Origin of the sequence: Pseudomonas sp. JDS28PS106, assembly GCF_036706555.1 — a bacterium.
Taxonomy (GTDB): domain Bacteria; phylum Pseudomonadota; class Gammaproteobacteria; order Pseudomonadales; family Pseudomonadaceae; genus Aquipseudomonas.
The window spans coordinates 1-230,686 of sequence record NZ_JBAJGT010000007.1 but is presented as its reverse complement, the minus strand read 5'-3'; the positions used below and the strand labels follow the sequence as shown (position 1 = coordinate 230,686).

191 protein-coding genes, 2 tRNA genes and 1 riboswitch (1 of these 194 cut by a window edge) are annotated in these 230,686 nt (G+C 62.1%); of the genes, 95 read left to right on the top strand and 98 right to left on the bottom strand.

Features of this window, described 5'->3' with window-relative positions:
* Nucleotides 1–1,985: the 3' portion of a dermonecrotic toxin domain-containing protein gene (locus TRP66_RS14290; protein ID WP_333403747.1), read on the top strand. Its footprint begins 652 nt before the window's first position; the window shows 1,985 of its 2,637 coding nt (coding positions 653–2,637); its start codon lies beyond the left edge, outside the window; its stop codon occupies nt 1,983–1,985.
* Between the two features lie 261 nt (nt 1,986–2,246).
* Here the strand turns inward: TRP66_RS14290 and putA are convergent, their stop codons facing one another.
* The gene (gene putA / locus TRP66_RS14285) at nt 2,247–6,194 is read right to left on the bottom strand and encodes a trifunctional transcriptional regulator/proline dehydrogenase/L-glutamate gamma-semialdehyde dehydrogenase (protein ID WP_333403745.1); all 3,948 of its coding nucleotides are present in this window, start codon (nt 6,192–6,194) and stop codon (nt 2,247–2,249) included.
* 435 nt (nt 6,195–6,629) lie between these two features.
* Between putA and putP the strand changes: the two genes are divergently transcribed.
* Nucleotides 6,630–8,117, top strand: coding sequence for a sodium/proline symporter PutP (putP, locus tag TRP66_RS14280; protein WP_333403744.1), 1,488 nt, complete (start codon nt 6,630–6,632; stop codon nt 8,115–8,117).
* A 109-nt stretch (nt 8,118–8,226) separates the two neighbouring features.
* Here putP and TRP66_RS14275 read toward each other — a convergent pair whose 3' ends face one another.
* Nucleotides 8,227–8,898: a polysaccharide lyase family 7 protein gene (locus tag TRP66_RS14275; protein ID WP_333403742.1), complete on the bottom strand. Its 672-nt coding sequence runs from the start codon at nt 8,896–8,898 to the stop codon at nt 8,227–8,229.
* Between the two features lie 315 nt (nt 8,899–9,213).
* Between TRP66_RS14275 and TRP66_RS14270 the strand changes: the two genes are divergently transcribed.
* Genes TRP66_RS14270 through TRP66_RS14260 form a run of 3 tightly spaced genes read left to right on the top strand, consistent with a single transcriptional unit; the run spans nt 9,214 to nt 12,216 of the window.
* On the top strand, nt 9,214–11,319 hold the full coding sequence (locus TRP66_RS14270) for an EAL domain-containing response regulator (RefSeq protein WP_333403740.1): 2,106 nt from the start codon (nt 9,214–9,216) through the stop codon (nt 11,317–11,319).
* A gap of 50 nt (nt 11,320–11,369) precedes the next feature.
* Nucleotides 11,370–11,903: a M48 family metallopeptidase gene (locus tag TRP66_RS14265; protein WP_333403738.1), complete on the top strand. Its 534-nt coding sequence runs from the start codon at nt 11,370–11,372 to the stop codon at nt 11,901–11,903.
* 16 nt (nt 11,904–11,919) lie between these two features.
* Nucleotides 11,920–12,216: a winged helix-turn-helix domain-containing protein gene (locus TRP66_RS14260; protein ID WP_333403736.1), complete on the top strand. Its 297-nt coding sequence runs from the start codon at nt 11,920–11,922 to the stop codon at nt 12,214–12,216.
* Between the two features lie 8 nt (nt 12,217–12,224).
* Here TRP66_RS14260 and TRP66_RS14255 read toward each other — a convergent pair whose 3' ends face one another.
* Nucleotides 12,225–12,683 (bottom strand): GNAT family N-acetyltransferase, encoded by a 459-nt coding sequence (locus TRP66_RS14255; protein ID WP_333403734.1) that lies wholly within the window; start codon nt 12,681–12,683, stop codon nt 12,225–12,227.
* Nucleotides 12,684–12,894: 211 nt separating this feature from the next.
* Between TRP66_RS14255 and TRP66_RS14250 the strand changes: the two genes are divergently transcribed.
* Nucleotides 12,895–13,650, top strand: a complete 756-nt coding sequence (locus TRP66_RS14250) for a substrate-binding periplasmic protein (RefSeq protein ID WP_333403732.1) — start codon at nt 12,895–12,897, stop codon at nt 13,648–13,650.
* On the opposite strand, the gene yccS is transcribed toward TRP66_RS14250, so the two are convergent.
* The 10 genes from yccS to aceE all read right to left on the bottom strand — a co-directional run bounded on the left by yccS (nt 13,613) and on the right by aceE (nt 31,478).
* On the bottom strand, nt 13,613–15,811 hold the full coding sequence (yccS, locus tag TRP66_RS14245) for a YccS family putative transporter (RefSeq protein ID WP_333403730.1): 2,199 nt from the start codon (nt 15,809–15,811) through the stop codon (nt 13,613–13,615). The genes TRP66_RS14250 and yccS overlap by 38 nt on opposite strands.
* A 125-nt stretch (nt 15,812–15,936) precedes the next feature.
* The gene (locus TRP66_RS14240) at nt 15,937–17,115 is read right to left on the bottom strand and encodes an NAD(P)/FAD-dependent oxidoreductase (protein ID WP_333403728.1); all 1,179 of its coding nucleotides are present in this window, start codon (nt 17,113–17,115) and stop codon (nt 15,937–15,939) included.
* Between the two features lie 154 nt (nt 17,116–17,269).
* Nucleotides 17,270–18,649 carry an ATP-dependent RNA helicase DbpA gene (gene dbpA, locus TRP66_RS14235; protein ID WP_333403726.1) on the bottom strand — a complete coding sequence of 460 codons (1,380 nt, stop codon included), beginning with the start codon at nt 18,647–18,649 and terminating at the stop codon, nt 17,270–17,272.
* A 206-nt stretch (nt 18,650–18,855) separates the two neighbouring features.
* The gene (gene mdtD / locus TRP66_RS14230) at nt 18,856–20,268 is read right to left on the bottom strand and encodes a multidrug transporter subunit MdtD (protein WP_333403724.1); all 1,413 of its coding nucleotides are present in this window, start codon (nt 20,266–20,268) and stop codon (nt 18,856–18,858) included.
* A 10-nt stretch (nt 20,269–20,278) separates the two neighbouring features.
* Nucleotides 20,279–21,604, bottom strand: coding sequence for a TldD/PmbA family protein (locus tag TRP66_RS14225; RefSeq protein ID WP_333403722.1), 1,326 nt, complete (start codon nt 21,602–21,604; stop codon nt 20,279–20,281).
* Nucleotides 21,604–23,046, bottom strand: coding sequence for a TldD/PmbA family protein (locus TRP66_RS14220; RefSeq protein ID WP_333403720.1), 1,443 nt, complete (start codon nt 23,044–23,046; stop codon nt 21,604–21,606). Before TRP66_RS14220 ends, TRP66_RS14225 begins: the two co-directional genes overlap by 1 nt.
* Before the next feature lie 101 nt (nt 23,047–23,147).
* A complete protein-coding gene (gene msrA, locus TRP66_RS14215) occupies nt 23,148–23,795 on the bottom strand; it encodes a peptide-methionine (S)-S-oxide reductase MsrA (RefSeq protein ID WP_333403718.1) in 648 nt (215 codons plus the stop codon).
* Between the two features lie 150 nt (nt 23,796–23,945).
* Nucleotides 23,946–26,630, bottom strand: a complete 2,685-nt coding sequence (locus tag TRP66_RS14210; protein WP_333403716.1) for a sensor domain-containing phosphodiesterase — start codon at nt 26,628–26,630, stop codon at nt 23,946–23,948.
* A 424-nt stretch (nt 26,631–27,054) separates the two neighbouring features.
* On the bottom strand, nt 27,055–28,692 hold the full coding sequence (gene aceF, locus TRP66_RS14205) for a dihydrolipoyllysine-residue acetyltransferase (protein ID WP_333403714.1): 1,638 nt from the start codon (nt 28,690–28,692) through the stop codon (nt 27,055–27,057).
* Between the two features lie 140 nt (nt 28,693–28,832).
* A complete protein-coding gene (gene aceE, locus TRP66_RS14200; RefSeq protein WP_333403712.1) occupies nt 28,833–31,478 on the bottom strand; it encodes a pyruvate dehydrogenase (acetyl-transferring), homodimeric type in 2,646 nt (881 codons plus the stop codon).
* A gap of 383 nt (nt 31,479–31,861) precedes the next feature.
* Here aceE and glnE point away from each other — a divergent pair, with 383 nt between their 5' ends.
* The 8 genes from glnE (at nt 31,862) to TRP66_RS14160 (ending at nt 41,904) form a co-directional block, all read left to right on the top strand.
* Complete coding sequence (gene glnE / locus TRP66_RS14195) at nt 31,862–34,804, top strand: bifunctional [glutamate--ammonia ligase]-adenylyl-L-tyrosine phosphorylase/[glutamate--ammonia-ligase] adenylyltransferase (protein WP_333403710.1); 2,943 nt, start codon at nt 31,862–31,864, stop codon at nt 34,802–34,804.
* Between the two features lie 128 nt (nt 34,805–34,932).
* Entirely contained in the window at nt 34,933–35,967 is a 1,035-nt protein-coding gene (gene waaF, locus TRP66_RS14190; RefSeq protein WP_333403708.1) for a lipopolysaccharide heptosyltransferase II, read from the top strand.
* Between the two features lie 2 nt (nt 35,968–35,969).
* A complete protein-coding gene (gene waaC / locus TRP66_RS14185) occupies nt 35,970–37,034 on the top strand; it encodes a lipopolysaccharide heptosyltransferase I (protein ID WP_333403706.1) in 1,065 nt (354 codons plus the stop codon).
* On the top strand, nt 37,034–38,158 hold the full coding sequence (locus TRP66_RS14180) for a glycosyltransferase family 4 protein (RefSeq protein WP_333403704.1): 1,125 nt from the start codon (nt 37,034–37,036) through the stop codon (nt 38,156–38,158). Before waaC ends, TRP66_RS14180 begins: the two co-directional genes overlap by 1 nt.
* Nucleotides 38,155–38,961: a lipopolysaccharide core heptose(I) kinase RfaP gene (rfaP, locus tag TRP66_RS14175; protein ID WP_333403702.1), complete on the top strand. Its 807-nt coding sequence runs from the start codon at nt 38,155–38,157 to the stop codon at nt 38,959–38,961. The genes TRP66_RS14180 and rfaP overlap by 4 nt, the downstream gene beginning before the upstream one ends.
* A complete protein-coding gene (locus TRP66_RS14170; protein WP_333403700.1) occupies nt 38,961–39,695 on the top strand; it encodes a lipopolysaccharide kinase InaA family protein in 735 nt (244 codons plus the stop codon). The genes rfaP and TRP66_RS14170 overlap by 1 nt, the downstream gene beginning before the upstream one ends.
* On the top strand, nt 39,692–40,465 hold the full coding sequence (locus TRP66_RS14165; protein ID WP_333403698.1) for a lipopolysaccharide kinase InaA family protein: 774 nt from the start codon (nt 39,692–39,694) through the stop codon (nt 40,463–40,465). The genes TRP66_RS14170 and TRP66_RS14165 overlap by 4 nt, the downstream gene beginning before the upstream one ends.
* Nucleotides 40,465–41,904, top strand: coding sequence for a lipopolysaccharide kinase InaA family protein (locus TRP66_RS14160; protein ID WP_333403696.1), 1,440 nt, complete (start codon nt 40,465–40,467; stop codon nt 41,902–41,904). Before TRP66_RS14165 ends, TRP66_RS14160 begins: the two co-directional genes overlap by 1 nt.
* Nucleotides 41,905–41,914: 10 nt before the next feature.
* Here the strand turns inward: TRP66_RS14160 and TRP66_RS14155 are convergent, their stop codons facing one another.
* Nucleotides 41,915–47,998, bottom strand: a complete 6,084-nt coding sequence (locus tag TRP66_RS14155) for a membrane-targeted effector domain-containing toxin (RefSeq protein WP_333403695.1) — start codon at nt 47,996–47,998, stop codon at nt 41,915–41,917.
* Between the two features lie 302 nt (nt 47,999–48,300).
* Between TRP66_RS14155 and TRP66_RS14150 the strand changes: the two genes are divergently transcribed.
* The 4 genes from TRP66_RS14150 to TRP66_RS14135 all read left to right on the top strand — a co-directional run bounded on the left by TRP66_RS14150 (nt 48,301) and on the right by TRP66_RS14135 (nt 53,525).
* On the top strand, nt 48,301–50,058 hold the full coding sequence (locus TRP66_RS14150) for a carbamoyltransferase family protein (RefSeq protein ID WP_333403693.1): 1,758 nt from the start codon (nt 48,301–48,303) through the stop codon (nt 50,056–50,058).
* A complete protein-coding gene (locus TRP66_RS14145; RefSeq protein ID WP_333403691.1) occupies nt 50,042–51,178 on the top strand; it encodes a glycosyltransferase in 1,137 nt (378 codons plus the stop codon). The genes TRP66_RS14150 and TRP66_RS14145 overlap by 17 nt, the downstream gene beginning before the upstream one ends.
* 108 nt (nt 51,179–51,286) lie before the next feature.
* The gene (locus TRP66_RS14140) at nt 51,287–52,243 is read left to right on the top strand and encodes a glycosyltransferase family protein (protein WP_333403689.1); all 957 of its coding nucleotides are present in this window, start codon (nt 51,287–51,289) and stop codon (nt 52,241–52,243) included.
* 115 nt (nt 52,244–52,358) lie between these two features.
* On the top strand, nt 52,359–53,525 hold the full coding sequence (locus TRP66_RS14135) for an O-antigen ligase family protein (protein ID WP_333403687.1): 1,167 nt from the start codon (nt 52,359–52,361) through the stop codon (nt 53,523–53,525).
* A 166-nt stretch (nt 53,526–53,691) separates the two neighbouring features.
* Here TRP66_RS14135 and TRP66_RS14130 read toward each other — a convergent pair whose 3' ends face one another.
* On the bottom strand, nt 53,692–54,330 hold the full coding sequence (locus TRP66_RS14130; protein ID WP_333403685.1) for a toluene tolerance protein: 639 nt from the start codon (nt 54,328–54,330) through the stop codon (nt 53,692–53,694).
* Nucleotides 54,331–54,448: 118 nt separating this feature from the next.
* Between TRP66_RS14130 and msbA the strand changes: the two genes are divergently transcribed.
* Both msbA and hldE read left to right on the top strand, forming a co-directional pair.
* Nucleotides 54,449–56,251, top strand: coding sequence for a lipid A export permease/ATP-binding protein MsbA (msbA, locus tag TRP66_RS14125; protein WP_333403683.1), 1,803 nt, complete (start codon nt 54,449–54,451; stop codon nt 56,249–56,251).
* 177 nt (nt 56,252–56,428) lie between these two features.
* A complete protein-coding gene (gene hldE / locus TRP66_RS14120; protein ID WP_333403681.1) occupies nt 56,429–57,850 on the top strand; it encodes a bifunctional D-glycero-beta-D-manno-heptose-7-phosphate kinase/D-glycero-beta-D-manno-heptose 1-phosphate adenylyltransferase HldE in 1,422 nt (473 codons plus the stop codon).
* Between the two features lie 9 nt (nt 57,851–57,859).
* Here the strand turns inward: hldE and TRP66_RS14115 are convergent, their stop codons facing one another.
* From TRP66_RS14115 to TRP66_RS14100, 4 genes are all read right to left on the bottom strand, one after another.
* Complete coding sequence (locus tag TRP66_RS14115) at nt 57,860–58,822, bottom strand: metal ABC transporter ATPase (protein ID WP_333403679.1); 963 nt, start codon at nt 58,820–58,822, stop codon at nt 57,860–57,862.
* Between the two features lie 36 nt (nt 58,823–58,858).
* Nucleotides 58,859–59,674: an aldo/keto reductase gene (locus TRP66_RS14110; RefSeq protein WP_333403677.1), complete on the bottom strand. Its 816-nt coding sequence runs from the start codon at nt 59,672–59,674 to the stop codon at nt 58,859–58,861.
* On the bottom strand, nt 59,671–60,846 hold the full coding sequence (locus TRP66_RS14105; RefSeq protein WP_333403676.1) for an NAD(P)/FAD-dependent oxidoreductase: 1,176 nt from the start codon (nt 60,844–60,846) through the stop codon (nt 59,671–59,673). Before TRP66_RS14105 ends, TRP66_RS14110 begins: the two co-directional genes overlap by 4 nt.
* A gap of 67 nt (nt 60,847–60,913) precedes the next feature.
* A complete protein-coding gene (locus TRP66_RS14100; RefSeq protein ID WP_333403674.1) occupies nt 60,914–61,246 on the bottom strand; it encodes an SMR family transporter in 333 nt (110 codons plus the stop codon).
* Between the two features lie 88 nt (nt 61,247–61,334).
* Here TRP66_RS14100 and TRP66_RS14095 point away from each other — a divergent pair, with 88 nt between their 5' ends.
* The gene (locus TRP66_RS14095) at nt 61,335–62,222 is read left to right on the top strand and encodes a LysR family transcriptional regulator (RefSeq protein WP_333403672.1); all 888 of its coding nucleotides are present in this window, start codon (nt 61,335–61,337) and stop codon (nt 62,220–62,222) included.
* A gap of 60 nt (nt 62,223–62,282) precedes the next feature.
* Nucleotides 62,283–63,554: a lipid IV(A) 3-deoxy-D-manno-octulosonic acid transferase gene (waaA, locus tag TRP66_RS14090; protein WP_333403670.1), complete on the top strand. Its 1,272-nt coding sequence runs from the start codon at nt 62,283–62,285 to the stop codon at nt 63,552–63,554.
* Between the two features lie 252 nt (nt 63,555–63,806).
* Here the strand turns inward: waaA and TRP66_RS14085 are convergent, their stop codons facing one another.
* Nucleotides 63,807–65,246, bottom strand: a complete 1,440-nt coding sequence (locus TRP66_RS14085) for a TolC family outer membrane protein (RefSeq protein WP_333403668.1) — start codon at nt 65,244–65,246, stop codon at nt 63,807–63,809.
* A 160-nt stretch (nt 65,247–65,406) separates the two neighbouring features.
* A riboswitch (TPP riboswitch) is annotated at nt 65,407–65,511 on the top strand.
* 165 nt (nt 65,512–65,676) lie between these two features.
* On the opposite strand from TRP66_RS14085, the gene thiC reads away from it, so the two are divergent.
* On the top strand, nt 65,677–67,566 hold the full coding sequence (gene thiC / locus TRP66_RS14080; protein WP_333403666.1) for a phosphomethylpyrimidine synthase ThiC: 1,890 nt from the start codon (nt 65,677–65,679) through the stop codon (nt 67,564–67,566).
* Nucleotides 67,567–67,623: 57 nt separating this feature from the next.
* Here thiC and TRP66_RS14075 read toward each other — a convergent pair whose 3' ends face one another.
* Complete coding sequence (locus TRP66_RS14075) at nt 67,624–68,370, bottom strand: RsiV family protein (protein WP_333403664.1); 747 nt, start codon at nt 68,368–68,370, stop codon at nt 67,624–67,626.
* 207 nt (nt 68,371–68,577) lie between these two features.
* Between TRP66_RS14075 and TRP66_RS14070 the strand changes: the two genes are divergently transcribed.
* The 9 genes from TRP66_RS14070 (at nt 68,578) to TRP66_RS14030 (ending at nt 78,158) form a co-directional block, all read left to right on the top strand.
* Nucleotides 68,578–69,195, top strand: coding sequence for an NUDIX domain-containing protein (locus TRP66_RS14070; RefSeq protein ID WP_333403662.1), 618 nt, complete (start codon nt 68,578–68,580; stop codon nt 69,193–69,195).
* Nucleotides 69,186–69,638: a DUF1249 domain-containing protein gene (locus tag TRP66_RS14065; RefSeq protein ID WP_333403660.1), complete on the top strand. Its 453-nt coding sequence runs from the start codon at nt 69,186–69,188 to the stop codon at nt 69,636–69,638. Before TRP66_RS14070 ends, TRP66_RS14065 begins: the two co-directional genes overlap by 10 nt.
* 413 nt (nt 69,639–70,051) lie before the next feature.
* The gene (gene cpdA / locus TRP66_RS14060) at nt 70,052–70,855 is read left to right on the top strand and encodes a 3',5'-cyclic-AMP phosphodiesterase (RefSeq protein WP_333403658.1); all 804 of its coding nucleotides are present in this window, start codon (nt 70,052–70,054) and stop codon (nt 70,853–70,855) included.
* A gap of 70 nt (nt 70,856–70,925) precedes the next feature.
* Nucleotides 70,926–71,543: a YqiA/YcfP family alpha/beta fold hydrolase gene (locus tag TRP66_RS14055; protein WP_333403657.1), complete on the top strand. Its 618-nt coding sequence runs from the start codon at nt 70,926–70,928 to the stop codon at nt 71,541–71,543.
* A gap of 75 nt (nt 71,544–71,618) precedes the next feature.
* On the top strand, nt 71,619–73,523 hold the full coding sequence (gene parE / locus TRP66_RS14050; protein WP_333403654.1) for a DNA topoisomerase IV subunit B: 1,905 nt from the start codon (nt 71,619–71,621) through the stop codon (nt 73,521–73,523).
* Nucleotides 73,520–74,491 (top strand): esterase-like activity of phytase family protein, encoded by a 972-nt coding sequence (locus TRP66_RS14045; protein ID WP_333403653.1) that lies wholly within the window; start codon nt 73,520–73,522, stop codon nt 74,489–74,491. The genes parE and TRP66_RS14045 overlap by 4 nt, the downstream gene beginning before the upstream one ends.
* Nucleotides 74,491–75,012 carry a retropepsin-like aspartic protease family protein gene (locus tag TRP66_RS14040; protein WP_333403651.1) on the top strand — a complete coding sequence of 174 codons (522 nt, stop codon included), beginning with the start codon at nt 74,491–74,493 and terminating at the stop codon, nt 75,010–75,012. Before TRP66_RS14045 ends, TRP66_RS14040 begins: the two co-directional genes overlap by 1 nt.
* Nucleotides 75,013–75,022: 10 nt before the next feature.
* Complete coding sequence (gene parC / locus TRP66_RS14035; protein WP_333403649.1) at nt 75,023–77,284, top strand: DNA topoisomerase IV subunit A; 2,262 nt, start codon at nt 75,023–75,025, stop codon at nt 77,282–77,284.
* Nucleotides 77,285–77,462: 178 nt separating this feature from the next.
* Complete coding sequence (locus TRP66_RS14030; RefSeq protein ID WP_333403647.1) at nt 77,463–78,158, top strand: PqiC family protein; 696 nt, start codon at nt 77,463–77,465, stop codon at nt 78,156–78,158.
* A 137-nt stretch (nt 78,159–78,295) separates the two neighbouring features.
* Here the strand turns inward: TRP66_RS14030 and TRP66_RS14025 are convergent, their stop codons facing one another.
* Complete coding sequence (locus tag TRP66_RS14025) at nt 78,296–79,828, bottom strand: histidine kinase (RefSeq protein ID WP_333403645.1); 1,533 nt, start codon at nt 79,826–79,828, stop codon at nt 78,296–78,298.
* Nucleotides 79,829–79,958: 130 nt separating this feature from the next.
* On the opposite strand from TRP66_RS14025, the gene serB reads away from it, so the two are divergent.
* The gene (gene serB / locus TRP66_RS14020; protein ID WP_333403643.1) at nt 79,959–81,173 is read left to right on the top strand and encodes a phosphoserine phosphatase SerB; all 1,215 of its coding nucleotides are present in this window, start codon (nt 79,959–79,961) and stop codon (nt 81,171–81,173) included.
* Nucleotides 81,174–81,223: 50 nt separating this feature from the next.
* Here serB and TRP66_RS14015 read toward each other — a convergent pair whose 3' ends face one another.
* The 4 genes from TRP66_RS14015 to TRP66_RS14000 all read right to left on the bottom strand — a co-directional run bounded on the left by TRP66_RS14015 (nt 81,224) and on the right by TRP66_RS14000 (nt 86,494).
* Entirely contained in the window at nt 81,224–83,002 is a 1,779-nt protein-coding gene (locus TRP66_RS14015) for a molecular chaperone (RefSeq protein ID WP_333403641.1), read from the bottom strand.
* 144 nt (nt 83,003–83,146) lie between these two features.
* Nucleotides 83,147–84,043, bottom strand: coding sequence for an archaetidylserine decarboxylase (asd, locus tag TRP66_RS14010; protein ID WP_333403639.1), 897 nt, complete (start codon nt 84,041–84,043; stop codon nt 83,147–83,149).
* 63 nt (nt 84,044–84,106) lie between these two features.
* Entirely contained in the window at nt 84,107–84,922 is an 816-nt protein-coding gene (locus TRP66_RS14005; RefSeq protein ID WP_333403637.1) for a rhodanese-like domain-containing protein, read from the bottom strand.
* A gap of 45 nt (nt 84,923–84,967) precedes the next feature.
* The gene (locus TRP66_RS14000; protein ID WP_333403635.1) at nt 84,968–86,494 is read right to left on the bottom strand and encodes an HDOD domain-containing protein; all 1,527 of its coding nucleotides are present in this window, start codon (nt 86,492–86,494) and stop codon (nt 84,968–84,970) included.
* Between the two features lie 207 nt (nt 86,495–86,701).
* Between TRP66_RS14000 and motA the strand changes: the two genes are divergently transcribed.
* Nucleotides 86,702–87,553 carry a flagellar motor stator protein MotA gene (motA, locus tag TRP66_RS13995; protein WP_333403633.1) on the top strand — a complete coding sequence of 284 codons (852 nt, stop codon included), beginning with the start codon at nt 86,702–86,704 and terminating at the stop codon, nt 87,551–87,553.
* A gap of 3 nt (nt 87,554–87,556) precedes the next feature.
* Nucleotides 87,557–88,579, top strand: coding sequence for a flagellar motor protein MotB (gene motB, locus TRP66_RS13990; RefSeq protein ID WP_333403631.1), 1,023 nt, complete (start codon nt 87,557–87,559; stop codon nt 88,577–88,579).
* 70 nt (nt 88,580–88,649) lie between these two features.
* Here motB and rsgA read toward each other — a convergent pair whose 3' ends face one another.
* Nucleotides 88,650–89,681: a small ribosomal subunit biogenesis GTPase RsgA gene (rsgA, locus tag TRP66_RS13985; protein WP_333403629.1), complete on the bottom strand. Its 1,032-nt coding sequence runs from the start codon at nt 89,679–89,681 to the stop codon at nt 88,650–88,652.
* A gap of 108 nt (nt 89,682–89,789) precedes the next feature.
* On the opposite strand from rsgA, the gene orn reads away from it, so the two are divergent.
* Entirely contained in the window at nt 89,790–90,323 is a 534-nt protein-coding gene (orn, locus tag TRP66_RS13980; RefSeq protein ID WP_333403627.1) for an oligoribonuclease, read from the top strand.
* Between the two features lie 77 nt (nt 90,324–90,400).
* Entirely contained in the window at nt 90,401–91,012 is a 612-nt protein-coding gene (locus TRP66_RS13975) for a trimeric intracellular cation channel family protein (protein ID WP_333403625.1), read from the top strand.
* A 66-nt stretch (nt 91,013–91,078) separates the two neighbouring features.
* Here TRP66_RS13975 and queG read toward each other — a convergent pair whose 3' ends face one another.
* Nucleotides 91,079–92,164, bottom strand: coding sequence for a tRNA epoxyqueuosine(34) reductase QueG (gene queG, locus TRP66_RS13970; protein WP_333403623.1), 1,086 nt, complete (start codon nt 92,162–92,164; stop codon nt 91,079–91,081).
* Between the two features lie 63 nt (nt 92,165–92,227).
* Between queG and TRP66_RS13965 the strand changes: the two genes are divergently transcribed.
* From TRP66_RS13965 to TRP66_RS13915, 11 genes are all read left to right on the top strand, one after another.
* On the top strand, nt 92,228–93,724 hold the full coding sequence (locus tag TRP66_RS13965) for an NAD(P)H-hydrate dehydratase (protein ID WP_333403621.1): 1,497 nt from the start codon (nt 92,228–92,230) through the stop codon (nt 93,722–93,724).
* On the top strand, nt 93,712–94,182 hold the full coding sequence (tsaE, locus tag TRP66_RS13960) for a tRNA (adenosine(37)-N6)-threonylcarbamoyltransferase complex ATPase subunit type 1 TsaE (protein ID WP_333403619.1): 471 nt from the start codon (nt 93,712–93,714) through the stop codon (nt 94,180–94,182). The genes TRP66_RS13965 and tsaE overlap by 13 nt, the downstream gene beginning before the upstream one ends.
* Before the next feature lie 2 nt (nt 94,183–94,184).
* A complete protein-coding gene (locus tag TRP66_RS13955; RefSeq protein ID WP_333403617.1) occupies nt 94,185–95,615 on the top strand; it encodes an N-acetylmuramoyl-L-alanine amidase in 1,431 nt (476 codons plus the stop codon).
* Between the two features lie 44 nt (nt 95,616–95,659).
* The gene (gene mutL / locus TRP66_RS13950; RefSeq protein WP_333403835.1) at nt 95,660–97,561 is read left to right on the top strand and encodes a DNA mismatch repair endonuclease MutL; all 1,902 of its coding nucleotides are present in this window, start codon (nt 95,660–95,662) and stop codon (nt 97,559–97,561) included.
* The gene (gene miaA / locus TRP66_RS13945) at nt 97,562–98,533 is read left to right on the top strand and encodes a tRNA (adenosine(37)-N6)-dimethylallyltransferase MiaA (RefSeq protein ID WP_333403615.1); all 972 of its coding nucleotides are present in this window, start codon (nt 97,562–97,564) and stop codon (nt 98,531–98,533) included.
* 89 nt (nt 98,534–98,622) lie between these two features.
* On the top strand, nt 98,623–98,883 hold the full coding sequence (hfq, locus tag TRP66_RS13940) for an RNA chaperone Hfq (protein ID WP_125829975.1): 261 nt from the start codon (nt 98,623–98,625) through the stop codon (nt 98,881–98,883).
* Nucleotides 98,884–98,895: 12 nt separating this feature from the next.
* Nucleotides 98,896–100,197: a ribosome rescue GTPase HflX gene (hflX, locus tag TRP66_RS13935; RefSeq protein ID WP_333403611.1), complete on the top strand. Its 1,302-nt coding sequence runs from the start codon at nt 98,896–98,898 to the stop codon at nt 100,195–100,197.
* 96 nt (nt 100,198–100,293) lie between these two features.
* Entirely contained in the window at nt 100,294–101,469 is a 1,176-nt protein-coding gene (hflK, locus tag TRP66_RS13930; RefSeq protein ID WP_333403609.1) for an FtsH protease activity modulator HflK, read from the top strand.
* Nucleotides 101,469–102,338, top strand: coding sequence for a protease modulator HflC (gene hflC / locus TRP66_RS13925; protein ID WP_333403607.1), 870 nt, complete (start codon nt 101,469–101,471; stop codon nt 102,336–102,338). The genes hflK and hflC overlap by 1 nt, the downstream gene beginning before the upstream one ends.
* Before the next feature lie 272 nt (nt 102,339–102,610).
* Nucleotides 102,611–103,798, top strand: coding sequence for an ATP phosphoribosyltransferase regulatory subunit (locus TRP66_RS13920; protein ID WP_333403605.1), 1,188 nt, complete (start codon nt 102,611–102,613; stop codon nt 103,796–103,798).
* A 54-nt stretch (nt 103,799–103,852) separates the two neighbouring features.
* Complete coding sequence (locus TRP66_RS13915) at nt 103,853–105,145, top strand: adenylosuccinate synthase (RefSeq protein WP_333403603.1); 1,293 nt, start codon at nt 103,853–103,855, stop codon at nt 105,143–105,145.
* 146 nt (nt 105,146–105,291) lie between these two features.
* Here TRP66_RS13915 and TRP66_RS13910 read toward each other — a convergent pair.
* Both TRP66_RS13910 and TRP66_RS13905 read right to left on the bottom strand, forming a co-directional pair.
* Nucleotides 105,292–105,378 (bottom strand) — tRNA-Leu (locus TRP66_RS13910).
* Nucleotides 105,379–105,559: 181 nt separating this feature from the next.
* A tRNA-Leu gene (locus TRP66_RS13905) sits at nt 105,560–105,646 on the bottom strand.
* A gap of 222 nt (nt 105,647–105,868) precedes the next feature.
* Between TRP66_RS13905 and rnr the strand changes: the two genes are divergently transcribed.
* The 9 genes from rnr to TRP66_RS13860 all read left to right on the top strand — a co-directional run bounded on the left by rnr (nt 105,869) and on the right by TRP66_RS13860 (nt 115,878).
* Entirely contained in the window at nt 105,869–108,445 is a 2,577-nt protein-coding gene (rnr, locus tag TRP66_RS13900; RefSeq protein ID WP_333403601.1) for a ribonuclease R, read from the top strand.
* Complete coding sequence (gene rlmB, locus TRP66_RS13895) at nt 108,442–109,191, top strand: 23S rRNA (guanosine(2251)-2'-O)-methyltransferase RlmB (RefSeq protein WP_333403599.1); 750 nt, start codon at nt 108,442–108,444, stop codon at nt 109,189–109,191. The genes rnr and rlmB overlap by 4 nt, the downstream gene beginning before the upstream one ends.
* 238 nt (nt 109,192–109,429) lie before the next feature.
* Nucleotides 109,430–109,855: a 30S ribosomal protein S6 gene (rpsF, locus tag TRP66_RS13890; RefSeq protein ID WP_333403597.1), complete on the top strand. Its 426-nt coding sequence runs from the start codon at nt 109,430–109,432 to the stop codon at nt 109,853–109,855.
* Nucleotides 109,856–109,883: 28 nt separating this feature from the next.
* Nucleotides 109,884–110,114 (top strand): 30S ribosomal protein S18, encoded by a 231-nt coding sequence (rpsR, locus tag TRP66_RS13885; protein WP_002551829.1) that lies wholly within the window; start codon nt 109,884–109,886, stop codon nt 110,112–110,114.
* A gap of 39 nt (nt 110,115–110,153) precedes the next feature.
* The gene (locus tag TRP66_RS13880; protein ID WP_333403183.1) at nt 110,154–111,050 is read left to right on the top strand and encodes a hypothetical protein; all 897 of its coding nucleotides are present in this window, start codon (nt 110,154–110,156) and stop codon (nt 111,048–111,050) included.
* Nucleotides 111,051–111,069: 19 nt separating this feature from the next.
* Nucleotides 111,070–111,516: a 50S ribosomal protein L9 gene (gene rplI / locus TRP66_RS13875; RefSeq protein WP_333403181.1), complete on the top strand. Its 447-nt coding sequence runs from the start codon at nt 111,070–111,072 to the stop codon at nt 111,514–111,516.
* 124 nt (nt 111,517–111,640) lie between these two features.
* Nucleotides 111,641–113,035, top strand: coding sequence for a replicative DNA helicase (gene dnaB, locus TRP66_RS13870; RefSeq protein WP_333403179.1), 1,395 nt, complete (start codon nt 111,641–111,643; stop codon nt 113,033–113,035).
* A 187-nt stretch (nt 113,036–113,222) separates the two neighbouring features.
* Nucleotides 113,223–115,532 carry a YgiQ family radical SAM protein gene (locus TRP66_RS13865; RefSeq protein ID WP_333403177.1) on the top strand — a complete coding sequence of 770 codons (2,310 nt, stop codon included), beginning with the start codon at nt 113,223–113,225 and terminating at the stop codon, nt 115,530–115,532.
* A 136-nt stretch (nt 115,533–115,668) separates the two neighbouring features.
* The gene (locus tag TRP66_RS13860; protein ID WP_333403175.1) at nt 115,669–115,878 is read left to right on the top strand and encodes a hypothetical protein; all 210 of its coding nucleotides are present in this window, start codon (nt 115,669–115,671) and stop codon (nt 115,876–115,878) included.
* Between the two features lie 11 nt (nt 115,879–115,889).
* Here TRP66_RS13860 and TRP66_RS13855 read toward each other — a convergent pair whose 3' ends face one another.
* Both TRP66_RS13855 and TRP66_RS13850 read right to left on the bottom strand, forming a co-directional pair.
* Nucleotides 115,890–117,230 (bottom strand): endonuclease/exonuclease/phosphatase family protein, encoded by a 1,341-nt coding sequence (locus TRP66_RS13855; RefSeq protein ID WP_333403173.1) that lies wholly within the window; start codon nt 117,228–117,230, stop codon nt 115,890–115,892.
* A gap of 34 nt (nt 117,231–117,264) precedes the next feature.
* Nucleotides 117,265–118,188, bottom strand: a complete 924-nt coding sequence (locus tag TRP66_RS13850; protein WP_333403171.1) for a hypothetical protein — start codon at nt 118,186–118,188, stop codon at nt 117,265–117,267.
* A gap of 355 nt (nt 118,189–118,543) precedes the next feature.
* Here TRP66_RS13850 and azu point away from each other — a divergent pair, with 355 nt between their 5' ends.
* Nucleotides 118,544–118,990: an azurin gene (gene azu, locus TRP66_RS13845; protein ID WP_333403169.1), complete on the top strand. Its 447-nt coding sequence runs from the start codon at nt 118,544–118,546 to the stop codon at nt 118,988–118,990.
* Between the two features lie 162 nt (nt 118,991–119,152).
* Here azu and nadE read toward each other — a convergent pair whose 3' ends face one another.
* Nucleotides 119,153–119,980, bottom strand: coding sequence for an ammonia-dependent NAD(+) synthetase (gene nadE / locus TRP66_RS13840; RefSeq protein ID WP_333403168.1), 828 nt, complete (start codon nt 119,978–119,980; stop codon nt 119,153–119,155).
* A 26-nt stretch (nt 119,981–120,006) separates the two neighbouring features.
* Complete coding sequence (pncB, locus tag TRP66_RS13835) at nt 120,007–121,230, bottom strand: nicotinate phosphoribosyltransferase (protein WP_333403166.1); 1,224 nt, start codon at nt 121,228–121,230, stop codon at nt 120,007–120,009.
* A 630-nt stretch (nt 121,231–121,860) separates the two neighbouring features.
* Here pncB and TRP66_RS13830 point away from each other — a divergent pair.
* The 6 genes from TRP66_RS13830 to TRP66_RS13805 all read left to right on the top strand — a co-directional run bounded on the left by TRP66_RS13830 (nt 121,861) and on the right by TRP66_RS13805 (nt 128,507).
* Nucleotides 121,861–122,997, top strand: a complete 1,137-nt coding sequence (locus TRP66_RS13830) for a branched-chain amino acid ABC transporter substrate-binding protein (protein ID WP_333403164.1) — start codon at nt 121,861–121,863, stop codon at nt 122,995–122,997.
* Between the two features lie 147 nt (nt 122,998–123,144).
* Nucleotides 123,145–124,059, top strand: coding sequence for an ABC transporter permease subunit (locus TRP66_RS13825; RefSeq protein WP_333403162.1), 915 nt, complete (start codon nt 123,145–123,147; stop codon nt 124,057–124,059).
* 2 nt (nt 124,060–124,061) lie between these two features.
* Entirely contained in the window at nt 124,062–125,363 is a 1,302-nt protein-coding gene (gene livM / locus TRP66_RS13820; protein ID WP_333403160.1) for a high-affinity branched-chain amino acid ABC transporter permease LivM, read from the top strand.
* Entirely contained in the window at nt 125,360–126,235 is an 876-nt protein-coding gene (locus TRP66_RS13815; RefSeq protein ID WP_333403158.1) for an ABC transporter ATP-binding protein, read from the top strand. Before livM ends, TRP66_RS13815 begins: the two co-directional genes overlap by 4 nt.
* Nucleotides 126,232–126,948, top strand: a complete 717-nt coding sequence (locus TRP66_RS13810) for an ABC transporter ATP-binding protein (RefSeq protein WP_333403156.1) — start codon at nt 126,232–126,234, stop codon at nt 126,946–126,948. The genes TRP66_RS13815 and TRP66_RS13810 overlap by 4 nt, the downstream gene beginning before the upstream one ends.
* A 788-nt stretch (nt 126,949–127,736) precedes the next feature.
* Nucleotides 127,737–128,507, top strand: coding sequence for an SDR family oxidoreductase (locus TRP66_RS13805; protein WP_333403154.1), 771 nt, complete (start codon nt 127,737–127,739; stop codon nt 128,505–128,507).
* On the opposite strand, the gene TRP66_RS13800 is transcribed toward TRP66_RS13805, so the two are convergent.
* The 5 genes from TRP66_RS13800 to TRP66_RS13780 all read right to left on the bottom strand — a co-directional run bounded on the left by TRP66_RS13800 (nt 128,508) and on the right by TRP66_RS13780 (nt 132,504).
* Nucleotides 128,508–129,719 carry an AGE family epimerase/isomerase gene (locus tag TRP66_RS13800; protein WP_333403152.1) on the bottom strand — a complete coding sequence of 404 codons (1,212 nt, stop codon included), beginning with the start codon at nt 129,717–129,719 and terminating at the stop codon, nt 128,508–128,510. It abuts the gene before it with no gap.
* 73 nt (nt 129,720–129,792) lie between these two features.
* Entirely contained in the window at nt 129,793–130,407 is a 615-nt protein-coding gene (gene ureG / locus TRP66_RS13795; protein ID WP_333403150.1) for an urease accessory protein UreG, read from the bottom strand.
* A 19-nt stretch (nt 130,408–130,426) separates the two neighbouring features.
* Nucleotides 130,427–131,101, bottom strand: coding sequence for an urease accessory protein UreF (locus TRP66_RS13790; protein ID WP_333403148.1), 675 nt, complete (start codon nt 131,099–131,101; stop codon nt 130,427–130,429).
* A complete protein-coding gene (ureE, locus tag TRP66_RS13785) occupies nt 131,098–131,598 on the bottom strand; it encodes an urease accessory protein UreE (RefSeq protein ID WP_333403146.1) in 501 nt (166 codons plus the stop codon). Before ureE ends, TRP66_RS13790 begins: the two co-directional genes overlap by 4 nt.
* A 273-nt stretch (nt 131,599–131,871) precedes the next feature.
* Entirely contained in the window at nt 131,872–132,504 is a 633-nt protein-coding gene (locus tag TRP66_RS13780; protein WP_333403144.1) for a TetR family transcriptional regulator, read from the bottom strand.
* A 275-nt stretch (nt 132,505–132,779) separates the two neighbouring features.
* Here TRP66_RS13780 and TRP66_RS13775 point away from each other — a divergent pair, with 275 nt between their 5' ends.
* Nucleotides 132,780–134,849 carry an AsmA family protein gene (locus tag TRP66_RS13775; RefSeq protein ID WP_333403141.1) on the top strand — a complete coding sequence of 690 codons (2,070 nt, stop codon included), beginning with the start codon at nt 132,780–132,782 and terminating at the stop codon, nt 134,847–134,849.
* Nucleotides 134,850–134,903: 54 nt separating this feature from the next.
* Here the strand turns inward: TRP66_RS13775 and TRP66_RS13770 are convergent, their stop codons facing one another.
* Nucleotides 134,904–135,437, bottom strand: coding sequence for a ferritin-like domain-containing protein (locus TRP66_RS13770; protein ID WP_442965205.1), 534 nt, complete (start codon nt 135,435–135,437; stop codon nt 134,904–134,906).
* Nucleotides 135,438–135,644: 207 nt separating this feature from the next.
* Between TRP66_RS13770 and TRP66_RS23605 the strand changes: the two genes are divergently transcribed.
* Nucleotides 135,645–135,731: a hypothetical protein gene (locus TRP66_RS23605; RefSeq protein WP_442965207.1), complete on the top strand. Its 87-nt coding sequence runs from the start codon at nt 135,645–135,647 to the stop codon at nt 135,729–135,731.
* Nucleotides 135,732–135,789: 58 nt separating this feature from the next.
* On the opposite strand, the gene osmE is transcribed toward TRP66_RS23605, so the two are convergent.
* Nucleotides 135,790–136,128: an osmotically-inducible lipoprotein OsmE gene (gene osmE / locus TRP66_RS13765; protein WP_333403139.1), complete on the bottom strand. Its 339-nt coding sequence runs from the start codon at nt 136,126–136,128 to the stop codon at nt 135,790–135,792.
* 195 nt (nt 136,129–136,323) lie between these two features.
* On the opposite strand from osmE, the gene TRP66_RS13760 reads away from it, so the two are divergent.
* Nucleotides 136,324–137,214 (top strand): esterase/lipase family protein, encoded by an 891-nt coding sequence (locus TRP66_RS13760; RefSeq protein WP_333403137.1) that lies wholly within the window; start codon nt 136,324–136,326, stop codon nt 137,212–137,214.
* A 58-nt stretch (nt 137,215–137,272) separates the two neighbouring features.
* Nucleotides 137,273–137,518, top strand: a complete 246-nt coding sequence (locus TRP66_RS13755) for a hypothetical protein (RefSeq protein ID WP_333403134.1) — start codon at nt 137,273–137,275, stop codon at nt 137,516–137,518.
* Here the strand turns inward: TRP66_RS13755 and TRP66_RS13750 are convergent.
* A complete protein-coding gene (locus TRP66_RS13750) occupies nt 137,515–138,396 on the bottom strand; it encodes a DMT family transporter (protein WP_333403831.1) in 882 nt (293 codons plus the stop codon). The genes TRP66_RS13755 and TRP66_RS13750 overlap by 4 nt on opposite strands.
* Nucleotides 138,397–138,534: 138 nt before the next feature.
* Here TRP66_RS13750 and TRP66_RS13745 point away from each other — a divergent pair, with 138 nt between their 5' ends.
* Together TRP66_RS13745 and TRP66_RS13740 are read left to right on the top strand one after the other, a co-directional pair.
* Nucleotides 138,535–138,822, top strand: a complete 288-nt coding sequence (locus TRP66_RS13745) for a PsiF family protein (protein ID WP_333403132.1) — start codon at nt 138,535–138,537, stop codon at nt 138,820–138,822.
* Nucleotides 138,823–139,012: 190 nt separating this feature from the next.
* Nucleotides 139,013–140,023, top strand: coding sequence for an AI-2E family transporter (locus TRP66_RS13740; RefSeq protein WP_333403130.1), 1,011 nt, complete (start codon nt 139,013–139,015; stop codon nt 140,021–140,023).
* A 115-nt stretch (nt 140,024–140,138) separates the two neighbouring features.
* Here the strand turns inward: TRP66_RS13740 and TRP66_RS13735 are convergent, their stop codons facing one another.
* Complete coding sequence (locus TRP66_RS13735; protein ID WP_333403129.1) at nt 140,139–141,410, bottom strand: Hsp70 family protein; 1,272 nt, start codon at nt 141,408–141,410, stop codon at nt 140,139–140,141.
* A gap of 263 nt (nt 141,411–141,673) precedes the next feature.
* On the opposite strand from TRP66_RS13735, the gene cbpA reads away from it, so the two are divergent.
* Complete coding sequence (gene cbpA / locus TRP66_RS13730; protein ID WP_333403127.1) at nt 141,674–142,609, top strand: curved DNA-binding protein; 936 nt, start codon at nt 141,674–141,676, stop codon at nt 142,607–142,609.
* A 101-nt stretch (nt 142,610–142,710) separates the two neighbouring features.
* Here cbpA and TRP66_RS13725 read toward each other — a convergent pair whose 3' ends face one another.
* The 16 genes from TRP66_RS13725 to cbiE form a co-directional block, all read right to left on the bottom strand.
* The gene (locus TRP66_RS13725; RefSeq protein ID WP_333403125.1) at nt 142,711–143,841 is read right to left on the bottom strand and encodes a sensor histidine kinase; all 1,131 of its coding nucleotides are present in this window, start codon (nt 143,839–143,841) and stop codon (nt 142,711–142,713) included.
* Nucleotides 143,842–143,980: 139 nt separating this feature from the next.
* Nucleotides 143,981–145,681: an urease subunit alpha gene (gene ureC, locus TRP66_RS13720; protein WP_333403123.1), complete on the bottom strand. Its 1,701-nt coding sequence runs from the start codon at nt 145,679–145,681 to the stop codon at nt 143,981–143,983.
* A 145-nt stretch (nt 145,682–145,826) separates the two neighbouring features.
* Nucleotides 145,827–146,132 (bottom strand): urease subunit beta, encoded by a 306-nt coding sequence (locus tag TRP66_RS13715; RefSeq protein WP_333403121.1) that lies wholly within the window; start codon nt 146,130–146,132, stop codon nt 145,827–145,829.
* Nucleotides 146,129–146,662, bottom strand: a complete 534-nt coding sequence (locus TRP66_RS13710; protein ID WP_333403119.1) for a GNAT family N-acetyltransferase — start codon at nt 146,660–146,662, stop codon at nt 146,129–146,131. The genes TRP66_RS13715 and TRP66_RS13710 overlap by 4 nt, the downstream gene beginning before the upstream one ends.
* 9 nt (nt 146,663–146,671) lie before the next feature.
* Nucleotides 146,672–147,214, bottom strand: a complete 543-nt coding sequence (locus TRP66_RS13705; protein ID WP_333403117.1) for a GNAT family N-acetyltransferase — start codon at nt 147,212–147,214, stop codon at nt 146,672–146,674.
* A 9-nt stretch (nt 147,215–147,223) separates the two neighbouring features.
* Entirely contained in the window at nt 147,224–147,526 is a 303-nt protein-coding gene (locus TRP66_RS13700) for an urease subunit gamma (protein WP_333403114.1), read from the bottom strand.
* A 106-nt stretch (nt 147,527–147,632) separates the two neighbouring features.
* A complete protein-coding gene (locus tag TRP66_RS13695) occupies nt 147,633–148,478 on the bottom strand; it encodes an urease accessory protein UreD (protein ID WP_333403112.1) in 846 nt (281 codons plus the stop codon).
* Between the two features lie 48 nt (nt 148,479–148,526).
* Nucleotides 148,527–149,225 (bottom strand): urea ABC transporter ATP-binding subunit UrtE, encoded by a 699-nt coding sequence (gene urtE / locus TRP66_RS13690; RefSeq protein WP_333403110.1) that lies wholly within the window; start codon nt 149,223–149,225, stop codon nt 148,527–148,529.
* A 137-nt stretch (nt 149,226–149,362) separates the two neighbouring features.
* Nucleotides 149,363–150,223 carry an urea ABC transporter ATP-binding protein UrtD gene (gene urtD / locus TRP66_RS13685; RefSeq protein WP_333403108.1) on the bottom strand — a complete coding sequence of 287 codons (861 nt, stop codon included), beginning with the start codon at nt 150,221–150,223 and terminating at the stop codon, nt 149,363–149,365.
* Nucleotides 150,220–151,299 carry an urea ABC transporter permease subunit UrtC gene (gene urtC, locus TRP66_RS13680; protein WP_333403106.1) on the bottom strand — a complete coding sequence of 360 codons (1,080 nt, stop codon included), beginning with the start codon at nt 151,297–151,299 and terminating at the stop codon, nt 150,220–150,222. Before urtC ends, urtD begins: the two co-directional genes overlap by 4 nt.
* Nucleotides 151,299–152,870 (bottom strand): urea ABC transporter permease subunit UrtB, encoded by a 1,572-nt coding sequence (gene urtB, locus TRP66_RS13675; RefSeq protein ID WP_333403104.1) that lies wholly within the window; start codon nt 152,868–152,870, stop codon nt 151,299–151,301. The genes urtC and urtB overlap by 1 nt, the downstream gene beginning before the upstream one ends.
* Before the next feature lie 154 nt (nt 152,871–153,024).
* A complete protein-coding gene (urtA, locus tag TRP66_RS13670; RefSeq protein ID WP_333403102.1) occupies nt 153,025–154,290 on the bottom strand; it encodes an urea ABC transporter substrate-binding protein in 1,266 nt (421 codons plus the stop codon).
* A gap of 401 nt (nt 154,291–154,691) precedes the next feature.
* Nucleotides 154,692–155,156, bottom strand: a complete 465-nt coding sequence (locus tag TRP66_RS13665; protein ID WP_333403100.1) for a copper chaperone PCu(A)C — start codon at nt 155,154–155,156, stop codon at nt 154,692–154,694.
* Between the two features lie 156 nt (nt 155,157–155,312).
* Nucleotides 155,313–156,044: a cobalt-precorrin-6A reductase gene (locus tag TRP66_RS13660; RefSeq protein WP_333403098.1), complete on the bottom strand. Its 732-nt coding sequence runs from the start codon at nt 156,042–156,044 to the stop codon at nt 155,313–155,315.
* Nucleotides 156,045–156,054: 10 nt separating this feature from the next.
* Entirely contained in the window at nt 156,055–157,149 is a 1,095-nt protein-coding gene (locus TRP66_RS13655) for a cobalt-precorrin-5B (C(1))-methyltransferase (protein WP_333403096.1), read from the bottom strand.
* Complete coding sequence (gene cbiE / locus TRP66_RS13650; RefSeq protein ID WP_333403094.1) at nt 157,149–158,351, bottom strand: precorrin-6y C5,15-methyltransferase (decarboxylating) subunit CbiE; 1,203 nt, start codon at nt 158,349–158,351, stop codon at nt 157,149–157,151. The genes TRP66_RS13655 and cbiE overlap by 1 nt, the downstream gene beginning before the upstream one ends.
* A 138-nt stretch (nt 158,352–158,489) precedes the next feature.
* Between cbiE and cobG the strand changes: the two genes are divergently transcribed.
* From cobG to TRP66_RS13605, 9 genes are all read left to right on the top strand, one after another.
* Complete coding sequence (cobG, locus tag TRP66_RS13645; RefSeq protein WP_333403092.1) at nt 158,490–159,833, top strand: precorrin-3B synthase; 1,344 nt, start codon at nt 158,490–158,492, stop codon at nt 159,831–159,833.
* A complete protein-coding gene (locus TRP66_RS13640; protein ID WP_333403090.1) occupies nt 159,826–160,452 on the top strand; it encodes a precorrin-8X methylmutase in 627 nt (208 codons plus the stop codon). The genes cobG and TRP66_RS13640 overlap by 8 nt, the downstream gene beginning before the upstream one ends.
* Entirely contained in the window at nt 160,452–161,183 is a 732-nt protein-coding gene (locus TRP66_RS13635; RefSeq protein WP_333403829.1) for a precorrin-2 C(20)-methyltransferase, read from the top strand. The genes TRP66_RS13640 and TRP66_RS13635 overlap by 1 nt, the downstream gene beginning before the upstream one ends.
* Nucleotides 161,183–162,880, top strand: coding sequence for a precorrin-3B C(17)-methyltransferase (cobJ, locus tag TRP66_RS13630; protein ID WP_333403089.1), 1,698 nt, complete (start codon nt 161,183–161,185; stop codon nt 162,878–162,880). The genes TRP66_RS13635 and cobJ overlap by 1 nt, the downstream gene beginning before the upstream one ends.
* Before the next feature lie 365 nt (nt 162,881–163,245).
* A complete protein-coding gene (locus TRP66_RS13625) occupies nt 163,246–164,043 on the top strand; it encodes a hypothetical protein (protein WP_333403087.1) in 798 nt (265 codons plus the stop codon).
* A gap of 158 nt (nt 164,044–164,201) precedes the next feature.
* Nucleotides 164,202–164,801 carry a hypothetical protein gene (locus tag TRP66_RS13620; protein ID WP_333403084.1) on the top strand — a complete coding sequence of 200 codons (600 nt, stop codon included), beginning with the start codon at nt 164,202–164,204 and terminating at the stop codon, nt 164,799–164,801.
* The gene (locus TRP66_RS13615; protein ID WP_333403082.1) at nt 164,798–165,433 is read left to right on the top strand and encodes a hypothetical protein; all 636 of its coding nucleotides are present in this window, start codon (nt 164,798–164,800) and stop codon (nt 165,431–165,433) included. Before TRP66_RS13620 ends, TRP66_RS13615 begins: the two co-directional genes overlap by 4 nt.
* 151 nt (nt 165,434–165,584) lie before the next feature.
* On the top strand, nt 165,585–166,373 hold the full coding sequence (locus tag TRP66_RS13610; RefSeq protein ID WP_333403080.1) for a hypothetical protein: 789 nt from the start codon (nt 165,585–165,587) through the stop codon (nt 166,371–166,373).
* A gap of 70 nt (nt 166,374–166,443) precedes the next feature.
* Nucleotides 166,444–167,154 (top strand): hypothetical protein, encoded by a 711-nt coding sequence (locus TRP66_RS13605; protein WP_333403079.1) that lies wholly within the window; start codon nt 166,444–166,446, stop codon nt 167,152–167,154.
* Between the two features lie 33 nt (nt 167,155–167,187).
* On the opposite strand, the gene TRP66_RS13600 is transcribed toward TRP66_RS13605, so the two are convergent.
* The 13 genes from TRP66_RS13600 to pbpC form a co-directional block, all read right to left on the bottom strand.
* A complete protein-coding gene (locus TRP66_RS13600; RefSeq protein WP_442965204.1) occupies nt 167,188–167,784 on the bottom strand; it encodes a MarC family protein in 597 nt (198 codons plus the stop codon).
* Nucleotides 167,785–167,908: 124 nt separating this feature from the next.
* Nucleotides 167,909–170,650, bottom strand: coding sequence for a hybrid sensor histidine kinase/response regulator (locus TRP66_RS13595; protein WP_333403077.1), 2,742 nt, complete (start codon nt 170,648–170,650; stop codon nt 167,909–167,911).
* 73 nt (nt 170,651–170,723) lie between these two features.
* Nucleotides 170,724–172,019 (bottom strand): phosphoribosylamine--glycine ligase, encoded by a 1,296-nt coding sequence (gene purD, locus TRP66_RS13590; RefSeq protein ID WP_333403075.1) that lies wholly within the window; start codon nt 172,017–172,019, stop codon nt 170,724–170,726.
* 140 nt (nt 172,020–172,159) lie between these two features.
* On the bottom strand, nt 172,160–173,764 hold the full coding sequence (gene purH, locus TRP66_RS13585) for a bifunctional phosphoribosylaminoimidazolecarboxamide formyltransferase/IMP cyclohydrolase (RefSeq protein WP_333403073.1): 1,605 nt from the start codon (nt 173,762–173,764) through the stop codon (nt 172,160–172,162).
* A gap of 83 nt (nt 173,765–173,847) precedes the next feature.
* Nucleotides 173,848–174,168 (bottom strand): DNA-binding transcriptional regulator Fis, encoded by a 321-nt coding sequence (gene fis, locus TRP66_RS13580; RefSeq protein ID WP_333403071.1) that lies wholly within the window; start codon nt 174,166–174,168, stop codon nt 173,848–173,850.
* Nucleotides 174,165–175,178 (bottom strand): tRNA dihydrouridine synthase DusB, encoded by a 1,014-nt coding sequence (dusB, locus tag TRP66_RS13575; protein ID WP_333403069.1) that lies wholly within the window; start codon nt 175,176–175,178, stop codon nt 174,165–174,167. The genes fis and dusB overlap by 4 nt, the downstream gene beginning before the upstream one ends.
* 317 nt (nt 175,179–175,495) lie before the next feature.
* Entirely contained in the window at nt 175,496–176,824 is a 1,329-nt protein-coding gene (locus TRP66_RS13570; RefSeq protein WP_333403067.1) for a DUF3426 domain-containing protein, read from the bottom strand.
* A gap of 24 nt (nt 176,825–176,848) precedes the next feature.
* Nucleotides 176,849–177,727, bottom strand: a complete 879-nt coding sequence (prmA, locus tag TRP66_RS13565; protein ID WP_333403065.1) for a 50S ribosomal protein L11 methyltransferase — start codon at nt 177,725–177,727, stop codon at nt 176,849–176,851.
* Nucleotides 177,728–177,850: 123 nt separating this feature from the next.
* Entirely contained in the window at nt 177,851–179,194 is a 1,344-nt protein-coding gene (gene accC / locus TRP66_RS13560) for an acetyl-CoA carboxylase biotin carboxylase subunit (RefSeq protein WP_333403064.1), read from the bottom strand.
* Nucleotides 179,195–179,211: 17 nt separating this feature from the next.
* On the bottom strand, nt 179,212–179,667 hold the full coding sequence (accB, locus tag TRP66_RS13555; protein WP_333403062.1) for an acetyl-CoA carboxylase biotin carboxyl carrier protein: 456 nt from the start codon (nt 179,665–179,667) through the stop codon (nt 179,212–179,214).
* A gap of 82 nt (nt 179,668–179,749) precedes the next feature.
* The gene (aroQ, locus tag TRP66_RS13550; RefSeq protein WP_333403060.1) at nt 179,750–180,202 is read right to left on the bottom strand and encodes a type II 3-dehydroquinate dehydratase; all 453 of its coding nucleotides are present in this window, start codon (nt 180,200–180,202) and stop codon (nt 179,750–179,752) included.
* A gap of 129 nt (nt 180,203–180,331) precedes the next feature.
* Nucleotides 180,332–182,116, bottom strand: a complete 1,785-nt coding sequence (locus TRP66_RS13545) for a protein-disulfide reductase DsbD (RefSeq protein ID WP_333403058.1) — start codon at nt 182,114–182,116, stop codon at nt 180,332–180,334.
* Nucleotides 182,117–182,326: 210 nt separating this feature from the next.
* Nucleotides 182,327–184,645, bottom strand: a complete 2,319-nt coding sequence (gene pbpC, locus TRP66_RS13540) for a peptidoglycan glycosyltransferase PbpC (protein ID WP_442965206.1) — start codon at nt 184,643–184,645, stop codon at nt 182,327–182,329.
* Nucleotides 184,646–184,821: 176 nt separating this feature from the next.
* Here pbpC and TRP66_RS13535 point away from each other — a divergent pair, with 176 nt between their 5' ends.
* Nucleotides 184,822–185,115 (top strand): hypothetical protein, encoded by a 294-nt coding sequence (locus TRP66_RS13535; protein WP_333403056.1) that lies wholly within the window; start codon nt 184,822–184,824, stop codon nt 185,113–185,115.
* 61 nt (nt 185,116–185,176) lie between these two features.
* Here the strand turns inward: TRP66_RS13535 and TRP66_RS13530 are convergent, their stop codons facing one another.
* Entirely contained in the window at nt 185,177–190,132 is a 4,956-nt protein-coding gene (locus TRP66_RS13530; RefSeq protein WP_333403054.1) for an alpha-2-macroglobulin family protein, read from the bottom strand.
* A gap of 190 nt (nt 190,133–190,322) precedes the next feature.
* Between TRP66_RS13530 and TRP66_RS13525 the strand changes: the two genes are divergently transcribed.
* Nucleotides 190,323–191,663 carry an MATE family efflux transporter gene (locus tag TRP66_RS13525; RefSeq protein WP_333403052.1) on the top strand — a complete coding sequence of 447 codons (1,341 nt, stop codon included), beginning with the start codon at nt 190,323–190,325 and terminating at the stop codon, nt 191,661–191,663.
* A 13-nt stretch (nt 191,664–191,676) separates the two neighbouring features.
* On the opposite strand, the gene TRP66_RS13520 is transcribed toward TRP66_RS13525, so the two are convergent.
* The 5 genes from TRP66_RS13520 to TRP66_RS13500 all read right to left on the bottom strand — a co-directional run bounded on the left by TRP66_RS13520 (nt 191,677) and on the right by TRP66_RS13500 (nt 197,358).
* Nucleotides 191,677–193,041, bottom strand: coding sequence for a type VI secretion system Vgr family protein (locus TRP66_RS13520; protein WP_333403050.1), 1,365 nt, complete (start codon nt 193,039–193,041; stop codon nt 191,677–191,679).
* 149 nt (nt 193,042–193,190) lie between these two features.
* A complete protein-coding gene (gene speA, locus TRP66_RS13515) occupies nt 193,191–195,104 on the bottom strand; it encodes an arginine decarboxylase (protein WP_333403048.1) in 1,914 nt (637 codons plus the stop codon).
* A gap of 104 nt (nt 195,105–195,208) precedes the next feature.
* Nucleotides 195,209–195,580, bottom strand: a complete 372-nt coding sequence (locus TRP66_RS13510) for a translation initiation factor Sui1 (protein WP_333403046.1) — start codon at nt 195,578–195,580, stop codon at nt 195,209–195,211.
* A 153-nt stretch (nt 195,581–195,733) separates the two neighbouring features.
* Entirely contained in the window at nt 195,734–196,279 is a 546-nt protein-coding gene (locus tag TRP66_RS13505) for an NUDIX hydrolase (RefSeq protein ID WP_333403044.1), read from the bottom strand.
* The gene (locus TRP66_RS13500; RefSeq protein WP_333403042.1) at nt 196,279–197,358 is read right to left on the bottom strand and encodes a DUF2333 family protein; all 1,080 of its coding nucleotides are present in this window, start codon (nt 197,356–197,358) and stop codon (nt 196,279–196,281) included. The genes TRP66_RS13505 and TRP66_RS13500 overlap by 1 nt, the downstream gene beginning before the upstream one ends.
* Nucleotides 197,359–197,568: 210 nt before the next feature.
* Between TRP66_RS13500 and TRP66_RS13495 the strand changes: the two genes are divergently transcribed.
* Nucleotides 197,569–199,227 (top strand): diguanylate cyclase, encoded by a 1,659-nt coding sequence (locus tag TRP66_RS13495; RefSeq protein ID WP_333403040.1) that lies wholly within the window; start codon nt 197,569–197,571, stop codon nt 199,225–199,227.
* A 249-nt stretch (nt 199,228–199,476) separates the two neighbouring features.
* On the opposite strand, the gene TRP66_RS13490 is transcribed toward TRP66_RS13495, so the two are convergent.
* The 6 genes from TRP66_RS13490 to TRP66_RS13465 all read right to left on the bottom strand — a co-directional run bounded on the left by TRP66_RS13490 (nt 199,477) and on the right by TRP66_RS13465 (nt 204,080).
* Nucleotides 199,477–200,040: a DUF4136 domain-containing protein gene (locus TRP66_RS13490; protein WP_333403038.1), complete on the bottom strand. Its 564-nt coding sequence runs from the start codon at nt 200,038–200,040 to the stop codon at nt 199,477–199,479.
* 18 nt (nt 200,041–200,058) lie between these two features.
* Entirely contained in the window at nt 200,059–200,691 is a 633-nt protein-coding gene (locus TRP66_RS13485) for a DUF4136 domain-containing protein (protein ID WP_333403036.1), read from the bottom strand.
* 18 nt (nt 200,692–200,709) lie between these two features.
* Nucleotides 200,710–201,459: a methyltransferase domain-containing protein gene (locus TRP66_RS13480; protein WP_333403034.1), complete on the bottom strand. Its 750-nt coding sequence runs from the start codon at nt 201,457–201,459 to the stop codon at nt 200,710–200,712.
* Nucleotides 201,456–201,761 (bottom strand): MazG-like family protein, encoded by a 306-nt coding sequence (locus TRP66_RS13475; protein WP_333403031.1) that lies wholly within the window; start codon nt 201,759–201,761, stop codon nt 201,456–201,458. Before TRP66_RS13475 ends, TRP66_RS13480 begins: the two co-directional genes overlap by 4 nt.
* 78 nt (nt 201,762–201,839) lie before the next feature.
* Nucleotides 201,840–202,697 (bottom strand): MaoC family dehydratase, encoded by an 858-nt coding sequence (locus TRP66_RS13470; protein ID WP_333403029.1) that lies wholly within the window; start codon nt 202,695–202,697, stop codon nt 201,840–201,842.
* Between the two features lie 27 nt (nt 202,698–202,724).
* The gene (locus tag TRP66_RS13465; RefSeq protein WP_333403028.1) at nt 202,725–204,080 is read right to left on the bottom strand and encodes a 3-oxoacyl-ACP reductase; all 1,356 of its coding nucleotides are present in this window, start codon (nt 204,078–204,080) and stop codon (nt 202,725–202,727) included.
* Nucleotides 204,081–204,188: 108 nt separating this feature from the next.
* Here TRP66_RS13465 and TRP66_RS13460 point away from each other — a divergent pair, with 108 nt between their 5' ends.
* The 3 genes from TRP66_RS13460 to TRP66_RS13450 all read left to right on the top strand — a co-directional run bounded on the left by TRP66_RS13460 (nt 204,189) and on the right by TRP66_RS13450 (nt 207,315).
* On the top strand, nt 204,189–205,457 hold the full coding sequence (locus TRP66_RS13460) for an acetyl-CoA C-acetyltransferase (RefSeq protein WP_333403026.1): 1,269 nt from the start codon (nt 204,189–204,191) through the stop codon (nt 205,455–205,457).
* Nucleotides 205,458–205,549: 92 nt separating this feature from the next.
* The gene (locus TRP66_RS13455; protein ID WP_333403024.1) at nt 205,550–205,828 is read left to right on the top strand and encodes a hypothetical protein; all 279 of its coding nucleotides are present in this window, start codon (nt 205,550–205,552) and stop codon (nt 205,826–205,828) included.
* 32 nt (nt 205,829–205,860) lie between these two features.
* Entirely contained in the window at nt 205,861–207,315 is a 1,455-nt protein-coding gene (locus TRP66_RS13450) for a DUF726 domain-containing protein (protein ID WP_333403823.1), read from the top strand.
* A 7-nt stretch (nt 207,316–207,322) separates the two neighbouring features.
* On the opposite strand, the gene TRP66_RS13445 is transcribed toward TRP66_RS13450, so the two are convergent.
* Nucleotides 207,323–208,351, bottom strand: a complete 1,029-nt coding sequence (locus TRP66_RS13445; RefSeq protein ID WP_333403022.1) for a bile acid:sodium symporter family protein — start codon at nt 208,349–208,351, stop codon at nt 207,323–207,325.
* 86 nt (nt 208,352–208,437) lie between these two features.
* Here TRP66_RS13445 and TRP66_RS13440 point away from each other — a divergent pair, with 86 nt between their 5' ends.
* Entirely contained in the window at nt 208,438–209,241 is an 804-nt protein-coding gene (locus TRP66_RS13440) for an AraC family transcriptional regulator (protein WP_333403020.1), read from the top strand.
* A 174-nt stretch (nt 209,242–209,415) separates the two neighbouring features.
* Nucleotides 209,416–210,312 (top strand): PA4780 family RIO1-like protein kinase, encoded by an 897-nt coding sequence (locus tag TRP66_RS13435; protein ID WP_333403017.1) that lies wholly within the window; start codon nt 209,416–209,418, stop codon nt 210,310–210,312.
* A gap of 198 nt (nt 210,313–210,510) precedes the next feature.
* On the opposite strand, the gene cueR is transcribed toward TRP66_RS13435, so the two are convergent.
* From cueR to TRP66_RS13420, 3 genes are all read right to left on the bottom strand, one after another.
* Nucleotides 210,511–210,912: a Cu(I)-responsive transcriptional regulator gene (gene cueR / locus TRP66_RS13430; RefSeq protein ID WP_333403015.1), complete on the bottom strand. Its 402-nt coding sequence runs from the start codon at nt 210,910–210,912 to the stop codon at nt 210,511–210,513.
* Nucleotides 210,909–213,107: a heavy metal translocating P-type ATPase gene (locus TRP66_RS13425; protein WP_333403013.1), complete on the bottom strand. Its 2,199-nt coding sequence runs from the start codon at nt 213,105–213,107 to the stop codon at nt 210,909–210,911. Before TRP66_RS13425 ends, cueR begins: the two co-directional genes overlap by 4 nt.
* A 70-nt stretch (nt 213,108–213,177) precedes the next feature.
* Nucleotides 213,178–213,558, bottom strand: a complete 381-nt coding sequence (locus tag TRP66_RS13420; RefSeq protein WP_333403011.1) for a hypothetical protein — start codon at nt 213,556–213,558, stop codon at nt 213,178–213,180.
* A gap of 147 nt (nt 213,559–213,705) precedes the next feature.
* Here TRP66_RS13420 and TRP66_RS13415 point away from each other — a divergent pair, with 147 nt between their 5' ends.
* The gene (locus TRP66_RS13415; protein ID WP_333403009.1) at nt 213,706–213,903 is read left to right on the top strand and encodes a heavy-metal-associated domain-containing protein; all 198 of its coding nucleotides are present in this window, start codon (nt 213,706–213,708) and stop codon (nt 213,901–213,903) included.
* 105 nt (nt 213,904–214,008) lie between these two features.
* Nucleotides 214,009–215,202, top strand: coding sequence for a multidrug effflux MFS transporter (locus TRP66_RS13410; RefSeq protein ID WP_333403008.1), 1,194 nt, complete (start codon nt 214,009–214,011; stop codon nt 215,200–215,202).
* Between the two features lie 44 nt (nt 215,203–215,246).
* On the opposite strand, the gene TRP66_RS13405 is transcribed toward TRP66_RS13410, so the two are convergent.
* Nucleotides 215,247–216,266, bottom strand: a complete 1,020-nt coding sequence (locus tag TRP66_RS13405) for a zinc-binding alcohol dehydrogenase family protein (protein WP_333403006.1) — start codon at nt 216,264–216,266, stop codon at nt 215,247–215,249.
* 116 nt (nt 216,267–216,382) lie between these two features.
* Between TRP66_RS13405 and TRP66_RS13400 the strand changes: the two genes are divergently transcribed.
* Both TRP66_RS13400 and TRP66_RS13395 read left to right on the top strand, forming a co-directional pair.
* Nucleotides 216,383–217,294: a LysR family transcriptional regulator gene (locus tag TRP66_RS13400; protein WP_333403004.1), complete on the top strand. Its 912-nt coding sequence runs from the start codon at nt 216,383–216,385 to the stop codon at nt 217,292–217,294.
* Between the two features lie 442 nt (nt 217,295–217,736).
* Entirely contained in the window at nt 217,737–218,429 is a 693-nt protein-coding gene (locus TRP66_RS13395) for an ArsR/SmtB family transcription factor (protein ID WP_333403002.1), read from the top strand.
* A gap of 109 nt (nt 218,430–218,538) precedes the next feature.
* Here TRP66_RS13395 and TRP66_RS13390 read toward each other — a convergent pair whose 3' ends face one another.
* The 5 genes from TRP66_RS13390 to TRP66_RS13370 form a co-directional block, all read right to left on the bottom strand.
* On the bottom strand, nt 218,539–219,492 hold the full coding sequence (locus tag TRP66_RS13390) for an adenosine deaminase (RefSeq protein ID WP_333402999.1): 954 nt from the start codon (nt 219,490–219,492) through the stop codon (nt 218,539–218,541).
* An 81-nt stretch (nt 219,493–219,573) separates the two neighbouring features.
* Nucleotides 219,574–220,365, bottom strand: a complete 792-nt coding sequence (gene fecE, locus TRP66_RS13385) for a Fe(3+) dicitrate ABC transporter ATP-binding protein FecE (protein ID WP_333402997.1) — start codon at nt 220,363–220,365, stop codon at nt 219,574–219,576.
* Nucleotides 220,366–220,368: 3 nt separating this feature from the next.
* Nucleotides 220,369–221,337 (bottom strand): iron chelate uptake ABC transporter family permease subunit, encoded by a 969-nt coding sequence (locus tag TRP66_RS13380; RefSeq protein ID WP_333402995.1) that lies wholly within the window; start codon nt 221,335–221,337, stop codon nt 220,369–220,371.
* Entirely contained in the window at nt 221,334–222,323 is a 990-nt protein-coding gene (fecC, locus tag TRP66_RS13375) for an iron-dicitrate ABC transporter permease FecC (protein WP_333402993.1), read from the bottom strand. The genes TRP66_RS13380 and fecC overlap by 4 nt, the downstream gene beginning before the upstream one ends.
* Nucleotides 222,324–223,244 carry a Fe(3+) dicitrate ABC transporter substrate-binding protein gene (locus tag TRP66_RS13370; RefSeq protein WP_333402991.1) on the bottom strand — a complete coding sequence of 307 codons (921 nt, stop codon included), beginning with the start codon at nt 223,242–223,244 and terminating at the stop codon, nt 222,324–222,326.
* 239 nt (nt 223,245–223,483) lie between these two features.
* On the opposite strand from TRP66_RS13370, the gene TRP66_RS13365 reads away from it, so the two are divergent.
* Nucleotides 223,484–224,575, top strand: coding sequence for a calcium:proton antiporter (locus TRP66_RS13365; RefSeq protein ID WP_333402990.1), 1,092 nt, complete (start codon nt 223,484–223,486; stop codon nt 224,573–224,575).
* 15 nt (nt 224,576–224,590) lie between these two features.
* On the opposite strand, the gene TRP66_RS13360 is transcribed toward TRP66_RS13365, so the two are convergent.
* From TRP66_RS13360 to TRP66_RS13350, 3 genes are all read right to left on the bottom strand, one after another.
* The gene (locus TRP66_RS13360) at nt 224,591–225,277 is read right to left on the bottom strand and encodes an SDR family oxidoreductase (RefSeq protein ID WP_333402988.1); all 687 of its coding nucleotides are present in this window, start codon (nt 225,275–225,277) and stop codon (nt 224,591–224,593) included.
* Nucleotides 225,278–225,754: 477 nt separating this feature from the next.
* Complete coding sequence (locus tag TRP66_RS13355) at nt 225,755–226,348, bottom strand: IMPACT family protein (RefSeq protein WP_333402986.1); 594 nt, start codon at nt 226,346–226,348, stop codon at nt 225,755–225,757.
* Between the two features lie 76 nt (nt 226,349–226,424).
* Complete coding sequence (locus TRP66_RS13350; protein ID WP_333402984.1) at nt 226,425–227,345, bottom strand: LysR family transcriptional regulator; 921 nt, start codon at nt 227,343–227,345, stop codon at nt 226,425–226,427.
* A 112-nt stretch (nt 227,346–227,457) separates the two neighbouring features.
* Here TRP66_RS13350 and TRP66_RS13345 point away from each other — a divergent pair, with 112 nt between their 5' ends.
* Nucleotides 227,458–228,804 (top strand): aspartate aminotransferase family protein, encoded by a 1,347-nt coding sequence (locus tag TRP66_RS13345; protein ID WP_333402983.1) that lies wholly within the window; start codon nt 227,458–227,460, stop codon nt 228,802–228,804.
* 47 nt (nt 228,805–228,851) lie between these two features.
* Entirely contained in the window at nt 228,852–230,345 is a 1,494-nt protein-coding gene (locus TRP66_RS13340) for a CoA-acylating methylmalonate-semialdehyde dehydrogenase (protein ID WP_333402982.1), read from the top strand.
* A gap of 124 nt (nt 230,346–230,469) precedes the next feature.
* Here the strand turns inward: TRP66_RS13340 and TRP66_RS13335 are convergent.
* Nucleotides 230,470–230,686: hypothetical protein (locus TRP66_RS13335; protein ID WP_333402981.1), on the bottom strand; the 217-nt coding region annotated here is incomplete at its 5' end.

The following is a 230,686-nucleotide window of genomic DNA, read 5'->3' as shown; positions in this document are numbered from 1 at the left end:
CATCGCCTCACGACTTCACGGTTCGAAGCTTCGATATCGGCGGGCACGAATCGAGTCATATCATCCGAGTGGTTGACCGTCAGGGCCGACAGATCCTTTATATCGCGGGCAGCGAAGCGGCGTTTCATGTGTTCGCCACTGAACGTGACCTGTTCGAATGGGTGCGTGAGCAGGTGCAGGATCGAACCCTGCGCGAGGCCTTCAGCGCACTGTTCCTGTCCGCGCCGGAGGCTACGCCCGAACGGGCTCAGGACTTTGCAGCCCTGTTGGACCGGATTCGGGATTTCTCCTTCGCTGCCGATGCGAATCAGGTCGCCGATCCTGGGGCCGTGCTGCTGGTCAATCAGACCGACCGGATCATTCTGGGCGATATATTCGAGCACTGGCGTGACCTGGCTCGCCGGGAAATGCAGGCCATGGCCCAGACCCTGAACTCCAATGCCAACCTGCGCAAACAACAGTGGATCGGTTACCTGAACGCTGTGATCCGAGTGTTCGGACCACTGACAGTGATGTCCTGGCCGCTGGCCCTGAGCCTGATCGGTGCCGGCCTCGCCAATGTTGGGTTGAACATTGACCAGGCGGTCAACGGCATCGACTCGCGACAGCGCAAAGCAGGCGTGATAGGCGCGGTGCTCAACTCGATTTACGTACTGTTCAGCCTGCCATTGCTGGCCGATGCCCTGCCTGCCGTTCGCAGGGTCTTGCAGGCCCGCCCGGCCGTCGAGGCGGGGACTCCCGACGGGGAGTGGATCGCCATGCAGGAACTTGGTTCCTCTTCTGGAGAAGATGTGCCGATGCAAGGCATTCAGCGCACGGCTACGGGGGAAACCTGGATCATGCTGGGCGATGAGGCCCGTCGTGTGCGTTTCAGCTCGACGCTCAACAGCTGGCTGGCGGTCGATCCGTTTAATCCCTTTGCGTTCGAAGGCGCCACTCCCGTGCGGCTCAGTAACGAAGGACACTGGGAGGCGCTGCCAGCCCTGAAACTCAGTGGTGGCATGGAGGAGGCGGGTGCCGCAGCCGCGCCTGGGCCGTCGAGGACGACGCCTTACCCCGTGATCCGGTCAGAGTTCTGGGACACTCACATGCGCCTTGATCCTGAGGAAGAGGAACGGTTGTCTGACTACGCGCTGGAGCGGCAAAAAGCGGTAATCAATATCCATGAAGTGGGGCCTGCCGACGAGATCAGCATCGATAGCGAGGGCACCGAGGTCGTGCTGGACCCCTGGTGCAACGAGTACCGGGTATTCAAGACCGCTGAAGGTCGCTATGTAGGCGGCCGGGTGAAACGCTATTCCGAGCATGAAGAAGAATTCAATCAGTACCTGCGCACCGGCGTGCCCAGGATCACCCACCAGGTCGAGATGATCGAGGAGCTGGCGGATGATCTGCAAGCTATCGGCCATGACAACCATGTCACCCTGTATCGCGGCGGCAGCGGCGCACGTGGCACCTCGGGGCTGAATTTCCGCCAAGGGCATATCAAAGCGGGAGACGTACTGGTCAATACCGACTTCACCTCGTTTACCGAGAACCCATACGTAATCCGCTCGTTCGCCAGCAGTCAGGCGGGAGCGCCTTCTTACGGGTTCGATGGCCCGGCCAGCTTCGATGACTCGTCCATCGTCTTCGAAATGCTGGCCGAGCAGTACCTGAGCGCCACGCCGGTCGCGCCTTTTTCCGAGGAAGAAGAGGAAGCCGAATCGCTGTTCGCGCCAGGGCACTACTTCCGGGTACGCGATATCCACGAAGTGTCCGGGCCGGGCTATCGATTCATTCGCGTGCGGATTCAGGAGGTTGTCGCGCCGCCCGATGGAACACAGTTGTTCGAGATGCGCACCGGCGAGCCATTCAGTCGCGAGCAGTATGCGGCGAGACTGGGCGAGCAAGGCAAGCGGCTGGTCGACCGGTTTTTCCCGCTACCGCCGCCCAGAGCCGGTGAGCCCGCCGTAGCCTCTCCAAGGGCAACGCCAACCCCGTGAAACCTCTATCTGTCCAATGGCAAGCTGGATCGCTCGTCTGGTCAGGCGGGCGAGGTGCGGGTAGGTATCGAAGACGAAGTGATAAAGACGCTGCTCGTTCAGGCGGATGACAAGCTGTTATTGAGCGCGCATGTCGGCTCGACCGGACTACTCTCCCGGGCGTTATACCGCCTGTTGAGCTGATAAGACCCACAAAAGCAAAAAAGACGGAGGGCATATGCCCTCCGTCCTTTTTCTACCCGCGGTTGTTGACTGGCTCATTCAGCCAATGGTCATCAGACTCGCGTTACCCCCCGCCGCGGCGGTGTTGACGCTCAGGGCGCGTTCGATCACCAGGCGCTCCAACGGGATGTTGGTTTCGCCGTGGGACAGGCCGTTGACGCCGACGATCGCCCCTTCGCGCTGGGAGATCTGCTGGCAGACTTCGCGCAGCTGATCCGAATCGCCGTGATGCAGCACGGCCTCGAATGCGACGTCGTCCTTGGTCCAGTCCGCCACCAGCTTGATGCGGGCTTGGGCTTCTTTCGGCAGACGACTGCGCAAAGCGCGGGTCATCGAGGTTTCCGGCCAGACCGCCTGGCTGCCGACTGCCAGCACGGCAGCCAGTTGCGCGAGCAGGTCCGCTTCGTCGTCGGCCAGGCACAGCACTTGCGTGCGTGGCAGGATCGCATAGCTGTTGCGCTCGCCGGTCGGGCCGACCAGCTGGCGGGTCACGCCGCTCTGCGATTGCGCGGCGTACTCGGTGCACAAGGCTTCCAGCGCGGTTTGCTGACTGTTGGCGGCCCAGGTCTTGAGCGCCTGCAACGGCTTGGTCAGTTCCTCGCGCAGACGGGTGTCCGGTAGCGAGAGGGCGTCGACGGCCGCGAAGGATTTGACGATAGCGTCCTGCGGGCGGGTCGACAGCAAGCGGTACAGGTACAGCGGGCCGCCCGCTTTTGGACCGGTGCCGGACAGGCCCTCGCCACCGAAGGGTTGCACGCCGACCACGGCACCCACGATGTTGCGGTTGACGTAGACGTTACCGGCATGGACGTTGTCCACGACCTTGGCAATGGTTTCATCGATGCGGGTATGCACGCCCAGCGTCAGGCCGTAGCCGGAGCCGTTGATCTGGTCGATCAGCTGGTCCAGTTCCTTGCGCTTGTAGCGAACCACGTGCAGTACCGGACCGAAGATCTCGCGCTGCAATTCGTCGAAGCTTTCCAGTTCGATCAGGGTTGGCATCACGTAGGTGCCGCGCTTGATTTCCGCGCTGTCGGCGATGGCGACCTGATAGACCGTGCGGCCTTTGTCGCGCATGCCCTGGATGTGCTTCTCGATACCGGCCTTGGCCTCGGCGTCGATCACCGGACCGATGTCCACGCACAGACGCTCGGGGTTACCCAGGCGGCTTTCCGCCATGGCGCCCTTGAGCATTTCGATGACGCGGTCGGCGGAATCTTCCTGCAAGCACAGTACCCGCAGCGCCGAGCAGCGCTGGCCGGCGCTGTCGAATGCCGAGGAAACGACGTCGATGACGACCTGTTCGGTGAGCGCCGAGGAGTCGACGATCATCGCGTTCTGGCCGCCGGTTTCGGCGATCAGCGGGATCGGGCGACCCGCCGAGTCCAGGCGGCCGGCGACATTGCGTTGCAGCAGACGAGCGACTTCGGTGGAACCGGTGAACATCACGCCCTTGACCCGGTCGTCGCCGACCAGTCGAGCACCAACGGTTTCACCACGGCCCGGCAGCAGTTGCACGGCACCTTCGGGAATACCGGCTTCCAGCAGAATGCGTACCGCCTGGGCGGCGATCAGCGGGGTCTGCTCGGCGGGCTTGGCGAGCACGGGGTTACCGGCGGCCAGTGCGGCGGCTACCTGACCGGAGAAGATCGCCAGCGGGAAGTTCCACGGGCTGATGCACACCACCGGACCCAACGGACGGTGGCCGTCGTTGGTGAAGTCATTGCGCGCCTGTACGGCGTAGTAACGCAGGAAGTCGACCGCTTCGCGCACTTCGGCGATGGCGTTGAGGTAGGTCTTGCCGGCCTCGCGGACCAGCAGGCCCATCAGCGGCTGGATGTCGGCTTCCATCAGGTCGGCGGCACGTTCCAGGATCGCGGCGCGCTCGGCGGGCGGTGTGGCCTGCCAGATCGGGCCGGCGCTGAGGGCGCACTGGATGGCGTTGTCGACGTCCTGCAGGTTCGCTTCCTGAACATGACCGACCACGTCTCGCAGGTCGGACGGGTTCAGCGCAGCGTTGGCAATGCCTTCGCTGACCGGGCAGCCGAGCATCGGCGCGGCTTTCCAGTCATTGTGAGCAGTGGCGAGCAGGGCCGACGACAGTGAGGCCAGACGATGCTCGTTCGCCATGTCGATGCCGCTGGAGTTGGCGCGTTCGGCGCCGTACAGCTCGCGCGGCAGCGGGATGCGCGGGTGCGGCAGGCCGAAGCCGCCTTCCTGGGTCGCCATGCGCTCGATCTGGTTGACCGGATCGGCCACCAGTTCCTGAATGGAGATCGAGTGGTCGGCGATGCGGTTGACGAACGAGGTGTTGGCGCCGTTTTCAAGCAGGCGACGAACCAGATAAGCCAGCAGGGTTTCGTGGGTGCCGACCGGGGCGTAGACGCGGCATGGACGGTTCAGCTTGCCGTCCGCGACTTTGCCTACGACCTGCTCGTAGAGCGGCTCACCCATGCCATGCAGGCACTGGAATTCGTACTGGCCCGGATAGTAGTTCTGGCCGGCGATGTGATAGATCGCCGCCAGGGTGTGGGCGTTGTGGGTCGCGAACTGCGGATAGATGACTTCCGGCGCAGCCAGCAGCTTGCGGGCGCAAGCGACATAGGACACGTCGGTGTACACCTTGCGGGTGTAGACCGGATAGCCTTCGAGGCCTTCGACCTGGGCGCGCTTGATCTCGCTGTCCCAGTACGCGCCTTTGACCAGACGGATCATCAGGCGATGGCGGCTGCGGCGAGCCAGATCGATCACGTAGTCGATCACGTACGGGCAGCGCTTCTGGTAAGCCTGGATCACGAAGCCGATGCCGTTCCAGCCGCTCAGTTGCGGCTCGAAGCACAGGCGCTCCAGCAGATCCAGCGACAGTTCGAGACGGTCGGCTTCTTCGGCGTCGATGTTCAGGCCGATGTCGTACTGCTTGGCCAGAAGGGTCAACGACAACAGGCGCGGGTACAGTTCGTCCATCACGCGCTCGTACTGCGCGCGGCTGTAGCGCGGATGCAGCGCCGACAGTTTGATGGAGATGCCGGGGCCTTCATAAATGCCACGGCCGTGGGACGCCTTGCCAATGGAGTGAATGGCCTGTTCGTAGGACGCCAGATACTTCTGCGCGTCATGTTCGGTCAGCGCCGCTTCACCCAGCATGTCGTAGGAATAACGGAAGCCCTTGGCTTCGAAACGGCTGGCATTGGCGAGCGCTTCGCCGATGGTCTCGCCAGTGACGAACTGCTCGCCCATCAGGCGCATCGCCATGTCCACGCCTTTGCGGATCATTGGCTCGCCGCTCTTGCCGATGATGCGGCTCAGCGAAGAGGTCAGGCCCGCTTCGTTATGGGTGGAAACCAGTTTGCCGGTCAGCAGCAGCCCCCAGGTGGCGGCGTTGACGAACAGCGATGGGCTGTTGCCCAGGTGCGGCTGCCAGTTGCCGGTGCTGATCTTGTCGCGGATCAGCGCATCGCGTGTGCCTTTGTCTGGAATGCGCAGCAGCGCTTCGGCCAGACACATCAGGGCGACACCTTCCTGGGACGACAGGGAGAATTCCTGCAACAGGCCCTGGACGATGCCCGCACGGCCGCCCGCGCTTTTCTGATTGCGCAGCTTTTCGGCGATGGTCGCAGCGAGCTTGTTGGCGGCCTCGGCCATCGGAGCCGGCAGGCGTGCCTGCTCCAGCAGCATGGGCACGACTTCCTGTTCGGGACGACGGTAGGCTGCGGTAATGGCAGCGCGCAGTACCGACTGCGGCAGGATGCTTTCAGCGAATTCCAGGAACGGCTGATGACCCGCGTCTACAGGCGGCTCGGCGTGTTCGTCGCCGTCCTTGCCCGCATCCAGGTCCGCCAGGGTTGCACCACTCTCGAGCTTTTCGAGGTAATTGAAGATCGCTTGCTTGATCAACCAGTGTGGAGTGCGGTCGATAGAGTGCGCGGCGGCTTTCAAGCGCTCGCGCGTCGGATCGTCGAGCTTGACGCCCAAGGTGGTGGTAGCCATGAATTGTCCTCGTTGTCGCCACTCTGGGGTGGCATCGGCTTTGGGCGCAGATTATCGCCGGACATTACAAGGTGCAACCGGGTGCAACCTCATTTCAAGAATATTTTGTGACGATTTCGGCGTCCCCTATAGTTTTTTGGAAGGATGACCCGGCAAAGTGCATTTTTGGTTAGGCAGTGTCCTGAATTCGCCCCAAAATAGGGCGTGAAAGCCGATTTACGGCTCTTTTGACGAAGGGTGCAACTTGTCGGCGTAAATAGGTTGCACCGCATTTGAAATGTCTAATAGGATTCGCGGCCACGGTGCAACCGTAATGTGAATCGATATCGACTGACCGCTCGTGCGGGTGGTCAGGCAGTGCTGCGTCGGATGCATCGAGCTGATTCAGGTTGGCTCATCGGACGCTGAATAAAAACAAAGCCAAGGCAGAAACACATGAGTTTGACCAACCCTACCCTGATCACTTTCGTGATCTACATTGCGGCAATGGTGCTGATCGGCCTGCTGGCTTATCGCTCCACAAACAACCTTTCCGATTACATTCTCGGCGGACGCAGCCTCGGCAGTCTGGTAACGGCGCTTTCAGCCGGCGCTTCGGACATGAGCGGCTGGTTGCTGATGGGCCTGCCGGGCGCCATCTACATGTCAGGTCTCTCCGAGAGCTGGATCGCCATCGGCCTGATCGTCGGTGCCTACCTGAACTGGCTGTTCGTCGCCGGTCGCCTGCGGGTGCAGACCGAGCACAACGGCGATGCGCTGACCCTGCCGGACTACTTCAGCAGCCGCTTCGAGGACAACAGCGGCCTGCTGCGCATTATTTCGGCGGTAGTGATCCTGATCTTCTTCACCATTTATTGCGCTTCGGGCATCGTGGCCGGTGCACGCCTGTTCGAAAGCACCTTCGGCATGTCCTACGAGACAGCGCTGTGGGCCGGTGCGGCGGCGACCATCGCCTACACCTTCGTAGGCGGCTTCCTGGCCGTGAGCTGGACTGACACGGTGCAGGCCAGCCTGATGATTTTCGCGCTGATCCTGACGCCGATCATCGTGCTGCTGGCAACCGGCGGCGTCGATACGACCTTCCTCGCCATCGAAGCCAAGGATCCGACCAGCTTCGACATGTTCAAGAACACCACCTTCATCGGCATCATCTCGTTGCTGGCCTGGGGGCTTGGCTATTTCGGTCAGCCGCACATTCTGGCGCGCTTCATGGCGGCCGATTCGGTCAAGTCGATTGCCAACGCGCGTCGTATTTCCATGACCTGGATGATCCTGTGCCTGGGCGGCACCGTGGCGGTCGGCTTCTTCGGCATTGCTTATTTCTCGGCTAACCCTGACGTGGCCGGTCCCGTCACCGAGAACCCCGAGCGAGTCTTCATCGAACTGGCCAAGCTGCTGTTCAACCCGTGGATCGCGGGCGTTCTGCTGTCTGCCATCCTGGCGGCGGTGATGAGCACCCTGAGCTGCCAGTTGCTGGTGTGCTCCAGCGCCCTGACCGAAGACTTCTACAAGGCCTATCTGCGCAAGGGTGCCTCTCAGCGTGAGCTGGTGTGGGTCGGCCGCGCCATGGTTCTGCTGGTCGCGCTGGTGGCGATCGCACTGGCGGCCAATCCGGAGAACCGTGTGCTGGGTCTGGTGAGCTATGCCTGGGCCGGCTTCGGCGCGGCATTCGGACCGGTCGTGCTCATCTCGGTACTGTGGAAAGGCATGACCCGCAACGGCGCGTTGGCCGGTGTAGTGGTCGGCGCCGTGACCGTGGTGCTCTGGAAGCAGTTCGACACCATGGGTCTGTACGAAATCATTCCGGGCTTCCTGTTCGCCAGCATCGCGATCGTGGTCTTCAGCCTGATCGGCAAAGCCCCTTCCGCCAGCATGCAGGAACGCTTCCTGGCAGCCGAACGGGAGTTCAAGGCCGGTCACTAAGCCTGACGACGTGTTGGAGCGCGCCAGCCCGCGGCTGGCCGCTCTGACACCGGTTCATGAAAAAGGCCCGCATCCTCTAAAGGATGCGGGCCTTTTTCATGGGCGCCGATCAGGACTTGTTGTGATCGATGTCCAGATTGTAGAACGTGGCCTTGCCGCCCTCGCTCGAATAGCCTTTATTGTCCTGTGTGTAGACGCCAGCCTTGAAATAGAGCGGTTTGTCGCGCCAGGTTGCGCTAACCTTGGTCTTCCAGTTCATGTCGCGCGCGCTGACGCTGAGTTCTCCGCGACGGCTGAGGTGGATGATGTATTTGAAGCGCTCGTTGAGCGGAACGCCTTCGGCCAGCTTGATGACCCGGCTGTGTTCGTCGTCGAACCGGTTACGCACCTTCACGACGATATTGCCGGCCAGCTGTTTGGGCTTGTACTGGTACTCGACCTTGACCATGGGCTCGGTGCTTTCGTAGGCGTGGATCTGACCAATGACGATCTTGCCGGACGAAGGGACCTGATTGACTTCCAGGGTCGCGTTGAGAAAGTTGTCGGCGTCGGGGTATTTCCAGTTGTGCAAAGTGCCGTCTGACCAGGTTTCACGCAGCTCGCTGCGCGGATACTTGGCATTTTCGGTACGGGTTCCGGTAACCGGTGACCAGAAGAAGATCTTGTTGGAATGCGATTCGAAGTACTTGCCGTCGTAACCGCGGACCAATTGCGACGTTTCTATGGTTTTGGGAGGAGAGCCCACCGGGACACTGAGATTCCACGAGCCGAGATCGATCATTTGTCACCTTTTCTGATAGTCCTGTGCCAGCCTGCGAGCGCTCTGGCCGGAGATTTCGGAGGGGGTTTATACGGATCGTCGGACAATTTGTTAATGCTGGCACTGCGAACCAGTGAGGGCAAAGTGCTGTCACATCTGCGCAAGGGCAAGCTGTGCGCGGCCTGTGGCGTAATACCGTTAGTCGGTCCGATCTGAGCTGGATGATGGCAATAAGCTTCGTTGCTACTGCTTTTCCTCAGACCGGGCTAGAGTTGGCTCAATCGCATGATCGGAGTTCCGGATGACCGGTTGTCATGCCCCAAGAAGAGAAGCAGCATGGAATGCGCGCAATCCCAACCCCTTGATGGGTCGTCCGTTCTCCTGGTCGTGGACGATTACCCGGAAAACCTGGTGACCATGTGTGCCGTCCTGCAACGGCCCGACTGGCACATCATCACTGCCAACTCTGGAATCGAAGCGCTGACCATCCTGCTGGAGCAGGAAGTCGATCTGGTCCTGCTGGATGTCCAGATGCCCGGCATGGACGGCTTCGAAGTGGCTCGGCTGATGCGTGGCAGCCAGCGTACCCGGCTGACGCCGATTATCTTCCTCACAGCCACTGAGCACTCACAGGACGCGGTACAGAAAGGTTATGCCAACGGGGCGACCGATTACCTGTTCAAGCCTTTCGATCCCAATGTGCTCAAGCCCAAAGTGCACACGCTCCTCGAACAGCAGCGCAACCGCCGGGCGCTGCACAAACTGACTCAGGAGCTGGAAGCCGCGCGCGCTTTCAATGCCTCGATCCTCTCCAATGTCGCCGAAGGCATCCTGGTGGTGGACGAGAGCGGCACCGTCAGCTTCGCCAACCCGGCCATCTGCCGGCTGCTCGATGCCAGCGAAGACCAGCTGCGCGGCACTCGGGTCCTGGATTACGTGCTCCAGCCCAAGGTCGCCAACTGGCGCGATTCGGACTTCTATCAGCATTACCGCAACGGTGAAACCTACCGCGCCCATGACGCTATTCTGGTGACTCACGCCTCCACGCAGATTCCGGTGGCGCTGTCCTGCGCGCCGCTCCCGGCGGATCAGAAAGCCATGGTGCTCACCGTGCTGGACATGTCCGTGGTGCGCGATTTGTACCAGCAGCTGGAAAAGCAGGCTGTTACCGATGCGCTGACCGGGCTGCTCAACAGGCGCGGTTTCTACCAGACCGTCGAAGGCATGCTGGGGCGCACCGAACAGACCGACAAATACCTGGTCGTGCTCTATATGGACCTGGACGGCTTCAAGCAGATCAACGATTCCCTCGGCCACGATGCGGGCGATCAGGTGCTGCTATGGGTGGCCGACCAGCTCAAGGACTGTCTGCGGCCCTACGATGTGCTGGCGCGCATGGGGGGCGACGAGTTCACCGTGGTCGTCGATGGACTGGAATACCCTGAACAGGCGGCGAAGATCGCGGAAAAGCTGATCGACCGGGTTTCGGTACGCAAACGGATCGAAGGCGTCGACATCACGCTGGGAGCCAGCGTCGGTATTGCGACCTTCCCGGAGTGCGGCGCGAATCTGGATGGCCTGTTGCGGGCGGCGGACATTGCCATGTACGAAGCCAAACGTGCCGGTCGCCAGCAATACCGCTTCTATGACCAGAACATGAACGGCCGCGCGCGCTCACGACTCATGCTTGAAGAAAGCGTGCGCAGTGCGATCGACGGCAAGGATTTCTCGGTGGTCTATCAGCCCCAGGTCTATGCGGCCGATGGCCGGCTGCGAGGCTTCGAGGCGCTGCTGCGCTGGCAGCATCCGAGCGTGGGCGAGGTGCCGGCGGCGCTGTTCGTGCCTCTGCTGGAAGAGACGCGGCTGATCAACCGGCTCGGGAGCTGGATCTTCGAACAGGGCGCCGAGCAGCGACAGGCCTGGAAAAGCGTCTTCACGCCGGACCTGGTCCTGGCTTTGAGCGTCAGTCCCACTCAGTTCTGCATGCCCAATCTGGCCGCCGAATTGCGCCGGGCGATGGAGCGGTTCGAACTCAAACCGGGACAGGTCGAAGTCGAAATCACTGAAAGCTCGCTGGTGCATAACCTCGTCCACAGTCAGAAGCAGTTGGAGAAGCTGCGTGATATCGGAGTGCGGGTAGCGCTGGATGATTTCGGCACCGGCGAATGCTCGCTGGCGCACCTGCGCAACTTCCAGCTCGATACCCTGAAACTGGACCGGCACCTGATCGCCCGTTTGCTGGACCACCCTCGCGATGCGGTGCTGATCCGAAGCATCATCGATCTGTGCCGCAATCTGGACATGCTGGTGATTGCCGAAGGCGTCGAGACGACAGAGCAGTACGATTGGCTGGTCGAAAACGGCTGCCAGGCCATTCAAGGCTACTTCGTCGCGCGGCCCATGGTCCCGGAAGAGGCCGTGCGCTTTCAGTACCGGCGCTGAGCCGACGGCTTGGGGTAGACTGGCGCCTTTCGGTTCATCATCAGGATCCCATGGCCAGCCAGTCCCCGGCTCTGCTCAAATACCTGCAAGCGTACCCGGCCGCGCTGCAGGACCAGGTGCGCCAGTTGATCGTTGAGGACCGGCTGGGTGATTACCTGCAGCAGCGCTATCCCGGTCGTCATCAGGTCCAAAGCGACAAGGCGCTGTACGCCTATGCCCTGGACCTCAAGCAGGAATTCCTGCGCAACGTGTCCGGGATCGACAAGGTGCTGTTCGATAACCGGCTCGACCTGACCCACCGCGCGCTCGGCCTGCACAGCAAGGTGTCGCGGGTGCAGGGCGGCAAGCTCAAGGCCAAGAACGAAATCCGCGTGGCATCGCTGTTCAAGGAGGCCGCGCCGGAGTTTCTGCGCATGATCGTGGTCCATGAGCTGGCCCACTTCAGAGAGTCCGAGCACAACAAGGCGTTCTACCAGTTGTGCGAGCACATGCAGCCCGGCTATCACCAGATCGAGTTCGACCTGCGTATCTACCTGACCTGGCGTGACCTGACGACGGCAAACAAGAACGTCGCCCTCAAATGACGAGAAAGGATTCGAGATGGAAGTCAGCAAGACCAAGAGCAGTTTCTATCGCCGCCTGTACGTGGCGTGGCTGATCGACTCGGGGACGGCGAGCAGCGTGCCGGCGCTGATGGAGGCGACCGGCATGCCGCGCCGCACGGCGCAGGATACCCTTGCCGCGCTGGCGGATCTGGACATCCACTGCGAGTTCGAACAGCAGGAAGGCGCGCGCAATCATGCCGGGCACTACCGGATACGCGACTGGGGCGCGATCGATCCCGACTGGATCAAACAACATCTGACAGACATCAAGTCAGTGCTGGGTTATCCGTGACCCTGCCGTTACTCCAGATCGCGACGCATACCGATGTGCGGGATGTCGTCTTCCAGATACACCTCACCGACGGCGTTGAAGCCGTAGCGGCTGTAATAACCCTGTAAATGCGCCTGCGCCGACAGGTAGATCGGCTGATCGGGCCATTTGCTTTCAGCATGTTCCAATGCCTGGGTCATCAGTTCGTGACCGATGCCGCGGCTGCGAATCGACGGCGCGGTCACTACCCGGCCGATGGTGACGTCGCCATTCTGCTGGATCGGGTCCAGCAGGCGCAGGTACGCCACCAGCTCGCCTTCGCGCCAGGCCATGAGGTGGCAGGTGTCGCCGCTCAGGTCTTGCCCGTCCACGTCCAGATAGGCGCATTGCTGCTCGACCACGAACACCTCGGCCCGCAATTTCAGGACTGCATAGAGCTGTTCGATGCTCAGCTCGGTGTGGTGTTTGCAGATCCAGTTGATAGACATGTCGCCAACTCGCAGAGAAATCAGATGCGAAGTCTAAACGCATCTCGGCGCATTCCCCAACATGGCCGGCATTTTCTCGAGCCATCAGCTGTCACGGGTTGTCGAATCCGCTGATCGGGTCTTCAATCAAACCCTGGCGGCGCTCTATTGATAGCGGCCTCGTGGCCGATGAGATGGGATCGGGCAATGTGCCCTTCGCAGGAAGTCGAGCATGTCGCGATGGGTTCGGGCAATCGGATTACTGGGGATTCTCGTGATCGCTCAGGCAGGCGCGGCGGAACGGCTGCGGCTGGTGGCGGACGTCTGGCCGCCGTTCACGGATGCCAGCCTGCCCAATGGCGGTCTGGCGACCGATCTGGTCAGTACGGCGTTGCGGCGTGCCGGTTATGCCACCGTCTACGAACAGGTGCCCTGGGCGCGTGCGATGCTCGGTCTGAGCGAAGGTCGCCACGATGTCCTGATCAATGCCTGGTTCAGTCATGAGCGCACCCATATCGGCGAGTTTTCCCGCGAATACCTTGTCAACCGGATCCGCTTTCTCAAGCGCAAGGACTCGGCGATCAGCTATCGCAGTCTGGCTCAACTCAATGACCATCTGATAGCAGTGGTGCGCGGTTATGCCTACTTCCCGGCTTTCGACGAAGCCCCCCATCTCAAGAAGTTTCCGGTGCACAACTTTTCGATGGCCGCGCGCCTGCTGGCAATGGGCAGGGTCGATCTGGCGCTGGACGACGAATACGTCGCTCTTCACAACCTGGCCCTGGAGCCCGACGAGGTGCGTGACAGGCTCGAATTCCTGCCCGGATCACTCTCCGAGAACAGCCTGCACATTCTGGTCAGCCTGAAAAACCCGCATCACACCGAGATCGTCGCCGCGTTCGACCGGGAGATCGCCGCCATGAAAGCGGACGGCAGTTATGAGGATCTATTCAGACGGCATGGCCTGGCGCCGGCTCCGGACTCTTGATCAAGTGCGCGGCCAGCGTTCTCAACGGGGCCAGCTGACGGCAGATCAACGCCAATTGGGTCTGTACCAGGCGCTGGCTTTCGTCCAGTTCGTCGGGCATCTGCTCCAGCTGCGCCGCCAGAGCATCTTCCGCATCGCTTTGCACCGCCACCGGCTGCTTGTCCGCCAGGCATCGGGCAATTTCGTCGATGCTGGCCGCCAGCGTCGCGCCCGCGCCGTCGATCAACTGCTCGTGAACGTCCGCGGGTAACTGGGTATCGCGATGCGCGCCAAGGCCCGAGAGGTAGCTGAGCAGCGTGTGTGACAGCACCAGGAAGCGGAAACCGACGTCGGCCTCCTTGCGGAAGTGCCCCGGCTCCATGAGCATGTTCGCCAGGGTCGTCGACAGCGCCGCGTCGGCGTTGTGAGCGTTGCGCCGCGCCAGCCGGTAAGCGAGGTTGTCGCTCTTGCCCTGGGCGTACTGCTGCATGATCTGCCGCAGATAGATGCTGTTGCAGGTCAAGGTGTTGGCGAGCACCTTGTTCAGGCGGCGTCCCTGCCAGTCCGGGAGGAACAGGAACACTGCAAGGCCTGCGATCAGGCTGCCCAGCAGAGTGTCGAACAGCCGCGGCAGGAACAGGCCGTAGCCGTCGCCGACCTGATTGAAGCAGAAAAGCACCATGACCGTGATCGCCGCGGTGGACAGCGTATAGCGGGTAGTGCGATTGACGAAGAACACCACGCCGGCGATCACCGCGCACATCGATTGCAGGATCGGGCTGGTGACCAGCGCGAACAGTGCCCAGCCCACTGTCAGGCCAATGGCCGTGCCGACGATCCGCTGGCCGAGCTTGATGCGCGTCGCGCCGTAGCTCGGCTGACAGACGAATACCGTGGTCAGCAGAATCCAGTAGCCCTGGGAAGGGTGAATCAGATGCACCATCGCGTAGCCCACCGTCAGCGCCAGGGGCAGGCGCAGGGCATGGCGGAACAGCAAAGACGTGGGCGTCATCTGCAACCGCAGCCGGGTCCAGACGTCCTTGAGGCTGCGTGGCGAGCGGTCCAGCAGGCTGCTGTCGCTGGCCTCTGCCAGCGCATCGGGATTGCTGGCGTCGCTGATCAAGCGATCCAGCGTCGTCAGGTTGGCCGCCAGCGCGCGTAGCGAACGTAGCAGGCCGCGCCATGCGGGATTGCTCTGGATGCGCAGGTGTTCGAGGGATGCATGCAGATCCTCCATCGCTTCGGCGAAGCTGGGGTCGTACACGAACGGCTGGCGCAGTTGAATGGATTCCGATAGCGCCTGGCAGGCGACGCCTTGCTGGCGCAGCAGACGCTGGCAACGGAACAGCACATCGCTGTGGAAAAACGCTTCGGCCAGCGAGTTGTAAGGGTAGTGCGAGGAGCTGGCGCGCTCGTGGATATCCTGGGCGATGAAGTACAGCTTCAGATAACGGCTGACCTTGGAGCCCGGCCGCCCGCTGCCGACCCGGTGCAGAATGATTTCCTTGGTGGCATTGAGCGCGGCCACGACCCGCCCGTTCTGCCGCGCCAGTTCGAGACGTCGGGCTTCGACGTCCAGCGTGCGGATCGGCTCGAACAGCGTCGACTTGAGCTTGAGATACTGGCCCAGCTCGCGAAACAGCCGGGCCAATGCCTGCTGCACGGGCTGGTTGGCGAACAGCATCTGCCAGAGCACCGACAGCAGTCCGTACCAGGCGGCACCGGCGACCAGCAGCATCGGCTCGTGCCAGAAGTCCAGCACCTGGCCGCCGCGCTGGTCGACGCCGATCATGGTGTACACCGACAGGATCAGCGTGCCATAGGAAATGGCACCGTAACGCTCCCCCAAGGCGCCCAGCATCGTCAGGCTGAAGCTGGCAATCGCCATGGCGCAGACGAAGATCCACGGGTAGGGAAAGAGCAGTTCCACGGCCAGCGCGGCGATGCTGAAACACACCAAGGTCACGGCCAGCGCGTTGAGACGTCCCTGCCAGCTGTCGTCGGTTTCGGCCAGAGCGCAAGCGATGACCCCTAGAAACAGCGGGATCAGCAGGTTCATTTCGTTCTGGTACCAGCACAGCGCCATGCTGCCGGTCAGCGCAATGAAAACCCGAACGCTATAGCTGAATTTATCCAGTGCCCATAACCGGCGAAACGTATGACGCAGTGAGGTCGATGCCATGTAGGAAGTGACGGCCTTTAGTCGCGATTGATCGAGTCTTATGTACAGCCCCGAGCGCGGGCTGTACATCCATCAGGCAAGATTTATTCCGGATCGGGGTGTAAACCGGGTGCTGCGTCGCGATGTCACACGTACTGCGCCGCAGCAAAGGCCGATGCCCAGGCCCACTGGAAATTGAAGCCGCCGAGATGGCCGCTGACGTCCAGCACTTCGCCGATGAAATACAGGCCCGGCGATTTCAACGACTCCATGGTCTTGGAAGACACTTCTCGCGTATCGACCCCGCCGAGCGTGACTTCCGCCGTGCGATAGCCTTCGGTTCCGGCCGGCACCACTTCCCAGTTCGCCAGTTTTTCGGCGATATCCGCCAGTTCGGCATGGGTGTACTGCTTCATCGGGCGCGACGCGAACCAGTGTTCGGCGATCAGATTGGCCATCTTTTTGGTGAAGATTTCGCCGAGCAACGTCTTGAGTTCGGCGTTCGGACGCTCGGCCTGTTGCTGGGTCAGCCAGGCGGGCACATCGTGGTCCGGCAGCAGGTTGATCTGTACGGTGTCGCCGGGTTGCCAGAACGAGGAAATCTGCAGGATCGCTGGCCCGCTCAGGCCGCGATGGGTGAACAGGATGTTTTCGCGAAAGCTGACGTCGTTGCAGCTGACCAGACAGTCGACCGAAGTACCGGACAGCTCGACGCACAGTTCCTTGAGCTGGTCGGTGATGGTGAACGGCACCAGACCGGCGCGGGTCGGCAGCACGTTGTGGCCGAACTGCTTGCCGACCTGATAACCGAAACCGGTCGCGCCCAGAGTCGGGATCGACAGGCCACCGGTGGCGATCACCAGCGACTCGCACTGCACCGTGCCCAGGGTCGTCTGCAGGCTGTAGCCGGTTTCGAGTCTTTCGATGTGCTGCACCGAAGTGTCCATATGAAGGCTGGCGCCAGCCTGGCGGCATTCCTCCAGCAACATCTCCAGAATGTCGCTGGACTTGTTATCGCAGAACAGCTGGCCGAGTTTCTTCTCGTGATAAGGCACGCCATGCCGGGCGACCATCTCGATGAAGTCCCACTGCGTATAGCGCGCCAGTGCCGACTTGCAGAAGTGGGGGTTCTGCGACAGGAAGTTGGCAGGCTCGGTGTACATGTTGGTGAAGTTGCAGCGCCCGCCGCCCGACATCAGGATTTTCTTGCCCGGCTTGTTGGCATGGTCGATCACCATGACCTTGCGCCCGCGCGCGGCGGCGGTGAATGCGCACATCAGGCCTGCGGCGCCAGCGCCGATGATTACAACGTCAGTAACGGGCACAGCGGGGTTCCTCTCAGAGGCAGGTTTGCAGGCTTGGAGTGGGCGGGAGCTTGCTCGCGACAGGACCGGTACGACCACAGTAATGGTTGCGGCTGAAATGCGTCGTCGCGACCAAGCTCCCTCCCACAGGTTTCATCAGAATGGCGAAAGCGTGTCAGAGAATCCGCACACGCAGGGACTTGCCCTTGATCTTGCCGTTGTTCAAGCGATCCAGCGCCTGGCGGGCGACGCTGCGGTCGACGGCGACATAGGCCTGGAAGTCGAAGATCGCGATCTTGCCGACCTGATCGCCCGGAATCCCGGCCTCGCCGGTCAGCGCGCCGAGGATATCGCCTGGACGCAGCTTGTCCTTGCGGCCCGAGCCGATGCACAGCGTGGTCATGGCCGGGATCAGCTTGCCGCCGTCCTTGACGGTCAGATTGTCGTACTGCTGCCAGTTGAGTGGCGCCTTCTGCAATTCCTCGATGGCGCGGGCGCGCTGGCTCTCGGCCGGGGCGACGAGGCTGACCGCAATCCCGGTTTCGCCGGCGCGACCGGTGCGGCCAACGCGGTGGATATGGATTTCCGAATCGCGGGCCAGCTCGACGTTGATCACCATGTCCAGCGCATCGATATCCAGGCCGCGGGCCGCCACGTCGGTGGCGACCAGCACGCAGGTGCTGCGGTTGGCGAACATGGCGAGCACCTGATCGCGGTCACGCTGTTCGAGGTCGCCATGCAGCCCGACCGCCGACATGCCCTTGGCGGTCAGGTGATCGACCACTTCCTGGACCTGTTGCTTGGTGAAGCAGAAGGCCACGCACGAAGCAGGGCGGAAATGACCGAGCACCTTGACCACGGCTTCGAGGCGCTGCTGCGGCGCGATTTCGTAGAAGATCTGTTCGATCTGGCTGTCGGCATGCAGCGTCTCGACCTTCACGGTCTGCGGGTCGCGCATGAACTTCGACGCCAGTTGCTTGATTCCTGCCGGGTAGGTCGCGGAGAACAGCAAAGTCTGACGGCGCTCCGGTGTCTGCTCGATGATGTCGGCGATAGCGTCGTAGAAACCCATGTCGAGCATGCGGTCGGCCTCGTCGAGGATCAGCGTGTTCAGGCCGTCCAGCACCAGCGAGCCCTTGCGCAGGTGCTGCTGGATGCGGCCCGGCGTGCCGACGATGATGTGCGCGCCATGCTCCAGCGATCCGATTTGCGGGCCAAAGGCGACGCCGCCGCACAGGGTCAGCACCTTGATGTTGTCTTCCGAGCGCGCCAGACGACGAATCTCTTTCGCCACCTGATCCGCCAGCTCGCGGGTCGGGCACATCACCAGCGCCTGACAGCCGAAGAAACGCGGGTTGATCGGGTTCAGCAGACCGATGCCGAACGCCGCCGTCTTGCCGCTACCGGTCTTGGCCTGAGCGATCAGGTCCTTGCCCTTGAGAATCACCGGCAGGCTCTGCGCCTGAATCGGCGTCATTTCGGCATAACCAAGCGACTCCAGGTTAGCCAGCATGGCGGCGGACAGAGGCAGCGTGTTGAAAGCGGTGTTAGTCACGGCGGTGGACCTGCGAAACAAAAATGTCGCGCAGTGTATCAGGTCGCGGGTCCGGCTATGGGCGTGGCGATAAAAGGCATTCGCGATCGCGTTATGCCTATCGCCAGCAAGCTGGCTCCCACGGGTTGTCCGTTTTCGCTTTGAAATGCGGGCGCTGTGGGAGGGAGCTTGCTCGCGACGAACGATGACACGATGTTCGAGGCCGATCAGGCGGCCGGCGCGGTCTTCGCTTGGCGCGACGGCAACTGCAGGAATATCCCCGCCGCCAAAATCGCCAGCACACCGACGCACAGGAAGGTCAGCTGGAAGGCTTCCAGCACATTGCTGGCCTCGCCGGTGCCCATGTCTTCGGTAAAGCCACCCAGCAGCGCGGCGGCGCAGGCGACGCCCAGGCTCAGGGCCAGCTGCGCGACCACCGACAGCAGGCTGTTGCCGCTGGCGGCGCTGGCGTCGTCCAGGTCGATGAGCGTCACCGTGTTCATCGCCGTGAATTGCAGCGAGTTCACTGCACCCAGCAAGCCGAGATGAACCAGCAGTACCCAGTACGGCGTCTGCTGATCGACCAGCGCCAGACTCGCCAGCAGCACCCCCAGCAGCACGGTATTGCCGGTCAGAATGATGCGATAACCCAAGTGATCGATCAGCCAGCGCGCCACGGTCTTGGCGAACATTCCTGCGGCGGCCAGCGGCAGCATGCTCATGCCGGCCTGGGAAGGGGAATAACCCAGCGCGACCTGCAACAGCAGCGGCACCAGGAACGGCAGGGCGCCGCTGCCGAGGCGGGCGAACAGGTTGCCGAGGATGCCGACCGCGAAGGTACGGGTGCGAAACAGCGACGGCGCGAACAGCGGAAACTCCACATGTCCGGCCCGCAGCCAGTAAGCCGCGAGACAGCCCATGCCGGCGAACAGCAGCAACACCACGCGCATGTGCGGCAGATGCAGTTCGCCGAGGCCCTCCAGCGCGATGGTGATCAGCACCATGGCTGCGCCGAACAGGATGAATCCGGTGCCGTCGAAGCGGGTGCGAGCACCGCCGGCGATATCCGGGATGTAATGCTGGACGGCATAACAGCCCAGGATGCCGACCGGAATATTGATCAGGAAGATCCAGTGCCAGCTCATGTACTCGACCATCCAGCCGCCCAGCGTCGGGCCGAGCAGCGGGCCAAGCAGGCCTGGCACGGTGATGAAGCCCATGATCCGCACCAGCTCCGAGCGCGGATACACGCGCAGCACGATCAGCCGCCCGATGGGTAGCATCAGCGCGCCGCCCAAGCCCTGGATGATCCGGGCGCCCACCAGCATGTTCAGCGAGTTGGACAATGCGCACAGCAGCGAGCCGAAGCTGAACAGCAGGATCGCGCTGAAGAAGATCCGCTTGATGCCGAACCGGTCGGCGATCCAGCCCGAAGCCGGAATCAGCAGGGCGATGGTCAGCATGTAGGCGATGACCACCGACTGCATGCGCAGTGGATCTTCCGCCAGCGATGCCGCCATCGAGGGCAGCGCCGTGTTGAGAATGGTGCCGTCCAGGCTCTGCATGAAAAACGCGATTGCGATGACCCAAGGCATCCATCGCAGGGTTTTCTCGTCCAGTTGAGGTGTCGTCGTCGGCATGCAGGCCCGCTTACAGAGTGAGTGTCAGTCGGCTGATGAGTGCGCCGGGCAAATGGCTGGAAGCTGTCTGGCGCTGACTATAGGTACTTGTCGACAGGATGAGTTCCCGCTCTTTGGTGAGATTTTCCAGCGCGCTGCCCAGCAGGCTGTAGGCGCTGTCGTCGAAACGCATGGTGCTGACCGGGGCGACGATTCGACCGTCTTCGACCCAGAAGGTGGCGAAGCGGGTCATGCCGGTCAGGCGCGCGGCGGGCTGGTCGGAGAAGTTCAGATACCAGAGATTGCCGATGTACAGCCCGGTGCCGAGCTGCTCAAGAACATCGTCCAGCTCCAGCGATCCCCCCGCCATGTTCAGTGCGCTGGGCCATTCGCCGTAATCCGCGCCGTTGGCCTCCAGGCCATATTCGGCGGCGCTGCTGGAATCCACCAGACGCTCACGAGCCTGGCCGGCGACGATCAGATCCAGATCCCGGCGCGGGTAGCCTTCCTGGGAGAAGGCGGGCGACAGCGAGCCGCTGACTTGCTCGCTCACGTTGACCAGCGGGCTGAAGTTCGTTTCCCCGGCGTACAGCCGTTGCAGCGGGCTGCGCTTGCTGGCGATCGACTGCGCCGAAAAGCCGCCCCAGCACAGCATGCTCATGATCTCTTCCATCGCCGCCGGGGCCAGATAGGCGCGGTATTCGCCCGGCTCCAGCGTGCGCAGCGGTCTGCCGAGAAATTCCAGCTGCTCGCGAGCCTGTTCGAAACGACGCTCGAAGACCGCTTCGTCCCATTGATGACCGGCATAGTTGGCCTTTACGGCCTGGCCGTTGGCGTGGAACAGGCTCCAGTCGAAGTTGAAGCTGTTTGCCTCATGCCAGCCCAACGCACCCCAGGAGCTGGCGAAACCGCGATAGATGGGGCCGGCCGCGTAGAAGCCCACCAGATCCAGGTCGGCGGACAAGGTGTCGATACGCCCGACCACGTCGCCGCTGTCGGGCAACGCGCCGGCCTGTCGGTTCTCGGTGGCCCATGCCTCAATGTTGGGCAACAGGTAGGGGTCCTTGGCGAGCGCGGGCAGGGTGTCGCGCAGTTGCCGCAGCGCATCGCCCAGGCGCTGGCTGTCATTCTCCGCCTCGCCCGACAGCGTCAGCTCGATATCGGCATGACGACCGTCATCAATGAGCTTGAGGGTGACACTCGCCTGCCGCACATGGCCAGCTTGTCGTACCCGGCCGTGATTGAAGCGGATGAAATCCGATGCTTCGGCGTTGTAGGCCAGGGTGAAGTGCTCGTCCGGGCGCAGAGCCGCTCGCAGCCCGGCGACCAGCGCCTCGAATTGCTGTTGGTGCGACATCAGGCATCTCCTCCGAACACGTCTACGCCAGCGAATACGCAGGCTGGCGAAGCATGCCCGACCCGGATCACCTGATTGGGCTCGCCCTTGCCGCAGTTGGGCGTGCCCAGCACCTTGAAGGTGCTGGCATCGCCGACGGCCACGAGGCTTTTCCAGAAGTGCGCGGAAATCGCACGATAGTTGGGGTTCTTGACCACGCCCTTGAGTTTGCCGTTTTCGATGAGCTGGCCCCATTCGCAACCGAACTGGAACTTGTTGCGCGCATCGTCGATGGACCATGAGCGGTTGGTCGACATCAGGATGCCGCGCTCGATGTTGCCGATCAGACTCTGCATCGACTGATTCCCCGGTTCGATGTTGAGATTGGCCATGCGGTCGATGGGCGCGCGGTTCCAGTTGCACGCGCGGCTGTTGGCCACGCCTGGCAGGCCGCAGCGATGCTGCGACAGCGCGCCGCCGAGCGGGCGTTGCAGCACGCCGTCGCGGATCAGGAACTGCTTGCTGGCCTCGGTCCCTTCGTCATCGTGGCCGTAGCTCGCCAGTTGCTCGGGGATCTCGGGGTCGAAGGTCACGTTGAGCAGCGGTGAGCCGTATTGCAGCGTGCCGAAGTCGCTCAACTGGACGAAACTGGTTCCCGCGTAATTGCGCTCGTCGCCCAGGATCCGGTCCAGCTCCAGCGGATGACCGATGGACTCGTGGATCTGCAACACCATCTGGTCCGGCATCAACAAGAGGTCGCGCGGTCCGGCCGGTGTGTTTGGCGCCAGAATCAACTGCAACGCCTGATCGGCGACCTGCGCCGCTGCGTCGATAAGACCGCAGGCCGCGAGGACCTCGGCGCCGCCCTGCTGGCCGAAATTGTCACGGCCCAGGCTGCGGGTCTGGCTGTCGTGGCCGTCGTAGGCCGTGACGGTCATGCCCGGAAACACGAAACGCTGGGCCTGGCGGATTTCCGCGCCGGCGGTGTTGAGGTAGATCTGCTCGACGGTTTCCAGCCCCAGGCTGGCCTGCCAGTCCACGAAGCGTGGATCGGCGGGCACGGCATGGGATTCGGCCATCAACAGCTCGATGCAATCGCCCAGCGAGGGGAAGGGGTCGGCAAGATGCGGCGACAGGTAATCGCCCTTCGCGCTTGAGACCGCCTGATGAGTCAGGTCCAGCAGCGCATGCGGCGCCATTCGTCGGGCCAGGCTCTCGGCTTGCCGTAACGCCGCCTGCAGACCGGCCTGGGACAGGTCGTTGGTGGCGGCGTAAGCCTCGACCCCGTTGAGGCGCACCGTCAGCATCGCGCCTTGGTCGCTGCCCAGCGACGGCGGCTCGGCCACGTTCTTGCGGACTGACAGGTGTTGAGTGGTCCGGCGGACGTAGCGCAGGGAGAAGAACTGCGCCGAACTGTGCAGGGCGGCGAAGCGCTGTTTCAGGGGGATGGAGAAATGGAACATGCGGCGAGTCCTGGCTGGAGCCAAAGGGGGCTGATCGCCAGCAAGCTGGCTCCTACTCGGTTGGAGCCAGCTTGCTGGCGATATGTCTCGCTGACGAACGATCAGGCCGGCAGGCAGACGCCGGTGCCGCCCAGGCCGCAATAGCCTTGCGGGTTCTTCGCCAGGTATTGCTGGTGATACGCCTCGGCAAAGTAGAAGGTCGGCGCTTCGGCGATTTCGGTGGTGATCGAGCCCAGGCCGGCCTTGCTCAGTTCCGCCTGGAACGCCTGCTCGCTGGCCTTGGCCGCTTCGAGTTGTTCAGGCTTGGGGCAGTAGATCACGGAGCGGTACTGGGTGCCGATGTCGTTGCCCTGGCGCATGCCCTGGGTCGGGTTATGCGCTTCCCAGAACACCTTGAGCAAGGCTTCGTAGCTGATTTTTTCCGGCTCGTAGACCACCAGCACCACTTCGCTGTGACCGGTGAGACCGGAGCAGACTTCTTCATAGGTCGGGTTCGGAGTGATACCACCGGCGTAACCCACCGCCGTGCTGTACACGCCTTCCTGCTGCCACAGGCGACGTTCGGCGCCCCAGAAGCAGCCCATGCCGAAAATGGCGAATTCCACGTTCCCGGGGAAAGGACCCAGCAGCGGGTTGCCATTGACGAAGTGCTGATCGGGAACGGTCATGGGGGTTTCACGGCCCGGCAGTGCCTGGTCCGCGGTAGGGAGTACGTTCTTGTTCACCAGAATTTCCGAGCGCAGAGTCATGAACCATATCCTCTCGATGTGAGACAGGCAGCAGGGCCAGGACGGAAGAGCGTACCTATATGGGTGCGGTCGTCGCGCAAACAAGTGCTGCCGTGTTGAAACGGACCGACAGTGTGCCCGAGAGCGTCGAGCGCGAGAAGGGCTGCCTGATCAAGGACGACGGGAGTAGCGGTGCAGCTTCTCGATCAGTTCATCGCCCGCGATCGGCTTGTCGAACAGATAGCCTTGACCGACGTCGCAGCGATGCCGGCGCAGAAACGCCAGTTGCGCCGCCGTTTCGATGCCTTCGGCCACGACCTTGAGCTTGAGGTTGTGCGCCATGGCGATGACCGCCGAGGTGATCTCCATGTCGTCCTCGTCATCGGGAATGTCCCGGATGAAGCTGCGGTCGATCTTGATCACGTCGATGGGGAATTTCTTCAGGTAACTGAAGGACGAGTAACCGGTACCGAAGTCATCCATCGCCAGCGACAGGCCCAGACGTTTGAGCGAGTCCAGTTGCAGGCGCGTGTCCTCGGTGGCTTCCAGCAGCAGACCTTCGGTCAGTTCCAGTTCCAGCAGCGAGGCGTCGAGTGCTTCCTCGCGCAGGATCGCGGCGATGGACGAAACCAGTTCCGGATCGGAGAACTGCTTGGGCGATACGTTGATCGCCACTTGCAGATTGCCGAACCCGGCGGCGGTCAAGGCTTTGCTCATTCGGCAGGACTGGCGCGCGACCCACTTGCCGATCGGGATGATCAGGCCGGTTTCTTCGGCCACGCTGATGAACTGGTCCGGTCGGATCATGCCCTTTTCCGGATGATTCCAGCGCAACAGTGCTTCGAGACCGAGCAGGCGACCGGTTCGCAGGCAGAGTTTGGGCTGGTAGAACACGTCCAGCTCGTTCTGGGTCAGCGCGCGGCGCAGGTTGTTCTCGACGAACAGCTTGTAGCTGGCCTCGGCATTGAGCGCTTCGGTGAACACCTGCACCTGATGCTTGCCGTTGGCCTTGGCTTTGTGCAGCGCAAGCCCTGCATTCTTCATCAGCGTCTGCGGATCGCGACCATGCAGCGGAGCGCAGGCCAGGCCCACCGAGCCGGTCACGCTGATCAACTGGTTGTCGACGAACATCGGCTTGTCCAGCGTCGCCAGGACCTGGCTGGCGATGCTCTGGCCGGCCTCCAGACCGGTATGGTCGAGCAGAACCGCGAACTCGTTACTGGCAAAGCGCGCCAGTACGTCGGATGGGCTGAGGGTATTGCGCAGCCGCCGCGCCAGGCTGATCAACAGCTTGTCCCCGGTCTGATGGCCGAGGCTGTCGTTGATGCGCTTGAAGTTGTCGATGTCCACCAGCAGCAGGCTCATCTGCGAGTCGCTCTCGCGGGCGAAGCGCTCGTCGAGGTTGCGAATGAACGCCGGACGGTTCCCCAGGCTGGTGAGGTTGTCGGTGTACGCCAGTCGCTCGATGCGCTGTTGCGCCAGCTTGCTCTGGGTGATGTCTTCGTAAATGCCGATGTAGTGAGTCAGTTCGCGATTGTCGCCGTACACCTTGGAGATGGACAGCTGGCCCCAGTAAGGCTCCAGGTTCTTGCGGCGGCTCTTGAACTCGCCTTGCCAGCTATTGCTGCTGGTCAGACTCGAATTGGCTTCCAGCAGGAGTTCGTTGAGGTTTTCAAGTGCCGGCAGCTCCGAAAGCTTGTGACCGTGCACCTCGTCCGAGCTGTACTGGGTGATCGCCGTGAAGCTGGGGTTCACGTATTCGACCACGCCATCGCAGTTGACCAGCAGAAAAGCGCTGGCGCTCTGCTCCACCGCGCGCTGGAACAAATGCAGGGCATTGGTTGCCACGCGCCGGTTGTGGTTATTGATGACCTGGGCGAACTGGTCCGCCAGCTCGCCGGCGAAGGTGATCTCGTCAGGCTGCCATTCACGGGTTCCGCCGGTCTGTTCCAGGCAGAGCACGCCGACCACCTGGCCATCGATGCGAATGCTGGCATCGAGCACCGCGCTGATGCCCAGCGGCGAAAGCGCCTCGGCCAGGGAGCGAGTGCGCGGGTCGTCCTGCATGTTGCGCGCGTCGATGGCGCGACTGTTGTGCAAGGCTTCCAGGTAGTTGGGATAGAGGCTTATGTCGATGGGCGATCTGGGCTGGTAGTCGCCCGTCTGCCGGACATAGTCGGCGATCGACACCAGTTCGTTATCGTTCAGGCTCCAGATTCCCGCGCGGTCCACGTCATAAATGTCGCAGGCGCTTTTGGTGATCAGTTGCGCGGCTTCCTGAACCGAATTGGTCGCGCTGTAGCGCTGGCGGGTCAGATGCAGGATCAGATCCTGCTGGGCCCGCACGCGCTCCAGATGCGCAAGCTGATCGCGCTGGGCGCGCTGGTTCAGCTCCAGGGCGATCTGCAGCCTGGAATTCTGGGTTTCCAGGTCGCCGGAATCAGGCTCTCGCTCGACAGCAAGGACGTCGACGATCAGAAAATAGCCACGCAGCAGATGCCGGTTGTGCTGTTTGTAAGCCTCGCCGATTTCCACCACGCCCAAGGGTCCGCCCGGCGTGTGCAAGGTATAGCGAATGGTGTAATGAGTGGAGCCGCTCAGTTGTGCCTGAATTTCATCGTGCAGGCGATAGCGCGCCTCGGGTTCCATCAGGCTTGCGTAGGGTGAGCCAATCAGGGCGCAGAGATCCACGGCAGCGAGGCCGAGCTGTTTTTCACAGTTTGGATCGAGGTACAGCAGCGCCCAATTGGCTTCATTAAGCCGCTCGAAACGCAGCATGCCCAAGCGCGAGGGCACAGGCAATTGCGTCACTACCTCGGCTGCCGTTCTGCCGGCAGCATCGGTTTGGCTTTTCATCAACAAACTCGCTTCCGGAATACTGATCGCGGGGCGGACGGCCCACATCAATGACGCATGTGGCAAGGTTGCATCATGCGACGCGGGCTTACAAGAGGTGCAGTGGCTTAGTGCTATAAAAGTATGTCGGCAGCAAGCGGTAGATCTTCAATGCTGTCGAGCATCGCTGATGCGCGTAGGAGCCAGCTTGCTGGCGATAAACGCTTACAACCTCACACTCGCAAAGGTCGACCCGTTACGCGCATTGCTCAATGCCGACAGCAGCACGGCAGATCGCCAGCAAGGCGGAACGCCGCCCCGGTGGCTCCTACGAAGTCGGGAGGGCATCGGACAAAAAAAGCCCCGCTTGAGGGCGGGGTTGAGGTTCGAGCGTTGCTCGCAAATCGGGAGCGTTGGCCCGTCGTGATGACGGGCCGGCTCGGGCTTACAGCAGAATCGTGCGGATATCCGCCAGCAATTCGCTCAGGCGCTTGGTGAAGCGGGCAGCCGCGGCGCCGTTGATCACGCGGTGATCGTAGGACAGCGACAGAGGCAGCATCAGCTTCGGCTGGAAGGCTTTGCCGTCCCAGACCGGCTGGATGGTCGCTTTGGAAACACCCAGGATCGCCACCTCAGGCGCATTGACGATCGGCGTGAAGCCGGTACCGCCGATGTGACCGAGGCTGGAGATGGTGAAGCAGGCGCCCTGCATGTCGTTGGCGGTCAGCTTCTTGTTGCGGGCCTTTTCGGCCAGCGCAGCCGCTTCGGCGGCCAGTTGCAGCAGGCTCTTCTGGTCGACGTCGCGGATGACCGGGACCAGCAGGCCGTCCGGGGTGTCCACGGCGAAACCGATGTGCACGTACTTCTTGCGGATCACAGCCTTGCCGCTTGGCGCCAGCGAAGCGTTGAAGTCCGGCAGTTCCTTGAGCAGATGCGCGCAGGACTTGAGCAGCAGAGGCAGCACGGTCAGCTTGACGCCGGCCTTTTCCGCCACGGCTTTCTGCGCGACACGGAAAGCTTCCAGCTCGGTGATGTCGGCCTGGTCGAACTGGGTGACGTGCGGGATGTTCAGCCAGCTGCGATGCAGACCGGTCGCGCCCAGTTGCATCAGGCGGGTCATCGGCACTTCTTCGATTTCGCCGAAACGGCTGAAGTCGACTTCCGGAATCGGCTGGATGCCCATGCCGCCGCTCGCGCCGCCGGCCGGTGCTTCCTTGGCCTTTTGCATCATGGCCTTGACGTAAGCCTGTACGTCTTCCTTCAGCACGCGGCCGTGCGGGCCGGAAGCGCTGACGGCCGACAGCTCGACGCCGAACTCGCGTGCCAGCTGGCGAACCGCCGGGCCGGCGTGAACCTTGGCGCCGTCCTTGGCAGGCGCGGCGGCAGGTGCCGGGGCTTCGGCTTTAGGTGCAGGAGCAGCAGCCGGTGCGGCTTCAGCCTTGGCAGGGGCGGCGGCCGGTGCGCTGGCGGTCGGAGCAGGAGCGGCGGCAGGCGCGGCGCCTTCGACCTTGAGCTTGAGGATCAGGTCACCGGTGCCGACTTCCTGGTCCAGCTTGACTTCGATGCTTTCGACAACGCCGGCGGCCGGAGAAGGGATCTCCATGCTGGCCTTGTCCGATTCCAGGGTGATCAGCGACTGATCGGCCTGGATGCTGTCGCCGACCTTGACCATCAGTTCGATGATCTTAGCCTTGCCCGACGAGCCGATATCCGGCACGTGGATGTCCTGAACGGCAGCAGCAGCGGCAGGTGCAGGCGCGGCGGCGGGGGCAGGGGCAGCCTCGGCAGGCTTTTCAGCAGCAGCCGGAGCTGCGGCAGGTGCGGCCTCGGCAGGCGCGGCAGCCGCTTCGCCTTCGACTTCCAGCTCGAACAGCTCGTCGCCTTCTTTCAGGCGGTCGCCCAGCTTGACCTTCATGACCTTGATGACGCCAGCCTTGGGAGCAGGAATTTCCATGCTCGCCTTGTCCGACTCCAGCGTCAGAATGCTCTGGTCAGCTTCGATGCGATCACCGACCTTGACCATCAATTCAATGACTTCACCTTCACCGTTGCCGATGTCGGGTACGCGAATTAGCTCACTCACTATGTCTCTCCTTCGGAGAACCTGTTCACTCTCGATTACGCTGATTCAATTGCAGGAAAACAGCGTCGGATGCTCATTTACGTCAGGTAAATTCCGCATCCTCGGCTGTCTACGCTGGTCAGCGCTCTTGAAGCAGACTCTTAGCAGTCCAGTGGATTGCGTTTTTCAGGATCGATGCCGAACCGGGTAATGGCTTCCGCCACGACTTTAGGTTCGATATCGCCACGATCGGCCAAGGCTTCCAGGGCGGCCAGCACCACGAAGTGACGGTCGACTTCGAAGAAGTGACGCAGCTTCTTGCGGCTGTCGCTACGGCCGAAGCCGTCGGTGCCCAGAACTTTGTATTCCTTGGTCGGAACCCACTGACGAATCTGGTCAGCGAACAGTTTCATGTAGTCGGTCGATGCGATCACCGGACCCTTGCGGCCGTTGAGGCACTCTTCGACGTAGGTCAACTGAGGTTTCTGACCCGGGTGCAGGCGGTTGTAGCGCTCGACCGCCAGACCGTCGCGACGCAGTTCGTTGAAGCTGGTGACGCTCCAGACGTCGGCGCCGATATTGAACTCGTCGCGCAGGATCTTCGCCGCTTCGCGAACTTCACGCAGGATGGTGCCCGAGCCCAGCAACTGGACGTGGTGCGCCGCTTCCTTGGTGTCTTCTTCGAGCAGGTACATGCCCTTGATGATGCCTTCCTCGGCACCGGCCGGCATGGCTGGCTGCACGTAGGATTCGTTCATCACGGTCAGGTAGTAGAAGATGTCCTGCTGCTCTTCGAGCATCAGACGCATGCCTTCACGAACGATGACCGCCAGCTCGTAGCCGTAGGTCGGGTCGAAGGTGCGGCAGTTCGGGATGGTCGAAGCCAGGATGTGGCTGTGACCGTCTTCGTGCTGCAGACCTTCACCGTTGAGCGTGGTACGACCGGCGGTGCCGCCGACCAGGAAGCCACGGGTGCGGCTGTCGCCAGCGGCCCAGGCCAGGTCGCCGATACGCTGGAAGCCGAACATCGAGTAGAAGATGTAGAACGGCAGCATCGGCTGGTTGTGGTTGCTGTACGCAGTACCGGCCGCGATGAAGGAGGACATGGCGCCCGCTTCGTTGATGCCTTCTTCGAGGATCTGGCCCTTCTTGTCCTCGCGGTAGAACATCACCTGCTCTTTATCGACTGGCTCGTAGAGCTGGCCGACGGAGGAGTAGATGCCCAGCTGGCGGAACATGCCTTCCATACCGAAGGTACGGGCTTCGTCCGGAATGATCGGCACGATGCGCTGACCGACTTCCTTGTCCTTGACCAACTGCGCCAGGATGCGCACGAAAGCCATGGTGGTGGAGATTTCACGGTCGCCCGAACCGTCCAGGATGGCCTTGAGGGTTTCCAGTGGCGGAGTCGGCAGGCTGAAGCTCTGTGCGCGGCGCTGCGGCACGAAACCGCCCAGCGCGGCACGACGCTCGCTCAGGTAACGGGCTTCGGCGCTGCCTTCTTCAGGCTTGTAGAACGGCAGGGATTCGAGTTCCGCGTCCTTGACCGGGATGTCGAAGCGGTCGCGGAAGTGACGCAGGCTGTCGACATCGACCTTCTTGGTGTTGTGCGCGGTGTTCTTGGCTTCGCCGGCACCGGTGCCATAACCCTTGATGGTCTTGGCGAGGACCACGGTAGGCTGGCCCTTGTGGTTGACCGCCTGGTGGTAGGCCGCGTAGACCTTGTACGGGTCGTGACCGCCACGGTTGAGCTTCCAGATTTCGTCGTCGGACATGTCCGCGACCATCGCCTTGAGCTCAGGGGTGTTGAAGAAGTGCTCACGGACGAACGCGCCGTCCTTGGCCTTGTAGTTCTGGTACTCGCCGTCGATGACTTCGTCCATGCGGCGCTGCAGGATGCCGTCGACGTCTTTGGCCAGCAGCGGGTCCCAGAAACGGCCCCAGATGACCTTGGTCACGTTCCACTGGGCGCCACGGAATACGCCTTCCAGTTCCTGGATGATCTTGGCGTTGCCGCGTACCGGACCGTCCAGACGCTGCAGATTGCAGTTGACCACGAAGATCAGGTTGTCGAGCTTCTCGCGACCGGCCAGGGCGATGGCGCCCAGGGATTCCGGCTCGTCGGTCTCGCCGTCGCCCAGGAAGCACCAGACCTTCTGCTTGCCTTCCGGGATGAAGCCGCGGTGCTCCAGGTACTTCATGAAGCGTGCCTGGTAGATCGCCTGGATCGGACCCAGACCCATGGAGACGGTCGGGAACTGCCAGAAGTCCTTCATCAGCCACGGGTGTGGGTAGGACGACAGGCCCTGTCCGTCGACTTCCTGGCGGAAGTTGTTCATCTGGTCTTCAGTGATGCGACCTTCGAGGAACGCACGGGCGTACACGCCTGGCGATGCGTGACCCTGGAAGTAGATCAGGTCGCCGCCGTGTTCTTCGGTCGGGGCCTGGAAGAAGTAGTTGAAACCGATGTCATACAGCGTCGCACTGGAGGCGAAGCTGGAGATGTGACCGCCCAGGTCCGGGTCGTTCAGGTTGGTCTTGACGACCATGGCCAATGCGTTCCAGCGCACCAGCGAGCGAATGCGGCGTTCCATGAACAGGTCGCCAGGCATGCGTGCTTCGTGGGTGACGGGAATGGTGTTGCGGTAAGGCGTGGTGATGGCGTACGGCAACTGCGAGCCACTTCTGGTGGCCAGTTCGCCCATACGGGTCATCAGATAATGAGCACGGTCTTCGCCTTCTTTGTCGAGAACCGATTCCAGGGCGTCCAGCCATTCCTGGGTTTCGACGGGATCGAGGTCTTGCATGGCTTGCTCCAGGGCGGAAAGGCTTCCAGAATCGGTTGCCTGAGTTTGCGACTGGCCTTGTGGGCAGACGACATGAATTCTTGGATGACCGGAGGTGGCTCCGGCGGCGTGTAGTTTTACTACAAATCGTCAGTCATTTCAGCCCTACGGATTGTAGGCCCAGTAGTAAAACTACAGAGAAGCGAGCGTATCGCTTCTGTCGTGTTGTGAGATAAAACGTTACCGTTGCACAGGATCGAGTAGTTTTCAGGGAAAAACCGGCGCCGGCTGCTGCCTTGGCGGTTTTTCTGGCAATTAATCACCTTTGTTCGACATTCGTCGGTGTTGCATTGGGTCTTGCGGTCATGGCAGGTCGCCTCAGGTACGCCGAATCAGGATAGACCATGAGCCTTCCTTCGCTGACCGTTTTTCCCGACATTCTGCTGCCCGCCGCTGCCCGCGCCCGGCAAGCCTTTCATACTGCCGTCGCCGCTTTGTCGGACGAATCCCTGGCATCCTTCGCAAGCTGGCCCGAAGCCCGCCTGCAGGCATTCGACCGGGTTTGTGCCTGCAGCGATTTCGTCGCCGAGCAGGTCGTCCGCGACCCGTTGATGCTGCTGGAACTGGCGCAAGCCGGGGTGCTGGAACGCAGCTTCGCAACGGGCGAGCTGCGCGACCAGATCGCCACGGCGGCCCAGGCGGCCGACAGCGAAGACGAGTTGGGGCGTAATCTACGTCGGCAACGCATGCGACAGCAAGTGCGGATTATCTGGCGCGACCTGAGCCGTCAGGCCAATCTGATCGAAACCTGTCGCGATCTGTCGGACATGGCTGACGCCTGTATCGACCAGGCCTACCGCTGGTTATACACGCGCCACTGTCAGCAGTTCGGCACGCCGATCGGCCGCCGCAGTGGCGAGCCCCAGCATCTGGTCATTCTCGGCATGGGCAAGCTGGGCGCGGTGGAGCTGAACCTGTCTTCGGACATCGACCTGATCTTCGGCTATCCCGAAGGCGGCGAAACCACCGGGGTCAAACGCCCGCTGGACAATCAGGAATTCTTCATCCGCCTCGGCCAGCGGCTGATCAAGGCGCTGGACCCGGTCACCGTGGACGGCTTCGTGTTTCGCGTCGACATGCGCCTGCGGCCCTACGGCTCGTCCGGGGCGCTGGTGCTCAGCTTCAACGCGCTGGAACAGTATTACCAGGATCAGGGGCGCGACTGGGAGCGCTACGCCATGATCAAGGCCCGGGTGGTCGGCGGCGATCAGGCTGCCGGCGAGCAGTTGCTGGAGATGCTCCGGCCTTTCGTCTACCGCCGTTACCTGGACTTTTCGGCCATCGAAGCGCTGCGCACCATGAAGCAGCTGATCCAGCAGGAAGTGCGCCGCAAGGGCATGGCCGAGAACATCAAACTGGGCGCGGGCGGCATTCGCGAAGTGGAATTCATCGCCCAGGCGTTCCAGTTGATTCACGGCGGGCGCGACCTCAGCCTGCAGCAAAGGCCGCTGTTCAAGGTGTTGAGCACGCTGGAGGGGCAAGGCTACCTGCCGTCGGCGGTGACCAACGAACTGCGCGAAGGCTATGAATTCCTGCGTTACACCGAACACGCTATCCAGGCGATCGCTGACCGCCAGACCCAGATGCTGCCGGACAACGAACTGGATCAGGCCCGGATCGCCTTCATGATGGGCTTCGACAGCTGGCCGGCGTTTCACGAGCGCTTGATGCATTGGCGCGAGCGGGTGTCCTGGCATTTCCGCCAGGTGATTGCCGATCCTGATGAGGAGCAGGATGAAGGCGAGGTGACGGTCGGCGGCGAGTGGTTGCCTTTGTGGGAAGAGTCCCAGGACGAGGAAGCCGCCAGCCGGCAGTTGACCGAGGCCGGATTTGCCAACGCGCAGACCGCGCTCAGACAGCTTTCCAATCTGCGTGGCAGCCCGCAGTTGCGTTCGATGCAGCGCCTGGGCCGCGAGCGACTCGACGCCTTCATTCCGCGCCTGCTGGCCCAGGCGGTGGAGCATGAAAACCCCGATCTGGTGCTGGAGCGGGTGCTGCCTCTGGTCGAAGCGGTGGCGCGGCGTTCGGCTTATCTGGTGCTGCTGACGGAAAACCCTGACGCACTGCGTCGGTTGCTGACCTTGTGCGCCGCCAGCCCCTGGATCGCCGAGCAGATCGCGCGGTTCCCGCTGCTGCTCGATGAATTGCTGAACGAGGGGCGCCTGTTCAATCCGCCGCTGGCACCCGAGCTTGCCGCCGAACTGCGGGAGCGACTGGTGCGCATCCCTGAAGACGATCTTGAGCAGCAGATGGAGGCCCTGCGTCATTTCAAGCTCGCGCATCGTCTGCGCGTCGCGGCTTCCGAGATATCCGGCGGCCTGCCTCTGATGAAAGTCAGCGATTATCTGACCTGGCTGGCGGAGGCCATTCTGGAGCAGGTTCTGGCGCTCGCCTGGCGGCACACCGTCGCACGGCACGGCACCCCGCGTCGGCCCGACGGCAGTCCGTGCGATCCGGGCTTCATCATCGTCGGCTACGGCAAAGTCGGCGGCATCGAACTGGGGCACGGTTCCGACCTGGATCTGGTGTTCATTCATGACGGCGACCCGCAGGCCGAAACCGATGGCGCCAAGCCTCTGGACGGCGCGCAGTTCTTCACGCGCCTGGGGCAGCGGATCATCCATTTGCTGACCACGCAGACCAACTCCGGCCAGCTTTACGAGGTAGACATGCGTCTGCGACCTTCCGGCGCGTCCGGTCTGCTGGTCAGCTCGCTGGGCGCCTTCGACCGCTACCAGCAGAACGAGGCCTGGACCTGGGAACATCAGGCGCTGGTTCGCGCCAGAGTGCTGGTGGGCAGCCCGGACGTGGGCACTGCTTTCGAACAGGTCAGGACCCGGGTCCTGGGGCGCGAGCGCGACGTGGATACGCTGCGAAGCGAAGTCAGCGAGATGCGCGCCAAGATGCGCGATAACCTGGGCACCCGGATAACCGCGGCCGGAACCGCCGCCAATGCATTCGATGCCACAGTGCCCTTTGACCTCAAGCAGGACGCCGGAGGTATCGTCGATATTGAATTTATGGTGCAATACGCGGCCCTGGCGTGGTCCAGAGAGCATCCCGCGCTGGTGCGCTATACCGACAATATCCGGATTCTGGAAGGTCTGGAGCAGGCCGGTCTGTTGTCCGAGTCGGACGCCGGATTGTTGCGCGAGGCCTACAAGGCCTACCGCGCCGCGGCGCACCGTCAGGCCTTGCAGAACGAAGCGGGTATCGTGCGCGGTGACCAGTTCCAGGCCGAGCGGCGCGAAGTGATGCGGATCTGGGCGCAGATGGGGCTGAGCTGAGTCTCGGCGTCTGTAATGACTGTGTCATGGTCGCGTGCAGAGCTATATAAAAGATAGGACAGGGAGGCGGCGGGTTGTGTGGAGGTGTCACGCGGCCCGACCGGCTCCCTGGTCGTTTTGGAAGAAGCATGAAAATTCTGATCGTTGGGCCAAGCTGGGTCGGTGACATGGTGATGGCGCAGACGCTGTTCCAGTGTCTGAAACAGCGCCATCCTGAATGCGAAATCGATGTGCTGGCGCCCGAGTGGAGTCGTCCGATCCTGGAGCGCATGCCCGAAGTACGCGCCGCACTGAGTTTCCCGCTGGGCCATGGCGCCCTCGAACTGGCGACCCGTCGCCGGATCGGCAAGAGTCTGGCCGGCCAGTACGACCAGGCGATCCTGCTGCCCAACTCGCTCAAGTCGGCGCTGGTGCCGTTTTTCGCCGGTATTCCCAAGCGCACCGGCTGGCGGGGCGAGTTCCGCTACGGCCTGCTGAACGACGTGCGCGTGCTCGACAAAGAGCGCTATCCATTGATGATCGAGCGCTTCATGGCTCTTGCGTACGACAGGGACGCGGAACTGCCGCATCCTTATCCCAAGCCGAGTCTGCGCATCGACGCGACCAGTCGCGATGCGGCGCTGAGCAAGTTTGGTCTGGTACTGGACCGCCCTGTGCTGGCGCTGTGTCCCGGTGCGGAGTTCGGCGAGTCCAAGCGCTGGCCGGCCGAGCATTATGCTCAGGTCGCGGACGCGAGGATCCGCGAAGGCTGGCAGGTCTGGCTGTTCGGCTCCAAGAAAGACCATCCGGTCGGTGAGACCATCCGCGAAAACCTGATTCCGGGTTTGCGCGAAGAGTCCGTCAATCTGTGCGGCGAAACCTCGCTGGCCGAAGCCATCGATCTGCTGTCGTGCGCCGACTCTGTGGTGTCCAACGACTCGGGCCTGATGCACGTGGCCGCGGCCCTGAACCGTCCGCTGGTGGCGGTCTACGGCTCGACATCCCCCGGTTTCACGCCGCCACTGGCCGATGAAGTCGAGATCGTGCGGCTGGGCATCGAATGCAGCCCTTGTTTTGATCGGACGTGCCGCTTCGGGCACTACAACTGCCTGCGGCTGCTGGAACCCGATACGGTGATTCAGGCACTGGGCCGCATGGGCGCCACGCCGGTGGAGGTCAACTGATCTTGCGGGTATTGCTGATCAAGACCTCTTCGCTGGGTGACGTGATCCATGCGCTGCCGGCGCTGACCGATGCTGCCCGGGCACTGCCGGGCATCCGCTTCGATTGGGTGGTCGAGGAAGGCTTCGCCGAGATTCCCACCTGGCATCCGGCCGTCGACAAAGTCATTCCGGTAGCGATCCGCCGCTGGCGCAAGAACCTCTGGCAGACCTTCAAATCCGGGGAGTGGAAAGGTTTCAAGCGCAGCCTGCGCCAGAGCCGCTACGATCTGGTGATCGATGCGCAGGGGCTGTTCAAGAGTGCCTGGCTGACACGTTATGTCGACGCGCCTGTGGCCGGTCTCGACCGGCAGTCCGCCCGCGAGCCGCTGGCCAGCCGCTTCTACGACCGGCCGCTCGCCGTCCCCCGCGACCAGCATGCGGTCGAGCGACTGCGTCAGTTGTTCGCTCAGGCGCTGGGCTATCCGTTGCCGGCCGGCATTGGTCATTACGGCCTCACGCGTCCGGCGGTGCCTGAAGATGTCTCGTCCGAACCCTTCGTATTGTTTTTGCACGGCACCACCTGGGATTCGAAGCACTGGCCGGAGCTGTACTGGCGGCAACTGGCCGAGTTGATGGGCCGACGCGGGCTGCAAGTGCGCCTGCCCTGGGGCAACCCGGTGGAAAAGGCCCGTGCCGAGCGCATCGCCGAAGGTCTTGCCCATGCGCAGGTTCTGCCAAGGCTGAATCTGGCCGGCGTGGCCGGGGTGCTGGCCAGCGCCCGGGCGTGCGTGGCGGTGGATACCGGCATCGGTCATCTGGCGGCAGCGCTGGATGTGCCGACCATTTCCCTGTTCGGTCCGACCAATCCCGGCCTGACCGGCGCCTACGGGCAATCCCAGCTGCATCTGGCGGCGGATTACCCAGGCTGCGCGCCGTGCCTGCAAAAGAAATGTACTTACCAGCCGACCGCTGAGGATCAGCGCCGGCTCGACCTGAAGCACGAGTGGCCCGTGTGCTTCACTCCCTTGAATCCCGAGCGAGTAGCGAGCCAGTTGGGCGCGCTGTTGCTGGCAAAGGAAACTCTCTGATGCAACTGGCATTCGTGCTGTACAAATATTTTCCGTTCGGCGGTCTGCAACGGGACTTCATGCGCATCGCGCTGGAATGTCAGCAGCGCGGTCACCAGATCCGCGTCTACACACTGATCTGGGAAGGCGATGTGCCGCCCGGCTTCGAAGTGCTGGTCGCGCCGGTCAAGGCCTTCTTCAACCATCGGCGCAATGAAAAGCTCAGCGCCTGGATGGCTGCGGATCTGGCGCGGCGCCCGGTGGACCGGCTGATCGGCTTCAACAAGATGCCGGGCCTGGACGTCTACTACGCGGCCGACGGCTGCTTCGAAGACAAGGCGCAGAACCTGCGCGGTTCGCTGTATCGCCAGTGGGGACGCTACCGGCATTTCGCTGAATACGAGCGGGCCGTGTTCGCCGAGGACGCGAAAACCCAGGTGCTGATGATCTCCGAGGTGCAGCAACCGCTGTTCATCAAGCATTACAACACCCCGCTGTCACGCTTCCACCTGTTGCCGCCGGGCATTTCCCAGGACCGTCGCGCACCGCCGGATGCCCCGGAAATTCGCGCCGCGTTTCGCAAGGAATTCGGCTTGGGCGACGACGACCTGCTGCTGGTGCAGATCGGCTCCGGGTTCAAGACCAAAGGCGTGGATCGCAGCCTCAAGGCGCTGGCCTCGCTGCCGTCCGAACTGCGCAAACGCACCCGCCTGTTTGTAATCGGTCAGGACGACCCCAAGGTATTCCAATTGCAAAGCACGGCATTGGGGCTGGGGGATCAGGTAACGTTCATGAAAGGTCGTAGCGACATCCCGCGTTTTCTGCTCGGCGCCGACCTGTTGATCCATCCGGCGTACAACGAAAACACCGGCACGGTGCTGCTCGAAGCGCTGGTCGCCGGGCTGCCGGTGCTGGTCAGCGCGGTCTGCGGATACGCGCACTACATTGCCGAAGCCGACTGCGGGCGAGTGCTGGACGAACCGTTTGACCAGAGCCAGCTCAACAGCTATCTCGCGGGCATGCTCCACGACAATGCGGCGCGTGCCGCCTGGAGCCGCAACGGCCTCGCTTATGCTCAGACAGCGGACCTCTACAGCATGCCGCAGCACGCGGCGGATGTGATTCTGGCGGAGCACTATCGATGAAACTGTTCCTCGCTGAACCCTTCAAGAGTCTGTGGGCCGGACGCGATGCCTTCGCCGAAGTCGAAGCACTGGACGGCAAGGTGTATCGCGCCCTGGAGGGCCGCCGCACGCTGCGTACCGAGGTCGACGGACGAGGCTATTTCGTCAAGATCCACCGCGGCATCGGCTGGGGCGAAGTCGCCAAGAACCTGATCACCGCCAAGCTTCCGGTGCTGGGCGCCGGCAAGGAATGGCAGGCCATCGCCCGTCTTCATGAGGTCGGCGTGCCGACCATGACCGCCGTAGCGTTCGGCGAGCGGGGCAGCAACCCGGCTGCCCAGCATTCGTTCATCGTGACTGAAGAGCTGGCGCCTACCGAAAGCCTGGAAGATCTGAGCCGCAACTGGCGCGAGCAGCCTCCGGAGCCGCGTTTGAAGCGAGCGCTGATCGCCGAGGTCGCGCGTCTGGTCGGCATGATGCATCGCGCCGGGGTTAACCACCGTGACTGCTACATCTGCCACTTCCTGCTGCACACCGACAAGCCAGTGACCGCCGATGATTTCCGCCTGTCGGTCATCGACCTGCATCGTGCCCAGACCCGCTCCGCGACGCCGCTGCGCTGGCGCAACAAGGACCTCGGCGCACTGTATTACTCGGCGCTCGATATCGGCCTGACCCAGCGCGACAAGCTGCGCTTCCTGAAAGGTTATTTCCAGAAACCGCTGCGGCAGATTCTGACCGAGGAAGCCGACCTGCTGGTGTGGCTAGAGCGCAAGGCGGAAAAACTGCTCGATCGCAAGGTGCGCTACGGAGGCGCGCTCTGATGGCGGGTTGGTCGCTCGACCCCGAGTATGCGTTTCTAGAAGCGGATTTCGGCAGCCTGGACGCGGTGTTTGCCCTGGAGGGTGAACCTCTGACCCGTGATCCGTTGTCGGAGGTCATTCGTGTCCGGCGCGACGGCGTCAACTACTACGTCAAACGCTACAGCGGCGCGGGCAAAGGGCTGCGCCGTTATCTGGGCAAGCCTCGGGTCAAGTCCGAATGGCAGAACCTCAAGCGCTTCGCCAAATGGGGCATCGCCACCGCCGATGTGGTCGCCTGGGGGCTGGAGCGCAATGGCGCGGCCTACGATCGCGGTGCGCTGATTACCCGTGAATTGCCCAATACCGAAGACTTGTCGGTGCTTGCCAAACGCAAGGACCCCCGATTGGGCGACCGGGCGTGGGTAGAACGTATCAGCCGGCAATTGGCGACCTACACCCGCGCCATGCATGACCGGCACTTCACCCATAACGATCTGAAATGGCGCAATCTGCTGGTCGACGATCAGGACCGGCTGTTCTTCATCGATTGTCCCAACGGCGCGTTCTGGTGGAGCTTCATGTTGCGTTACCGCATCACCAAGGACCTGGCCTGCCTGGACAAGCTGGCGAAATATCATTTGTCGGCGACTCAGCGCCTGCGCTTCTACCTGCAATATCGCCAGCGCGCCCGCCTGAATGCTTCGGACAAGAAGCGTATTCGCCATATCATCCGTTTTTTCGAGGGGCGCGAATGAGCGTTTTCATCGCCAGTGCCGACCGACCGCTGCTGGAACGCCACGGCTTGACCGATTTTCAGGCCTTGTGGGACGTGCGGCTCGACGCGGTCGACGAGCCCAATACAGGGCGCGGCGGCTGGAGCAGCGTGTTCCGCCTGGACCTTGAGGGTCAGGGTTTCTATCTCAAGCGCCAGAGCAATTACCTCACCCATACCTTGCACCACCCGTTCGGCGAGCCCTCGTTTTCCAGAGAGTTTCGTAACATCAGCCGCTACCAGAAGCTGGGGATTCCGGCGTTGCAGGCTGCGTTCTATGGAGAGCGCAAGGTCAACGGCGAGCGCCGCGCAATCCTGATGACCCGCGCTCTGGATGGCTGGACCGATCTGGAGGCGGTGCTCGATCAATGGCCGGACCTCGCCTCACCGCGTCGCGCGGCTATCCTCAAGGCATGCGGCGAGCTGGCGCATACGTTGCACCATGCCGGTCAGGTCCATGGCTGCTTTTATCCCAAGCACATCTTCCTGCGACAGCAGGGCGACGCGTACCTGGCGCAGCTGATCGATCTGGAGAAAACCCGTCCGGTGCTGTTCGGCCGGCGCGATCTGATCAAGGATCTGGAGCCTTTGCTGCGGCGCGCGCCGATGTGGGGCGATGCCGAACGACGTCAACTGCTGGCAGCCTATCTACGGGCGGACGTCGACAGCGCCCAGGTCGACGCCTGGAGCGCCCGGCTAGGCCAGCGCGAGCAGCACAAGCGTGATCCCCGACACCAGAAAGAGAGCCGCTGATGCGTTTGTCCGAACTCAAGAACGCCGGGCGTACTCCCGAAGTGCCCATGACCTTGACCCTGGCCGATGCGGCGGGCTCCGCGGACCTGCAACTGCTGTCGTTGCTGCGCGTCTTGCCCGGACAGCGCTATGTCGGGGCCGGCATCTGGCGCGGCAGGCCCGTGCTGGCCAAGTTGCTGGTCGGCGCCAAGGCCGCCCGGCATTTTCAGCGTGAACTGAGCGGCGTGCGGCTGCTGGCTGAGCAGGGGATGACCACGCCTCTGCTGCTGGCCGATGGGCTGGTGGAAGGGGAAGGTGGCTGGCTGCTGTTCGAATGGCTGGAAGACGCGCCGAGCCTGGGCGACGCCTGGAAGCAGGTGGAACAGCTGGCGCCGCTGGCCGATGAACAGCAGGTTGTGTTGGGCGAGGCGTTAGCGGCCATCGGGCAGTTGCACGCCAAGGGGCTCTGGCAGGAAGACCTGCATCTGGACAACCTGCTGCGTCATGCCGGCCGGCTGTATCTGATCGACGGCGCCGGCATCTGCGTCGAACAGGCCGGCACGCCGCTGTCGCGTCAGAAAGTGCTGGAAAACCTGGGCGTGTTCTTCGCGCAATTGCCCAAGGCCTTCGAGCCCTTCACCGAAGAGTTGCTGGTCCATTATCTGTTGAGCAATGCCGAACATGCCTTGCCGCTGGAAGCGCTGCAAAAGCAGATCGACAAGGTCAGAAGCTGGCGTCTCAAGGATTTCCTGAACAAGACCGGACGCGAGTGCACGGCATTCAGCGTTATCGACACGCCGTCGATGTTTCAGGCGGTTCGTCGTGAAGAGCAGAGCGCCCTGGTGCCTGTGCTGGACCGGGCCGATGCCTTGATCGAAGGCGGGCACGTGTACAAGACCGGTGGTTCGGCCAGTGTTGCACGGGTCGAAGTCGAAGGCCGCGCGCTGGTGATCAAACGCTACAACATCAAGAATTTCAGCCACTGGCTCAAGCGCTTCTGGCGTCCCAGTCGCGCCGCGCACTCCTGGCGAGAGGGCAATCGGCTGATGTTTCTGGGTATCGCCACGCCCAGGCCGCTGGCAATACGGGAACCGCGTTTTCTGGGCTTGCGCAGCAAGGCTTATCTGCTGACCGAGGCATTGAACGGTCCCGATATCATCGAGCGTTTTGCCCCTTATGTGGAATCCGGCGAGGTCCCTGAAAACGAGTTGCAGGCGCTGGATCATCTGTTCGAGCAACTGATCCGCGAGCGGATCAGTCATGGCGATTTCAAAGGGCACAACATCTTCTGGCATGAAGATCGCTGGGCGCTGATCGACCTGGACGCCATGCAACAGCACAGCACCCAGGCTTCGTTCGCGCCTGCCTTCGCCCGCGACCGGGCGCGCTTCATGCGCAACTGGCCGCAAGACAGCGCGTTGCACCGGTTGCTGGCGCAGCGCCTGCCTTCCCAGGCATAGGCTCCTGGCGTTACACAGAACCCAGTCTGTGACGCATGGACATCAACCGGAGGTCTGAGTCCTCGAGCGCCTTTATCAAGGCCTCGATGTCGTCATAAGGCTGGAAATGCACCGCTGTCCAGCTGGGTCGGTCCACGTACAGCTTTCCATCGGCGTTTGTCATGACCGGGGTGTGATGAATGGTCGTGTCGCGAGATCTGTGGATGATGACGTACAGCCCGCTTTCCGTTTCCTCGACCATGAACATTCCCGGACGATGCAGCTGCTGTGCGGGAGACAGGAGGACTGAGCGTCGGGGTGCTGCCAAAGCTTCTATTTCCACCAGGTAGTCGCCTTTCACTTGCGCGGTCTCGGTGCTCAGACCGATTCTGAATCTTTCGCCCGGGTCATGGCTTATTCCTCTGGATTGCCCGATCGACACATCCCTGACGCGCACCCCGATTCCACCTTCCAGTTCGGCAAGACCCGGTATGAGCTTCTGGAAGGTGTTGGAATGACTGTTTCCTACCAGAGCGATCCACTTGTGCGGGCCCATGACCTCCTGATGCTTGCGGATGGTACGTGAAGCAAAGTAATTCATCATTTGCTCTCGGGTCGTGGGGGCCTCATTGGGAATGCCCTTGAGGTGATAGCTCGCGGCACAATCGATGGCGCGAATCTCGATACCGTTCTGCTGCGCTTTGACCACCAGTTGCTCGAAGGTATAGATTCCAGTGGGGTCAGTTCGATGGCCGCGGTCCATTATTTTCAGGTCGTGCAGTAGGGTCTTGCTCATCTGCCCGGTCTCGAAAAAGCGATCCAGATCGGCCTGATGCAGATCCGTCATCAAATGCTCCAGATACAGCGTTTTGACTTTTTGCTTCGATAAGGTTGGCAAGTTATCGATGATCAACTGCTTGCTGGCTATTGATGCATGTTCTTCGCCAATCACCACGCCATCAGTATGCTCGTAGAGCTTTGCGAGAAACTCCGGCAACGGTGTCTGTGGCTCAATGACGGGCATGATCGGGCGCGGCGGCAGTTCAGCACTCACGACGCTGCGGGCATCTTGTTGCAGCTTTTCGCGTACCGCGAAAAACAGGTCTCTTACCCCGGCCTGTTCCGTATCGGGCACAGAATAGTTCTGATCCAGTCCCTTGCGTTCCAATTGAGCCAGGCGGTGCAACGTGTCTCGGTGTTCGAGCGGGATTTCATATTGGCCGTCTGCCAGTGACTGCTGGATTGGCGTCAACGGGCTGTTGGGTGCCCAGTGCTCGGGTTCTACACGTACCCAGCCGTCGACACCGTGCCAGCGGAATCCATATGCGCCCGCCCAGCGTTCCCCGGCTTCTTTCGCAAGCGGGCTACCCACTTCTCTGAACAGGACCGCGTCAACCGTGGTGCTTTTGGGCAGGACGGGGGCGGGAGACAGGACCAGCGGGTTGACGAATTCGAGCGTAAAATCGGGACCGGTCTTCGCACTGGTTGCCGTGGCGCTCCGAGCATTCGTGATGATCCGCGTGGGGCGTTCGCTCGAAACGTCACGAATATGAACGCTGGGCACACCTTCCAGTTCGGCAATGCCGGGAAGTCGATGCCCAGTCGTGGCAAGGTCTTCATCGAGCAAGGCCACCCAGCGTCGTGTCGGATCTGCCGCGACATCAGCGCTGATGATCTTGTGACCAAAGAAGGTGCTCATTTTCCGGCTTGCCGCAGTATCGTCAGCGGCCCGGATTACCGGATGCAGCCTGTGTGGATAGCTGATCGACGAGCTGAACGGACGGACTTCAATGCCATGTTGGTGAGCGGCCTTGATCAGATGGTAGTAATCGTATTCGGTGGTCCCGTTATCCAGTGCCTTCTCATTGACGTGCTCCAGGTGGTGCTTGAGCTCGCGGGAGCCTGACCGGGTTTTCTTGCCCAGCTTGCGGTACTTGGCAAGCTTGGATGCATGCTTGTCGGTGAATACATGTTCTAGATAGAGGATTTCCACACGCTCTTTGACCAGCGACGGCATGTTCTGAATCAGCATACGCTTGCTGGCGACCGATTTTGCCGTTTCGCTCAGGACCACGCCGTTGCTGTGTTCGAACAGGCGTTCAAGAAACGTGTCGAGCGGAGTGTCGGGGGTAACCGTTGGTAATGACGGACGCGGCGGCAGTACCGGAGCGTCGAAGAATTTATTGGCGTCCTGGTACAGGTTTTCCCGCAGCCGGGCGAATTTGTGGCGCACTTGCAGGAACACACTTTCGAAATACTCAGGTGCCAGGTTGACCGGGTTGAACGACTCTCCGGTGATCAGGGTATGCATGTGCTGCCGCAGCGGTTCGGGTAGTTCGTGATCGCTCGGGGTATTGCTTGCGCTTACCGCACCTTCCTCAGTCAGCGGTCGGTAACTTGCCGGACTGTCCAGGCCGCCGCCTTCCAGCCGCAGGCGATCGGCAAGCTGCCATTTGCCGTGCTCATCAAGACGGACCGGCCGTTTCCCGAAAAATGCAAATGGATTCTCCGGATCGATAATCTGCCAGAGGCGCATCTGGGCATCGTATTGCACCTCGAACGTCTTGCCGGACAGATCGATGTAGTACTTGCCCTTGACAGGGCAAACACCTTTGGCGTGGCCTTCGGTCAGGCGCGGCAATGCGTGCAGGGAAATATCGACCTCGAATGTATCGCGTGTAGCCAACGCGGGGTCGATGTCCCTGCCTGTGGTTGAAGTCGAAGGTTGTTTGGGCAGGGCGGCTTCACGCTTTGCGCGCAAGGACATCTGTTCGTGATGGGAACGTGCCGGATCAAGATCTTCGTAATGGGGCAACGCACGCGATTTCTCATACCAGCCTGCCGGAAACAGATCCTCGTAGCGGGGCAGGGAGCGCACGCTCGTTGTGCCAGGGACCGAGACTGGGTCAGGAGGCAGAGCGAGTTGGCGTATCACCTTGCCAAATCCTTTGAGGCCGTATTTCAGATCACCTCTGGCCCCGTAAGAGTTGATCATGGCGCTCACGATATAGGCACAAGCGGTTTCGGTATCGCCATCACGCAAGGCACGAAGCGCGCGTACCGAGTCCACGGTCGCCAACATTGCGCCAACCGCGAAGCTGGCCAGCGGGAACGGCAGCGTGACGACAGTGGCAATTATTTCGGCGCTGGTCCAGATCAACCCGGCCAGCATCTCGCTCCGTCCTCGGGTCGAGTCCTGCACGTCGCGGATCTTGCGTAGCACAGGGCGGTTGAAGCAGGTCTCGGCGAAATCGGCAATCGACTCCCTTGGCAGGAAGGGGGCGTTTTCAGGATGTCCGTCCCGCATGTCGCGGAGGTAAAACGACAGGGCTTTTCTCGCTGCGAATCGGCACCTGTCCTTGTAATAATCGATCATGCCGGGTGCATGAAGCGACTCAACAAAGCTGCCAAAGGGCCGGAATTCAACTCCGTCGGGAGCTTGCGGGGTATACAGCAGCGCTGCCAGCCTGACGGAGGTGGGACGTACAGCGAAACACCCCTGGACAGTTTCCACCTCGGTTAGAGCGGGGACGACCAATTGATCGATGCCGGACAGCCTCGAGGCGATCAGTGGTTTGTCTATATGGATCTGCAGCGGATACAGCGGGTATCGCTCGCGGGTTGCGGCATCGTTCAGATGCGCGTGATTGATGGAGTCTCGGAGCCACTGGTACTGAACCGTGTCGATATCGCCCTTGAGCAGGCTGCGCAAAGCCGCGGCCCGCATTTGAAGCTGGGTAATCGACAGGCTGGTCTTGCGACGGTACTGGTAACCCGCCGAGCTGGCATCGAGCAAGGAGCTGCTGATGAGCGCGATGTAATCATCGCCTAGCCATTTGCCGCGAACCGAAGCGGCGACTTTCTGCGGTGACAAGGCTTGCAAATCGACGCCTTCCGGACCGGAGAAGGTTGCATGCGTGTCGGCAGTGCTTTTGATCAGGCCAAAGGTGTCGTCATAGCCATCGAGCAGAAGGCTGGTATAGGTTACCGTCTCACGTTCGCTGGTGATGACAATGTGATCGGGGTCTACGCTGCCGACCGGAACATTGAGCAATCTGCTGATCTGGATGCTGGCCTGATCATGGACATAGTCTTTGAACGGCTGGATATGGGTATGCGGCTTGGCGTCGTAATTGCGTACCGCCGCGCTGGCCGCATCTTCCAGGGCTTGCAGTTCCTGGCGCTGTGCCAGGCTGGCTGCCTTGTACCACTGCGGGGTGTGGCGCTGCTGTTCGGACTTCGCCACTCGCGCATGTTGCTCGACGAAGACTTGCAAGCCGTCTTCGAGACTCGACAGATCGACCAGCTCCAGGAAGTCCTCGGCGGCGTCAGGGATGCGCGCGAGCGCTTCCAGCCGCGAAGCGAGCGATGTGCGAGCTTCGACCTCAACCTGGTTGAGCAGAAAGTCGCGCAGTGCTTGCGAGGCGGTCCAGCTGACCAGTTCGCTGCGCAGTTGAGCTTCATGCGCGAATGCCCAGAAGCATCGGGAAGAAGGCGTATCCAGCGCGATCATGATCAGCCGGCCCGGCTGCCCTGTCGGGGCTTCCCTGTGCAGGACGAGCAGTTTGCTCATCGGTTGATGGTGCAACCGGATCTGCTGGACTCGTACCTGCGGGGCAGGCGCGTCCTTATGAGCCATCGTCGCTTCCACGATCAGGAAATCGTCGGCGCTGAGATGGCCTTGCAGTTTTGCGGCGTAAGCCTGGGCGTTGATCTGATCGCGGAACAGAGCACGCATGAGCTGCTGGTGATGATCTTTGCGGTATTCCCCTTGCTGGAATGTTTCAAAGTTCACTCGCAGGTCCAGCTCTTCAACCACCTGAGCCACGTAGGCAGGCGTCAGTGACGAATAGCTCGCCTCCAGCGGCGCTTCTGCCCGTGTGAAAGTCGTACCCGTCAGAAACTCCGAGCCCGACAGACGGTCGCCAGGCTGTAGGCCGTACAGAGCAAGCTCCGTCAGGCTGCGCTTCAGCGTATACGGCTCGCCGGTAACCGGGAGGGTTCGGTGCGTGGAAACCGCCACTGTGTCTGGGTCCAGGTCGTAGCCCAGGTCGTTGGCCAACCGGGTGCTCAATTGCGTCCGGGCGAATTGCTCTGCGGATGCGGCGGCGTTCAGCGCGCGGACCGTATCCATGCGCGTCTCGTCATAGCGCTGCATGCGCTCGGCATAGGCGGCCTGGTCATCCTCTGATGCGAATCTGAACCACTCCGGCAATTTGCGCCGATACTGCTTTTCCAGCTCCACCAGCTGTCTTCGCGCCAGAATGGCGCCCGGCCCGAGCAGGCCGCGCAGGCGGATGACATCCCCCAGTCGGCTCTGAAGGTGCTTGCCCCCGGAGGAAAGTGCCGAGGCACAGATATGACGGACGTCTGCGCGCTGTTTGACGAGCAGGCGGTCAATGGCGTGCGCATACAGAGGGGCGTAGAGAGGCGTCAGAACCACATCGGCTGCCGTAAAAGGTTCAAGGTGCGCGTCCGGGTCGCTGCCAACCTCGGCCAGCACATCCTGCCAGCTTTGGTGGAAGCAGTGGAGCAGCGCATCTTTCAGCAGTGGGTCATTGAGCCACTTGACCACGGTCACGCGCATTTCTTCCAGATCGCGAAACCCGGTTGCGCCGACACCGGGCAATACCAGCAAAGTGTGGCCCTGCTCATGGCGCATGACCAGCGCTCCGGCCACCTCGACCTGTTCCTTCTCTTGCAGTCGCACATGCAGAGAAAAGCTTTCCGTCAGGATGCTGGTCTGAAAGTCCGGGGAACTGTCCGCGGGCAGGCAGGCTTTGTGTTCAGGCAGGAGATCTCGATCGAAGATCTTGACGTTCAGGTCGTCGCGCAAGGTCTGCTGCATGCCGGCGAGGAACTTCCTGTAGCGAGTTTCGCCTGACGCGCTCGTTGCATTCCAGTAATCCTCAAGACGTTGCAGCAAAACGGACGTCTGACGTTCCAGTTCCAGACTGTCCGCCGCTGCCACTGCTTTGAGGACGTCATCAGGGGCTGGCAGCGCTTCGGTTTCCTGGCGAAGGGCATCATTCAACTTTTCGAGATTTTGCAGGGCAGCGAATGCTGCCGGGCCGGTATCGCCAGGGAAGGCGGGGGTAGGGTGCGGTGTTGCCATTGTGTCGAGCTTTCCGTTGATCGCTTGGGTATGAAGCCGATCCCTGCATCGGATCGGCCGTGATGAGCTCAATCAATCAGAGGCGGAGGGTCAGGGGCGGTACATAGTTATCGCACCGTAAAAAATATCTGCCAGCGCCATGCCGCATGGCAGAGCGGGTGCGGCGGTGATATTTCAGCCCGCGCCAAACGGTCAGTCATTACGCTATAATCCCGCCCTTTAGCTGCCCCCGGTCGACCTTGCGGGGCACACATTTTCCGGGCGCTCGCCGCCCGCATGCAGACTAAAGAGGCTGAACCCCAGTGGCATTGACGATCCTTGGCCTGTCCGGCGCCCTTAGCCATGATCCTTCGGCTGCGCTCTACATCGACGGCAAGCTGGTAGCGGCTGCCGAAGAAGAACGCTTCGTTCGCGACAAGCATGCGAAGAACCGCATGCCCTACGAATCCGCGAAGTTCTGCCTGGAACAGGCAGGCATCAAGCCTTCCGATGTCGATGTGGTCGCCATTCCGTTCGCGCCCATCAGTCTGTTTGGCAAGGCTCGCTGGCACTACGCCAAGCGCTACTGGTATGCCCCTGATCGCGCGCTCGACGCGCTGCTGATGGGCAACCGCCGCTACAAGCGCTATCGCAACAAGATCGTCTGGTGCCTCGAACAACTGGGTTTCGATCCGAAAAAGATCAAGATCGAGCCGGTCGAGCACCACCTGGCCCACGCGTCAAGCGCCTACCACTGCTCCGGTTTCAAAGAGAAAACCGCGATCATGGGCATCGATGGCAAGGGTGAATACGCCACGACCTTCTTCGGCTACGGCGAGAACGGCAAGATCCACAAGATCAAGGAATTCTTCGATCCGGATTCGCTGGGCGGCCTGTACGGCGCGATCACCGAATTCCTCGGCTTCGAAATGCTCGACGGCGAATTCAAGGTCATGGGCATGGCGCCCTACGGCGACGCCAGCAAATATGACTTCTCGCGTCTTGCAAGCTTCGAGAACGGCGAGCTGGTGATCAACACCGAGCTGGCCAATGTCATCGGCCTGCGCCGCTACAAAGAAAACGGCAAGGGCTTCTACTTCTCGCCAAAGCTGATCGAGTGGCTCGGTCCCAAGCGTGTCGGCGACGTCGCCGATGAGCCGTACATCCATTACGCGGCCAGCATGCAGGCATTGTTTGAAAAGCTCGCGCTGCAAATGATGGATCACTACCTGGGCGACATCCTCAAGGAAACCGGCAAGATCGCGTTCGCCGGCGGTTGTGCACTGAACGTCAAGCTCAACCAGCGCATCATCGCCCGTCCGGAGGTCAAGGAGCTGTTCGTGCAGCCGGCTTCCGGCGACGCCGGCACCGCGGTAGGCGCCGCGGCCTATGTGTCTCACGCCCGTGGCGTGCCGGTGGAGAAGATGGAACACGTCTATCTTGGCCCGGCCTACAGCAACGAAGATGTGATCGCCGCCTGTGCGCGTCACCCGAGCAAGCCGAACTGGCGCAAGATCGAGAACACCCCGGAGCGCATCGCGAAAATCATGGTCGAGGGCAATCCCGTGGCCTGGTTCCAGGGCCGCATGGAGTTCGGCCCGCGCGCGCTGGGCGGCCGTTCGATCATCGGCTGCCCGAGCGTTGCCGGGGTCGCCGACCGGATCAACCACCAGATCAAGTTCCGCGAGCGCTGGAGACCGTTCTGCCCGTCGATGCTCGACACCGTTGCGCCGCAGATGATCAAGATCGATCACCCGGCACCCTTCATGACCTTCACTTTCGAAGTCGCCGAAGAGTGGAAGACCCGCGTGCCGGAAGTCGTCCACGAAGACGGCACGTCCCGCGCCCAGGTGCTCAAGCGCGAGTACAACCCGCGCTACTACGACATGATGAAGGCGCTGGAAGACCTGACCGGCAACGGTGTGTCGCTCAACACCTCGCTCAACCGTCGTGGCGAACCCATGATCTGCTCGCCGACCGACGCATTGAACATGTTCTTCGGTTCCGACCTGCAATACCTGATCATGGAAGACATCCTGGTGGTCAAGGATGGCGTGGAAACCTATGACGCGGCCGAGTGAGCGCCACGTACTGCAGTTCTGCCACGGCTATGACGGGCCGTTTCTGGACTGCGCGCGGCAATACGCCAGTCTGTTTGCCGGCAAGGGCTACCGGGTCACCACGGTATTCCTGACCGGCGCGTCCGATCCGGATGTTGTCGCCGACTGTGGCTCGGACGAGGTGCTGTTCCTGGAATACAGCTCCAGTGCCATTCGTGGCCTGAAGCTGGGGGCGATCCGCGACATGCGCAGGATCGCCGCCTCGCGCCCGTTCAGCTTCTGCATCGCGCACCGGTTCAAGCCGGTCTACATCGCGATGCTCGCCACTCGCCTGCCGATCATCGGCGTGCACCATGCCATCGGCGATTACCAGCGACGTACCCGAAAGTTGTTCGCACACCTGTTCCGCAAGCGCCTGAGCCTGCTCGGTGTTTCTGACGCGGTGCGCGACGACCTGCGCAAGCACTTGCCCAAATGGCCGGCCGAGCAGATCCAGACGCTGTACAACCGGGTCGACATCGAGCAGCTGCAGGGCAGCCAGTTCAGCGCCGAGGACGCCAGGGCCGAACTGGGCCTGCCCCATGATGCCTGGATCGTCGGCAACGTCGGACGCCTGCATCCCGACAAGGATCAGGCTACGCTGCTGCGTGGCTTCGCACTTGCCTTGCCGAACCTGCCGGCCGGCAGCCGGCTGGTGATCCTCGGGAAGGGACGACTCGAAGAACCCCTAAAGGCTCTGGCGCTGGAGCTGGGCATCGGCTCGCAGGTGTTGTTTCTGGGCCAGGTCCCCGAAGCGCGTCGGTATTTCAAGGCGTTCGATGTCTTCGCCCTGAGTTCCGATCATGAGCCCTTCGGCATGGTGCTTCTGGAGGCCATGGTCGCGGGCGTGCCGGTGATCGCCACAGCATGCGGTGGTGCCCGGGAAGTGGTCGAGGGCGTAGGGCTGCTGTTCGGACTGGGCGACGCCGAACAACTGGCGCGCGGGCTGACTCACCTCGCCGGTCTGGATGACGCTCAGCGGCAGGCCTGTGCCGAGCAGATGCTGGCGCGGTTGCGGGAGCGTTTTTCCGATCACGCGGTGAGAGAGCTTTTCTGGCGCTTGCCTCAGGTGATCCGTCTTACCGCAAACCCTGACGTCTGATCGATCGCCAATGCCGATCTACCTCCTTTCAAGCGGCTGTGTGCGGATGCGACGTCCGCGCCGGTCGCAATTTCTGATTCAGCAGGCATAGCGCTGCAAGGGAAAACCATGAAAGTCCTGTTGCTTGTCCAGAAAGAACAGCGCGCCATTCTCGACCGGCTCTACGACGGTATCGCCGCACACTGCGAGTGCGACCTGCGCTGGCTCGATTCCGATGAGCAGCGTGACCTGCGTGGCTATTTCCGACGCGAGGTGGACGTCACGCGTTATGACCGCATCGTGTTTTTCCTGCGCTTCAAGCAGGAGATTCGTCAGGCGGCATTCATCCGTACGATCCCCAATCTGGTGATCCTCGAGCATGACGCCTACCAGAACTATATTCCCTGCAAGTACACCGGCAAGTACAGCGAGCACTACCGCAAGCTGCCGTGGGTCCGCGTGATCAGCTCGGGGTTCATGGTCAGCGAGCGACTGCGTCAGGAAGGCTTCGATGCGGTGTTCGTGCCCAAGGGCTACGACCAGACGTTGTTGCAAGGGCAGAACCGCGAACGTGATATCGAGCTGGCCTTCGTCGGCAGCACCAAAAGCGGTGCCTACACCGGCCGTAAGGCGCTGCTGGATGAGCTGGCGCAAGTCGAGACGCTGCTCGTCACCCGTACCAAATCAGGGGCGGAATACTGTGACACCCTGAACCGTATCCGTTTTTTCGTCAGTGCCGACGTGGGCATGGGCGAATACATGATCAAGAACTTCGAGGCGATGGCTTGCGGCTGCGTGCTGCTGGCCTACGATCAGGGCGCCGAGGAAAACCGGGCGCTGGGCTTCGTGGACATGCACAACATCGTGCTTTACCGGGACATTCCCGAACTGCGCGTCAAGCTGGCCCATCTGCGTCAGCACCCGGCGCAGGCGAGCGAAATCTCGCGCAATGGGCAGACGTTGGCCGAGGAACGCTTTACATTCCACGCCCTTGGCAAGGCCGTCGTCGACGAAATGCGCCCGCCCTTGCGTCCAATGCCCGCCGCCGGCTGGATAGACCGGTTGCGCTCCAGGCTGTTCGGTTAACGCTACTCGTACCTACAGGATCAGAAGGCTGGACAAAGAACGCCGTAAACGTCATGACCGCGTCAGGCCGGTCATCGCTGCACTAACAGCATTTGTAATGGATGGTCACTGAACAATGTCGATTGAGCGAACCGGTTTCCTGAGCAACAAGGTGCAGATGTACTTCGGCGCCGCGTTGATCGTTTTTTTATTGAGCTACATCCTGAACAGTTCGGCCAAATCCACCAACAACCTGTACTACGTGCTGATCGCGTTGCCCGGCCTGTTCTTTCTTTTCAAGCATCGGGCAGCCGGCGTTCTCAAGCAGCCGCTGGGCGTCGCATGGGCTGTATTCATGGCCTGGTTCCTGGTGCCCGCAACGATAGCCGGAGACTTCCAGTTCTATAAGCACATCCTCTACGTCAGCATTTTCGTGCTGGTGGTGGGCGGGCTGGTGGACAATGCCTTCTTTCGCGGCGCTGCCTTCATCCGGGCGCAGTTCTGGACGGTCTGCCTGTATATCCTGTCGGTCAGCATTTATTACTGGCTGACCGGACGATACGAATTTGGCCAGCGTGTGGAGCTGCTTCCAGCGCGCATGGAAAACGTGATCTATTCCAGCGGCTGGCTGGTGTGCTGTCTTGCGCTGGCCCTGCCTGCATGGGCGCACGAGCGGCGCTGGTTCGAGGCCGCCTGTGCAACCGTGCTGACCCTGGTGGTCGCCGCCTTCGTCCTGCAGACCCGTACCGCCCTGGTCGGCGCGGCGTTTCTGTTCGCTGTTTGCGCGCTGTACTCACTGCGCCGCGCGCCCGGGCGCAGCATGATCGTACTGACGGTCCTCGCACTGGTAGCCGGACTGGCGTTCTGGCTTGTCAAGGACGAACAGTGGATTCACCTTCTGCTGGTCAGAGGCGATTCCTTCCGGATCGATCTGTTCCGGATCATGACCGGCGAGTGGCGCAACTGCGGCTGGCTGTTGGGGTGTGGCATCGATTTCCACACCAGCCAGACGCTGCCCGGCGGCATCCCGATCCCGCATCCGCATAGCATTTTCGTGTCGCTGGGCGTTTACATGGGAGCAGTGGCGCTCGTTCTGTTCATCGTGCTGATGGCGGCAACCCTGTGGAACGCCGTGCGCATGCGGGAAGGCTGGGGCCTGTACCTGGCCTGCGCACTGGTCATGCTCAACTTCGACGGTGCCAAGCTGATCGGCAACCCGGACGAGTTGTGGGTTCTGGTGCTGTTGCCTGCCGCGATGGTGCTTGGGCGGGTGGTGCAAGACAGGCGAGCGCGGGCGTTGTAGGAATAGGCGCGGCGGGCGTCTCAATCGCCAGCAAGCTGGCTCCTACGGATTGATGGCGTACACGGACCTTGTGGGAGCGAGCTTGCTCTGGGCGGCAATCCGACGATCTGCCGCAACGCGGCAGTCGTACATCCAGATCGACGCCTGGTGCTCTCATGCGACTGAATCAAGCCAGCGAACGAGCCACTTCTTCCGCGCTGCACAGGGTCTGTCCGCTCAGGTAGCCGGCTATGAACGCCGTGCTGCCGGGCGCCATCAGCCACTCGCGGTCCTGAGGGTAACGCAGCATGTGCTTGAAATTGCGCAAGCGTAGATGCTTGCGCAACGGGCGACGAAAAGCCTTCATGTCGGCAATATCGATCAGCCCCAGTTCACCCTCCGGGGTCAGCACCACATTGCCCAAATGCGCCGAGCGAAAATAAATGCCTTTTTCATGCAGATTGGCGATGAAACGTCCAAGTTGCATGCGCAAGCCGTCGTCGCTGGTGGTTTCGCCCAGCAGTTGGCGCAAGGTCCGGCCGGCCAGCGGGTCGTAGTGGACCGCATCTCTGGCGATTTCTGAAATGCGATAAACCGAGCGTACATGCGGGCAGGGGATGGCCCGGTTGTCGAGCGTCGTGCAATTGTCGGCGAAGCGCCGGGCGTAGGGATACCAGGCAGCCGAGCTGATAGCGCGCTTGCGACGGAACAGCTTCAGCATGGAACCGTCCGTCAGGCGTAACACCTTGTGGCCCGAACCGTCGGCCTCCAGAACTTCCGCTCCCTGGACCAGATTCAGGTAATGGGCGTGGTCAAGCGCTTGCATCGTTACTCCGGTTGTCTATGCTCCCGCCGGGCTGGGCGGGCGCCTATGTTACCGCAGCGGGAAGCGGCCAGATCGGCTTGTGATACAATTCGGCCTCTTTTTGACACGACGGATTCTCATGAAACCCTCCGAATCGTCCGCCACTTCCAGCGTGAAAATCTATTTCCGCTTGCTGTCGTATGTGCGTCCGTACGCAGGCATTTTCCTGCTCAGTATCATCGGTTTCGTGATCTTCGCGTCTACACAACCGATGCTGGCCGGCATCCTCAAGTACTTCGTCGACGGGTTGACCAACTCCGACGCGGTCCTGTTTCCCAACGTGCCGTACCTGCAGGATCTGAAGCTGCTGCAGGTGGTGCCGCTGCTGATTGTCCTGATCGCCGCCTGGCAGGGCCTCGGTTCGTTCCTGGGCAACTATTTCCTGGCGAAGGTTTCCCTCGGACTGGTCCACGACCTGCGTGTCGAGCTGTTCAACAAGCTGCTGGTGCTGCCCAACCGTTATTTCGACACCCATAACTCGGGTCACCTGATTTCGCGCATTACCTTCAACGTCACCATGGTCACCGGCGCGGCCACCGACGCGATCAAGGTCGTGATTCGCGAAGGCCTGACCGTGATCTTCCTGTTCGCCTATTTGCTCTGGATGAACTGGAAGCTGACGCTGGTGATGGTCGCAATCCTGCCGCTGATTGCGTTCATGGTGGGCACCGCCAGCAAGAAGTTTCGCAAGCAGAGCAAGAAGATTCAGGTCGCCATGGGTGACGTCACCCACGTCGCCTCGGAAACCATTCAGGGTTACCGGGTAGTGCGCAGCTTCGGCGGCGAACAGTACGAGCAGGATCGTTTTGCCCGTGCCAGTAACAGCAACACCGAAAAGCAGCTGCGCATGACCCGCACCGGGGCGATCTACACGCCGATGCTGCAGCTGGTGATCTACACCGCGATGGCGACCCTGATGTTTCTGGTGCTGTTCCTGCGCGGCGAAGCATCGGCAGGGGATCTGGTTGCGTATATCACCGCGGCGGGCCTGTTGCCCAAACCGATCCGTCAGCTCTCGGAAGTCAGCTCGACCATCCAGAAGGGCGTTGCCGGTGCCGAAAGCATCTTCGAGCAACTGGACGTCGAGCCTGAAGCCGACACCGGGACCGTCGAGAAAGAAAAGGTCACCGGCCGGCTGGAAGTTCGAAACCTGAGCTTTACCTATCCGGAAACCGAGCGCTCGGTCCTCAATGACATCAGCTTCAGCGCAGAGCCTGGGCAGATGATTGCTCTGGTGGGGCGGTCCGGCAGCGGCAAATCGACGCTGGCGAATCTGATTCCTCGTTTTTATGCTCACGAAACCGGCAATATTCTGCTCGATGGCGTCGATATCAATGATTATCGGCTACGAAACCTGCGTCGCCATATCTCCCAGGTGACTCAGCACGTCACGCTGTTCAATGACAGCGTGGCGAACAACATTGCCTATGGTGATCTGGCTGGCGCACCACGGGCCGATATCGAAGCAGCGGCGGCCGACGCCTATGCCAAGGAATTCATCGACCGGTTACCTCAGGATTTCGACACGCAGGTCGGCGAAAACGGTGTCCTGTTGTCCGGCGGCCAGCGCCAGCGTCTGGCGATCGCCCGGGCGCTGCTCAAGAACTCGCCGCTGCTGATTCTCGACGAAGCGACTTCGGCCCTCGATACTGAATCCGAACGGCACATTCAGGCCGCTCTGGATCAGGTCATGAAAGGTCGCACCACCTTGGTGATCGCGCATCGCCTGTCGACCATCGAGAAGGCCGACCTGATTCTGGTCATGGACGCCGGGCGCATCGTAGAGCGCGGAACCCACGCCGAACTGCTGGCTCGCAACGGCTATTACTCGCGCCTGCACGCCATGGGCCTCGACGAGCCGAAGCCGGTCGGCGCGGTCTGATCGGCGAGGGCGGCGCGCGTGGATCATGGCGCGCCGCCGAACGGTCTGTAGGCAGAACCGGCGAACGCGCCTACGCTTGAGGCCTGACCGGAGACTTTCTACAGCACCCGAGGATCAGTCTGTTCCAAACCCTGTGCTAAGATTCCGCCCCTGTTCATTCTTAGTACGGGTTGTTCGATGAAGTTGTCCATGCCGCGTTTCGACCAAGCGCCTGTCCTGGTGGTGGGCGATGTCATGCTCGACCGATACTGGCATGGTGGCACCTCGCGGATTTCTCCCGAAGCGCCGGTGCCGGTGGTCAAGGTCGATCAGATCGAGGATCGTCCCGGCGGCGCCGCCAACGTTGCCTTGAACATCGCCGCTCTTGGCGCGCCCGCTTCGCTGGTGGGTGTGACCGGCGCGGACGAGGCCGCCGACAGTCTGACCAACAGCCTGTCCGCTGCTGGTGTCGCAGCACGTTTCCAGCGCATCGCCACTCAGCCGACCATCGTCAAGCTGCGGGTCATGAGCCGTCATCAGCAACTGTTGCGAATCGATTTCGAAGAGCCTTTCGCCACCGACGCCGTGGCGCTGAGCGAAGAGGTCGAAAGCCTGCTTGACGGCGTGAAGGTGCTGGTGCTGTCCGACTACGGCAAAGGCGCCCTGAAAAATCATCAGGCGTTGATCCGCGCCGCCCGTGCGCGCGACATTCCGGTCCTGGCCGATCCCAAAGGCAAGGATTTCGGTATCTATCGGGGCGCGAGCATCATCACGCCCAACCTGAGCGAATTCGAAGCGATCGTCGGTCATTGCTCGGACGAAACCGAGCTGGTCGCCAAAGGCGCGCAGTTGATGGCCGAACTCGAACTCGGTGCGCTGCTGGTGACCCGTGGCGAGCATGGCATGACCCTGTTGCGTCCGGACCAGAACGCGCTGCACTTGCCGGCTCGCGCTCGTGAAGTGTTCGACGTCACCGGCGCCGGCGATACCGTGATTTCCACCCTGGCCGCCGCGCTTGCCGCAGGCGAGGACCTGCCCAACGCAGTGGGTCTGGCGAATCTGGCGGCGGGTATCGTGGTCGGCAAGCTGGGCACCGCTGCTATCAGCGCGCCCGAGCTGCGCCGCGCGATTCAGCGCGAGGAAGGTTCGGAGCGTGGCGTGTTGGGGCTGGAGCAATTGCAGCTGGCGGTTGAAGACGCACGCGCTCACAAAGAAAAGATCGTGTTCACCAATGGCTGCTTCGACATCCTTCACGCCGGACATGTGACCTACCTGGAGCAGGCGCGTGCCCAGGGCGACCGTCTGATCGTGGCGATCAACGACGATGCGTCGGTGAGCCGACTGAAAGGTCCTGGCCGTCCGATCAACAGCGTCGACCGGCGCATGGCGGTGCTGGCGGGCCTGGGCGCGGTGGACTGGGTGATCTCTTTCCCTGAAGACACGCCCGAGAATCTGCTCAGCCACGTGCGGCCGGATGTGCTGGTCAAGGGCGGCGACTATTCGATCGATCAGGTGGTCGGCGCCGACATCGTGCAAGTCTATGGCGGTGAGGTGAAGGTGCTGGGGCTGGTCGAGAACAGCTCGACCACCGCTATCGTCGAGAAGATCCGCAAGCAGTGACCCTGGCGGTCACTTGCTCAGACTGCTGCGCGCCAACTCCAGTAGCGCCCTGGCCCGACCGGTCAGGCGCTTGAGTCCGCTTGGGCGTGGTGCCGGAGCGACACCCTGCTGGCGCAGCCAGTCTTTCCAGCGAATGCGTTCGTCGCGCACCACCCAGCCTTCCTGCACCGCAAAGCTTTCCGCCAGATAAAGCCCGCGCGTCCCGGCCGCAACCAGTTTGTCCCGCTTGAGTGTATAAAGCTCCGGCACCGGCGTGCCGTTTTCCAGCGGCATCAAGTACAGATCGGGTTTGCTGCGGTTAAGGCGCGCCACCAGTTCGTCGTTCTCCAGCGCTTCATCGACGTGAAACAGGCTGACCGGGCGAGCCTCTCTGGGAATTTCCAGGCGCATGTCGTAGATCAGCTGCAACGACGCCGTGGGCAGGTGGACATAGGCGCGCGGACGCTCGATCAGGTTCAGGGTGCCGCATTTGATGGGTCTCGCCGCGCCGGACAGCGGCGTCAGGCGAAAGGGCAGTGCCTCGCGATAATGCAGGGCCGCCGCATAGGGCGCCGGCAGCCAGGTGTCCTTGAAACGGCCGCTGAGCCAGCCCTGCGGCGTCTCGATCAGGCATTCCTCGGCGACTTCCTGGATGGCCGTGTGCAGCGGCAGGTTCAGCTCATGGGCCGGCACATAACCCGAGATCAGCTTGAGCACCACGTCGCCACGATCCTGGCGTCTCTGGCGGACCAGCACCCAGTAGTCGCGATTCTGCCAGCTGATGGTGAGGCGGATCGATACGCCCAGGTTGGCCAGCTCGGTCGCGAATCGCTCGGTATCCGGAACCTCGATCCGACGACGGCGCTGCAACGTCTGCGCGAAGTTCATCGGCATGCCGACGCTCTGGTAACTCAACCCTTCCGGCGTGGCTTCCACGAACAGCGGAAGGGTTTTGAAGTTGCTGGGGTTCTTGCGGATCAGCGTTCGCGGCATATCGGCTCCTTCTTGCGTTGGGGTCGGCCGCCTACATCAGGCTTGACGGCGAATCACGGCAGCGGCGCTGGCGACGTTATGCGCCAGATGCAGCGGATTGATGGTCCCGACGATAGCACTCGCGACGCCGGGGTGCTCGAACAGCAACTGAAAACTGGCCTGCACCGGGTCCACGCCGGGGCTCAGGCAGACGTGCCCGCTCGCCAGCGCCTTCTTGACCAGAATGGCTTTGTCGTGCGCTGCGGCGTAATCGATAACGGCCTTTTCGGCCTGTTCATTGAGATTGTAGGTAACCATTGCGCAGTCACCGTCGTGCAATGCCCGCAGTCCGCCGTCGACGGTCTTGCCGGAAAAACCGAAAGCGCGGATCTTGCCCTCGCGTTTCAACTCGGCAAGGGTGGGATATACCGCCGTTTCCTCAAGAATCGCCAGATCGTTGCCGTCGGAATGCACCAGCACCAGATCGAGAAAATCGGTTTCCAGACGCTTCAGGCTACGCTCGACCGACAAGCGTGTGTGCTCGGCGCTGAAATCGTGCCGGGACTGGCCGTTCTCGAATTCCTCGCCGACCTTGCTGACGATGACCCACTGCTGGCGCTGGCCGCGCAGCAGCGGGCCGAGGCGTTCTTCGCTAGTGCCATAGGCCGGCGCGGTGTCGATCAGGTTGATGCCCATGTCGTGCGCCAGCTTCAACAGCATGCGCGCCTGTTCGTCGTCCGGAATCTTGAAGCCGTTGGGGTACTTCACCCCCTGGTCGCGGCCAAGTTTCACAGTGCCCAGGCCCAGCGGCGAAACGCTCAGCCCGGTAGCGCCCAGCGGGCGGTGCAGATCGTGGAGGGTCTTGAGGGTCATGGCAGCAGCTGATCCCAGACGGGCGTCGCCAAAGGCGGACGCGGCAGGTCTTTGAAGGCAGGTTGGGGCGTTGGATGAATGCCGTCGCGCGACAGCGCTGCCAGTACGCGGTCGGCGAAGTCAGGCGCAAGGGCCAGTTTGGTCGGCCAGCCGACCATCAGGCGCTGCTGGATGTCCACGTAAGCGTTATCGGGGCGCACCAGACCGGACTGAGCAGGTTCGGCGCGATCCACTCGCAGGGTCGCCCATTGCGCCTCACTGAGGTCTACCCACGGCAGCAAGGCTTCGAGTTCCTTGCGGGCAACAGCGATCTGCGCCTGCGGTTCGCGAGCGACACCATCGGCTTCGGCCAGATCACCGCCCAGATACCAGACGCACTGACCGTCGGCGGCCGGATGGGTGGTGACCGTGATACGCGGCTTGGGCCCGCCACCCAGGCAATGGGCAAACAGTGGCTTGAGCGTGGGGCCCTTGACCAGCACCATGTGCAGTGGGCGGCGCTGCATCTGCGGCTGGGAGACGCCCAGTTCCTTGAGCAGATCCGCCGTGCCCGCGCCGGCGCTGAGCACGATGCGCTGTGCGCGGATCTCACGGCCGTCGACGCGCAGGCCAACCAGCTCGCCGCCCTCCAGCAGCGGCTCGATGACCTGCCCGGCCAGCAGGCCGTCATCGGCCAGTTCGGCAAGACGCTGGATCAGGCTCGGTACGTCGACCACCAGCTCGGCGAGCCGATAGACCTTGCCCTTGAAGCGAGGATTTTGCAGCGCGGGCGGCAACTGGTCGCCCTTGACCTGATCGACGCGGCCGCGCACGGCCTTGCTGGCAAAGAAGCTGGTCAGATTGCCCGCAAGCGTGCCGGGCGACCACAGGTAATGCGCCTCGGACAACACGCGAACGCCGGACAGATCCAGTTCGCCCTTGCCGGCCAGCGCTTCGCGCCAGCGGCGGGGCATGTCGGCGATGGCCTCGGAGGCGCCAGACAATGCGCCGTGCAACGCATATTTTGCGCCACCGTGAATGATCCCCTGGGATTTCAGGCTCTGCCCTCCACCCAGGCTCGCGCTTTCCACCAGAATCGTGGAAAACCCCTGACGGCGCAGTCGCGCGTTGAGCCAGAGCCCGGCCACGCCCGCGCCGACAATCAGAACGTCAGTGGAAATAGCAGCTGGCATGGGTACCTCGGTGGGAAAAGAGTCCGCGCATTATAGGGGACCGTCTCTCTGAGGGTGTTTACAAAATTCAGTGCCCGGCCGTTTTCGAGAACAGCTGGATGACCACCACGCCGAGCACGATCAGCCCCATGCCCAGCATGGCCGGCAGATCCAGCTTCTGCCCGTAGATGAAAAAGGCCGCGATGCTGACCAGCACGATCCCCAGTCCGGACCAGATGGCGTAGGTCACGCCGACCGGAATGGTGCGGACCACCAGAATCAACATCCAGAACGCAATGGCATACCCGACGATCACCAGCGCCAGCGGCAGGGGCGTGCTGAGCCCCTTGACGGCCTTCATGGAGGTGGTGGCGATCACCTCGGCGGTAATCGCAATAGCCAGCAGGTAGTAAGCGTTCATGAGCATTTCCTCTAAGTCGAACGGCGCATTCTAGGCAGTGGCCAGATGGGGTAAAGTCATTACCTATCCCTGAAGGAGATAGGTCGGGATGGAACGTTGGAATCTGGAGCAACTGCGTCTGTTCCTCAGAACCGCCGAACTGCGGTCGTTTTCCGCAGTGGCGCGCGAGCAGCACAAAGCCCAGTCGGCGGTCAGCAACGCTATCGCGCTGCTGGAGGCGGACCTTGGCGTCACGCTGTTCGAGCGCAGCAGTGGTCGCCAGCCGCGCTTGACCGACAGCGGTGCTGCCTTGCTTGAAGATGCCCGTGAATTGCTGCGCCAGTGCGAACGTCTGGACGGTCGGGCGCTTGCGTTGATGCGCGGCCAGGAAGCCTTGCTGCGCGTGGCACAGGACGAAGCCATGCCTTATCAGCCGGTGATCGACAGCCTGGATGAGCTGGCCAGTCGCTTTCCCTACCTGCAAGTGCAACTGACCAGCGCTGCCCAGGGCGACGTGGCGCGCAGGCTTGACCAGCGCCAGGCCGACCTGGGGCTTTTCTTCCATCACGAGCGTATCCCCGAGTCGCTGGAGCGCAGCGCGCTGGGCAGTGTGGAAATGGTCACGGTCTGCGCGGTCGGCCACCCGCTGGCGGGCTCCGGTCGGGTCACCCGCCAGCAACTGGCGCGCCACCGGCAATTGCTGATCACGCCCCAGCAGAGCGATTATCCGGGGGGCGAGGCGGTCAGTCCGCAGGTCTGGCGCGCCGACAGCTTCTACGCCATGGCCGAATTGTTGATGCGCGGACTGGGCTGGGCATGGCTGCCCCGGCATGTGGTGCAATATCCGACCTATCAGGCGCACATGGTCGAGCTGCCCTGTGAGTGGCGGCCTCCGGCGCTGATCGTGGAGCTGGCCTGGCGGCGCGACGAACCCCTGGGTCCCGCCGCGCAATGGCTGGCCGAGCGTTTCGCTCACCATTTGCAGGCCATTGGCTGAACCATCCGGCATCCCTCCCCGCATGACCTTTTGTCACGGTTCCTAGTAGACTCCGCCGCCATGAACAGAACCTTTTATACCCTGTTGTTTCACCTTGGATTGCCGCTTATTGCCCTGCGCCTGTGGCTGCGCGGGCGTAAAGCGCCAGCTTATCGACAGCGCATCGGCGAGCGCTTCGCCCTCGGGCTGCCTGCGATGCAACCCGGCGGTATCTGGGTTCACGCGGTATCGGTGGGCGAGAGCATCGCGGCCGCGCCGATGATTCGGGCGTTGCTCAAGCAATACCCGGATGCGCCGATCACCGTTACCTGCATGACGCCAACCGGTTCGGAGCGAATCCGCGCCCTGTTCGCCGCCGAACCGCGCGTTCAGCACTGCTACCTGCCGTATGACCTGCCCTGGGCTGCGGCGCGTTTTCTCGACCGGGTCCAACCGCGGCTGGGGATCTTCATGGAAACCGAGCTGTGGCCCAACCATATTCATCAGTGCGCGCGGCGCGGCATTCCGGTCATCATCGCCAATGCCAGGCTTTCCGAGCGGTCCGCGCGCGGATATGGCCGGTTCTCGAAACTGACCGGGCCGATGCTGGCTGAAATCAGCGGATTCGCGGTGCAGACCGAAGCGGAAGCGCAGCGCTTCCTCAAGCTGGGCGCACGTCCCGAATGCGTGACGGTGACCGGCTCTATCAAATTCGACCTGACCATCGACCCGCAACTGCCGCTGTCCGCAGCCCGGCTGCGGACAGACTGGCAAGCGGACGAGCGTCCGGTCTGGATCGCCGCCAGCACCCATGCCGGTGAGGACGAAAGCATGCTGGCCGCCCATCGTCAGTTGCTCGCCAGCCATCCCGACGCGCTGCTGATTCTGGTGCCGCGTCACCCCGAGCGATTCGGCAGCGTGCATGACTTGTGTCTACAGCAAGGCTTTGTCACGGTCCGGCGTTCCAGCGGGCAGGCGGTCACGACCGGAATATCGGTGCTGCTCGGCGACACCATGGGCGAGCTGCTGTTCCTGTATGCCCTGGCAGACGTGGCGTTCGTCGGCGGCAGCCTGGTGCCTAACGGCGGTCACAACCTGCTGGAGCCGGCGGCGCTGGCCAAGCCGGTGCTGAGCGGCCCGCACCTGTTCAATTTCCTGGAGATCGCGGCGATGTTGCGGGAGGCAGGTGCGCTTCAGGAGGTCAATGACGCTGCGGCGCTGGCTGCCGCTGTACAGCGTTTGATCGACCGGCCGGAAATGGCCAACGCCATGGCTGACGCAGGTTTGCGCGTAATGAAGGCCAATCAGGGCGCCTTGCAGCGTTTACTGGATCTGATTGCAGCTGAAGGATGATCGCCTTATCGCCAGCAAGCTGGCTCCTACGATCACCGTACCTGTAGGAGCCAGCTTGCTGGCGATCTGACGCGAAGCGGCAGTTAGACCAGGTTATCCGGTGCGCCAGGCAAAATGCGTTGTCTGCGTCGCGAGCAAGCTCCCTCCCACATGGACCGCATTTCAACCGCTGATGTCGAGGCGACTCGACCAATGTGGGAGGGAGCTTGCTCGCGACGGGGACGACGCCTATGTCAGGCGCTTGGTCGCCGATTACCTCTGCGCAGGCCTCTCGAAATTCTTGCGCGCCTGCGCTGCCAGGTCGGGCGGCAGGAAATCCTTGTCCGGGTTGTAGTCGGGCTTGAGATAGCGAGCCAGTTCCTGGAGATCACCAGGGTTCAAGGTGCCCGCTGCCTGCTTCAGACGCAGATTGTCGATGATGTAGTCATAACGCGTGTTGTTGTAATCACGAACCGAGGCATAGAGCTGGCGCTGCGCATCCAGCACGTCGACGATATTGCGCGTTCCCACCTGATAGCCGATTTCGGTGGCTTCCAGCGCGCTCTGGTTGGAGATGATCGACTGCTTGCGCGCCTGAACCTGCTCGACGTCGGTGTTGACCGCCCGATGCAGGTTGCGGGTGTCCTCGACGACCTGACGCCGCAGACCCTCACGGCGCTGCTCGCTCTGGCTCAGCCGGGCATACGCCTCGCGAACCTGCGAACTGGTCAGGCCGCCGCTGTAGAGCGGAATGTTCAGTTGCACACCGATCGAGCGTTGCGACACGTCGCCGCTGTAATTCTGTCCGGTGTAATTGGGGTTGCTGAGCTCGAAGGCATCGTTGTCGCCGCGAGCATAGGTCGCGACCGCATCCACGGTGGGCGCATGGCCGGCCTTGCGCTGGCGGACAGTCTCCTGCGCGGCATCGACGGCGTAGTTGATCGCCTGCAGGTTGAGGTTCTGCCGCGAGGCGGTGTCTACCCAGGCCTTGGCGTCGTTGGGCGTCGGCGCCAGCACCGGCAGGGTATGCACGATGCCTTCGATGGAGTTGTATTCGCGATTGGTCAGCGTCACCAGCGCCTGGAAAGCATCATCCACTTGGCGCTGGGCGATAATCCGGTTGGCGCGGGCGGTATCGTGACTGGCTTGCGCCTGCAGCACGTCGGTCTTGTCCGACAGACCGACATTGAAGCGCTCGTTGGCCTGATCCAGCTGTCGACCGAAGGCAGCTTCCTCGGCCTTGGTCGACGCGAGGTTGTCCTGGGCGCGAAGCACGGCAAAGTAGCTTTGCGCCGATTGCAGGATCAGATTCTGCTCGGTGGCCGACAGCTCCAGCGCGGCCTGCTCGTTGACAGCCTCGGCCGCCTGCAGCTGGAACCAGCGGTCGGCGCGGAATATCGGCTGGCTCAGACTCGCCTGATAGATCGTGCCGCTGCGGCTGAGCGTGGCGCGAGGCTGGTCGATGCTGGTGCGGGTATCGTTGGTCTGCGCGCTGGCCGACAGATTGGGCAGCAGCCCGGCGCGGGCCTGCGGCACACCTTCCCGGCGCGCCTGATAATCGGCGCGGGCCGCCGCGAGGTCGGCATTATTGTCGACCGCCTGCTGATAGACACTGACCAGCCCGGTGCGGGTGGGAGGGGGAGGATCCGCTGCCAGAGCCAGCTCGCCGGACCCAAGCGAGACGGCAATGACCAACGAAAGTTTGCGCAGCATGAGGCGTTCCCTGTTCATGTAATTGATCGCGGATCGGTGAGTACCGGACAGCGAGTGTAGAGGCAGACAATGGGCTGCAACAATGCGCCATTTTTTAACCCTTCATCCAGACCAATACGAATACGCTGGCGTTCCCTGGCGCCCGCATCATAGACTGGCGACGTTCTTGTCGGGGTGCCTTGCTATGAGGCTGAGATCGGTTAAACCGGATCCCGTTGAACCTGATCAGGTTAGCGCCTGCGTAGGGAACAAGATTGCTCGTCTCCCGGCGAGTCCTCTTGAGTATCGTCCGGGGTCTTTCGTTCAGAAATTGAACGGTCCACGCCTTCGATATTCACAAACGGTCGTTTCTCCCGCTTTGGGGCTGGCGTCCGTCCCCGTCAGGTCACTCCGACAATCAATCCGCCGCTGGATGTCTGGAGAGACCGTGATGACGATAAAAGCAAAAAACGCCACCCATTTGAGTGAATCCGCGCAGGTGGATTCCGGATCGATACAGCCGTTCGCCCGTTCCCGGAAAATCTACGTGCAAGGCTCGCGTCCCGACATTCTCGTGCCGATGCGCGAGATCAGCCTTGACGTGACGCCCACCGACTTCGGCGGGGAAATCAATGCGCCGGTCACCGTCTACGACACTTCCGGCCCTTATACCGATCCCGAGGTCGTGATCGATGTGCGCAAGGGGCTGGCGGACGTGCGCTCGCCCTGGATCGAATCGCGCAACGACACGGAACGCCTCGCCGGATTGAGTTCGAACTTTGGCCAGCAGCGCCTCAACGATGCCGAGCTGACCGCGCTGCGGTTCGCTCACGTGCGCAACCCGCGCCGCGCTCGCGCCGGGGCCAACGTCAGCCAGATGCACTACGCGCGCAAAGGCATCATCACCGCCGAGATGGAATACGTCGCCATCCGCGAAAACATGAAACTTCAGGAAGCCCGCGCCGCCGGCCTGCTGACCCAGCAACACGCCGGGCACAGTTTCGGGGCCAGCATTCCGAAGGAAATTACCCCGGAATTCGTGCGCGAGGAAATCGCCCGGGGCAGGGCGATCATTCCCGCCAACATTAACCACGTCGAGCTGGAACCGATGATCATCGGCCGCAACTTCCTGGTGAAGATCAACGGCAATATCGGCAACAGTGCGCTGGGGTCTTCCATCGAAGAGGAAGTCGCCAAGCTGACCTGGGGGATTCGCTGGGGTTCGGACACCGTCATGGACCTGTCCACCGGCAAGCACATTCACGAAACCCGCGAATGGATCATCCGCAACTCGCCGGTGCCCATCGGTACGGTGCCGATCTACCAGGCGCTGGAAAAAGTCGGCGGCGTGGCCGAGGACCTGACCTGGGAGCTGTTCCGCGACACCCTGATCGAGCAGGCTGAGCAAGGTGTCGACTATTTCACGATCCATGCCGGCGTGCTGCTGCGCTACGTGCCGCTGACCGCCAAGCGGGTCACCGGTATTGTCAGCCGTGGCGGTTCGATCATGGCCAAGTGGTGCCTGGCGCATCACAAGGAAAACTTCCTTTACACCCATTTCGAAGACATCTGCGAAATCATGAAGGCGTACGACGTCAGCTTCTCGCTGGGTGACGGCCTGCGTCCGGGTTCGATTGCCGACGCCAACGACGCCGCGCAGTTCGGCGAGCTGGAAACCCTCGGTGAACTGACCAAAATCGCCTGGAAGCATGACGTGCAGACCATGATCGAAGGTCCGGGGCACGTGCCGATGCAACTGATCAAGGAGAACATGGACAAGCAGCTGGAATGCTGCGACGAGGCACCGTTCTACACGCTCGGTCCGCTGACGACCGATATCGCACCCGGTTATGACCACATCACCTCGGGAATCGGCGCGGCAATGATCGGCTGGTTCGGTTGCGCCATGCTCTGCTACGTCACGCCCAAGGAGCATCTGGGCCTGCCGAACAAGGATGACGTCAAGACCGGCATCATCACCTACAAGATCGCCGCGCACGCGGCCGACCTTGCCAAGGGCCATCCCGGCGCGCAGATCCGTGACAATGCCTTGAGCAAGGCGCGTTTCGAATTCCGCTGGGAAGACCAGTTCAATCTCGGCCTGGACCCGGACACCGCGCGCTCCTTCCATGACGAAACGCTGCCCAAGGATTCGGCCAAGGTCGCGCATTTCTGCTCCATGTGTGGGCCGAAGTTCTGTTCGATGAAGATCACCCAAGAAGTACGCGAGTATGCTGCCAATCAGCGCATTGAAGCGGTAGACGTGGACGTCGCCCAAGGGCTGGCCGAGCAGGCGGAGCGTTTCAGGCAGGAAGGCAGCCAGCTGTACAAGAAAGTCTGAGCCGGCTGAAAACGAAACGAGCGCCGCAAGGGCGCTCGTTTCAAGAGGCTATGACGATCAGCCGCGACCTGGAAACAGCTCCGGCTTGATCACACCGTTGAGCTGCGGATAGGGAATCTTCAGCTCGATGTGGCCCATCGAATAAGGCGCGATGGTCTCTACCGGATATTTCAGAATCACCGCCCCGTAAGTCAGCGCGATGTTCGGGGTGCGCTTGAACGGCCAGGTCTGCATGAACGCGGTGTCCTTGTTCGAGCCGGTCGAAGCCAGCCAGGCCACATGCGCCAGCTCGGCCTTCTGCCAGAACTCGCCTTCCTTGCCCGGCACGACCATATCGGCCAGCGTCAGCACCTTCTGCTGCTGGCGCGAATAGTTGATGAATGCGCGGCCAGGATCGCCATGGGCGCCGCCAGTATCCAGATAGCTCGACAGCTCGACCACGACGATACCGTCATGCTGCTCCCGCACCTTGGCTTGCAGGTAGCTGAAGTTGCGGCCCTGCGCCCGGCTCAGGAACTGCTCCTGGTAATCCTTGATCGACGATGGCAGCGGCGCGTCGGAGTCCGTGCGGGTCAGTTGCAGCAACGTCTTCTGGACGATGGCATCGAGCCTCGGCTCGTCGGGAAAGTGTACGGTATCGATATTCACCAGCGGACAATCGGCCGTGGTGCAACCCGGCTTGATCAGCTCGGAAGCGTCGCGCTCGACCTTCAATGGAGTGCGCATGTTGGGCTTGAAGAGGCTTTGGCAGGCGCCGAGCACCAGGGCCAGGCAAACCAGTGAAGTGATCCTCAGTAACGACATGTTGATCCTTGGCGGTGTCAGTGAATGCGGTTGCAATGCACGTATGCAGGCTGGTTGGACTGCAAAACCGGGCATCGGTTCGCCGCTTGGCGGATTGGATTCGTTTTACGCCACGGGCGTCTAACCTGCATCTCAAAGGGGCTGCATCCGGGTGCCGATGCGCGTTAGGATGGTCCGAAGTCAAAGATGGCTATCAGTGAGAATTCCATGACCCAGACCACTCGATCCGTTCCGACGGCGTTCGAAATCACCCGGCGTGAAAACTGCTTCCAGGGCTTCTATAGACTGGACAAACTCTACGTACGTCACGAACTTTTCGAAGGCGGCATGGGCAAGGAAATCAGTCGGGAGTTGTTCGTGCGGCACGATGCGGTGTGTGTCCTGCCTTATGACGCCAAACGTGACGAAGTGGTGCTCATCGAACAGTTTCGCGTGGGCGCGATGGAAAAGACCGGCAATCCCTGGCTGATCGAGATGGTCGCGGGACTCATCGATAAAGAGGAACAGCCCGAGGAAGTGGCGCACCGCGAAGCGCAGGAAGAGGCCGGTCTGTCGTTCAGTGCCTTGTGGCCGATCACCAAGTACTTTCCGTCACCGGGCGGCAGCGACGAATACGTCCACCTGTTCCTCGGTCAATGCAGCAGCGAAGGCGCGGGCGGCCTGCACGGCCTCGAGTCGGAAGGCGAAGACATTCGCGTGACAGTCTGGTCGTTCGACGATGCCATGCAGGCCGTCGCCGACGGCAAAATCATGAACGCGGCAACCATCATTGCCTTGCAATGGCTGGCCTTGAACCGCACAGAGATAAGGGGATTATGGTCGTGAATCTTTTGCGCGAGCGCTACCGTGTCGACCTCGCCGGGCTGCAAGCCGCCTGCGAGGCCAACTACGCGCGCTTGATGCGTCTGCTGCCCGACATGCGCAACGCCCAGCGTTCGCGTCGGGTAGCCGTAACCCAGGGTGACCAGATGCTCGGCGTACTGGCCGTCGAAGTGCTGGCCGAGTGCCCGTACACCACCACCTTGCAAGTCCGCCAGGAACACAGCCTGCCCTGGCTGCCGGTACCCAGCCTCGAAGTGCAGGTCTACCACGACGCACGCATGGCCGAAGTCATCGGCGCCGAACACGCCCGCCGCTTCCGGGGGATCTATCCGTATCCCAATGCCAACATGCACCAGCCCGATGAAAAAGCGCAGCTGAACCTGTTTCTCGGGGAGTGGCTGAGTCATTGCCTGGCGTGCGGGCATGAGTATGAAGTGGTGCGGTGAGCTGCTCACATCTGCCCGCTTCTCAGGTCGGATGCAGTGTAGGAGCCAGCTTGCTGGCGAACGATAACCCGATCTGCCTGAAACTCTGTGTCGCTCGGTTCTGCTGCCGCTTTGCGGCAGATCGCGGATGAAACGGAACGCCGCCCGGCCGCTCCTACTGGCGCGCGGCGGGTATTCGTGGGAGCCAGCTTGCTGGCGATGGCGGCAGTTCTCCCACCATCAAACCCGGGTGGCATCCCTGCGCGGGTATCTTGAATCTGGTGATTACCGGGTCGAAACGATTTGTCGCCCTCGCGGAAGCTTCGCCAGCAAGCCGGCTCCCACAGGGTGAATGTGACTCAACCCACACTCCCGGGTTTACCCGCTCCCGTTCCCACCACATAATCCCCGCTGAATCCTTTCGGGAGACGGCCTTGCCCAGCTCAGCCCCTTCATCAGTCCTGTTGGTCCAGCTGTCTGACAGTCATTTGTTCGCCGAGCCGGACGGTTCGCTGCTGGGCATGAAAACCCGTGAAAGCCTCGACATGGTCGTGGAACTGGTGCTGGCCGAGCAGGCGGGTATCGACTACGTGATCGCCAGCGGAGATATCTCTCAGGACGGCAGCGTCGAGTCCTACGAAACGTTTCGGCAGATGAGCGGGCGGATTGCCACGCCGGTGCGCTGGTTTCCGGGCAACCACGATGAGCTGCCGCAAATGGAGCTGGTCGCGCGCCAAGGCGATTTGATGAACCCGATCATCGACATAGGTCAGTGGCGGGTAACGCTGCTGGACTCCGCAGTGCCCGGGTCGGTCCCGGGTTTTCTGGAACCCTCGCAGCTGGAGCTGCTGGAGGCATCGCTGGGCGAAGCGCCGGATCGGCATCATCTGGTTAGTCTGCATCACCATCCGGTGGACATCGGTTGCGAATGGATGAAGCCCATCGGGCTGCGCAATGCCGATGCGCTGTTCGCCGTGCTCGATAGATACCCGCAGGTTCGCGCCGTGCTCTGGGGGCATGTGCACCAGGAGTTCGATCAGGTGCGCGAGGGTGTCAGGCTATTGTCTTCACCTTCGACCTGCATTCAGTTCGCGCCGGGCAGCGTGGACTTCAAGGTCGATACCACCGCGCCGGGCTACCGCTGGCTGCGTCTGTACGATGATGGTCAGCTGGAAACCGGCGTGTCCAGAGTGCAGGGCATGACGTTCGAGCCGGACTATGACAGCGCCGGTTACTGAGCGGATGAGGTCATGAAGCGCCAGTCCCTGTAAACTACGCGGCTTTGCCCTGTACCTCAGGAGAATCCGTGTGACCGCTAACGCACCTGCGCTGCTGTACATCCATGGCCTCAACAGCTCGGCCCGTTCGATGAAAGCCCGCCAGTTGACTGCCGTGATGAACTCCCTGGGGCTAGGCGAGCAGTTGCGCGTGCCGGAGCTTCACCATCATCCGCGTCAGGCGCTGCGGCAGCTGGATGAGGCCGTCGCCGCGCTGGGGCGGCCATTACTGGTCGGCAGCTCGCTCGGCGGCTACTATGCGACTCATTTGGCGCACCGCCATGGTCTGAAGGCCGTGCTGATCAACCCGGCGGTCAATCCGCACCAGCTGTTCGACGGCTTTCTGGGCACGCAGCAGAATCTGTATACCGGCGAGCGCTGGGAGCTGACCCACGATCACATCCAGGCGCTCGTCGAACTGGAAGTGCCGGCGCCTCGGGACCCCGAGCGCATTCGGGTATGGCTGCAGACCGGTGATGAAACACTGGACTATCGCCGGGCCGAGCGTTTTTACCGCGATTGCGCGCTGGACATTCAGGCCGGCGGCGACCACAGCTACCAGGGTTTTGCGGCGCGGATCGCCGAGCTGCTGGACTTCGCCGGATTCGACCCGAATCTGAGCCGCAGCATCGACCTGTCAGTGTTGTAAGCGATCGACGTCCGGTCATCCGGATGCAAGAACATCGAACCACCGAATATTCATGAACGATTGAAACGAGAACCCATGGCCAATCCCAGCGCTAGCTCTTATAACGCAGACGCCATCGAAGTCCTCTCGGGCCTCGATCCGGTTCGCAAACGTCCGGGCATGTACACCGACACCGCGCGGCCCAACCATCTGGCCCAGGAAGTCATCGACAACAGTGTCGACGAAGCGCTCGCCGGTCACGCCAGGTCGGTGCAGGTCATTCTGCATGCGGACAACTCCCTGGAAGTCGCGGACGACGGTCGCGGCATGCCGGTCGACATTCACCCCGAAGAAGGCGTGTCCGGGGTCGAGCTGATCCTGACCAAGCTGCACGCGGGCGGCAAGTTCTCCAACAAGAACTACCAGTTTTCCGGCGGCCTTCATGGCGTGGGGATTTCCGTGGTCAACGCGCTTTCCACTCAGGTGCGAGTGCGGGTCAAGCGCGATGGCAACGAATACGAAATGACCTTCGCCGACGGCTTCAAGGCCTCGGAGCTGTCCGTGATCGGCACGGTCGGCAAGCGCAACACCGGCACCAGCGTCTATTTCGCGCCGGACCCCAAGTATTTCGATAGCCCCAAATTCTCGGTCAGCCGCCTCAAGCATGTGCTCAAGGCCAAGGCGGTTCTGTGCCCCGGTCTGTCGGTCAGTTTCGAAGACAAATCCACGGGCGAGAAGGTCGTCTGGCATTACGAAGACGGCTTGCGCTCCTACCTTCAGGATTCGGTCAGCGACTTCCTGCGTCTGCCGGATGAGCCGTTCTGCGGCAGTTTTGCCGGTAACAAGGAAGCGGTCGACTGGGCCTTGTTATGGCTGCCCGAAGGTGGCGACAGCCTTCAGGAAAGCTACGTCAACCTGATCCCGACCGCTCAGGGCGGCACCCACGTCAACGGCCTGCGCCAGGGCCTGCTGGATGCGATGCGCGAGTTCTGCGAGTTCCGCAACCTGCTGCCGCGTGGCGTGAAGCTGGCACCCGAAGACGTCTGGGAGCGCATCGCTTTCGTACTCTCGACCAAGATGCAAGAGCCGCAGTTCTCCGGACAGACCAAGGAGCGACTGTCTTCCCGAGAAGCCGCGGCGTTCGTCTCCGGCGTGGTCAAGGATGCCTTCAGCCTGTGGCTCAACACGCATTCCGATATCGGTCTGCAACTCGCGGAGCTGGCGATCAACAATGCCGGTCGCCGTCTCAAGGCCAGCAAGAAAGTCGAGCGCAAGCGCATCACCCAGGGGCCGGCCTTGCCTGGCAAGCTGGCGGACTGCGCGGGGCAGGACCCGGCGCGTTCCGAGCTGTTCCTGGTAGAGGGCGACTCCGCCGGCGGTTCGGCCAAGCAGGCGCGGGACAAGGAATTCCAGGCAATCCTGCCGTTGCGCGGCAAGATCCTCAACACCTGGGAAGTGGACGGCGGCGAAGTGCTCGCCAGCCAGGAAGTGCACAACATTGCCGTCGCCATCGGCGTCGATCCCGGCGCGGCCGACATGAGCCAGCTGCGCTACGGCAAGATCTGCATTCTCGCCGACGCCGACTCCGACGGCCTGCACATCGCCACGCTACTCTGCGCGCTGTTCGTGCAGCATTTCCGTCCGCTGGTGGATGCCGGACACGTTTACGTCGCCATGCCGCCGCTGTATCGCATCGATCTGGGCAAGGAGATCTTCTACGCCCTGGACGAAAGCGAGCGCGACGGGATTCTCGACCGTCTGGTTGCCGAGAAGAAGCGCGGCAAGCCGCAGGTCACCCGATTCAAGGGGCTGGGTGAGATGAACCCGCCGCAGTTGCGCGAAACCACCATGGACCCCAATACACGCCGGCTGGTGCAGTTGACCCTGGACGACTTCGCAGCGACTTCGGAGATCATGGACATGCTGCTGGCCAAGAAGCGCGCCGGCGATCGCAAGAGCTGGCTGGAGTCCAAGGGCAACCTGGCCGAGGTTCTGGTTTGACGCGAGCCTGGCTGGCCGCCCTCTGGCTGCTGGCCGCGCCCGCGTTCGCCGCGCCGGTCGAGGCATTGAAGCTGGTGTCCGAGCATCCGGTCGACGGCATGATCGGTGGCAATCTGTCGGGGCTGGCGGTGTGCAATGGCCGGCTGTGGACGGTTTCCGACCGTGACGACAAGGTGCTCTACCGGCTCGACACCGCGCAGCGCGTATGGATCGCCGAAGCCCAGGAGTTCGACGCGCCGGCGCCGCACAGCGATCTGCCGTTGAACCTGCGTTCGCTGGCCGGCATGTCCTCGGTGGTACGGGGCGGCAGCATGGACTTCGAAGGCATCAGCTGCGACGCCGCGGGCAATCGCTACGTGGTGAGCGAAGCTTATGGCGCGGTGCTGAAAGTGCCGGTCACTGGTGCCGCGAGCTGGCTGAAACTGCCGGCGGAGCTGGTGGAGCAGGCGCGTGGCAAAGGCATGTTGCACCACTTCAATGCGATCTACGAAGGTCTGGCGGTCGACCCGGTCGGCGACCGGCTGTGGCTGGCCGCCGAGCGTGACAAGCGCGGCCTGCTGGTGGTACGTCGTGAAGGTGACCAATGGGCCTGCGGCAAAAGCTGCATCCTGCTTGCGGAGCCCGAACAGGACACGCCGCCCGCCAAGAGCGGCAAGCCGGTGAATCGGGACTACGCCGATCTTTCCGTGTACGACGGCAAGCTGTACACGCTGGAGCGCTCGGTCTACCGCATCTGCCGCAGAACCCTGGAGACCGGCCAGCTGGAACGCTGCTGGTCGTTCCGCGACGAAGCGCGTCTGCCTTCGCGTCGCTATGACCAGGCATATGGCCTGACCGAAGCGCTGGTGGTGGATGAAAGCGGCGCGTGGGTCGGCACCGACAACAACTTCGGCGCCCGCGCCGATGGCGAAAAACGTCCGGTAGTCTGGCGTTTCGCCGCGCCAAAAGATGGCTGGAGCGCGCCCTGATGAATCAGGCGGTGCCGGGAAGGCGAGCGGGCAAGATCCTGATGATCCTGGCCTGGGCGGCGGGGCTGTTTCTGGCCACCCGCTTTTTCGGTGACTGGGAAGACCGGCAACACAACCCCAACACTGAGGTCAGCTCGCAGCATCGCGAGGGTTATATCGAGGTGCAACTGGCGGGCAATCGTCAGGGGCATTTCGTCAGCTCCGGGCAGATCAATGGCCGACCCGTGCAGTTTCTGATCGACACCGGCGCTACAGATGTCGCCGTGCCCGGAGAACTCGCCGAAAGCCTCGGCCTGCGTCATGGCGCGCCGGTCACGGTCAGTACTGCCAACGGCAGCAGCCGCGGTTATCGAACCACGCTGGACCGCCTGCAACTGGGCGATATCGTGCTGCGCGATGTGCGCGCGCTGGTCGCGCCGGGGCTTGAGGGCGATGAAGTGCTGCTGGGCATGAGCGCAATGAAACAACTCGAATTCACACAGCGTGGCGGCGTCTTGCTGCTGCGCCAGTCAACGCAATGATGAGGCCCGCATGAGCGACTCCCTTGACCTCAGCCTGGACGGCGTAGAACGCCGCTCGCTGGCTGACTTCACCGAACAGGCCTACCTCAACTATTCCATGTACGTGATCATGGACCGCGCGCTGCCGCATATCGGCGACGGCCTCAAGCCTGTGCAGCGCCGTATCGTGTACGCCATGAGCGAACTGGGCCTGGGCGCCGACGCCAAGCACAAGAAATCGGCGCGTACCGTCGGCGACGTGCTCGGCAAGTTCCATCCCCACGGCGATTCGGCCTGTTACGAAGCCATGGTGCTGATGGCCCAGCCGTTCAGCTACCGCTACACGCTGGTGGACGGGCAAGGCAACTGGGGTGCGCCGGACGATCCCAAGTCGTTCGCGGCCATGCGTTATACCGAAGCGCGCCTGTCGCGGTACTCCGAAGTTCTGCTCAGCGAGCTGGGACAAGGGACCGCCGACTGGGTGCCGAACTTCGACGGTACGCTCGATGAGCCGGCGGTGTTGCCGGCGCGCTTGCCGAACATCCTGCTCAACGGCACCACCGGCATCGCCGTCGGCATGGCGACCGACGTGCCGCCGCACAACCTGCGTGAGGTGGCCAGCGCCTGTGTGCGCCTGCTGGACGAGCCGAAAGCCACCATCGAGCAGCTGTGCGAGCACGTACAGGGTCCGGATTACCCGACCGAGGCGGAGATCGTCACTCCGCGTGCCGACTTGCTGAAGATCTACGAGACTGGCCGCGGCTCGGTGCGGATGCGTGCGGTGTATCGCGTCGAAGACGGTGACATCGTCGTCACCGCGCTGCCTCATCAGGTCTCCGGCGCGAAAGTGCTCGAGCAGATCGCCGCGCAGATGCAGGCGAAAAAACTGCCGATGGTCGCCGACCTGCGCGACGAATCCGATCATGAGAACCCGTGCCGCATCGTCATCATCCCGCGCTCCAACCGGATCGACCTGGACGAACTGATGCAGCACCTGTTCGCCACGACCGATCTGGAATCCAGCTATCGGGTGAACATCAACATCATCGGTCTGGACGGCAAGCCGCAGCTCAAGAATCTCAAGGCACTGCTCAGCGAGTGGCTGACCTACCGAATCGGTACAGTGCGCCGCCGCCTGCAATTCCGCCTCGACAAGGTCGAGCATCGTCTGCACCTGTTGGAAGGCTTGCTGACGGCTTACCTGAATCTGGATGAAGTCATTCACATCATCCGCACCGCCGAGCACCCGAAGGCCGAGCTGATCGCGCGTTTCGAACTGTCGGAAATCCAGGCCGACTACATCCTCGACACCCGTCTGCGACAGCTGGCGCGGCTGGAAGAAATGAAGCTGCGCAGCGAGCAGGACGCGCTGCTCAAGGAGCAGGCCAAATTGCTGGCCCTGCTCGGCAGCGAAAGCAAACTGCGCAAGCTGGTCCGCTCCGAGCTGATCGCCGACGCGGAAACCTATGGCGATGACCGTCGCTCGCCGATCGTGGCGCGCGCCGAAGCCAGGGCGCTGTCCGAAAACGAGCTGATGCCGACCGAGCCGGTGACCGTCGTGATGTCGGAAAAAGGCTGGGTGCGCTGCGCCAAGGGCCATGACATCGACGCCACCGGGCTTTCCTACAAGGCGGGCGATGGATTCAAGACCTCGGCCATCGGCCGCTCCAATCAGTTCGCGGTTTTCATCGACTCCACGGGGCGCAGCTATTCGGTTGCGGCCCATACGCTGCCATCCGCACGCGGGCAGGGCGAGCCGCTCACCGGCAAGCTGCAACCGCCGCCGGGCGCAACCTTCGAGTGCGTGCTGCTGCCGGAAGACGATGCGATGTACGTGATTGCGTCCGACGCCGGGTACGGTTTCGTGGTCAAGGGCGAGGACCTGCAAGCCAAGAACAAGGCCGGCAAGGCGCTGTTGAGCCTGCCTAACGGCGCCAAGGTGATTCAGCCGCGTCCGGTTCCGGATCGCGACAACAACTGGCTGGCCGCGGTGACCACCGAGGGCCGTCTGCTGGTGTTCAAGATCAGCGACCTGCCGCAACTGGGCAAGGGCAAGGGCAACAAGATCATCGGCATTCCCGGTGAGCGCGTCGCCAGTCGCGAGGAGTACGTGACCGACCTGGCCGTGGTGTCTCCGGGTGCCACGCTGGTGCTGCAAGCGGGCAAACGGACCCTGTCGCTCAAGCCGGAAGACCTCGAACATTACAAGGGCGAGCGTGGCCGTCGCGGTAATAAACTGCCGCGCGGATTCCAGCGCGTGGATGCGCTGCTGGTTGAAAACGGCGTGAATTGACCCTATAAGTCCAGTGGATTTCGTTATGCCATGAAGTACCACGCATAATCGCTGGAGTCATGACGAATATTCACGGATGATATGTGGCCTTGAGGCACAGGCGTGGCGCGGTGCCTGCATGAGTCTTACAAGTATTTATACTGTGGCCCCTCACGGAGCAGCCACCCTGGATGGGACGATGAATTTTCTACGCCTTCCCCTGGTTTTGTTGATGACGGGCGTTCTGGGGTTGACCGGCTGCGCTGCGCACAAGCCGATGGCGCTGTATCAGCTCGACAGCGGCGAGCCAGGACAGCCTAAGCAGAGCAATGGACTGGCCGTACTGCTGGGTCCCGTTTCGGTTGCCGATTACCTGCAGCGCGAGACGTTCCTGCAGCGCCAGCCGGACGGTACGCTGACAGCTGCGGCGGACGGTCGTTGGGCGGGCAACCTGTCTTCGGACATCGATCAGTTGCTGTTGCGCCAGCTGGCCTGGAAGCTCGACAGTCAACGTGTGGTGCTGGCGCCGGCAGTGGCCAATTTCACACCTGACGTGCAGATCGTGCTGTCGATTACCCGCCTGGACTCCGGAGCCAAACAGCCGGCGGTCCTTGATGCGCAATGGCGACTGCTCGACCGCAAGGGCCATGTCCGCGACAGCCGTCTGGTTCATCTCGAGCAAGTGCACGCTGGCAGCTCCGCCGATCAGGTCAAGGCCCAGGGCATGTTGCTCCAGCGCCTGGCTGAACAGGTCAGCGCGGCGGTCAAGCCGATCTCCTGGCAGCCGGTCGAAGAGCCGAAGAAAGCGCCGGTAGTTCGCGCCAAAGAGCCGGAAAAACCAAGGATTCCCCTCGCTTCACCGATCCGCACCGATCTGGAAGTGTTCCGCTTCTAAACCGAGCAGACACAAAAAAGCCCGCAGCAATGCGGGCTTTTTGTGCGCAATGTCCCGTAGGAGCCAGCTTGCTGGCGATGCATTTTCATCCAATGCATTTTCGTTGCGTGAAGAACGCATCGCCAGCAAGCTGGCTCCTACCGCGCCTCATGCATCCGCGCCAGTTGGCGTTCGAGCATGGACGGGTAGGGCTCCATCAGACGTTCGACGCAGCAGGCGCCTTCCGGGCTTGCGATGGGGCGGATACGCGCGCGCTGACGGATCAGAGCGTCATCGTTTATCTTGCGCTCCACCAGCAGTAGGTTGCGGCTGTGTTGCGACAGGGCAAGCGCATCCTGGGCGGTTTCGGTCAGCAGCAGATCGATCTGGCTCAGACCGGCAAGGCCCTCGCCCAGCGTCAGCCCTAATTGCAGTTGCAGCGTGATACCGCTGTCGGCGACTTCGATCTGCAAGGCGTGACTCAGCGCACGCAACAGCTCGCCGCAGCAGATGGCATTGGTGAGGTAGTCGTCGCCGCTTTCGTAGCTATGAAACAGCATCAGCGTGCTGCCGTCATTGAGCGTATGCACTTCGCCTTCGTACAAGGACGCGGCCTGATCCAGGCAGTTGCGATAGCGTTGCAGCAGCTCGGTGAGCCGGGCCTTGGGAAGGCGACGCAGTTGATCCTGTGCACCCAGCTGGACCGCCAGCACCGCGCTGGGCTGTGGCTCGCCCGGCACTTCGGGTTCGGGCGCGGGGCGCACCATCGGCGCGGCGTCCGCGCCGTCGCGCAGGTCGGCGAACGGATCGTCCTCGTCGTCTTCATCTTCCTCGGCAACCAGTCGGCGCTGCACCGGCGGCGCGGCAAGCCGTGGCTTGTCGGCAACGACCGCGCTGCGCGGCGCAGGTGCCGGCGCTGGCGCGTCGTCCTCGTCCAGATAAACCTCGTCCGCGTCTTCGACGTATTCGGGTTCGGGTTCCGGCTCGGGTTCCGGTACTGGAGGCGCGAACGAAGTCCGCAGCTGGCGCGCCAGATCGCCGACTTCGTCCTGGCGGTCGGTGGCCGGAGTATAAGGATCGATGTCGCGCAGCCAGATGCGCAGCTGCATCAGCGGCGTCGAGATGTGACGACCCAGGCGCAGGCTGAGGGCCAGCGCCAGTGCCAGCAGAATCCCCGCCAGAATGCCCATGCTTTGCAGGCTGATGGTCATTGGCTGCTGGAACTGCGACATGTCCAGACTGATACGCAGGTGACCCGCCATCACATCCTGGAAGGTGATCTTGATCTCATATAGCCCCTGAGCTTCGCCCAGCAGGCCGTTTTTCGGCCGCTGGCCCGCTTCGGCGAGGATGCGATTGTCGACGCTGTAGATCGCGGCGTGCGCCACCAAAGGGTTCTTGACCAGATTGCCGAGCAGCACGTTGAGGCTGAGGATGTCGTTGGACACCAGCAGCTCGGTCGCGGAAGTCGCGGTCTGGGTGGTCAGGGCCTGCCCCAGCGCATCGGCCTGCTCGTGCATGGCCTGCTTGAACTGCAGCCCCATGACACCGGCATAGATCACCAGCGCCAGAGCGACGAGGATCACGTTGTGGCTGGCGATACGCAAAGCAATCGGAACACGGCGGTGACGCAGTGCGCGAAAGATCAGCAGGAAGAAATTATCGGATTTGACGGGCGTGGGCCGATTCACAGAGCACGGCTCTTTCGGTGAAGTTGCCGCGCAGTATAACGGCCGACCTATTGGCGGCAAAGCGCTGGCTGTGCCCGACAGCCATTGAATGTGGTTAGAATGCGTTTTTTTCCACCTGCGGGGGTGCGCCTTGCGCGAAATCGTCCTGATCAACATCACCGGTGCGGACTGTCCCGGTCTCACTGCGGCCATCACCGGCGTGCTCGCCGAAGGTGGCGTGAACATTCTCGATATCGGTCAGGCTGTGATCCACGACGCCGTGTCGTTCGGCATTCTGGTCGAGATTCCGGAAACGTCCCGCAGTGCCGCGGTGCTCAAGGACATCCTGTTCAAGGCTCATGAGCTCGACCAGCAGGTACGTTTCACGACCGTTTCCGAGCAGGATTACCAGCACTGGGTCGAAGGCCAGGGCAAGGCTCGGCATATCGTGACCCTGCTGACCCGCAAGGTCACCGCCGAACAATTGCAGTGCGTCAGCTCGATCACCGCGCGCTACGGGCTCAACATCGATCGCATCGACCGTCTTTCCGGGCGCATGCCCCTCGATCTGCCTGCGGACAAAGGCAAAGGCTGCATCGAGTTCTCGGTGCGTGGCGAGCCCGCGGACCTCAAGGCCCTGCGCGCGGAATTTCTCAGCGTTGCCCAGGAAATGAACGTCGACATCGCGTTCCAGGAAGACTCACTGTTCCGCCGCAACCGTCGTCTGGCGGTGTTCGACATGGACTCGACCCTGATCGAAGCCGAAGTGATCGACGAACTCGCCAAGGCCGCAGGCGTCGGCGAGAAGGTGTCGGAAATCACCGAGCGTGCGATGCGCGGCGAGTTGGATTTCCGCGCCAGTTTCAAGGAGCGTCTGGCGCTGCTCAAGGGGCTGGATGTCAGCGTGCTGGATGAAATCGGCGCCTCGCTGCGTCTGACCGAAGGCGCGGAGACACTCTTCGCCGAACTCAAGCGCCTGGGCTACAAGACCGCGATCCTGTCCGGCGGCTTCACCTATTTCGCCAGACAGTTGCAGGCGAAGCTGGGCATCGACTACGTATTCGCCAACGAATTGGAAGTCGAAGACGGCAAAGTGACCGGTGTTGCGATAGAGCCTATCGTCGACGCCCAGCGCAAGGCGGATCTGCTGCAAGAGCTGGCGCGCAAGGAAGGTCTGAGTCTGGAGCAGACCATCGCGGTGGGCGACGGCGCCAACGACCTGCCGATGCTGGCAATCGCGGGCCTGGGCGTGGCATTCCGCGCCAAGCCGCTGGTGAAGCAGTCCGCGAAGCAGGCCATTTCAACTCTTGGCCTGGACGGCGTGCTGTACCTGCTGGGGTTCCGTGACCGCGAAGGCCGTCACTGATCAAGGAGTGAAAGCCGCCACGCTTCCAGGGAGGCGTGGCGATTCAAGCGCTACAGCAAGTCCCACAACGAATCGAATTCGTCTGCCGATCCGCTCGTTTCACGTTGCGCCTTGGGCGCCTCGTACAGCGTGTATTCGAACTGGTTGTAGCTGGAGCTGCTGACCTTGCGGTTGCTCAGCGCAGCCTTGCGCTCCTTGCCGCTGACGTTGAGCAGTACGTTGCTGCCCTCCTGGAACGGCAAGCGGGGCGCCAGCACGGTCGGCGGTTTGTCCATCGCCCGCACCTCCGGCAGCATCAGCGTACGCAGGTACTGACTGTTCTGTTCTTCGCGAATCAATTGCATCCCGCAAGGCTGCGCGAACGGCGCGATCAGTTCGACGCCCATTTGCGTTCCGCCGCTACGCACCTGCCGTACCCAGCGCACGATGGCGATGCTCCAGCCCTGGCCGGTTTCGTCCTGGATGCCGATCAGTTCGCCAGCCTGCAATTGCGACGGCACTTCCTTTGGCCAGGCCAGGCAATAACCGCCGGGGCTGTGGTTGACGATATTGAGCTCGTAGGTCGGGAAGCTTTGCTGGGCATTGCCTGCGGCATCGCTGTCGCCCGCGCTCTGATACTGGATCTCTTCGTAGGGCAGCAGAACCGAAGACGTCTGACCGCGCTGCGTGTCGAAGGCGCTGGCCCAGGGATCGTCGGCATTGTCGCTGGCCATTTTCAGGCTGAAGTCCGCAGCTCGCGCCACGGCGGGCAGTTGCAGCAATTCGCTGAACGATTTTTGCCCCGCCACGTGGTAGTGCAGCGCGCTCATGCCAATGCACAGCTTGAGCGTGCCGTGCCCGGCGGTTCTCTGAAAAGTGCGTTCGGAGACGTCGCCCCAGGCTGCGGCGAGATGCTGCAACAGGTCGGTGCTGACCCCTTGCGGCACCTGCAACGCGGACTTGGCGCGTTGTTCGGCGGGCAGTTCCAGGTACTGACTGATGCTGTCCGCCAGCGGGCGCGGATCGATGCCGACCATCTGCGCGAGCTGGGTGTCGGCGAACAGCGTCCGGTACAGCGCCGGTTTGTCGACCGCAGGGTCCACAGCGAACAGGCTGTGGGCCTGCGCGGGCGTCTGCACCTTGACCAGCGAGCACCAGGCTTCAAGAGCATCGGCCAGTTTGCCGATGTTCAGCTGGCGCATCTGATTGCAGCGCGAACAACCCATCAACAGCCCGATCACGTAGGTCTGTTCGGCGGTCAGCGTACGTGAGTGATGCGCCAGCGGTTCGTTGACGGCGACATGCTGGAGCTGGTGCTGCCGCGCGATCTGGTAAAGCTGGTGCAATTCCAGCCAGAGCCCTTCCTGCACCGGGCAATACAATTGGTTGGCGCGTATCAGCGGGCCATTCAGCGCATGCATCGCCCGCTGGATAGCAGTGCCCAGCAGCGGCCCGCGCTCCTTGACGTAGCGGGGCGCGACGCGCTGTACAATCTGTTTGTAACCGGTCGCCAGATGGTTCTGAAGGGCCTGGCAAAGATTGGCGACCTTGCGCGGGCGCTCATCGAGCACGATGGCCTGATTCAGAAAGTGGCGCTCAAGGTGTCGGCAGACGAAGTACACCTCCGGGCGCAGCAGCTCCAGCATCTGCAAGCGGTTCTCGCTCGGCGTCAGGAGCTGGTTGAGTTCGCTGAGGCCCTGGTATAGCAAACGCGCCATCTCACCAAGGTTTGCCTTGGGCAGGGTCGAGATCCAGCGTTTCAGGTCGCGGGGCGTGGCTTCACAGAATGTCAGGCTCGACTGCGTCGGCACGGGCGCGCGCAACGACAGCGGGAGGCTTAAATTACTCATGTGACACTAAAACTCCACCGCGTCGGTAAAGAAGGAAATCGTTGTGCGACGCTGATCGCGGACTTTACCAGCTATGAAACAACCACGCAGCAATTGTGGCTTTATGCCACTGCTGCGTGGAGACGGGGAGAGACGGACGGTGGCTTAAACCGGAGTCACTTCCACAGGGGCAGGTGTCGGGGCGACATGAGGAGCGGCGACGGACTGGCCCATGACCACCACAGACTGCGCCTTGAGATCTTCGGCCCATTTGACCTGCTCCGGTCCGAACAGCATGACCACGGTCGAGCCGAGCTTGAAACGGCCCATCTCGGCGCCTTTCTCAAGATGGATCGGCGCGCGGGCGGCTTCGTCGTAGCGGAAGGTTTTCAGTTCGCGCTTGGGCGGCGTGACCAGCCCGGCCCAGACCGTTTCGACCGACGCCACGATCATCGCGCCGACCAGTACCATCGCCATCGGGCCACGCTCGGTATCGAACAGGCAGACGACCCGCTCGTTACGCGCGAACAGCTCGGGAACGTTCTCGGCGGTGACTTTGTTGACCGAGAAGATACGGCCCGGCACGTAGACCATCTCGCGCAGGGTGCCGGCAAGCGGCATGTGCACGCGATGGTAGTCCTGAGGCGACAGGTAGACGGTGGCGAATTCGCCGCCCATGAAAGGCGCGGACAGCTTCGGGTCGCCGCCGAGCAGTTCCAGTACGCTGAAGCTGTGGCCCTTGGCCTGGAAGATACGGCCGTGCTCGATGGTGCCCAGCTGGCTGATCTTGCCGTCGGCTGGCGACAGGATGGCGCCCGGCTCGGTCGACAACGGACGCGCATCCGGCTTGAGGGCGCGGGTGAAGAACGCGTTGAAGTTTTCGTAGGCGGTCAGGTCCTCGACCTGGGCCTGGGTCATGTCGACTTCGAAGCGGCGCGCGAACCAGGCGGTGAACGCATTCTTGAACCAGGTCACCCGGCACTCGGCCACGCAGCCGGCCAGGCGCGACAGCAGGTGGTGGGGCAAGACGTATTGCATGAGGATGAACAAACGATCTTTCATTTAAATTCCCGAAACTTGATAAGAGTACTGACACTGCCGAAGCCGTGGGGCATCAGGCAGCCTTCATTGGTCGACTGGCGTGTCCGGGTGATTGCCCCACTCGCCCCAGGACCCGGCATAGGCTTTCACGCGCGGATAGCCCAGCGCCTTGGCCACCAGGTAGGTGAAGCCCGAGCGGTGGTGGGTCTGGCAGTGGGTGATGATTTCCTTGTCCGGCGTGATGCCCAGATGTTCGAGGGTCTGGGGAATGTCGCGGCGGATGCGCAGGTAGTGAGCCGGGTCCATGCCCGCGGTCCACTCGAAATTGATCGCCCCCGGAACGTGGCCGCCCCTGGCCGCCAGGACTTTCGCACCCGAGTATTCAGTCGGCCCGCGCGCGTCCCAGATCGCCAGGTCCGCGGCGCCGAGTCGGCTTTGCAGATACTCGCGGGTGGCGGTGGGCTCGTCATGAATCTTCAAGGAAACCGGCGCGGTGGAGGCAGCGGGGACTTCGGTCGACAGCGGCAGCGAATGCCCTTCCCAGGCAAGCAGGCCGCCGTCGAGGTAGTGATAGCGGGTGTGACCGATCACGTCGAGCAGCCAGATGAAGCGCCCGGCCCAGCCGCCGCCTTCATCGTCATACACGACATACACCGCATCGGGGTTGTGGCCCAGCTCACCGAACAGTTGCTCCAGGTTGCCTTGGGTCGGCAGCAGGCCGGGCGCCGGCGGCTGGCCCAGTTGGGTGCGCTTCGGATCGACGAAGCGCGCGCCCGGGATATGTCCAGCGTCGTATCGGGCCTGACTGGTCAGGTCCACGAGAATCAGTTGCGGGGCGTCGAGGCGCTCAAGCAAATCGTTGGGCTCGATGACCAACGGCAACCCGTTGAAAACCGACATATGCGGCCTCCGATTCAGACAAAGATGCGAATTGTACGCGAGCCCTCAGGCTTTGCGCTGACTAAAGATGCCTAACGCCCTTTCAATGCATTGCGCGGTTTTTCCGAATGCCTGAACGGAAACTTCCGACAACGCGCCGCCGCCCTGATCGGCGATCACCAGCATCGGCACCCGGCCGTTGCTGCTCAGGGAGCGGATCAGAGAATGGCGACCGGTGAACAGGCCGGTGATGTACGCAGGCAACAGCGCCGCGAACTGACCGTGGTTGGCCGGCGTCAGGCGCAGTTGCGTCGGCTGGGCCAGCAGGCGCTGCAGAACGGTGCTGTCCTTGATCGAAAGCTGCAAGGCCCCGGCTTCGCCCGGCAACCCGGCGTGCTGATGCACGCGCAGGACGGTCCCGGTCTTGTCCACCATCAGCAGCAGCACGCGCTGCATGCCGCACGCCACGAGGGCATCCCGCGCGGCGGTGGTCAGGTGCATCGCATTGATGAAGGGGGTTGGATCGCTGAGCAATTCCGCGCACTGTTTGCGCCATTGCGCCAGGTTGTCGGCGCTGGGCGGATCCGCAGGCTCATTGTCGCGCTTCACGCGGTGCGCGTCCCATGGCCAGAGCAGCGCCTCGGCGGGATGCCAGAGATCGGCTTCGGCATGCAGTCGCCCGCTGCTCGCGGCGTTCTGGTGGACCTGCTGCTGGATTTCGTCCAGCGGCTGTTGCAGATAAAGGCTGGTCAGGCGTTGCCAGCGTAGGCAATGCGGACTGCTCCAGGATTGCTGCGCCGCCAGTGCCAGGGCATTGCCCAGCAGCACTGTGTTGGCGGGCTGATTGAGCCAGCGGCGCAAGTGCGGGTCGGCATCCATGAGTTGCTGCTGATGCAGCGGGCTGTGATCTTCCCGGGAAATGCGCAGCACCTTCACCAGATCGCGCCGTTCTCCCAGCAGCAACTTGTAGCCGCGTGTAACCCAGATCGGCAGTCGCCAATGCTCGGCCAGCTTGAGGCACAGCTCCAGCAGGTCCACGCCGAACAGCTGGCGCTCGACCTGCTGGCTGGAATGGCCCTTGTGGATTACGCGCAATTCCAGTTCTTCGAGCAGTTTCGGGTATGCCAGGGCCATCGGCCAGAGCGGCGCCAGAAACAGCAGGCTGCCCAGATGGATGTCCTGCCACAGGCGTGCCAGACGGCTGGCGAACAGGCCGTTGGCTTGCTGCGTGGCATGTTGGCTGACCAGCACCAGTTGCCGGAATGCAGCGGGAATGTCCTGCGGCGCCTTGGCTGGCAGTCGCCCCAGCAACACCTCGGTGCGCGCCAGCCCCAGGCGATTGATGGCGATTTCCAGGCTTTCGGCCGGCTCGGTGATCCCATGGGAATGATGATTGGCCTCGCGCAACACGCTCAGCACCAGGGCCGGGCTGTCCTGCATCATGTCGGCAATTTCACGCATCGAACGGCGGCTGTCACCCAGCGCGGCCCTGACCCGGTTGTGACTCGCCGCCGGTACCGGCAGGGCGATGCCGTCCAGATGCCTGATCCAGGCGTCGATCGTCGTGGGATGTGCTGAATGAGCTGTCGGCATTCGGGGGCCTTTCAGGCAGGTTTTCTGGGCAGTCCAGGCGACGAGTGTCGATTGCCCAACGCCTGTCCGCAACCCCTCGTTCGAGGGTATGTCCGGTTTTTCGCAATAACTCACTATAGTCTCGCCCGGTTAGGCCGATAAGGGGAACAAGAGTTTCACGCACTGCGCAAATGCCCTTGAACCCGACTCAGTAAAGTATTTTTTCTCATGGCTAAAATTATCGGCATCATTGTCGTCATCGCGAGCGTGCTTGGCGGATACGTACTTTCCCACGGCAAGCTCATGGCGCTGTTCCAGCCCTATGAAGTCTTGATCATCGGTGGTGCGGCGCTGGGTGCTTTCCTGCAGGCCAACCCTGGCCACATGACCATGCACGTCTTCAAGAAATCGCTGAAGATGTTCGGGACGCGCTTCACCCACGCCTACTACCTGGAAGTGCTGGGCCTGGTGTACGAGATCCTCAACAAGAGCCGTCGCGAAGGCATGATGGCGATCGAGGGTGACATCGAGGAGCCGGCGTCCAGCCCGATTTTCGCCAAGTACCCCGGCGTGCTCAAAGACGAACGCATGACCGCGTACATCTGCGATTACCTGCGCATCATGTCGTCCGGCAACATGGCGCCTCACGAGCTTGAAGGCCTGTTCGACATGGAACTGCTGAGCATGAAAGAAGAGCTCGAGCATCCGTCCCACGCCATCACTGGCATCGCCGACGGTATGCCCGGCTTCGGTATCGTGGCGGCGGTACTGGGTATCGTGGTGACCATGGCGTCGCTGGGTTCCGGCGACAAGGCTGCGATCGGCATGCACGTGGGCGCGGCACTGGTCGGTACCTTCTTCGGTATTCTCGCGGCCTACGGTTTCTTCGGTCCCCTGGCGACTTCCCTGGCGCACGACGCCAAGGAAGAAATGAACGTCTACGAATGCATCAAGGCGTCCCTGGTGGCTTCGGCTTCCGGCATGCCGCCATCGCTGGCCGTCGAGTTCGGTCGCAAAGTCTTGTACCCCTTGCATCGCCCCAGCTTCAGCGAGCTGGAGCAAGCGGTTCGCGGTCGCTAAGTCATGGAAAATAATCAGCCCATAATCGTCAAGCGCGTCAAGCGCTTCGGCGGCGGACATCACGGCGGCGCCTGGAAAATCGCCTTCGCCGACTTCGCGACTGCGATGATGGCGTTCTTCCTGGTGTTGTGGCTGATGTCGTCCGCCACCCCCGAACAATTGATAGCCGTTGCCGGGTACTTCAAGGACCCGGTCGGCTTCTCGGACAGCGGCTCGCCCTACGTCATCGACCTGGGTGGTTCGCCCGAGATGTCGCCGAACCAGACGCTCAACCCCGAGGTCAAGACCACGCCTTCACCGGACACCGTGCCGATGGAGCCGGAATCCTCCGAGAGCAAGGCCGAGCAGGTCGAGCAGGAACGCCTGGAAATGTTGCTCCAGGAACTGCAGAACAAGGTCGAGGAAAACCCGCAGCTGCAGAAGTTCAAGGACCAGATTCTGTTCGAGATCACCCAGGACGGATTGCGGATCCAGATCATGGACGCCGACAACCGCCCGATGTTCGACGTCGGCAGTGCGCGTCTCAAGCCGTACTTCGAAGACATACTGCTGGCGATGGCGGACACCATCAAGAGCGTGCCGAACAAGATCAGCGTCAGCGGTCATACCGACGCGACACCGTTCGTGGGTAACGGCGGTTTCGGTAACTGGGAGCTTTCGTCCAACCGCGCCAACGCCGCACGCCGTGCGCTGGTGGCGGGCAGCTATCCGGACGAGCAGGTCGCTCGGGTGGTGGGTTATGCCTCTTCGGCGCTGTATGACCGGGAGAATCCGTACAACCCAATCAACCGCCGGATCGATATCGTGGTGCTGACCAAAAAGGCCCAGCAACGTATCGAGGGCGACCAGAACTCCGGCGCGGCGCCCCAGCCCGCACCGGCCGCGCCTGCAACGCCCGCCGCGCCAGGTGCGTCGGCGGCGCCGGCCCCGGTCGACCCGCAGGCCTATGCCCAGCCGCATGAAATCCGGCAAAAGCTGAATATCTTCGAGCAGGGCACGTTGCGGGTGGAGCCGGCGCAGAATTGAGCTGCGCATTACCTATCGCCAGCAAGCTGGCTCCTACGGCGACTGTAGGAGCCAGCTTGCTGGCGATAGGTCAGTAACTGTCCTGCGGCAAGCTGGCAATGATCGATCTATAGCTATTCATCCGCTGCTGCTGGATACGGCCATCTTCCAGCGCCTTGAGCAGCGCACAGCCCGGCTCGCGATCGTGCTTGCAGTCGCGAAAGCGGCAGGTGCCCAGCAGGTCGGTGAACTCGATGAATCCGGCTTCCACATCGGCGCGGCTGACATGCCCCAGGCCGAACTCGCGGATACCCGGCGAATCGATCAGGTCGCCGCCACGCGGGAAGTGGAACAGGCGGGCGGTAGTCGTGGTGTGAGTGCCTTGTCCGGAAAACTCCGACAGCGGTCCGACCCGCGTTCCGACTTCAGGCAGCAGGCTGTTGACCAGCGACGACTTGCCGACCCCCGATTGTCCGACGAACACACTGATCCGCCCGTCCAGTTGCGCCTGCAACTGCTGCATGCCATCGCCGTGGTGCGCGGAAACCTCCAGGACCGGGTAACCCAGCGTCCGGTAGACCTCCAGCAGTGCGTTGAGCGCCGGTGCATTCTGCTCATCGATCAGGTCCGCCTTGTTGAGCAACAGCAGCGGGTGAATCTCCGCGTGCTCGGCGGCGACCAGATAGCGGTCGATCAGGTTGGCATGCGGTTCAGGCATGGGCGCGAAGACAATCACGATCAAGTCGACGTTGGCTGCCACGGGTTTGAGCTGCCCGCGGGTGTCGGGGCGGCACAGCTCGGTCGAGCGGGGCAACTGCGCGACGATTACGCCGATGCCTTGGTTGCCGGCACGCCAGACCACTCGGTCGCCGGTCACCAGCGCCGGCAGGTTGGCGCGCAGGTGGCAGCGAAAAACCTGACCGGCGAGTTCGCCTTCCTGGGCTTCGACTTCCACCTGCACGCCGAAGTGGGCGATTACCAGTCCGGTCTGTTCCGGGCCGAGGTCACCGCCCTCCAGTGTTTCCAGCGCGATCGATTCACGCTTGGCGGCACGCGCGGCGCGCTCTCCCTGGATCTTTTCGATGCGCCAGTTCTGACGACGATTGAGTTGGCGTTTGGCCATGGGTGTTCCGACTTTATGAAACCGATGAATAGAGCACTACTGTGAATCGGGCGGAGTCTAGCATGGCAGGGTGAGCTAAACTGCGCGCCTACGTTGAGGAGTCGTCACATGCAGAGCAAGCAAAACCTGATTTGGATCGATCTGGAAATGACCGGACTGGACCCGGACACCGATGTCATCATCGAGATGGCCACGATCATCACTGACAGCGAACTCAACACCCTGGCCGAAGGCCCGGTCATTGCCGTGCATCAGAGCGACGAAATCCTCGCCGGCATGGACGAATGGAATACTCGCCAGCACGGCGGCTCGGGCCTGACCCAGCGCGTGCGCGAAAGCACCATCGACATGGCTGAGGCGGAGGCGCAGACCCTGGCGTTCATCAAGCAGTGGGTGCCCGAGCGCAGCTCGCCGATCTGCGGCAACAGCATCTGCCAGGACCGCCGCTTCCTGTATCGCCATATGCCGACGCTGGAAAACTACTTTCACTATCGCAACCTCGACGTCTCGACCCTCAAGGAACTGGCCGCGCGCTGGTCGCCGGAACTCAAGTTCAAGAAAGGCAGCACGCACCTGGCGCTGGACGACATTCGTGAGTCCATCGCCGAGCTGCGTTTCTATCGCGAGCACTTCATCAAGTGATGTGATTGCAATGCGCACCCTTTCGGTGCGCTCTGCCGCTGGTTAGACTGCGCGCCTTTTGCCGCAGGGATGCCGCCATGCTGTTGATGCTTTATCTGATCGCCATTACCGCCGAAGCCATGACCGGCGCGCTGTCGGCCGGGCGACGCGGGATGGACTGGTTCGGCGTGGTGCTCATCGCCTGCGTCACGGCATTGGGCGGCGGTTCGGTGCGTGACGTGCTGCTGGGACATTACCCGCTGACTTGGGTCAAGCATCCGGAATATCTGGTACTGACCAGTGTCGCCGCGCTGGTAACCATCTTCATCGCGCCCTGGATGCGCCACCTGCGCTCGCTGTTTCTGGTGCTCGACGCCCTTGGGCTGGTGGCTTTTACGCTGATCGGCTGCATGACCGCCCTCGACGCCGGACACGGTCTGCTGATCGCTTCGGTTTCCGGCGTGATCACTGGAGTCTTCGGCGGCATTCTGCGGGATATCTTCTGCAACGACATCCCGCTGATCTTCCGCCGCGAGCTGTATGCCAGCGTGTCCTTTCTGGCAGCGTGGTGTTTCCTGCTCTGCGGTTATCTGGAACTGTCTTCCGAACAGGCGATCCTGATCACCCTGTTCGGCGGCCTGCTGCTGCGCCTGCTGGCGATCCGCTTCAAATGGGAAATGCCCAAGTTCGTCTACAAGGATGAACATTAATCCACACCCTGTAGGAGCCAGCTTGCTGGCGATATGTGTCAACGTTCATCGCCAGCAAGCTGGCTCCTACTGGAGTCTGCCGTGTTGTTTCAACGCCCACTCCACATGCTCGCGAACCATCTCCGATGGATAATCGCGCCGCGCTTCCAGCGCTTCGATCACGGGAATGGTGGATGGCGCGTTGCCCAGTCCGACGGCCAGGTTCCGCAGCCAGCGTTCATAACCGGCGCGGCGTAGCGGTGAGCCTTCGGTGCTAGCGAGAAATTTCTCTTCGTCCCACATGAACAGCTCGGCCAGTCCCGCGTTGTCCAGGTTGTGACGAGGCTGGAAATCGCCTTGTTCAGTGGGGCGGGCAAAGCGGTTCCATGGGCAGACGATCTGACAATCATCGCAGCCGAACACCCGGTTGCCGATCAAGGGCCGCAGTTCCTCGGGAATCGCGGTCTTCAGCTCGATGGTCAGGTATGAAATGCAGCGTCGGGCGTCCAGCACGTAAGGGCCGACGAAGGCGTTGGTCGGGCAGACGTCCAGACAGGCCGAACAGCGTCCGCAGTGCTCGCTGGCGTGGGGCGGGTCGACCGGCAGCGGGATGTCCACGAACAGTTCGCCAAGAAAGAAAAAGCTCCCGGCCTTGCGATTGAGCACCAGGGTGTTCTTGCCGATCCAGCCCAGCCCGGCCTGTTCGGCGATGGCTTTTTCCAGTACCGGGGCACTGTCGACGAAGGCGCGGAAGCCGAACGGGCCGATGGCCTGCTGGATACGCTCGGCCAGTTGCTGCAGACGCTTGCGCACCAGCTTGTGGTAGTCGCGGCCCAGTGCATAGCGCGACACGTAGGCTTTTTCCGGCTCGGCCAGGCGCTGGGTCATTTCGGTGTCGCCGGGCAGATAGTCCATGCGCAGGGAAATCACCCGCACGGTTCCAGGCACCAGTTCGTCGGGATGGGAACGTTTGCTGCCATGGGCTGCCATATAGTCCATTTCGCCGTGAAAGCCCGCGTCCAGCCAGCGTTGCAGATGCTGCTCGTGTTCCGCCAGATCCAGCCCGGCGATGCCGACCTGTTGAAACCCCAGCTCACGGCCCCACGCCTTGACGGACTGCGCAAGGGTGTCGAGATCTTCACGAGTGGGGAGTTCAGCAGTAATGGCGGACATGCGCAGAGAGAAACCGGGACCAAGGTGCGTATAATTCTGCCAGACATCGGAGCCTGTGAACGCATGTTCGACACCAAACCTGATTTACCCGACGCGCTGTACAGTGCCTCGCAAGTCCGCGACCTCGATGCCCGCTTGATCGCAGCGGGCACGCCCGGCTTTACCCTGATGCAGCGTGCTGCCCACGCCACCTGGCGCGCGATTCGTCGCCGCTGGCCCGTGGCTGGCGTTCTGACGGTGCTGGCCGGTCGCGGCAACAATGCCGGTGACGGCTACCTGATCGCGGCGCTGGCACACAAGGCGGGCTGGCACGTGCGGGTGTTCGCGGTCGGCGATGGCGGCGCGCTGCAAGGTGATGCGGCCACCGCGTGCAATGAAGCGCAGGCGGCGGGGGTCGACATCCAGGCATGGTCCGGCCAGCCGCTGGCCGGAGTTGTGCTGGACGCCTTGCTGGGCACCGGTCTGAAAGGCGAGGTGCGCGAGCCGTATCTCGACGCGATCAAGGCGATCAATGCCTGCGGTCGCCCGGTGGCGGCGGTGGATATCCCCTCTGGCCTCTGTGCCGACACCGGTCATGTGCTGGGCGAGGCGGTGCGCGCCGAGCTGACCGTGACCTATATCGGGCTGAAGCTTGGCTTGATGACCGGCGAGGCGGCCGATCGTATCGGGCAGTTGGTGTTCGACGACCTGCAGGCCGATCCGGCTCTGGTCGTGGCCACGCCGGTCAGCGCCTCGCGTCTCGACACGACAAGTCTGCCCCGTCTCCAGCCTCGGCCACTGACCGCGCACAAGGGCATGTATGGACGGGTGCTGGTGATCGGCGGCGACCTCGGTTTCGGCGGCGCCTCGATGCTCAGTGCCGAAAGCGCCTTGCGCAGCGGCGCAGGCATGGTCACGCTGTCGACCCGACCTGAACACGTTCCAGCGGCGCTGGTGCGCATGCCGGAAATCATGAGCGCGGGGATCAGCTCGGCCAACCAGATGATGGCGCTGATCGAGCAAGCCAGCGTGCTGGTGGTCGGCCCCGGTCTCGGCCAGAAAAGCTGGGGCCGCGCCCTGCTGTCGGCGGCGGCCAACGCCGAGCGTCCGCAAGTCTGGGATGCCGATGCGCTCAATCAGCTCTCAAGCGGCCGCGTCAGCCTGCCGAAGAACAGTGTTATCACCCCGCATCCGGGCGAGGCGGCACGGCTTCTGGGTGTGAGCACCAAAGAGATTCAAGCGGACCGGCCGGCCGCGGCCCACGCCCTGGCGCGCAAATTCGGAGCGGTCTGCGTGCTCAAGGGCACCGGTAGCCTGATCGCCGACGCTGGAGGCCGGCTGGCGGTCTGCGATCGTGGTCACCCGGCGATGGCAACGGCGGGGCTCGGCGACGTGCTGGCCGGTCTCATCGGCGCGCTGATGTCGCAGCACATGTCCGCGTTCGACGCTGCCTGCCTCGGGGTGTGGCTACACGCCAGCGCAGGCCGTCAGGTCGGTGTACAGGGTCGCGGGCTGGCTGCCAGCGATGTCATTCCGGCCATTCGTCAGTTACTTGAGGAGCAACAACCGTGTCTGATTTAACGCTCGACATTGTCGGCGAAGAGGCAATGACCCGCTTTGGCTCGCGCGTGGCGCAGGTCACCGCCGGAGTGGGCGTGATATTTCTCGAAGGCGACCTCGGGGCGGGCAAGACTACACTGTCCCGAGGTCTCATTCGTGGCCTGGGGCATGAGGGCGCGGTGAAAAGTCCGACCTTCACCCTGGTGGAACCTTACGAAATCGGCTCGATCCGGGCGTTTCACTTCGACCTGTATCGTCTGGTCGATCCTGAAGAACTGGAGTTCATGGGGGTGCGGGATTATTTCGACGGCCATGCACTGTGCCTGATCGAATGGCCCCAGCGTGGCGCGGGCTTTTTGCCAAAGCCCGACCTGACCATTACCATTAGCCCGCTCGGGCAAGGTCGCCGTGTAACGCTGAGCCCGCAAGGCTCGCGCGGCGAAAGCTGGTGTGCCGCTCTGGCACTGGAATTCAAATAGATATGGGGTTTGGTATGCGCATGCGCGCGCTGGTCACTGTAGTGGGGCTGCTGCTGTCGTCCCTGGCTGTCGAAGCGCTGGCCGCTACGCAAGTAAAAAGTGTCCGCCTGTGGCGTGCTCCGGATAACACGCGGCTGGTATTCGACCTCACGGGGCCGGTCCAGCACAGCGTCTTCACCCTGACCGCGCCGGATCGTCTGGTCATCGACATCAATGGTGCGACATTGGGCGGGTCACTCGACGTGTCCACCGCCAACACGCCGATCACTGCCATGCGTTCGGCGCAGCGCACTCCGCAGGACCTGCGGGTCGTCATCGACCTCAAGAAGGTCGTAACACCGAAGAGCTTCACCCTGGCGCCCAACCAGCAGTATGGCAATCGACTGGTGGTCGACCTCTTCGACAATGCGGCCGACGCCAACCCGACGCCATCGGTGCCACAGACCGCGGCCACGACCGCTCCGGCGGTGCCGGTCAGTCCGGCCAAGCCGGAAATCAAGCTGGTCCCGGTGCCCAATGGCAAGCGCGACATCGTGGTGGTGATCGACGCCGGCCACGGCGGCGAAGACCCCGGCGCTTCCGGCGGTCGCGGCCAGCAGGAAAAGAACGTGGTTCTGTCCATCGCCAAGGAGCTGCAACGGCAGATCAATGGCGAGAAAGGCTATCGCGCCGAGCTGACCCGGACCGGCGATTACTTCATTCCGCTGCGCAAGCGTACCGAGATCGCCCGTGCCAAGGGCGCTGACCTGTTCGTCTCGATCCATGCGGACGCGGCTCCGTCCAAAGCCGCGTTCGGCGCCTCGGTGTTCGCCTTGTCCGACCGTGGTGCGACCTCAGAAACCGCGCGCTGGCTGGCGGACAGTGAAAACCGTTCCGACCTGATCGGTGGTGCCGGCGCGGTCAGCCTGGATGACAAGGACAGAATGCTGGCCGGCGTATTGCTTGATCTGTCGATGACCGCGTCGCTGTCGTCGAGCCTGAACGTGGGCCAGAAAGTGCTGAGCAACATCGGGCGCGTCACGCCGCTGCACAAGTCGCGCGTCGAGCAGGCCGGGTTCATGGTGCTCAAATCGCCGGACATTCCTTCGATCCTGGTGGAAACCGGCTTCATCTCCAACGCCAACGAAGCCAACAAGCTGCAGACCGCTTCGCACCAGCAGGCGCTGGCCCGCTCGATCAGCTCGGGTGTCAGGCAGTTTTTCCAGCAGAATCCGCCGCAGGGCACCTACATCGCCTGGTTGCGGGATAACGGCAAGCTCGCCCAAGGCCCGCGCAATCATGTCGTGCGCTCGGGCGAAACCCTGGCGATGGTCGCGGCGCGCTATGACATGAGCGTCGCCACCCTGCGCAATGCCAACAATCTCAAGTCGGACGAACTGCGCATCGGCCAGGATCTGCGGATTCCCAGCGCGGAGGTCGCGACCCAGCCATGACCGATCTGCTTCTGGACGGCATCGGGGCCGATACCGCGCAAACCGTGCTGAACGCGGCCCGAATCGAGTTGCTCAGCCCGAGGCTGGCCAACCAGATCGCGGCGGGCGAAGTGGTCGAGCGACCGGCTTCGGTCATCAAGGAACTGCTGGAAAACAGTCTCGACTCCGGTGCGCGTCGTATCGATATCGATGTCGAGCAGGCAGGTATCAAGCTGCTCAAGGTGCGTGACGACGGCAGCGGCATCTCGGCGGACGACCTGCCGCTGGCGCTGGCCCGGCATGCCACCAGCAAGATCCGTGATCTGGAAGACCTGGAGCGGGTCATGAGTCTGGGGTTCCGTGGCGAAGCCCTGGCGTCGATCAGCTCGGTCGCCCGCTTGACCCTGACCTCGCGCACCCGCGGCGCCGACAAGGCCTGGCAGGTCGAGACCGAAGGCCGAGACATGGACGCGCGCGTGCAGCCCGCGGCGCATCCGGTCGGCACCTCGGTGGAAGTGCGCGACCTGTTCTTCAACACCCCGGCCCGGCGCAAGTTTCTCAAGTCCGAGAAGACCGAGTTCGATCATCTTCAGGAAGTCATCAAGCGCATGGCGCTGGCGCGTTTCGACGTCGCCTTCCATCTGCGCCACAACGGCAAGACCATCCTGAGCCTGCACGAAGCGCTGGACGATACGGCCAGAGCGCGCCGGGTATCGGCCATCTGCGGGCCGGGCTTCCTGGAGCAGGCGCTGCCGATCGAAATCGAACGCAACGGCCTGCACCTGTGGGGCTGGGTCGGTCTGCCGACGTTCTCGCGCAGCCAGGCGGACCTGCAATATTTCTTCGTCAACGGCCGGGCGGTCCGCGACAAGCTGGTGGCCCACGCGGTGCGTCAGGCTTATCGCGACGTGCTGTTCAACGGCCGGCATCCGACCTTCGCGCTGTTTTTCGAGGTCGATCCGGCGGCGGTCGACGTCAACGTCCACCCGACCAAGCATGAAGTCCGTTTCCGCGACGGGCGCATGGTGCATGACTTCCTGTACGGCACCTTGCACCGCGCGCTGGGCGATGTGCGCCCCGAAGATCAACTGGCGAGTGCGCCGGTTGCGGTGGCACCACGCCCGACCGGTCCGATGGCTGGCGAGTTCGGCCCTCAGGGGGAAATGCGCCTGGCGGACAATTTGCTTGAGCCTTCATTAAGCCAGCCGCTGTCTCAGCCTTACGCGCAACCGGCTTCCGGTGGTGGCTCGGGCTATCAGTATCAGTACACGCCGCGGCCGACCAGCAGCCTGCCGGCCGCCGAGGCGCAGAGCGCCTACCGCGAGTTTTTCGCGCCGCTGCCGGGCAATGCCTCCGCCGCGCTGCCCGAGTCGAACAGCGACGTTCCGCCGCTGGGCTATGCGCTGGCGCAGCTCAAGGGTATCTACATCCTGGCCGAGAATGCTCACGGGCTGGTGCTGGTGGACATGCACGCCGCCCACGAGCGGATCATGTACGAACGATTGAAGATCGCCATGGCCAGCGAAGGCCTGAGCGGCCAGCCGCTGCTGGTGCCTGAATCTCTGGCGGTCAGCCAGCGCGAAGCCGATTGCGCCGAAGAGCACATGGCGACGTTCCAGCGCCTGGGCTTCGAGCTTCAGCGTCTGGGCCCGGAAACCCTGGCGATCCGCCAGATTCCCGCGCTGCTCAAACAGGCCGAAGCCAATCGGCTGGTGGGCGACGTGCTGGCCGATCTCATGGAGTACGGCACCAGCGACCGGGTGCAGGCGCACATGAACGAGCTGCTGGGCACCATGGCCTGCCACGGTGCCATCCGCGCCAATCGCCGCCTGGCAATCCCTGAAATGAATGCATTGCTGCGCGACATGGAAAACACCGAGCGCAGCGGCCAGTGCAACCATGGACGCCCGACCTGGACCCAGATGGGTCTGGATGATCTCGACAAACTCTTCCTGCGCGGTCGTTGAATGAATGCGTTACCTCCGGCCATCTTTCTCATGGGGCCAACCGCCGCGGGCAAGACCGACCTCGCCATCGAGCTGACCAAAGTCCTGCCCTGCGAGCTGATCAGCGTCGACTCGGCGCTGGTCTACCGGGACATGGATATTGGCACCGCCAAGCCGTCCAAGGCGCAGCTGGCCGAATTTCCGCACCGGCTGATCGACATTCTGGACCCGTCGCAAAGCTACTCCGCGGCCGATTTCCGCAGCGACGCGCTGACGGCCATGGCCGAGATCACGGCCCGGGGAAATATTCCTTTGCTGGTCGGCGGCACTATGTTGTATTTCAAGGCTCTATTGGACGGGCTCGCCGATATGCCGGCCGCCGACGCCGATGTCAGGGCACAGCTCGAAGCAGATGCCCGGGCGCATGGCTGGCAGGCGCTGCATGACCGGCTTGCAGCTGTGGACCCGGTGTCCGCGGCGCGTATTCATCCCAATGACCCGCAGCGTCTGGTACGGGCATTGGAGGTGTTTCTGGTCAGCGGGATGAGCATGACCGCACATCGCGAGCAACAAACTGCGCAAAGTCACGCAGCGGCGGCATCGGGGCGTCACCAATTGCCCTATACTGTCGCCAGCCTTGCCATCGCTCCGGCGGACCGCAAGGTGCTGCACGACCGAATCGCGCTACGTTTTATGCAAATGCTGGATCAGGGGTTTCTGGACGAAGTACTGGCATTGCGCTCACGAGGCGACCTGCATACCGGTCTGCCGTCGATAAGAGCTGTCGGTTATCGCCAGGTCTGGGATCACCTGGATGGAAAACTGACACGGGACGAAATGCAGGAGCGCGGCATCATAGCGACGCGCCAGCTGGCAAAGCGGCAATTCACCTGGCTTCGCGGCTGGGAAAATCTGCACTGGCTGGACAGCCTGGCTTGCGACAATCTGCCACGCTCCTTGAAATACCTGGGATCGGCCTCCATATTGGGCTGAGTCCTTGCAATAGCCGTCTATCCTTGGGGGGTGGCCGGCAAGCCAATCGAATTCGATTTATTTTATTGATCCTTAAAGGAGTGCGGCACATGTCAAAAGGGCATTCGCTACAAGACCCTTACTTGAATACCCTACGTAAAGAAAAGGTCGGGGTTTCGATCTATCTGGTCAACGGCATCAAACTGCAAGGCACGATCGAGTCTTTCGACCAGTTCGTCATTCTGTTGAAGAACACTGTCAGCCAGATGGTCTACAAGCACGCCATCTCCACTGTCGTACCTGTTCGTCCAATTCGCCTGCCTAGCGCTACCGATACCGACGCGGCTGACGCTGAGCCAGGAAACGCCTGATAGGAGTCTGCCTTGTTCTTTGAGCGCCACAGCGGTGGTGAACGGGCCATTCTCGTTCATCTGGATGGTCAGGACCCTGAGGCGCGCGAAGATCCGCAGGAGTTTCAGGAGCTGGCCATTTCGGCAGGCGCCGATACCGTTGCGTTTATCAACGTACCGCGTCATCGGCCATCGGCCAAATACCTGATTGGCACTGGCAAGGTCGAGGAGCTTCGCGACCAGGTCAAGGCCGAACAGGTAGATCTGGTGATCTTCAATCACACCCTTACGCCCAGTCAGGAACGTAACCTCGAACGTGTGTTCGAGTGTCGCGTGCTGGACCGTACCGGTCTGATTCTCGATATCTTTGCCCAGCGGGCGCGCACTCATGAAGGCAAGCTGCAGGTCGAACTGGCCCAGCTCGAACACATGAGCACGCGTCTGGTTCGTGGCTGGACTCACCTTGAGCGTCAGAAGGGCGGTATCGGTCTGCGTGGTCCGGGTGAGACCCAGCTTGAAACCGACCGGCGTCTGCTGCGGATTCGGCTGCGCCAGATCAAGGCGCGTCTGGAGAAGGTCCGTAGTCAGCGCGACCAGGCCCGGCGCGGCCGCAAGCGGGCCGATATCCCTTCGGTTTCGCTGGTCGGTTATACCAACGCCGGCAAGTCCACCCTGTTCAATGCCGTGACCGATTCGGAAGTCTTCGCCGCCGACCAGCTGTTCGCGACGCTCGACCCGACCCTGCGTCGTCTGGAAGTGGATGACCTGGGGCCGATCGTGCTTGCCGATACCGTGGGCTTCATTCGCCACCTGCCGCACAAACTGGTCGAAGCGTTCCGTGCGACGCTGGAGGAATCCAGCAACTCCGATTTGCTGCTGCACGTCATCGACTCGCACGAACCCGAGCGCATGGCGCAGATCGAGCAGGTCATGGCGGTGCTCGGCGAGATCGGGGCCGAAGGCTTGCCGATCCTCGAGGTCTATAACAAACTCGATCTGCTCGAAGGGGTAGAGCCGCAGATACAGCGGGATGCCGACGGCAAGCCGCAGCGTGTCTGGGTGTCTGCCCGTGACGGTCGAGGTCTGGACCTGCTCAAGCAGGCGGTGGCAGAGCTTCTGGGTGACGACCTGTTCGTCGCTACCCTGCATCTGCCCCAGCGTCTGGCCCGGTTGCGCGCGCAGTTTTTCGAAGCGGGCGCGGTACAGAGCGAGACGCACGACGAACAAGGCGCCAGCGTGCTGGCGGTGCGTTTGCCACGCGTTGAATTCAATCGTCTGGTGAGTCGCGAAGGACTGCAGCCGCTAGAGTTCATCGAGCAACACACTTTGCAATAAAAGCACGAGAAAGCCGTTTTACGGCCTTCTCGTGCATTCTGTAGCATGGGTCGGCGCGCCGAGGGCGCGTCTTTGCTTTATCAGATGGAGAGCGCTATGGCTTGGAATGAGCCGGGTGGCAACTCGAATAATCAAGATCCCTGGGGTGGCAAACGCCGTGGCGGCGACCGCAAGGGACCACCTGATCTCGACGAAGCCTTCCGTAAGCTGCAGGAAAGCCTGAATGGGTTGTTCGGCGGCAACAAGAGACGCAGTGGGGACGGCAGTGGCGGCAGTTCGGGCAAGGGTGGTGGCTTTGGCCTGCTCGGCATCGGCCTGGTGGTGCTCGTCGCGTTCTGGCTTTACAGCGCTATCTACGTTGTCGATGAACAGGAACAGGCTGTCGTGCTGCGTTTCGGTCAGTACTACGAAACCGTGGGCCCAGGCCTGAATATCTATTTCCCTCCGTTCGATCGCAAGTACATGGAAAACGTGACGCGCGAACGTGCCTACAGCAAGCAGGGCCAGATGCTGACCGAAGACGAAAACATCGTCGAGGTCCCGCTGACCGTGCAGTACAAGATCAGCAACCTGCAGGATTTCGTGCTGAACGTCGATCAGCCTGAAATCAGCCTGCAGCACGCGACCGAGTCGGCGCTGCGCCATGTCGTGGGTTCCACGGCCATGGACCAGGTGCTGACCGAAGGCCGCGAACTGATGGCCAGCGAAATCAAGGAGCGTCTGCAACGCTTCCTCGATACCTATCGCACCGGTATCACCGTCACTCAGGTGAACGTCCAGAGCGCGGCCGCGCCCCGTGAAGTTCAGGAAGCCTTCGACGACGTGATCCGTGCCCGTGAAGACGAGCAGCGTGCGCGCAACCAGGCCGAAGGCTATGCCAATGGCGTGATTCCGGAAGCCCGTGGTCAGGCCCAGCGCATCATCGAGGATGCCAACGGTTACCGCGATGAAGTGGTCTCCCGCGCCAAGGGTGAGGCCGACCGCTTTACCAAGCTGGTCGCCGAATACCGCAAGGCGCCCGAGGTTACCCGCGAGCGTCTGTACCTGGACACCATGCAGGAAGTCTTCAGCAATACCAGCAAGGTTCTCGTGACCGGTGACAAGGGCCAGAACAACCTGCTTTACCTGCCGCTCGACAAGATGGTCGAAGGCAGTCGCGGCGGTGCTTCGAGCACTTCGGTCACTAGCGGTTCATCCTCGACGAGCGTGGATTCCAGCGCCCGTGCGACCGAGACCCCGCAGCGCGAAGTACGTACCCGGGAGAGCCGTTGATGAGCAATAAATCACTGATCACCCTCATCGTCGGCATCGTGCTGGCCGTGGTCCTCTGGAACAGCTTCTACATCGTGTCGCAGACCGAACGTGCGGTCCTACTGCAATTCGGTCGCGTGGTCCAGGCCGATGTGCAGCCAGGCCTTCACATGAAGGTTCCTTACGTCAACCAGGTGCGCAAGTTCGACGGCCGCCTGCTGACCCTGGACGCGCCGACCCAGCGGTTCCTGACCCTGGAAAAGAAAGCGGTCATGGTGGATGCCTACGCCAAATGGCGCGTGAAAGATGCCGAGCGCTTCTACACCGCGACCTCCGGCCTCAAGCAGATCGCCGATGAGCGTCTGTCGCGTCGTCTGGAATCCGGCCTGCGCGATCAGTTCGGCAAGCGCACCCTGCACGAAGTCGTGTCGGGCGAGCGTGACGCACTGATGGCGGACATCACCGGTTCTCTGAACCGCATGGCCGAGCGTGAACTGGGCATCGAAGTGATCGACGTCCGGGTCAAGGCCATCGACCTGCCCAAGGAAGTCAACCGCAGCGTCTTCGAGCGGATGAGCACCGAGCGTGAGCGTGAAGCGCGCGAGCACCGGGCCAAGGGTAACGAGCTGGCCGAAGGTATTCGCGCCGACGCCGATCGTCAGCGCCGTGTGCTGCTGGCCGAAGCCTATCGCGAATCGGAAGAGACGCGCGGTGACGGCGACGCCCAGGCCGCCGCGATCTATTCCAAGGCCTATGGCCAGGACCAGGAGTTCTATGCGTTCTATCGCAGCCTGCGCGCCTACCGTGAAAGCTTTGCGAACAAGAGCGACGTGATGGTCCTGGACCCAAGCAGCGACTTCTTCCGCTACTTGCAGAAAGGCAAGCAATAACGCATGCCCCGCCGGGCGGCAAAACCGCCCGGTGGGGTGATCGTACGGTAAAACGTGTGTATCATGCGGCAGCCGGGAAATTCCCGGCTTTTTTGCGTCTGCACGATTGATTGGCCGCAGCCCCATGGCGAGGCGGCAAGATTTTTCGAGGAGAGTGGTCTGCAAGACCTGTCTCGGGTGTTTGTCGTGCCCGTCGTTTCGGGGCGACCGCTCTCTGCTTTACTCAAGGCTGGCTTTTGAGCCGGCCGCCCGGATCATAGGGGAATGGCGTAATGGCAACGGTTGACCGCTGGCTGCTACCAGATGGCATCGAAGAAGTACTGCCGCCGGAAGCGGCGCGCATAGAAGTGGCGCGCCGTCAGGTGTTGGATCTATTCCAGAGCTGGGGTTATGAGTTCGTCGTCACCCCGCATATCGAATATCTGGAGTCGCTGCTGACCGGTGCGGGTTCGGATCTGGATCTGCGCACCTTCAAGGTCATCGATCCACAGTCGGGCCGGCAGATGGGCTTTCGCGCCGACATCACGCCGCAGGTGGCGCGCATCGATGCGCACACGCTCAAGCGCGAAGGCCCGAGCCGCCTCTGCTACGCAGGCAGCGTCCTGCACGCCTTGCCACGCGCGTTGTCGACGTCCCGCAGCCCGATTCAATTGGGTGCCGAGCTGTATGGCGATGCAAGCCCCAGCAGCGACGTCGAAGTCATCAGTCTGATGCTTGCCATGCTGCAACTGGCCGACGTGCCTGACGTCCATATGGATCTGGGGCATGTGGGTATCTATCGCGGTCTGGCGCGCGCCGCCGGCCTGTCGGGTGAACTCGAGCAGCAGCTGTTCGATGCCCTGCAGCGCAAGGCCATCGATGAAGTGATCGCACTGACCGAAGGCCTGCCGGCTGATCTGGCTGGTATGTTGCGGGCGCTGGTCGACCTGTGCGGCGGTCGCGAAGTGCTGGCGGCAGCCCGCGATCGTCTGGCCGGCGCGCCGGCGCCCGTGCTTGCGGCGCTGGACGACCTGTTGACCATCGCTGACCGCCTGACCGCGCGTTTCCCTGAGCTGCCGCTGTACTTCGACCTCGGCGAGCTGCGTGGCTACCACTACCATACAGGCGTGGTATTCGCGGTATTCGTGCCGGGCGTAGGGCAGTCCATCGCCCAGGGTGGTCGGTACGACGACATCGGCGCCGATTTCGGTCGCGCGCGTCCGGCCACGGGTTTTTCCACCGATCTTAAAACCCTGGTGACCCTGGGGCGAGCGGAAATCGAACTGCCGTCTGGTGGCATCTGGGTGCCGGACAGTACGGATGCGGCTCTCTGGCAGCAGGTCTGCCAGTTGCGCGGCGAAGGTCAGCGGGTCGTCCAGGCGTTGCCGGGCCAGCCTGTCAGCGCGGCGCTCGAAGCCGGCTGCGACCGTCAATTGATTCAGCAAGGCGAGCACTGGCAGGTAATGCCGCTGGCTTCTTGAGTATTCCTGCCGGCCGCCGCCGGCATCCAGTTTGCGTGAATGAGGACAAGTGTTATGGGTAAGAATGTCGTAGTCCTGGGCACCCAGTGGGGTGATGAGGGCAAAGGCAAGATCGTCGATCTGCTGACCGAGCATGCCAGCGCCGTAGTTCGTTACCAGGGCGGCCACAACGCCGGCCACACACTGGTAATCGACGGCGAGAAAACCGTTCTGCACCTGATTCCGTCCGGCGTACTGCGCGAAGGCGTGCAGTGCCTGATCGGCAACGGCGTGGTCGTCGCGCCGGATGCGCTGATGCGCGAGATCACCAAGCTCGAAGAGAAGGGCATCCCGGTGCGCGAGCGCCTGCGCATCAGCCCTTCCTGCCCGCTGATCCTGTCCTATCACGTCGCGCTGGACCAGGCGCGTGAGAAGGCACGTGGCGAGCTGAAGATCGGCACCACCGGTCGCGGCATCGGCCCGGCCTACGAAGACAAGGTTGCGCGTCGCGGCCTGCGCATCGGCGACCTGTTCCACCGCGAGCGCTTCGCGGCCAAGCTGGGCGAGCTGCTCGACTACCACAACTTCGTGCTGGTCAATTACTACAAAGAGCCTGCCATCGACTTCCAGAAGACGCTCGACGAGTGCATGGAATACGCCGAGCTGCTCAAGCCGTTGATGCTCGACGTCACCGCCGAGTTGCACGAGCTGCGTCGCGCGGACAAGGACATCATGTTCGAAGGCGCCCAGGGTTCGCTGCTGGACATCGACCACGGTACCTACCCGTACGTCACCAGCTCCAATACCACGGCTGGCGGTATCGCGACCGGCTCGGGTTTCGGTCCGATGTACCTGGATTACATCCTGGGTATCACCAAGGCCTACACCACGCGCGTGGGTTCCGGTCCGTTCCCGACCGAGCTGTTCGACGACGTGGGTGCATTCCTGGCCAAGCGCGGTCATGAGTTCGGCGCCACCACCGGCCGCGCCCGTCGTTGTGGCTGGTTCGATGCCGTGATCCTGCGTCGCGCCATCGAGATCAACAGCATCTCGGGCCTGTGCCTGACCAAGCTGGACGTGCTCGACGGTCTGGAAACCATCAACATCTGCGTCGGCTATGAAAACGAAGCCGGTGCGGTGATCGAAGCGCCGACCGACGCCGACAGCTACAACGGCCTGCGTCCGGTGTACGAGCAGATGCCGGGCTGGAGCGAATCCACGCTGGGCGCCAAGACCCTGGAAGAGCTGCCAGCCAATGCTCGCGCCTACATCAAGCGCGTCGAAGAGCTGGTCGGTGCACCAATCGACATCATTTCGACCGGTCCGGACCGCAACGAAACCATCGTGCTGCGTCATCCGTTCGGCTGAGTCTGAGTCGCAACGAAAAAAGGCCGCGAATGCGGCCTTTTTCATGTCTTCGGAATATTGCGAGAAAGATGTTTGGCGGGGGAGGAGGAAAAAAACCAGACCCCCGAAAAGCACAAAACCGAGCACAAGGCTCGGTTTCGTTGAATTGGTGCCCAGAAGAAGACTCGAACTTCCACGGCCTTGCGGCCACCAGCACCTGAAGCTGGCGTGTCTACCAATTTCACCATCTGGGCAGTATCAGCAGCGTTGTCCGCCGTTGATGGGGCGCACTATACGGCGAACGTTTTATTCTGTAAACCCCTGTTTTGCCAGAATTTTGAAAACACTTAGTGCAAGCAGGACGCTGAAAATGCAAAAACCCGCTTTCGCGGGTTCTTGTGAGGCAGAAGACTGGTGTAGTCTGCTGTCTTGAATTGGTGCCCAGAAGAAGACTCGAACTTCCACGGCCTTGCGGCCACCAGCACCTGAAGCTGGCGTGTCTACCAATTTCACCATCTGGGCAATATCGGCAAGCTAGCCTGCCGATGGCGCGCACTATACGGAGCGTCCTTGGTGCTGTAAAGCCTGACTTCGAAAAAAAGTCGAAAAAAATCGCGGGCGGTAGGCGTGGGAGAAAATTGTCGTCCGCAAGGGTGGTCGAAGGCGTTGTTTGGCTCCGAAATTTCCCGTTTCATTAGCTGTATGCCAAACTAACCCGCATATAGACAAGGTGAAAACTATCTAATGGCCGATTGGCAGTCCCTCGATCCCGAGGCCGCTCGTGAAGCGGAAAAATATGAAAACCCCATCCCCAGCCGTGAGCTGATTCTGCAGCATCTCGCCGAGCGTGGTTCGCCGGCCAGTCGCGAGCAGCTGGTCGAAGAATTCGGCCTGACCACGGAAGACCAGTTCGAGGCCCTGCGCCGCCGCCTGCGAGCGATGGAGCGTGACGCTCAACTGATCTACACCCGCCGCGGCACTTACGCGCCGGTGGACAAGCTTGATCTGATCCTGGGTCGCATCGCCGGCCACCGTGACGGCTTCGGGTTCCTGATTCCCGACGATGGCTCCGACGACCTGTTCATGAGCCCGGCGCAGATGCGTCTGGTGTTCGATGGCGACCGAGCCCTGGCTCGCGTCTCCGGTCTGGATCGTCGCGGCCGCCGCGAAGGCGTGATCGTGGAAGTCATCTCCCGCGCCCATGAAAGCATCGTGGGCCGGTATTTCGAAGAGGCCGGTATCGGCTTCGTCATCCCGGACAATCCGAAGATCCAGCAGGAAGTGCTGGTGACACCGGGACGCAACAACGACGCGAAGATCGGTCAATTCGTCGAGGTGAAAATCACCCACTGGCCGACCCCGCGCTTCCAGCCCCAAGGCGATGTGATCGAAGTGGTGGGTAACTACATGGCGCCCGGCATGGAAATCGATGTCGCGCTGCGTACCTACGACATTCCCCACGTCTGGCCGGAAGCCGTGCTCAAGGAAGCCGGTCGTCTCAAGCCGGAAGTCGAGGAGAAGGACAAGGAAAACCGCGTCGATCTGCGCCACCTTCCGTTCGTCACCATCGACGGCGAAGATGCGCGGGACTTCGACGACGCGGTGTACTGCGAGGCTCGTCCGGGCAAGCTGCGTCTGTTCTCGGGCGGCTGGAAGCTGTACGTGGCGATCGCCGACGTTTCCAGTTACGTGAAGATCGGCTCGGCGCTGGATGCCGAGGCGCAGGTGCGCGGCAACTCGGTGTACTTCCCCGAGCGCGTCGTGCCGATGCTTCCCGAGCAATTGTCCAATGGGTTGTGCTCGCTGAACCCGCAGGTGGATCGCCTCGCCATGGTCTGTGAAATGACCATTTCCAAATCCGGCGAGATGACCGACTACGTGTTTTACGAAGCGGTGATCCATTCCCATGCGCGCCTGACCTATAACAAGGTCAGCACCATGCTGGAGCATCCAAAGACTGCGAACGCCAAGGCATTGCGCGGCGAGTATGGCGAGGTCTTGCCGCATCTCAAGCAGCTGTACGCGATGTACAAGGTCTTGCTGGGCGCGCGTCACGTCCGTGGCGCCATCGACTTCGAGACCCAGGAAACCCGGATCATCTTCGGCTCCGAGCGCAAGATCGCGGAAATCCGCCCGACCCAGCGCAACGATGCCCACAAGCTGATCGAGGAGTGCATGCTGGCCGCCAACGTGGCGACCGCCGAATTCCTCAAAAAGCATGAGATTCCCGCGCTTTATCGCGTGCACGATGGCCCGCCGCCCGAGCGCCTGGAAAAGCTGCGCGCGTTCCTGAGCGAGCTGGGTCTGTCGCTGCACAAAGGCAAGGAAGGGCCGACGCCCAAGGATTATCAGGCGTTGCTGGAAAACGTGCGCGGACGTCCGGATTACCACCTGATCCAGACCGTCATGCTGCGCTCGTTGAGTCAGGCTGTGTACAGCTCGGACAACAACGGCCACTTCGGTCTGAACTACGAAGCCTACACCCACTTCACCTCGCCGATCCGTCGTTACCCGGACCTGCTGACGCATCGCGCGATCCGCAGCGTGATCCGCTCGAAACAGGACACCCCGCACGTGCGTCGTGCCGGTGGCGCGACCATTCCGAAAGCCCGTATCTACCCCTACGACGAAGCGGGGCTGGAGCAGTTGGGCGAGCAGTGCTCCATGAGCGAGCGCCGCGCCGACGAAGCCACGCGTGACGTGGTCAACTGGCTCAAGTGCGAGTTCATGAAGGATCGGGTCGGTGAGTCGTTCCCGGGCGTGATCACGGCGGTCACCGGTTTCGGCCTGTTCGTGGAGCTGAGCGATATCTACGTCGAAGGTCTGGTGCACGTTACCGCCTTGCCGGGTGACTACTACCACTTCGACCCGGTTCATCATCGTCTGGCCGGCGAGCGCACCGGGCGCAGCTTCCGCCTGGGCGATACCGTCGAAGTGCGCGTCATGCGCGTGGACCTCGACGAGCGCAAGATCGACTTCGAAATGTCGGATAAAACCGTCGAAGCACCGATCGGTCGCAAGCGTCGTGGCAAGGAAACCGCGCCAGTGGAGGAAAAACCTGCCAAGGCCGGGCGTCGCGCCGCGAAGGAAGCGGTTAGCGAAGCCTATCGTCCGGGCGATGCAGCCGCGAAGAACGCGGAAGTGCGCAAGAGTCGCGAGATGAAGAAGGCACTGCTGGCCGGGGCGAAGGACGACTTCAAGGCAGGCAAGTTTTCGAAAACCGACTCCAAGCCCACCAAGCATCGCAAGGGGCCTTCGAAGACGGGCTCCGCTCCAGCGTCGAAAAGTAGCGGCGCGCGTAAATCCAAGGGCAAGTCATGAGTCAACTGGAAAAAATCTACGGCGTGCATGCCGTGGAAGCATTGCTTCGGCATCACCCCAAGCGGGTCAAGCACATCTGGCTGGCGGAAGGTCGTAGCGACCCGCGCGTCCAGGTGTTGGTCGAGCTGGCCGGGCTGAACCGCGTCACCATCGGTCAGGCCGAGCGCCGCGAGATGGATGCCTGGGTCGAAGGCGTACACCAGGGTGTGGTGGCGGACGTCAGCCCGAGCCAGGTCTGGGGCGAAGCCATGCTCGACGAGCTGCTCGATCGGATCGAAGGTCCGCCGTTGCTGCTGGTGCTCGACGGTGTCACTGATCCGCACAACCTGGGCGCCTGCCTGCGCACGGCCGATGCGGCGGGCGCCGCCGCGGTCATCGTTCCCAAGGACAAGTCTGCGACCCTGACGCCCGCAGTCCGGAAAGTCGCCTGCGGCGCGGCAGAGGTGATCCCTCTGGTTGCGGTGACCAACCTGGCGCGTACCCTGGAAAAGCTCCAGCAACGCGGCCTGTGGATCGTCGGTACGGCCGGCGAAGCCGAGCAGGAGCTGTATCAGCAGGACCTGACCGGGCCGACCATCATCGTCATGGGCGCCGAAGGCAAAGGCATGCGTCGCCTGACCCGCGAACACTGCGACTATCTGGTGCGTCTGCCGATGGCTGGCAGCGTCAGCAGCCTGAACGTGTCGGTAGCGACCGGCGTCTGCCTGTTCGAAGCGATGCGTCAGCGTCGCGTCAAGAAAGCCTGATTTTCATCGCCAGCAAGCTGGCTCCTACGGAAAACCCTGTAGGAGCCAGCTTGCTGGCGATTGGCGATTGCTCAAATATTCACCAATTACCTTGCACCCCTCCAAGCCCTTCTCTACAATTGCGCCCCTTGCTGTCGAGGCAGGCGCGCATGTGCCTGTTCCCAGGCAAGACTCACAGTGTCATTCACTCCTTGTCTGACCGCATTTTGCGGCAGGCTACAACCCGTAAGGAGCATTCATGCGTCATTACGAAATTATCTTTTTGGTCCACCCGGATCAAAGCGAGCAAGTCGGCGGCATGGTTGAGCGCTACACCAAGCTGATCGAAGAAGACGGCGGCAAGATCCACCGTCTGGAAGATTGGGGCCGTCGCCAACTGGCTTACGCCATCAACAACGTTCACAAGGCTCACTACGTGATGCTGAACGTTGAGTGCACCGGCAAGGCTCTGGCCGAGCTGGAAGACAACTTCCGTTACAACGATGCAGTGATCCGTAACCTGGTCATCCGTCGCGACGAAGCCGTTACCGGCCAGTCCGAGATGCTCAAGGCTGAAGAGAACCGCAGTGAGCGCCGTGAGCGTCGTGACCGTCCTGAGCACTCCGACAACGCCGAAGGCGATGACGGCGACAACAGCGACGTTAGCGATAACGCTGACGAGTAATCCACGGACCTTTTGAGGAGCCAATTACATGGCACGTTTCTTCCGTCGTCGTAAATTCTGCCGCTTCACCGCTGAAGACGTCAAAGAGATCGATTACAAAGATCTCAACACCCTGAAAGCTTACGTATCCGAGACCGGCAAAATCGTTCCAAGCCGCATCACCGGTACCAAAGCACGTTATCAGCGTCAGCTGGCCACCGCTATCAAGCGCGCCCGCTTCCTGGCCTTGCTGGCCTACACCGACAGCCACGGCCGCTGAGACCAGGTCGTCGACAAAACGTAACAAGGGATAGAACGCATGCGCGCCCTGGCTGAATTGATCATGCGCGGCCGCATGCAGGCCACTCTCGTGGTGGCCGGGTGTGCGGCATTGCCGCTGTTGTTCTGGTTGAGTGCTGCCGCGGGTTGCCTTGTGCTCCTGCGACGCGGGTTCAGTGATGCCGTTGGCGTCCTGGCCTGGGCTCTGCTGCCGGCTTTGGTCTGGTGGTATTTCGGTGAACCGCGAACAGCCATGGTGCTGGCCGGCTCACTGGGTTTGGCAATGGTTTTGCGTGCCAGCGAGTCCTGGGTCCGCGTGCTGCTGGTCAGCGTAGCGGTAGGTCTGTTGTATGCGGTGGTTCTGGGCACGGTTTTCCGCGAACCCATCGAGGCCATGTCGCAGGAGTTGCAAAAACACCTGCCGACCATGCTCGCCGGGCTCTACGAGCAGATGAACGTAGAAGAGCGAGCGCGTCTTGGAGCACTGATTACACCGGTCCTCAATGGCCTGATAGCGGCTGTGTTGCAGATCGTCAGTCTGCTTTGCCTGATTCTGGGGCGGTACTGGCAAGCGATGTTGTATAACCCAGGCGGTTTCGGGCGCGAGTTTCGCGCCGTGAGACTCCCGCTGGTACCGGCGCTGGTGTTGCTGGTGTGCATGCTCGTAGGACCGAATTTCGGTCCACAGATCGCGATGCTCACACCGTTGTGCAGCGTGCCGCTGGTATTCGCCGGGCTGGCCCTGATCCATGGGCTGGTGGCTGAAAAGCGGCTGGCCAGGTTCTGGCTGGTGGGGACTTACATCACGCTGCTGGTGTTCATGCAGCTGACCTATCCGTTGCTCGTGGTGATTGCCATTGTCGACAGCCTGATTGATTTTCGCGGTCGCCGGGTATCGAAAGATTCCGGCAATGGCCCTGCGAACGGTGAAGGTTAAAAGTTAAGAGGATTTTCACATGCAACTGATCCTTCTGGAAAAAGTCGCCAACCTGGGCAACCTGGGCGACAAAGTAACTGTCAAGGCTGGCTACGGTCGTAACTACCTGCTGCCTTACGGCAAGGCTACCGCTGCGACCGCCGCCAACCTGGCTGCGTTCGAAGAGCGTCGCGCCGAGCTGGAAAAACTGGCTGCTGACAAGAAAGCATCCGCCGAAACTCGCGCTGCCCAACTGGCTGAGCTGGAAGTGACCATCACTGCCACCGCTGGCGACGAAGGCAAGCTGTTCGGCTCGATCGGCACTCACGACATCGCTGACGCACTGACCGCCTCCGGCGTTGAAGTTGCCAAGAGCGAAGTTCGTCTGCCGAACGGCACCATCCGCAACGTTGGCGAATACGACGTAGCCGTGCACCTGCACAGCGACGTAGAAGCGACCGTACGCGTTGTCGTGGTAGCTGCTTAAAGCAGTACGTAATCGTCTGGCGGCCAGGCCGCCGGAGGATTAACATCGGGCACGATCCTGTTCACAGGTCGTGCCCTTTGTCTTTGTGTCCTACCCATTTTTGCAACCTCGAATTCAAGTGGCCATGAACGAAATCACCGCCCCCGAGCAATACGATCTGCAAACCGCCGCCCTCAAGGTGCCGCCTCATTCCATCGAGGCCGAACAGGCCGTTCTGGGTGGTCTGATGCTGGACAACAACGCCTGGGAACGCGTGCTCGATCAAGTGTCCGATGGCGATTTCTACCGGCATGACCACCGTCTGATCTTTCGTGCCATTGCGCGTCTGGCCGACCAGAACATGCCCATCGACGTGGTGACGCTGGCCGAACAGTTGGACAAGGAAGGGCAGACCTCCCAGGTCGGCGGCCTGGGTTATCTCAGCGAACTGGCGAAGAACACGCCGTCGGTCGCCAACATCAAGGCTTATGCGCAAATCGTTCGCGCGCGTGCCACCTTGCGGCAATTGATCGGTATCAGCACCGAAATTGCCGATAGCGCGTTCAACCCGGAAGGGCGTACCGCCGAGGAGATTCTCGACGAAGCCGAACGGCAGATATTCCAGATCGCCGAAGCGCGGCCCAAGACTGGCGGCCCGGTCGGCGTCAATGACCTGCTGACCATGGCGATCGATCGTATCGACACGCTGTTCAACAGCGACAACGCGATCACCGGTCTTTCTACCGGCTATGCCGACCTGGACGACAAGACCAGCGGCCTGCAACCGGCCGACCTGATCATCGTCGCCGGTCGTCCCTCGATGGGTAAGACCACCTTCGCGATGAACCTCGTGGAAAACGCCGTGTTGCGCAGTGACAAGGTGGTGCTGGTCTACTCGCTGGAAATGCCAGGCGAATCGCTGATCATGCGTATGCTGTCCTCGTTGGGCCGCATCGACCAGACCAAGGTCCGCGCCGGCCAGCTGGACGACGATGACTGGCCGCGCCTGACCTCGGCGGTCAACCTGCTCAACGACCGCAAGCTGTTCATCGACGATACCGCCGGTATCAGCCCCTCGGAAATGCGCGCCCGTACCCGCCGCGTGGCCCGCGAACATGGCGACATCGCCATGATCATGATCGACTATTTGCAGCTGATGCAGATTCCCGGTTCCGGCGGTGATAACCGGACCAACGAAATTTCCGAGATTTCCCGGTCCCTGAAGGCCCTGGCAAAAGAATTCAACTGCCCGGTCATCGCGCTCTCCCAGCTCAACCGCTCGCTGGAACAACGCCCCAACAAGCGCCCGATCAACTCCGACCTCCGGGAATCGGGAGCCATCGAGCAGGACGCCGACGTCATCATGTTCGTGTACCGGGACGAGGTCTACCACCCCGAGACCGAGCACAAGGGCATCGCCGAGATCATCATCGGCAAACAGCGTAACGGCCCGATCGGCACCACGCGCCTGGCGTTCATCGGCAAGTACACCCGCTTCGAGAACCTCGCGCCGGGCAGTTACAACTTCGACGACGATTGAACCCTATCGCCAGCAAGCTGGCTCCTACCCCCTAACCCACGTAGGAGCCAGCTTGCTGGCGATAAGAACGTCCCCGTTTCAATGATCCGCACAAGCATCAAAATCCGACCACCACCGTCGGACTTGATCATTTTTTGTGCTATATTCCGCGCCCGCAATTTTCCAACGTGCAAACGTAGGTCTCGACATGCAAGCAGCCAAGCCGTTATTTGACTATCCCAAGTACTGGGCCGAATGTTTCGGGCCAGCGCCTTTCCTGCCCATGAGCCGGGAAGAGATGGATCTGCTTGGCTGGGATTCCTGCGACGTCATCATCGTGACCGGCGACGCCTACGTCGATCATCCGTCCTTCGGCATGGCGATCATTGGCCGACTGCTGGAAGCCCAGGGCTTTCGCGTCGGTATCATCGCCCAGCCGGACTGGCGCTCGAAAGACGACTTCATGAAACTAGGCGAGCCGAATCTGTTCTTCGGCGTCGCGGCCGGCAACATGGACTCGATGATCAACCGCTACACGGCCGACAAGAAGATCCGCTCCGACGACGCCTATACGCCGGGCGGCGTGGCCGGCAAGCGTCCGGATCGCGCCAGCCTGGTCTACAGCCAGCGCTGCAAGGAAGCCTACAAGCATGTGCCTATCGTGCTGGGCGGCATCGAGGCCTCGCTGCGCCGCATTGCCCATTACGACTACTGGCAGGACAAGGTGCGCAATTCGATTCTGATCGACGCCAGCGCCGACATCCTGCTGTACGGCAACGCCGAACGTGCGATCGTCGAAGTCGCGCAGCGCCTGTCCTACGGGCAGAAGATCGAAGACATCACCGACGTGCGCGGCACCGCGTTCATCCGCCGCGACACGCCCGAAGGCTGGTACGAAGTCGACTCGACGCGCATCGACCGTCCGGGCAAGGTCGACAAGATCATCAACCCTTACGTCAACACCCAGGACACCCAGGCCTGCGCCATCGAGCAGGAGAAGGGGCCGGTCGAAGACCCCAACGAAGCCAAGGTCGTGCAGATTCTGGCCAGCCCGCGCATGACCCGCGACAAGACGGTCATCCGCCTGCCGTCCATGGAAAAGGTCCGCAACGACCCGGTGCTCTATGCTCATGCCAACCGCGTGCTGCATCTGGAAACCAACCCCGGCAACGCCCGTGCGCTGGTCCAGAAGCACGGCGACGTGGACGTGTGGTTCAACGCGCCACCTATTCCGATGACGACCGAGGAAATGGACTACGTGTTCGGCATGCCGTACGCACGCGTCCCGCATCCCGCGTACGGCAAGGAAAAGATTCCGGCCTACGACATGATCCGTTTCTCGGTGAACATCATGCGCGGTTGCTTTGGCGGCTGTACATTCTGCTCGATCACCGAGCACGAAGGCCGGATCATTCAGAACCGCTCCGAAGACTCGATCATTCGCGAAATCGAAGAGATCCGCGACAAGGTGCCGGGCTTCACCGGGGTCATCTCTGACATGGGCGGCCCCACCGCGAACATGTACCGGATCGCCTGCAAGAGCCCCGAGATCGAATCCGCTTGCCGCAAACCGTCCTGCGTGTTCCCGGGCATCTGCCCGAACCTGAACACCGACCATTCGGCGTTGATTCAGCTGTACCGCAGCGCCCGCGCCCTGCCGGGCGTGAAAAAGATCCTGATCGCGTCCGGTCTGCGCTACGACCTGGCGGTCGAGTCGCCTGAGTACGTCAAGGAGCTGGTCACGCACCACGTCGGCGGCTACCTGAAAATCGCGCCTGAGCATACCGAGGAAGGTCCGCTCAATCAGATGATGAAACCGGGCATCGGCAGCTATGACCGGTTCAAGCGCATGTTCGAGAAGTACTCGAAAGAGGCGGGCAAGGAGCAGTACCTGATCCCTTACTTCATCGCGGCCCACCCCGGCACCACCGATGAAGACATGATGAACCTCGCGCTGTGGCTCAAGAACAACGGTTTCCGCGCGGACCAGGTCCAGGCGTTCTACCCGTCGCCAATGGCCTCCGCGACCGCGATGTATCACTCGGGCAAGAACCCGCTGCGCAAGGTCACCTACAAGAGCGACGGCGTCACCATCGTCAAGAGCGAAGAGCAGCGCCGGTTGCACAAGGCGTTCCTGCGTTATCACGATCCGAAGGGCTGGCCGATGCTGCGCGAAGCGCTCGAACGCATGGGGCGCAGCGACCTGATCGGCCCGGGCAAGCACCAACTGATCCCGGCGTTCCAGCCTGCGACCGATAGCTACCAGAGCGCGCGCCGCAAGAACTCGACCCCGGCCGGCAGCCACAAGGTTGCCAAGACCACGCGCATCCAGACCCAGCACACCGGCCTGCCGCCACGCGCCAGCGACGGCAGCAAGCCATGGGACAAGCGTGAAGAAGCCAAGGCCGCGGCCCAGGCGCGCAACAAACAGGCCGCCAAAGAGCGGATGGAAGCGGCCAAGGGCGGCAAGGGTGGCAAAGGCAAGAAGCCGGCTCGCCAACCCGTCTTCCCACGCTGATCCTCGTCAGCTCCTGAATGAAAACGCCAGCGTCAGCTGGCGTTTTTGTTTCTGCGGTTGAGTGGGCCGCCCACAACCAGCTTCGGCAGCCCCGCGGGCTATCGACACCTGATTCCGAATTTGTCCGTCTCTGCTCATGAAGCTCGCTGCCCTGGAGATTCGCAGGGCTCGCAAGCTTGCCGCAATATTCTTTTCGATATTGGTCAGCGGTCGACAGCTGGCCTCGGAGCATTTCACCAATGTCGATTCCTGGCAGATAAGGTACGACAAGGGCTGTTTGAAAGAAGGCGATGACCGTGTGGTTGCCCACGCCTGGATCATCAGCGCGGGCGATAAGAGTTCATGACCTTCGCCGGTTCAAGGAAAACTGAATTTGTAACTGACTGCCAGATGATCCGAAGGTCCCAAGGTGCCGACCTGCCCGCTCCTGGAGACTTCCGAGGTTCCGTTGGTGACCGCGTAATCGAGCATGGTCTGTGGCGAGTCGCTTGGGTGGGTCGATCCATTCGCCAAGACTAGCTGAGCAATGTCCGGGGGAGATATCCAATTCCCTCGCCGTGTTGGGTAAGCAGCGTTGATTGGTCTTGGGTCCCTATTGAAGTCTCCTGTCACTACATAAGGCGTTTCAGTATGCCAACTGATTTCTCTCAGCATTCGAGCTGCGTTCGACCCTCCGTTCGACAGGGCGTGGAAGCTGAATGCCGTGACGGTTTCCGCCAAGGGGGACGACTGAGGCGACTGTCTACGTATCTGCACCCCTAGCGCGGGACGATAGTTGGGAACGCCGTCAGTGTCTGGTAACCCGTCGGAGACAATGACGACGTCTCGCACGTCGATATCCCTGCTGGCTGCTACCACGATTGCGAGATTGACGCGAAGCCGCTGAACATCCAGGAAAAATAGATGGTAGTTCTCGGGGCGGCTGGTGGTTCCTGCTTGCCAGAGAAGTTGTGCGACCACGTATGGGGTTCCGAACTGATCCTGTACATGCAGGCAGGTGCTCAGAGCCGATGAAAAGGGACTCACGCCCGCTTCCTGAATCATCACGATGTCGTTGGCCCGGGCCAGCTCCAGCACTCTGGTTCGCCATTTCGTATTGGAGGTTTCCGAGGTGCCCTGCATGTTCCAGGTCGCGATGTTGAACTGCTGGCCGGTTATAGCGCGTACTCGGCCGATCTCGATGTGAGTGGTCCCTGCGTAGTGGCGAATTCGCGCATGGTAATAGTCCCTGGTTTCACCCATTAGCCGGATGTGGGCGGGCCAGGGTCCGTAAACGGCGCTTACGATAATCTGCAGCATTCGCAGGGGATCGCCGTAGTTCAGAGATGTCGGGCCGCGGGAAGATCTTAAGCCGTTCATGGTAAACGCATGATGGAGGCGGTAGAAGTTTAGCAAAACGGCCAGGCTGTCCGCCCGGGGGAACGCCTGAAAACGCGCGATAAATGTGTTGTCATTATAAAGTCTGCGAAACAGGGCGGTCATCTGGATGGAATGCTCAGCCTGTCTGGCTTCATTGCTGCTGCGCATCACATTGAAAGACAAGAAGTAAGAGAGGTAGGCGCTTGTATGGACTGCATCGGCGGGCGCCAATCCGAGAAGCGTCACGATGTCTATCATGACGACCTCGAGTTGTGTCTGGAATTCATCCGATAGCAACTCGTCTTCCATGTAAGTACGGATGCGTTCATCGATAGGCATAGCTCAGTGTCCAGATATAATCAGCATGGAGCGTTCAATTTACGAGAGATGTTTCAAGGTACGTCACGATCAGTTTTCCATCCTGAGTGCTGAGCGCCGGCGTTCCAGTCGCGCTCAATAGCGTGCTGGGCATTACCGGGCTAAGAGCGTTGCCGTCATAACTGTATTGGTACAGAGCGGATGAAGCGGCGTCGGGCAGATTACAGAAAACCAACTTCAGAAGGCCGTTGTGAACGGCAATGCCCGGCGAATGCGTGTAATCGGCAGGAATGAGGGCAATAGCGCCTGTCCAGTGCTCCCCATCGCTCTTCACCAGATAAAAGCCGCCTTTGGTATCTTTGTAGACGAGGTGGATCAGGCCTTGGTAAGTGATGGCCGCCGGGCTTACGTTACTGGTAACCGTGTTGATGCCATCCTTTTTTATCAGCCGGGGTCTGCTCCAATGCTCCATGTCTGTAGTGGATGCGCAGATAATATTGTTGCTCGAAGCTACCTTGTAAAACATGTAGAGCGTATCATTAAGTTGTGCAAAGCTTGCCGACTGCTGCACGGTTAAAGCGCGTTCCCGAATGAGTATGAATTCGCTGCGATGCTCATCCCAGCGTCGAAAGACTGTCGATCCGGCGTCATCGGTATAGATCAGCCATAGTGCATCTTTGAAGGAGACAAGGCTCGGGACGTTGTTGCTGGCCAGGGAAAAAGCTGCGGGGACGGGGTTTTCCACAGGTTCGATGGCCATATAGCCGTCATGGGCCGAGTCATGTTTCGCTAAAAGGGGTGTTTGCCACGGGGCCGATGAAGGTTTTATCGCGTACATGATTTCTCTGTTTGTGCCCACATATACGCAAAAAAGGCTGCCTTTATGCTGCGCGATACGACATCCATCAATTGCATGCTCACCCAAAGGGGAAAAGCCTTGGAAAATACCGTGCAGGCTTTCGCTACTGTTTACTCTCATGCTTATGCTCTCTAAATAAAAGCACTTAAGCAGTTTCAGCGGTGGCTTGCTGCCAGAGGATTATCGATTTGCTGTGGGAATGAGCTTCTATTTCAGTCAGTAACTTAAATCATCGAACGAGAACTCCAGGTCGCCGCTTCTGCTATGAGCAGTGCGTTGTTAATTCCCGGGACGAGTCAGTCGTTCAATGAACAGTTCACTCGATGACTGAGCCGGTGGCCTCGCGAGCGTTGTTATCCCCCGCTACCGGTTGCCAGTCCCGCCATACGGGACGCAATGACGCAGGTCATTGGCACCTGATCCCGGATCAGGCAGTCTCTCTGTATTCATGAAGCACCCTGCCTTGGAGATTCACATGATTCGCAAGCTTGTCGCCGTATCCCTTCTGACCCTGGCCAGCGGCCAGTTGTTGGCTGCGGAGTGTTCCACCACTGTCGATTCCACTGACCAGATGATGTACGACACCAAAGCCATCGTGATCGACAAGAGCTGCAAGAGCTTCACGGTCAACCTGACACACTCCGGCAACCTGCCGAAGAACGTCATGGGTCATAACTGGGTACTGAGCAAGACGGCGGACGTCCAGGCGATCGCCAGCGAAGGCATGGGCGCCGGGATCGACAAGAGTTATCTGAAGGAAGGCGATGATCGTGTGATTGCCCACACCAAAATCATCGGTGCGGGGGAAAAGGATTCCGTGACTTTCGACCTGTCGAAGCTGGACCCGGCCGAGAAGTATCAGTTCTTCTGCACCTTCCCGGGCCATATCGCCATGATGAAAGGTGATGTGACGTTCAAGTGATGTCAGACGGGTGACCGCGGCGCCTTCGTCGCGAGCAAGCTCCCTCCCACGAACAGCGCGGATTTTGTGGGAGGGAGCGAAGCTCGCGACGAAGGCAGCATCGCCAGCAAGCTGGCTCCTACGCTTGGATTCGTAGGAGCCAGCTTGCTGGCGATAAAGGCCTCAGGGCGCGTAAGGCTGCTCGCGCTTGTGCTGGGTTTTGACGTAGGTGTCGCAGATGATTTTCGCCACGTCTTCGCCCACCGGCTTGCCATGCAGGAAGGCGTCGATGTCGGCATAGGTCACGCCATGGGCGACTTCGTCCGGCTTGCCCGGTGACAGGTCTTCCAGGTCGGCCGTCGGCACTTTTTCCACCAGTGCTTCGGGTGCGCCGAATGCGCGGGCAATGGCGCGTACCTGGTTTTTCACCAGGCCGCTGAGCGGAGCGATGTCGCAAGCGCCGTCACCGAACTTGGTGAAAAAACCCATGACCGCTTCCGCCGCATGGTCGGTGCCGATCACCAGACCCTGACAGGCGCCGGCGATGGTGTACTGCGCGATCATGCGCATGCGCGCTTTGGTATTGCCCAGTACGAAATCCACGGTGTTGGCCGGCAGGTTCTCGAAGCTCTTGATTTCGCTGGCCATGGCCTTGACGCTGGCGCCGATGTTGACGGTATGGCACTCGTCCGGCTTGATGAAGTCCAGGCAGGCTTGTGCTTCGTGCTCGTCCTTCTGCACCACATAAGGCAGGCGCACGGCGATGAAACGATAACCCTGGTCGCCGGTGCTCTCGCGCAGCTCGCGCACGGCGCGCTGGGCCAGAAGCCCTGCGGTCAGCGAGTCGACACCGCCGCTGATGCCCAGGACCAGCGTCTTCAGACGCGCATTGCGCAGGCAATCCTTGATGAAATCGACGCGGCGTGTGACGTCGGCCTGCAAGGCAGCCTCGTCAGCGAACGGTGGCTGGACCTTGAGCTGTTCAGCGATCTCGACCTGTGTGACGTGCATGATTCACTCCTTGTAAGTGGGACAATTCAAGCAGGTTGTTCCGGATCGGGCCCGGCGGGAACCTTGAATACATGTCGCAGATAAGCGACGAAGTTAGGATCCTTGCACTGGGCCTTGCCCGGCTCATCGGAAATCTTCGCCACGGCCTGCCCCGCGCAAGCGGTCATTTTCAGCACCATGTTCATGGGCGCGATGCCGGGAATATCGGCGGTCAGGTTGGTGCCGATACCGAAGCTCACATTGATACGTCCACGCAGCGCCCGAAAAATTCCCAGAGCCTTGGGCAGCGTCAGCCCGTCGGAGAACACTAGGGTCTTGCTCATAGGGTCGATGCCAAGCCGTTGGTAGTGGGTGATGCATTTTTCGGCCCACTGCACCGGATCGCCCGAATCGTGTCGCAGCCCGTCGAACAGCTTGGCGAAGTACAGATCGAAGTCGCGCAGAAATGCGTCGGTGGTGATGCAGTCGGTGAGGGCGATGCCCAGCAGTCCCCGGTATTCGCGGACCCAGCAGTCGAGCGCGGCGATCTGGCTGTCGATCAGGCGGGGCCCCAGCTGCTGGTGAGCCATGATCCATTCGTGGGCCATGGTGCCGAGCGGTTTGATGTCCAGTTCTCGTGCCAGGTGCACGTTGCTGGTGCCCACGAACTGCCCTGGGAAGTCGCGCTTGAGCACGGTGACGATTTCTTCCTGCACCCGGTAGGAAAATCTTCTGCGAGTGCCGAAGTCCGCCACCTTGAGTTCAGCCAGTTCGTCCGGCGTGGCGTTGCTGGTCAGCCATTCGAACTTGTCATACAGACGTTCGCTGGCCTGGGTGAGCAGAATCTCGGGGTAGCGCTGACGGTTGCGAACTTCGCTGACGATCGCCAGCAGCGGCACTTCGAACAGGATGACATGCAGCCAGGGGCCGTGCAGGCGAATGCACAGCTCGTCGTTCTCGATGCTGGTCTTCACATAACGCGTATTGAAACGAAACAGGCCGAGAAACCGCAGGAAGTCGGGCTTCAGGAACGTGATGCGCTCCAGGAAACTCAGCTGTTCCTGACTGAGCGACAGCTCGCAGAGCAGCTCGATCTGGTGCCTGATCTCGTCGAGATAGGGCCGCAGGTCTTCGCCGTTACGGCAACGAAACTCCCATTCCACATCGACATTGGGATAGTTGTGCAGGACAGCCTGCATCATGGTCAGCTTGTAGAAGTCGGTATCCAGCAGATTCTGCACGATACGATTGGAGAAGGCGCTCTGGCTCATCGGGACGCTCCAGGCGGGCCGGTTGACGAAACCCCGCCGTATTAATGATCGAATGCCTTGAGGGTGCAGGCCGGCAAAGGGCCACGATCGGTTCCATTAGTGACGGTCGACATGATGCCAGCCATTGAAGGTGCGCGACACGTTTCTTTCCAACCCAATGTCGGTTCAGGCGCGCCGCAGGGGCTGACCGAATGCCCCGCATTGAAGCGTCTCCGGCCGGCTGTTACGCCTCCGAGCCGGCGTCCGCGATGGCTCTGTCACGGGACTGATTACCGCTCGGGTTCCGCTCGGGCGTTTTTCGGCGTGTCCACTAACCTCATATGGTGCGTCTCGTATCGTCAGCGCACTCACGGTGTGCAGTTCGGTGACGTACGCCGTTACAGCGCATTCACGTGTGCTGGTGGCTGCGGGTTGCAATGCGATGCATCCGGGTTGCCCCAATATCACCCGGAAAGTTGCACCGGGCGCGGAGCAGACGGTTGCACGCCCTGTTTTCAGCTCTGACCCCACGCTCACGGGCGCATCCCGGCGCCCCTGTACGCAGGGGAGAAAAAGCAATGGCACGCCCCTTGCTCACAGCCATTCCTGTAGTTGCTGTGCTAATTAAAAAAATCCTCAGGAGCACCACTCATGTCGCATACGTTTTACAGGAAAGGTTTTCTGGCAATCGCAGTGGCAACAACGTTGGGCGTTTCTTCGCTGGCCCAGGCCGATCTGAAGATCGGCGTTGCGGGTCCGATGACCGGCGCCAATGCTTCCTTTGGTCAGCAATACATGAAAGGCGCGCAGGCGGCGGCGGACGCCATCAACGCGGCGGGTGGTGTGAACGGGGAAAAAATCGTGCTGGTGGCTGGCGACGACGCTTGCGAACCCAAGCAGGCGGTAGCTGTCGCCAACCGTCTGGTGGATCAGGACAAGGTGGCTGGCGTCGTAGGGCATTTCTGCTCGTCGTCCACCATCCCTGCGTCCGAGATCTATAGCGACGCAGGCGTCATCGCCATCACGCCAGGCTCCACCAACCCGCAGGTCACCGAGCGCGGCATGAAGGAAATGTTCCGCATGTGCGGCCGTGACGACCAGCAGGGCATCGTCGCCGGCGACTACATCGTCGATGTCCTCAAGGGCAAGAAAGTCGCGGTCATCCATGACAAGGACACCTATGGTCAGGGGCTGGCGGATGCCACCCAGACCCAGCTCAAGAAGCGCGGTGTGGCACCGGTGCTGTATGAAGGCCTGACCCGTGGCGAGAAGGACTTCAGCGCGCTGGTCACCAAGATTCGCTCCGTCGGTGCCGAGGTAGTGTATTTCGGTGGCCTGCACCCTGAGGCCGGCCCGCTGGTACGCCAGATGCGCGAGCAGGGGCTCAAGGACGTGAAGTTCATGTCCGACGACGGCATCGTCACCGACGAACTGGTCACCACCGCGGGCGGCGCGCAATACGTCGATGGCGTCTACATGACATTCGGTGCCGACCCGCGCGCGCTGCCGGACAGCAAGGCCGTGGTCGATCAGTTCCGGAAATCGGGCTATGAGCCCGAGGGCTACACACTCTACGCCTACGCCTCCATCCAGGCGCTGGCGGCCGGATTCGGCGGCGCCAAGTCCAACAAGGGCGATGCCGCGGCCGAGTGGCTCAAATCCAACCCGGTGAAGACCGTGATGGGTGAGAAGGCCTGGGACGCCAAGGGCGATCTGAAGGTCTCCGACTACGTGGTTTATCAGTGGGACGCGACAGGCAAATACAAACAACTCGAAAAGCAGAAATAAGCCGCAATCCGCCGCCAGCCGCCTAGGCCTGTTCAGGCCGGACGGCTGGCGAGCCGCGGATTCACGTTGTCTTCGGCCACGTTCGCTGCTTCGCAAGAGGCGGCGAGCGTAACCCTGAGCTGCCTTTCAAGTGTGTGAGCGTGCGTGATGGACGGTATTTTCCTGCAGCAAATGGTCAATGGACTGACCCTCGGGTCGGTCTATGGACTCATCGCCATCGGTTACACGATGGTCTACGGCATCATCGGCATGATCAACTTCGCCCACGGCGACGTGTACATGATCTCCGCCTATCTGGCCGCGATCGGACTGGCGGTCCTGTCGTTCTTCGGGCTTGAATCCTTTCCCTTTCTGATCCTCGGCACCCTGATTTTTACCATTGTGGTGACCGGCGTTTACGGCTTCGTGATCGAGCGCGTGGCCTACAAGCCGCTTCGCAACTCGACCCGGCTGGCACCGCTGATCAGCGCCATCGGCATCTCGCTGATCCTCCAGAACTATGCGCAGATCAGCCAAGGCGCGCGTCAGCAGGGCGTTCCGACATTGCTGGAAGGCGCCTGGCGCTTCGAGATCGGCACAGGCTTCGTACAGATTACCTACACCAAGATCTTCATCCTGATCGCCGCCTTCGCCGGCATGGCGTTGCTCACTTACATCATTCAGTACACCAAACTGGGGCGGATGTGCCGGGCCACGCAGCAGGATCGCAAGATGGCCTCGATCCTGGGGATCAACACTGACCGGGTCATTTCCTACGTATTCGTCATCGGCGCCGCCATGGCCGCGCTGGCCGGTGTGCTGATCACCATGAACTACGGCACCTTCGACTTCTATGCCGGGTTCGTCATCGGTATCAAAGCGTTCACCGCGGCGGTGCTGGGCGGCATTGGCTCCTTGCCGGGCGCAATGCTCGGAGGGCTGATCCTCGGAGTCGCCGAGTCGCAGTTCTCCGGTCTGATCAACTCCGATTACAAAGATGTATTCAGCTTCGGCCTGCTGGTGCTGATCCTGATCTTTCGTCCCCAAGGCCTGCTGGGTCGCCCACTCGTGGCGAAGGTGTGAGTATGTCCGCTCCTGATAGCAAATCCATCGACATCAAAAAGAGTGTCATCGACGCAATCGTGGCCGGCCTGCTGGCGCTGATCGTCTTCGGCCCCATCGTCGGCGTGGTGCTGCAAGGCTACAGCTTCGATCTGGAACCCACCCGTGTCGCCTGGCTGGTGGCCGTGGTGATGGCCGGGCGATTCCTGATGAGCCTGTTCCTGCAGACGCCGCGCGGCCTGCGCATCGCGCATACGCTCGAAGGCGGCGGGTCCGGCGTGCATGTCCTCAAGCCCGATCATAAATCCAGCCTGTACTGGATCATCCCCGCGTTGATCGTGATCGCCATTATCTTTCCAGTGTTCGCCAACAAGTATGTGCTGACGGTGGTGATTCTTGGGCTGATCTACGTGCTGCTGGGGTTAGGCCTGAACATCGTGGTCGGCCTGGCCGGTCTGCTCGATCTGGGTTACGTGGCGTTCTATGCCATCGGCGCCTATGGTCTCGCGCTGGGCTACCAGTATCTGGGGCTGGGTTTCTGGTCGGCGTTGCCGCTGGCGGCCATCGCCGCCGCGCTGGCTGGCTGCATCCTCGGCTTTCCGGTGCTCAGGATGCATGGGGACTATCTGGCGATCGTGACCCTGGGTTTCGGCGAGATCATCCGTCTGGTGCTCAACAACTGGCTGTCGTTCACCGGCGGACCGAATGGCGTTCCGGTGCCTTCGCCCACGTTCCTGGGGCTGGAGTTCGGTCGGCGCGCGCGGGAAGGCGGAACGCCGATCCATGAATATTTCGGCTTCGATTACAACCCGGACCTGAAATTCCTGTTCATCTACGCCGTGCTGTTCATCGTGGTTCTGGCCGTGCTGTTCATCAAGCACCGGCTGACCCGTATGCCTATCGGCCGTGCCTGGGAAGCGCTGCGTGAAGATGAGATCGCCTGTCGCTCGATGGGCCTCAATCATGTACTGGTCAAACTCTCGGCGTTCACCATCGGCGCGTCGACGGCCGGTCTGGCGGGAGTGTTTTTCGCCAGCTACCAGGGCTTCGTCAACCCGACGTCGTTCACCTTCTTCGAGTCGGCGCTGATCCTCGCCATCGTGGTGCTGGGCGGCATGGGGTCGACGGTAGGCGTGGTGATCGCGGCATTCGTGCTCACCGTCGCACCCGAGTTGTTGCGCAGCTTCTCGGAGTATCGAGTGTTGCTGTTCGGCGTCCTGATGGTGCTGATGATGATCTGGAGACCGCGCGGCCTGATCCGCATCAGCCGCACGGGCGTGGCGCCGCGCAAAGGCGTTCTGGTCACCGAGGGAGCCGGGCGATGAACAATGAAGTGATTCTTTCCGTCGAGCATCTGATGATGCATTTCGGCGGCATCAAGGCGCTGAGCGACGTCAGCCTCAAGGTGCGTCGCAATTCGATCTTCGCGCTGATCGGTCCCAACGGCGCGGGCAAGACCACGGTCTTCAACTGCCTGACCGGGTTCTACAAAGCCACCGGCGGCCGCATCGAACTGCATACCCGAGGCAAGGACACCAACGTCATCAAGCTGCTGGGCGAGCCGTTTCAGGCTGCCGATTTCGTGTCTCCGAGAAGCTTCGCCAGCCGGCTCTACTACAAGATGTTCGGCGGCACGCACCTGGTGAACCGCGCTGGGCTGGCGCGGACTTTTCAGAACATCCGTCTGTTCAAGGAAATGTCGGTCATCGAGAACCTGCTGGTCGCCCAGCACATGTGGGTCAACCGCAACCTGCTGGCCGGCATCCTCAACACCAAGGGTTATCGCAAGGCGGAAGAGGACGCGCTGAATACCGCGTTCTACTGGCTGGAGGTTGTGGATCTGGTGGATTGTGCCAATCGTCTCGCCGGTGAGCTTTCCTACGGCCAACAACGTCGTCTGGAGATCGCCCGGGCCATGTGCACCCGGCCCCAGGTGATCTGCCTCGACGAGCCGGCGGCGGGCCTCAACCCGCAGGAAACCGAAGCCTTGAGCGGCATGATCCGCCTGCTGCGCGACGAGCACGACATGACCATCGTCCTGATCGAGCATGACATGGGCATGGTGATGGGCATTTCCGACGATATCGTGGTGCTGGACCACGGCAACGTGATTGCCGCCGGCGGACCGGAACAGATCCGCAACGATCCCAAGGTGATCGCCGCGTACCTGGGCGCTGATGAAGAGGAACTGGTATGAGCAAGCCGATCCTCGAACTGAAAGAGATCGATGTGTTTTACGGGCCGATCCAGGCGCTCAAGAAAGTCTCACTGCATATCGACGAAGGCGAGACGGTCAGCCTGATCGGCTCCAACGGCGCAGGCAAATCGACGCTACTGATGTCGATCTTCGGTCAGCCGCGTGCCGCCAGTGGACAGATCATTTATCAGGGCACCGACATCACCCATAAATCTTCCCACTACATTGCGTCCAACGGCATCGCCCAGTCGCCTGAAGGGCGGCGGGTGTTCCCGGACATGTCGGTGGAAGAGAACCTGATGATGGGCACCATCCCTATCGGCGACAAGCATTCAGGCGAAGACATGCAGCGCATGTTCGACCTCTTCCCACGCCTTAAAGAACGCCGCAACCAGCGGGCCATGACCATGTCCGGTGGCGAACAGCAGATGCTGGCCATCGCCCGCGCCCTGATGAGCAGGCCCCGCTTGCTGCTGCTGGACGAGCCGAGCCTGGGCCTGGCGCCGATCATCGTGAAGCAGATTTTCGCCACGCTGCGGGAGTTGGCATCGACCGGCATGACAATCTTCCTGGTGGAGCAGAACGCCAACCACGCCCTCAAGTTGTCCGACCGGGCTTACGTCATGGTCAACGGACAGATCCGGCTGTCAGGGACCGGCAAGGAATTGCTGGTCAACGAAGAGGTCAGAAACGCCTACCTGGGCGGCCACTGACCGCCTGTTTTCGCGGGTGCTTTGCACCCGGTCGCGAGCTTCGCTCCCTCCCACAGGTTTTGCGTTCACTGTGGGAGGGAGCTTGCTCGCAACGAAGGCAACAGGGTCCATCCCTATACGATCTCCACAATTGTGGAAAACAATTTTGACGTCGTCTGAAAACGCGACATAAAGCCGCTGCAAAGGCTTGTTTTGTCATGGTTTCGACTTGTTCAGGGATACTGTGGAACCGGCTGTTAATAACGTGGGCGTATTTGGCTGTAGGCCACGGATTACAAGGCGCCTAGCCTTGTGGTCAATTATTGATCAGAGGCTTTTGGCCTGCCGTTTCCACGATTTGTCAACACCTATGGGCCTGGTTGTTCATACAGTTCCGTGTGTCGCATGGCCTGTGGATAACTCTGTGTGCAACCCTTGGAAATACTCCGCAATCCCGTAACCGGCATGGGCTACAGGCCATCACCCGTTTTTGGACCTCGGTTTGCCGACCGGCACACCAGTGAAAGTCAAGCATAAAAGTTTCCATGGGGCGCTGAGAGGCCCGGATTCCGGGGCTTTCAGCCATTTGCAGTTGCCCCCGGATTTTGTGGGCCTGACTGTGGATAAGATGGGCAAAAACTCGCACAGCCCTTGTAGATCGTGGGCTGCAGCGTATTGATCATTATTTGTACAGTCGGTGCGGTGCGCGGTTTGCCAGCAGCGCCGGCTTGATCCGTGAGGACCCGCACGGGCATGCTTCGGCCTTCGTTATCGACCTATCAACCAGACGCGCCTTTCAGGAGAACCCAATGACTTCCACAGTATTCATCACCGGCGCCACGTCCGGCTTCGGCGAAGCCTGCGCCCGCCGCTTTGCCGAAGCAGGCTGGTCGCTGATTCTTACAGGCCGTCGCAAGGAGCGCCTGGATGCGTTGAGCGCCGAGCTGTCCGGCAAGACCCGCGTGCACACGCTGGAGCTGGATGTGCGTGATCGCGCGGCGATGGAAGAGGCTATCGCCAATCTGCCTGAAGAGTTCGCCAGCATCCAGGGACTGATCAACAACGCGGGTCTGGCGCTGGGTATCGATCCGGCGCCGAAATGCAGCCTGGACGACTGGGACACCATGATCGACACCAACGTCAAAGGTCTGGTCTACACCACGCGCCTGCTGCTGCCGCGCCTGATCGCTCATGGCCGGGGCGCCAGCATCGTCAACCTGGGTTCGGTCGCGGGCAACTACCCGTATCCGGGCGGCAACGTGTACGGCGGCACCAAGGCGTTCGTCGGGCAGTTCTCGCTGAACCTGCGCAACGATCTGGTCGGTACCGGCGTGCGCGTTACCAACCTTGAGCCGGGCCTGTGCGAAAGCGAATTCTCGCTGGTGCGTTTCGGTGGAGACCAGTCCAAGTATGACGCGACCTACGCGGGTGCCGAGCCAATCCAGCCGCAGGACATCGCCGAGACCATTTTCTGGATCATGAACACCCCGGCGCACGTCAATATCAACAATCTGGAACTGATGCCGGTCAGCCAGACCTGGGCCGGTTTCGCGATCGACCGTACTCGCGCCGGCGCCTGATCAGCCCGGCAGCGCGGTCGTCAATGGCGCCCCGCTGCCGCGGTTCTGTAGCCAGTCGGCCAAGCCGATGTAGCAGGTCGCCAGATGGTAGGGCGTGGTGGAGGGCATGTCGCTGCGGCTGATCGCGCCCTCGGCGCTCAGGCACTCATGCCAGCCGCCAGCATGCAGGAAACGCTGGCGCAGCGCATCCATCTGCTCCGCGGGCTGCGTCCCGCTCTGCGGGTGCAGCGCCAGCGCGCGAAGATACTCCGCTTGCGCCCAGATCCGCTGCGTGCCATCCAGCACGCCGCCTTCCAGCGTCAGCATGGCAGCCACCGCGCCTGTGCGCGGGTCGACGCCTTGCGCTTCGGCGTGCAGGAAAGCCCGTGTCAGCGAGTCATGCAGAGGCCGGTCATGCATGTCCGGCGAGGTTTGCAGCAGAAAGAACCACTCGAACTGATGCCCCGGCTCATACCAGTTATCCACAGATCCCAGCGGCTTCTCCAGCATGACACCGGTCTGCGGGTCGACGAAACGCTCCTGCATATTCGCCACCAGACCGTTCAGGGCGGACTGGGTTACAGGGTCGGGACGCAATGACAACGTCGCCATGAAGGCTTCGGCCAGGTGCATTAATGGATTCTGCAAAGGTCCGCTGCCCAGCGAAGACCAATCCTCATCCAGCTGCGCTTCGTACAGTCCGGCGCCATCGGCGAAACGTTCGCGTACCACTTCCAGCGCAGCGTCCAGCGCTGATTGGGCCAGAGGCTCGCCGGTCCGCGCCCAGTAGTGGGCGCAGGCGAAGATGACGAACGCGTGGGAATAAAGATCCTTGCGCCGGTCCAGCGGCTTGCCTTCGGGGTCGACGCTGTAGAACCAGCCGCCATGCTCGGCATCATGAAAATGCCGCTGGAGCGAGCGGAACAGCGCGTCGGCGCGATCGCGGGCCCCGGTGACACCAGGGTGATCGATCAGGCTGGAAAACACGAACAACTGACGCGCGCACGCCATGGCGCGGTAGCGCTGCGGGGGCAGCGGTCGATGATCGGCATCCAGCGCTTCGTAGGGCAGCGCCAGTTGCGAATTCCAGCCCGGACCCTGCCACAGAGGCACTATCACGCGCAGGAAATGCGCCTGCAGATCGGCGAAAACGGCGTTCGGTTCGGGCGGAAGGGCGGAGCTGGAGGCGTGGGGCATCGGCTGGCGTCGCGACAGAGTTTGAATGCGCGACATGTTAGCAGGATTGCCGCTTCGGAAATCCCTTGCGAACACCGCGCGTCCGGCTCCGGACGCGCGATTTCGAACCTCAGGCCGCGGTCAGCAGCCCCTGGCGCTCGATGAAGGCGATGATCTGGTCCAGCCCGTGGCCGGTTTTCTGATTGCTGAAGACGAAGGGCTTCTCGCCGCGCATCCGTCGGGTGTCGCTGTCCATCATCTCCAGCGACGCGCCCACGAGCGGCGCGAGATCGGTCTTGTTGATCACCAGCAGGTCGGATTTGCAGATCCCCGGCCCACCCTTGCGAGGCAGCTTGTCGCCGGCCGAGACGTCAATCACGTAGATCGTCAGGTCCGAGAGTTCCGGGCTGAAGGTCGCCGACAGGTTGTCGCCCCCGGATTCGACGATGATCAGATCCAGGCCTTCGAAACGCCGGTTGAGCTGATCGACGGCTTCCAGGTTGATCGAGGCATCTTCGCGAATGGCCGTGTGCGGGCAACCGCCGGTTTCTACGCCGATGATTCGCTCTGGCGCGAGGGCCTCATTGCGTACCAGGAAATCCGCGTCCTCGCGGGTATAGATGTCGTTGGTGACGACTGCCAGGTTGTAGCGGTCACGCAGGGCCAGGCACAGGGCCAGGGTCAGCGCCGTCTTGCCGGAACCGACCGGGCCGCCGATGCCGACGCGCAGGGGTTGGCTGTTCATTGAGTTCTCCATGAGTGTTTCAGGACCGGAACAACCGGCTGTATTGACGTTCGTGAGCCATGCTCGCCAGCGCCAGCCCGAAAGGCGCGCTGCCAAGGTGGCGACTATTCAGAGCGCTGGCTTGCTCCTGCGCCCGCTGCAACAGCGGCAACAGCTCGCTGGTCAGGCGCTGCGCGGCCTGCTGCCCGAGGGGCAGGGTCTTCATCAGCACGGCCAGCTGGTTTTCCAGCCAGCTCCACAGCCAGGCGGCGAGGGCGTCCTGCGGGCTGATCCGCCAGGCGCGCGCGGCCAGCGCCCAGCCCAGCGCCAAGTGCGGCTCGCCGGTCCGGGCCAGAAAACTTCGCGCCGGCGCATCCAGTTCCGGCAAGCCGTTGAGCAGTTGCTGGAGCGAATAGCCCATCTGCCGGCTTTCCAGGTGCAGTTCGCGGGTTTCGCGACTGGCGCGATGCTCCTCGCTCAACTGCCACAGTTCGCCCCAGTCCTCGTCGGCGGCTGCGGTGCAGTGAGCGAGCAGCAGAGGCGCTTCGAAGCGGGCCAGATTGAGCAGCAACTGATCGCCGATCCAGCGGGCCGCCGATTGCGGGTCGACCACGACGGAGTTTTCCACAGCCATTTCCAGACCCTGGGAATAGCTGTAGCCGCCGATGGGCAACTGCGGGCTGGCCAGACGCAGCAGCGCCCAGGCGCGATTCATGTACGCACGCCGAACTGATGCAGGCGCGGTGGGTAATTGAAATCTTCTTCCCCGGCACGCGAGTGATGATGGCCGCCCCCGTAAGCGCCATGTTCAGGCTGGAAGGGCGCTTCGATGGTTTCGCTGGTGGCGCCGAGCTGATCGAGCATGGCCTTGAGCACGTAGTCATCCAGCAAGCGCAGCCAGCCGTCACCGACTTGCAGCGCGACGTGGCGGTTACCCAGGTGATAGGCCGCCCGCGTCAGCTCGAAAGCGCTCTGGCAGGTGACGTGCAACAGCGTCTCTGGCCGCGCGCAGACGCGCACGATGCGGCCGTCTTCGGCTTGCAGGAAATCGCCGTCGCGCAGCGGTGGCTGGCCGCGTTCCAGAAACAGACCGGTGTCTTCGTTCTCGGCACTGAAACAGCGCAGGCGACTCTTGCTGCGCGCTTCATAATTGAGGTGCAGCTCAGCCGCCCACTCGTTTTGCGGTTCGATTCTCTTGTGGATAACCAGCATCTGACGCTTCCGGCTGTTTGCAATGCTTCAAGACAGAGCAAGGGGCTTGCCAATAGTGCATGCGTGCGGAAATGACTGTAGGAAGCGGGTGACAGGAACCCAGAATTGCGCTGAAGTGCTTATTAACGGTGCGGTTTTTTAACGGCGCACTAAAAAAGTGCCGCTCCGCGGCACATCGCGGCTAAAGCCGCTCCTACGGGATTGCGTGACCTGTAGGAGCGGCTTTAGCCGCGAGGCGTCGGCACGTCCAAGTACGCGACCCCAACACCGCCGTCAATCGTGACTACCCAGCCCCCGCCAGTGCCGTGCACCTATAAAGATAAAGCGCAGTTGCTGGGTAATCTTGGCGTGAGGCGTGAGATGGGGTGCAAGGTTGTCGGAAGGCGGGTCGATCAGTTCAGGCAACATGGCAAACACACTCTTGACCACCAGGTCGGCAATGATTGCCAGGGCATCGGCGTTCAAGTGTCGCCATTTGGGCATGGTCGCCAGATCCGCCGCCAAGTCGGCGCTGATGCCTTCGCGCAGCGCCCCGAGCGCCTGACGGACCCGCAGCGAACCGCCGTACTGCTCGCGAGCGAGAAACAGAAACTGCGAGCGGTTGGCGGCAACCTTGTCGAGAAAAATCCGCACCGATGCATGAATCAGCCCGCCCACCGCGAACTCGTTCTGCCGCACCAGGCGGATGGTTTCGCGAAACGTCTGCCCGACTTCACTGACCAGTGCCAGACCGAGCTGATCCATATCCTCGAAATGTCGGTAGAAACCGGTCGGAACGATGCCCGCGGTTCGCGCCACTTCACGCAGGCTCAGGCTGCCAAAGCCACGGCCGCTCTCCATCAGCTGGTGCGCGGCGTCGAGCAGGGCTCTGCGGGTCTGTTGTTTCTGTTCGGCGCGGGGAAGCATGGAACGGGCAGTCTGCAAATGATGAGATTGGGGAGCACTCTAGCAAATGCGCTTCTCCCACGTCGAAGGCATTTCCGGTCCGCGACGCGAAAGGCTTTTCCAGGCCCGATGCTGCCCTGGTCTGACCGCTTGACGAGACGGCAACAGCGACGGACCGGGGACGATTTCAGTGCTGATTGCCTCTCCAATCAAACCCTTGAGGATTTCATCAGTCGAAACAACCAAGTCGTACTCAACGTGCCAGGGTCGGGGCGTTGTTTTTAGGGGAGTCACGCATGACGCGCAGCCGCAAGATTTTCGCCTGGATCGCCGCCACCCTGTTGGTGTTGCTGGTCCTTCTGGTCGTTTTGATCGCCACCTTCGATTGGAATCGCCTCAAACCCACCATCAACGAAAAGGTCAGCGAAGCATTGCATCGGCCGTTCGCCATCAATGGCAATCTGGACGTGCAATGGCAGCGGGAGCCGGAGCTGGGTGGTTGGCGCGCGTGGGTGCCGTCGCCGCATTTCGTGGCGGACGACCTGACGCTCGGCAACCCGGACTGGTCGAAAACGCCGCAGATGGTCACGCTTGATCGCGTGGAATTTCGCCTGTCGCTGTTGCCGTTACTGGCCCAGCACGTGGTCATTCCGCGTATCGACCTGACCGGGCCGCAGGCGAAGCTGGAGCGACTGGCGGATGGCCGGGCGAACTGGACGTTCGATCTGCCGGAATCGGACCCGAATGCCGAGCCGTCAAAATGGGTGATGGATATCGGCGCGATCAAGTTCGACAAGGGGCTGGTCGGCTACGACGATCGGGTCCTGAACACGCAACTGGACGTCGCCATCGACCCGCTGGGCCAGCCCATTCCGTTCAGCGACATCGTGGGCAGCAGCGAAGCGAAGAAAACCGAAGAGAAGGGCGCGGCCGCTCAGGACTATGCGTTCGGGCTGGCGGTGAAAGGGCAGTATCACGGACAGAAGCTTAGCGGCACCGGCAAGATCGGCGGTCTGCTGGCACTCAAGGACGCGACTCAGCCATTTCCGGTCCAGGCCGACGTCAAGGTGGGCAACACTCACGCGGCGATCGCCGGCACCTTGACCGATCCGCAGAACCTTGGCGCGCTGGACCTCAGGCTGAAGCTGTCCGGCGCGACCTTGAGCGACCTGTATCCGCTGACCGGCGTGACGCTGCCCGACTCTCCCGCATATTCCACCGATGGCCGGCTGATCGCCAAGCTTCGGGAGCCAACCGGCGCCAGCTTCAGCTATCAGGGGTTCAACGGCAAGATCGGCAACAGTGACATTCATGGCGACCTGACCTTCGTGTCAAGCCAGCCCCGACCCAAGCTCAGCGGCAAGCTTGTTTCCAACCAGTTGCTGTTCACTGACCTTGCACCGCTGATCGGCGCCGATTCCAATGCCGAGCAGAAAAAGCGCGGCGGAGAGAGCAAGCAGCCAACAGGCAAGGTCTTGCCGGTCGAGGAATTCCAGACCGACCGCTGGCGGGCGATGGATGCCGATGTCGAATTCACCGGCAAGCGCATCGTGCAAAGCCCCGAGCTGCCGTTCACCGATCTCTATACCCATGTGGTACTCGATGATGGGCAACTGAACCTGGTTCCGCTGCGTTTCGGCGTAGCAGGGGGCAAGCTTGATGCCGATATCCGGCTCAACGGCCAGACAACGCCTCTGCAAGGTCGGGCCAAACTGTCGGCGCGCGGCTTCAAGCTCAAGCAATTGTTCCCGACGTTCGAGCCGATGCAGACCAGCTTCGGCGAACTGAATGGCGATGCGGACATCAGCGGCCGTGGTAATTCGGTAGCCGCTCTGCTGGGTACGGCCAACGGCGACCTGAAAATGCTGGTCAACGATGGTGCGATCAGCCGCAGCCTCATGGAAATCGCCGGCCTGAACGTCGGCAACTATGTCGTGGGCAAGCTGTTCGGTGACCAGGATGTGAAGATCAACTGCGCGGCGACCGATTTCGGTATCAAGGACGGTCTGGCGACCAGCCGCCTGTTCGTGTTCGACACGGAAAACGCCGTCATCTATATCGACGGCACGGCCAACATGAAGTCCGAACAACTGGACCTCAAGATCACGCCCGAGTCGAAAGGCTTCCGGATCTTCTCGCTGCGCTCGCCGCTGTATGTTCGCGGGCCGTTTGCGAGTCCTGGCGCCGGGGTTGAATCCGGTCCCTTGCTGCTGCGCGGCGCGGGCATGGTGCTGCTGGGCGCAACGGTAGGTCCGGCGGCGGGGCTGTTGGCGCTGCTGGCGCCGGGTGACAGTGAAGAACCCAACAAATGCGGGCCGTTGCTGGAACAGATGAAGGCGGGCAAGGCGCCCAAGACGGTGAGGTAATGATCGCCAGCAAGCCGGGCTCCTGTAGGAGCCAGCTTGCTGGCGATAACCGCGTTACAGATCGTTCAGGATGTCAGCCATGTCATCGGCATGTTCTTCTTCCTGCGCAAGAATCTCTTCGAAGATGCGCCGCGTCGTCGGATCGCTTTCGCCAACGTACTGAATGATCTCGCGATAGCTGTCGATGGCGATCCGCTCGGCCACCAGGTCTTCGTAGACCATTTCCTTAAGCGTCGTGCCCGCGACATATTGCGCATGGGAATTGCGCGACAGGGTGTCGGGGTTGAATTCCGGCTCGCCGCCCAGTTGCACGATTCGCTCGGCCAGCTTGTCGGCGTGCTCGGCTTCCTGTTGCGCATGCTCTAGAAACTCGGAAGCGGCCACACTGGCCTTCAGGCCGGTCGCCATGTAGTAGTGGCGCTTGTAGCGCAGGGTGCAGACCAGCTCGGTCGCCAGTGCTTCGTTCAGCAGGCGCAGGACAGTTTCCCGGTCCGCGCTGTAGCCTTCGGTCACCGCGCCGTTCTCGACGTTCTGACGCGCACGCTGGCGCAAACTGTTCACATCGCTCAGTTGAGGTGCAGAAATCATGGGTGTGTCTCCAGACTCATCAGGGAAGGTGTGTCCCGCTCTGTGTGCCGCGTGGCGGGATCATCAGCAGATGGGAGTCCTCGGAGCAGAAGAAAGTTTTACTGAATGCTTCAGCTATTGCTTTTTGCAGGTTTGTAAAAAAATTAAGAAACGAGCGCGGCGGCATGCGGTCCCAAACGTGAGACTTAAAAAACCTGGAGAGAAAAAATGCTCAAGTTCTTGGGAAGCACCGTTGGCATCATTTTTCTGATCGGTCTAATCGTGGTCATCGCGCTGTTCAAGCTGGTGTTCTGATTCAGAGCCATAAAAAACCCGGTGCCTGACACCGGGTTTTTTGTGGACGCTGGAACCCTTACTTGGCGCGCTCGTTCTCTTCGCGCTGTTCGCAAGTCATGAAGCCCTTGTTGGTCACGCGGCCGTCGCTGTTGAAGCTGACGTGGTAAACCTGCTGGTGGCCGTCCTTGGTCATTACGTAATTGTTGCAGGTGCCCGGATGAACCTTGCGCTGTACGCGTGAGGAGGGTTCGCCGCCGATGGTCAGCACCTGTTGCTGGGTCATGCCTTCCTCGACACGCTTGACCAGCGGCTCATCACGATAGGTCACGTAGTCCACCGGATTCTGCACAGTCGTGCTGCCGCAACCGGCCATGGTCATCAATACGCAGCTTGCTGCCAGGATTTTCTTGTACATCGTTCTCGCTCCGCGTCAGAGAGCCGATCTTGGCTCGTTACCGCTTGGAGCAGCCAGGCTGCGCGAGAGTTCGATAAATTGATGGCGATGAGGCACCACCTTCAGCCGGTCTTATTCCTCTTGCCTCTCGGCAAACACCGCTATGGTTGAAAAAACGCCGCCAGGGCCGCGGCGTCCAGCACATGGAGGTCTCCGATGGCAGAAGAACAAGCGACGCGTTACCCGTTGGTGCTCGTACCCGGTCTGCTGGGTTTCGTACGGTTTGTGGTTTATCCCTACTGGTTCGGCATCGTAAAGGCGCTCGAACGGGGCGGGGCGACGGTGCTGCCAGTGATGGTATCAGGCGTCAACTCCACCGAAATCCGGGGCGAACAGCTGTTGAAGGTGATCGAACGGACCATTCGTGACACCGGCGTCGCCAAGGTCAATCTGATCGGCCACAGCCAGGGCGCTCTCACCGCGCGCTACGTAGCGGCGCGGCGACCCGACCTGGTGGCGTCGGTCACCTCCGTCGCCGGGCCGAACTCTGGTTCGGAGCTGGCGGATTACCTGGAGCGCACCTTTCCGGTCGGCACGCCGGGCGGACGCGTGGTGAACGCGATCATCGGGCTGCTGGCCTGGCTGATCAGTGTGTTTGAAACCGGTTATCGCGGGCCGAAACTGCCGACGGATGTTTCCGCCTCCCATCAGTCGCTGACCTCGGCCGGCGTTGCGCTGTTCAACCGCCAATACCCTCAAGGACTCCCGGAAACATGGGGTGGGCAGGGCGCGGAACTGGTCAACGGCGTCCGCTATTACTCCTGGTCCGGCATCCTGAAACCGGGCATTACCAATCGTGGGCGCAACCTGATCGACGGGACAAACGTAACTTGTCGAATATTCGCTCGCACGTTCATAAACGAGCGGGGTCAATCTGATGGCATGGTCGGACGATTCAGTTCACACCTGGGCACCGTCATCGGGGATGACTTTCCGCTCGACCATTTCGACATCGTCAACCAGACCCTAGGGCTGGTGGGCAAAGGCGCAGATCCCGTGCGCCTGTTCATGGAACACGCCGCGCGCCTCAAGGCTGCCGGTCTCTAGCTCTTTTGGGCCTTGGTTCGTAATCAGCCGATCAGCGTATCGGCCAGGAAGTGATGCGATGAGCGATAAAGAACTGTATGAAATCGAGTACACCCTTGCGGGTGAGCACCACGTGGACGTTATCGAGAATCTGGATGTGCCGATCATCGAGATCGTGCATGAGCTTGCGCAAAAGCATCATGTCGAGCTGGACGACGACCCCGACCCGGCGACCGGCGAGCTGATCGCCGGCATCACCGATGTGTCGATTCATGGAGTATCGATCACTGCTCCGGAGGGAGAGGAAGCCGGGCCTCCAGCCTAGCCGGCCTTGCGCGACAGCGGTGTCGTCCAGCGTTCCGCCAGGATGACGCCGAGGAGCGTCAAAGCGCCGCCGTACAGGTGATACAGCGCCAGACGTTCCCCAAGAGCCACGGCCGCGATGAGCGCCGTGGCGATTGGCATCAGATTGAAGAACAACGTCGTGCGGCTCGGCCCCAGGCGTATGATCGAGGTCATCCACAGCCAGGGTGCAAGCATAGAGGTTGGGATCGCAGCATATAACACCAGCGGCACGTTGCTGGCGTTCAATCCCGCTTTTGGCGACAACACGAACAGCGGCAGCAGCACCACGATGGCGACCAGAATCTGCATGTACAACAACTGCAAAGGCGGCAAGCGCAACTGCCATTTCTTCAGCAGCGTGCTGTAGACCGCATAGGCGGCCGCTGCAACCAGCACCATCGCGTCGCCCCGATTGACGCCTTGCTCGATCAACCCCTCCAGGTTGCCCGCCGAAACCACCACCACTACACCCCCGAACGAAATCAGCGCACCCAACAAGGCACCGAACGTGAGCCGATTGCCGAGCGTCGCGATCGACAGCCCCAGCGCCATGACCGGCACCAGTGACTGAATGATCCCCATGTTGGTGGCGGTCGTCATGCCGGCGGCGAAGTAGGCCAGGCTCTGGTACAGGGCCATGCCCAGTACGCCCAGAATCACGATCTTGCCCAGCATCGGCCGAATGAGCGCGCGGTTGGCCCAGACCGGGCCGAGCATGAAGGGCGTGAACAGCAGGCCGGCCAGGACCCAGCGATAGAAGCCGATTTCAGAGGGAAAGATCACGTCGGCCGCGGCCTTGGTGATGACGGTGTTCACGGCCCATATCAGGATGGTCAGCAGAGGGAAGGCGTATTGCATGGGAAAACCGGTGCGCAAGGGGGGAGCGATTATCCGGGTGCTGACGCTGAATGCCAGCCCGGCGGTCGTGAAACTGGACATATCCTGCAACAAGCGCGGCTACACTTGAACAGCGTGCTGTTCCACAAGGAGCGATCCATGAAGATATTTGCGAGTGCGGTAGTGCTTGGTCTGCTGTTGGTCAATCCGGTGTTCGCCGCTACAGAGCAGCAGAACAAGATGACCACCTGCAATGCCGACGCATCGGCCAAAGGCCTCAAGGGTGACGAGCGCAAGACTTACATGAGCGGCTGTCTCAAGGCGGCGCCTCCACCGGCTGCCACGCAGCAGGACAAGATGAAGACCTGCAATGCGACCGCCAGCGCCCAGGCGCTCAAGGGCGACGCACGCAAGAGCTTCATGAGCGATTGTCTCAAGAAGAAATAATTTCACGATGCGGGCGTGGCAATGCCCGAGTCGGCTTCCGGTGCCGTGAATACGGCGCTTGTCGATTCTTTCCTTTCGCCCGGCACGCGTTTCCCGCAGCGTGCCGCTTCCGAACGCCTTGCAGATCACTGGTCCTCGGCCCTGAAGGCTGGCAGACTGCCGTCTTCTTTGTGTCGCCCGTTGAGGATCTATGCCAACGTTTTCCCCGCGTCAGGTGTTAATCGCCAGCTGGATTCTCATTTTTGGCGGTTTGCTGCTGGTGCTGCCGTTCAAGCTCCTGCCCAGTCTGTTGGCGGGGCTGCTGGTCTTCGAACTGGTCAACATGCTCACCCCCAAACTGCAACGACTGATCTCCGGCGAGCGCGCGCGCTGGCTGGCGGTGGCGTTGCTGGGCACCATCGTGGTCAGCATTCTGAGCCTGATATTCGCCGGCGCCTTCAGCTTTGTTCTGCATGAAGCCGAGAACCCCGGCGCTTCGCTGGACAAGTTCATGACCCTGATCGATCGCGCGCGCGGTCAGTTGCCACCGTTCATCGACGCTTACCTGCCGGCCAGCGCCGCGGAATTCCAGGTGTCGCTGGGCCAGTGGCTGCAAAAGCACGTCGGCGAGCTGCAGATGATCGGCAAGGGCGCCGCGCACATGTTCGTGACCATGCTCATCGGCATGGTGCTCGGTGCGATCATCGCCTTGCAGCGGATCTCCGAAAAGCACACCCGCAAACCGCTGGCGGCGGCGCTGTTCGACCGCCTGTATCTGCTGAGCCGGGCGTTCCGCAACATTGTCTTCGCGCAGATCAAGATCTCGCTGCTCAACACTGCGTTCACTTCGGTGTTCCTGGCGATCGTCCTGCCACTGTGCGGGATTCACCTGCCGTTGACCAAGACCCTGATCATCATGACCTTCCTGCTCGGCCTGCTGCCGGTGGTGGGCAACCTGATGTCCAACACGCTGATCTTCATCGTCGGTATGTCGATTTCGATCTGGGTCGCGCTGGCCGCCCTGACGTACTTGATCGTCATTCACAAGGTCGAGTATTTCCTGAACGCCCGGATCGTCGGCGGCCAGATCAACGCGAAATCCTGGGAGCTGTTGCTGGCAATGCTGCTGTTCGAAGCCGCGTTCGGCCTGCCGGGGGTGGTGGCCGGGCCGATCTATTACGCGTATCTGAAGAGCGAGTTGCAGAAAGAGGGGTTGGTCTAGCAGACACAACCCCCCTACCGTAGGAGCCACCGGGGCGGCGTTCCGCCTTGCTGGCGATCCGGCGCGCCGCCAGATCGCTGGATCGCCAGCAAGCTGGCTCCTACGGGGATCTGTGTTACATCGAGCCGTACCGCTTCTTCGCTTCGATCGCCAGCCCGCTGCCGATGCTGCCGAAGATATTGCCTTCGACGTGGCGGGCGTTGGGCAGCATGGCCGAGACGCTGTTGCGCAATGCCGGAATGCCGCTCGAACCGCCGGTGAAGAACACGGTGTTGACCTGATCCAGGCCGACGCCGGCGTCGGCCAGCAAGCGGGTCACGCTGTCGCGCACGCGCTCAAGCTGCGCCTCGATGGCCGCTTCGAACAAGGCACGGCTCAGGTCGACGCTCAGACCGCTCTCGATCCGGTCCATCGCCACGTGCCGGCTCTGCTCGTGAGTGAGCTGAATCTTGGTTTCCTCGACTTCCATCGCCAGCCAGTGTCCGGCGCGCTGTTCGATCAGCCTGAACAGCCGGTCGATGCCACCGGTGTCCTCGATGTCATAACGCATGCTGCCCAGCGCCAGCTGGGACTTCTGCGAGTACACCGAGTTGATGGTGTGCCAGGTCGCCAGGTTCATGTGATGGCTGGTGGGCATGAAGGCGCCGCTTTTCATGCGGCTGCCGTAGCCGAACAAGGGCATGACACCTTGCAGACTCAGTTGCTTGTCGAAGTCGGTACCGCCGATGTGCACGCCGCCGGTGGCGAGGATATCGTCCTGGCGATCATCGCGGACGCGTCGCTCCGGGGACAGACGAACCAGCGAGAAGTCCGAGGTCCCCCCGCCGATATCCACGATCAGCACCAGTTCTTCACTCTCGATGCCGGACTCGTAATCGAATGCAGCGGCAATCGGTTCGAACTGGAATGACACGTCCTTGAAGCCGACCTTGCGGGCGACTTCAGCCAGCGTGTCTTCGGCTTCCTGATCGGCCTGGGCGTCCTCGTCCACGAAATGCACCGGACGGCCCAGCACGACCTGCTCGAATTCCCGGCCCGCAGTGTGCTCGGCGCGTTTCTTGAGCTCACCGATGAACAGACCCAGCAGATCCTTGAACGGCATCGCGGTGCCCAGCACGCTGGTGTCGTGCTTGATCAGCTTGGAACCCAGCAGGCTCTTGAGCGAGCGCATCAACCTGCCTTCGTAGCCCTCCAGGTATTCGTGCAATGCCAGACGACCGAACACCGGACGACGCTCTTCCAGGTTGAAGAACACCACGGAAGGCAGAGTGATCTTGTCGTCCTCCAGCGCAATCAGCGATTCCACGCCGGGGCGATGCCAGCCGACGGTGGAGTTGGACGTGCCGAAATCGATGCCGCAGGCACGGGCCGGGGATTGGTCGTTCATGTCGTTTTACGTTCCACTGAAAAAACGGCCGCGCAGTTTATGTCAGCGCGACGCAATTGCGTAGGGCCGCTGGCCGATTACAGGGATGGTCGGCGGTATACGCCCATCGAAGAGGTGTCCGAGAAATGAACGATCGGCCGCTGCGCTTCAGTGATTGCCGTCATTTCCCGATACACTCTGCAACTCCGGCCCGGATAGGCCCTCCTATCAGCCGTGGGCCGGGGCATGCACAGGCGGGACAATCGGGAATGGGTGAGCGCTAGATGGATTTCAAAGACTATTACAAGATACTCGACGTCGAGCCGACGGCGGATGAAAAGGCGATCAAGACCGCCTACCGCAAGCTGGCCCGCAAGTATCATCCGGACGTCAGCAAGGAAGCGGGCGCCGAGGATAAGTTCAAGGAAGCCTCAGAAGCCTATGAAGTGCTCAGCAGCCCTGAAAAGCGCGCCGAGTATGATGATCTGCGCAAGTACGGCCGCCAGGGACGCTTCCAGCCGCCGCCCGGCTGGCACAGCCGCTCGGGTGGCGGTGGTTTCGACGAGACTACCGACTTCTCCGAGTTCTTCAGCTCGATCTTCGGTGGACGGCAGCAACAGCAGGGCGGTCGCACCCGTAACCCTGGGCGCAAGGGACAGGATGTGGACATGGAACTGGCGATTTTCCTTGAGGAAACCCTGTCCGGCGAGTCCAAGCAAGTCAGCTTCCGCGTGCCGCAGCACAGCGCCGGCGGGCAGCGCATGGCGGATATCACCAAGACTCTGAACGTGAAGATTCCGGCAGGCGTGGCGGACGGCGAGCGTATCCGGCTCAAAGGCCAGGGCGCGCCGGGCATAGCGGGCGGCGAGAAGGGCGATCTGTACCTGACCATCCGCCTGGCGCCTCATCCCCTGTTCGAAGTGGAAGGTCACGATCTGGTGATCCAGGTCCCGTTGGCGCCCTGGGAAGCCGCGCTGGGCACCAAGGTCGCGGTGCCGACCCTGACCGGCAAGATCAACCTGACCATCCGCCCGGACAGTCAGAATGGTCAGCGTTTGCGGGTCAAGGGCAATGGCCTGATGACCAAGAGCGGCGAACGCGGCGATCTTTATGCGCAGCTGAAGATCGTCATGCCGAAGCACACCGATGACGCGACCAGAGCGCTGTGGCAAAAGCTGGCGGACAAAGCCGCGTTCGATCCCCGGGCGCAGTGGAAGTAACGCGGCGTTAGCGCCGGCCCTGTCGCGAGCAAGCTCCCTCCCACGGGCGAATGCGTTAACCGTGGGAGGGAGCTTGCTCGCGACAGCCGTTATGCGGTCTGTCAGACCCGCGGCAACACCACGCTGAATGTCGTACCGTCACCCACGGTCGAGGTAACGGTAATGCTCCCGCCATGAGCGTTGACCACTTCCTTGACGATGAACAACCCCAGGCCCAGGCTGGTGGACGGGCTGCGGGCGTCGACGTTCTCGCTGACGCTGCGCACCAGCGGGTCGAAGATGGTGGCGATGGCGTCTTCGGCAATCGGCAAGCCATTGTTGTGAACGTCAAGCCGCACCACGCTTTCGTCGCCCGCTACCCGCACCCTGATCTGGTGATCGGCCGCGCCGTGTTGCAGGGCATTGCCGATCAGATTCTGCAACAGCTGCCCGATGCGGGCGGCGTCCCATGATCCGTGAGTGTCGCCGTCGACTTCAAAAACGGGCGAGGAGTCAGGCACGCCCGCGCAAGCCTCGTCGATCGCATCACGGCAGGCCTCGGCCAGGTTCATGCGCTTGCGATCCACCGGCAGACCTGCGCCCAGACGGCTTTTCACGAATTCCAGCAGGTCCGCGACCATGGTGCCCATATGGCGGGCGCTGCTTCTGATCTGGGTAACGTAGTATCTGGCCTTGTCATCCATCTCCGTTTTGCGGGAGAGCAATTCGGCAGACATGCCAATTGCCTGCAAAGGCGCGCGCAGGTCGTGACCCAGAATCGCCAGAAACATGTCCCGTGAGCGAGAAACGCGGTCGGCATAGGCCGCGGTGGATTCAGCCAGCGCTTCATCGATGGCTTCGTTGAAGCGCACCACATCCTGGAAATCGTCCAGCCGGGGCGTAGCCAGACTTTCGACCCACAGCCTGATCACGCTGGCGCGCAAGTGGCGGAACTCGGACGTCATCTGCACCAGATCGAAGCCTACCTCATGGCGCAGTTCGCCGTGGCTGGCCGCGGCCTGATCCAGGCTGGGCGAGCCGCTGTCGAGTTCGCCGCGAGCCTTGGCCATCTGCTCGCTCGCCGTCTGGTCGCGCGACATGTCCCGCGCTGCCGCCAGCAGTATGGATTTGGCATGGTCCCGCAGTTCAACCGGTGTCATGGTGTCGGCGGCAGGCTTCAGACTCCTGGCGAAGTCCTCCCACTCGTCGACGATACGATCCACGTGGTGAACGATGAATTGGGGAAGGCGCATGGCCGCTTACCTGGCAGAGGGCAGATTCGGGAGGCGCATATTACTCTTTGCCGCAAGCGCCCAACAGCAATGTTTATCGGCTCGTCAGTACGACGCTTGAGCCTTCGTCCCGCCCCAGGGCAGACGGGACGATCAGCCGTCAGAACAGGAAGTAGCGCTGCGCCATGGGCAGCACATCGGCGGGCTCGCACCACAGCAATACGCCGTCGGCCTTGACCTGGTAAGTCTGCGGGTCCACGTCGATGTCCGGCAGGTAATCGTTATGGATCAGGTCTTTCTTCTGCACGCTACGGCAGCCCTTCACCACGCCGATCTGTTTGCGCAGGCCCAACGACTGCGGCACACCCGCCTCGAACGCCGCCTGGCTGATGAACGTGAGGCTGGTGGCATGCAACGAACTGCCGTAGCTGGCGAACATCGGGCGATAGTGCACCGGCTGCGGCGTGGGGATCGAGGCGTTGGCATCGCCCATCAGGCTGGCGGCGATGGCACCACCCTTGAGGATCAGGCTGGGCTTGACCCCGAAGAAGGCCGGGCGCCACAGCACCAGGTCAGCCCATTTGCCGACCTCGACCGAGCCCACTTCATGACTGATCCCGTGAGTGATCGCCGGGTTGATGGTGTACTTGGCGATGTAGCGCTTGGCGCGGAAGTTGTCGTTGCCTGGCGCATCTTCGGGCAGCGGGCCGCGCTGGCGTTTCATCTTGTCGGCGGTCTGCCAGGTGCGCAGGATCACTTCGCCGACCCGGCCCATGGCCTGGCTGTCGGAGCTGAGCATCGAGAACGCGCCCAGGTCATGGAGGATATCTTCAGCTGCGATGGTTTCGCGACGAATGCGGCTTTCGGCGAAGGCCACGTCCTCGGCGATGCTGGGGTCCAGGTGATGACAGACCATCAGCATGTCCAGATGCTCGTCGATGGTGTTGCGGGTGAACGGCCGGGTCGGGTTGGTCGAGCTGGGCAGCACGTTGGGCGAGCCGCAGGCCTTGATGATGTCCGGCGCATGGCCGCCACCGGCGCCTTCGGTGTGATAGGTGTGAATGGTGCGGTTCTTGAACGCCGCGAGCGTGGTCTCGACGAAGCCGGACTCGTTCAGGGTGTCGGTATGAATCGCGACCTGCACGTCGTACTCGTCCGCGACGCTCAGGCAGTTGTCGATGGCCGCCGGTGTGGTGCCCCAGTCTTCATGCAGCTTGAGGCCGATCGCACCCGCCTTGACCTGCTCGATCAGCGGACCGGGCAGGCTGGCGTTGCCCTTGCCGGTAAAGCCGATGTTCATCGGAAACGAATCGGCGGCCTGGAGCATGCGCGCCATGTGCCACGGCCCCGGCGTCACGGTCGTCGCGTTGGTGCCGGTCGCCGGGCCGGTGCCGCCGCCGATCATGGTGGTCACGCCGCTCATCAAGGCTTCTTCGATCTGCTGCGGGCAGATGAAGTGGATATGCGTGTCGACGCCGCCTGCGGTCAGGATCATGCCCTCGCCGGCGATGATCTCCGTGGATGCGCCGATGGCGATGGTCACGTCCGGCTGGATATCCGGGTTGCCGGCCTTGCCGATGGCGGCGATGCGACCGTCCTTGAGGCCGACGTCGGCCTTGACGATCCCCCAGTGATCGATGATCAGCGCGTTGGTGATCAAGGTGTCGACCACCTCGGCAGCCAGCAGCTGGCCCTGGCCCATGCCGTCACGGATGACCTTGCCGCCGCCGAACTTGACCTCTTCACCATAAGTGGTGAAGTCCTTCTCGACCTCGATCCACAATTCGGTATCGGCCAGGCGCACCTTGTCGCCGACGGTAGGGCCGAACATGTCGGCGTAGGCTTGACGGCTTATCTTCATTTCGGGGTCCCAGAGTTGGAGGGGGTGAATTGGGTTGGGGGTAAGAGCTGCAAGCGGCAAGCTGTAAGCTGCAAGTAAAAGCGGACCGCGAACACCGTCAGGTCTCTTGCTTGAAGCTTGCCGCTTGCCGCTTGCCGCTTGCCGCTTAAAGCCGCCCCATGACGCGTCCGGCAAAGCCGTACACCTTGCGCAGTCCGGCCAGGTCCACGAGCTCCACTTCTCGCGACTGTCCCGGCTCGAAGCGCACCGCGGTGCCGGCCGGGATGTTCAGGCGCATGCCGCGGCTGGCGGCGCGGTCGAAGGTCAGCGCGTCGTTGGTTTCGAAGAAGTGAAAGTGCGAGCCCACCTGAATGGGCCGGTCGCCACTGTTGGCCACCGTCAGGCTGAGGGTGCGCCGGCCGGCATTGAGTTCGATATCGCCGGGTCGGATCTGGTATTCGCCAGGGATCATGTCGGTTGCCCCAAGGTTTTGAAGTAAATGGCGGTCGGCCGATAGCGACCGTCCGGCGTTGCGCAGTAGTCCGGCAGTTCGCCGACACGGGTGTAATCCAGCGCCCGGTAGAAGGCTTCGGCCGGTGAGTCGGCCTCGGTGTCGAGGTACAGCAATCCGCGCTTGTGCTTGATCGCCGCCTGCTCGACGGCCGCCATCAGCTGTGTGCCCAGCCCCCGACCGCGTGCGCGGGTAAGGACCATCAGCTTCTGCACTTCGGCGCGGTTGAGCCCGTTGGGCTTCTGGCACAGGGCGAGCTGCACCGAGGCGATAACACGCTCGTCTTCGACGATGACCCAGAGCAGCAGGCTGCCGTCGGCCACGTCGGGCTTGAGTGCGTCGCACCAGCGCCAGGCCTGGGCCGTGTCGATGTCGGCCATGAATCCTACGGACGCGCCGTTCTGCACCGTCTCGATCAGCAGCGTTGCCAGGCCGTCCCGATAGTGGGCGAAGCTTTCCGAGGTCACGCGTCGTAGCTGTGCAGGATTCATGAGAGCGTCCTAGAGGGGTTGAGGAGCTTGCGATGCTGGCGCTCGTGCGCCGGGCGACAGGTCAAGCTGCATGAAAGTCAGGTCCAGCCAGCGACCGAACTTGGTACCGACCTGGGGCATCTGACCGGTGATGCTGAAACCCAGACGCTCGTGCAGGGTGATGGAGGCGGCGTTACCGCTTTCGATGGCCGCCACCATCATGTGCTTGTCGCACGCGCGGGCGCGCTCGATCAGCGCGGCCATGAGTCGTGGCCCGAGGCCCTTGCCGCGCTGGTCGGCGCGCACGTAGACCGAATGCTCGACGGTGTGGCGAAAACCTTCGAAGGGGCGCCAGTCACCGAACGATGAATAACCCAGTACTTCGCCAGCGTCGTCCACCGCCACCAGAATGGGGTAGGCCTGGGCCTGTCGGGCTTCATACCAGGCCTGACGGTTCGCCAGGTCGACCGGCATTTCGTTCCAGATCGCGGTGGTGTTGAGCACCGCGTCGTTATAGATGGCGAGCACGCCGGGCAGATCGGCCGGCAACGCATCGCGGATCACTTCAGTCATGCGGTTTCCTCAGGCAATCGGCTGATGCACGGTGACCAGTTTGGTGCCGTCCGGGAAGGTGGCTTCTACCTGAATTTCCGGAATCATTTCGGGGATCCCTTCCATGACCTGCTCGCGAGTCAGCAGGGTGGTGCCGTAGTGCATCAGGTCGGCGACGGTCTGGCCGTCACGCGCGCCTTCGAGCAAGGCTGCGGAGATGTAGGCCATCGCTTCTGGATAGTTCAGCTTCAGTCCGCGCGCCAGTCGGCGCTCGGCAACCATGCCGGCGGTGAAGATCAGCAGTTTGTCTTTTTCGCGGGGAGTCAGGTCCATTGGGGTTCCGTCGTTTCGAATTCATTTAGCCACGGGCGTGACAGATCTGTAGGAGAGCGGTTTCAGCCGCGAAGGGCCGCTCCTGACGAGTCGTCGAACGCCACCTTCATGTATTCCAGATCCTCGGCGTCACCGCCTCGCGTCCCAGCAGGGCCGGGCGCAGTCGTTTCCAGATCTCGATCAGCCACGCTCGGGCATGCAACGCCTCATCGGCCAGGCAGCGGGCCACGATCAACCCCGGCAATTGGGTCAGGTCGCCACGTACAGGATGGGGCAGCGCCAGCGAGCGGCAGCTGTCGAGCAGGTCTGCATTGGCCTCTCCGGTCATCAGCAGCGTGGCGAAGACTGTCCTGCCGTCGAGGCCGATGGCCGAGTCCAGCAGACCGTCGCCGCCCACAATGCGCTGGCGCTCATGCCAGAGCAACTGGCCGTCGCGTCTGATATCCAGATGCGACTGAAAATGCCCGCGATCGAAACGCTCGGCGCTGGCCGGGCGACCCAGCGCCACCACGTCCCAATAGCACAACCGGGCATCGCCCCGCAGATCGATGCGGGTGGTCAGTTCGGCCTGGGCGTTGCTGAAGACGATGGTTTCCTGAGGCAGCCACTCCAGCGTAGCGCCGGGCTCGACGCGCAGGTCCAGAGTCTGGAAGGCGGGGCTCGCCGCACGATACCACTTGGCCGCACCGGGGCTGGTGAGTTGTGCCCAGGCGTTGCGGCCGACATCGGCGGAGATGTCGAGCCGGTCGCCGCCGGCGATTCCGCCGGGGGGATGAACGATGATGTGCTGACACACCTCGGGTCCCTCGGCATACAGATGCTTCTGCACCCGCAACGGACCTTTGTGCCGACGCTGAACCGGCCGGGTGCTGTCACCGAAACGCCCATAGCCCAAGGCAAGCTCGGCGTGCCAGCTGGGCGTGAACAGGGCGGAGTTGGCAGGCAGATTCATGGCTTGCTCATTCAAGGGCGGGGGACGGCACGATAACCGAATGTCGCATCAGATGGTTACCAGCCCGCGCACGCCTTCTGCTTCCATGTTCTCGCCGCGTCCCTGCTGGACAATCTCGCCGCGGGACATCACCAGATACTGATCGGCCAGTTCGGCGGCGAAGTCATAGAACTGCTCCACCAGCAGGATCGCCATGTCGCCGCGCTCGGCCAGCTTCTTGATCACCGCGCCGATCTCCTTGATCACCGAAGGCTGGATACCTTCGGTGGGCTCGTCGAGAATCAGCAAACGCGGGCGACTCGCCAGGGCACGACCGATTGCCAGTTGCTGTTGCTGACCGCCGGACAGATCGCCGCCGCGCCGATGCTTCATCTGCAACAGCACCGGGAACAGCTCATAGATGAACGCCGGGACTTCCTTCGCTTCGGAACCGGGGAAGCGCGACAGGCCCATCAACAGATTTTCCTCGACGGTCAGGCGGCCGAAGATTTCCCGACCCTGCGGTACGTAGGCAATACCGGCATGTACTCGCTGGTGCGGCTTGAAACCGGTGATGGTCTTGCCTTCCCATTGCACCGAGCCTTCCTTCGCGGGCAGCAGGCCCATCAGAACGCGCAGCAGCGTGGTCTTGCCCACCCCGTTGCGGCCCAGCAGACAGGTGACTTCGCCTACTTTCACATCGAAGGACAGCCCACGCAGGATGTGGCTGCCGCCGTAATACTGGTGAAGCTTTTCTACTTGGAGCATCGGTCGGATTTCCTTCCAGTGGGAAGGAGCTTGCTCGCGACTGCGGTGGGTCAGTGATGATTGACGTGACTGTTACACCGGTCGCGAGCAAGCTCCCTCCCACAATTGTTCATATGCGAGAGAGGCGGCGAAAAGCCTCAACGTCCGAGATAAACCTCGATCACCCGCTCATCCGCCTGCACATCCGCCAGCGAACCTTCGGCGAGGACGCTGCCTTGGTGCAGGACGGTGACGTGGTCGGCAATGGAGCCGACGAAGCCCATGTCGTGCTCGACGACCATCAGCGAATGCTTGCCCGCCAGGCTCTTGAACAGCTCGGCGGTGAACTCGGTTTCGGCGTCGGTCATGCCGGCGACCGGCTCGTCGAGCAGCAGCAGTTGCGGGTCCTGGACCAGCAGCATGCCGATCTCCAGGAACTGCTTCTGGCCGTGGGACAGCAGACCGGCCGGTCGATGGCTGGAGCTCGTCAGGCGGATGGTTTCCAGCACCTGATCGATGCGGTCAAGCTGTTCGCCGCTCAGCCGCGCACGCAGACTGGCCCACACCGACTTGTCGGTTTTCTGCGCCAACTCCAGGTTCTCGAACACGCTCAGCGCCTCGAACACCGTCGGTTTCTGGAACTTGCGTCCGATGCCGGCCTGGGCGATCTGCACTTCGCTCATGTGCGTGAGATCCAGCGTCTCGCCGAACCAGGCGTTGCCATGGCTGGGCCGGGTCTTGCCGGTGATCACATCCATCAGCGTGGTCTTGCCCGCGCCGTTGGGTCCGATGATGCAGCGCAGCTCGCCGACGCCGATGTACAGGTTCAGATCATTGAGCGCCTTGAAGCCGTCGAAACTGACGCTGATGTCTTCCAGGGTCAGGATGGTGCCGTGGCGGGTGTTGAGCCCCTTGCCGGCGCTTTTCCCAAGACCCACGGCATCGCGGCTGGTGCCGGCATCGGAGTTGGGGTCCAGGATGGGCTCCAGCATCAGGGAGGGGGAGGGCATGCCTTTCATTGCTCGCTCCGTTTTTTCAACAGGCCGATGACGCCCTTGGGCAGATACAGGGTGACGATGATGAACAGCGCCCCCAGGAAAAACAGCCAGTATTCCGGGAAGGCCACGGTGAACCAGCTCTTCATGCCGTTGACCAGACCCGCGCCCAGCAGCGGACCGATCAGGGTTCCGCGTCCACCCAGGGCGACCCAGACGGCCGCTTCGATGGAGTTGGTCGGCGACATCTCGCTGGGGTTGATGATGCCAACCTGCGGTACGTACAAGGCGCCGGCCAGACCACAAAGCACGGCGCTCAGGACCCAGACGAACAGCTTGAAGCCGCGCGGATCGTAGCCGCAGAACATCAGCCGGTTTTCCGCGTCGCGCAAGGCAGTCAGCACCCGGCCGAACTTGCTCTGCGCCAGACGCCAGCCCGCATACAGGCTGGCGACCAGCAGCACGACCGTCGCCAGAAACAGCACGGCGCGCGTCCCCTGCGAACTGATGCTGAAACCCAGGATGCTGCGGAAATTGGTGAAGCCGTTGTTGCCGCCGAAACCGGTTTCGTTGCGGAAGAACAGCAGCATCCCGGCGAAGGTCAGGGCCTGGGTCATGATCGAGAAGTACACGCCCTTGATCCGCGAGCGGAAGGCGAAGAATCCGAACACCAGCGCCAGCAGGCCCGGGGCAACAATCACCAGACACATGGCCCAGAGGAAATTGTCGGTGCCGGCCCAGTACCACGGCAGCTCGGTCCAGGACAGAAACGTCATGAACGCCGGTAGTCCGTCGCCCGCGGCTTCGCGCATCAGGTACATGCCCATCGCGTAGCCGCCCAGGGCGAAGAACAGACCGTGGCCGAGCGACAGCAGCCCGGCGTAGCCCCAGACCAAGTCCAGCGCCAGCGCCACGATGGCGTAGCAGAGGATCTTGCCGACCAGAGTCAACGTATAGGCCGACACCTGGAAGGCGTTGTCGGCAGGCAGCAGTGAAAGCAGCGGCATGGCCAGCAGCACGGCCAGCACCGCTATGCCCACGGCCAGCGTGCCCTTGGGTCCGACCTTTTGTGCGGCGGTCACCATCAGTGGCTGATTCATCAGTCGATCACCCGTCCTTTCAGCGCGAAAAGACCTTGCGGACGTTTCTGGATAAACAGAATGATCAGCGCCAGGATCAGGATCTTGCCCAATACCGCGCCGATCTGTGGTTCGAGGATCTTGTTGGCGATGCCCAGACCAAATGCCGCCATGACGCTCCCGGCCAGCTGGCCCACGCCGCCCAGCACCACGACCAGGAACGAGTCGATGATGTAGCTCTGGCCCAGATCCGGCCCGACGTTGCCGATCTGGCTCAAAGCGACGCCGCCCAGCCCGGCGATGCCGGAACCCAGACCGAAAGCCATCATGTCGATGCGACCCGTCGGCACGCCGCAGCACGCCGCCATGTTGCGGTTCTGGGTCACGGCGCGCACGTTCAGGCCCAGGCGCGTCTTGTTCAGCAACAGCCAGGTCAGCACGACCACGAACAACGCGAAGGCGATGATCACGATGCGGTTCCAGGGCAGTACCAGGTTGGGCAGCATCTGAATGCCGCCGGACAGCCACTGCGGGTTGGCGACTTCGACGTTCTGCGCGCCAAAGGCCAGGCGTACCGTCTGGATCAGCATCAGGCTGATGCCCCAGGTGGCGAGCAGGGTTTCCAGCGGACGACCGTACAGATGGCGAATGATGGTGCGCTCCAGCGCCATGCCGATCAGCGCCGTGACGAAGAACGCCACCGGCAGCGCGACCAGCGGATACAGCTCAAGCGCGCCCGGCGCATAGCGCTGGAACATCAGCTGCACCATGTAGGTGGAATAGGCTCCGAGCATCAGCATTTCGCCGTGGGCCATGTTGATGACGCCCAACAGGCCGAAGGTAATCGCCAGCCCCAGCGCGGCCAGCAGCAGGATAGAGCCCAGCGACATGCCGCTGAACGCCTGGCCCAGCACTTCGCCGATCAGCAGTTTGCGATTGACCTGCGCCAAACTGGTCTCAGCGGCGACGCGCACCGAGTCATTGGTTTCCACGCCCGGCGCCAGCAGTGATTCGAGACGTGTGCGGGCCAGCGGGTCGCCGGTCTCGCCCAAAAGGCGAACCGCCGCGAGTCGCACCGTCGGACTGCTGTCGACCAGTTGAAGGTTGGCGAGCGCCAAGGTCAGGGCGTCCTTGACGGCCTGATCGTTTTCCGCGGCCACACGTTGTTCGAGCAATCCCAGTTGCGCGGGACGAGCGCTTTTCTGCAATTGTCTTGCGGCGTTCAGACGCAGACCGGCGTCGGCACCCAGCAATTGATGGCTGGCCAGCGCGGTCTCGGTGAGCCCCCGCAGGCGGTTGTTCATGCGCAGCTTGCGCGGTTCATCGGCAGCGGTCACCTGCTGATCGACCGCAACGAAGCTGCCGTTCACTTCGATGAACGCGTGCTTTGCGCTGTCGACGGCAACCCTGCCGTCACTTAGAGCTTCAAGCAGTTCGATGCGTTGAGGTAAAGGATTGGCTGCCCAGGTTTCGAGCATCTCGGCCTGTTGCGAGGAACCGGCCGCGACAAAATCCCCGGCATCGCCGGCATGCGCTGCGAAGGGCAGCGACACGACCAGCATCAAGAGGAAACGGTAGAAAATGTTAAGCATGGCGTGAGGCCTGGTTTATCAATCCGGTGTATCGCACGACCGTTGTAGGAGCCAGCTTGCTGGCGATGCAAGCGGCGCGGTGTGTCTGACGCATCGCATCGCCAGCAAGGCGGAACGCCGCCCCGGTGGCCCCTACAGAAGTACTCCTGCGCCCTTAGTTACTCTTGACCGGCGTCTCAGGCTTTTTGTCGTTGCCCGGAATGTACGGGCTCCACGGCTGGGCGCGGATCGGCTCCTTGGTCTGCCAGACCACGTTGAACTGACCGTTTTCCTCGACCTCGCCGATCATGACCGGCTTGTGCAGGTGGTGATTGGTCTTGTCCATGGTGAGCGTGAAGCCCGACGGCGCGGCGAAGGTCTGGCCGGCCATGGCGGCGCGGACCTTGTCGACATCGGTGGACTTGGCTTTCTCGACCGCCTGCGCCCACATGTGGATACCCACGTAGGTGGCTTCCATCGGGTCGTTGGTCACGGCCTTGTCCGCGCCAGGCAGGTTTTTCTTCTTGGCGTAGGCTTGCCAGTCCGCCACGAACTTCTTGTTGGCCGGGTTCTCCACCGACTGGAAGTAGTTCCACGCAGCCAGGTGCCCTACCAGTGGTTTGGTGTCGATGCCGCGCAGTTCTTCCTCGCCGACCGAGAAGGCCACGACCGGCACATCGGTCGCTTCCAGGCCCTGGTTGGCCAGCTCCTTGTAGAACGGAACGTTGGAGTCGCCGTTGACCGTGGAAATGACAGCGGTCTTGCCGCCCGCCGAGAACTTCTTGATGTTGGCGACGATGGTTTGATAGTCGGCGTGGCCGAACGGGGTGTAGACCTCTTCGATATCGCTGTCCTTCACACCCTTGGAGTGCAGGAAGGCGCGCAGGATCTTGTTGGTGGTACGCGGGTACACGTAGTCGGTGCCCAGCAGGAAGAAGCGCTTGGCCGCGCCGCCGTCCTCGCTCATCACATACTCGACGGCGGGGATGGCCTGCTGGTTAGGCGCCGCGCCGGTGTAGAACACGTTCGGCGACATTTCCTCGCCTTCGTACTGGACCGGGTAGAACAACAGACCGTTGAGCTCCTCGACCACTGGCAGCACCGACTTGCGCGACACCGAAGTCCAGCAGCCGAACATCACGGCCACTTTGTCCTGGGTCAGCAACTGACGGCCCTTTTCCGCGAACAGCGGCCAGTTGGAAGCCGGGTCGACCACGACAGGCTCCAGCATCTTGCCGTTGACGCCGCCTTTGGCGTTGATCTCCTCGATAGTCATCAGCGCCATGTCCTTGAGCGACGTCTCGGATATCGCCATGGTGCCGGACAACGAATGCAGGATGCCGACCTTGATGGTTTCGGCTGCCTGGGCAGTCCAGGTCATGCCCATCGCGGCGATGGATGCGGACAGGGTGAAAGCTTTGATCAGGCTGCGACGCTTCATTGGGCTGACTCCATTCGTTGGGTTTTTATGGTCGGACAGAACGCGGATAAGAAGCTGCCAAGCAAAGGCTGTGCCTAGCCCGTCAAACGAACCCGCATCGCAATAGTCAGGGGGCGGGAATTGAAGCGCTGCACCGAATGGGAGCCCATTGCGGGCCGTGGTGCGCTACGGTGATCGAAATTGGTGCGAGCAACGTAAAAGCCGCCCGAAGGCGGCTTCCACATCTGAATCAAACGGAGCCCGAATTGGTCGGGTGAGGAATTCATCACAAAACCGCCCGGCGATTTCGGGCTCCGCGACGAGCAATTTAAGCTGCTGCCGAGGTTTTGGCAAAGCCGGAAAAATTTTTATCGCGCAAATGACTTCAGTTTTCGTGAAAACTGCCGAGTGCCACCCTCGAGTCAGTGCTGATGATGCCCGGAAGGCTCGCTACGAACTTGCACCTGAACCTCGATATCGCCTGCTTTCTCGAAATGCAGCGTCAGCGGAAATTGCTGGCCGACGACCAGCTTCGAGCGGTCTTTCAGGTCGAGCAGCATGACGTGCCAGGTCATGGGCGCGAACTTCACGCTGGCCTGCGGCGCGACCGCCACGCTCTGCACTTGCTGCATCTTCATCAAACCATCGGCGTGGACGTGTTCATGGAGCTGCGCCTGCCCGGCGACCGGCGTCTCTACGCTCAATAACCGATCCGGGGTGTCGCCTTCGTTCTGGATCGTGAAATACGCGGCGACGGCTGGTGCGTTTGGCGGCAGTGCCATTGACCAGGGATCGTGGATCACCATCTTTCCCGCCGTGTAATCCTGCGCCTGGGCAAAGCAGGCTGGCAGGAGCAGTGCTGTCAGCATGAGGGCGTTCTTGAGCATGCAATGTTCTCCGGGCTGTTCGTAGCGGCTGTCTGGGAAAAGAGGGTACACCGGCGGATGTGTGTCGGCTGACCGGGCGTCGTCGCGAGCAAGCTCCCTCCCACAGGCGACGCATACCCTGTGGGAGGGAGCTTGCTCGCGACGGCGCAGGGTTGATCACCGCTTGTGACAAGCGTGCGCCAGAGCCCCCAGCACCTTTTCCGCACTCCAGAACACCCGATCCACTTCCGGCAAAGGCGGCCGCTTGAGGATCAAGACCGGGATGCCTCGTTCCCGCGCCACCTCCAGTTTAGGCTCCGTGGCGCTGCTGCCGCTGTTCTTGCTGATCAATACATCGATCCTGCGTCGCTCGAACAAAGCGCGCTCGTCTTCCAGCCGGAAAGGGCCGCGTGCGGCGATTACCTCGCAGCGCTCGTTGCCGGGGCAGGCGTCCAGCGCGCGCAGGGTCCAGAACTGGTGTTCGAATATCTCGTGCAGATGCTGCAAGGGCTCGCGGCCCAGGGTGAACAGAGGGCGCTGGAACGGCGCCATGGCGGTGTTCAGGTCCTGCCAGTCGGCGACCTCGCGCCAGTCGTCACCGGGGCCGGGCTGCCAGGCCGGACGGCGCAGCGCCCAGCATTCGATCCCGGTCGCGCGGGCGGCCAGTGCGGCATTGTGGCTGATTCGCGCAGCGTAGGGATGCGTCGCGTCGAGCAGCAGATCGACTTCCCGCTCATGGATGAAGCGGGCCAGGCCTTCGGCGCCCCCGTAGCCGCCGACCTGCACCTGGCAGGTCAGGTCCGTCGGCACGCGGCCGACACCCGCCAGACTGTAGATATGTTCGGGCCCCAGCGTCCGGGCGATGGCCAGCGCTTCGGTCACGCCGCCCAGCAGCAGAATTCGTTTCATCGCGCGTTCCTCACTCGACGCCCGCCTGCCCGACAATGCCGCCCTGGCGGTCAATGGCGAACACTTCAACCTGGACTTGAGCCGGAACCACGCTGCGCGCGAACGCCAGCGCATGTTGGCAGACAGCATCACCCAGCGGGATGCCCGCCGCCGCGCTCAAGGCCAGCGCCTGCTGACTGGTGTTCGCTTCGCGAATCTGCTGTTGCAGCGCAGCGTCGGCACCGACCTCCGCCGCCCAGCGCGCCAGCTGCGGCAAGTCGATGCTGGAGTGGCGACTGTGCAGGTCCATATGCCCGGCGGCCAGTTTGCTGATCTTGCCAAAACCGCCGCACAGGCTGAGTTTGTCCACAGGCACTTTACGCAGGTGCTTGAGCACCGCGCCGACGAAGTCGCCCATCTCGATCAGGGCAATGTCCGGGATTCCGTAGACCCGGCGCATGGTGTCTTCGCTGGCATTGCCGGTGCAGGCCGCGATATGCAGGTAGCCATTGGTCGTGGCGACGTCGATCCCCTGGTGAATCGAAGCGATGTAAGCGGCGCAGGAAAACGGCCGGACGATGCCGCTGGTGCCCAGGATCGACAGCCCGCCCAGAATGCCCAGGCGCGGATTCATGGTCTTGAGGGCCAGCGCCTCGCCGCCTTCGACGCCGATGGTCACTTCGAAACCGCCGGCATACCCGCGCTCGGCCGCCAGTGCCTGCAAATGTTCACCCATCATGCGCCGTGGCACCGGGTTGATGGCCGGCTCGCCGACCCCCAGCACCAGGCCGGGGCGGGTCACCGTGCCGACGCCGGGACCGGCGACGAACCGCACGCCGGGCGCCGGGACGAGACTGACCTGCGCGAACACCAGCGCACCGTGGGTCACGTCCGGATCGTCGCCGGCGTCCTTGATCGTTCCGGCCTCGGCGAAACCGTCCACCAGCCGGCAGAACTCCAGGCGCATCTGCACCTGTTTGCCTTTGGGCAAGGTGATCTGTACGGCGTCGCAGTGCGCTGCGCCCAGCAACAGACGCGCCGCGGCCAGACTGGTTGCGGTCGCGCAACTGCCGGTCGTGAGTCCGCTGCGCAGCGGCGCGGGCTGTTCGGCGGTTTCCTCGCGCATCAGGGCTTGACCACATCGAGCAAGGTGATCGGCAAGGCCTGACGCCAGGTGTCGAAGTCGCCCAGCGGTTTGGCGTGGGCGATCTGGATGCGGGTCAACTCGCCGGCGTGACGCTCGCGCCAGTTCATCAGCGCGGCCTCGCTTTGCAGGGTGACTGCGTTGGCGACCAGACGTCCGCCGGAGCGCAGCTGCTCCCAGCAGGTTTCCAGAATGCCTGGCCGGGTGACTCCGCCGCCGATGAAGATGGCGTCTGGGCGCTCCAGCCCATGCAAAGCTTCGGGTGCCGCGCCACGTATCAATTGCAGGCCTGGCACGCCGAGGGCATCGCGGTTGAATTCGATCAGTTGCTGACGCCCCTCGTCTGCTTCGATGGCCAGCGTCCGGCAGGTCGGATGGGCGCGCATCCATTCGATGCCAATGGAGCCGCAACCGGCACCGACATCCCACAGCAGCGCGCCGGGCGTCGGTGCCAGGCGGGCAAGGGTCATGGCTCTCACATCGCGCTTGGTGAGCTGGCCGTCATGTTTGAAAGCGTCGTCCGGCAGGCCGGCGAGCGTCGTCAGACGCGGCGTGTTGGCATCGGCCCGGCAGTCGATGGCCACCAGATTCAGCGCAGCCGTTTCACCTTGGTCCCAGTCGCTGGCCAACCCAGCCAGCCGCCGCTCGGCGTCCCCGCCCAGGTGCTCGAAAACGGTCATGCCGCTTGGCCCATAACCGCGTTCCCGCAACAGGCCCGCGATGGCGGCGGGGCTGCTACCGTCATTACTCAGCACCAGCAACCGTACGCCATGGTGCAGATGCGCGTTGAGCGCGGCCAGCGGCCGGGCCACGATCGATACGATGGACAGGTCCTGCAAGGCCCAGCCCAGGCGCGCCGCCGCAAGCGAGCAGGAGGAGGGCGCCGGAATGACGTGCATTTCCTCGCCGGGCACCGAGCGGGCCAGACTGGCGCCGACGCCGAACAGCATCGGATCGCCGCTGGCGAGCACACAGACCTCGGCACCGCGTTGTTCAAGCACGGGACTCAGCGAAAAAGGACTCGGCCAGGCCCGGCGTTCAGCGCGGATGCAGGCTGGCAACAACGCCAATTGCCGTGGGCCGCCGAACACCTGAACGGCACGCAGCAAGGCATGCCGGGCATTCCTGCCCAGCCCTTTGTAGCCGTCTTCCCCGATTCCCACGACTGTCAGCCACGGCGTCATGCACCTACCTCGATTCGAACTTCCGACAGAGCGTCTTTTCATGCCAGCGGACAAAGCAGGCATAATACCGCGCCCAAGGTGCTCAGGCGCGCCCAACGAACTCCAGCCACACTACAGAACGCTCACACCGGTGATTCCTTGAACGAGCAGAAGTCCGCTCGCCCCTCTTTCGCAACGCCACGTCCCTCGGCCTGTCCGGGGTTGCTGCGTATCGTCCCGGCGCTGGATGGCGGTATCTGTCGAATCAAACTGGCGGGCGGCGTCATCAGCGCCGAACAGGCGCACGCAGTGGCCCGGGCGGCTCGACGTCATGCCCAGGGCGTGATCGAGGCGACCAATCGCGGCAACCTGCAGATCCGTGGCATCGACGGCGACCATCAAGAGCTGATCAAAGCCTTGATGGACGCTGGTCTCGGGCCGGCCAACCCGGACAGCGACGACGTACGCAATCTGCTGCTCAGTCCTACTGCGGGGCTGGACCCGCAGATGCTGTTCGACGCCCGGCCCCTGGCGGCGCAGATTCTCCAGTCGCTGGAAAATCACCCGCGATTCCGGGAGCTCTCGGCCAAGTTCGCGGTGTCGCTGGACGCCGGCGAGGCGCTGGTCATGCTGGAGCATCCCCATGACATCTGGCTCTCGGCCCTGGAGCTGGACGGCGACAAGCTGCTGGCGTTCGGACTGGCCGGCTGCCCGGCCAACGACCGGCCGCTGGCTGCCGTGCCGCTTGAGCACGGGCATGCGCTGGTGGTGGCGCTGATCGAACTGTTCCTCGATCTGGCGCGCCCGGAGCAGGTCCGCATGCGGCACTTGCTGACACAGGTACCGGCCGAGCAGTTGTTGCTTCGTCTGGCTGCCCGCCCGGAGCTGAGTCTGCGCACTGATGAGCGGATAAGCGCGTGGCAGCGGCCGAAGATGACCTGCGAACGTCATCTGGGTATCTATCCTCAGTCCGCGCCCGGCATGGTCGCGGTAGGCGGGGCTGCGCCACTGGGACGACTGGATGACGCCATGCTCGCCGAAGTCGCTCGTCTGGCCGCCCAAACGGGTGACGGCACGCTGCGCCTGACGCCCTGGCAAAGCCTGCTGATCCCCAACGTACCCGCCGAACAGGCCCCACGAATACTCGACGACCTGGAGCGGGCCAGGCTCATTTGCAACGTCGAACAGCCGCTGGCTCGGGTCATCGCCTGCACGGGCAGCAGCGGTTGCGGCAAGGCACTGGCCGACACCAAGACGGACGCACGGCGACTGGCCGGGATACTGCCGCCGGGGCAGTCCGTCCATCTGACCGGCTGTGCGCGTTCCTGCGCGGCCGCCCACGTCGCGCCTGTGACCTTGCTGGCGACGGCTGCGGGCCGCTACGACCTTTATTTTCGCGACGCAGCGCAGCCCGGTTTCGGCCTGCTCAAGGCGCGCGACCTCACTATTGAAGCAGTCGGCGCGCAACTGGCCGCCGGCTCACGGAGCAGTACCCATGATTGATTACATCCGCGATGGTCAGGAGATCTATCGCAATTCCTTCTCGATCATTCGCGCCGAGGCGCGTCTGGACACCATTCCGGCCGACCTGGAAAAGCTGGCCGTTCGTGTCATTCATGCCTGCGGCATGGTGGAAGTCATCGAGGACCTGCGTTTCTCGCCCGGCGCCGGCGCGGCCGGACGCGCTGCGCTCGCGGCAGGCGCGCCGATCCTGTGCGATGCGCGGATGGTCTCGGAAGGCATCACCCGCAGCCGTCTGCCGGCCAACAACGAAGTCATCTGCACCCTGCATGATGACGGCGTGCCGGAAATGGCCCGCGAGCTGGGCAACACCCGTTCTGCCGTGGCGCTGGAGCTGTGGCGTCCGCACCTGGAAGGCAGCGTCGTGGTCATCGGCAACGCGCCGACGGCGCTGTTCTATCTGCTGGAAATGCTCGACGCCGGCGCGCCGAGGCCGGCGCTGATTCTCGGTTTTCCGGTGGGCTTCGTCGGCGCGGCGGAATCCAAGGCGATGCTGGCCGCCGACAGTCGTGGCGTACCTTTCGTGATCATGCAGGGCCGTCGTGGCGGCAGCGCCATGGCCGTGGCTGCGGTGAACGCCCTGGCGACGGAGATCGAATGATGCAGACTCGCGGCAAACTGATCGGCCTGGGTGTGGGGCCTGGGGATCCCGAGCTGATCACGCTCAAGGCCTTGCGGCTGCTGCGCGAGTCGCCGGTCGTGGCGTACTTCGTTGCCAAAGGCAAAAAGGGCAATGCGTTCAGCATCATTGAGGGGCATCTGCAGGATGCGCAGACGCTGATGCCGCTGGTCTATCCGGTGACTACGGAAGTGCTGCCGGCGCCCATGTCCTACGAACAGATCATCAGCGATTTCTACGATGAAGCGAGCCTGAACGTCGCCGCGCATCTGGATGCCGGACGCGACGTGGCGGTGATCTGTGAGGGCGACCCGTTCTTCTACGGTTCCTACATGTACCTGCACGATCGTCTGGCCGAACGCTATCCGGCCGAGGTGATCCCCGGCGTTTGCTCGATGCTCGGCGGCGCTTCGGTGTTGGGTGCTCCGCTGGTGTATCGCAATCAGAGTCTGTCAGTACTGTCGGGTGTGCTGCCCCATGACGAGCTCAAGCGCAAGCTGGCAGACACCGACGCGGCCGTGATCATGAAGCTGGGTCGCAACTTTCCCAAGGTCCGTCAGGTGCTCAATGAGTTGGGTCTTGCGCAACGCGCGCTCTATGTCGAACGGGCCACCATGAGCAACCAGAAGATCGTCCCGCTGGACGAGGTCGATCCGATGTCGTCGCCTTATTTCTCGTTGATCATCGTTCCGGGCGAAAGGTGGCAAGGCTGATGACTCACGAAATTCCCGCCATCGTCATTCTCGGCAATGGCAGCCTGGCGACCGCCCGACGCATCCAGCGGATCTACCCCGATGCGCTGATTCATGGCCTGGCCGAACGCGTTCAGGACGCGGACCTGCACTACACCGAATTCGGCGCGACCCTGCGGCAACTGTATCGACAGAACACGCCGATCATTGCGCTGTGTTCCGCCGGAATCGTGATTCGCACGCTGGCGCCGCTGCTGGTCGAAAAAGGGGCGGAGCCGGCAGTGCTCGCCGTGGCCGAAGACGGCAGCGCGGTCGTCCCGTTGCTGGGCGGACTGGGCGGCGTCAATGTCCTGACCCGCGAAATTGCCGGCGAGCTGGGCATCGCTCCGGCGATCACCACCAGCGGCGAACTGCGCTTCGGAACTTGCCTGCTCAATCCTCCGGCAGGTTACGCGCTTGGGGATCTGGAACTGGGCAAGCGCTTTGTCTCGGATCTGTTGTCCGGCGAACAGGTGCGCATCGACGGCGACGCGCCCTGGCTGGCAGCCGCGCAGTTGCCGCAGGCGCCTGACGCGCAGCGAACCATTCGCATCAGTTGCAGCGAACGCGAATCGTCGCCCGACGAGTTGCTGATCTACCCCCGCAGCGTGCTGGTGGCGATCAGCGAACCCGGTCCTGAGTCGGGCGAAATGATACGCCAGGCCCTGCACTCGGCGCGGATCGCCCCACAGGCACTGGCTTGCCTGCTGGCGGGGGACAGCGACATGGGCAACCCTGAGCTGCATCGGGCGGCCGTGGAGTTAGGCGTGCCGGTGCGGTTCGTCGAAAGCGCACCCGCGAGCGAAATGGCGCGTGCAGTCGTCCCGCAGTTACTGCCGCCGATCAGCGCCGGTGAAGGTATTGCCATTGCGGTCGCCAGCCAGCCGCTGGAGGTGGCGCGAATCGGGCGACCGCGCGGTCGTCTGGCGGTGATCGGGCTCGGACCGGGCTCGGCCGATCTGATGGTGCCGGCAGTGAAGGCCGAGCTGGCACGCGCCACCGATGTGCTGGGTTACGAAACCTACGTGCGCATGGCCGGACCGTTCCGTGCCGATCAGGTGCTGCACTGCACGGATAATCGCGAGGAAATGCAGCGTGCCCGTCATGCCTTCGAACTGGCGGCGCAAGGTCGCTCGGTGGTGGTGGTGTCCTCGGGCGACCCTGGGGTGTTCGCCATGGCCTCGGCGGTGCTCGAAGCTCTGCACGAGTCCGCTGATTCTGCGTGGCACGCGGTCGAGCTGGAAATCCTGCCGGGAGTGTCCGCTTCGCTGGCAACCGCGGCCCAGGCCGGCGCGCCTTTGGGGCACGACTTCTGCGTCATTTCGCTGTCCGACAATCTCAAGCCCTGGGACGTCATCGAGCAGCGTCTGGATCTGGCCTCGCAGGCCGACCTGGCGCTCGCGTTCTATAACCCGATCTCCCGTTCCCGGCCTTGGCAGCTCGGGCGTGCACTTGAAATCGTCCGCAAGCACCGCAGTCCCGACACACCGGTCACGCTGGGACGTGATATCGCCCGGCCGGGACAGAGCCTGCGCGTCATAACGCTGGGCGAACTCACACCCGAGCAAGTGGACATGCGCACCATGGTGCTTATTGGGTCTTCCACGACCTGCACGTTTAGCCGGCCCGGCGGCACCTGGGTCTATACGCCACGCTGGTATGGAAACAAGCCGGACTGATTGCCCGGACACGTCGGAATTGATCAGGCGGCCTGCGAGAGCAGGCTGAGCCTGATGCGTATTCGTTAGCCACGATCGTGGAATTTTTCTTTCCCGCCCTGCCCGAAATGTCCGAACGCGAACTGCGCGGCATGTAGCCGTTTTCAGTGACGCGCCTGAGTCGTTTCCTCCGAGCCAGTGTTTCCGGGCACCGACGGCTGCCGATGATTCTTTCTTTTTTCGCTTCGTTGTAAGACCGGCTCGGTTTCCCCCTCCAGTTGATCGCAAAGTGCCTCACTGAACCGCTCTGCCAGAGATCGCTAATCTCGTTTCTGTCCTTGGAAGACAAGGATCAACGGACGAATTTTTGACTCAATGGAACGATCATGAACGACACCCAACGCTTGCAACACATCGCCGCCTTTGAAATGGCGGACGGCACTCGCTCGCTGGCTGAACAGCTGACGGAAACTGGCGCGGCGGCGATTTACCCGGCTCTTGCGACGGATACGGCCCTCGCTGCGCAAGCGGCTGTGACTGGTGGCAGCCTTGTGGCCTTCGCCCAAGGTGTTTCCCGTCAGAATCGGGAGGACGTCATGGACTCCCTGTTGTTCGCCACGCTGGTCGCCAACAAGGCCGCCAATCCGGAGACCCAGAGCGACCACTGGTATCAGCAGTTCAATACGGTGCTCGCAACCCTTGGCTGGGTCTCCACGCACTGGCGGTATGCGCGCTACGGCACCGCCCGGCAGCAATTCACCATGGATCAGGCGGGTCTGGAAATCATCAAGTCTGCCATTGCGGCGGCGGCTCTGCCCGGGCCGGCTGCCTTTGCGCTGCTCAAGGTCGCCCAGGACGCCTTGACGGCGCTGAGCGCCAATGAAGAACCGTTGCGGCTGTTCGAGCGGCAGACGCGCACCCATCGCGGAGGCAATTTCCGGATCGCTTCCTGCAGCGAGAGCGGAGACGGGCTTGTGAATCTGGCCATGGGCGCCGTGGCGTTTCGTTCCGAGCTCAATGTCACGAACGTGCTGTTCTGGGAATGGAACAACTCTGAAGTCGAGATCTATCGCGGCGAGAACAACATGACCCTCAATACCCGCATCTATGCCCGTCATCGCGCACAGATTCAGGACAAGCTGGGCAGCAGTGCAAAAAGCGCAATCGCGGAATTCGACATCTGAGTATTCGCTTTCGGAGGCGCATCGCGCCTCCGTTCACCCGGTAGAAGGACTCGTCCATGAAACCACGTTTGAATGATGCGGTTGTCAACGCAGGATGCCTGTTGTTCTTTGCTCGATCCACGCCGGTCGACCGGCGTAACGACCTGCTGGATTCGCTGTTGTATCTTCAGCTCGCCGCGACCAGGAAACACGAAAGGTTCAGCGATTTCAGCAGCTGGAAAGAAGTTTGGCTCACCGCCGCGCTGAGGTTCGGATGGACACTGAACGCGAGTGAGCATCTCAGCGGACGTCTGTCTTCTTCCCAACACGAAAGCGTCTGGAGCATCTGCACGGCCGCGCTTCGTCCGCTGTTCGATGCGGACGTGATCGAGGATGCCGAACGGCAAGTGCGTACCAGCGCTCAGGATAAAGCGTTGAATCTGCTCGCCAGTCAGGCTCTGCAGATCAGGGCGAAGGAGCACAGCCCGGGACAAGCCACAGTCACCCTGCAATTGGGGCTTATCGATCCGCAGGGAACCCTCAGCCTTGCGGTTTTGCATCTCGTCACCTGGCAGCCGCTGCATTCCGACTTTCTGTTCGAGCCGCTTGAAGCCGGGCACCTGTCCGGCAACCTGGAGTTGACCGTCTATTCGATGCATTTGTCCGAGCAAGCCAGCGCGCCTTTTCGCGATCCCCTGAGCACTGCCCTCGCCGACAAGCGGCCAATGCTGATCCGCCCGCTGGGCGACAGCGGCATAAGCGACGGAGAGAACCAATGACCTCAGCCAAAGAAAACGCGGCTTCGCTAGGCGATATCCCGAGTCTCGCCGCGTTCGAGCCGGATCTGACCGGGCAGGACAGGGCGGACATTCAGGACATGCTGCTGGACGCACAGCTGTTCGCCAGCCACGTCTATGATTTCCAGCGCCACTGGACCAGCTGGATGCATTACTACCGCAACAGATTGAGCGCCCGCGGATTGCGTCAGAAGAGTCTGATTCTGGATGACTCGCTGTTGATCAGCAGCACCGAGGATCTGATGGATGCAACGTTTCGCATCATCGGCACCGCCGGGCACGAGCGGCTCGCTGAATTGGTGCGGCGTGCGTTTCAGGCCCTGGGGGTATACCAGGCTGCCAACGCGTATTTCGATCACGGCCTAGATAACGGGCGCCTGGGCAGCTTTCAGATCGTGCCCTGCGCCAGGCTGGATGACGGGCAAAACCTGTTATTGCTCTGTGGGCTGCATTTGACTGTCGACGACTATTCGGCGGGTGGACGCAGGTTGTTGTTTTACTTCAAAGGCGGAGCCTATGTGTTTGGCAGTGCCGCTTACGCACGACATCGCGCGGATGTCGCGCGGTATCTAAAGAACAGAGCGGACGCATTAATCAGTGGTGTGAGTATTTAGCCGCGTGACCTGACCCCAGGGCTCTATCTGAATCGTAATGATTAGTAAATACTCTGAAATTGAATGGATTCGTAAGAATGCTAAGGTTAAACCGGGTTTGACGTTTGTTGGCCCGTAATATGAATAGTTAATTATGCAAAGGAATGCACTTATGACCGATGTAGAAGTGAATGATTTTCCAACCCCCGAACAATCGGCTGCTTACTTTGATAGCCTTCCTCCATCCAACAGGCAGCGTATCAAGCCGATCCAGCTTGTGAATTTGAATGCTGACGCTGAGGCTGAGAAGGATTCAGCCAAGATCAGTAAGGATGCCCCGGCTATCGTGGCCTTCGCTGACGGCGTGAGTGAGCAGAATCGGGAAGCTGTGCTGCTCGGGGTGGAGTTCGCAGAAACCGTTGCCAACAAGAAGGCTGATGTAAACAATGATGCGGTCGAGTGGTTGACGGCGTACGCTGGAGCGTTAAAACAAGCGGGCTGGTTGACAACTGGTGGTCACGAGTATGGCAGCTACACCTCCAAAAACCAAAACTTGCAGATGGACTCTCTTGTCCTTGAACTGATCAGCGCAGTTGCCGGCCCTAACGCAGCAACCGTTGTTTCCCTGTTGGGCCTGGTCTTGGACAAACTGCAAAAAAATGACCCGCTCATGAAACTGTTCGAAAGTAATAGTCGTCGAGGAACAGTCAGCCAGTTCCGCATCATGCCGTGCATCGAGTCCAGTGCTGGCATTCCAATCACTTATCTTCTTTCGGTGCATTGTGATTATCGGCATAGTTCGGGTGGCGCCTTGTTCTGGAAGTGGTCAGTCTCGAGGCTGGACATAAAACGATTGGCCAAGGGTGTGCAGTTCAGTAAGGGGACTTATGAGCGTAACAAGGGGCGCATCCTCGACTTTCTGGAAGGTGAGGCAGATGATTTTTTCGAGGGTTTGAAGTAACGAACCTTAATGAAATAAAGGGGCCGCCATGATGGGCGGCCCTTTTCCTCTGACTAGGAGAGTGCACGTAATGGAATACGTGACTGATAACTGGGTGGTGGCAGGAAATCTCGTATGCGCCCCTGATCCGGCTTCGATACAAGCGTTGGAAGACATCAAGACAGCGCTCTTGTTCGCACAGATGAAAGCGGACGTCAGATGCCCTTTACAGCGTTCGTCGGCGCAATGGTTCGCAGAATACAACAAAGCTTTGATTGCCTTGAAATGGTTAGGCACAGGGATCGAGGGGCAGAGCTTTGAGCCGGGAGACGAGGACATCCTTACCATCGAGTCCATCATCGGACGATTTTTGCTGAATGATCTTGCGCCCGCGCATGCCGAACATGTTACCCGGGCACTGGCATGCCTGAGTGGATCGCCAGAGGCTCGGGCGCAAGCTTTGTTCAAGCGTTTCACGGTCTTCCATCCCCCTGTCGAGGAGTATGCGCACCAGGCCTCCAACGCAACAGGCAGTCTCGCACTGCTGATCAGCGTATTGCTTCCAGACCAAGTGGTGAAGTATTTGTGGCTAACGTTCATGACCACCGCTGCGTGGGTCGAAAACTTCCTGCAGCAGCCTTTCACCGGCGCTCAGCTGACAGGGGCAGTCCAGGCGCGAGTTTTCCAGCGGACATGGAACGCGGCGGGTTACGCTAGAGTACGAGCGACGGTCGAGAAATATCTGGCTGACAGGCCGGCGGAAATGATCTTGCCGCTCGCATGCTCAGAGGCCCCTGATTGAGCCCGGGGAGCGCTTGAACCCAGTGTCCGTGGCTTAGAGCACAAGATAGCCACGGATGCCGGTAAAGATGATCTGGGCGGCGAGGGCGCAGACGAACAGCCCCATCAGGCGGCTGACGATTTGCAAGCCTTGGTCGCCGAGAAGGCGTTCGATCCGCCCGGCAAGAAAAAGCACTACGCCCACGGTCAGGCTGGCAAGAGCGATAGCGAGAATCGCGGTCAGCTTGTCGTCCCAGTGCGGCTGGCTGACGCCCATGACCAGCAGGGCGCCGATGGTGCCCGGCCCGACTGTGAGCGGAATGGTCAGGGGAACGATGGTGACGTCCTGTTGAACGTTGTCGGTCTGAACCGCCGATTTGCCTTGCGCCATGCCCAGGGCGGAAATGAACAGCACGCTGCCGGCGCCGATACGGAATGCGTCGGCGGTAATCCCGAACACCTCGAAGATCACCCGTCCGAACAGGTAGAGAAGCACGCTTGCGATCAGTGTCGCGAACCCGACTTTCCACGCCAGGCGGCGCTGCTCCTTGCGCGAGTGACCGCGAGTCAGACCAATGAAGCACGACAGAACGAAGAAGGGGCTGTAAAGCACCAGCATTTTTAGATAAACGCTAGACAGCACATGCAGCATGGTTGAACTCATAGGCGCGAGTGAATGACCGGCGAAGTCTATCAGGCTCGGATAGCGGCGATACTCCGCGCGGCTTGTTTTGCTGCCGCTGCGCGCCAGATCGCGGATGAATCCGCACCTGCGGTCAGTGCCGCTGGGCGACCCAGTGCTCCACCAGCTCGCGCAATTGCGACAGTTCGATGGGCTTGGCGATGTGCCCGTCCATACCGGCCTGACGCGCACGGTCCTTGTGCTCGGTCAGGATATGCGCGGTGAGTGCCACGACCGGGGTTCGCACCCGCTGATTACCCATCTCCCAGGCGCGCAGTTGCTCGGTTGCGGAGAAACCGTCGAGGATCGGCATTTCGCAGTCCATCAACACCAGGTCGTAGCGCTGGGCTTTCATCGCCCGCAACGCTTCTTCGCCGTTGCTCGCCGTGTCCGGGTTCAGGTTGAGCTTGCCCAGCATGCCGCGAATGACTTTGGTGGAAATGGTGTTGTCTTCCGCGACCAGAATACGAAAGTCTTCGGGAACCATCGCGGGGGCGGGCGGGACAGTGGCCTGGCTTGAGGCCAGGGCGCCCACGTTGCGCTGGTTCAATTCATCCGCCAGCGTGGTCCTGAGCGTGTATCCGGCGACCGGTTTGGCGAGGATGCGCTTGATGCCCGCATTGCGCGCAATGATTTTGCTGGGCGCATTGCTGATGCCGGTGAGCATGATCAGCAGAATGTCGTGGTTCAGGCTCGGGTCTTCCTTGATCTTGGCCGCCAGCTGCATGCCGGTCATCCCTGGCATGTTCTGGTCCAGCAGCACCACGTCGAAGTAGTCGCGCAGGTGCGCTTTGGTCCGCAGCAGGGCAAGGGCTTCCTTGCCCGAGGCGACGGCGCTCACATTGAGTCCCCAGGCGCTGCACTGTTGCACGAGGACCTTGCGGCAAGTGTCATTGTCGTCGACCACCAGCACCCGGGCATCTTCGAGCGGCCCGTTCAGATCGAGCACTGGCTGCTCCAGCAGTTTCGGATCCAGCGGCAGGGACACCCAGAGGGTGCTCCCCTGGGTGCTGCCCTGCTGGATGCCGAACTCACCGTCCATGAGCATGATCAATTGCCGAGCGATGACCAGTCCCAGATGGCCGCCCAGCTTGCTGCTGGCGAGGAAGTTCCTGCTGTGCAGTTCGGCATTGAGCAGTGCGTCTCGCTCCTGGGGCGAGATCGGATCGCCACTGTCCTGTACCGTGATTCGCAGCCGGGGTTTGCCGGGTCGCGAGGTATCAAGACCCGCGGCGAGAAAGATCTCGCCCTCTTCGGTTTTCTTCAGCGCGTTTTCCAGCAGGCTGAGCAGTGTCTGACGCAGGCGTGTCGGGTCGCCGCTGATGACTTGCGGCACCTGGGGCTGAATCAGGCTGATCAGTTCGACATGCTGCTGCTCGGCTTTGGCGCGGAAGATGTCCAGGCAGTCCTCGATCAACGCGGCAATATCGAACTGCACGTCATCCAGTTCGATTTGCCCGGATTCGAGCTTGGTAATGTCGAGGATTTCATTGATCAGGGTGAGCAATTCGTTGCCGGCGCTGTGAATCGTCTGCACGTAGTCGCGCTGCTTGACCGAAAGCGGAGTACCCAATAGCAGCTCGGTCATCCCGAGCACGCCGTTCATGGGGGTGCGAATCTCATGACTGATCTTGGCCAGAAATTCCGCCTTGGCGCTGATTTCCGCCGCATTCGCCGCCTGCTCGCGGCTGATGCTGAAATCGTTCTCGGTGATGCTGCGCTGGCGCTCGCTCAAGGCGATGCTCATCAACAGCCCGCTTGCGCAGAATACGCCCAGCAGCGTGAGAATGAGCAATTGGGGCGGCACCAGACTCAGCCAGAGGAAACCGGGGAGGATCACCAGATAGCCGATGTTGAAGATCGCCATCGCCCAGACGAACAGACGTGCAGGGCGGTAGCCCTTCTGCCAGTGCCAGACCGAGACGATAAGGATGCTGACGGTCGTGAGTGCCACCAGCCCGAAGGTCAGTGCGTTGATCGGCAGTTCATCGAATGCGACGACCAGCAGAGCCCCCAGCACAATGAGCGCGATATTCATCAGCAGCAATCGATCAGGTCGCCCGCCGCTGCGATACGTGAAGAAGCACCGCGTGTAGATCAGGCCGGTGACTGCCGCCGCCAACAGTGCCAGGTGAGCGGCCGGCACAGGCGGAACATGCAGGCCCGCCAGGCCTGGAAAGCTGAGCAGCAGCAAGGCGCTGAGGGCCAGCAGGCTCTCGCACCCGGCCAGCCACAGGTTGCTGCGGGACTTGGTGTGCCAGTATCGGGTGATGTTCTGAATGATCAGCATCCCCAGTGCGCCGAACAGCAGCCCGAACAACAAGGGCTGGCGCTCGTTGGCCGCGCTTTCGATGGCCGGTTGCAGGGTAATGCTGGGTCGCATGTTCTGGGTGGACATCAGACGCAGATAGATATCCAGCGGTACTGAAGTCTGCGGGACGGGCAGCAGAAAATCGCTCGATGGCAGACGCTGATCCCGGCGGGGAACATCGTTGCCGGTACGCAGATAATCGATCAGATGCTCGCCATCGAGAATGTACATCTCGGCCGTGGCGAGGTCGGGCGCGAAAATTCGCAGGAGCTGCTCATGCTTGCCGGGCTGAAGACGGTAGTGCAGCCAGAGTGCGCCACCACGCTCCGCCGCGCTGATTTGCGGCAGATCGATCGGGCTGAACTGATTCTGGTAACGCGTGGAACGGACCTCGCTCAGTTGCAGGCTTGCCTGTTCATCAGGCAATACCGACCAGCCTGCCCCATGCTCCGCGTGCGCGGAGACCATGAACAGAAAGGTCAGCAGACCGATGATTGAAGCCGAGGCAGTCCTGAGCCAGCGCACGATGAGATCCCTTCGTGAAGTTATTGCCTGATACCTGTACGGCAATCGGGCCTGCTAAGCAGGCCCGATTCGGTTACTTCAAACCTTCGCCGCGTTCGCGGGCGATGGCGCGATAACCGATGTCCTTGCGATAGAAGCAACCTTCCCAGTCGATCTTCGCTGCCAAAGCGTAGGCGTTTTCCTGAGCCTTGCCGACTGTCTCGCCCAGCGCCGTGGCACAGAGCACCCGGCCACCGCTGGTGACGACGCGGCCGTCCTGCAGGGTGGTGCCTGCATGGAACACTTTGCCATCCAGCCCGGCAGCTGCTTCCAGGCCGTCGATCATGGCGCCCTTGGCGTAGTCGCCCGGATAGCCGCCGGCGGCCAGCACGATGCCCAGGCTCGGACGAGGGTCCCATTGCGCTTCGACCTTGTCCAGCGCCTGCGCCAGTGCCGCCTCGACCAGCAGAACCAGGCTCGATTGCAGACGCAACATGACCGGCTGGGTTTCCGGGTCGCCAAAGCGGCAGTTGAATTCGATGACCTTGGGATTGCCTGCCTTGTCGATCATCAGACCCGCGTACAGGAAGCCGGTGTAGACATTGCCTTCCTCGGCCATGCCGCGCACGGTCGGCCAGATGACCTGGTCCATGACCCGCTGATGAACGTCGGGGGTCACCACCGGGGCAGGGGAGTAGGCGCCCATGCCGCCCGTGTTGGGACCGCTGTCGCCGTCGCCCACGCGCTTGTGATCCTGGCTGGTGGCCATCGGCAGTACGTTCTTGCCGTCGACCATCACGATGAAGCTGGCTTCCTCGCCGTCGAGGAACTCTTCGATGACCACACGCGAGCCGGCATCCCCGAAGGCGTTGCCGGCAAGCATGTCGCGCACCGCTTCCTCGGCTTCTTCCAGGGTCATGGCAACGATCACGCCCTTGCCCGCGGCCAAGCCGTCGGCCTTGATCACGATCGGTGCGCCTTTTTCACGCAGATAAGCCAGGGCCGGCTCGATCTCGGTGAAGTTCTGGTAGTCGGCGGTCGGAATCTTGTGGCGCGCCAGGAAATCCTTGGTGAAGGCTTTCGAGCCTTCGAGTTGCGCCGCGCCCGCGGTCGGACCGAAGCAGTCCAGACCACGGCTGCGGAACAGGTCGACGACGCCGGCGACCAGCGGAACCTCAGGACCGACGATGGTCAGCGATACGTTCTTTTCCGCGAAGTCGGCCAGTTGTTCGAGCGCCAGCACGTCGATGGCGACGTTCTCACATTTGGCTTCGATGGCCGTGCCCGCGTTGCCCGGCGCAACGAAAACCTTGGCGACCCGCGGATCCTGCGCCACTTTCCAGGCCAGCGCGTGTTCACGACCGCCACTGCCAATGATCAAAACATTCATTTCAAAAACCTCGATGAAGCCAATTCTGTATGTTCGGCAAGTGGGAGCGAGCTTGCTCGCGAAAGCGGTGTGCCAGTCAACATCGAGGTCGCTGACAGATTGCATTCGCGAGCAAGCTCGCTCCTACGGCTACGCGGATATCAATGCCTAAAATGGCGCATACCGGTGAACACCATTGCAATTCCGGCTTCGTCCGCTGCGGCGATCACTTCCGCATCGCGCATCGAGCCGCCCGGCTGGATCACGGCAGTGATGCCGGCCTTGGCCGCGTTGTCGATGCCGTCACGGAACGGGAAGAACGCGTCGGAAGCCATGACCGCGCCCTGGACCTGCAGGCCGGCGTGCTCGGCCTTGATCGCGGCGATGCGCGCGGAGTTCACACGGCTCATCTGGCCGGCGCCGATGCCGACGGTCTGGCGATTCTTGGCGTAGACGATGGCGTTGGACTTGACGTACTTGGCGACCTTCCAGGCGAAGATCAGGTCGTGGATTTCCTGCTCGCTCGGGGCGCGCTGAGTGACGACCTTCAAGTCATCGGCGGTGATCATGCCGATGTCGCGGCTCTGGACCAGCAGGCCGCCGTTGACACGCTTGTAGTCCCATGCCGGCAGGCGCTCGCCCCACTGGCCACAGGTGAGCAGGCGTACGTTGGCCTTGGCCGCGACGACCGCCTGGGCTTCCGGGCTGACGCTTGGCGCGATGATGACTTCGACGAACTGACGCTCGACGATGGCCTTGGCGGTGTCGGCGTCCAGCTCGCGGTTGAAGGCGATGATGCCGCCGAACGCGGACTCGCTGTCGGTGGCGTAGGCCAGATCGTAGGCCTTGCGGATTCCGCCCTCGTCATCCGGGCAGACCGAAACGCCACACGGGTTGGCATGCTTGACGATGACGCAGGCCGGCTTGACGAAGCTCTTCACGCATTCCAGCGCGGCGTCGGTATCGGCCACGTTGTTGAACGACAGTTCCTTGCCCTGCAGCTGGGTCGCGGTGGCGATGCCCACTTCGGCCGGCTTGGCTTCGACGTAGAACGCCGCGCTCTGGTGCGGGTTCTCGCCGTAGCGCATTTCCTGCGCTTTGACGAACTGGGTGTTGAAGGTGCGCGGGAACTGACCGCGGCCTTCGGTGCTCAAGGTCTCGGCAGTCTGGTCGATGCCGCCCAGGTAGTTGGCGATCATGCCGTCATAGGCTGCGGTGTGTTCGAACGCCTTGAGCATCAGGTCGAAACGCTGGGCGTAGGTCAGACCACCGGCCTTGAGGCTTTCCAGAACCTGACCGTAATCGCTGGCGTTGACCACGATGGCCACGTCCTTGTGGTTCTTGGCCGCGGAACGGACCATGGTCGGGCCGCCGATGTCGATGTTCTCGATGGCAGTCGGCAGGTCGCAACCCGGTTTGGAAACGGTCGCTTCGAACGGATAGAGGTTGACCGCAACCAGGTCGATCGGCTTGATGCCGTGCTCGCTCATGATGGCGTCGTCGGTGCCGCGACGGCCCAGAATGCCGCCATGGATTTTCGGATGGAGGGTCTTGACCCGGCCATCCATCATTTCGGCAAAACCGGTGTAGTCGGCGACTTCGACCGCGGCCACGCCGTTGTCCTGCAGCAGCTTGAACGTACCGCCAGTGGAAAGGATCTCGACGCCCAGCGCTTCGAGTTCACGGGCAAAATCCAGGATGCCTGTCTTGTCGGAAACGCTGATCAAGGCACGGCGGATCGGCAGGCGGGTAGTCTGGTCGGTCATCTCGATTTCCATCAAAAGCAAAAGTAATCAGCAAAAAAAAGCGACCGCGTTGCAAGTGAGGTCGCCTTTTCTGTTCGTGATGCTTACAGCAGATCGTACTGCTTGAGTTTCTTGCGCAAGGTGCCGCGATTGAGGCCCAGCAGCTCGGAGGCCTTGGTCTGGTTGCCCTTCACGTAATTCATTACGCTTTCGAGGAGCGGGGCCTCGACCTCCGACAACACCAGGTTGTAGACGTCAGTGACGGAAGCGCCTTCAAGGTGGGCGAAATAATTGTGCAACGCCTTTTCAACGCTCCCGCGCAGGGTCTGACCCTCGGCGCTCGGCGTGTTGAGGTGCTGTTTCAAATTGACGTTGTCGCTCACGGGTGTTGTTCCACTCACTAAAGTCTCGGTCATCATCGTCATGCGGCCACCTCGTTCTCATTCTGGTTATCCGGGCCCTTGCAGCCTTGGCTGAAGAATTCCCGGACGTTGGCGCACTGTGCTTCCGTGTCTTCCAAACGATTGAAACGGGCGCGAAATTCCCTGGCGCCCGGCAAGGTTGCGAGATACCAACCGACATGCTTGCGCGCGATGCGCACGCCCATCACGTCTCCGTAGAACGCGTGAAGCGCTGCCAAGTGTTCAAGCAGGATGCGTTCCACTTCATTCAACTCGAGCGCGGGCAGTGTTTCGCCGGTGCGCAGGTAGTGCTCGATCTCGCGAAAAATCCACGGGCGCCCCTGGGCGGCCCGGCCAATCAATAACCCGTCGGCGCCGGTGGCCTGGAGGACGAACCGTGCTTTCTCGGGTGAGTCTATGTCGCCATTGGCGAACACCGGAATCGACACCGCCTGCTTGATCGCGGCAATGGTGTCGTACTCCGCTTCGCCGGTGTACAGGTCGGCGCGGGTCCGGCCATGTATCGCCAGCGCCTGTATTCCGGACTGTTCGGCGATCTTCGCCACCGTCAGGCCGTTGCGGTTGTCCCGATCCCAGCCCGTGCGGATCTTCAGGGTGACCGGCACATCGACCGCAGCCACCACGGCCTGCAGGATGTCGCTCACCAGTTGTTCATCCTTCAGCAGCGCCGAACCCGCCGCCTTGTTGCATACCTTCTTCGCTGGGCAGCCCATGTTGATGTCGATGATCTGCGCGCCCAGTTCGACGTTGGCCCGCGCGGCCTCGGCCAGCATCTGCGGATCCCCGCCAGCGATCTGCACCGAGCGCGGCTCGGGATCGCCTTCATGGATCATGCGCAGCCGCGATTTGCGACTGTTCCACAGGCTCATGTCGCTGGTGACCATTTCCGACACCACCAGTCCGGCACCCAGCCGACGGCATAGCTGACGGAAAGGCTGGTCCGTGACGCCCGCCATCGGGGCGAGGATCAAACCGTTCTGCAATGTATAGGGGCCGATGCGTACCGCCGACATAGCTTTACCTATCGTGGGGCCGAATCATTCGCAGGCCATGTAAAAACCGTTGTACACGGTCTGCAAAGGTCCCGTCGTCGGATCGCCTGCGCAATCGTCGGACCGAACCGAGAGTTTGAAAAAAGGGTGGGCATGATACCCGCTCTCGATGACTGGATAAAGGCTGAATTGGATAAAATCTGAACAGTTGCGGTTCGGTCGACAGAAGCTGGAAACGGCCGTCATCTGGCGGCCATCGCTCACGACCATGGAGCGAAAATCAGTCGAAAGGTCATCCGGTCTTCGACAGGGTCAGTTGTCCCCTGCCAAGATCAGGATTATTCCGGCGACCGGAAATACAGGCTGTAGTTGACGGCCTTGGCGCCTGGATCAAGGATATCCAGCGCAATATGGATGGGCGTCTGAGGTGGCATCTCTTCCTTGCCCGCCATTTCGCCCGAGAGGTATTCGCTGGGCTTGAAGCGACGACTGGCGATCAACTGACCGCCGGTATCCGCGAAGCGCAGTTCCAGCAATGGAAACGGCTGGGAAAAAGATGCCCGGTTATAAATGATGGCGTCCACGATCAGCGCCCCCTGAAACTCCGGATGACTGCGAACGATCAGGTTGCTGCTCTTGAGCAGCGAAATGTCGACCTTGGAAGGCACTTTGCAGCCAAGCTGCGGGCAGAACTCCTGGAACCAGGGACGATACTGGTCCTGGCGCGCCAGCTGGTCGAAGTGATACCAGATGTACTGCGCAGCCAGGCCCGCCAGAGCCAGGAGAATCAGCAGGCCCCAGGCCAGACGGCGTCCCCAGCGCGGTTTCGGCCGCTGCCAGTCCAGTTGCAGAGGATCATCGTTCAGGTCCAGCAGCGTCTGTTCGCGAACGCCCGGCTCGCTGCGTGCACGACGATTGCGCGAGTGGTGCTCCGCAGGCTCTTCATCGGCATCGATTTCGTCATCGTCCTGGTCGTCGTCACGTGCTGACCAGCGCTCGACCTTTTCGCTCTTTACTGCGGTGGCAACGATTCGCGGCCCGAGCATTGGCTCCGGATGATCGTCGTCCTCGGCGTCGCGGTCGCTGCCCAGCGAGGGCTCGGTGCGTGTCTGTTTCGCCCGGTCTTCGATTATTTCTTCGGCCACTACCCGCAGCTCCGGCGCCGGAACCACTTCAGCGTGCAGCTCAGGCAGTCGCTCGACCTCGTCGTTGCGCAACTGCCCGACCCAGGCGGCTTCCTCCGACTGCGAGGTGTCGCGCCGCGCGGTCAGCGTCGTGCCTTCTTCATGACCGGAAATCGAAGCGCGGCGCTGCGCGTCGCGCTTTTCGAGACGCGCCAGTTCTTCGTCGAGGTTCAGGTTGTCGAGATCGAGTTCGCTGACGTGCCAGGGATCGTCTTCATCGGCCGGTGTTGGTGTCGCCGATGGTTCCTGGCGCAGCGGCAACACGGAGCCAGCGGGCGCCGTTTCCACTGTCTGCGGTGCCGGCTGGACGGAGGAGGGTGCCTGGGCATCGGGCTCGTGTTGTCCCAGCAGTTGCCGGGCCGCATTGAACACCTGCAGACAGGCTCCGCAACGGACGACGCCGCGCGCCACGCTCAGCTGGGCGTGGCTGACTCTGAAACTGGTTTGGCAGTGCGGGCACTGAGTGACGAAGCTGTCGGTCATGCGGCGGTCCGGTTCAGGCGGCGGTTAACGGCGACGGCCCGTGATGCGCACCCAGCCATCACGGTTTGCAATCGGGTCAAGATCGAATGTAGCAGCATACGCCGCCGCCACTTCCTCGCCTTGCTCGGCAAGGATGCCCGACAGTGCCAGTTGGCCACCGGGCCTGACCAGCGAGGCCAGCTGCGGAGCCAGCGAGACCAGCGGTCCGGCAAGGATGTTGGCGACCAGCACGTCGGCTTGCTGCGCGGGCAGGTCTTGCGGCAGGTACAGCGGGAAACGTTCGGCGGCAATGTTGTTGCGCCCGGCATTGTCGCGCGAGGCTTCGAGCGCCTGCACGTCGATGTCGGTGCCGACAGCCTGCTCCGCGCCTAGCAGCAGAGCGGCGATGGCCAGGATGCCCGAGCCGCAGCCGAAGTCCAGAACGTTGCAGCCGTTCAGGTCTTGACCGTCCAGCCATTCCAGGCACAAGGCGGTGGTGGGGTGCGTACCGGTTCCAAACGCCAGGCCCGGGTCCAGCAACAGGTTGACCGCGTCGGGTTGCGGAGCGGCATGCCAGCTCGGCACGATCCACAGGCGCTGACCGAAGCGCATCGGCTGGAAGTTATCCATCCAGCTGCGTTCCCAGTCCTGATCTTCGATGACTTCGGCGTGATGTTCGGGCAGCTCGGCATCGGTCAGCAGGCGCAGGTGCGCGAGCACCAGGTCGGGGTCGGTGTCGGCTTCGAACAATGCCAGCAGATGGGTATGCGCCCACAGCGGCGTGGTATTGAGTTCAGGCTCGAAGATCGGCTGGTCTTCGGCATCCATGAACGTCACCGAAACGGCGCCTGTTTCGAGCAGCGCGTCTTCGTAGGTTTCGGCTTGTTCAGGGCTGATGGCGAGACGAACTTGCAGCCAGGGCATGGCGGGTTACCTTCGAGAGAAATGAGTGTGCAGCGGGGCCGCGAAAGCCGGCAAGTTTACTGCCATGCATCGAAAACAACAAAGCCGCATCGCTGCGGCTTCGTTGATCTGTAGCAGGCTGACTTACTGGTTAGCCAGCTTGTGTTCCAGATAGTGAATGTTGACTCCGCCTTCGCAGAAGCCTTCATCACGAGTCAGATCACGGTGCAACGGAATATTGGTCTTGATGCCGTCGACCACGATTTCGTCCAGAGCGTTGCGCATGCGGGCCATGGCCTCGTCGCGAGTCGCGCCCCAGGTGATCAGCTTGCCGATCAGCGAGTCGTAGTTGGCCGGAACCTTGTAGCCGCTGTACAGATGGGAGTCCACCCGCACGCCGTTGCCGCCCGGAGCGTGGAAATGCTTGACCAGACCCGGGCTCGGGATGAAGGTCTTGGGATCTTCAGCGTTGATCCGGCATTCCAGCGCGTGGCCTTTGAACTCCACGTCCGCCTGGGTGAACGACAGCTTGTTGCCAGCGGCGATGCTCAGCATCTCCTTGACGATGTCGACGCCTGTCACCATTTCCGAAACCGGGTGCTCGACCTGAACGCGGGTGTTCATTTCGATGAAGTAGAAACGCCCGTTTTCGTACAGGAACTCGAAAGTGCCCGCACCGCGATAACCGATGTCGATGCACGCCTGGACACAGCTGGCCAGGACTTCCTTGCGAGCGGTTTCGTCGATGAACGGCGCCGGAGCTTCTTCCAGAACCTTCTGGTGACGACGCTGCAGCGAGCAGTCGCGGTCGCCCAGGTGGATCGCATTGCCCTGGCCGTCGGAAATGACCTGCACTTCCACGTGACGCGGGTTGGTGAGGTACTTTTCCAGGTAGACCATCGGATTGCTGAACCAGGCGGCCGCTTCGGCACGCGTCTGGGCCGCGGCTTCGATCAGGTCTTCCTCGCGATGAACCACGCGCATGCCGCGACCACCACCGCCGCCAGCGGCCTTGATGATCACCGGGTAGCCGACTTCACGACCGATGCGCAGCGCGGTCTGCTCGTCTTCCGGCAGCGGACCGTCGGAACCTGGAACGGTTGGTACCTTGGCGCGCTTCATGGCGTCCTTGGCCGAAACCTTGTCGCCCATCAGGCGAATGGTGTCGGCTTTCGGGCCGATGAAGGCGAAGCCCGACTTTTCCACCTGTTCAGCGAAGTCGGCGTTTTCCGCAAGGAAGCCATAGCCGGGGTGAATCGCCGTGGCGCCGGTGACTTCGGCCGCGGAAATGATCGCCGGGATGTTCAGGTACGACTGATTGGCTGGCGCAGGCCCGATGCAGACGGTTTCGTCCGCCAGACCCAGGTGCATCAGCTCGCGATCCGCCGTCGAATGCACGGCGACGGTCTTGATGCCCAGTTCCTTGCAGGCACGCAGGATACGCAGGGCGATCTCGCCGCGGTTGGCGATCAGAACTTTTTCCAGCATCGCAGGTTCTCCCCGGTTCAAACGATGGTGAACAGCGGCTGGTCAAATTCAACCGGCTGACCGTTTTCCACCAGGATGGATTCGATGACGCCGCTGGCTTCGGCCTGGATGTGGTTCATCATTTTCATCGCTTCGACGATGCAGATGGTGTCGCCTTTCTTCACGGTCTGGCCGACTTCGACGAATGCAGGCGAAGTAGGCGCCGGGGTGCGGTAGAAAGTACCGACCATTGGCGACTTGACCACGTGGCCGTTCAGCTTGGGTGCCGAAGGAGCTTCGGCTGCGGCAGGCGCTGCGGCCGGCGCGGGAGCGGCAACCGGCGCTGCTGCCGGAGCAGGCGCGTAGTAAGGCTGGGCCGGGGTTTTGCTGTGGCGGCTGATCCGTACGGATTCTTCGCCTTCACGGATTTCCAGTTCGTCGATGCCAGACTCTTCCAGCAGTTCGATCAGTTTCTTGACTTTGCGAATATCCATTAATCATCAACTCCCAGTGGGCTGTCAGGGGCTTTTTTCGGCGGCCGGTTCAAGTCGCGTGGACCCGCTCAGGCTGGGTCGGTCACGGCTTGGAGCTAACGGCCAATTGTTCCAGGGCGGCCTCCAGGGCCAGTCGGTAACCGCTGGCGCCAAGGCCGCAGATCACTCCTACAGCGACATCGGAAAAGTAGGAGTGATGGCGGAAAGGTTCGCGTTTGTGCACGTTCGACAAATGCACTTCGATGAATGGGATGCTCACTCCCAGCAGCGCGTCACGTATTGCCACACTTGTGTGCGTGAACGCAGCCGGATTGATCAGCACGAAGTCCACGCCTTCATCGCGGGCGGCGTGAATGCGGTCGATCAATTCGTACTCGGCATTGCTCTGCAGATACATCAGATGGTGGCCGGCGTCGCGGGCGCGCTGTTCGAGGTCCTGGTTGATCTGCGCCAGAGTGGTCGTGCCATAAGTGCCAGGCTCGCGAGTGCCGAGCAGATTCAGGTTAGGGCCGTGGAGCACCAGGATAGTCGCCATCGAATGTTCCTTTTTGTAGTGTGCAAGCGTTAACGCCCGGCGACTATGCCGCACGGGCGTTGAACTGTCCAGTTAACTACAATAGCCAGCACGATGAGCGATAATCGCGAAAAGTTTATGACTCAGGAGCTAGATTCGGTCATTTGCACCCTCAAGTCGCTCGATCAGGCCCTGAGCGTCTATTTCCCCCACGACCCGCGCAGTTGACTGCTCGTTGCCCGCTTTATCGAAGAACAACAGCGCAGGAGGACCGAACAATTTGTAGCGGTCGAGCAGGTCGCGCTGCTCGGAGGTGCTGTCCGTCATGTCGAAGCGGATCAGGTTATAGCCCGACAGACGGTTGACGACTCGCGGGTCGGGCAACACTTCATTTTCGATGACCTTGCAGCTGATGCACCAGTCTGCGTACCAGTCCAGCACCAGCGGTTTGCCCGCGTTTCTGGCTTCGCTCAATGCCCGCTCCAGTTCGGCGGCCGTGGTGACGGTCTGCCAGTGGGAAGACACGGACGCTACCGCCGCGCCGTTGCCGATGGCCTGATTGGTTCGCCCCAGCGGCCGCATCGGATCAGTCTGACCACTCAGCGCGCCGTACCAGCAAGCCAGAGCGTAGACCAACAAAAACAGGCCGATGAGCTGGGCAAGCTTCTGGCGAGGCGTTTTGTCGGTCAGTATCAGCGTGCCCATGAACAACGCGACGCCGGCACACAGCAGGCCGACCAGCAGTAACGTGATCTGGCCTGGCAGGACCCGGCTCAGCAGGCCGATCGCCAGACCCAGCAGCAGCACGCCGATGGCGTTCTTGACCGTCACCAGCCATGGTCCACTTTTCGGCAGCCAGGCCGCGCCACCGGTGGCGACTACCAACAGCGGCGCGCCCATTCCAAGACCCAGGGCAAAGAGCTTCAGGGCGCCTCCAAGCGCATCGCCGCTGGCGCTGATATACAGCAACGCACCGGCCAGTGGCGCCGAGACGCAAGGCGACACCAACAGGCTCGACACCACGCCCAGCACCGCCGCGCCCCACAGGGATCCACCCTGGGCATTGCCCGCGACGCGATCCAGGCGAGTGCTCAGCGCCTGCGGCAGGCGCAACTCGAAAACTCCGAACATTGCGATGGCGAACAGCACGAAAAACGCCGAGAACGGCACCAGCACCCAGGCCGATTGCAGCCGCGCCTGCAAATTGAGCCCGGCGCCGAACACGCCCATCAAGGCGCCGAGCAAGGCAAAACAGATCGCCATCGGCAGCACATAGGCGAGCGACAGGCTCAGACCGCGCAGGCCTCCGACCTGACCGCGCAACACCACGCCGGACAGGATCGGCAGCATGGGCAGCACGCACGGAGTAAACGTCAGGCCGACACCGGCGAGGAAGAACAGCGCGATTTCCTTCCAGGTCCAGCCCGCGGTTGTCGCGGGAGCAGCCGAAGCGGCAGGGGAGGTATCCACATCGCCGATCGTCAGGCGCTCGGTTTCCGGGGGATAGCAAAGGCCTTTGTCCGCGCAACCCTGATAAGTGACGGCCAGGGTGAAAGGCCGTTCTTCACCGGGTTTGCGCGGCAGTTCGATATCGAGGATGCCGTGATAGACCTCCACATCACCGAAGTACTCGTCGTGCTTTTTCTCGCCTGCCGGCAGCCGGGCATCGCCCAGACCTATGTCCGCAGGTTCGGTGCGGAACTGGAAGCGATGGCGATACAGGTAATAGCCTTCGGTGGCGACGAAGCGGAACTTGACCGATTCGGGGGTGGCGTCGATCAGGCTCAGTTGAAAGGCCTGGCGGACGGGCAGGAAATCTTTGCTGTTGTCCAGGGTGGCACCGCCCAGAACCGGTGCGGGACGATTGTCCAGCAGGCCGGCTGCGGTGACGGGCATGGCCAGAACAAGCAGAAGCAGGCATAGCAAACGGCGCATTAGTGGTCTCGCGTTTCCAGAGTCCGCGCATGATAACCAAGTGTGCCGCGCCGTGCTGAGCCGGGAATTTTAAGAGGGTGGTGCACAGGCGCGGATCACGTACGTACCCGTAGGAGCGGATTCATCCGCGAAGCGCCAGGCCAGGCGCCACATGAGTGGCGGTCAGGTGATCCCATCGCGGATGAATCCGCTCCTACACGGTGGGCCCATTCAATCCACGACGTTGAATTCCACCCGGGCGGTCTGGCCGCTTTCGTCCAGTACGCTCAGCTCATAGCGACCCAGGTGCGTCAGGGCCGTGGTGAAGTCCTGCTGGTTATCGGTATCGGCGACCTGGGTGCCGTCGATGAACCACCAGCGCCGGCCGCTCCCGCCCAGGGTCGACAGTTTCAGGCGCAACGCCTGTCGACTCGCGCCCGGCAGGCGCAGGTTGTCGCCGTCACGCACACCGACGATGCTCAGCGGCGGCGCAAGGGTCAGGCTTGGTGGCGGGCAGGCGGGATCGATGGCCGGCAGACGTGCTTCGCGTCGCTCGCCTCGCGGCAGCCAGGGTTCCAGCGGTGCCGGCCACAGCGCCACGTCCTGAGGGTGGGCGCTCGGACATCCCGATGCCGTCCTCAATCCTTGATCGTTGACCCATATCCGTTCCTGCAACCCGAGGCCCAGCGGCTGATCGGTGGCCTGCAAAGTCGGCGGCGCGGTGCCGTCCAGGGTCCAGGCGAAGCGCTGGCGGCGGCAATTGGGATCGGTCTTGCTCATGGGCTGTCCCAGCGGCCAGCAGATGGCCGCGACGCCAATGTTCATCGGCACCGGCTGAACCGGCGCGGCAATGCCACGCTGGCTGTCGCGATTGACCAGCACGTCGTGCACCTGGAGCATCAGGGGCGCCGCCGACGCCAGGCCAAACTGGCCGGGAACTGGGGTGCCGTCCGGTCGACCGATCCATACTCCGATGAGAAAGCGCGGACCGACGCCGATGGCCCAGGCGTCGCGGAATCCGTAGCTGGTTCCGGTTTTCCAGGCCAGTTGCGGACGTTGCACCAGATCGGCGCGAGGGTCGATGTCCGGTCGCGACTGACCGCTGAGGATGCGCCGGATGATCCAGGCCGCGCCCGGCGACATCATGCGTCTTTCCCGTAGCCGGTCGTCCGGCTGCAAGCGAACATCGGCACTGCGGCCGCCGCGCGCGAACGCACTGTAACCGGCGACCAGTTGCTCCAGACGCGTACCCGCGCCGCCCAGAATCAGCGCCAGATTGGGCTCGGCCAGCGGCGGCAAGGTCAAGGGTATCCCGCCATTGCGCAGCTCGGCGGCGAAGCGTTTGGGGCCGTAGGCTTCCAGCAGCTGCACCGCCGGCAGGTTGAGCGACATGGCCAGTGCCGAACTGGCGGCGACCGGCCCGCCGAACCCGGTGGAAAAATTGCCCGGCCGATAATCGCCGTAGCGGCGGGGCACGTCCTGCAACAGTGACTCCGAGTGAATCAGACCGGCGTCCATCGCCATGCCGTAGAGAAACGGCTTTAGCGTCGAGCCGGGGGAGCGCAGCGCGGTGACCATGTCCACATGGCCGAAACGTTTGGCGTCGTTGATGTCCACCGAGCCGACATAAGCGCGCACCGCCATGTTTTCGGACTCGACGATCAGGATCGCCGCCGAGGTCCGCTCCGGCAGGCGCGCACGCCAGCCCTGGATCAGGTCTTCCATGCGGCGCTGCAGACTGGCGTCCAGCGTGGTGCGGATCAGCGGCGGGCTGTCGTGGCGATTCAAGCGCCGGGCAAGCAGTGGCGCCAGACTGGGTTCCTGACGGGGCGCCAGCAGCAGGGGTTCTTCCAGCGCTTCATCGACACTTGCCTGCGGCCAGACCTGGAACTCGGCCAGACGACGCAGCACCTTGTCCCGGGCGATCTGCGCCCGCTGCGGGTGCCGATCCGGCCGCAGACGGCTGGGCGCCTGAGGCAGCACGGCCAGCAACGCGGCTTCCGAGCGGGTCAGGTTACGCGGCGACTTGCCGAGGTACGCCCAGCTGGCGGCCGCGACGCCTTGCAAGGTTCCACCGAAGGGCGCGCGGTTGAGGTAAATGCCGAGAATCTGCTCCTTGGACAGATGCCACTCAAGCTGCGCGGTGCGCCAGAGCTGGCGCAGTTTTCCCGGCAAGGTCCGCGAATGCGGATCGAGCAGACGGGCGACCTGCATGGAGAGCGTGCTGCCACCCGACACGACCCGCGCGTCGCTGAGGTTCTGCCAGGTCGCCCGCGCCAGAGCCAGCGGGTTGACCCCGGGGTGACTGTAGAACCAGCGATCCTCGTAGGTCAGCAGCGCTTCAAGATAATAGGGCGAGACCTGACCAAGACTGACCGGGTAACGCCATACTCCATTCGCATCGGCGAAGCGCCACAGCGGCGTGCCGTCCTCGGCCAGCACGACCCTGGCGAGATCATCCCTGGGCAGCGGCAAGGGCCAAATGCGGTCGGCCAGCCACAGCAGGGCGATCACCGCGAAAACGGCCAGCGTCACCCAGCGCAGCGCCAGGCAAAGGCGCGAGCCCGAGCATTTCGCCCAGATTGCAGATACCTTCTTCACCGTGCCGCGCCTTGATCATCCACAATGCCGCGTTGCGACGAGCCGGGCTCCAGGGAACCGGACGCACCGCACGGTAGCCAAAGCGAACAGATTATTTTTTCCATGAATCCGATAAGGACGTACATATGCAGGTAGAAGGCTTTTTCGAGTGGCTGGGGCAGGCGATTGGCGCGGTCATCCGTTTCATCGTCGATGGCCTTGCCTGGCTGTTCAGCGGGTTGACCAACGCCGGCGGGAATTTTGTCGAAGGCCTGTCCCGCACGTTGGGAATGGACACCTCGCTGATCAGCATCGCGGCCCTGATCGTCGGGCTGTTGCTGCTGTACTCGGCGATCCGGGCATTCATGCGCGCGTCGATCATCATGGGCATCATCTGGCTGGCACTGGGCCTGTGGATGTTGAGCTGGATCATCCACTGAGCCATTGAGCGCCGCCGGCTCGTGCCCTGACCCCGGACACGAGCGGCGGTTCGACTCACCCTTACTTGCCTTTTACCACCATCTGCGCCGGCGCATCACCCAGCGCTTGCCAGTTCGGGCGATACATCGATTCGACCTGCGGCGGCGGTACGCGATAGGTGCCCGGCGTCACGGCCCGTGCCAGGTACAGCAGGTGCACCGTGTCACCGCCGCCGATATCCAGCGCCGCAACGTACCGGTCCCCCCGGTATTCCTGATGTTTGATGCCGGCGTTTTCCATCGACTCGCGAATGCTTTTCACCGCTTCGCTGGCGTTTTCCAGGCTGGCGGCGCTTTGCGCCAGATTCTGGTTTTCCAGTTCCAGGCCCGCGGGCAACAGATCGACGACCAGCGCATCCGGAACGCGCTGGCGTGCCGCGATCTCCAGATGCACCAGCACCAGTTGCCCGGTTTTCAGCGCGCCGACGTTGAGCGGCGCACCGGCCAGTGTCAGGTATTCGCGACGAATGCCCAGGTTGTCACCGCCCGCGGCCGGGGGTTGGGTCGGATAACCCGAGACCGTCAGCTGCTGGTAAAGCGTTTCGCCGCTTTCGTTCTGGACGGCCAGCGGAGTAGCCAAAGCAGCGCCTTCCAGCTTGACGCCGGTCTGCGCATTGCTCAGCGCAAAGTTCTGTTCGCCGCTGTAGAGGCGGGCGGTCCAGTCACTTTCAGGCTTGCTCAACAGGTTGCGACCAGCCAGGAACAGCGAATTGCTTTCCTGTGTCGACAGAAAGCGACTGGCGGCCACTTCGTCGGCCAGCGCGAAGAGTCGTGCGTCGCGCTTGTCGCGCGCCATGTCGTTTTCTTCGAGCAAGGCGAGGATCAGCGCCTGATCGCGCAGCGGGCTGCCGTAGTCGGCCAGCCACTCGTTCTTGCGGCCGGCAGCCAGGCCGGCGGTGAGCGCCAGGTCGGCGCGAGGCTTGTCACCCATTTTTTCCAGTGCCACGGCCAATTGCACCAGCGGCAGGCCGGAGCGGGCATCGCTGCGGCGGTCGAACAGGCTGCGCAACGCGGCCAGCGGCGCCTGCTGGCTGCGCGACAGGACCAGACCGGCGTAAGCCTGCACGGCAAAGCGCGAGTGCTCGGCGTTCTGGCTGTAGTTGACCTGGATCTGCCCGCCATCCTGCAGATAACGCAGCAGACGTTCGCTGGCTTTCTTCAGTGCCTCGGGTGGCACGGCGTAGCCCTGATCCCGCGCGCGCAGCAGGAAATCGGTGACGTAGGCCGTCAGCCAGTATTCCTCTTCACCGTCCGCGTTCCACAGGCTGAAGCTGCCGTTATAGCGCTGCATGCCCAGCAGCCGCTCGATGCCGATCTCCACCTTGCGCTTGCGTTCCGCGTCCGGCTCGCCCGTCACGCCGAGGCGCTTGAGGGTGGCGGCGTCGGCATACAGCGATGGATAAAGACCGCTGGCGGTCTGCTCCAGGCAGCCGTAAGGATAGGCTTTGAGCGCACGGATCTGCTCGCCGAGGTTTAGCGGCGGACGGCTCGACACCGACAGCACGGCCTGACGCCCGGCAGGTTCGAAACTGTCCAGCGCGCCTTCCGGCAGCGTCCAGGGCTGGTCGCTGAGCGTCGCACGGTAGTGACGCAATTGCGCCGGGAAGGGCGGGCGCACGCCGATGGTCCATTCCCGTGAGAAGGGCGGCAGGTTCTCGCCCGGCAGGTCCAGGCCATTGATCGTCACTTTGACTTTGCCCTGACCAAGACCTCCTTGGGCAAGCACCGGCACTTTCAACGTGACGCGCTGGCCTTGCTTGAGTTGCAGCGGCTTGAGCTGGTCGCCGCCGGGAATGCTCAACTGACCTTCAGCGCTGACCGAGACGTCCAGTTTCTGCGCCTTGCCGGAGAGATTCGACACGTCCAGTGCCACGCTGGTCTGGTCACCGCCGGCCAGGAAACGCGGGGTGGACAGCTCGGCGATGATCGGCGCGGCGACGACCGTCTTGGCTTCGGCCATGCCATAGCGCTCATCGGTCCAGACTTGGGCCATGATCCGCAGCTCGCCGTTGAAATCCGGAATGTCGACGCTGACTTCACCTTCGCCTTTGTCGTTCAGAGTCACCGGCGCGCTTTGCAGAGCCACGATGGTCACGCTGGTGTCGGGGCGTTTGCCGCCCTTGGCCAATGCATCGCCGCCGAACGCCAGGCTCGCCAGACGACCCTGACCGGCTTCGATCAACTGGCCGTAGACGTCCAGCTGGTCGGCGCCGTAGGCCTTGCGACCGAACAGGCCGGTGAACGGATCGGGCGTAGCGTAGGAGGTGATGTTGAGGATGCCGACGTCTACGGCTGACACCAGCACCCGTGCCTGCCTGGGCACGCTGCCGTCCGCATTTTTAGCGGCGACTTTCAGTTTCAGTGGCTGCTTGGGACGCATTTTCTCCGGCGCGCTGATGCTCAACGCCAGCTTGCGCTCCGCGCGGTCCAGCGGCAGGTGCAGCACGCCGACAGCGCGCTTGGGCGTGATGTTGGCCTTGCGCTCGCCGGGACGGATCACCAGCGCGGTGACGTACAGGTCGTGGCGCGCCCATTTCTTGTCCAGCGGAATGTCGTAGGCCTTGCCTTCCAGCGGGACGTCGATCTCCTGCCACCAGAGCGGACCTTCGCTGGACTCGACCATCAGGTAGCCCTTGCCGGCCGCCGGTGGCGTGACGGTGATCTTGGCGGTATCGCCATCGGCATAGGCCGGTTTGTCCAGCGCCAGTTTCACCTGATCCGGACGCACCGCACCGCCGTCGGTGTTGTCCTGCCAGCGGTAGCCGGCCCAGAAACGCAGGCTGCTGACGAGGCCGGTCGAGGGATCTTCCACCTCGACACGGTACGGCCCCCACTCGACCGGGAAGCTGACCTTGGCGGTCGAATCCTTGCCGATATTGACGGTTTCTTCGCTCAGGTTGAGGAATTTCTCGTTGTAGTGATAGCTCCAGCCATCGCTGTTGGAGTAGTTCCAGTAGTAGTCGCGACGCTCGCGAACCAGGCGGACCTTGACGTTCTCGGCGGCCAGCTTGTGGCCAGCGCTGTCGGCCATGACGATTTCGAATTCGGCCGGGCCGTCGCCATCGGTCTGGGCTTCACCCTTGGCGGCTTCGTCGTCGTACTCGTTGTCGCTGGTGCTGGTGCCGAACAGCGGGCGCACGCCCGGCAGTTGCTCGGCCGGCCAGATCGGCTGGACCAGACGACGCGTGATCGGACGCCCACCGGACTCTTGCAGGCTGGCCTGCAGAATCAGCTGCAAGGGCGATTTGGCCTCGGCCCACTGGCTGCTCACGGTCAGTACCGACTGGCCGTTGGCATCGAGGGTGCTTGCGTCCAGCTCCAGGTCGTGCTTGAGGTCTTCTTCGGTGATCGAGCCGAACTGATAGCCCGGCAGAGCCGGCACCGCTTCGCGCAGCGGTCGCACATAGACCTGACCGGTCAGGCTGTTGCCCGAAGCAGGCGCGCCGTAGAGGTAACGTCCGGTGATGTCGAATTGCGGATCATCGGCTGGCGATATTGGTGTGTCGCTGCCTTTGAGTTCCAGCGCCAGACGCTCGGGCAGGAAATCCTCGACCTTGAATTCGTACAGTTGCGGCTTGCCGTCGCCCAGATCGAACACCAGCTGCCAGCGACCGGTCGGTGCTTCGTCCGCCAGTTGCAGCTGATATTGATAGAAGCCGGTGTTGTCGGCTTCCCACACGAACTTGCGGCTGACCTGATCGTCGGGCCGGCGCACTTCGACCGTGATGGGCTGGGGTTTGACCGGCTTGCCGTCGGCGTCGCGCAGCAGGCCGTTGAGCAGCACGGTTTCGCCGGGGCGGTAGAGGTCGCGCGGGCCAAAGATGAAGAACTGCATCGGGTGCGCCCGGGGACCTGTAATGTCGAACTCCGCCAGATCCAGCGCCGAGCTGTTGAGGCGCAGCATGCTGGTCTGCTCGTCCTTGTGTGCCAGCACTACGGCGGCCTTGGCCGGCAGCGGCATCTGCGCGTGGCCGTCGCCGTCGGTTTCGCCTTGCGCCACGACCTTGCCGTCGTTGTCGTAGATGTCGACCTTGACGCTGCCCAGCGCCTTGCCGCCTTCTAGTGCCTGGGTGAAAACGTCCAGACGATTGCTGTAGCGGTGCACCGACAGGCCGATGTCGCTGAGGGTGAACAGGGTCGCCGGCTGCGAATAGTTGTAGGTGCCCGAAGCGCGCATCACCGCCAGATAGACACCTGGGGCCTGAAGCGCCTTGATGCCGGAAATCGGCAGCAGCAGGGTTTCGCGGGTGTTGCGCGCCGGTTTGAGGTCGAAGCGGCCGCCATAGACCAGATCGGCCATCGGCAACAGCTCTTCGGACTCATAGTTGGACAGCGAGGTCGAGCCTTCCCACTGGCTCAGGAAGCCTGGAAGCGAGTCGGGCTTGACCCGGAAGAACTCGACGTCGACCTTGTCGACGTTCAGCGCGATCACCGGCAAGCCTTCGGCCAGACGGGTCGGCAACAGGCTGCCGCGGCTGGCGAAGCCGACGGTCGGTTGCAGGTCGCGGGTTTCCAGGCGGCTGACGAATTCGCTCGCCAGCTTCGCCTTGTTCACGGCCACAAGACCCGCGTCCACGGTCAGGACCAGCTTGCGCTGCGGTTCCAGATGACGCAGGCGCAGCTCCATGAGGTTGTCGGACAGTTCCCAGGCGCCGTCCACCTTGCCGTTCTTGCTGTCGACCAGATGCAGCTTCTCGCCGAATTTCTGCTCGGGGTCCAGTGGCACGGAAAAACTGACGGAGAGCGTACTGGCGCCCTCGACCTGGATTTCGGACACGTCGATGACCGTCAGCTCGCGGCCTGCGTAGCGTGTGCTCAAGGCGGCGAGGTCGATGGCCGGGCGAGGTTTGCTCTCGGCGGCCGCGGGCTGAGCCGTCTGACCCTGCGTGGGCGCAGGCGCGGTTTTGTCCGGGGAAGAGGAATCGCAGGCAGTCAGCAGCGCAAGCGCGCAGGCCAGAAACAGTCCTTTGTTAAACATGGGGCACTCGTCGACAGCAGTTCAGAGGCGGTGATGATATAGCAGTCATCGTTACATGCAGAGACAAATCAGCGGATTGTACGCCAGGTTTTGTGAACCTGTTCTCAGCGGTCTGGCTGGATGTTTTTGCAGGTGTTTCGGCCCGGTTCCGCGACGGGACGCTACAATGCGCGCCCTGTCAGGAGTAACCATGTCCAAGCTTTCCGCCGATTGGCGTCATCGCCCCACGCACCGCCGGGTCTGGGCTCTGGCGGCGCCCATGATCCTGTCCAATATTTCCGTGCCGCTGGTGGCGCTGGTCGACAGCGCGGTCATCGGGCATCTGCCTCATGCTCACCAGTTGGGTGCCGTGGCGGTGGGCGCGACCCTGTACACCTTTCTCGCCTGGGCGATGGGCTTCCTGCGCATGGGCACCACCGGTTTCGCCGCGCAGGCAGCGGGGCGCAACGATGGGGCCGCGCTGCGCCAGGTGCTGTTGCAGGGGTTGCTGCTGGCATTCGGGCTGGCCTCGCTGCTGGCGCTGATCGCACTGCCGTTCAGCCATCTGGCGCTGACGATGATACAGCCTTCCGCGGATCTGCATCAGATGACGCTGGAATTCTTCCAGACCCGCCTGTTCGGACTGCCCGCCGCGTTGGCCGGCTATGCGCTGGTCGGCTGGTTTCTCGGCACTCAGAGTGCGCGCGCGCCGCTTTTCATTCTGCTGACGACCAATCTGGTGAACATCGCCCTCAACCTCTGGTTCGTGCTCGGGCTGGACTGGGGCGTGGTCGGCTCGGCGCGCGCTTCGGTGCTGGCGGAATGGACCGGGATGGCGCTGGGTCTGGTGCTGGCACGCAAGGCGTTGCGGGAATGGTCGGGGCAGATTGCCTGGGCTGCCTTGAAGTTCTGGCGCAACTGGCGTCCGCTGCTGGCGGTCAACCGGGATATCTTCTTGCGCACACTGGCGCTGCAATCGGTCATGTTCCTGATCACCGTACAGGGCGCGCGTCTGGGCGACGCAACGGTCGCGGCCAACGCGCTGCTGCTCAACGGCCTGCTGCTGACTTCCCACGCGCTCGACGGCCTGGCCCACGCGGTGGAAGCGCTGTGCGGGCACGCCATCGGCGCGCGGGATCGGGCCACGCTGCGTCGATCCCTGGTGGTCGCCGGCGGCTGGTCGCTGCTCGCCAGCCTGGTCTTTGCCGTGTCGTTCATGACCGCCGGTCACTTGTTCATCAACCTGCAGACCGACATCCCCGAGGTTCGCGAAACGGCGGATATCTATCTGCCGTACCTGGCGGTCATGCCGTTGCTGGCGGTCTGGAGCTATCTGCTCGACGGTCTGTTCATCGGCGCGACACGAGCGCGTGAAATGCGCAATGCGATGCTGATCAATGTCGTGCTGATCGCGCCCATGGCCGTCTTTGCCAGCAGTCAGGGCAATCACGCCCTATGGCTGACCTTCCTGGTCTTCACACTCATCCGCGGGCTGACGCTGGGCGGCATCGCCTGGCGCCTGACGCGGACCGACGGCTGGTTCGCACGCTGATTCGGCTTCGTCCTCAGTACAGCTGACTGCCAAAGCCGATGTGCGGGCTGGTCAGGGTGAGACCGTTCGTATCAAGCCTCAGCTCGCTGTTGCCCGCGACTACTGTCAAACAGCTGCCGGGCTGCAGTTGCAGCGTCGGTCCGTCCTCCAGGCTTAGGCTTTGGGTGTCGCCCAGCCAGATTCGCGGGTCGAGTTGCATGTGCACAAGGTCTGGTCGTGATGCTGCTTTATGCGGTGTGGCCTGGCAATCCTGAAATCCGGCCACGATCAGGGGCCGATCGATATCGCCGCCCAAGAAGCCGACGGCCACCGGCAGGCCCGCGCGAATCGGCAGGTCAAGACCCGGCGCCAGCGACAGCCAGCATTCATCACGCAGCGGTCCGCCTCCAAGGGTGCCCTGGTCGAACCGCACACAAATCCTGCGATAGCGGTCGCGCTCGACTTCCTCGCCCTGGCGTCCGACCACCCAGGCCCTTCGCAGATCGGGAGCCGGCGGCCGAGGCGGAGGTGGTGGGGCGCTGAACCCCACTTCCCAGGGGATGGCGCGGAAACGGTTGATGTAAGGTTCGCCATCTTCGGGATTGCCGGCGCTGTGAGTCACCTGAGTGACCAGCCACATGTGATTCCATTCGGCGACCGGATGATCGACCAGCGGCAGCAATTGCCCGCAGCGCACAAATCCAAGCGTGCTTGCGCCTTCGGCCCGTTCTCCGGTCCGTCCGCCCGGGCTGTTCTGATCGGTGCCGGTGACACAGAAGCGCGTGACCCCGGCCTGTTCCGGCAGTTGCCGCCAGGGTGCGAGGGAGCTGCGTTCGAATCCGCGCAGCCCTTCGCCGATGACCAGCACATGACCTCGCCGGGAGTGGCGGAAGTGATAGTGCAGACCCTCCTTGCACAGCAGCCGCTGGATCAGTTGCAAGTCTGATTCCTGGTACTGCGTGCAGTATTCCCGTTCGCGGCTCTGGGTCTTGCTCTCGAAACGCCAAGTGCCTTCGCGCATCCCGTTTTCTTGCAGCACACGGGTGACGATCTGCGTGGCGCTCAAGTGCTGGAATATTCTCCAGCCGCCGCGCAGGCCCAGCCACGACAGACGCGGGCCGATTTGCAGGCGATAACGCGCAGGCCCCTTTCCGTAATGGCTGCGGGTCATGGCGAGGAGATGGCCGTGAAAACCCTGATCGCTACCCTTGAAGCTGATGAACGCGGGTCGATACATCAGATCCGCCGGGTCCAGGGCTCCCCCTTCGCTGACGATTTCCAGTTCGAAAACGTACGGCTGACTGATGGTTTCGGTACCGCGCAGCCACAGAACAGTGAAATGACGGCGCAGGCGGGCGACCTCCAGGCGAAACAGCGGCACGCTGGCGGGATCGTACATGGCGATGATTCTCTACCGGGAATGCGGTCGCGAATTCTGGCGGAGAAGAGGGGCGGGGTAGAGGCTGAACGACCGAAAAGGAAGTTGCCTACACAGGCTAATGACCGTTCCCACGTGTGGCATGAGAACGGCCATAGCCCTTGGTCGCGTCAGGACGACAGGTAGGACGAGCGGGTCAGGCCCAGGCGCAGAGCGTCCAGGTAGTAGGTGCGCTCGCGCGGGGTGATCTTCGCGCTGGCGACCTTGTCCCGGTAATGGGTCATCAGTTCCTCGGGCGACAAGTGCACATAGCGCAGCATGTCTTCGATGGTGTCGTGGGTTTCGATACCGGCGTGGTACACGCTGCCATCCTGGTTCTGGTAGATGTTCACCGAATCGGTGTCACCGAACAGGTTGTGCATGTCACCGAGAATTTCCTGATAGGCCCCGACCAGGAAGATACCCAGCAGGTAGTCTTCGCCTTGATTGAGCGCGTGTACCGGCAGGCTGGTTTCGATGCTCTGCTCGTCGACGTACTGCTTGATCTTGCCGTCCGAGTCGCAGGTCAGATCCTGCAGCACGGCACGGCGCAAAGGCTCTTCGTCGAGGCGATGCAGTGGCAGGATCGGCAGTACCTGACCGATCGCCCAGGTATCCGGCAGGCTCTGGAACACCGAGAAGTTGCAGATGTATTTGTCGGCCAGCTTGTCGTTGAGTTCGTCCAGCACCTGGCGATGCGAGCGCTGGCGAGCCTTGAGCGAGTTGTGCAGCCGGCGGCAGACCGCGAAGTAGCACTGCTCGCCCAACGCCTTCTGCGCCAGGGAAATCTTGCCGTCGGCATACTGGGCGGCGATGTCGCTCATGTAGTGCGTGGCGCGCCAGTAGGTTTCGGTGACCATCTCGATATCGGTCGGGCCGAGCAGGTCCACCATCCATTGCAAGGTTTCGGGCAGGCTTTCCTTATCTGTGACTTCGGGCACTTCGTCGTTGTGCTTCTCGACGTCGGTGACCTGCACCACCAGCATGGCGTGGTGGGCGGTCAGCGAGCGACCGCTCTCGGAGAAAATGTGCGGATGCGGCAGGCCCTGCGCGTCGCAGAATTCCTTGAGCATGCCGACCACGACACCGGCGTAATCGTCCATGTCGTAGTTGATCGAACTGGCGTTGCGCGAGTGAGTACCGTCATAGTCGACGCCCAGGCCGCCGCCGACGTCGATGTGATCGACCGGAAGGTCCAGGTTGCGCAGCTCGCCGTAGTAGCGGATCGCTTCCTTGAAGCCGTGCTGGTAGTCGGCCAGGTTGGCGATCTGCGAACCCATGTGGAAGTGCAGCAGGCGAATGCCCTGGTCCAGACCGGCCTTGCGGAAACGGTCGACCACCGACAGCAGCTGCGCGGCGGACAGACCGAACTTGGATTTTTCGCCACCGGTGTCGGCCCATTTGCTCGACGCCAGCGACGACAGGCGCACCCGCAGGCCGACCTGAGGCGCCACCTTGAGTTCGGCAGCTTCTTCGATCACCAGTTCGACTTCGGATTCCTTCTCGATCACGATGAAAACGTTGTGACCCAGCTTCTGGCCCATCAGCGCCAGACGGATGAACTCGCGGTCCTTGTAACCGTTGCAGACGATGGTGCCACCCTTGGGCGCCAGCGCCAGCACCGCCATCAGCTCAGGCTTGGAGCCGGCTTCCAGGCCGATGGAAACGTTCTGGGTGGCGATGATGTTTTCCACCACCGCTTCCTGCTGGTTGACCTTGATCGGGTAGAGCGCGGTGTACTTGTTCTGGTATTCCTGGCGCGCGATGTTGCTGTCGAACGCGCCGGTCAACTGGCGTACGCGGTCTTGCAGGATATCGGGGAAGCGCACCAGCAGCGGCAGCGACAGGCCGCTCTTGCGCAGTTGCTCGACCTGCTCGAAGAGGTCGATGGGCGAGCTGTCCGGACCGTTGGGGCGGACTTCAACGCGGCCGGCTTCGTTGATCGCGAAATAACCGGCGCCCCAGTGACGGATACCATAAACGCTGCGGCTGTCGGCCACTGTCCATTGGCTGCCGTCATCTTTGCGTGTGCGTCGTGCGGACATCGAGGTCCCCTTCTGAAAGTCTTGAAGCGCCAGCCCGAATTCGGCTGGACGCAGTGTAGAGAGTGGAAATGACGAATTTGTTCGCCGTCGCCGACGGCGGGTCGTCAACCGCCGGACTTTTTGGCCTTGAAACCTTTTTTGCTCAGCTCGGCCAGCAACAGCTCGACGTGGTCGCCCTGGATCTCGATGACGCCGTCCTTGAGCGCTCCGCCGGTGCCGCAACGCTGCTTGAGCGCCTTGGCCAGGTCCTTGAGGTCGTCTTCGGCGAGCGGCACGCCGGTAATGGTGGTGACGGTCTTGCCGCCACGCCCCTTGCTCTCGCGGCGAACGCGCGCGATACCATCACCTTCGGGAATCCTGGTCTGCTTGCAGGTGCAGGCATCGACCGGCTGACGGCATTCGGGGCAGTGACGCCCGGCATCGGTGGAAAACACCAGGCCGCCCAATGCGGCGAAGGAAGCGGCTTTCTTGGCCACGGGAAATCCTCTTGTTGAGGACTGATGAGAGTCCGGCTCAATACTGAACCGCGACTGCGAAGCCCCACTCTGGCAGGGGCGGCGCTACTGTTTGAAAAGGTCGCGCAGTTTAACGACAAAAACCGGAATTGCTAAGGGGCCGAATGCGGCAATTTACTGAGCATTTGCGACCTGTTTCAGGTAGCCGTTCAACGCCACCACAGAGTCGGGGCAGTAGGGGGTTTCGAGAGCGTGGCGCAAGACTTCCTCGATGGGGAGAAATCGCGCTTCGAGGACTTCTTCGGGCTGCAGACACAGCGGGTCGTCGGACACGGCGGAGAACACCGCGCACCAGGCCCGGTTGCCGGGCTCATCGAAGAAGAACCGTTGATGGGTTCGCAGCGGTACGCCACGGATGCCCAGTTCTTCTTCCAGCTCACGCGTTGCCGATTCCTCGTAGCTTTCCTCGGCCTGGACCATTCCGCCGGCGGCCACGTCCCAATAGCCGGGGTAGATGGCTTTGCTCAGGGTGCGACGATGCACACACAGTTCACCCGCGCTGTTGAACAGCAGAATATAGGCGGCGCGCCCGATCAGATTGCGCTCGCGCAGTTCGGCGCGGGGCAGCGAGCCGAGCAGCCGGTCCTGTTCGTCGACCCAGGCGATTCGTTCGGCATCGGAAGCCGCGCGATGCGCGGCCTCGTTCTGGGAGATAGCCATCAGCCTTGCGACAGCAACTGACGAAGATCGATGACCGCGGCGTTGGCGCGGGAAATGTAGTTCGCCATTACCAGCGAGTGGTTGGCGAACACGCCGAAGGCACTGCCGTTGAGGATCATCGGACTCCACAGCGGCTCCTGGGACGCCTCCAGCTCACGGATGATCTGGCGAACGCTGACCGTCGCGTTCTTCTTGGCCAGCACATCAGCGAAGTCGACTTCAATGGCGCGCAGCAAATGCGACAAGGCCCATGCCTGACCGCGTGCTTCGTAGAAGACGTTGTCGATCTGCAACCATGGCGTCTCGACGATTTCTTCATCCACCTGCGGGACTTCGCCCGGCTTGACCGATTCCACCGCTTCGGTTTTCAGCGTGCTGTTGAGTTTGACCCGGCCGACGCTGGCCGACAGACGCTGCGACAGCGAACCCAGGCGCGTGCCCACGTCGCCCAGCCAGTTGTTGAGGTTGTCGGCGCGGGCGTAGAACAGCGCGGTTTTCTGGTTAGGATCGGACAGCCGGGCCTGATAGCGACTCAGCGCGTTGATGGCCTCGGTGTACTGCGATTCGCTGGAAGGCAGCACCCAGCTGCGGTTGTCGAAGTTGAACAGCGGTTCAGCGCGCGCCAGATCACCGTCTTCGGCCGATTGCGACTGGGAGCGGGCGAAATCCTTGCGCAAGGCGCGGCTCAGGTCGCGCAGCTGGACCAGCACGCCGTATTCCCAGCTGGGTATGTTGTCTAGCCACAGGCCGGGCGGCATGCGGTCGTTGGACAGATAGCCGCCACGCTTGTCGAGCAGCGTGCGGGTCACGCTCTTGAGGGTTTCCACCGTGGTGTAGCCGATGACGATCTGCTTGCCTTCGCGCTCGGCGGCCGCCTGCGCGTTCTGCTGGACCGGAAACAGCGCCGGCTCCTTGCTCCAGTACCAGCCGATCACCAGGGTGACCAGCAGGTAGATCAGGATCAAGGCGCCCAATGCCCGACTGTAGAAAAGATTGCCCAGATAACCGCGTCTTCTGGTCGACGAAGTGTCAGCGGTGCGCTCACCCGCGCTGCCTGCGCGGTTCTTCCAATCCAGCATGGTAGAGGTCCTTTCGGTCTTGAGTGGGATGCTTCACGTGGCGTTCGACAGCAACCATACCGCAATGTGCGTTTTTGCGGGGAGCTTGCGGGCCGAACGCCATCGAACGGTTGTCAATTAAATGACTTACGGCACTCTCAGGAAACGATGGGAGGTGGTAGCATAGAGCCACTAGCTGCCTCGCTATGCCACGTCCTCAGTAGCCCGCCCATGACCCAAGCCGTAGACCCCAGTCGCGATCGACTCAAGCAGCACTTTGCCCAACGGGTCATCCATCAGGCACGCCAGATTCTGGAAGCCTGGCAACGGCTGCAGAAATCCGAGTGGTCAGCGAGCGATCTGGTCGAGCTGAAAGAGGCGACAGTCAAGCTGATGCGCTTTGCCGAGCGTTTCGAGCAGCCTGAGCATTTCGCCCTGGCGGAGCAATTGAGCCAGGCGCTGGACAGCATCGAAATCAATCAGGGTCGCCTGACCAGCTCTGTCATCACTGAACTCAATGGTGTGATGCAACGCCTGTCGCGAACCGGATTGCGGCAGGGCGACACGCTGGAGCAGATTTCCCTGCCGCCACTGCGCAAACCCGTCTATGTGGTGCTTCAGGATCATGAGCGGGCCGAACGGCTGGCAAAGCAACTGGAGTTCTTCGGTTTGTCGGCGCTGTCGCTGACAGACGTCGCGGAGTTTCATGCGGCCATGCAACAGCGCCATCCGGCGGCAATCATCATGGATGTCGATTTTTCCGGCGCCGGTCAGGGGCTGGCGCTCGCGGCACAGATCCAGCAGGGGCTTGACCAGAGACTGCCGCTGCTGTTCTTCAGCCTTCACGAAGCCGACACCCCCATGCGGCTGGCGGCGGTGCGTGCCGGGGGCGAAGAATTTCTGACCGGTGCGCTGGAAGCGTCGAGCCTGCTGGAAAAGATCGAAGTGTTGACCTGCGTGGCGCAATACGAGCCGTTCAAGGTGCTGATCATCGACGACTCCCGCTCCCAGGCGACCCATACCGAACGCGTTCTCAACGCGGCCGGCATCGTGACCCGGACCTTGCTCGATCCAATCCGCACCATGGCTGAACTGGCGGAATTCCAGCCGGACCTCATTATTCTCGACATGTACATGCCCGGCTGCACGGGCACTGAACTGGCGAAAGTCATCCGCCATAACGACCGTTATGTCAGCGTGCCGATCATCTATCTGTCGGCCGAGGACGATCAGGACAAGCAGCTCGACGCCATGAGCGAAGGCGGTGATGACTTCCTGACCAAGCCGATCAAGCCACGGCACCTGATCACGACCGTGCGCAATCGGGCGGCGCGTGCTCGCAGTCTCAAGTCCCGCATGATTCGTGACAGCCTGACCGGTCTGTATAACCACACCCACATTCTGCAACTGCTCGAAGACTGCAGTTTCCGCGCGCGTCGCCAGGGCAAGCCGCTGTGCTTCGCCATGCTGGATATCGATCATTTCAAGAAGATCAACGACAGCCACGGGCACCCCATGGGGGACCGGGTGATCAAGAGCATGGCGCTGTTCCTGCGCCAGCGCCTGCGCAAGACCGACTTCATCGGACGTTACGGCGGCGAAGAATTCGCCATCGTGATGCCGGACACCACCCTCGAACGCGCGCACGACGTGCTCGAAGAGATTCGTCACCGGTTCGCCGAAATCCAGTACCCCGCCCAGCCAGTTGACCTGTTGTGCACCTTCAGCGCCGGCATCGTCGCACTGGGACCCGATGACGACAGCCTGAGCCTCGCCTCCCAGGCCGACAGCATGCTCTACCGCGCCAAGCGTGAAGGGCGCAATCAAGTGCAATCGGAGCTGACCAGCAGGAGCCAGCTCGCTGGCGATAGAGACACCGCAACACATTAACCCGTTGGCTTCTGTGGGAGGGACCTTGGTCGCGACAGCCATTGCGGTGTGACTGACACACCACATCGCCTGCATCGCCAGCAAGCTGGCTCCCACGGACAGGAGGCGTGCCGGCTGTAGGCGGATAGAGACCCGGCCTTCTTGTAGGAGCCAGCTTGCTGGCGATAGGGACGCCGCGGTACATCAGTCACACCGCGTTGTCCGCATCGCCAGCAAGACGGATCGCCGCCCGCTGGCTCCCACGGAATCTCAGCGCGGCGGATACTGCTCTAGAATCTTCGCCACGACGGTGCGCATGACGCTGTCGCGTTCGGCCGGGTTGTCGGGGTTGCTGCCGAGCACGCGTTCGGTGCTGCCACGCCAGACCAGCTTGCCGTCCCTGGCGTCGAACAGGTCGATCTGCAGGGTCGAGACCTTGTAATCCACATTGCGGGTCTCGGTGGTCATTGGCGCGCCCCAATACCCGTAACCACCCCAGGGACCCCAGCCCCCTCCATAATTGGAACTGACCATCTGCTGGCGGTTTTCGACGATCAGCCAGGCCTGGACCTTCAGATCGCCTGCGGCACCGGCCGGCGCCTGGCGCAGGCCGCGCTGGTCGAGCTGTTCATTGATGGCCTGGCGGATGCGTTGTTCGGTCAGGTCGCTCTTGAAGCGTGGATCATCCGGCTGGTACTGCACCGCCGGCTCCTTCCAGCTCCAGCTGCGGTAGCCGGCGAAATCCCGCTGGGCATCGAAGTCACGGTCGATGTGATAGCTCTGGCAGGCCCCCAGCAGGAAGGTGAGTGATAACACGAGCAAATGACGGAACATGGCAGTTCTCCGGAGGAATCAAGAAGGCGGGTACGCGTTCAAAGCCTGTTGCACGGCCTGGCGCAGGGCCTTGCCGCGATCCGATTGCTTGTCACCGCTCGATGCATCGGCGCTGGCGCTCCATACAGGCTGGCCGCTGCGCGCATCGATCAGCTCGATCTGGACGACCATGACCTGTACTTGATAGGTGCGCACGATCGGGACGCTGGCATAACCGCCATAACCGTAGCCGTGGCGCCCGTAGCCGCCATAGCCCAGCGAGCTGCCGTAATAGGGATCGTAATAATCATCGTAGTCCCGCACCTGACGCAGACGGGTTTCCTGACGCATCGCCGCGCGAACGTAGACGTCCGCCGGCTGGTTGGCCCGCGCCGGGCGCAGGCCCCGCTGGTCCAGGCCATTGCTCACGGCCTCGGCGACCTGCGCGGAATCCATCCAGGCCGTGCCCGCAGGTAACTGGCCATTGAGCCACGCCCAGCTGCGATAGCGGCCGTAGTCTCGCGGCGCAGCGGGATAGGCGCTCATGTCCAGCGTGTTCGCGGCCTGCGCCGGGGCCGCTGGCAGCGGTCTGGATTGGGCGACGTATGGGTTGTCGCTCTGGCAGGCGCTCAAGGTGAAGACGAAGGCGAGCAAGGCGAGGCAGCGTTTCATGATGCTCTCCGCAAGGTGTCAGACCGGACGGCAGATCCAGTGCAGGTAACGACCCAGACCGGCGAAAGCCGGGTGGCGACGATGGGCCAGTTCCATCTCCACCAGCGCATCCAGCTCGGCACGAGCCTGAAACTCGACCGGCATGTAATCGTGGAACACCCGTACGCCGCTCTGGGTTTCGACCCGCCACGATCCTTCAAGTTGCGTCGCCAGTTCCCGTGGATCGAGCGGCTGCTGGGGCGTCAGGCTCTGTTTCTCGCCGGCCAGATCGTTCTTGCGCATCTTGCGAAAGTGGCCCTTGAGCAGATTGCGATAAATCAGCGCGTCGCGGTTATAGAACGCCAGGGACAGCCAGCCGTCGTCGGCGGTCAGGCGACGCAGTACCGGCAGAATCGCATGCGGCTCGGCCAGCCATTCCAGCACGGCGTGACACAGCACCAGATCGTAGGTCTGGTCGAGCAGTTCGGGCAGTTCCTGCCAGGGCGCGAGCATGAAGGTCGCCTCGCGGCCTGCCTCGGCGAAGCGCTGGCGGGCGCCGTCGAGCATGGGTTGCGCCGGTTCGGCAAGCGTTACCTGATGGCCTTGTTCCGCCAGCCACAGCGACATGTGTCCAAGCCCCGCGCCGATATCGAGTACCCGCAACGGGCGGTCGGGCAGGGCTTCGGCCAGGTCGGTCTGAAGCACAGCAAGACGGATCGCGCCCTTGGCGCCCCCGTAGATTTTTTCCGCGAAGCGGGTCGCCAGCTGATCGAAATGACGGTCGCTCACTTGGCGAATCTCCGTTCGCTGTCCGCGAGCTTGCTGCGCACGATCTCTTCCATATCCAGTCCAAGTTCGCTGCACAACAGCAGAAGATAAAGCACGATGTCGCCCACTTCCTGGCCGGCATGGGCCAGTTTCTCGGGCGACAGCGCACGGGACTCGTCCTCGCGCAGCCACTGGAAGATTTCTACCAGTTCGGCCATCTCTACGCTGGCTGCCATGGCAAGGTTCTTGGGACTGTGAAACTGTTTCCAGTCATTCTCATCGCGAATGCGATGCAGGCGTCGGGTCAATTCGTCGAGGTTCATCTTGCTCTCCTGAAGGGGCATAGCTTCAGGGGGAACGAGACGCCAGGCAAGCGGGTTTTCACCCCCAGCGTTGCGGGCTCATTCCGCCGCCGGATACCAGCGGCCGGTCATGTGCAGCAGGTCCGGCTCGCCCTCGACGCGCAACTGGCCGTGGGAACCCGCGGCGCTGGCGGACAGCACCGCATGGGCCGGCAAGCGCACCGGTTTGTGGAAGTCGACGGCGATTTCCACGTTGGAAGCCGGCAAATGATCGTCCAGCGCCGCCAGCGTGCGGGCTTTAAGCCACATGCCATGGGCGATGGCCTTGGGGAAGCCGAACAGCCGGGCGCTGGCCGCGCTCAAGTGGATCGGATTGTAATCGCCGGACACCCGGGCGTACTGGCGCCCGATATCGCCCGGGATTTCCCAGCGCGTCAGTTCGTCGACCGCCAAGGCTTCGGGATGCGACGCTTCGAACGCCGGTCCTTCCAGTTGCACACCCTTGCACAGCATGGTGCTTTCCTCTTCCCAGAGCAGCCCCAGCCCGTCCTCGACCTGCGTATTGAGGCTGAAGGTCGCGCCCTTGGCATGGGCCTGCAAACCGGTGGCCTGCACCCCGACATAAAGCTGGGTGATGCCGCCCAGTGGCCGGTGAATGCGGATGCGGTTGGCAATGTGGATCAGGCCCAGCAACGGAAAGGGGAAGTCCTTGGCGGTCATCAACTGCATCTGGAGCGGAAACGCCAGCACATGGGGAAAGGTCGGCGGCAGCAGACTGGCCTCCTTGAAACCGCAGATTCTACGGTACTGCGCCAGCTTGTCGGTGTCCACCGACACCCAGCTGCGCAGCCCGGTCTGAGGCAGGTCGGTGCCTGTGACCTTGCGCCGCAATGCCGCCTGGATGAACAGGTTCGACAAGGGTTGTAGCGAGTCCAGGTAACGCCAGTGAGCAGTCATCATCCGTCTCCTTCCACTCGTCCGGGGTCAGGCCCCGATCACGCTTTGTCCACACACCCGCAGCACCTGGCCGGTAATCGCGCCGCTGCCGGGCTGGCTGAACCATGCCACGGCTTCCGCCACGTCCTGGGGCAGCCCGCCCTGGCCCAGCGAACTCATGCGGCGTCCTGCTTCGCGCAGGGTGAAGGGCATCTCGGCGGTCATCCGCGTTTCGATGAAGCCTGGCGCCACGGCATTGATCGTCATGCCGCGCGATTGCAGCGCAGGCGCGAGCGCGCGGGCGAAACCGATCAGGCCGGCCTTGCTGGTGGTGTAGTTGGTCTGGCCGCGATTGCCGGCCAGCCCGCTGATCGACGCCATCAGCACGATCCTGGCGTTGTCGTTGAGCGTGCCGTTATCCAGCAGCGCCTGGGTGAGCACCTGTGGAGCGTTGAGGTTGACCGCCAGCACGGTGTCCCAGAAATCCTCGGGCATGTTCGCCAGGGTCTTGTCCCGCGTGATGCCGGCGTTGTGCACCAGAATGTCGATGCCTCCTGACACCTGCTCGCGCAACTGGCTGGCGGCATCCTCGGCGCAGATGTCCAGGGTCAGTGCCCGCCCGCCCAGCCGGGCGGCCAGGGCTTCGAGGTCCTGCGCGGCCTGAGGCACGTCGAGCAGAATGACTTCAGCACCGTCGCGGGTCAGGGTTTCTGCGATAGACGCGCCGATGCCTCGCGCCGCGCCAGTGACTAGCGCTTTCTGCCCGGCCAGCGGGCGCGTCCAGTCCTGCACATGGGTGGGGTAGGGCGTCAGGCGAATGACCTGCCCTGAAATGAACGCGCTTTTCGGCGACAGCAGAAAGCGCAACGCGCCCTCGAGCTGAGTTTCGGCACCTGCGTCCACCTGCAGAAGCTGGACGGTGCCGCCGTTGCGCATTTCCTTGGCCAGCGAACGGCTGAAGCCTTCGATCGCCTGCTGCGTGCTGGCGGCCAGCGGATCGTCGAGGTTGGCCGGCGCGTGACCGAGAATCACAATGTGCGCGCTGGGCTCCAGACTGCGCAGCAGCGGCTGGAAGAAGTCGCGCAATTGCTTGAGCTGCTCGGTGCGCAGCAGCGTACTGGCGTCGAAGACGACGGCCTTGAGTTTCGGGCCCTGATTGGCGACCCAGATGGTTGCGCCGGGCATTTCGCTGCCGAAGCTATAGAGCGAATCGGTCAAGCGCTGGGCAAACAGCCTGACCTGGTCGGCCAGAGGTCCGGCGCTGATCAGCAGAGTGCCTTCGACGGGTCGCAGACGTCCGGCCTGCCAGCGTTCCAGGCGCGTCGGGCTCGGCAGCCCGACGGCTTTCACCAGGCGACGTCCCATGTCGGAGTTGGCGAAATCGATATAGCGATCAGACGGCATGGAACAGGCTCCCGGGTCGAGGTTCAAACAAGTGGACCACACCGGAGCGAGGTTTGTTCTTGGCTGGCTACGCTGTTCATCCATCCGCTTGAGAAAAGGGAATGTCCCATGACACGAGTCGCCATCGTCGGCGGTAACCGCATCCCGTTTGCCCGCTCCAATGGACCTTATGCCACTGCCAGCAATCAGGAAATGCTGACGGCGGCGCTCGAAGGCCTGATCGAGCGTTTCAATCTGCACGGCCTGCGCATGGGCGAAGTGGCGGCGGGCGCGGTGCTCAAGCACTCGCGGGATTTCAACCTGACCCGGGAATGCGTGCTCGGCTCGCGGCTCAGCGCGCAGACGCCGGCCTACGATATTCAGCAAGCCTGCGGCACCGGGCTTGAGGCGGCACTGTTGATTGCCAACAAGATCGCTCTGGGCCAGATCGACTGCGGCATTGCGGGTGGTGTGGATACCACGTCGGACGCGCCCATCGGCATCAATGAAGAGCTGCGCCATGTCCTGTTGCAGGTCAATCGCACCAAGAGCATGGCCGACAAGGCTCGCGCGCTGTTGCGACTGCGGCCGGGCAATCTCAAACCCGAGCTGCCACGCAACGGAGAGCCGCGCACCGGCCTATCGATGGGGCAGCACTGCGAATTGATGGCCCAGCATTGGCATATCCCACGCGCGGAGCAGGATCAGCTGGCGCTGGAAAGCCATCGGAAGATGGCTGCGGCTTATGCCGAGGGCTGGCACACCGACCTGATCACCCCCTATCTGGGCCTGACCCGCGACAACAACCTGCGCCCGGATCTTTCGCTGGAGAAGCTCGCGGCCCTGAAACCGGCGTTCGAGCGCAGCGACAAAGGCACGCTCACCGCCGGCAATTCCACGCCCCTGACCGACGGCGCGTCCGTGGTCCTGCTGGCGAGCGAGGACTGGGCCAAGGCACGCGGCCTGCCGATTCTCGCGTACTGGCGCGACGGCGAAGCGGCGGCGGTGGATTTCCTACGCGGGGAAGAGGGTCTGCTTATGGCGCCGGCCTATGCCGTGCCCCGGCTGCTGGCGCGCAACGGGCTGAGTCTTCAGGATTTCGATTATTACGAAATCCACGAAGCCTTCGCCGCGCAGGTCCTGTGCACCCTCAAGGCCTGGGAAGACCCGGATTATTGCCGGGATCGGCTGGGACTCGCCGCGCCACTGGGCGCCATCGAGCGCGACCGGATCAACGTCAAGGGCAGTTCGCTGGCTGCCGGCCACCCGTTCGCGGCAACCGGCGGCCGCATCGTCGCCAACCTTGCCAAGCTGCTGGACGCGGCCGGACAAGGACGCGGTCTCATTTCCATCTGCGCCGCTGGCGGACAGGGCGTAACGGCGATCCTGGAGCGCTGAGCGGATAGCAAAGGCGCGCCGCGAGCAGGCATAATCGAAAGGCCGCGGAGCTTCGAAGCTCCGCATTCATTCGTTTGGCATGCAGGTGAGACATGGGGCTGATCATCGGCGCGGCAGTGATTCTGATTCTGCTGGGCGCCTTGTTGTATCTGGTCGACAAAGGAGCCAGAAGCCGTTGGCTCAGGCCTTATATCGGCCTGGTACTGATCGGCCTGTTGATCGCCGGCATGGGGCTGCTGCTGGGGCTGGTGTCGGAAGAAATCGAGGGGTACTTCCTGTTCGTCGCCAAGATCGTGATCGCGATTACAGGCGTCATGCTGTGCCTGCGCTTGATCGGGCTGGTCGCCAAACGTTACATCGCCAGGCAATGACCCGTCGCCTGGACGCGGCGAGACAGGACAGCGTGGACAATCATTTCAAGTTTCTGACCCTGCCCAAGACATCGGGCAGCGTCGCCAATGTCTTCATTCATGGTTATTCGGCCGGGCACGACCTGGACGACCGGCGCATGCTTGCCAACAGCATTCCGGCCAGCCTGCGACAGCGTGTGAACATCCTGGCGTTCTGGCCGTCGAGCCACTTCGCTCAGATGGACAACAAGTCCCGCAGCCTGCTGATGGCCGCCGCCCGTTTTCACCCGCTGGCCGGTGCCGCCGCGCTGGCGGGCGACCGGGCTTATCATTTCGCGCGCATCCGCAATCGCGCCGAAGCCATGGGCCGCGTGCTGCTGGATCAGCTCGATCAGTATCTGCACGAGCATCATCCGGACGTGAAACGGGTCAACCTGATCGGCCATTCGCTGGGCGGACGCTTGCTGATCAGCGCGCTCAAGGGGCTCGAGGGGCCGCTCGAACATGGGCTGCTGATCGAAGACGTCTTGCTCATGGCGGCGGCCGTGCGGGTCGAGGCCGATGAAGCTGCGATGCTCGGCCAGCGTATCACCGGGCGACTGATCAATGCCTGGTCCTCCGACGATCATGTGCTGCTCCTCAATCTTGGCGAACGAAGCCTGGGACGCGGACCGGTCGAGCACTTCGAAAACGTCTGCATGAAAGGATATCGGCACCATCATTACTGGAAACGGCTACAGGAGGTGCTGGTCGCCACCGGTTTCAGTGGCTGCGACGAGCCGGAGGCGGACAGTCCCGTCACCTTGGTAACCTCTTCGGACCCTGTGCTGCAGGACACCTACCTTCACGCTGTGCTGACGCGCTCGCCGCCGTATCTGCTGGATGCGGCGATCAAGCATTTGCGCAGCAGCCGCTGGACGCGTCTCAGAGACAGTGAAACCGACCTGACCTATGCCTTCGTGCGCGAATTCCAGCTGGTGGCCGGGCATTGTCTGGTCAACGCCGCGCGACGGCGGGGGATTGCCTATACCCGTGTGCTGGGCATGCTTGCCCGGCAGTACGACCTGGGCGATGAGCTGCATCACTGCGCGACTGTGGTGGAAGTGGAAGAGCTGTTGCTGAGCGCGTTCTTCCGCCATGCATTTCCGGCGGGTCACCCGCTGGTGGAAATGCCCCGGGCCAGCGTTCGGGCGATGCCCTGGGAGGTCTATGCCGCGCATATCGATGCGCTGGCGGAGCGCCTGACCGTGACGGCGATGTTCAAATCCGGCGAAGGCGACACGGAGGCAGGCGAATTGCTCGCCGAATCCACGTCGACCGCGATGGTGACGACCGGTCACACGCCCGGAACGCTGAAAAGTCTGCTGGGCGCCATCAGGCAAGCGCCCGTGCAGCATTTGTTGACCCGATTCGGCACGGCGCTGCGGCCAGGTTACTCGGCGTTGATTCCCACCGTAGCGGTGATTTTCTATGCGCGAGTCACCCTCGACGAAGACGGGCTGATGTAACGCGGGCTCAAGCGGCCCGCGCGTCCTCCAGCGCGGCTTCAGAGAGCTGTTGCTTGTGACGATTGGCGTAGTTTTCCGCGATGATCGAACACACGATCAACTGCATCGGGTGGTAGATCATGATCGGCAACAGAATCATGCCCAGGCCGGGATTGGCGCCGAAGATCAGTGCCGCCATCGGCGCACCGGCCGCGAGGGATTTCTTGGTGGCGCAGAACACCGCGGCCACCTTGTCGCCGTGGTCGAACTTGAGCAGGCGAGCGGTTCGGGTCGTCATGAACAGGATCACGGCCAGCAACACCGCCGTGCCGACGAACGCGGCAATCAGTACGCCGCTGCCCTGGTTCTGCCAGATGCCGGACAGCATCGAGTTGCAGAAGGCCGCGTAGACCAGCAGCAGGATGACCACCTTGTCGATGAGGTTGGTGTATTTCTTGTGACGCGCGAAAAACTTGCCCAGCAAAGGGCGCATCAACTGGCCGAGCACCAGCGGCAGCAGCAGGATGCCGCACAGCTTGAGGAGGGTCGAACCCAGGTCGATACCGCCGGCACCAGTGCCGACCACCAGGCTGACCAGCCATGGAGTGATGAAAATACCCAGCACGCTGGACAGGCTGGCATTGAGAATGGCCGCCGGGACGTTGCCGCCGGCACTGCCGGTCAATGCCACGGACGAGGAAATCGTCGAAGGCAGCGCGCACAGGTAGAAGAAGCCCAGCATCAACAGCGCTGGCGCATGGGAGCCCAGCAGCAGGTCGCAGATCAGCCAGATCACCGGGAACACTACAAAAGTGAAGGCCTGGATCATCAGGTGCAGACGCCAGTTCTTCAGACCCTTGACGACCTGTTCGCTGGACAGGTTCACCCCGTGCAGGAAGAACACCACGAACACGCCGACGTTGATCACCACTTCGGCGTGCATGCCGCCGCCGTCTGCGCCGAACGAGGGGAAAAAATAAGCCAGGACGGTCGCCAGGACCATTCCGCACAGGAACCAGTCGGTCACGACCCGCTTGAGATGTTTGAATGCTTGCATGAGTGGCCCGGAGATACTTTTGTCAGGATGAATGCCGGCAGGCTACCCTGTTGCTCCACAGCCGTCTTGCGACACAAGGCCATAACATGCCGAATAACGGACAGATTCTCGTACACGACCCCGCAGCGCAACGTCAGATTCCAACCCTTTCCGACTTGCCCCGACCGCTCTACGCCCGAGCCGAAAGCCTGCGCGCCGGATCCTGGACGCCGGTGCACCGGCATGAATGGGTGCAATTTTCCTACGCAATCAGCGGGGTGCTGGGTGTGCATACCGCAGAAGGCAGTTTCTTCGCGCCACCGCAGTGGGGCGTCTGGATTCCGGCCGGGCTGGAGCACGAAGTCGTGACATCGATGCGCGCCGAGATGCGCAGCCTGTACGTACGCACTCAGGATTCCACCTGGGCGCCGGATCGCTGTCGGGTGCTGGAAGTCACCCCTCTGGCGAGAGAACTCATCAAGAGTTTCTGCCTGTTGCCGGCGGCCTATCCAGAAACCGACAGCCGCGAAGCGCGGCTGGTCCAGGTCCTGCTGGATCAGCTCGCGCAGCTTCCTGAAGTCGGATTTTCCCTGCCGCTCCCACGGCATTCGAGGCTGCTCGCGCTGTGCAATGAATTGATCGGCGATCCCAGCCAGGCCGTCACCTTGCAGGACTGGGCCACTCGCATGGGGACGTCCGAGAAAACCCTGATGCGGATGTTTCAGCGCGAGACAGGTCTGAGTTTTCGCGGCTGGCGTCAGCGGGCGCGGCTGTTGTCCTCGCTCAGTGCGCTGGAGGAAGGTGACAGCGTGACCAACACCGCGCTGGCCTGCGGTTACGACTCGACCTCGGCATTTATCGCCGCTTTCAAGGGGTTGTTCGGCTACACGCCGGGGGATCTGTTCAAATGAAGTCGGCGCGGCACGAAAGGTGCTTCGATCCTGCTGAGTTCACGCTTCTTGACATATAAAGCTCAAACCTCGACCGGTCTTACCCCTACTCGCTGGCGGTGTATTGCCGTATAACGGCAGGAATCGCGAATCGGCACACCGTATCTGGTTACAAAGGACCCACAATAAAAGCTGATGAAAACTCCTAAACGCATTGAACCCCTGATCGAAGACGGTCTGGTCGACGAGGTGCTGCGCCCACTCATGAGTGGTAAAGAGGCAGCTGTTTATGTAGTGCGTTGCGGCAAAGAGCTGCGGTGCGCCAAGGTTTACAAGGAGGCGAACAAGCGCAGTTTCCGTCAGGCGGCCGAGTATCAGGAAGGTCGCAAAGTACGTAACAGCCGTCAGGCGCGGGCGATGGCCAAGGGTTCCAAGTTCGGCCGCAAGGAAACCGAAGACGCCTGGCAGAACGCCGAAGTGGCCGCGCTGTTCCGCCTCGCGAGCGCGGGCGTGCGGGTTCCCAAGCCTTACGATTTTCTCGACGGCGTGCTGCTCATGGAGCTGGTGGCGGATGAATACGGCGATGCCGCGCCTCGGCTGAACGATGTGGTGCTGGAGCCGGATCAGGCGCGCGAGTATCACGCCTTTCTGATCGAGCAGATCGTGCTGATGCTGTGCGCCGGTCTGGTGCATGGCGACCTGTCGGAGTTCAACGTTCTGCTCGGGCCGAGCGGGCCGGTCATCATCGACTTGCCGCAGGCCGTGGATGCGGCGGGCAACAACCATGCGTTCAGCATGCTGGAGCGGGACGTGGGCAACATGGCCGCCTATTTCGGGCGCTTCGCGCCGGAACTCAAGGCCACTCGCTACGCGAAGGAAATGTGGGCGTATTACCAGGCGGGCACCTTGTCGCCGAGCACAGTGCTGACCGGCCAGTTCAAGGACACCGACCAGCAGGCCGACGTGGGCGGGGTTCTGCGTGAAATCGAAGCCGCGCGTCTCGACGAAGCCCGCCGCCAGGCCGCCCGTTCGGCTGCCGACGCGCCCCCCGGCAAACCCGCCGAAGAACCGACACCGCCGTGGATGCAGTGAAGCCCCGACGCATGTGCGCTGCTGTGGGAGGGACCTTGGTCGCGACCGGCGTTACGCGGACTGACTGACCCACCGCGTTGCCTGCGGCTGTAGGAGCCAGCTTGCTGGCGATAGGGACGCTGCGGAAAATCAGATCCCCCGCGTTGTTTTCATCGCCAGCAAGCTGGCTCCTACAGATCCCACAGTACGTTACGCTTATCAGCAACACCCCCCGCCCGAGGCCAGGTCCTTGAGGATCGGGCAGTCGGGGCGGTCATCGCCGTGGCAATGGCTGACCAGTTCCTGCAGGGTGTTGCGCAGTCCGGCCAGTTCTTCGATCTTGCGATTCAATTCGACGATGTGCTCGCGGGCCAGCGCCTTGACGTCGGCGCTGGCGCGTTGCCGGTCCTGCCAGAGCGTCAGCAGCTTGCCCACTTCTTCCAGTGAAAACCCAAGATCCCTCGAGCGCTTGATGAAGGCCAGCGTGTGCAGATCCTGAGGACTGTACTGCCGATAGCCGCTCTCGCTGCGATGGGCGGCGGCAAGCAGGCCGATCGACTCGTAATAGCGGATCATCTTGGCGCTCAAGCCGCTGCTCTTCGCCGCCTGCCCGATGTTCATGACGCACTCTCCGTGTTTGAGGGTTTCCAGGTCTTGAGCAACAGCGCGTTGCTCACCACGCTGACGCTCGACAAGGCCATGGCCGCCCCCGCCAGTACCGGATTCAGGTAGCCAAAGGCGGCCAGCGGAATGCCGATCAGGTTGTAGATGAAGGCCCAGAACAGATTCTGACGGATCTTGGCGTAGGTCCTGCGGCTGATCTCCAGCGCCGCCGGTACCAGGCGCGGGTCGCCACGCATCAGGGTGATGCCGGCTGCCTGCATGGCGACGTCGGTGCCGCCGCCCATGGCGATGCCGACATCGGCCGCGGCCAGGGCCGGGGCATCGTTGATCCCGTCGCCGACCATCGCAACCGTTCGGGACCCTTTCAGGCGTGCAACGGCCGCGGCCTTGTCTGCCGGCAAGACTTCGGCTTCTACCTCGTCGATCCCCAGCTCGCGCGCCACCGCCCAGGCACTGCCCTGATTGTCGCCAGTGAGCAGCGAGCAGGCGATGCCCCGGTCTTTCAGGCTGCGCAGGGCCTGTCCGGCTTCCGGTTTCAGGGTATCGCCGAATGCGAACACACCGATCACGCCGGGCTCCGGTGCCAGTTCGATCAGCCAGGACAGCGTGCGGCCCTCGGTTTCCCAGGCCTGGGCGGACTCGGCCAGTTCGCCCATGGTCAGGCCGTGGTCCTCCAGCAATCTGCGATTACCCAACGCCAGACGTCGGCCCTGCACGGTGCCGGTCACCCCGCGTCCGCTGAGCACGCTGCTCTCGTCGGCAGTCTCCAGTGGCAGCTTCCATTCGCGGCAGACGTCAAGCACGGCGCCGGCGAGGGGGTGCTCGCTGCCGCGCTGTAGGGCGCCGGCCCGCTGCAATAGTTGTTCTTCGTTACCCCGAACCGCTGTCATGTGGGTAATGCGTGGCGTGCCGTTGGTGAGCGTGCCGGTCTTGTCGAACACCACCGCATTGACCGCATGGGCACGCTCCAGCGCTTCGGCATCCTTGATCAGAATGCCGAAACGCGCCGCGACACCGGTTCCGGCCATGATCGCAGCGGGGGTCGCCAGCCCGAGCGCGCACGGGCAGGCAATGACCAGCACGGCGACGGCATTGATGATCGCGGCTTCCCAGGACGCACCGGCCAGCAGCCAGCCGGCCAGCGTGACCATGGCGATGATCAGCACCACCGGCACGAACACCTGGCTGACCTTGTCCACCAGCTTCTGAATAGGCGCTTTGCCGGCTTGCGCGTCTTCTACCAGACGAATGATTCGAGCCAGCACGCTCTCGGCGCCCAGCGCAGTTGTCCGCACCAACAAACGACCCTCGCCGTTGATCGCGCCGCCCGTTACCTTGTCGCCGGCCTGCTTGAGCACCGGGAGGCTCTCGCCAGTGATCAGGGCTTCGTCCGCGTGGCTGCGGCCCTCTAGGACCAGACCATCCACCGGAAAGCGCTCGCCCGGCTTGATCAGCACCTGATCGTCGAGGCGCAGCTCACAGATGGCGACCTCCTGTTCCTGCCCATCAATGACCCGCACGGCCCGTTCGGGGCGCAAGGCTTCGAGCGCCCGGATGGCGCTGGCCGTCTGGCGTTTGGCCCGGCTTTCCAGATGTTTGCCCAGTAGCACCAGGGCAATGACCACGGCGGATGCTTCGAAGTACAGATGTGGGGCGTGGTCGGGAATGGCTGTCAGCCACAGATAGACACTCAGGCCATAGCCGGCGCTGGTGCCAATGGCTACCAGCAGATCCATATTGCCGGCGCCGGCCTTGATGGCCTTCCAGGAGGCGAGATAAAAGCGCGCGCCGAGCAGAAACTGAACGGGGGTCGCCAGCGCGAACTGAAGCCAGGCCGGCAGCATCCAGTGAATGCCCAAAGGGCTCACGAGCATGGGCAGGATCAAGGGTGCCGCGAGGACCAGCGCCGACCAGAGCGCCCAGCGTTCGCGGCGCAGATCGTCGAGTTTGCGTTCAGTATCGACCTGTTCGCTCTGGAGCAGCGTCGCGCCATAACCGGCCTTGCCCACGGCGGCGATCAGCGTGTCGGGGTCAGTCTGCGGTTCGGCCAGGACGTGGGCGCGCTCATTGGCCAGGTTTACGGTCACATTGCTGACGCCCGGCACTCGGGCAAGCGCACGCTCGACCCGCCCCGCGCAACTGGCGCACGTCATGCCGCTGATGGGCAGGTCGAACGCGATTGGCTCTCGCATCGATTCGCTCCTTGAAAGACTGGATGTCGACAAGGATCAACCTTGCCACATGGGCAAGGTCAAGGGCGAATCAATAGTTGAGGCTGGCTTTCTTGAGGTACATGCCGTTGAGATCGGTGGCGATGCGGTATTTGAGAATATCCCCGGCGCGCAGCTGGATCCGCGTGCTGCTCTGCGCTTCCATGCCCGGTTCGCAGCCGACGACATTGCCCGGCAGACGACGCAGGCGCACCGAGACTTCGCCGGGCGGAAGATTGAAGGACACCGAATCTTCCTGGAACAGTCGCCCTGCCAACTGGTCCTGAATATAAACGCCGATCTCGCAGGAGGTCGCCACTTCGAGGCGTTCGCGCGAGATGATCAGGATGCCGTAGTCCTGATCCGCCTGAACGCCGGGGGAGGCCGCGAATAGAGCGAGAATGCCGAATAGGCTGAAAGCTGACCAGCGCATCGCTGATACTCCTGTCGAATACGTCAATGACGAAGCTTGGCTTACTGTCACCCTGAGCGCCAGCCCGGCAGGCGCCGCGAAAACTTGACCTTGCCATGAGGGCAAGGTTGATGATGCCGATTACTATCCACGCAAGAGGAACACTCCATGCAGCAGTTTCGAGTACAAGGCATGACCTGTGGGCATTGCGTTCGTGCGGTCACCGATGCGATCCGCAACGACGACCCCGCAGCGGATGTGAATGTGGACCTGAGCGCTGCCCGTGTGCAGGTCGACAGCTCGTTGTCGGCGCAGAGAATCATCGAATTGATCGGTGAAGAAGGTTATCAAGCCAGCATTGCGTGAGCCTGTGCTCGCTGAAAAATCTTGAATTAAATATGTTCGAACGTCGTTCCCGGGCGGGTCCAGCGGGTAAACTTGCTCGCTGCCCTGCTTGCTGACGGATGTCTGATGAATCTGCGAACAATCCTTATCCTTGGCGCGCTCAGCGCCTTCGGCCCTCTGGCCATCGATTTCTATCTGCCGGGCTTTCCGGCAATGGCGACTTATTTCAGGACGGATGAAAAACACATCCAGCTGACCCTGGCGGCCTATTTTCTGGGCCTGTCTCTTGGCCAGCTCGCCTATGGCCCGGTGGCCGACCGCTTCGGACGGCGAATTCCGCTGCTGGTGGGCGTCAGTCTGTTTACCCTGGCTTCGCTGGCGTGCGCATTTGCCCCCAATCTCGAATGGCTGATCGGCGCCCGCTTCGTGCAAGCCCTGGGCGGATGTGCGGGCATGGTACTGGCGCGGGCCATCGTCAGCGACAAATGCAACGCAGTCGAGTCGGCCAAGGTTTTCTCCCAGCTGATGCTCGTGATGGGTCTGGCGCCGATCCTCGCGCCGATGCTGGGCGGTGCGCTGGTCAACACTGCTGGCTGGCAGGCGATCTTCCTGTGTCTGACGGTGTTCAGCGCGGCCTGTCTGTTCGCCGTGGCGCTGGGCCTGCCCGAAAGCATGCCAGCGGAGCATCCGCGTCAACCGCTCAGTGGCGCCTTGCGGCTGTATGCCGGTCTGTTCCAGGATCGCGTATTCATTGGCCATGCTCTGACAGGCGGGATTGCGATGGCCGGGATGTTTTCCTACATCGCGGGTTCGCCTTTCGTGTTCATCAAGCTCTACGGCGTGCCGGCTGAGCACTATGGCTGGCTGTTTGGCACCAACGCGGCGGGCTTCATTCTGGTAGCGCAAGTCAACGCGCGGCTGTTGCGCAAGTTCGGTCCGGCGTTCCTGCTGTCCCGCGCGGTCTGGGTTTACCTGGCTGCCGGCGTGACGGTGCTGGGCATTAGCCTGATGCGCACTGAACAGCTCTGGCCGTTGCTGGTACCGTTATTCGTCTGTCTGGCGAGTCTGGGATGCATCATCCCCAATGCGTCGGCCTGTGCCATGAACGGACAGGGCCGCAGGGCGGGCAGCGCCTCGGCCTTGATGGGCTTCTTGCAGTTCAGCGTGGCGGCAGGCGCGGCGAGTCTGGTCGGCGTGCTACATGACGGCACCGCAACGCCGATGACCATGGTCATCAGCCTGTGCGGCATTCTGGCGGTCAGCGCAATGGTCTACACCCGACGCCTGCAACGTGCGCGGGATCTTCAGGCAGGCGCCTGATACCGATGGCGGCACTGCACGGCTTGCAGTGCCGCCAGGGCCGGTCAGGCGTCGAAGCCTTCCAGAACGATCTTGCCCTTGGCCTTGCCGCTTTCCAGCAGCTCATGGGCGCGACGCAGGTTCTCGGCGTTGATGGTGCCGAAATGCTCGCCGAACGTGGTTTTCAGCGTGCCCGCATCGATCAGCTCGGCGACCCGGTTGAGCAGGTTGTGCTGCTCGATCATGTCAGCCGTCTCGAACATCGAGCGGGTGTACATGAACTCCCAGTGCAGCGACAGGCTCTTGCGCTTGAGCTTGGTCACATCCAGGGTCTTGGGATCGTCGATCAGCGCCAGTTGGCCTTGCGGCCTGAGCGCCTCCACTAATTGATCCAGATGCTGCTCGGTCTGAGTCAGGCTGGCGACGTGGGTGACGTCGTTCAGTCCGACGCGCTTGAGTTCTTCGCTCAGCGGCTTGCTGTGGTCCAGCACCTCATGCGCGCCCAGATCACGCACCCAGCGCTCGGTTTCCGGGCGGGACGCGGTGCCGATGACTTTCAGCGAGGTCAGCTGGCGAGCCAGCTGGGTCAGGATCGAGCCGACACCGCCTGCGGCGCCCACGATCAGCAGGCTGTCTTCATTTGCAGTCTGGCCCTGGGCGATGCGCAGACGCTCGAACAGCAGTTCCCAGGCGGTGATCGCGGTCAGCGGCAGCGCGGCTGCGTGGGCGAAGCTCAGCGACTTGGGCATATGGCCGACGATGCGCTCATCCACCACATGCAACTCGCTGTTGGCGCCGGGACGAATCAGCGAGCCTGCATAGAACACCTTGTCACCGGGCTGGAACAGCGTGACGTCGCTGCCCACCGCCTTGACCACGCCCGCCACGTCCCAGCCCAGCACTTTCGCCGCGCCGTCTTCAGGCTGGACGTTCTGCCGCACCTTGGTGTCGACCGGGTTGACCGAAATGGCTTTGACTTCGACCAGCAGGTCGCGGGGACCGGCAACAGGCTCGGGCAGTTCGATGTCCTTAAGCGAACGGGTATCGGTGATGGGCAACGATTGGTAGTAGGCAATGGCTTTCATCTGGCAATCCTTCGAGGGAAATGGATGGACAGATGATTATTCATTTCAATGTCAGATAAAACCCGCTAAAAGAGCACTCTCTTTCAATCTTATGTTGATAATCAGGGTGTCGCATCATGGTGCGCTTCGATGACCTCCAGCTGTTCGTGCGTGCGGCCGATCTGGGCAGCCTGTCTGCCGCGGCGCGGGTAATGGACCTGTCCGCCGCGGTTGCCAGCGCGGCGCTCAAGCGCATCGAGCAACAGCTCGGCGCTCGCCTGCTGGCGCGCTCGACCCGCAGCCTGCGCCTGACCGCCGAAGGAGAGGGTTTCCTCGAATATGCCCGCGCCGCGCTCGCCAGCCTGGAGGAAGGCCGCCGTCTGTTGGCAAGCAGCCAGGACCGCTGCGAAGGGATCCTGCAGCTGTCGGCACCCTCGGACCTGGGCCGCAATGTGCTGCTGCCCTGGCTGGATGAGTTTCAGCTTCGCCACCCCGGGCTCAGCGTTCGCCTGTTGCTGGGTGATCGGATCGCCGACCTGTTCCGCCAGCCGGTCGACGTGGCGTTGCGTTATGGCGAACCGGAGGATTCCAGTCTGGTCGCGTTGCCGGTCGCGCCGGCCAACCGCCGGGTGCTCTGCGCAGCGCCGGCTTACCTGGGGCGGCATGGCGAACCCATGCAGGTCGAACAGTTGGCGCAGCACAACTGCCTGTTGTACATGCTCGGCCATCGCGTTCACGACCACTGGACGTTCAGCGATGGTCGCCGCGAAGTCGGGCTGACCGTCAGTGGCAACCGTTTCAGCGATGACGCCGATGTCGTGCGGCGCTGGGCGGTGGCGGGCGAGGGCATCGCTTACAAGTCGGCGCTGGACGTGGCCGCGGACGTTCGCGCCGGACGCCTGAAAGTGCTGCTGCCCGAACTTCAGGGCGAACTCGCGCCCCTGAATCTGCTATGCGCCCATCGGGCTCAGCTGAGCAAGCCGGTGAACCTGCTGCTGGACATGCTCCGCCAGCGCTGCGAACAACATGCTTTAGTTGATCGCGTTTAATGTGTTTGATTATTTCTTTTCGCAGGGAATTCGCTTACGGATGTTTCGGAAAGTGCATGTAGCGGCCGTTGTTATTTGGCCAAATCATATGGCTGACTGTCAGGCTTATTGAAGCAGGTGAACAGAAAGTTCAAGCTGGCGTCCTTTCAGGCAAACTTCCACAGGCCGGGCAAACGCCCGCAGGAAGTGCTGTAAGGCCCGGACCAGAAGGCTTGGAGGCCGAGGTCCGGACAATGCAGGCGCCATGCCGTTGAATCCTGTCTGGCCGGTTGCAGATAGATGTCTTCTGCCGGAGCGTGCCAAAAGGCTATTACGGGATCAAGTGGCAGCGCGTAAGATTTGTACTTGGCGTTTTGGGTCGAATCCACAGCAACTTGCCGGAGCATGATGCGTCCATCCGGTGAGGCAAGGCGCCAGTTGTGTACCAACAGGGAGTGAACACATGGAATATGCACCTTGCATCAGCCAGATCGCGGCGTTGCTGGCGGATCCCAAGCGCAGCGCAATGCTATGGGCTCTGATGGACGGTACATCCCGCTCTGGTGATGAGTTGGCCCTGCTGGCGGGGCTTTCGACGTCCTCCGCGGGCGCGCATCTGGCACGGCTGGCCAGCGGCGGTCTGTTGAAGCAGGAGGCACGAGGCCGCAAGCGCTTCTTTCGTCTCGCGGCCCCGGAAGTGGGTGCGGCGGTGGAAGCCCTGGCGAGCGCCTCACTGGCAAGCGCCGACCAGATCAGCCGCAGCGTTGCCCAGCCCATGCCGCCGTTGCCGCTGCGTCGTGCGCGGGTCTGCGCGGATCATCTGGGCGGCGAGATGGCGGCCGAGTTGTACCAGCGCCTCCTGGGTGCCGGCTGGATCGAACAGCAGGAGCAGCGCATCGAAGTCACCAGCAAGGGCATGATCAAGTTCGCCGAGCGCGGTATCTATGTACCGGCTCTGGCGCAACGCAAGCGCGAAACAGTCTGTACTTGCCCCGAATGGAGTGAACGCAGCCCGCATCTGGGTGGCGCGCTGGGCGCGGGTCTGTTGCAGCTCTTCATCCAGATGGGCTGGCTGCGCGCGACTGAAGAATCCAACACCCTGCAGGTGTCGTCCAGCGGACAGCGGGAAATCAGCAAGATCGCGGCGGCGGCCTGATGAGTTGCGGCGTCTGCATCGCCAGCAAGCTGGCTCCCACGGAGGTTGTCGTAGGAGCCAGCTTGCTGGCGATGCGCAGGCAGCCGCAGGGTCGGTCAGCGCCCCGGATTCACGGCTTGACCAGTCGCGCATCCAGGCTGTTCTGAGCCAGACGTTGCGCCTGATCCTGGGTCATGCCCAGGTGGGTGTAGAGCGCATGGAAGTTTTCGGTGACGTAGCCGCCGAAGTAGGCCGGGTCATCCGAGTTCACCGTGACTTTCACACCCCGTTCAAGCATGTCGAGGATGTTGTGCTGCGACATGTGATCGAACACGCACAGCTTGGTATTCGACAGCGGGCAGACGGTCAGCGGGATCTGCTCGTCAATGATCCGCTGCATCAGGCGCTCGTCTTCGATGGCGCGCACGCCATGATCGATACGCTGGATTTTCAACAGATCCAGAGCTTCCCAGATGTATTCGGGCGGGCCTTCTTCACCGGCATGCGCCACGGTCAAAAAGCCTTCGCCGCGTGCACGGTCGAAAACACGCTTGAACTTGCTCGGCGGATGGCCCTTTTCGGAGCTGTCCAGACCGACCGCCACGAAAGCATCGCGAAACGGCAAGGCCTGGTCCAGCGTCTTCTGGGCTTCTTCTTCGCTCAGGTGACGCAGAAAGCTGAGGATCAGGCCGCTGGTGATGCCCAGCTTTGACTGTCCGTCTTTCAGCGCGGCGGCGATACCGGCCAGCACCACTTCGAACGGAACGCCCCGGTCGGTGTGCGTCTGCGGATCGAAGAACGGCTCGGTGTGAATGACGTTCTGTTCTTTGCAGCGTTGCAGGTACGCCCAGGTCAGGTCGTAGAAATCCTGCTCGGTGCGCAGTACGTCGGCGCCGCGGTAGTAGAGATCCAGAAACTCCTGGAGGTTGTTGAAGGCGTACGCCTTGCGCAGGGTTTCGACATCGGCCCAGGGCAGGGCCACACTGTTGCGCTCGGCCAGGGCGAAAAGCAGCTCGGGCTCCAATGAGCCTTCGAGATGCAGGTGCAATTCAGCCTTCGGCAGGGCGTTCAACCAGTCGTACATGTGTGCTTTTCTCATCAGGTGCAAAACGCCGGCATTGTACAGACGCGCGCCCGACCGCAGGGTAAAACCTGACCGGCGCTGTCAACCGGAGCAGCGAGTGCTGCGTTCGACGATGCACATCGGCGTGCCGGCCACCGGCTCGCGCAGGATCTGTACCTGCACATCGAACACCTTGCAGACCAGTTCGGCGTCCAGCACATCTCCCGGCGCACCGCTGGCCACCAGCCGCCCGGCGTGCATGACGGCCAGGTGATCGGCATAGCGGCAAGCCTGATTGATGTCATGCAACACAGTGACGACGGTCTTGCCCTCGGCGCTGAGCTGGCGCATCAGGTCCAGCAGCTCCACTTGATGACTGATATCGAGATAAGTCGTCGGTTCGTCCAGCAGAACGATGGACGCATCCTGAGCCAGGATCATCGCCAGCCAGGCCCGCTGCCGCTGGCCCCCGGACAGATCGGCGAGCGGGCGCTCGGCCAGAGTCTCCAGTTCCATGCGCTGCAAGGCCTGGTCGACATGCGTCCGGTCGGCGCCGCTGAGGCGACCCCAGAGGCTGTTGTGCGGACTACGGCCGTAGGCGACCAACTGGCGAACGCTGACTCCCTCGGGAATCGGCAAGACCTGAGGCAAGAACGCCACTTTGCACGCCAGCTCCCGCGCTGACAGGCCAGCGTAATCCCGGCCGTCCAGTGTCAGACTGCCTGCCTGGGGCGTGAGAATCCGCGCGAAAGCCTTGAGCAAGGTGGACTTGCCGCACCCGTTGGGGCCGATCAGGGCCGTGACCTCGCCAGCTGGCGGGCTGAAGGAAAGATCCTGCACGATGCGCGTTGCGCCGTAGCCGATGTGCAGGTGCTGCGCCTGAAGAATGCTCATGGGTCAACCTTTGAAACGTGCCAGCAGCCAGAGGAAATAAGGCGCGCCGATGACGGCGGTCAGAATGCCAGCGGGAATCTCGCTCGGGGCGATCAGCGTACGGCCCAGGGTATCGGCCAGCACCAGCAACAGGGCGCCGAGCAACATAGAGGCGGGCAGCAGGAACTGATGATGGCCGCCCACCAGACGCCGGGCCATGTGCGGGGCGACCAGTCCCACGAAACCCACCGGGCCAATGATGCCGACGCCAAGGCTGGTCAGCAGGACCGCACAGGACATCGCCAGCAGGCGTACGCGCCCGAGCGCGGTGCCCAGCGTCTGCGCGGCTTCGTCGCCCAGACCGATCAGATTCAGGGGTTTGGCGAGTAACAGTCCGGCGGGGATCAGAATCAGAAACGGCAAGGCGAGTAGCACGTGATGCCAGTTGCGACTCCACAGGCTGCCGGTCAGCGCCAGCAGCGCCGTGTTGATGTCCAGCGGGTTGGACAGGATCAGAAACTCGGTAATGCTCGACAGCGTAACGGCAATTGCCACGCCAGAGAGCGCAAAGCGGACGCCGGAAAACTGCACGCCCGCGTTGTAGATGGCCAGCAAGACCGCTCCCGCGGCGCCGCCGAGGCAGGCCACCAACGGCAGCCATGCGACCGGCAGTTGCGGCAAGCCAATGATAGCGATGGTCAGCGCCAGACCCGCTCCCTGGGTGACACCGAGAATTTCCGGCGAGGCCAGCGGATTGCGAATCACGCCCTGAACGATGGCGCCAGCCAGGCCGAAGGCCGCGCCGGTGATGACAGCGATCAGGGCCCTGGGCAAGCGATGATTCCAGACCTCGAAATCCTTGCTGTCATGCGCGATCAGGTGGTCGAGCACCGCGTCGGGCGTCAGCCACATCGTACCGGCGCTCAGGCTCAGTCCGATCGCCAGAGCCAACAGCGTCAGCAGCAGAACGAGTCTGGGTGCGGGTCGGTTCATAGCGCGCGCCTGGCCAGAAACAGAAAGAACGGCGCACCGATCAAGGCGGTCACCACGCCGGCGGGTGTCTCCACCGGAAACGCCACCGCGCGGCTCATCAAGTCCGAGGCGAGCACGATGGCCGCGCCCAGGCCGGCGCTGATCGGGATCAGCCAGCGGTAATCGTTGCCCAGCCACTGGCGGGCGATGTTCGGTGCGATCAGCCCGACGAAACCAATGGGGCCGACCGCGCAAACGCTGGCGCCGACCAGCAACAGGCTGACCACGAACACCAGCAGTCGCAGCGGGCCGATGCGTACGCCCAGCGAGCGCGCGGCGTCATCACCCAGGTTGATCAGATTCAGGCGCGGCGCGCAGGCGACGGCCAGCAGGACACCGATCAAGGTGCAAGGCCACAGTAAGCGCAGTTGATCCGCGCCCACGTTCGCCAGCGAGCCGGCCAGCCAGTTGAGGACGCTTTGCGCCTGAGCTTCGACCAGAATGACGGTCAGCCGGGTCAAGGCCGCGCACAACGCCGCCACAGCGACACCCGCCAGCACGAGGCGGCCCTGAGCCGCGCCGGGCGACCACGCGCCGCCGAGACTGAACACCGTCAGCCATGCCAGCGCGCCACCCAGACAAGTCATCAGCAAGGCGCCGCCGGGCATCGGCAGCGTGACCAGCCCGGTGGAAAACAAGGCCAGACCCAGCGCGGCGCCGGCCGTGACGCCGAACAGCGAAGGGGAGGCAAGGCGGTTGCGGGTAATGCCTTGCATCAAGGCGCCGGCGACGCCCAGGCAGGCACCGACCAGCGCCGCGCAGAGCGCCCGCGGTACCCGCAGTTGCGCGACCACATAAGCGATATTGCTGCCGCCTGCGCCCTGAGCCACCAAGCCGCGCCACGCGTCGGCGCGCGTGATGTCGAACGGCGACAGCGCGAACAGCGAGACCCAGAACAGCCCCATGCAGACCACGGCGATCAGCGTCGCCAACCCCCAGCGGCGCATTTACGGATTCAGCACGGCCTTGCCGCCTTTGAGGATGGCAAGCGCGTCGTCGGCGATCTGTTCCGAGGCCATGATCCCCCGGTTGCGCGCCCAGCTGTCGCCATCGACCTCCGCAACATGCTGGCTGCGCACGGCACCCAGTACTTGCCAGAGCGGCTGCTTGCTCCAGCCATCGACGATGCTCGGGCGACGATAATGGCCAACCAGCAGCCAGGCCGGATCCAGCGCAAGCAACTGTTCCAGGCTGACGAACTCGGTCGGCGCGGCGTTCTTGCGCACTTCCGGCACCTGCAAGCCGATGGCTTTGAGCACGCTGCCCGCGTAGGAGTGTGGACCGTGCACGGAGAAACTGTCTTCGCGCGCCACGCCGAACAACACCTTGGCGCCCGACGGGATCTGCGCTGCGATCTCTTTGAGGTGCTCTCTGTTGCTGGCGATCCGCGCCTGCATCTGTGGCGCTTTGCCCAGCGCGGTCCCGATCAGTTCGGCGGATTTGAGGCTGCCCTCGTAATCTTCGCCGCGCGAAGGCAGCATCAGCGTCGGTGCCAGGCTCGACAGATCGTTGTACAGCGCTTGATGACGACCCAGGTCGGCAATGATCAGGTCAGGTTCCAACCGGGCGATCACTTCGATATTGGGTTGAGAGCGCAGGCCCACCGACTGCCATTCGCCGATGGCCTTGCGTGCCTTGGGCAGGACCCGATTCGCATCCCCGTCGTCCGCAGCCCCGACCGGCGTTACGCCGACCGAAGCCAGACTGTCGAGAAACGAGAACTCCAGGACCACAACACGCTTGGGCGTATCGGGAAGATGCACCTTGTGCTGGCCATCCTCGATGTCGATGGGCGCTGCCTGAAGCGCGCCCACCGTCAGGGCCAGAATGGCCCCGGTCAGCAGTTGCAGGATTCGCGGTTGGCGCATGACGAAGGTCTCCTGAAGCCATTCAAAGCGAAGAACATCGCGCCAGACAGGCCGCGATTGAAAACGGCGGGCACTATTTCACATCAGGGCGGCAGGATCAAAAGTCATTTGCGGCTGCGGGCGGTTCTCATCCCGCCGTTTCGTTGAAACCTTTTGTCACAGGCTCGACTCTCAACGACTTATTGACCACTAGCTGGAAAGCGGCGGCGCGTCCGTCCATCGCACGGCACGGGAGTGACATGGGCTCTTTGTTAAAGCAAGAAACGTTTCTGATTCTGGCGATCATCGCGACCGCCGTCGCTTATTCGCTGGAGCACACGCTGCTGGGCAACGGCCAGATGGTCGCGCTGGTGGCGGGATTGGTGCTGGTCGGTTTCATCATCTGCGCGTCCATGCGGGTGGCGCATCACGCCGAAGTGCTGGCCGAGAAGGTCGGTGACCCCTATGGCACCATGATCCTGACACTGTCCGCCGTGCTGGTCGAAGTCGTAATCCTCGCGATCATGATGAGCAATGAGCCCTCACCGACTCTGGTGCGCGACACTATCTATTCAGCGGTGATGCTCGATATCAACGGGATTCTCGGGCTCGCGGCCCTGATGGGCGGGCTCAAGCACGGCGAGCAGGCGTACAACGATGATTCGGCGCGCACCTATAGTGTGATGATCCTGACCGCGATGGGCGTGTCGATGGTCGTCCCGGAATTCATTCCCAGCGAGAAATGGAAGCTGTATTCGGCCTTCACCATAGGCGCGATGATCGTGCTCTACACGCTGTTCCTGCGCATGCAGGTCGGACCGCACAGCTACTTCTTCAGCTACAGCTATCCGGAAAAGAAAAAACGCCAGGAGCCCGCCGAAGCCCACAGCAAACCGGTCAACCTGACGCTGTCCATCGGTATCCTGGTGCTGGGCGTGGTAGTGATCGGCGCTCTGGCCGAGGTCATGTCCAAGACCATCGACCTGGGTCTGGAAGGTTCCGGCGCGCCACCGGTCCTCACGGCGATCCTGGTCGCGGCCATCTCCGCGGCGCCCGAAATCCTCACGGCCTTGCGCGCCGCGCTCGCCAACCGCATGCAGTCGGTGGTCAACATCGCGCTCGGTGCCTCGCTGTCCACCGTGATCCTGACCGTTCCGGCCATGGAAGCCATGGCGCTTTACAGCGGACAGCCGTTCCAGATGGCGATGACCCCGGTGCAGACCGTCATGATCGTGATCACCCTGCTGGTCAGCGCGATCAACCTCAACGACGGGCAGACCAATGCCATCGAGGGCATGACTCACTTCGTGCTGTTCGCGACCTTCATCATGTTGTCGTGTCTGGGGTTGTGAACGCTACCCGCGTCTTCACCACACCAGCCGCTCACCCTTGTAATTGATGAAGTGGAGTCCGCCCTCGCCCGCGTAGGCGTTGAGCTGTTCGACCAGTCCGGTCGTGCTGGTAAGAACGTCGATGTGCGCGTTTTCGCCGCCCATGTCGGTTTTGACCCAGCCCGGGTGCAGTGAGAGCACGGTCGGGCGGGGTTCTCCGAGTTGGGTGAAGAAGGTGTTGGTCATGGAGTTCAGTGCGGCCTTGCTGGCCTTGTACAGCGCCAGCTCCGCGCCTTCGGGGCAGGCGATGCTGCCCAGTACCGAACTCATGAAGGCCAGCACGCCGGTTCCCGGCCGAATCTGGCCGATCAGGCGTTCGGCCAGCCGGACCGGCGCGACCGCGTTGGTGAGAAACAGCTGACCCAGCTCCGCGGCGGTCGCCTGGGCAGCGCTCTGGTGCCTGGGACCCAGTGCGCCGGCATTGACGAACAGCACGTCGAATACTTCACCCTTGAGCTTCTGCATCAGCACTTCCAGCGAGGCGATCTCATCAATATCCAGCGTTTCGATGTGGACGTTGGGAAGCGCCTTGAGCGCATCAGCCTTGTGCGGGTCGCGTACCGTGGCGGTTACCTTCCAGCCCTGCTCGGTGAGGCGTTGCACGAGCCCGAGTCCCAGGCCCCGGGAAGCACCGATGATCAGCGCGGTTTTGCTAGTGGTCATGGAAGGATTCCTCGGCAGTGAATGAAGGGTCGGCGACACGAGACCCGAATGGCGGAACGCCTGTTATATAGCGTTGGGCATTAGTATGACGGGTTTCGTTCAGGGCAAGTCGGAGGCTGAGCAGATGTTGCCTGCAACGATGATCGGTGTCGACTGGTTAAAAAATAACCAGTGGGCAGTGAGGGCGCAACCGTCGAGGGTTGCCGCGGCTTTGCACCCTTTATCCACAGGTTGCTCCACAGTTACGGTGCGCAACCGGCGCGGCCAGGCATAAAGCTCCGTTTGCCGGGTAGAAAGGGATATAAGCGCAGCCAAGCTGCTGATTTTCGGGCCGAATAACGGATTGCCCATCCAATTGCGCAAAAAATGATCGAACCTTTGTATCGCAAGCCGGGTAAGGCCTGCAGCGCGATATGCTCAGCTTATCCACAATCGGGTGCACAGCAGGTGTGAGCAAATACGGCGGGTGTCGGATGATCAGGAAGGCGGGTCGGCTTCGAGAATGATTCTGCCTCGACTCAGGTCGGCCAGTTGACGCTGCAGCAGCTCGGCGGACGCAGGCGCGATGGCAAGTGTCATCTGTACGCCGTTGGCGGTGAACGTCTCGTTGTCGACGACGCCATCGATTTCCGCGATTCGAAGTTTTACCAGGGCCAGTTCGCTGAACGTGCATTCAAGCCTGAATCCTTGCCGATTGACCAGCGGCAGGCGCGCGGCTTGTTGCAGGCACTTGTTGGCGCCGCCGCCATACGCACGGGCAAGCCCTCCGGTACCCAGCTGAATGCCGCCATACCAGCGGATGACCAGCACCACGACCTGATCGAATTCCTGAGCTTCGATGGCGGCGAGAATTGGCCGGCCGGCGGTACCGCCCGGTTCGCCGTCGTCATTGCTGCGGTACTGAGCGCCGATTTTCCACGCCCAGCAGTTGTGCGTTGCCTCCGCGACACTGTTCTGCTCGATGAAAGCCTGTGCATCGGCAGGGCTGGCAACAGGCGCCGCGAGGGTTACGAAACGGCTTTTGCGAATTTCCTCGCGAAATTCACAGGGGGCGGCGAGGGTAAATGCCATGGGAGGTCCTGGTATCGACGAAAGAAGGATTCTACAAGGCCCGCGGCGTCAGGCCTCGCTTTTTGACGCGGACGGGTCATCGAGTGGTCGCAAGGCTGTGCAGGAAACTTTCCAGCACCAGATGAGGACGGCGGCCGCGGCGCGTGACTGTGACCAGGCTAAGGTCATAAAAACGTGTGGCGGGTTTCAAGGCCCTCAAGCGTCCCTGCTGCACCCAGGCGGCGGCATAGTGATCCGGCAGGTAGCCAATATAGCGGCCGGTGAGGATCAGAAAAGCCATCCCCTCACGATCCGAAGCACTGGCCGTGCAAGACAGCGCGCGATAGTGATCCTGGATCTCCGCAGGCAATCGGAAGGTGGGAGCGATGGCATCCTGGGACGCAAGGCGCTCATCGGCCAGTTGTGCGTCATCCACGTAAAACAGAGGATGTCCCACGGCGCAGTACAACAACGAGCGCTCACTATATAAAGATGCATAGTCCAGCCCAGGCAACGCACTGGTCTGAGGCACCACGCCGACATGCAGGCGTCCATCGAGCACGCCTTGCTCGACCTCGTTCGGCGCGATCATGCGAATGTTGATCTGCACGTTCGGGCCGCGGTCTTTCAGTTGCGCCAGGGCATGGGTAATGCGCATGTGCGGCATGGTCACCAGATTGTCGGTGAGGCCTATGTTCAGCTCGCCACGCAGATGCCGGTGAAGGCCATTGACCTCGGTACGAAAACTCTCCAGTGCACTGAGCAGTTGCAGTGACGACTGATACACCTCTCGCCCCTCCGCCGTAACCGAAAACCCCGCGCGGCCTCGCTGGCACAAGCGCAGTCCGAGCCGCTGTTCCAGATCGCTCATATGCTGACTGATGGCCGAACGGCCTATGCCGAGCACGCCTTCGGCAGCGGAAAAACCGCCGGCTTCAACCACACTTTTGAAAATGCGCAGCAAGCGAATGTCAAAGTCGCTCACTTGCGCGAGCGGGTCGGGGCGGCAACTGCTCATTGTTTAACGGTGCCTTGACTGAAGATCGTAAAAATCGGGTTTTTCAGACTTTAGGCCCGTGGCACCTTCCCTGCAATCCCATCAACGCTGACCCGTCCGTGAGGTTGCTGCAATGAACATGTTCGAGCCTTCCGAAACATCTGTAGCCACGCCTTTGAAACTCGATGCTCACTGGATGCCCTACACGGCGAACCGAAATTTCCAGCGAGACCCGCGAATGATCGTGGCGGCGCAGGGCAGCTACCTGACGGACGATCAAGGGCGGCAGATCTACGATGGGCTATCAGGATTGTGGACATGCGGGGCGGGACACACGCGCAAGGAGATTCAGGAGGCGGTGAGCCGGCAGCTGGGGACTCTCGATTACTCGCCGGGGTTCCAGTTCGGTCATCCGCTGTCCTTTCAACTGGCGGAAAAGATCACGGAGCTGACACCGGGTAACCTGAACCACGTCTTCTATACCAACTCAGGATCGGAATGTGCCGATACGGCGGTGAAGATGGTCCGCGCCTACTGGCGGCTCAAGGGGCAGGCGACCAAGACCAAGCTGATCGGCCGTGCCCGTGGCTATCATGGCGTGAACGTCGCCGGTACCAGCCTTGGCGGCGTCAACGGTAACCGCAAGCTGTTCGGACAGCTGATGGACGTCGACCATCTGCCGCATACATTGCTCGGGGATAACGCGTTTTCCCGGGGCGAGCCCGAGAAGGGCGGGGTGGCGCTGGCAGACGAGATGCTCAAGCTGATCGAACTGCACGATGCTTCGAACATCGCTGCGGTGATTGTCGAACCTATGGCCGGCTCCGCGGGCGTCATCGTTCCGCCGAAGGGCTACCTCAAGAGACTCCGCGAGATCTGTGACCAGCACAACATCCTGCTGATCTTCGACGAGGTCATCACAGGTTTCGGCCGTACCGGTTCGATGTTCGGTGCCGACAGCTTCGGCGTCACGCCGGACCTGATGTGCATCGCCAAGCAGATTACCAATGGTGCCATTCCGATGGGGGCCGTGATCGCCAGCAGTGAGATCTACCAGACATTCATGAACCAGCCGACGCCGGAGTACGCTGTCGAGTTTCCCCATGGCTACACCTACTCCGCGCATCCCGTGGCCTGCGCGGCGGGCCTTGCCGCTCTCGAATTGCTGCAGCGCGAGAACCTGGTACAGCAAGCGGCGCAGACTGCTCCGCACTTCGAGAAGAGCCTGCATGGCACGAGGAGCGCGCGACATATCGTCGACATCCGCAACTACGGGCTGGCGGGCGCTATCCAGCTCGCCCCAAGGGATGGAGACATGATCGTGCGTCCTTTTGAAACCGCGATGAAACTCTGGAAGGCGGGTTTCTATGTACGCTTCGGCGGCGACACCTTGCAGTTCGGTCCGACATTCAACAGCCAGACGCAGGATCTGGACCGGATGTTCGATGCGGTGGGCGAAGCACTGAACCAGGTCGACTGACTCATTCCATTCCTACAAGAAACGCCAATACATTCCGGAGTCTTTGCATGAGCAGCATCCCTCATTTGATCTATGGTGAACGGGTTACCGAAAGCGATCGTACTGCCGACGTATTCAATCCTTCCATCGGGCAGGTGGTTCGTCAGGTCTCGCTCGCCAGCCGCGAAACGGTGCAGAAAGCCATCGACTCGGCCCGCTCGGCCTTTCCGGCCTGGCGCAATACGCCGGCGGCGAAGCGAGCCCAGGTCATGTTTCGCTTCAAGCAACTGCTGGAACAGAACGAAGCGCGAATCGCGCAATTGATCAGCGAAGAGCATGGCAAGACGCTTGAGGATGCGGCGGGCGAACTCAAGCGGGGTATCGAGAACGTGGAATTCGCTTGTGCAGCGCCGGAGCTGCTCAAGGGGGAATATAGCCGTAACGTAGGGCCGAACATCGATGCCTGGTCGGACTTCCAGCCGCTGGGCATCGTGGCTGGCATCACGCCATTCAACTTTCCGGCAATGGTCCCGCTCTGGATGTATCCGCTGGCCATCGTTTGCGGTAACTGCTTCATCCTCAAGCCGTCGGAGCGCGATCCGAGTTCGACTTTGCTGATCGCAGAGCTACTGCACGAGGCTGGCTTGCCCAAGGGAGTGCTTAATGTGGTGCACGGCGACAAGGTCGCGGTGGATGCCCTGATCGAAGCGCCGGAGGTCAAGGCTTTGAGTTTCGTCGGTTCCACGCCGATCGCCGAGTACATCTATAAGGAAGCAACCGCGCGGGGCAAGCGTGTACAGGCGCTCGGTGGCGCCAAGAACCATGCGGTGCTGATGCCTGACGCCGATCTCGACAATGCTGTCAGCGCTCTGATGGGCGCGGCTTACGGTTCCTGTGGCGAGCGCTGCATGGCGATTTCAGTGGCCGTATGCGTCGGCGATCAGGTCGCTGACGCACTGGTATCCAGACTGGTGCCGCAAATCCGGGAGCTGAAGATCGGGGCCGGTACTGTTTGCGGGCTGGATATGGGGCCGCTGGTGACAGGTCAACATCGCGATAAGGTCAGCGGCTATATAGAAGACGGCGTGCAGGCGGGCGCAGAGCTGGTCGTCGACGGGCGCGGCCTGGAAGTCAGTGGTCACGAACAAGGGTTCTTCCTGGGCGGCTGTCTGTTCGACCGTGTCACGCCGGAGATGCGTATCTATAAGGAAGAGATCTTCGGGCCGGTGTTGTGCATCGTCCGGGTCGGCAGCCTTGAGCAGGCCATGCAGCTGATCAACGATCATGAGTATGGCAACGGCACCTGCATCTTTACCCGCGATGGCGAAGCGGCACGGCTGTTCTGCGACGAGATAGAAGTCGGAATGGTCGGAGTCAACGTCCCGCTGCCGGTTCCGGTTGCTTACCACAGCTTCGGTGGCTGGAAGCGATCGCTGTTCGGCGACCTGCATGCCTATGGCCCTGACGGAGTACGGTTCTACACCCGCCGCAAGGCCATCACCCAGCGCTGGCCACAGCGTGCCAGCCATGAGGCTTCGCAGTTCGCGTTTCCGAGTCTGTAGGGGGGGGCAGAGAGGCGCTGAAAGCTTTATGACAGTTTTTTGAAATTAAGTGTTGACGTGCCTCTCAATGTCTCTATAATTCGCCCCACTTCCGGCGCAGACGGAAACGAAAAAGCCTTCTGATTCAATGAGTTACAAGGTTTTGAAGTGAAGTCAGCGAAGAAGCAGCGTCGATCCGGTTGATCGACAGCGGTGAGAAAAAAGAGTTTGACACGCGGTTGTAACGCTGTAGAATTCGCCTCCCGCTGACGAGCAACGCAACAGGTTGATCGAAGCGCAAGTGGTTGAAGTTGTTCGGTAAAATGAAAAACTTCTGAAAATAACCGCTTGACAGATACAGA

Bases quoted from the DNA above. Each gene is read 5' to 3' on its own strand.
- hldE (WP_333403681.1), top strand. From the start codon at position 56,429: ATGAAGTTGTCCATGCCGCGTTTCGACCAAGCGCCTGTCCTGGTGGTG.
- TRP66_RS14065 (WP_333403660.1), top strand. From the start codon at position 69,186: ATGGTCGTGAATCTTTTGCGCGAGCGCTACCGTGTCGACCTCGCCGGG.
- cobJ (WP_333403089.1), top strand. From the start codon at position 161,183: ATGACTCACGAAATTCCCGCCATCGTCATTCTCGGCAATGGCAGCCTG.
- TRP66_RS14030 (WP_333403647.1), top strand. From the start codon at position 77,463: ATGAATTTTCTACGCCTTCCCCTGGTTTTGTTGATGACGGGCGTTCTG.
- TRP66_RS13405 (WP_333403006.1), bottom strand. From the start codon at position 216,266: ATGAAAGCCATTGCCTACTACCAATCGTTGCCCATCACCGATACCCGT.
- thiC (WP_333403666.1), top strand. From the start codon at position 65,677: ATGACGATAAAAGCAAAAAACGCCACCCATTTGAGTGAATCCGCGCAG.
- msbA (WP_333403683.1), top strand. From the start codon at position 54,449: ATGAAACCCTCCGAATCGTCCGCCACTTCCAGCGTGAAAATCTATTTC.
- TRP66_RS13755 (WP_333403134.1), top strand. From the start codon at position 137,273: ATGAGCGATAAAGAACTGTATGAAATCGAGTACACCCTTGCGGGTGAG.
- TRP66_RS13800 (WP_333403152.1), bottom strand. From the start codon at position 129,719: ATGTCGCGCATTCAAACTCTGTCGCGACGCCAGCCGATGCCCCACGCC.
- TRP66_RS13485 (WP_333403036.1), bottom strand. From the start codon at position 200,691: ATGAAACGCTGCCTCGCCTTGCTCGCCTTCGTCTTCACCTTGAGCGCC.
- TRP66_RS13715 (WP_333403121.1), bottom strand. From the start codon at position 146,132: ATGATCCCTGGCGAATACCAGATCCGACCCGGCGATATCGAACTCAAT.
- TRP66_RS13660 (WP_333403098.1), bottom strand. From the start codon at position 156,044: ATGAAACGAATTCTGCTGCTGGGCGGCGTGACCGAAGCGCTGGCCATC.
- TRP66_RS13815 (WP_333403158.1), top strand. From the start codon at position 125,360: ATGAACAATGAAGTGATTCTTTCCGTCGAGCATCTGATGATGCATTTC.
- TRP66_RS13415 (WP_333403009.1), top strand. From the start codon at position 213,706: ATGCAGCAGTTTCGAGTACAAGGCATGACCTGTGGGCATTGCGTTCGT.
- TRP66_RS13830 (WP_333403164.1), top strand. From the start codon at position 121,861: ATGTCGCATACGTTTTACAGGAAAGGTTTTCTGGCAATCGCAGTGGCA.
- TRP66_RS13855 (WP_333403173.1), bottom strand. From the start codon at position 117,230: ATGCCTATCGATGAACGCATCCGTACTTACATGGAAGACGAGTTGCTA.
- yccS (WP_333403730.1), bottom strand. From the start codon at position 15,811: ATGGCATCGACCTCACTGCGTCATACGTTTCGCCGGTTATGGGCACTG.
- TRP66_RS13750 (WP_333403831.1), bottom strand. From the start codon at position 138,396: ATGCAATACGCCTTCCCTCTGCTGACCATCCTGATATGGGCCGTGAAC.
- TRP66_RS13745 (WP_333403132.1), top strand. From the start codon at position 138,535: ATGAAGATATTTGCGAGTGCGGTAGTGCTTGGTCTGCTGTTGGTCAAT.
- TRP66_RS14160 (WP_333403696.1), top strand. From the start codon at position 40,465: ATGCGTTTGTCCGAACTCAAGAACGCCGGGCGTACTCCCGAAGTGCCC.
- accB (WP_333403062.1), bottom strand. From the start codon at position 179,667: ATGGATATTCGCAAAGTCAAGAAACTGATCGAACTGCTGGAAGAGTCT.
- TRP66_RS13470 (WP_333403029.1), bottom strand. From the start codon at position 202,697: ATGACTGCTCACTGGCGTTACCTGGACTCGCTACAACCCTTGTCGAAC.
- TRP66_RS13435 (WP_333403017.1), top strand. From the start codon at position 209,416: ATGAAAACTCCTAAACGCATTGAACCCCTGATCGAAGACGGTCTGGTC.
- purD (WP_333403075.1), bottom strand. From the start codon at position 172,019: ATGAATGTTTTGATCATTGGCAGTGGCGGTCGTGAACACGCGCTGGCC.
- TRP66_RS14220 (WP_333403720.1), bottom strand. From the start codon at position 23,046: ATGTTCCATTTCTCCATCCCCCTGAAACAGCGCTTCGCCGCCCTGCAC.
- TRP66_RS14140 (WP_333403689.1), top strand. From the start codon at position 51,287: ATGAAAGTCCTGTTGCTTGTCCAGAAAGAACAGCGCGCCATTCTCGAC.
- TRP66_RS14110 (WP_333403677.1), bottom strand. From the start codon at position 59,674: ATGACCCTCAAGACCCTCCACGATCTGCACCGCCCGCTGGGCGCTACC.
- mdtD (WP_333403724.1), bottom strand. From the start codon at position 20,268: ATGCCGACGACGACACCTCAACTGGACGAGAAAACCCTGCGATGGATG.
- TRP66_RS13525 (WP_333403052.1), top strand. From the start codon at position 190,323: ATGTCCAAGCTTTCCGCCGATTGGCGTCATCGCCCCACGCACCGCCGG.
- TRP66_RS13400 (WP_333403004.1), top strand. From the start codon at position 216,383: ATGGTGCGCTTCGATGACCTCCAGCTGTTCGTGCGTGCGGCCGATCTG.
- waaF (WP_333403708.1), top strand. From the start codon at position 34,933: ATGAAAATTCTGATCGTTGGGCCAAGCTGGGTCGGTGACATGGTGATG.
- fecE (WP_333402997.1), bottom strand. From the start codon at position 220,365: ATGAGCATTCTTCAGGCGCAGCACCTGCACATCGGCTACGGCGCAACG.
- accC (WP_333403064.1), bottom strand. From the start codon at position 179,194: ATGCTGGAAAAAGTTCTGATCGCCAACCGCGGCGAGATCGCCCTGCGT.
- urtC (WP_333403106.1), bottom strand. From the start codon at position 151,299: ATGAATCAGCCACTGATGGTGACCGCCGCACAAAAGGTCGGACCCAAG.
- TRP66_RS13545 (WP_333403058.1), bottom strand. From the start codon at position 182,116: ATGCGCCGTTTGCTATGCCTGCTTCTGCTTGTTCTGGCCATGCCCGTC.
- livM (WP_333403160.1), top strand. From the start codon at position 124,062: ATGTCCGCTCCTGATAGCAAATCCATCGACATCAAAAAGAGTGTCATC.
- TRP66_RS14000 (WP_333403635.1), bottom strand. From the start codon at position 86,494: ATGCCGACAGCTCATTCAGCACATCCCACGACGATCGACGCCTGGATC.
- prmA (WP_333403065.1), bottom strand. From the start codon at position 177,727: ATGCCCTGGCTGCAAGTTCGTCTCGCCATCAGCCCTGAACAAGCCGAA.
- TRP66_RS13380 (WP_333402995.1), bottom strand. From the start codon at position 221,337: ATGAACCGACCCGCACCCAGACTCGTTCTGCTGCTGACGCTGTTGGCT.
- TRP66_RS14165 (WP_333403698.1), top strand. From the start codon at position 39,692: ATGAGCGTTTTCATCGCCAGTGCCGACCGACCGCTGCTGGAACGCCAC.
- TRP66_RS13635 (WP_333403829.1), top strand. From the start codon at position 160,452: ATGCAGACTCGCGGCAAACTGATCGGCCTGGGTGTGGGGCCTGGGGAT.
- TRP66_RS13505 (WP_333403044.1), bottom strand. From the start codon at position 196,279: ATGGCTATCTCCCAGAACGAGGCCGCGCATCGCGCGGCTTCCGATGCC.
- TRP66_RS13790 (WP_333403148.1), bottom strand. From the start codon at position 131,101: ATGAATCGCGCCTGGGCGCTGCTGCGTCTGGCCAGCCCGCAGTTGCCC.
- TRP66_RS13350 (WP_333402984.1), bottom strand. From the start codon at position 227,345: ATGAGCAGTTGCCGCCCCGACCCGCTCGCGCAAGTGAGCGACTTTGAC.
- dnaB (WP_333403179.1), top strand. From the start codon at position 111,641: ATGAACGAAATCACCGCCCCCGAGCAATACGATCTGCAAACCGCCGCC.
- TRP66_RS14255 (WP_333403734.1), bottom strand. From the start codon at position 12,683: ATGTCTATCAACTGGATCTGCAAACACCACACCGAGCTGAGCATCGAA.
- TRP66_RS13495 (WP_333403040.1), top strand. From the start codon at position 197,569: ATGACCCAAGCCGTAGACCCCAGTCGCGATCGACTCAAGCAGCACTTT.
- TRP66_RS13665 (WP_333403100.1), bottom strand. From the start codon at position 155,156: ATGCTCAAGAACGCCCTCATGCTGACAGCACTGCTCCTGCCAGCCTGC.
- TRP66_RS14225 (WP_333403722.1), bottom strand. From the start codon at position 21,604: ATGTCGCACCAACAGCAATTCGAGGCGCTGGTCGCCGGGCTGCGAGCG.
- TRP66_RS13570 (WP_333403067.1), bottom strand. From the start codon at position 176,824: ATGACCGACAGCTTCGTCACTCAGTGCCCGCACTGCCAAACCAGTTTC.
- TRP66_RS13455 (WP_333403024.1), top strand. From the start codon at position 205,550: ATGGGGCTGATCATCGGCGCGGCAGTGATTCTGATTCTGCTGGGCGCC.
- TRP66_RS13705 (WP_333403117.1), bottom strand. From the start codon at position 147,214: ATGACTGAAGTGATCCGCGATGCGTTGCCGGCCGATCTGCCCGGCGTG.
- TRP66_RS13490 (WP_333403038.1), bottom strand. From the start codon at position 200,040: ATGTTCCGTCATTTGCTCGTGTTATCACTCACCTTCCTGCTGGGGGCC.
- TRP66_RS13725 (WP_333403125.1), bottom strand. From the start codon at position 143,841: ATGCGCCTTCCCCAATTCATCGTTCACCACGTGGATCGTATCGTCGAC.
- TRP66_RS13920 (WP_333403605.1), top strand. From the start codon at position 102,611: ATGGCAACGGTTGACCGCTGGCTGCTACCAGATGGCATCGAAGAAGTA.
- TRP66_RS14085 (WP_333403668.1), bottom strand. From the start codon at position 65,246: ATGCTGCGCAAACTTTCGTTGGTCATTGCCGTCTCGCTTGGGTCCGGC.
- hflK (WP_333403609.1), top strand. From the start codon at position 100,294: ATGGCTTGGAATGAGCCGGGTGGCAACTCGAATAATCAAGATCCCTGG.
- TRP66_RS13735 (WP_333403129.1), bottom strand. From the start codon at position 141,410: ATGAACGACCAATCCCCGGCCCGTGCCTGCGGCATCGATTTCGGCACG.
- putA (WP_333403745.1), bottom strand. From the start codon at position 6,194: ATGGCTACCACCACCTTGGGCGTCAAGCTCGACGATCCGACGCGCGAG.
- TRP66_RS13850 (WP_333403171.1), bottom strand. From the start codon at position 118,188: ATGAGAGTAAACAGTAGCGAAAGCCTGCACGGTATTTTCCAAGGCTTT.
- TRP66_RS13605 (WP_333403079.1), top strand. From the start codon at position 166,444: ATGGAATACGTGACTGATAACTGGGTGGTGGCAGGAAATCTCGTATGC.
- TRP66_RS13810 (WP_333403156.1), top strand. From the start codon at position 126,232: ATGAGCAAGCCGATCCTCGAACTGAAAGAGATCGATGTGTTTTACGGG.
- msrA (WP_333403718.1), bottom strand. From the start codon at position 23,795: ATGACTCTGCGCTCGGAAATTCTGGTGAACAAGAACGTACTCCCTACC.
- urtD (WP_333403108.1), bottom strand. From the start codon at position 150,223: ATGAAAGGCATGCCCTCCCCCTCCCTGATGCTGGAGCCCATCCTGGAC.
- TRP66_RS13465 (WP_333403028.1), bottom strand. From the start codon at position 204,080: ATGCCGTCTGATCGCTATATCGATTTCGCCAACTCCGACATGGGACGT.
- TRP66_RS13780 (WP_333403144.1), bottom strand. From the start codon at position 132,504: ATGCTTCCCCGCGCCGAACAGAAACAACAGACCCGCAGAGCCCTGCTC.
- TRP66_RS13600 (WP_442965204.1), bottom strand. From the start codon at position 167,784: ATGCTGCATGTGCTGTCTAGCGTTTATCTAAAAATGCTGGTGCTTTAC.
- TRP66_RS13770 (WP_442965205.1), bottom strand. From the start codon at position 135,437: ATGATTTCTGCACCTCAACTGAGCGATGTGAACAGTTTGCGCCAGCGT.
- TRP66_RS13345 (WP_333402983.1), top strand. From the start codon at position 227,458: ATGAACATGTTCGAGCCTTCCGAAACATCTGTAGCCACGCCTTTGAAA.
- parE (WP_333403654.1), top strand. From the start codon at position 71,619: ATGGCCAATCCCAGCGCTAGCTCTTATAACGCAGACGCCATCGAAGTC.
- waaA (WP_333403670.1), top strand. From the start codon at position 62,283: ATGAACAGAACCTTTTATACCCTGTTGTTTCACCTTGGATTGCCGCTT.
- motA (WP_333403633.1), top strand. From the start codon at position 86,702: ATGGCTAAAATTATCGGCATCATTGTCGTCATCGCGAGCGTGCTTGGC.
- TRP66_RS13425 (WP_333403013.1), bottom strand. From the start codon at position 213,107: ATGCGAGAGCCAATCGCGTTCGACCTGCCCATCAGCGGCATGACGTGC.
- rfaP (WP_333403702.1), top strand. From the start codon at position 38,155: ATGAAACTGTTCCTCGCTGAACCCTTCAAGAGTCTGTGGGCCGGACGC.
- aceE (WP_333403712.1), bottom strand. From the start codon at position 31,478: ATGCAAGACCTCGATCCCGTCGAAACCCAGGAATGGCTGGACGCCCTG.
- TRP66_RS13700 (WP_333403114.1), bottom strand. From the start codon at position 147,526: ATGGACCTGACTCCCCGCGAAAAAGACAAACTGCTGATCTTCACCGCC.
- ureC (WP_333403123.1), bottom strand. From the start codon at position 145,681: ATGAAGATAAGCCGTCAAGCCTACGCCGACATGTTCGGCCCTACCGTC.
- TRP66_RS14015 (WP_333403641.1), bottom strand. From the start codon at position 83,002: ATGAGTAATTTAAGCCTCCCGCTGTCGTTGCGCGCGCCCGTGCCGACG.
- TRP66_RS13965 (WP_333403621.1), top strand. From the start codon at position 92,228: ATGTTCGACACCAAACCTGATTTACCCGACGCGCTGTACAGTGCCTCG.
- TRP66_RS14170 (WP_333403700.1), top strand. From the start codon at position 38,961: ATGGCGGGTTGGTCGCTCGACCCCGAGTATGCGTTTCTAGAAGCGGAT.
- TRP66_RS13640 (WP_333403090.1), top strand. From the start codon at position 159,826: ATGATTGATTACATCCGCGATGGTCAGGAGATCTATCGCAATTCCTTC.
- hfq (WP_125829975.1), top strand. From the start codon at position 98,623: ATGTCAAAAGGGCATTCGCTACAAGACCCTTACTTGAATACCCTACGT.
- TRP66_RS13615 (WP_333403082.1), top strand. From the start codon at position 164,798: ATGACCTCAGCCAAAGAAAACGCGGCTTCGCTAGGCGATATCCCGAGT.
- urtA (WP_333403102.1), bottom strand. From the start codon at position 154,290: ATGAAGCGTCGCAGCCTGATCAAAGCTTTCACCCTGTCCGCATCCATC.
- TRP66_RS13710 (WP_333403119.1), bottom strand. From the start codon at position 146,662: ATGAATCCTGCACAGCTACGACGCGTGACCTCGGAAAGCTTCGCCCAC.
- TRP66_RS13420 (WP_333403011.1), bottom strand. From the start codon at position 213,558: ATGCGCTGGTCAGCTTTCAGCCTATTCGGCATTCTCGCTCTATTCGCG.
- TRP66_RS13355 (WP_333402986.1), bottom strand. From the start codon at position 226,348: ATGGCATTTACCCTCGCCGCCCCCTGTGAATTTCGCGAGGAAATTCGC.
- TRP66_RS14095 (WP_333403672.1), top strand. From the start codon at position 61,335: ATGGAACGTTGGAATCTGGAGCAACTGCGTCTGTTCCTCAGAACCGCC.
- rnr (WP_333403601.1), top strand. From the start codon at position 105,869: ATGGCCGATTGGCAGTCCCTCGATCCCGAGGCCGCTCGTGAAGCGGAA.
- TRP66_RS13865 (WP_333403177.1), top strand. From the start codon at position 113,223: ATGCAAGCAGCCAAGCCGTTATTTGACTATCCCAAGTACTGGGCCGAA.
- TRP66_RS13880 (WP_333403183.1), top strand. From the start codon at position 110,154: ATGCGCGCCCTGGCTGAATTGATCATGCGCGGCCGCATGCAGGCCACT.
- TRP66_RS13535 (WP_333403056.1), top strand. From the start codon at position 184,822: ATGCAGGTAGAAGGCTTTTTCGAGTGGCTGGGGCAGGCGATTGGCGCG.
- aroQ (WP_333403060.1), bottom strand. From the start codon at position 180,202: ATGGCGACTATCCTGGTGCTCCACGGCCCTAACCTGAATCTGCTCGGC.
- queG (WP_333403623.1), bottom strand. From the start codon at position 92,164: ATGTCCGCCATTACTGCTGAACTCCCCACTCGTGAAGATCTCGACACC.
- rpsR (WP_002551829.1), top strand. From the start codon at position 109,884: ATGGCACGTTTCTTCCGTCGTCGTAAATTCTGCCGCTTCACCGCTGAA.
- TRP66_RS14130 (WP_333403685.1), bottom strand. From the start codon at position 54,330: ATGCAAGCGCTTGACCACGCCCATTACCTGAATCTGGTCCAGGGAGCG.
- TRP66_RS13500 (WP_333403042.1), bottom strand. From the start codon at position 197,358: ATGCTGGATTGGAAGAACCGCGCAGGCAGCGCGGGTGAGCGCACCGCT.
- TRP66_RS14115 (WP_333403679.1), bottom strand. From the start codon at position 58,822: ATGCCGCGAACGCTGATCCGCAAGAACCCCAGCAACTTCAAAACCCTT.
- TRP66_RS13825 (WP_333403162.1), top strand. From the start codon at position 123,145: ATGGACGGTATTTTCCTGCAGCAAATGGTCAATGGACTGACCCTCGGG.
- TRP66_RS13625 (WP_333403087.1), top strand. From the start codon at position 163,246: ATGAACGACACCCAACGCTTGCAACACATCGCCGCCTTTGAAATGGCG.
- TRP66_RS14005 (WP_333403637.1), bottom strand. From the start codon at position 84,922: ATGTCGGTTTTCAACGGGTTGCCGTTGGTCATCGAGCCCAACGATTTG.
- TRP66_RS13520 (WP_333403050.1), bottom strand. From the start codon at position 193,041: ATGTACGATCCCGCCAGCGTGCCGCTGTTTCGCCTGGAGGTCGCCCGC.
- TRP66_RS13475 (WP_333403031.1), bottom strand. From the start codon at position 201,761: ATGAACCTCGACGAATTGACCCGACGCCTGCATCGCATTCGCGATGAG.
- TRP66_RS13760 (WP_333403137.1), top strand. From the start codon at position 136,324: ATGGCAGAAGAACAAGCGACGCGTTACCCGTTGGTGCTCGTACCCGGT.
- TRP66_RS14260 (WP_333403736.1), top strand. From the start codon at position 11,920: ATGGAAGTCAGCAAGACCAAGAGCAGTTTCTATCGCCGCCTGTACGTG.
- ureE (WP_333403146.1), bottom strand. From the start codon at position 131,598: ATGCTGGTTATCCACAAGAGAATCGAACCGCAAAACGAGTGGGCGGCT.
- TRP66_RS14135 (WP_333403687.1), top strand. From the start codon at position 52,359: ATGTCGATTGAGCGAACCGGTTTCCTGAGCAACAAGGTGCAGATGTAC.
- asd (WP_333403639.1), bottom strand. From the start codon at position 84,043: ATGAAAGATCGTTTGTTCATCCTCATGCAATACGTCTTGCCCCACCAC.
- fecC (WP_333402993.1), bottom strand. From the start codon at position 222,323: ATGCGCCGCTGGGGGTTGGCGACGCTGATCGCCGTGGTCTGCATGGGG.
- TRP66_RS13955 (WP_333403617.1), top strand. From the start codon at position 94,185: ATGGGGTTTGGTATGCGCATGCGCGCGCTGGTCACTGTAGTGGGGCTG.
- TRP66_RS13410 (WP_333403008.1), top strand. From the start codon at position 214,009: ATGAATCTGCGAACAATCCTTATCCTTGGCGCGCTCAGCGCCTTCGGC.
- pncB (WP_333403166.1), bottom strand. From the start codon at position 121,230: ATGAGCCAGAGCGCCTTCTCCAATCGTATCGTGCAGAATCTGCTGGAT.
- rsgA (WP_333403629.1), bottom strand. From the start codon at position 89,681: ATGGCCAAACGCCAACTCAATCGTCGTCAGAACTGGCGCATCGAAAAG.
- TRP66_RS14265 (WP_333403738.1), top strand. From the start codon at position 11,370: ATGGCCAGCCAGTCCCCGGCTCTGCTCAAATACCTGCAAGCGTACCCG.
- azu (WP_333403169.1), top strand. From the start codon at position 118,544: ATGATTCGCAAGCTTGTCGCCGTATCCCTTCTGACCCTGGCCAGCGGC.
- TRP66_RS13440 (WP_333403020.1), top strand. From the start codon at position 208,438: ATGCCGAATAACGGACAGATTCTCGTACACGACCCCGCAGCGCAACGT.
- TRP66_RS14105 (WP_333403676.1), bottom strand. From the start codon at position 60,846: ATGCCAGCTGCTATTTCCACTGACGTTCTGATTGTCGGCGCGGGCGTG.
- TRP66_RS14270 (WP_333403740.1), top strand. From the start codon at position 9,214: ATGGAATGCGCGCAATCCCAACCCCTTGATGGGTCGTCCGTTCTCCTG.
- TRP66_RS14100 (WP_333403674.1), bottom strand. From the start codon at position 61,246: ATGAACGCTTACTACCTGCTGGCTATTGCGATTACCGCCGAGGTGATC.
- TRP66_RS13530 (WP_333403054.1), bottom strand. From the start codon at position 190,132: ATGTTTAACAAAGGACTGTTTCTGGCCTGCGCGCTTGCGCTGCTGACT.
- TRP66_RS14250 (WP_333403732.1), top strand. From the start codon at position 12,895: ATGTCGCGATGGGTTCGGGCAATCGGATTACTGGGGATTCTCGTGATC.
- TRP66_RS13805 (WP_333403154.1), top strand. From the start codon at position 127,737: ATGACTTCCACAGTATTCATCACCGGCGCCACGTCCGGCTTCGGCGAA.
- TRP66_RS14155 (WP_333403695.1), bottom strand. From the start codon at position 47,998: ATGGCAACACCGCACCCTACCCCCGCCTTCCCTGGCGATACCGGCCCG.
- TRP66_RS13360 (WP_333402988.1), bottom strand. From the start codon at position 225,277: ATGACCACTAGCAAAACCGCGCTGATCATCGGTGCTTCCCGGGGCCTG.
- motB (WP_333403631.1), top strand. From the start codon at position 87,557: ATGGAAAATAATCAGCCCATAATCGTCAAGCGCGTCAAGCGCTTCGGC.
- purH (WP_333403073.1), bottom strand. From the start codon at position 173,764: ATGACCGACCAGACTACCCGCCTGCCGATCCGCCGTGCCTTGATCAGC.
- TRP66_RS13655 (WP_333403096.1), bottom strand. From the start codon at position 157,149: ATGCGCGAGGAAACCGCCGAACAGCCCGCGCCGCTGCGCAGCGGACTC.
- TRP66_RS13975 (WP_333403625.1), top strand. From the start codon at position 90,401: ATGCTGTTGATGCTTTATCTGATCGCCATTACCGCCGAAGCCATGACC.
- TRP66_RS14040 (WP_333403651.1), top strand. From the start codon at position 74,491: ATGAATCAGGCGGTGCCGGGAAGGCGAGCGGGCAAGATCCTGATGATC.
- TRP66_RS14180 (WP_333403704.1), top strand. From the start codon at position 37,034: ATGCAACTGGCATTCGTGCTGTACAAATATTTTCCGTTCGGCGGTCTG.
- TRP66_RS14210 (WP_333403716.1), bottom strand. From the start codon at position 26,630: ATGAAAAGCCAAACCGATGCTGCCGGCAGAACGGCAGCCGAGGTAGTG.
- fis (WP_333403071.1), bottom strand. From the start codon at position 174,168: ATGACGATGATGACCGAGACTTTAGTGAGTGGAACAACACCCGTGAGC.
- TRP66_RS13695 (WP_333403112.1), bottom strand. From the start codon at position 148,478: ATGAATCTGCCTGCCAACTCCGCCCTGTTCACGCCCAGCTGGCACGCC.
- TRP66_RS13460 (WP_333403026.1), top strand. From the start codon at position 204,189: ATGACACGAGTCGCCATCGTCGGCGGTAACCGCATCCCGTTTGCCCGC.
- miaA (WP_333403615.1), top strand. From the start codon at position 97,562: ATGAATGCGTTACCTCCGGCCATCTTTCTCATGGGGCCAACCGCCGCG.
- orn (WP_333403627.1), top strand. From the start codon at position 89,790: ATGCAGAGCAAGCAAAACCTGATTTGGATCGATCTGGAAATGACCGGA.
- TRP66_RS14275 (WP_333403742.1), bottom strand. From the start codon at position 8,898: ATGATCGATCTCGGCTCGTGGAATCTCAGTGTCCCGGTGGGCTCTCCT.
- TRP66_RS13365 (WP_333402990.1), top strand. From the start codon at position 223,484: ATGGGCTCTTTGTTAAAGCAAGAAACGTTTCTGATTCTGGCGATCATC.
- TRP66_RS13860 (WP_333403175.1), top strand. From the start codon at position 115,669: ATGAAGCTCGCTGCCCTGGAGATTCGCAGGGCTCGCAAGCTTGCCGCA.
- cbiE (WP_333403094.1), bottom strand. From the start codon at position 158,351: ATGACGCCGTGGCTGACAGTCGTGGGAATCGGGGAAGACGGCTACAAA.
- cueR (WP_333403015.1), bottom strand. From the start codon at position 210,912: ATGAACATCGGGCAGGCGGCGAAGAGCAGCGGCTTGAGCGCCAAGATG.
- rlmB (WP_333403599.1), top strand. From the start codon at position 108,442: ATGAGTCAACTGGAAAAAATCTACGGCGTGCATGCCGTGGAAGCATTG.
- TRP66_RS13610 (WP_333403080.1), top strand. From the start codon at position 165,585: ATGACCGATGTAGAAGTGAATGATTTTCCAACCCCCGAACAATCGGCT.
- TRP66_RS13390 (WP_333402999.1), bottom strand. From the start codon at position 219,492: ATGTACGACTGGTTGAACGCCCTGCCGAAGGCTGAATTGCACCTGCAT.
- TRP66_RS13775 (WP_333403141.1), top strand. From the start codon at position 132,780: ATGACGCGCAGCCGCAAGATTTTCGCCTGGATCGCCGCCACCCTGTTG.
- TRP66_RS13445 (WP_333403022.1), bottom strand. From the start codon at position 208,351: ATGCAAGCATTCAAACATCTCAAGCGGGTCGTGACCGACTGGTTCCTG.
- TRP66_RS14145 (WP_333403691.1), top strand. From the start codon at position 50,042: ATGACGCGGCCGAGTGAGCGCCACGTACTGCAGTTCTGCCACGGCTAT.
- TRP66_RS13915 (WP_333403603.1), top strand. From the start codon at position 103,853: ATGGGTAAGAATGTCGTAGTCCTGGGCACCCAGTGGGGTGATGAGGGC.
- TRP66_RS13740 (WP_333403130.1), top strand. From the start codon at position 139,013: ATGCCAACGTTTTCCCCGCGTCAGGTGTTAATCGCCAGCTGGATTCTC.
- glnE (WP_333403710.1), top strand. From the start codon at position 31,862: ATGAGCCTTCCTTCGCTGACCGTTTTTCCCGACATTCTGCTGCCCGCC.
- hflC (WP_333403607.1), top strand. From the start codon at position 101,469: ATGAGCAATAAATCACTGATCACCCTCATCGTCGGCATCGTGCTGGCC.
- cbpA (WP_333403127.1), top strand. From the start codon at position 141,674: ATGGATTTCAAAGACTATTACAAGATACTCGACGTCGAGCCGACGGCG.
- TRP66_RS14070 (WP_333403662.1), top strand. From the start codon at position 68,578: ATGACCCAGACCACTCGATCCGTTCCGACGGCGTTCGAAATCACCCGG.
- TRP66_RS23605 (WP_442965207.1), top strand. From the start codon at position 135,645: ATGCTCAAGTTCTTGGGAAGCACCGTTGGCATCATTTTTCTGATCGGT.
- TRP66_RS14075 (WP_333403664.1), bottom strand. From the start codon at position 68,370: ATGTCGTTACTGAGGATCACTTCACTGGTTTGCCTGGCCCTGGTGCTC.
- parC (WP_333403649.1), top strand. From the start codon at position 75,023: ATGAGCGACTCCCTTGACCTCAGCCTGGACGGCGTAGAACGCCGCTCG.
- rplI (WP_333403181.1), top strand. From the start codon at position 111,070: ATGCAACTGATCCTTCTGGAAAAAGTCGCCAACCTGGGCAACCTGGGC.
- TRP66_RS13340 (WP_333402982.1), top strand. From the start codon at position 228,852: ATGAGCAGCATCCCTCATTTGATCTATGGTGAACGGGTTACCGAAAGC.
- ureG (WP_333403150.1), bottom strand. From the start codon at position 130,407: ATGAACAGCCAACCCCTGCGCGTCGGCATCGGCGGCCCGGTCGGTTCC.
- dusB (WP_333403069.1), bottom strand. From the start codon at position 175,178: ATGTCGGCGGTACGCATCGGCCCCTATACATTGCAGAACGGTTTGATC.
- urtB (WP_333403104.1), bottom strand. From the start codon at position 152,870: ATGCTTAACATTTTCTACCGTTTCCTCTTGATGCTGGTCGTGTCGCTG.
- TRP66_RS13370 (WP_333402991.1), bottom strand. From the start codon at position 223,244: ATGCGCCAACCGCGAATCCTGCAACTGCTGACCGGGGCCATTCTGGCC.
- rpsF (WP_333403597.1), top strand. From the start codon at position 109,430: ATGCGTCATTACGAAATTATCTTTTTGGTCCACCCGGATCAAAGCGAG.
- nadE (WP_333403168.1), bottom strand. From the start codon at position 119,980: ATGCACGTCACACAGGTCGAGATCGCTGAACAGCTCAAGGTCCAGCCA.
- urtE (WP_333403110.1), bottom strand. From the start codon at position 149,225: ATGCTCCAAGTAGAAAAGCTTCACCAGTATTACGGCGGCAGCCACATC.
- TRP66_RS13395 (WP_333403002.1), top strand. From the start codon at position 217,737: ATGGAATATGCACCTTGCATCAGCCAGATCGCGGCGTTGCTGGCGGAT.
- speA (WP_333403048.1), bottom strand. From the start codon at position 195,104: ATGTCCGCACGACGCACACGCAAAGATGACGGCAGCCAATGGACAGTG.
- osmE (WP_333403139.1), bottom strand. From the start codon at position 136,128: ATGTACAAGAAAATCCTGGCAGCAAGCTGCGTATTGATGACCATGGCC.
- putP (WP_333403744.1), top strand. From the start codon at position 6,630: ATGAGTTTGACCAACCCTACCCTGATCACTTTCGTGATCTACATTGCG.